Source organism: Arthrobacter rhizophilus (genome assembly GCF_026241105.1).
Classification (GTDB): Bacteria; Actinomycetota; Actinomycetes; order Actinomycetales; family Micrococcaceae; genus Arthrobacter.
Genome location: NZ_JAPFFT010000001.1, coordinates 1 through 230,686, shown reverse-complemented (window position 1 = coordinate 230,686; position 230,686 = coordinate 1). Strand labels below are relative to the sequence as shown.

207 protein-coding genes, 1 tRNA gene and 4 pseudogenes (1 of these 212 cut by a window edge) are annotated in these 230,686 nt (G+C 61.3%); 84 read left to right on the top strand and 128 right to left on the bottom strand.

Features of this window, described 5'->3' with window-relative positions:
* From OOZ51_RS01045 to sigE, 3 genes are all read right to left on the bottom strand, one after another.
* A protein-coding gene (locus OOZ51_RS01045; RefSeq protein WP_265977034.1) for a twin-arginine translocase TatA/TatE family subunit crosses the window boundary here: on the bottom strand, positions 1–129 show its beginning. It extends 255 nt beyond the left edge of the window; 129 of the gene's 384 nt are visible here — the first part of the coding sequence; its start codon is at positions 127–129; its stop codon lies beyond the left edge, outside the window.
* Positions 130–160: 31 nt separating this feature from the next.
* On the bottom strand, positions 161–889 hold the full coding sequence (locus tag OOZ51_RS01040; RefSeq protein ID WP_265977033.1) for a hypothetical protein: 729 nt from the start codon (positions 887–889) through the stop codon (positions 161–163).
* A gap of 189 nt (positions 890–1,078) precedes the next feature.
* Positions 1,079–1,723 (bottom strand): RNA polymerase sigma factor SigE, encoded by a 645-nt coding sequence (sigE, locus tag OOZ51_RS01035; protein ID WP_265977032.1) that lies wholly within the window; start codon positions 1,721–1,723, stop codon positions 1,079–1,081.
* Between the two features lie 246 nt (positions 1,724–1,969).
* Here sigE and OOZ51_RS01030 point away from each other — a divergent pair, with 246 nt between their 5' ends.
* Positions 1,970–2,602, top strand: a complete 633-nt coding sequence (locus OOZ51_RS01030) for an O-methyltransferase (RefSeq protein ID WP_028264931.1) — start codon at positions 1,970–1,972, stop codon at positions 2,600–2,602.
* A gap of 89 nt (positions 2,603–2,691) precedes the next feature.
* On the opposite strand, the gene OOZ51_RS01025 is transcribed toward OOZ51_RS01030, so the two are convergent.
* The 4 genes from OOZ51_RS01025 to OOZ51_RS01010 form a co-directional block, all read right to left on the bottom strand.
* The gene (locus OOZ51_RS01025) at positions 2,692–2,859 is read right to left on the bottom strand and encodes a DUF3117 domain-containing protein (RefSeq protein ID WP_009357720.1); all 168 of its coding nucleotides are present in this window, start codon (positions 2,857–2,859) and stop codon (positions 2,692–2,694) included.
* Between the two features lie 230 nt (positions 2,860–3,089).
* Positions 3,090–4,373: a hypothetical protein gene (locus OOZ51_RS01020; RefSeq protein WP_416346328.1), complete on the bottom strand. Its 1,284-nt coding sequence runs from the start codon at positions 4,371–4,373 to the stop codon at positions 3,090–3,092.
* On the bottom strand, positions 4,370–4,705 hold the full coding sequence (locus OOZ51_RS01015) for a DivIVA domain-containing protein (RefSeq protein WP_265977031.1): 336 nt from the start codon (positions 4,703–4,705) through the stop codon (positions 4,370–4,372). Before OOZ51_RS01015 ends, OOZ51_RS01020 begins: the two co-directional genes overlap by 4 nt.
* A gap of 37 nt (positions 4,706–4,742) precedes the next feature.
* Positions 4,743–5,591, bottom strand: a complete 849-nt coding sequence (locus OOZ51_RS01010) for an LOG family protein (protein WP_265977030.1) — start codon at positions 5,589–5,591, stop codon at positions 4,743–4,745.
* A gap of 185 nt (positions 5,592–5,776) precedes the next feature.
* On the opposite strand from OOZ51_RS01010, the gene OOZ51_RS01005 reads away from it, so the two are divergent.
* The 4 genes from OOZ51_RS01005 to OOZ51_RS00990 all read left to right on the top strand — a co-directional run bounded on the left by OOZ51_RS01005 (position 5,777) and on the right by OOZ51_RS00990 (position 9,046).
* Complete coding sequence (locus OOZ51_RS01005) at positions 5,777–6,532, top strand: amino acid ABC transporter ATP-binding protein (protein WP_265977029.1); 756 nt, start codon at positions 5,777–5,779, stop codon at positions 6,530–6,532.
* A 50-nt stretch (positions 6,533–6,582) separates the two neighbouring features.
* A complete protein-coding gene (locus tag OOZ51_RS01000; protein WP_265977028.1) occupies positions 6,583–7,485 on the top strand; it encodes a glutamate ABC transporter substrate-binding protein in 903 nt (300 codons plus the stop codon).
* A 62-nt stretch (positions 7,486–7,547) separates the two neighbouring features.
* On the top strand, positions 7,548–8,195 hold the full coding sequence (locus OOZ51_RS00995) for an amino acid ABC transporter permease (RefSeq protein ID WP_265977027.1): 648 nt from the start codon (positions 7,548–7,550) through the stop codon (positions 8,193–8,195).
* Positions 8,192–9,046 carry an amino acid ABC transporter permease gene (locus OOZ51_RS00990; protein WP_265977026.1) on the top strand — a complete coding sequence of 285 codons (855 nt, stop codon included), beginning with the start codon at positions 8,192–8,194 and terminating at the stop codon, positions 9,044–9,046. The genes OOZ51_RS00995 and OOZ51_RS00990 overlap by 4 nt, the downstream gene beginning before the upstream one ends.
* A gap of 83 nt (positions 9,047–9,129) precedes the next feature.
* On the opposite strand, the gene dapE is transcribed toward OOZ51_RS00990, so the two are convergent.
* Positions 9,130–10,254 (bottom strand): succinyl-diaminopimelate desuccinylase, encoded by a 1,125-nt coding sequence (dapE, locus tag OOZ51_RS00985; RefSeq protein ID WP_265977025.1) that lies wholly within the window; start codon positions 10,252–10,254, stop codon positions 9,130–9,132.
* Positions 10,255–10,340: 86 nt separating this feature from the next.
* Between dapE and dapD the strand changes: the two genes are divergently transcribed.
* Together dapD and OOZ51_RS00975 are read left to right on the top strand one after the other, a co-directional pair.
* Positions 10,341–11,366: a 2,3,4,5-tetrahydropyridine-2,6-dicarboxylate N-succinyltransferase gene (gene dapD, locus OOZ51_RS00980; protein ID WP_265977024.1), complete on the top strand. Its 1,026-nt coding sequence runs from the start codon at positions 10,341–10,343 to the stop codon at positions 11,364–11,366.
* Between the two features lie 11 nt (positions 11,367–11,377).
* Positions 11,378–12,217, top strand: a complete 840-nt coding sequence (locus tag OOZ51_RS00975) for a transglycosylase SLT domain-containing protein (RefSeq protein ID WP_265977023.1) — start codon at positions 11,378–11,380, stop codon at positions 12,215–12,217.
* Positions 12,218–12,255: 38 nt separating this feature from the next.
* Here the strand turns inward: OOZ51_RS00975 and OOZ51_RS00970 are convergent, their stop codons facing one another.
* Together OOZ51_RS00970 and OOZ51_RS00965 are read right to left on the bottom strand one after the other, a co-directional pair.
* Entirely contained in the window at positions 12,256–12,867 is a 612-nt protein-coding gene (locus OOZ51_RS00970; protein ID WP_265977022.1) for a hypothetical protein, read from the bottom strand.
* 41 nt (positions 12,868–12,908) lie between these two features.
* Complete coding sequence (locus OOZ51_RS00965) at positions 12,909–13,556, bottom strand: TetR/AcrR family transcriptional regulator (protein ID WP_265977021.1); 648 nt, start codon at positions 13,554–13,556, stop codon at positions 12,909–12,911.
* A 113-nt stretch (positions 13,557–13,669) separates the two neighbouring features.
* Here OOZ51_RS00965 and galE point away from each other — a divergent pair, with 113 nt between their 5' ends.
* Positions 13,670–14,683, top strand: a complete 1,014-nt coding sequence (gene galE, locus OOZ51_RS00960) for a UDP-glucose 4-epimerase GalE (protein ID WP_265977020.1) — start codon at positions 13,670–13,672, stop codon at positions 14,681–14,683.
* Between the two features lie 144 nt (positions 14,684–14,827).
* On the opposite strand, the gene OOZ51_RS00955 is transcribed toward galE, so the two are convergent.
* The 3 genes from OOZ51_RS00955 to fdxA all read right to left on the bottom strand — a co-directional run bounded on the left by OOZ51_RS00955 (position 14,828) and on the right by fdxA (position 17,832).
* Positions 14,828–16,111: a citrate synthase gene (locus tag OOZ51_RS00955; RefSeq protein WP_265977018.1), complete on the bottom strand. Its 1,284-nt coding sequence runs from the start codon at positions 16,109–16,111 to the stop codon at positions 14,828–14,830.
* Positions 16,112–16,341: 230 nt separating this feature from the next.
* Positions 16,342–17,490, bottom strand: coding sequence for a succinyldiaminopimelate transaminase (dapC, locus tag OOZ51_RS00950; RefSeq protein WP_265977296.1), 1,149 nt, complete (start codon positions 17,488–17,490; stop codon positions 16,342–16,344).
* Between the two features lie 15 nt (positions 17,491–17,505).
* Entirely contained in the window at positions 17,506–17,832 is a 327-nt protein-coding gene (gene fdxA, locus OOZ51_RS00945; RefSeq protein WP_018776555.1) for a ferredoxin, read from the bottom strand.
* A gap of 136 nt (positions 17,833–17,968) precedes the next feature.
* Here fdxA and OOZ51_RS00940 point away from each other — a divergent pair, with 136 nt between their 5' ends.
* Positions 17,969–18,211, top strand: coding sequence for a putative acetyltransferase (locus OOZ51_RS00940; protein ID WP_265977013.1), 243 nt, complete (start codon positions 17,969–17,971; stop codon positions 18,209–18,211).
* A 263-nt stretch (positions 18,212–18,474) separates the two neighbouring features.
* Here the strand turns inward: OOZ51_RS00940 and OOZ51_RS00935 are convergent, their stop codons facing one another.
* Both OOZ51_RS00935 and OOZ51_RS00930 read right to left on the bottom strand, forming a co-directional pair.
* The gene (locus OOZ51_RS00935; RefSeq protein WP_265977012.1) at positions 18,475–19,284 is read right to left on the bottom strand and encodes a type IV toxin-antitoxin system AbiEi family antitoxin domain-containing protein; all 810 of its coding nucleotides are present in this window, start codon (positions 19,282–19,284) and stop codon (positions 18,475–18,477) included.
* A 201-nt stretch (positions 19,285–19,485) separates the two neighbouring features.
* Complete coding sequence (locus OOZ51_RS00930; protein WP_265977011.1) at positions 19,486–20,784, bottom strand: MFS transporter; 1,299 nt, start codon at positions 20,782–20,784, stop codon at positions 19,486–19,488.
* A gap of 45 nt (positions 20,785–20,829) precedes the next feature.
* Here OOZ51_RS00930 and OOZ51_RS00925 point away from each other — a divergent pair, with 45 nt between their 5' ends.
* Positions 20,830–21,354: a helix-turn-helix domain-containing protein gene (locus tag OOZ51_RS00925; protein WP_265977010.1), complete on the top strand. Its 525-nt coding sequence runs from the start codon at positions 20,830–20,832 to the stop codon at positions 21,352–21,354.
* Here OOZ51_RS00925 and OOZ51_RS00920 read toward each other — a convergent pair whose 3' ends face one another.
* The 7 genes from OOZ51_RS00920 to OOZ51_RS00890 form a co-directional block, all read right to left on the bottom strand.
* Positions 21,355–21,735 (bottom strand): hypothetical protein, encoded by a 381-nt coding sequence (locus OOZ51_RS00920; RefSeq protein ID WP_265977009.1) that lies wholly within the window; start codon positions 21,733–21,735, stop codon positions 21,355–21,357. It lies immediately after the preceding gene.
* A gap of 26 nt (positions 21,736–21,761) precedes the next feature.
* Positions 21,762–23,690: a translational GTPase TypA gene (typA, locus tag OOZ51_RS00915; RefSeq protein WP_265977008.1), complete on the bottom strand. Its 1,929-nt coding sequence runs from the start codon at positions 23,688–23,690 to the stop codon at positions 21,762–21,764.
* Positions 23,691–23,987: 297 nt separating this feature from the next.
* Positions 23,988–25,700 carry a dipeptide ABC transporter ATP-binding protein gene (locus OOZ51_RS00910; protein WP_265977007.1) on the bottom strand — a complete coding sequence of 571 codons (1,713 nt, stop codon included), beginning with the start codon at positions 25,698–25,700 and terminating at the stop codon, positions 23,988–23,990.
* 11 nt (positions 25,701–25,711) lie between these two features.
* On the bottom strand, positions 25,712–26,662 hold the full coding sequence (locus tag OOZ51_RS00905; protein ID WP_265977006.1) for an ABC transporter permease: 951 nt from the start codon (positions 26,660–26,662) through the stop codon (positions 25,712–25,714).
* Positions 26,652–27,581 (bottom strand): ABC transporter permease, encoded by a 930-nt coding sequence (locus OOZ51_RS00900; protein WP_265977005.1) that lies wholly within the window; start codon positions 27,579–27,581, stop codon positions 26,652–26,654. The genes OOZ51_RS00905 and OOZ51_RS00900 overlap by 11 nt, the downstream gene beginning before the upstream one ends.
* Before the next feature lie 133 nt (positions 27,582–27,714).
* A complete protein-coding gene (locus OOZ51_RS00895) occupies positions 27,715–29,397 on the bottom strand; it encodes a peptide ABC transporter substrate-binding protein (protein ID WP_265977004.1) in 1,683 nt (560 codons plus the stop codon).
* A gap of 426 nt (positions 29,398–29,823) precedes the next feature.
* Positions 29,824–31,671 carry an ABC transporter ATP-binding protein gene (locus OOZ51_RS00890; protein ID WP_265977003.1) on the bottom strand — a complete coding sequence of 616 codons (1,848 nt, stop codon included), beginning with the start codon at positions 31,669–31,671 and terminating at the stop codon, positions 29,824–29,826.
* A gap of 79 nt (positions 31,672–31,750) precedes the next feature.
* On the opposite strand from OOZ51_RS00890, the gene OOZ51_RS00885 reads away from it, so the two are divergent.
* A complete protein-coding gene (locus OOZ51_RS00885) occupies positions 31,751–32,380 on the top strand; it encodes a PH domain-containing protein (protein ID WP_265977001.1) in 630 nt (209 codons plus the stop codon).
* Between the two features lie 21 nt (positions 32,381–32,401).
* Here OOZ51_RS00885 and OOZ51_RS00880 read toward each other — a convergent pair whose 3' ends face one another.
* The 4 genes from OOZ51_RS00880 to OOZ51_RS00865 form a co-directional block, all read right to left on the bottom strand.
* The gene (locus OOZ51_RS00880) at positions 32,402–33,499 is read right to left on the bottom strand and encodes an ABC transporter permease (protein WP_265977000.1); all 1,098 of its coding nucleotides are present in this window, start codon (positions 33,497–33,499) and stop codon (positions 32,402–32,404) included.
* A complete protein-coding gene (locus OOZ51_RS00875; RefSeq protein WP_265976999.1) occupies positions 33,496–35,037 on the bottom strand; it encodes an ABC transporter permease in 1,542 nt (513 codons plus the stop codon). The genes OOZ51_RS00880 and OOZ51_RS00875 overlap by 4 nt, the downstream gene beginning before the upstream one ends.
* A gap of 180 nt (positions 35,038–35,217) precedes the next feature.
* Positions 35,218–36,993 (bottom strand): ABC transporter family substrate-binding protein, encoded by a 1,776-nt coding sequence (locus OOZ51_RS00870; protein WP_265976998.1) that lies wholly within the window; start codon positions 36,991–36,993, stop codon positions 35,218–35,220.
* Positions 36,994–37,601: 608 nt separating this feature from the next.
* The gene (locus tag OOZ51_RS00865; RefSeq protein WP_265976997.1) at positions 37,602–39,368 is read right to left on the bottom strand and encodes a GNAT family N-acetyltransferase; all 1,767 of its coding nucleotides are present in this window, start codon (positions 39,366–39,368) and stop codon (positions 37,602–37,604) included.
* 84 nt (positions 39,369–39,452) lie between these two features.
* On the opposite strand from OOZ51_RS00865, the gene OOZ51_RS00860 reads away from it, so the two are divergent.
* From OOZ51_RS00860 to OOZ51_RS00845, 4 genes are read left to right on the top strand one after another with little or no spacing between them, the layout of a single operon-like run.
* Positions 39,453–40,232: an alpha/beta fold hydrolase gene (locus tag OOZ51_RS00860; protein ID WP_265976996.1), complete on the top strand. Its 780-nt coding sequence runs from the start codon at positions 39,453–39,455 to the stop codon at positions 40,230–40,232.
* Positions 40,233–40,274: 42 nt separating this feature from the next.
* Positions 40,275–40,967, top strand: a complete 693-nt coding sequence (locus OOZ51_RS00855) for a histidine phosphatase family protein (protein WP_265976994.1) — start codon at positions 40,275–40,277, stop codon at positions 40,965–40,967.
* A gap of 24 nt (positions 40,968–40,991) precedes the next feature.
* Positions 40,992–41,546, top strand: a complete 555-nt coding sequence (locus OOZ51_RS00850) for a DUF3090 domain-containing protein (protein WP_265976993.1) — start codon at positions 40,992–40,994, stop codon at positions 41,544–41,546.
* Positions 41,546–42,313: an SCO1664 family protein gene (locus tag OOZ51_RS00845; protein ID WP_265976992.1), complete on the top strand. Its 768-nt coding sequence runs from the start codon at positions 41,546–41,548 to the stop codon at positions 42,311–42,313. Before OOZ51_RS00850 ends, OOZ51_RS00845 begins: the two co-directional genes overlap by 1 nt.
* 165 nt (positions 42,314–42,478) lie before the next feature.
* Here the strand turns inward: OOZ51_RS00845 and ychF are convergent, their stop codons facing one another.
* Positions 42,479–43,564, bottom strand: a complete 1,086-nt coding sequence (ychF, locus tag OOZ51_RS00840) for a redox-regulated ATPase YchF (RefSeq protein ID WP_265976991.1) — start codon at positions 43,562–43,564, stop codon at positions 42,479–42,481.
* A 122-nt stretch (positions 43,565–43,686) separates the two neighbouring features.
* On the opposite strand from ychF, the gene OOZ51_RS00835 reads away from it, so the two are divergent.
* A complete protein-coding gene (locus tag OOZ51_RS00835; RefSeq protein ID WP_265976990.1) occupies positions 43,687–44,925 on the top strand; it encodes a DNA recombination protein RmuC in 1,239 nt (412 codons plus the stop codon).
* 16 nt (positions 44,926–44,941) lie between these two features.
* Here OOZ51_RS00835 and OOZ51_RS00830 read toward each other — a convergent pair whose 3' ends face one another.
* Together OOZ51_RS00830 and OOZ51_RS00825 are read right to left on the bottom strand one after the other, a co-directional pair.
* Positions 44,942–46,027, bottom strand: coding sequence for a 4-hydroxy-3-methylbut-2-enyl diphosphate reductase (locus OOZ51_RS00830; protein ID WP_265976989.1), 1,086 nt, complete (start codon positions 46,025–46,027; stop codon positions 44,942–44,944).
* Positions 46,024–46,902 (bottom strand): hypothetical protein, encoded by an 879-nt coding sequence (locus OOZ51_RS00825; protein WP_265976987.1) that lies wholly within the window; start codon positions 46,900–46,902, stop codon positions 46,024–46,026. Before OOZ51_RS00825 ends, OOZ51_RS00830 begins: the two co-directional genes overlap by 4 nt.
* 261 nt (positions 46,903–47,163) lie before the next feature.
* On the opposite strand from OOZ51_RS00825, the gene xseA reads away from it, so the two are divergent.
* Entirely contained in the window at positions 47,164–48,465 is a 1,302-nt protein-coding gene (gene xseA / locus OOZ51_RS00820) for an exodeoxyribonuclease VII large subunit (protein ID WP_265977295.1), read from the top strand.
* Positions 48,466–48,468: 3 nt separating this feature from the next.
* Positions 48,469–48,726 carry an exodeoxyribonuclease VII small subunit gene (locus OOZ51_RS00815; protein ID WP_265976986.1) on the top strand — a complete coding sequence of 86 codons (258 nt, stop codon included), beginning with the start codon at positions 48,469–48,471 and terminating at the stop codon, positions 48,724–48,726.
* Here OOZ51_RS00815 and OOZ51_RS00810 read toward each other — a convergent pair.
* The 8 genes from OOZ51_RS00810 to OOZ51_RS00775 all read right to left on the bottom strand — a co-directional run bounded on the left by OOZ51_RS00810 (position 48,723) and on the right by OOZ51_RS00775 (position 56,904).
* Entirely contained in the window at positions 48,723–49,577 is an 855-nt protein-coding gene (locus tag OOZ51_RS00810) for a polyphosphate kinase 2 family protein (RefSeq protein WP_265976985.1), read from the bottom strand. The genes OOZ51_RS00815 and OOZ51_RS00810 overlap by 4 nt on opposite strands.
* A 51-nt stretch (positions 49,578–49,628) precedes the next feature.
* On the bottom strand, positions 49,629–50,849 hold the full coding sequence (locus OOZ51_RS00805; protein WP_265976984.1) for a pyridoxal phosphate-dependent aminotransferase: 1,221 nt from the start codon (positions 50,847–50,849) through the stop codon (positions 49,629–49,631).
* A 170-nt stretch (positions 50,850–51,019) separates the two neighbouring features.
* A complete protein-coding gene (locus OOZ51_RS00800) occupies positions 51,020–51,964 on the bottom strand; it encodes an ABC transporter substrate-binding protein (RefSeq protein WP_265976983.1) in 945 nt (314 codons plus the stop codon).
* Positions 51,961–52,707 (bottom strand): ABC transporter permease, encoded by a 747-nt coding sequence (locus tag OOZ51_RS00795; protein ID WP_265976982.1) that lies wholly within the window; start codon positions 52,705–52,707, stop codon positions 51,961–51,963. Before OOZ51_RS00795 ends, OOZ51_RS00800 begins: the two co-directional genes overlap by 4 nt.
* Positions 52,704–53,414, bottom strand: a complete 711-nt coding sequence (locus OOZ51_RS00790) for an ABC transporter permease (RefSeq protein WP_265976981.1) — start codon at positions 53,412–53,414, stop codon at positions 52,704–52,706. Before OOZ51_RS00790 ends, OOZ51_RS00795 begins: the two co-directional genes overlap by 4 nt.
* Entirely contained in the window at positions 53,414–54,499 is a 1,086-nt protein-coding gene (locus tag OOZ51_RS00785) for an ABC transporter ATP-binding protein (RefSeq protein ID WP_323054645.1), read from the bottom strand. Before OOZ51_RS00785 ends, OOZ51_RS00790 begins: the two co-directional genes overlap by 1 nt.
* A 136-nt stretch (positions 54,500–54,635) precedes the next feature.
* A complete protein-coding gene (locus OOZ51_RS00780; RefSeq protein ID WP_265976979.1) occupies positions 54,636–55,094 on the bottom strand; it encodes an NUDIX hydrolase in 459 nt (152 codons plus the stop codon).
* A 10-nt stretch (positions 55,095–55,104) separates the two neighbouring features.
* Positions 55,105–56,904, bottom strand: coding sequence for a glycoside hydrolase family 35 protein (locus OOZ51_RS00775; protein WP_265976978.1), 1,800 nt, complete (start codon positions 56,902–56,904; stop codon positions 55,105–55,107).
* Between the two features lie 50 nt (positions 56,905–56,954).
* Between OOZ51_RS00775 and OOZ51_RS00770 the strand changes: the two genes are divergently transcribed.
* Entirely contained in the window at positions 56,955–57,998 is a 1,044-nt protein-coding gene (locus OOZ51_RS00770) for a pirin family protein (protein WP_265976977.1), read from the top strand.
* A gap of 2 nt (positions 57,999–58,000) precedes the next feature.
* Here the strand turns inward: OOZ51_RS00770 and OOZ51_RS00765 are convergent, their stop codons facing one another.
* A complete protein-coding gene (locus tag OOZ51_RS00765) occupies positions 58,001–58,930 on the bottom strand; it encodes an N-acetylglucosamine kinase (protein ID WP_265976976.1) in 930 nt (309 codons plus the stop codon).
* A 34-nt stretch (positions 58,931–58,964) separates the two neighbouring features.
* Positions 58,965–59,939 (bottom strand): LysR substrate-binding domain-containing protein, encoded by a 975-nt coding sequence (locus tag OOZ51_RS00760; protein ID WP_265976975.1) that lies wholly within the window; start codon positions 59,937–59,939, stop codon positions 58,965–58,967.
* Between the two features lie 81 nt (positions 59,940–60,020).
* Here OOZ51_RS00760 and OOZ51_RS00755 point away from each other — a divergent pair, with 81 nt between their 5' ends.
* Positions 60,021–61,340: an MFS transporter gene (locus OOZ51_RS00755; protein WP_416346327.1), complete on the top strand. Its 1,320-nt coding sequence runs from the start codon at positions 60,021–60,023 to the stop codon at positions 61,338–61,340.
* Positions 61,341–61,346: 6 nt separating this feature from the next.
* Here the strand turns inward: OOZ51_RS00755 and OOZ51_RS00750 are convergent, their stop codons facing one another.
* Positions 61,347–62,510, bottom strand: a complete 1,164-nt coding sequence (locus OOZ51_RS00750; protein WP_265976973.1) for a trans-sulfuration enzyme family protein — start codon at positions 62,508–62,510, stop codon at positions 61,347–61,349.
* A 131-nt stretch (positions 62,511–62,641) separates the two neighbouring features.
* On the opposite strand from OOZ51_RS00750, the gene OOZ51_RS00745 reads away from it, so the two are divergent.
* Complete coding sequence (locus OOZ51_RS00745; protein ID WP_395797851.1) at positions 62,642–63,145, top strand: Lrp/AsnC family transcriptional regulator; 504 nt, start codon at positions 62,642–62,644, stop codon at positions 63,143–63,145.
* A gap of 43 nt (positions 63,146–63,188) precedes the next feature.
* Here OOZ51_RS00745 and OOZ51_RS00740 read toward each other — a convergent pair whose 3' ends face one another.
* Positions 63,189–64,427, bottom strand: coding sequence for an MFS transporter (locus tag OOZ51_RS00740; RefSeq protein WP_265976972.1), 1,239 nt, complete (start codon positions 64,425–64,427; stop codon positions 63,189–63,191).
* 168 nt (positions 64,428–64,595) lie between these two features.
* Here OOZ51_RS00740 and OOZ51_RS00735 point away from each other — a divergent pair, with 168 nt between their 5' ends.
* The 6 genes from OOZ51_RS00735 (at position 64,596) to OOZ51_RS00710 (ending at position 68,515) form a co-directional block, all read left to right on the top strand.
* A complete protein-coding gene (locus tag OOZ51_RS00735; protein ID WP_265976971.1) occupies positions 64,596–65,171 on the top strand; it encodes an Lrp/AsnC family transcriptional regulator in 576 nt (191 codons plus the stop codon).
* Between the two features lie 9 nt (positions 65,172–65,180).
* A complete protein-coding gene (locus OOZ51_RS00730) occupies positions 65,181–65,606 on the top strand; it encodes a DUF1761 domain-containing protein (protein ID WP_265976970.1) in 426 nt (141 codons plus the stop codon).
* Between the two features lie 18 nt (positions 65,607–65,624).
* Positions 65,625–66,620, top strand: coding sequence for a magnesium/cobalt transporter CorA (gene corA / locus OOZ51_RS00725; protein ID WP_265976969.1), 996 nt, complete (start codon positions 65,625–65,627; stop codon positions 66,618–66,620).
* A complete protein-coding gene (gene zapE / locus OOZ51_RS00720) occupies positions 66,620–67,153 on the top strand; it encodes an AFG1/ZapE family ATPase (RefSeq protein ID WP_265976968.1) in 534 nt (177 codons plus the stop codon). The genes corA and zapE overlap by 1 nt, the downstream gene beginning before the upstream one ends.
* A gap of 136 nt (positions 67,154–67,289) precedes the next feature.
* Positions 67,290–68,144, top strand: coding sequence for a low temperature requirement protein A (locus tag OOZ51_RS00715; RefSeq protein ID WP_265976967.1), 855 nt, complete (start codon positions 67,290–67,292; stop codon positions 68,142–68,144).
* Positions 68,141–68,515 carry a low temperature requirement protein A gene (locus OOZ51_RS00710; protein WP_265976966.1) on the top strand — a complete coding sequence of 125 codons (375 nt, stop codon included), beginning with the start codon at positions 68,141–68,143 and terminating at the stop codon, positions 68,513–68,515. Before OOZ51_RS00715 ends, OOZ51_RS00710 begins: the two co-directional genes overlap by 4 nt.
* A gap of 128 nt (positions 68,516–68,643) precedes the next feature.
* Here the strand turns inward: OOZ51_RS00710 and crcB are convergent, their stop codons facing one another.
* The 3 genes from crcB to OOZ51_RS00695 are packed head-to-tail and all read right to left on the bottom strand — an operon-like array spanning position 68,644 to position 70,042.
* Positions 68,644–69,012, bottom strand: coding sequence for a fluoride efflux transporter CrcB (gene crcB / locus OOZ51_RS00705; protein WP_265976965.1), 369 nt, complete (start codon positions 69,010–69,012; stop codon positions 68,644–68,646).
* On the bottom strand, positions 69,009–69,509 hold the full coding sequence (locus OOZ51_RS00700; protein ID WP_265976964.1) for a fluoride efflux transporter FluC: 501 nt from the start codon (positions 69,507–69,509) through the stop codon (positions 69,009–69,011). Before OOZ51_RS00700 ends, crcB begins: the two co-directional genes overlap by 4 nt.
* A complete protein-coding gene (locus OOZ51_RS00695) occupies positions 69,506–70,042 on the bottom strand; it encodes a universal stress protein (protein WP_265976963.1) in 537 nt (178 codons plus the stop codon). The genes OOZ51_RS00700 and OOZ51_RS00695 overlap by 4 nt, the downstream gene beginning before the upstream one ends.
* 106 nt (positions 70,043–70,148) lie before the next feature.
* Between OOZ51_RS00695 and OOZ51_RS00690 the strand changes: the two genes are divergently transcribed.
* Positions 70,149–70,883, top strand: a complete 735-nt coding sequence (locus OOZ51_RS00690) for an SOS response-associated peptidase (protein WP_265976962.1) — start codon at positions 70,149–70,151, stop codon at positions 70,881–70,883.
* Positions 70,884–70,900: 17 nt separating this feature from the next.
* Here OOZ51_RS00690 and OOZ51_RS00685 read toward each other — a convergent pair whose 3' ends face one another.
* The 16 genes from OOZ51_RS00685 to OOZ51_RS00610 all read right to left on the bottom strand — a co-directional run bounded on the left by OOZ51_RS00685 (position 70,901) and on the right by OOZ51_RS00610 (position 90,483).
* Positions 70,901–71,170 (bottom strand): hypothetical protein, encoded by a 270-nt coding sequence (locus OOZ51_RS00685; protein WP_184740419.1) that lies wholly within the window; start codon positions 71,168–71,170, stop codon positions 70,901–70,903.
* Positions 71,171–71,314: 144 nt separating this feature from the next.
* Positions 71,315–73,639 carry a gluconokinase, GntK/IdnK-type gene (locus OOZ51_RS00680; RefSeq protein ID WP_265976961.1) on the bottom strand — a complete coding sequence of 775 codons (2,325 nt, stop codon included), beginning with the start codon at positions 73,637–73,639 and terminating at the stop codon, positions 71,315–71,317.
* A gap of 10 nt (positions 73,640–73,649) precedes the next feature.
* The gene (gene manD / locus OOZ51_RS00675) at positions 73,650–74,879 is read right to left on the bottom strand and encodes a D-mannonate dehydratase ManD (RefSeq protein WP_265976960.1); all 1,230 of its coding nucleotides are present in this window, start codon (positions 74,877–74,879) and stop codon (positions 73,650–73,652) included.
* A gap of 118 nt (positions 74,880–74,997) precedes the next feature.
* The gene (gene uidB, locus OOZ51_RS00670) at positions 74,998–76,431 is read right to left on the bottom strand and encodes a glucuronide transporter (RefSeq protein ID WP_265976959.1); all 1,434 of its coding nucleotides are present in this window, start codon (positions 76,429–76,431) and stop codon (positions 74,998–75,000) included.
* 371 nt (positions 76,432–76,802) lie between these two features.
* Positions 76,803–78,131, bottom strand: a complete 1,329-nt coding sequence (locus OOZ51_RS00665) for a mannitol dehydrogenase family protein (RefSeq protein ID WP_265977294.1) — start codon at positions 78,129–78,131, stop codon at positions 76,803–76,805.
* 86 nt (positions 78,132–78,217) lie between these two features.
* On the bottom strand, positions 78,218–79,624 hold the full coding sequence (gene uxaC / locus OOZ51_RS00660; RefSeq protein WP_265976958.1) for a glucuronate isomerase: 1,407 nt from the start codon (positions 79,622–79,624) through the stop codon (positions 78,218–78,220).
* Between the two features lie 89 nt (positions 79,625–79,713).
* The gene (locus OOZ51_RS00655; protein ID WP_265976957.1) at positions 79,714–80,760 is read right to left on the bottom strand and encodes a LacI family DNA-binding transcriptional regulator; all 1,047 of its coding nucleotides are present in this window, start codon (positions 80,758–80,760) and stop codon (positions 79,714–79,716) included.
* A 106-nt stretch (positions 80,761–80,866) separates the two neighbouring features.
* Positions 80,867–82,033, bottom strand: coding sequence for a Gfo/Idh/MocA family protein (locus OOZ51_RS00650; RefSeq protein WP_265976956.1), 1,167 nt, complete (start codon positions 82,031–82,033; stop codon positions 80,867–80,869).
* A gap of 57 nt (positions 82,034–82,090) precedes the next feature.
* On the bottom strand, positions 82,091–82,951 hold the full coding sequence (locus tag OOZ51_RS00645; RefSeq protein WP_265976955.1) for a sugar phosphate isomerase/epimerase family protein: 861 nt from the start codon (positions 82,949–82,951) through the stop codon (positions 82,091–82,093).
* 41 nt (positions 82,952–82,992) lie between these two features.
* Positions 82,993–84,000 carry a Gfo/Idh/MocA family protein gene (locus tag OOZ51_RS00640; RefSeq protein ID WP_265976954.1) on the bottom strand — a complete coding sequence of 336 codons (1,008 nt, stop codon included), beginning with the start codon at positions 83,998–84,000 and terminating at the stop codon, positions 82,993–82,995.
* A 43-nt stretch (positions 84,001–84,043) separates the two neighbouring features.
* Positions 84,044–84,919: a sugar phosphate isomerase/epimerase family protein gene (locus tag OOZ51_RS00635; RefSeq protein ID WP_265977293.1), complete on the bottom strand. Its 876-nt coding sequence runs from the start codon at positions 84,917–84,919 to the stop codon at positions 84,044–84,046.
* Between the two features lie 208 nt (positions 84,920–85,127).
* A complete protein-coding gene (locus OOZ51_RS00630; RefSeq protein ID WP_265976953.1) occupies positions 85,128–86,312 on the bottom strand; it encodes a Gfo/Idh/MocA family protein in 1,185 nt (394 codons plus the stop codon).
* Positions 86,309–87,154 (bottom strand): sugar phosphate isomerase/epimerase family protein, encoded by an 846-nt coding sequence (locus tag OOZ51_RS00625; protein WP_265976952.1) that lies wholly within the window; start codon positions 87,152–87,154, stop codon positions 86,309–86,311. The genes OOZ51_RS00630 and OOZ51_RS00625 overlap by 4 nt, the downstream gene beginning before the upstream one ends.
* Before the next feature lie 49 nt (positions 87,155–87,203).
* The gene (locus tag OOZ51_RS00620; protein WP_265977292.1) at positions 87,204–87,992 is read right to left on the bottom strand and encodes a carbohydrate ABC transporter permease; all 789 of its coding nucleotides are present in this window, start codon (positions 87,990–87,992) and stop codon (positions 87,204–87,206) included.
* Between the two features lie 158 nt (positions 87,993–88,150).
* Positions 88,151–89,122, bottom strand: coding sequence for a carbohydrate ABC transporter permease (locus OOZ51_RS00615; protein WP_416346326.1), 972 nt, complete (start codon positions 89,120–89,122; stop codon positions 88,151–88,153).
* Complete coding sequence (locus OOZ51_RS00610) at positions 89,119–90,483, bottom strand: ABC transporter substrate-binding protein (RefSeq protein ID WP_265976951.1); 1,365 nt, start codon at positions 90,481–90,483, stop codon at positions 89,119–89,121. Before OOZ51_RS00610 ends, OOZ51_RS00615 begins: the two co-directional genes overlap by 4 nt.
* 222 nt (positions 90,484–90,705) lie before the next feature.
* Between OOZ51_RS00610 and OOZ51_RS00605 the strand changes: the two genes are divergently transcribed.
* Positions 90,706–91,758, top strand: coding sequence for a LacI family DNA-binding transcriptional regulator (locus OOZ51_RS00605; protein WP_265976950.1), 1,053 nt, complete (start codon positions 90,706–90,708; stop codon positions 91,756–91,758).
* A gap of 90 nt (positions 91,759–91,848) precedes the next feature.
* Here OOZ51_RS00605 and OOZ51_RS00600 read toward each other — a convergent pair whose 3' ends face one another.
* On the bottom strand, positions 91,849–92,322 hold the full coding sequence (locus OOZ51_RS00600) for a DUF805 domain-containing protein (protein WP_265976949.1): 474 nt from the start codon (positions 92,320–92,322) through the stop codon (positions 91,849–91,851).
* 400 nt (positions 92,323–92,722) lie between these two features.
* A complete protein-coding gene (locus OOZ51_RS00595; RefSeq protein ID WP_265976948.1) occupies positions 92,723–92,917 on the bottom strand; it encodes a hypothetical protein in 195 nt (64 codons plus the stop codon).
* A gap of 299 nt (positions 92,918–93,216) precedes the next feature.
* Here OOZ51_RS00595 and OOZ51_RS00590 point away from each other — a divergent pair, with 299 nt between their 5' ends.
* Positions 93,217–94,326 carry an ATP-binding protein gene (locus OOZ51_RS00590; RefSeq protein ID WP_265976947.1) on the top strand — a complete coding sequence of 370 codons (1,110 nt, stop codon included), beginning with the start codon at positions 93,217–93,219 and terminating at the stop codon, positions 94,324–94,326.
* Positions 94,327–94,938: 612 nt separating this feature from the next.
* On the opposite strand, the gene OOZ51_RS00585 is transcribed toward OOZ51_RS00590, so the two are convergent.
* From OOZ51_RS00585 to OOZ51_RS00550, 8 genes are all read right to left on the bottom strand, one after another.
* Entirely contained in the window at positions 94,939–95,958 is a 1,020-nt protein-coding gene (locus OOZ51_RS00585) for a sugar phosphate isomerase/epimerase family protein (protein ID WP_265976946.1), read from the bottom strand.
* Between the two features lie 255 nt (positions 95,959–96,213).
* On the bottom strand, positions 96,214–96,570 hold the full coding sequence (locus OOZ51_RS00580) for a winged helix-turn-helix domain-containing protein (RefSeq protein WP_265976945.1): 357 nt from the start codon (positions 96,568–96,570) through the stop codon (positions 96,214–96,216).
* Positions 96,571–96,706: 136 nt separating this feature from the next.
* Complete coding sequence (locus OOZ51_RS00575) at positions 96,707–97,447, bottom strand: creatininase family protein (protein WP_265976944.1); 741 nt, start codon at positions 97,445–97,447, stop codon at positions 96,707–96,709.
* On the bottom strand, positions 97,444–98,418 hold the full coding sequence (locus tag OOZ51_RS00570; RefSeq protein WP_265976943.1) for an aldo/keto reductase: 975 nt from the start codon (positions 98,416–98,418) through the stop codon (positions 97,444–97,446). Before OOZ51_RS00570 ends, OOZ51_RS00575 begins: the two co-directional genes overlap by 4 nt.
* A 23-nt stretch (positions 98,419–98,441) precedes the next feature.
* Positions 98,442–98,879, bottom strand: a complete 438-nt coding sequence (locus tag OOZ51_RS00565) for an HtaA domain-containing protein (protein ID WP_265976942.1) — start codon at positions 98,877–98,879, stop codon at positions 98,442–98,444.
* The gene (locus tag OOZ51_RS00560) at positions 98,876–100,123 is read right to left on the bottom strand and encodes a cytochrome P450 (protein WP_265976941.1); all 1,248 of its coding nucleotides are present in this window, start codon (positions 100,121–100,123) and stop codon (positions 98,876–98,878) included. The genes OOZ51_RS00565 and OOZ51_RS00560 overlap by 4 nt, the downstream gene beginning before the upstream one ends.
* Positions 100,123–100,578, bottom strand: a complete 456-nt coding sequence (locus tag OOZ51_RS00555; protein WP_265976940.1) for a flavodoxin domain-containing protein — start codon at positions 100,576–100,578, stop codon at positions 100,123–100,125. Before OOZ51_RS00555 ends, OOZ51_RS00560 begins: the two co-directional genes overlap by 1 nt.
* A gap of 25 nt (positions 100,579–100,603) precedes the next feature.
* A complete protein-coding gene (locus OOZ51_RS00550; RefSeq protein ID WP_265976939.1) occupies positions 100,604–101,746 on the bottom strand; it encodes an FAD-dependent oxidoreductase in 1,143 nt (380 codons plus the stop codon).
* Between the two features lie 244 nt (positions 101,747–101,990).
* Between OOZ51_RS00550 and OOZ51_RS00545 the strand changes: the two genes are divergently transcribed.
* On the top strand, positions 101,991–102,761 hold the full coding sequence (locus OOZ51_RS00545; protein WP_265976938.1) for a GntR family transcriptional regulator: 771 nt from the start codon (positions 101,991–101,993) through the stop codon (positions 102,759–102,761).
* 270 nt (positions 102,762–103,031) lie between these two features.
* Here the strand turns inward: OOZ51_RS00545 and OOZ51_RS00540 are convergent, their stop codons facing one another.
* Positions 103,032–103,559: an MFS transporter gene (locus tag OOZ51_RS00540; RefSeq protein ID WP_323054650.1), complete on the bottom strand. Its 528-nt coding sequence runs from the start codon at positions 103,557–103,559 to the stop codon at positions 103,032–103,034.
* 353 nt (positions 103,560–103,912) lie between these two features.
* On the opposite strand from OOZ51_RS00540, the gene OOZ51_RS00535 reads away from it, so the two are divergent.
* The 9 genes and pseudogenes from OOZ51_RS00535 (at position 103,913) to OOZ51_RS00495 (ending at position 112,251) form a co-directional block, all read left to right on the top strand.
* Positions 103,913–104,941, top strand: a complete 1,029-nt coding sequence (locus tag OOZ51_RS00535; protein ID WP_265977290.1) for a substrate-binding domain-containing protein — start codon at positions 103,913–103,915, stop codon at positions 104,939–104,941.
* A 126-nt stretch (positions 104,942–105,067) separates the two neighbouring features.
* Entirely contained in the window at positions 105,068–106,174 is a 1,107-nt protein-coding gene (locus tag OOZ51_RS00530) for an ABC transporter permease (protein ID WP_265976937.1), read from the top strand.
* Positions 106,171–106,989: an ATP-binding cassette domain-containing protein gene (locus OOZ51_RS00525; protein WP_265976936.1), complete on the top strand. Its 819-nt coding sequence runs from the start codon at positions 106,171–106,173 to the stop codon at positions 106,987–106,989. The genes OOZ51_RS00530 and OOZ51_RS00525 overlap by 4 nt, the downstream gene beginning before the upstream one ends.
* An 88-nt stretch (positions 106,990–107,077) precedes the next feature.
* Entirely contained in the window at positions 107,078–107,893 is an 816-nt protein-coding gene (locus OOZ51_RS00520) for an SDR family NAD(P)-dependent oxidoreductase (RefSeq protein WP_265976935.1), read from the top strand.
* A 121-nt stretch (positions 107,894–108,014) separates the two neighbouring features.
* The gene (locus tag OOZ51_RS00515) at positions 108,015–109,043 is read left to right on the top strand and encodes a LacI family DNA-binding transcriptional regulator (RefSeq protein WP_323054644.1); all 1,029 of its coding nucleotides are present in this window, start codon (positions 108,015–108,017) and stop codon (positions 109,041–109,043) included.
* Positions 109,044–109,101: 58 nt separating this feature from the next.
* Positions 109,102–109,285, top strand: a pseudogene (locus OOZ51_RS00510) (transposase); the annotation flags it as partial.
* 267 nt (positions 109,286–109,552) lie between these two features.
* A protein-coding gene (locus OOZ51_RS00505) for an IS3 family transposase (protein WP_265976933.1) occupies positions 109,553–110,700 on the top strand; the annotation gives its coding sequence in 2 pieces (ribosomal slippage) (positions 109,553–109,826 and positions 109,826–110,700; 1,149 coding nt in all).
* Positions 110,701–111,317: 617 nt separating this feature from the next.
* Entirely contained in the window at positions 111,318–111,473 is a 156-nt protein-coding gene (locus OOZ51_RS00500; protein ID WP_265976932.1) for a hypothetical protein, read from the top strand.
* A gap of 394 nt (positions 111,474–111,867) precedes the next feature.
* The gene (locus OOZ51_RS00495; RefSeq protein WP_265976931.1) at positions 111,868–112,251 is read left to right on the top strand and encodes a helix-turn-helix domain-containing protein; all 384 of its coding nucleotides are present in this window, start codon (positions 111,868–111,870) and stop codon (positions 112,249–112,251) included.
* A 23-nt stretch (positions 112,252–112,274) separates the two neighbouring features.
* Here OOZ51_RS00495 and OOZ51_RS00490 read toward each other — a convergent pair whose 3' ends face one another.
* The 3 genes from OOZ51_RS00490 to OOZ51_RS00480 form a co-directional block, all read right to left on the bottom strand.
* On the bottom strand, positions 112,275–114,881 hold the full coding sequence (locus OOZ51_RS00490) for an AAA family ATPase (protein WP_265976930.1): 2,607 nt from the start codon (positions 114,879–114,881) through the stop codon (positions 112,275–112,277).
* Between the two features lie 139 nt (positions 114,882–115,020).
* Positions 115,021–115,455, bottom strand: coding sequence for a hypothetical protein (locus OOZ51_RS00485; RefSeq protein WP_265976929.1), 435 nt, complete (start codon positions 115,453–115,455; stop codon positions 115,021–115,023).
* 78 nt (positions 115,456–115,533) lie between these two features.
* The gene (locus tag OOZ51_RS00480; protein WP_265976928.1) at positions 115,534–116,865 is read right to left on the bottom strand and encodes a hypothetical protein; all 1,332 of its coding nucleotides are present in this window, start codon (positions 116,863–116,865) and stop codon (positions 115,534–115,536) included.
* A 904-nt stretch (positions 116,866–117,769) separates the two neighbouring features.
* Between OOZ51_RS00480 and OOZ51_RS00475 the strand changes: the two genes are divergently transcribed.
* The gene (locus OOZ51_RS00475) at positions 117,770–118,231 is read left to right on the top strand and encodes a helix-turn-helix domain-containing protein (protein WP_265976927.1); all 462 of its coding nucleotides are present in this window, start codon (positions 117,770–117,772) and stop codon (positions 118,229–118,231) included.
* Positions 118,232–118,978: 747 nt separating this feature from the next.
* Positions 118,979–120,085, top strand: a complete 1,107-nt coding sequence (locus OOZ51_RS00470; protein ID WP_265976926.1) for a hypothetical protein — start codon at positions 118,979–118,981, stop codon at positions 120,083–120,085.
* A 42-nt stretch (positions 120,086–120,127) separates the two neighbouring features.
* On the opposite strand, the gene OOZ51_RS00465 is transcribed toward OOZ51_RS00470, so the two are convergent.
* From OOZ51_RS00465 to OOZ51_RS00445, 5 genes are all read right to left on the bottom strand, one after another.
* Positions 120,128–122,632, bottom strand: coding sequence for an AAA family ATPase (locus tag OOZ51_RS00465; protein ID WP_265976925.1), 2,505 nt, complete (start codon positions 122,630–122,632; stop codon positions 120,128–120,130).
* Positions 122,629–122,856 carry a hypothetical protein gene (locus OOZ51_RS00460; RefSeq protein ID WP_265976924.1) on the bottom strand — a complete coding sequence of 76 codons (228 nt, stop codon included), beginning with the start codon at positions 122,854–122,856 and terminating at the stop codon, positions 122,629–122,631. The genes OOZ51_RS00465 and OOZ51_RS00460 overlap by 4 nt, the downstream gene beginning before the upstream one ends.
* A 355-nt stretch (positions 122,857–123,211) precedes the next feature.
* A complete protein-coding gene (locus OOZ51_RS00455) occupies positions 123,212–128,656 on the bottom strand; it encodes a DEAD/DEAH box helicase (RefSeq protein WP_265976923.1) in 5,445 nt (1,814 codons plus the stop codon).
* A gap of 31 nt (positions 128,657–128,687) precedes the next feature.
* Complete coding sequence (locus tag OOZ51_RS00450; RefSeq protein WP_265976922.1) at positions 128,688–129,455, bottom strand: hypothetical protein; 768 nt, start codon at positions 129,453–129,455, stop codon at positions 128,688–128,690.
* Positions 129,456–129,576: 121 nt separating this feature from the next.
* Positions 129,577–131,565 carry a hypothetical protein gene (locus tag OOZ51_RS00445; protein ID WP_265976921.1) on the bottom strand — a complete coding sequence of 663 codons (1,989 nt, stop codon included), beginning with the start codon at positions 131,563–131,565 and terminating at the stop codon, positions 129,577–129,579.
* 238 nt (positions 131,566–131,803) lie between these two features.
* On the opposite strand from OOZ51_RS00445, the pseudogene OOZ51_RS00440 reads away from it, so the two are divergent.
* From OOZ51_RS00440 to OOZ51_RS00395, 10 genes and pseudogenes are all read left to right on the top strand, one after another.
* Positions 131,804–131,986, top strand: a pseudogene (locus tag OOZ51_RS00440) (NaeI family type II restriction endonuclease); the annotation flags it as partial.
* 409 nt (positions 131,987–132,395) lie between these two features.
* On the top strand, positions 132,396–133,625 hold the full coding sequence (locus tag OOZ51_RS00435) for a DNA cytosine methyltransferase (protein WP_265976920.1): 1,230 nt from the start codon (positions 132,396–132,398) through the stop codon (positions 133,623–133,625).
* Positions 133,626–133,628: 3 nt separating this feature from the next.
* A complete protein-coding gene (locus tag OOZ51_RS00430; protein WP_265976919.1) occupies positions 133,629–134,534 on the top strand; it encodes a NotI family restriction endonuclease in 906 nt (301 codons plus the stop codon).
* A gap of 62 nt (positions 134,535–134,596) precedes the next feature.
* The gene (locus OOZ51_RS00425) at positions 134,597–137,101 is read left to right on the top strand and encodes a helicase C-terminal domain-containing protein (protein WP_265976918.1); all 2,505 of its coding nucleotides are present in this window, start codon (positions 134,597–134,599) and stop codon (positions 137,099–137,101) included.
* A 78-nt stretch (positions 137,102–137,179) separates the two neighbouring features.
* Positions 137,180–137,929: a DUF1889 family protein gene (locus OOZ51_RS00420; protein WP_265976917.1), complete on the top strand. Its 750-nt coding sequence runs from the start codon at positions 137,180–137,182 to the stop codon at positions 137,927–137,929.
* A gap of 103 nt (positions 137,930–138,032) precedes the next feature.
* Positions 138,033–138,803, top strand: coding sequence for a DUF1889 family protein (locus OOZ51_RS00415; RefSeq protein ID WP_265976916.1), 771 nt, complete (start codon positions 138,033–138,035; stop codon positions 138,801–138,803).
* A 387-nt stretch (positions 138,804–139,190) separates the two neighbouring features.
* Entirely contained in the window at positions 139,191–139,424 is a 234-nt protein-coding gene (locus OOZ51_RS00410) for a transposase (RefSeq protein ID WP_265976915.1), read from the top strand.
* Positions 139,421–139,705 (top strand): DUF6262 family protein, encoded by a 285-nt coding sequence (locus tag OOZ51_RS00405; protein ID WP_265976914.1) that lies wholly within the window; start codon positions 139,421–139,423, stop codon positions 139,703–139,705. The genes OOZ51_RS00410 and OOZ51_RS00405 overlap by 4 nt, the downstream gene beginning before the upstream one ends.
* Positions 139,706–139,763: 58 nt before the next feature.
* A pseudogene (locus OOZ51_RS00400) lies at positions 139,764–139,982 on the top strand (IS3 family transposase); the annotation flags it as partial.
* 167 nt (positions 139,983–140,149) lie between these two features.
* The gene (locus OOZ51_RS00395) at positions 140,150–140,692 is read left to right on the top strand and encodes a hypothetical protein (protein WP_265976913.1); all 543 of its coding nucleotides are present in this window, start codon (positions 140,150–140,152) and stop codon (positions 140,690–140,692) included.
* Positions 140,693–141,279: 587 nt separating this feature from the next.
* On the opposite strand, the gene OOZ51_RS00390 is transcribed toward OOZ51_RS00395, so the two are convergent.
* Entirely contained in the window at positions 141,280–141,837 is a 558-nt protein-coding gene (locus OOZ51_RS00390; protein WP_265976912.1) for a hypothetical protein, read from the bottom strand.
* Between the two features lie 525 nt (positions 141,838–142,362).
* Positions 142,363–144,732 carry an RCC1 domain-containing protein gene (locus OOZ51_RS00385; RefSeq protein WP_265976911.1) on the bottom strand — a complete coding sequence of 790 codons (2,370 nt, stop codon included), beginning with the start codon at positions 144,730–144,732 and terminating at the stop codon, positions 142,363–142,365.
* Positions 144,733–145,791: 1,059 nt separating this feature from the next.
* On the opposite strand from OOZ51_RS00385, the gene OOZ51_RS22460 reads away from it, so the two are divergent.
* Complete coding sequence (locus tag OOZ51_RS22460) at positions 145,792–146,187, top strand: RCC1 domain-containing protein (RefSeq protein ID WP_416346325.1); 396 nt, start codon at positions 145,792–145,794, stop codon at positions 146,185–146,187.
* Between the two features lie 79 nt (positions 146,188–146,266).
* On the opposite strand, the gene OOZ51_RS00380 is transcribed toward OOZ51_RS22460, so the two are convergent.
* From OOZ51_RS00380 to OOZ51_RS00370, 3 genes are all read right to left on the bottom strand, one after another.
* Positions 146,267–146,899 carry a hypothetical protein gene (locus tag OOZ51_RS00380; protein WP_265976910.1) on the bottom strand — a complete coding sequence of 211 codons (633 nt, stop codon included), beginning with the start codon at positions 146,897–146,899 and terminating at the stop codon, positions 146,267–146,269.
* Positions 146,900–147,200: 301 nt separating this feature from the next.
* Positions 147,201–147,533: a hypothetical protein gene (locus tag OOZ51_RS00375; RefSeq protein WP_265976909.1), complete on the bottom strand. Its 333-nt coding sequence runs from the start codon at positions 147,531–147,533 to the stop codon at positions 147,201–147,203.
* Between the two features lie 385 nt (positions 147,534–147,918).
* A complete protein-coding gene (locus OOZ51_RS00370) occupies positions 147,919–148,131 on the bottom strand; it encodes a hypothetical protein (RefSeq protein ID WP_265976908.1) in 213 nt (70 codons plus the stop codon).
* Between the two features lie 880 nt (positions 148,132–149,011).
* Here OOZ51_RS00370 and OOZ51_RS00365 point away from each other — a divergent pair.
* A complete protein-coding gene (locus OOZ51_RS00365; RefSeq protein ID WP_265976907.1) occupies positions 149,012–149,332 on the top strand; it encodes a histone-like nucleoid-structuring protein Lsr2 in 321 nt (106 codons plus the stop codon).
* A 724-nt stretch (positions 149,333–150,056) separates the two neighbouring features.
* Here the strand turns inward: OOZ51_RS00365 and OOZ51_RS00360 are convergent.
* The gene (locus OOZ51_RS00360; RefSeq protein WP_265976906.1) at positions 150,057–150,605 is read right to left on the bottom strand and encodes a hypothetical protein; all 549 of its coding nucleotides are present in this window, start codon (positions 150,603–150,605) and stop codon (positions 150,057–150,059) included.
* 644 nt (positions 150,606–151,249) lie between these two features.
* Positions 151,250–151,528: a helix-turn-helix domain-containing protein gene (locus OOZ51_RS00355; RefSeq protein ID WP_265976905.1), complete on the bottom strand. Its 279-nt coding sequence runs from the start codon at positions 151,526–151,528 to the stop codon at positions 151,250–151,252.
* 224 nt (positions 151,529–151,752) lie between these two features.
* On the opposite strand from OOZ51_RS00355, the gene OOZ51_RS00350 reads away from it, so the two are divergent.
* The 4 genes from OOZ51_RS00350 to OOZ51_RS00335 all read left to right on the top strand — a co-directional run bounded on the left by OOZ51_RS00350 (position 151,753) and on the right by OOZ51_RS00335 (position 156,874).
* Positions 151,753–152,712 (top strand): hypothetical protein, encoded by a 960-nt coding sequence (locus OOZ51_RS00350; RefSeq protein ID WP_265976904.1) that lies wholly within the window; start codon positions 151,753–151,755, stop codon positions 152,710–152,712.
* Between the two features lie 208 nt (positions 152,713–152,920).
* The gene (locus OOZ51_RS00345) at positions 152,921–156,064 is read left to right on the top strand and encodes a TrbL/VirB6 family protein (RefSeq protein ID WP_265976903.1); all 3,144 of its coding nucleotides are present in this window, start codon (positions 152,921–152,923) and stop codon (positions 156,062–156,064) included.
* 48 nt (positions 156,065–156,112) lie between these two features.
* A complete protein-coding gene (locus tag OOZ51_RS00340; RefSeq protein WP_265976902.1) occupies positions 156,113–156,691 on the top strand; it encodes a hypothetical protein in 579 nt (192 codons plus the stop codon).
* Between the two features lie 15 nt (positions 156,692–156,706).
* Positions 156,707–156,874 carry a hypothetical protein gene (locus tag OOZ51_RS00335; protein WP_265976901.1) on the top strand — a complete coding sequence of 56 codons (168 nt, stop codon included), beginning with the start codon at positions 156,707–156,709 and terminating at the stop codon, positions 156,872–156,874.
* Positions 156,875–157,008: 134 nt separating this feature from the next.
* Here OOZ51_RS00335 and OOZ51_RS00330 read toward each other — a convergent pair whose 3' ends face one another.
* The 3 genes from OOZ51_RS00330 to OOZ51_RS00320 all read right to left on the bottom strand — a co-directional run bounded on the left by OOZ51_RS00330 (position 157,009) and on the right by OOZ51_RS00320 (position 159,896).
* Complete coding sequence (locus OOZ51_RS00330; protein ID WP_265976900.1) at positions 157,009–157,806, bottom strand: hypothetical protein; 798 nt, start codon at positions 157,804–157,806, stop codon at positions 157,009–157,011.
* A 228-nt stretch (positions 157,807–158,034) separates the two neighbouring features.
* Positions 158,035–158,562: a hypothetical protein gene (locus OOZ51_RS00325; RefSeq protein ID WP_265976899.1), complete on the bottom strand. Its 528-nt coding sequence runs from the start codon at positions 158,560–158,562 to the stop codon at positions 158,035–158,037.
* Between the two features lie 182 nt (positions 158,563–158,744).
* Entirely contained in the window at positions 158,745–159,896 is a 1,152-nt protein-coding gene (locus OOZ51_RS00320) for a hypothetical protein (RefSeq protein WP_265976898.1), read from the bottom strand.
* A 200-nt stretch (positions 159,897–160,096) separates the two neighbouring features.
* Here OOZ51_RS00320 and OOZ51_RS00315 point away from each other — a divergent pair, with 200 nt between their 5' ends.
* From OOZ51_RS00315 to OOZ51_RS22455, 11 genes and pseudogenes are all read left to right on the top strand, one after another.
* Complete coding sequence (locus OOZ51_RS00315) at positions 160,097–160,897, top strand: hypothetical protein (protein ID WP_265976897.1); 801 nt, start codon at positions 160,097–160,099, stop codon at positions 160,895–160,897.
* A 4-nt stretch (positions 160,898–160,901) separates the two neighbouring features.
* Positions 160,902–162,065 (top strand): hypothetical protein, encoded by a 1,164-nt coding sequence (locus tag OOZ51_RS00310; RefSeq protein ID WP_265976896.1) that lies wholly within the window; start codon positions 160,902–160,904, stop codon positions 162,063–162,065.
* Entirely contained in the window at positions 162,062–162,763 is a 702-nt protein-coding gene (locus tag OOZ51_RS00305; protein ID WP_265976895.1) for a hypothetical protein, read from the top strand. The genes OOZ51_RS00310 and OOZ51_RS00305 overlap by 4 nt, the downstream gene beginning before the upstream one ends.
* A gap of 270 nt (positions 162,764–163,033) precedes the next feature.
* Positions 163,034–164,113 (top strand): DNA cytosine methyltransferase, encoded by a 1,080-nt coding sequence (locus OOZ51_RS00300; RefSeq protein WP_265976894.1) that lies wholly within the window; start codon positions 163,034–163,036, stop codon positions 164,111–164,113.
* Complete coding sequence (locus tag OOZ51_RS00295; protein WP_265976893.1) at positions 164,110–164,721, top strand: MT-A70 family methyltransferase; 612 nt, start codon at positions 164,110–164,112, stop codon at positions 164,719–164,721. The genes OOZ51_RS00300 and OOZ51_RS00295 overlap by 4 nt, the downstream gene beginning before the upstream one ends.
* Positions 164,711–164,911: a hypothetical protein gene (locus tag OOZ51_RS00290; RefSeq protein ID WP_265976892.1), complete on the top strand. Its 201-nt coding sequence runs from the start codon at positions 164,711–164,713 to the stop codon at positions 164,909–164,911. Before OOZ51_RS00295 ends, OOZ51_RS00290 begins: the two co-directional genes overlap by 11 nt.
* A 279-nt stretch (positions 164,912–165,190) precedes the next feature.
* Positions 165,191–165,328 (top strand): hypothetical protein, encoded by a 138-nt coding sequence (locus tag OOZ51_RS00285; RefSeq protein WP_265976891.1) that lies wholly within the window; start codon positions 165,191–165,193, stop codon positions 165,326–165,328.
* Positions 165,321–167,465, top strand: a complete 2,145-nt coding sequence (locus OOZ51_RS00280; protein ID WP_265976890.1) for a type IV secretory system conjugative DNA transfer family protein — start codon at positions 165,321–165,323, stop codon at positions 167,463–167,465. The genes OOZ51_RS00285 and OOZ51_RS00280 overlap by 8 nt, the downstream gene beginning before the upstream one ends.
* Entirely contained in the window at positions 167,462–168,472 is a 1,011-nt protein-coding gene (locus OOZ51_RS00275; RefSeq protein WP_265976889.1) for a replication-relaxation family protein, read from the top strand. The genes OOZ51_RS00280 and OOZ51_RS00275 overlap by 4 nt, the downstream gene beginning before the upstream one ends.
* The gene (locus OOZ51_RS00270) at positions 168,472–169,086 is read left to right on the top strand and encodes an antirestriction protein ArdA (RefSeq protein WP_265976888.1); all 615 of its coding nucleotides are present in this window, start codon (positions 168,472–168,474) and stop codon (positions 169,084–169,086) included. The genes OOZ51_RS00275 and OOZ51_RS00270 overlap by 1 nt, the downstream gene beginning before the upstream one ends.
* 125 nt (positions 169,087–169,211) lie before the next feature.
* A pseudogene (locus OOZ51_RS22455) lies at positions 169,212–170,105 on the top strand (recombinase family protein); the annotation flags it as partial.
* Between the two features lie 45 nt (positions 170,106–170,150).
* On the opposite strand, the gene OOZ51_RS00260 reads toward OOZ51_RS22455, so the two are convergent.
* The 4 genes from OOZ51_RS00260 to OOZ51_RS00245 all read right to left on the bottom strand — a co-directional run bounded on the left by OOZ51_RS00260 (position 170,151) and on the right by OOZ51_RS00245 (position 172,676).
* A complete protein-coding gene (locus OOZ51_RS00260) occupies positions 170,151–170,675 on the bottom strand; it encodes a hypothetical protein (RefSeq protein ID WP_265976886.1) in 525 nt (174 codons plus the stop codon).
* Positions 170,676–171,036: 361 nt separating this feature from the next.
* Positions 171,037–171,112, bottom strand: a tRNA-Ala gene (locus tag OOZ51_RS00255).
* A 31-nt stretch (positions 171,113–171,143) separates the two neighbouring features.
* Complete coding sequence (locus OOZ51_RS00250) at positions 171,144–171,944, bottom strand: SDR family oxidoreductase (protein WP_265976885.1); 801 nt, start codon at positions 171,942–171,944, stop codon at positions 171,144–171,146.
* 6 nt (positions 171,945–171,950) lie between these two features.
* On the bottom strand, positions 171,951–172,676 hold the full coding sequence (locus tag OOZ51_RS00245) for a hypothetical protein (RefSeq protein ID WP_323054643.1): 726 nt from the start codon (positions 172,674–172,676) through the stop codon (positions 171,951–171,953).
* A 51-nt stretch (positions 172,677–172,727) separates the two neighbouring features.
* Between OOZ51_RS00245 and OOZ51_RS00240 the strand changes: the two genes are divergently transcribed.
* The gene (locus OOZ51_RS00240) at positions 172,728–172,856 is read left to right on the top strand and encodes a hypothetical protein (protein ID WP_265977318.1); all 129 of its coding nucleotides are present in this window, start codon (positions 172,728–172,730) and stop codon (positions 172,854–172,856) included.
* 128 nt (positions 172,857–172,984) lie between these two features.
* Here OOZ51_RS00240 and OOZ51_RS00235 read toward each other — a convergent pair whose 3' ends face one another.
* On the bottom strand, positions 172,985–173,605 hold the full coding sequence (locus OOZ51_RS00235) for a GNAT family N-acetyltransferase (RefSeq protein WP_265976884.1): 621 nt from the start codon (positions 173,603–173,605) through the stop codon (positions 172,985–172,987).
* A 6-nt stretch (positions 173,606–173,611) separates the two neighbouring features.
* Positions 173,612–174,523 carry a UTP--glucose-1-phosphate uridylyltransferase GalU gene (galU, locus tag OOZ51_RS00230; RefSeq protein ID WP_265976883.1) on the bottom strand — a complete coding sequence of 304 codons (912 nt, stop codon included), beginning with the start codon at positions 174,521–174,523 and terminating at the stop codon, positions 173,612–173,614.
* 116 nt (positions 174,524–174,639) lie between these two features.
* Between galU and OOZ51_RS00225 the strand changes: the two genes are divergently transcribed.
* The 3 genes from OOZ51_RS00225 (at position 174,640) to cpaB (ending at position 176,586) form a co-directional block, all read left to right on the top strand.
* Positions 174,640–175,245, top strand: coding sequence for a 5-formyltetrahydrofolate cyclo-ligase (locus OOZ51_RS00225; protein WP_265976882.1), 606 nt, complete (start codon positions 174,640–174,642; stop codon positions 175,243–175,245).
* Between the two features lie 158 nt (positions 175,246–175,403).
* The gene (locus tag OOZ51_RS00220; protein ID WP_265976881.1) at positions 175,404–175,667 is read left to right on the top strand and encodes an FmdB family zinc ribbon protein; all 264 of its coding nucleotides are present in this window, start codon (positions 175,404–175,406) and stop codon (positions 175,665–175,667) included.
* Positions 175,668–175,902: 235 nt separating this feature from the next.
* Positions 175,903–176,586 carry a Flp pilus assembly protein CpaB gene (gene cpaB, locus OOZ51_RS00215; RefSeq protein WP_265976880.1) on the top strand — a complete coding sequence of 228 codons (684 nt, stop codon included), beginning with the start codon at positions 175,903–175,905 and terminating at the stop codon, positions 176,584–176,586.
* A gap of 20 nt (positions 176,587–176,606) precedes the next feature.
* Here the strand turns inward: cpaB and OOZ51_RS22450 are convergent, their stop codons facing one another.
* The 13 genes from OOZ51_RS22450 to OOZ51_RS00155 form a co-directional block, all read right to left on the bottom strand.
* A complete protein-coding gene (locus OOZ51_RS22450; protein WP_416346338.1) occupies positions 176,607–176,846 on the bottom strand; it encodes a hypothetical protein in 240 nt (79 codons plus the stop codon).
* A 9-nt stretch (positions 176,847–176,855) separates the two neighbouring features.
* The gene (locus OOZ51_RS00210; RefSeq protein ID WP_416346324.1) at positions 176,856–180,725 is read right to left on the bottom strand and encodes an AAA family ATPase; all 3,870 of its coding nucleotides are present in this window, start codon (positions 180,723–180,725) and stop codon (positions 176,856–176,858) included.
* A 178-nt stretch (positions 180,726–180,903) separates the two neighbouring features.
* Positions 180,904–182,508 (bottom strand): glutamine-hydrolyzing GMP synthase, encoded by a 1,605-nt coding sequence (gene guaA / locus OOZ51_RS00205; RefSeq protein ID WP_265976879.1) that lies wholly within the window; start codon positions 182,506–182,508, stop codon positions 180,904–180,906.
* Positions 182,509–182,618: 110 nt separating this feature from the next.
* Positions 182,619–183,137: a DUF3817 domain-containing protein gene (locus tag OOZ51_RS00200; RefSeq protein WP_265976878.1), complete on the bottom strand. Its 519-nt coding sequence runs from the start codon at positions 183,135–183,137 to the stop codon at positions 182,619–182,621.
* Positions 183,134–183,967 carry an SURF1 family protein gene (locus OOZ51_RS00195; protein WP_265976877.1) on the bottom strand — a complete coding sequence of 278 codons (834 nt, stop codon included), beginning with the start codon at positions 183,965–183,967 and terminating at the stop codon, positions 183,134–183,136. The genes OOZ51_RS00200 and OOZ51_RS00195 overlap by 4 nt, the downstream gene beginning before the upstream one ends.
* A gap of 106 nt (positions 183,968–184,073) precedes the next feature.
* Positions 184,074–184,562, bottom strand: coding sequence for a PTS sugar transporter subunit IIA (locus OOZ51_RS00190; RefSeq protein WP_265976876.1), 489 nt, complete (start codon positions 184,560–184,562; stop codon positions 184,074–184,076).
* 38 nt (positions 184,563–184,600) lie between these two features.
* Entirely contained in the window at positions 184,601–186,361 is a 1,761-nt protein-coding gene (locus OOZ51_RS00185; RefSeq protein WP_265976875.1) for a glycerol-3-phosphate dehydrogenase/oxidase, read from the bottom strand.
* Between the two features lie 104 nt (positions 186,362–186,465).
* A complete protein-coding gene (locus tag OOZ51_RS00180) occupies positions 186,466–187,602 on the bottom strand; it encodes a GuaB3 family IMP dehydrogenase-related protein (protein WP_265976874.1) in 1,137 nt (378 codons plus the stop codon).
* 130 nt (positions 187,603–187,732) lie between these two features.
* The gene (guaB, locus tag OOZ51_RS00175; protein WP_265976873.1) at positions 187,733–189,244 is read right to left on the bottom strand and encodes an IMP dehydrogenase; all 1,512 of its coding nucleotides are present in this window, start codon (positions 189,242–189,244) and stop codon (positions 187,733–187,735) included.
* Between the two features lie 194 nt (positions 189,245–189,438).
* Positions 189,439–191,493, bottom strand: coding sequence for an acyltransferase family protein (locus OOZ51_RS00170; protein WP_265976872.1), 2,055 nt, complete (start codon positions 191,491–191,493; stop codon positions 189,439–189,441).
* A 285-nt stretch (positions 191,494–191,778) separates the two neighbouring features.
* On the bottom strand, positions 191,779–193,389 hold the full coding sequence (groL, locus tag OOZ51_RS00165; RefSeq protein ID WP_265976871.1) for a chaperonin GroEL: 1,611 nt from the start codon (positions 193,387–193,389) through the stop codon (positions 191,779–191,781).
* A gap of 86 nt (positions 193,390–193,475) precedes the next feature.
* Positions 193,476–193,772, bottom strand: a complete 297-nt coding sequence (groES, locus tag OOZ51_RS00160) for a co-chaperone GroES (protein ID WP_265976870.1) — start codon at positions 193,770–193,772, stop codon at positions 193,476–193,478.
* Between the two features lie 223 nt (positions 193,773–193,995).
* Positions 193,996–194,406 carry a hypothetical protein gene (locus OOZ51_RS00155; protein ID WP_265976869.1) on the bottom strand — a complete coding sequence of 137 codons (411 nt, stop codon included), beginning with the start codon at positions 194,404–194,406 and terminating at the stop codon, positions 193,996–193,998.
* A 76-nt stretch (positions 194,407–194,482) separates the two neighbouring features.
* Between OOZ51_RS00155 and OOZ51_RS00150 the strand changes: the two genes are divergently transcribed.
* On the top strand, positions 194,483–195,718 hold the full coding sequence (locus OOZ51_RS00150) for a THUMP-like domain-containing protein (RefSeq protein ID WP_265976868.1): 1,236 nt from the start codon (positions 194,483–194,485) through the stop codon (positions 195,716–195,718).
* Between the two features lie 6 nt (positions 195,719–195,724).
* On the opposite strand, the gene OOZ51_RS00145 is transcribed toward OOZ51_RS00150, so the two are convergent.
* Both OOZ51_RS00145 and OOZ51_RS22445 read right to left on the bottom strand, forming a co-directional pair.
* Positions 195,725–196,543 (bottom strand): shikimate 5-dehydrogenase, encoded by an 819-nt coding sequence (locus OOZ51_RS00145; protein WP_265976867.1) that lies wholly within the window; start codon positions 196,541–196,543, stop codon positions 195,725–195,727.
* A 39-nt stretch (positions 196,544–196,582) separates the two neighbouring features.
* Positions 196,583–196,672, bottom strand: coding sequence for a ribosomal protein bL36 (locus OOZ51_RS22445; protein WP_416346323.1), 90 nt, complete (start codon positions 196,670–196,672; stop codon positions 196,583–196,585).
* Between the two features lie 99 nt (positions 196,673–196,771).
* On the opposite strand from OOZ51_RS22445, the gene OOZ51_RS00140 reads away from it, so the two are divergent.
* The gene (locus tag OOZ51_RS00140) at positions 196,772–197,962 is read left to right on the top strand and encodes a glutamate--cysteine ligase (RefSeq protein ID WP_265976866.1); all 1,191 of its coding nucleotides are present in this window, start codon (positions 196,772–196,774) and stop codon (positions 197,960–197,962) included.
* Here OOZ51_RS00140 and tsaD read toward each other — a convergent pair.
* The 7 genes from tsaD to OOZ51_RS00105 form a co-directional block, all read right to left on the bottom strand.
* Positions 197,946–199,100 carry a tRNA (adenosine(37)-N6)-threonylcarbamoyltransferase complex transferase subunit TsaD gene (tsaD, locus tag OOZ51_RS00135; RefSeq protein WP_265976865.1) on the bottom strand — a complete coding sequence of 385 codons (1,155 nt, stop codon included), beginning with the start codon at positions 199,098–199,100 and terminating at the stop codon, positions 197,946–197,948. The two genes, OOZ51_RS00140 and tsaD, sit on opposite strands and share 17 nt — an antisense overlap.
* A complete protein-coding gene (gene rimI / locus OOZ51_RS00130; protein ID WP_416346335.1) occupies positions 199,097–199,537 on the bottom strand; it encodes a ribosomal protein S18-alanine N-acetyltransferase in 441 nt (146 codons plus the stop codon). The genes tsaD and rimI overlap by 4 nt, the downstream gene beginning before the upstream one ends.
* 44 nt (positions 199,538–199,581) lie before the next feature.
* Entirely contained in the window at positions 199,582–200,253 is a 672-nt protein-coding gene (gene tsaB, locus OOZ51_RS00125) for a tRNA (adenosine(37)-N6)-threonylcarbamoyltransferase complex dimerization subunit type 1 TsaB (RefSeq protein WP_265976863.1), read from the bottom strand.
* Entirely contained in the window at positions 200,253–200,825 is a 573-nt protein-coding gene (gene tsaE / locus OOZ51_RS00120; RefSeq protein WP_265976862.1) for a tRNA (adenosine(37)-N6)-threonylcarbamoyltransferase complex ATPase subunit type 1 TsaE, read from the bottom strand. Before tsaE ends, tsaB begins: the two co-directional genes overlap by 1 nt.
* Positions 200,826–200,836: 11 nt before the next feature.
* Positions 200,837–202,042, bottom strand: a complete 1,206-nt coding sequence (gene alr, locus OOZ51_RS00115) for an alanine racemase (RefSeq protein WP_265976861.1) — start codon at positions 202,040–202,042, stop codon at positions 200,837–200,839.
* 53 nt (positions 202,043–202,095) lie between these two features.
* Positions 202,096–203,202: a PfkB family carbohydrate kinase gene (locus OOZ51_RS00110; RefSeq protein WP_265976860.1), complete on the bottom strand. Its 1,107-nt coding sequence runs from the start codon at positions 203,200–203,202 to the stop codon at positions 202,096–202,098.
* Positions 203,203–203,279: 77 nt separating this feature from the next.
* Positions 203,280–203,810, bottom strand: a complete 531-nt coding sequence (locus tag OOZ51_RS00105; RefSeq protein ID WP_265976859.1) for a GNAT family N-acetyltransferase — start codon at positions 203,808–203,810, stop codon at positions 203,280–203,282.
* A gap of 192 nt (positions 203,811–204,002) precedes the next feature.
* On the opposite strand from OOZ51_RS00105, the gene mshA reads away from it, so the two are divergent.
* The 3 genes from mshA to OOZ51_RS00090 all read left to right on the top strand — a co-directional run bounded on the left by mshA (position 204,003) and on the right by OOZ51_RS00090 (position 208,206).
* The gene (gene mshA, locus OOZ51_RS00100; protein WP_265976858.1) at positions 204,003–205,247 is read left to right on the top strand and encodes a D-inositol-3-phosphate glycosyltransferase; all 1,245 of its coding nucleotides are present in this window, start codon (positions 204,003–204,005) and stop codon (positions 205,245–205,247) included.
* Between the two features lie 137 nt (positions 205,248–205,384).
* Positions 205,385–207,079 carry a formate--tetrahydrofolate ligase gene (locus OOZ51_RS00095; protein WP_265976857.1) on the top strand — a complete coding sequence of 565 codons (1,695 nt, stop codon included), beginning with the start codon at positions 205,385–205,387 and terminating at the stop codon, positions 207,077–207,079.
* Positions 207,080–207,246: 167 nt separating this feature from the next.
* Positions 207,247–208,206 carry a DUF559 domain-containing protein gene (locus OOZ51_RS00090; protein WP_265976856.1) on the top strand — a complete coding sequence of 320 codons (960 nt, stop codon included), beginning with the start codon at positions 207,247–207,249 and terminating at the stop codon, positions 208,204–208,206.
* 125 nt (positions 208,207–208,331) lie between these two features.
* On the opposite strand, the gene OOZ51_RS00085 is transcribed toward OOZ51_RS00090, so the two are convergent.
* The 8 genes from OOZ51_RS00085 to glmS form a co-directional block, all read right to left on the bottom strand.
* The gene (locus OOZ51_RS00085; RefSeq protein ID WP_265976855.1) at positions 208,332–209,417 is read right to left on the bottom strand and encodes an inositol-3-phosphate synthase; all 1,086 of its coding nucleotides are present in this window, start codon (positions 209,415–209,417) and stop codon (positions 208,332–208,334) included.
* A 166-nt stretch (positions 209,418–209,583) separates the two neighbouring features.
* Positions 209,584–210,621 carry an L-glyceraldehyde 3-phosphate reductase gene (gene mgrA, locus OOZ51_RS00080; protein WP_265976854.1) on the bottom strand — a complete coding sequence of 346 codons (1,038 nt, stop codon included), beginning with the start codon at positions 210,619–210,621 and terminating at the stop codon, positions 209,584–209,586.
* Between the two features lie 60 nt (positions 210,622–210,681).
* Positions 210,682–212,439 (bottom strand): malto-oligosyltrehalose trehalohydrolase, encoded by a 1,758-nt coding sequence (gene treZ / locus OOZ51_RS00075; protein WP_265976853.1) that lies wholly within the window; start codon positions 212,437–212,439, stop codon positions 210,682–210,684.
* A 58-nt stretch (positions 212,440–212,497) separates the two neighbouring features.
* Positions 212,498–214,828: a malto-oligosyltrehalose synthase gene (treY, locus tag OOZ51_RS00070; protein WP_265976852.1), complete on the bottom strand. Its 2,331-nt coding sequence runs from the start codon at positions 214,826–214,828 to the stop codon at positions 212,498–212,500.
* Complete coding sequence (gene glgX, locus OOZ51_RS00065; RefSeq protein ID WP_265976851.1) at positions 214,825–217,164, bottom strand: glycogen debranching protein GlgX; 2,340 nt, start codon at positions 217,162–217,164, stop codon at positions 214,825–214,827. The genes treY and glgX overlap by 4 nt, the downstream gene beginning before the upstream one ends.
* Positions 217,165–217,238: 74 nt before the next feature.
* Complete coding sequence (locus OOZ51_RS00060; protein ID WP_265976850.1) at positions 217,239–218,783, bottom strand: NAD(P)H-hydrate epimerase; 1,545 nt, start codon at positions 218,781–218,783, stop codon at positions 217,239–217,241.
* Positions 218,784–218,796: 13 nt separating this feature from the next.
* Positions 218,797–219,144 (bottom strand): holo-ACP synthase, encoded by a 348-nt coding sequence (locus OOZ51_RS00055; RefSeq protein WP_265976849.1) that lies wholly within the window; start codon positions 219,142–219,144, stop codon positions 218,797–218,799.
* Between the two features lie 4 nt (positions 219,145–219,148).
* A complete protein-coding gene (glmS, locus tag OOZ51_RS00050; protein WP_265976848.1) occupies positions 219,149–221,041 on the bottom strand; it encodes a glutamine--fructose-6-phosphate transaminase (isomerizing) in 1,893 nt (630 codons plus the stop codon).
* 176 nt (positions 221,042–221,217) lie between these two features.
* On the opposite strand from glmS, the gene coaA reads away from it, so the two are divergent.
* Both coaA and OOZ51_RS00040 read left to right on the top strand, forming a co-directional pair.
* The gene (gene coaA, locus OOZ51_RS00045; RefSeq protein WP_265976847.1) at positions 221,218–222,186 is read left to right on the top strand and encodes a type I pantothenate kinase; all 969 of its coding nucleotides are present in this window, start codon (positions 221,218–221,220) and stop codon (positions 222,184–222,186) included.
* A gap of 5 nt (positions 222,187–222,191) precedes the next feature.
* Positions 222,192–223,055: a M15 family metallopeptidase gene (locus OOZ51_RS00040; protein WP_265976846.1), complete on the top strand. Its 864-nt coding sequence runs from the start codon at positions 222,192–222,194 to the stop codon at positions 223,053–223,055.
* 108 nt (positions 223,056–223,163) lie between these two features.
* On the opposite strand, the gene glmM is transcribed toward OOZ51_RS00040, so the two are convergent.
* Positions 223,164–224,528, bottom strand: a complete 1,365-nt coding sequence (gene glmM, locus OOZ51_RS00035) for a phosphoglucosamine mutase (protein ID WP_265976845.1) — start codon at positions 224,526–224,528, stop codon at positions 223,164–223,166.
* 196 nt (positions 224,529–224,724) lie between these two features.
* Between glmM and OOZ51_RS00030 the strand changes: the two genes are divergently transcribed.
* Complete coding sequence (locus OOZ51_RS00030; protein ID WP_323054642.1) at positions 224,725–225,930, top strand: bifunctional glycosyltransferase family 2/GtrA family protein; 1,206 nt, start codon at positions 224,725–224,727, stop codon at positions 225,928–225,930.
* 110 nt (positions 225,931–226,040) lie between these two features.
* On the top strand, positions 226,041–227,855 hold the full coding sequence (locus tag OOZ51_RS00025; protein ID WP_265976843.1) for a glycosyltransferase family 39 protein: 1,815 nt from the start codon (positions 226,041–226,043) through the stop codon (positions 227,853–227,855).
* Between the two features lie 78 nt (positions 227,856–227,933).
* Here the strand turns inward: OOZ51_RS00025 and rpsI are convergent, their stop codons facing one another.
* Positions 227,934–228,443, bottom strand: coding sequence for a 30S ribosomal protein S9 (gene rpsI, locus OOZ51_RS00020; RefSeq protein WP_234749102.1), 510 nt, complete (start codon positions 228,441–228,443; stop codon positions 227,934–227,936).
* Positions 228,444–228,479: 36 nt separating this feature from the next.
* Positions 228,480–228,923: a 50S ribosomal protein L13 gene (rplM, locus tag OOZ51_RS00015; RefSeq protein ID WP_024817563.1), complete on the bottom strand. Its 444-nt coding sequence runs from the start codon at positions 228,921–228,923 to the stop codon at positions 228,480–228,482.
* Between the two features lie 296 nt (positions 228,924–229,219).
* Between rplM and OOZ51_RS00010 the strand changes: the two genes are divergently transcribed.
* Both OOZ51_RS00010 and OOZ51_RS00005 read left to right on the top strand, forming a co-directional pair.
* Entirely contained in the window at positions 229,220–229,873 is a 654-nt protein-coding gene (locus OOZ51_RS00010) for a prepilin peptidase (protein ID WP_265976842.1), read from the top strand.
* A 267-nt stretch (positions 229,874–230,140) separates the two neighbouring features.
* Positions 230,141–230,332 carry a Flp family type IVb pilin gene (locus tag OOZ51_RS00005; protein ID WP_265976841.1) on the top strand — a complete coding sequence of 64 codons (192 nt, stop codon included), beginning with the start codon at positions 230,141–230,143 and terminating at the stop codon, positions 230,330–230,332.
* Positions 230,333–230,686: the final 354 nt, after the last annotated feature.

Genomic DNA, 230,686 nt, shown 5'->3' with positions numbered 1-230,686 from the left:
CGCCATGCGCCGCAGTTCCTTGACCAGATTCGCCAACTTCCGCGTGTATTCGGGCAAACGGCTGGGACCGATCACGATTACGCCGATGATCAGCAGGATCAGAAACTCCGGGCCATTGATTCCAAACACGTATCGAAGATTACCTTGTCCGTCAGCCCGCTCAGAAACCCGCAAGGGCTGCCAGGGCACCGAGCCCCCGCTGCAGCCGTTCATTCCATGTGCCTGAGGTCCTCGCGGCCGGAATAGTGGCCACCGAATCGCCGGCTTTCACAAGCTCAGGAACGGCCCCCGCAACCTGATCGGAAGGCATATCGGAGGAATAGCGCAGCACGGCCGCGGGCGAGGAGTAGACGGCTTGCCACGGGGCTCCCGGAGTGATGGACATCTGGGTCCCGGGCGTGCCGCTGCCCTCCAGGTGCTCCTCAATCAAGGTCGCGCGATGGTCGCCGTTGCTGAGATGCAGCTCCACTGCAGGGTGCCCGTCCTGCATCATGGCCCGGGCAGAAACCACGTGGTATCCCATGCTTGCCAGCTCGGGGCAAGCCCAGCCGTCTTTCCGCAGTTCCGACAACTGCTGCCCGCTCAGGCTGACCGTTCCAGCCACCGTCACGGGCAGGCTCAACTGTGAACCCGTCACAGGGAGTTGCTGTCCAGCGTTTCCGGCCATGGTCGAACTGACCAGGGTCCGGACTTCCTGCTCTCCGCGGTTCGACGCCTGCGGGGCAACGTCGCCGCCGAGCGCGTAGGCTGCGACCGCCAGGATTCCGGCGCTGACGGCGAGTCCGCCCGCCGTCAGGCCAACAACCCGGATGCCGTTCCACACGTTTCGCTGGGGTGTCAGGCCGTGAGGGGACTCGGACTGCGCCAAGCGTTGGGTGTGTTCGATCAATCGGTTCGTAAAATCCTGGCTGGCTTCGGGGACCGCGGCACGACGGAGTCGTTCCAGGTACTGGCGTTCCCGGAGCACCGCGGCTTGGCACTCAGAGCATTCCCGCAGATGGCCCGGGGCACGGCTGTGACGGCGGTTTCCCCGGTTCAAGCCACCGCGTTGTCCGTTCAGCAGACCACCCATCGGCGACTAAAGGAGACCGGCGATGCGCGGAATCTTGAGCCGCGGTTTGCGGGCTTGGACCGGACGCGGATCCCGGTGGGCCAGCTTTTCGCGAAGCATGGTCCGGCCGCGGTGAATGCGGGACCTGACGGTCCCCAGCTTCACGCCCAGAGCTTCGGCAACTTCGTCGTAAGAGAGACCTTCGAGATCGCAAAGCACGACGGCGGCACGAAAGTCGGGCGGGAGTTCTTCCAAGGCGCGCTGGACGTCCAAGTCCAGGTTGTTCAACTCGAAGCTCTGCTCAGGTCCGGGTTCATGCCCGGGCAGCCGGGATTCGGCGTCTTCGGCCAGCGCATCGAAGCGGATGCGGCTCTTCCGGCGGGCCTGATCGAGAAAGAGGTTGGTGGTGATGCGGTGCAGCCAGCCATCGAGTGTGCCTGGCTTGAAGTTTTCGAGCGAGCGGAAGACCCGGACGAAGACTTCCTGGGTGAGGTCCTCGGCGTCGAACTTGTTTCCCGTGAGCCGATAGGCAAGGCGGAAGACCTTGGCGGAGTGGTTTTCCACCACTTCTTCCCAACTGGGCCTGACCCACTCTTCCGCGGGCGGAGCCGTGCCGGTGGAACCCAGGATTGCTGCCGTTGTCTGGACTGGCGCAGCACTTGATGCCCGCATCGTCCGCTCCCCTCAAACTGTTTGTCATCCTGCCTGTCACTCAGGAGTTCGGTGCCGACCGCCACTTGGATGGCCGCATATATATCATCCCAGTGTTATCTGAAAGTTTGCTGATCACAGGCACGCTTTTCCCGCAGAGCGAAATCCTACGGAAGACACAGAATTACGGGCCGCAGGCGTCCGGGCTGGGCGGCCCATAGACAGTAGTCTGGAAGCAATACCCCTCTGCCTGGAAAGCGAACCCCCATGAGTGCCGACAAGTCAACCAGCTGGTCCTATGCAGAAGATCTGCCTGCCGAGGACGACGTGTTGCTTCGCGCCCGTGAACGCTCCTTCGAGCTGGGAGTTACTCCCGTCAGCCCCGGGGTTGGCGCCGTCCTGACAGTCCTGGCTGCGGCGTCGAAGGCCCAGACCGTTGTGGAGGTTGGATCCGGGGCGGGCGTCTCCGGGGTATGCCTGCTGCGGGGCCTCAGCCCACAGGCTGTCCTGACCACGATCGACGTCGACGTCGAACACCTGAAAGCCGCCCGGGAGGCCTTCTTGGAATCCGGCAGCCCGGCGAACCGAACCCGGACCATCTCCGGCCGTGCAGCTGACGTCTTGCCACGCCTCACCGATTCCGCGTACGACCTCGTGTTCATCGATGCTGACAAGCCGAACTTCCCTGGCTACGTTGAGCAAGCCATCAGGTTGCTGAAATCGGGCGGAACGCTGGTCATCAATGACGCCCTGGACAAGGACAAGGTTTCCAACCCGGCCGCCAGGGACAGCACCACCGTGGTGCTGCGCCAGATCGGCAAAGCCATCCGCGACGACGAGCGTCTCTCCTCGGCGATGCTTCCCACAGGCGACGGTTTGCTGGTAGCGGTCAAGAAGTAGCCTGGCGGGCGATTCACGGACCCGTTCGCGTTCCGCCTTAAACATGGAAGCAGGGCGCCGGCTCTTCTGCCGGGCCCTGCCCAATGAATCTATTCGGTAACGCCTACGAGGCATTCCTTGAGGTTCGCCGCTTCTGCTGCGTTGAGCTCGACCACAAGCCGTCCTCCGCCTTCGAGCGGCACACGCATGATCAGGCTGCGGCCCTCTTTGGTTACTTCCATAGGGCCGTCGCCAGTACGTGGTTTCATAGCCGCCATTAGGAAAATCCCCTCCAGTTGTCCCAAATCCCGCCAACCCGGCCGGGCTGGCTCGCGTGGAATGTACGGCGTCGACAGTCATGGCAGTTCAGTCGTCGTCGCCGAGCACCCGAGGGTGCTTTTCGTCCTTGCTTGTGTCCATTATCTCGTAATTACCCGTCCGTAGCTAATTGATGGACTTTTCCTGGCGGGCCGTGATCTCGCCTGTACAGGCCAAAGGACGCTCGGCATCACGGTGGATAGTCGCCACCGCCCGGCAGCGGCGCCCACGCCCACAGCCAGACAATCCAGACGATCTGGAGCAGCACAAACATGACCACCACCGTGCCGCGGTAAGCCTTGGAGCGAGACAACCAGGCTGCACTGAGCGCCAAGGGGAACAGAGGGAGGAGCATCCGGAAGGTACTCGTCTGAGGGTGCAGGAAGACCAGAAGATAACCCATGTAGCACGTGCACCACAGCCGCAGTTCAGTGCCCAAAGCCCGGACCGGCTTGCTGAACATGAGCATGGCAAAAAGCCCCACGAACACAAACGGCGCCATAATCCCGAGGACTGGCCCGAAGAGCATTTGACCGGTGTCGAACCAAGGTTTGAACGGGACAAGGTCATCCCCGCGCCACACGGTTTCGGTCTTGGTGTACGCCAGTGGGTCCCCGGTGACTGCCCAGGCAATGGCCGGCCAAGCCAGGGCCCCCGCCGCGCTGACCACCACGAGCGCTCCGAGTGATGCGAGTTCCCGGGGCGTAGGAGCCGACAGGGCAGTGTCAACAGACCCGGCGGCGGGAACTGTGGGAGCCGTGGCTGGCCCTGGGCTGCGCCCAAACCTTTTCCAGAGGTGGTGGAGCAGAAGCAGCCCCGTCATGGCCGCGAAGGGCACGCCCGTGGGCCGAGACAGGCACATGAGCAGAACCACGGGCGTCGCTGCCAGGTACTTGCGGCGCACCACAAGCAGAAGCGAACCCGCCAGCAGCAGGAGATTGAGGGATTCCGCATAGGGGACCTGCAGGACTGGCGAAACGGGGAAGGTCGAGAAGAAGACCACTGCCCAAAGCGCCGTGCGGCGCCCGGTGTAGTCCCTGAATAGTTTGTAGGCGACCATGGCCGCCCCAAGCCCGGCTGCCATGGCAAGGGCAGTCAAAGCCGGCAGGGTCGCCAAGCCGGTGAGGGCACCGAGTGCCCTGCCGAGGTAGGGAAACAGCGCATAAAACGCCCACGAGTTTTCGGCGACGTTCCCGCTAGCGTTCAGCGGCAGAACCGAGGGATAGCCGTTGTTCGCCGCTTCCGCGTACCAGCGCCCATCCCAGATAGTGATGAAGTTCCAGTAGTCGGGCGCGGGCGGGAACCACGGATTGACGCCCTGCTGCAATGCGGCAGCCATGAAAATACAAGCACTGACAAGTCTCGAGGCGATGTAGACCAGGGCGACCTGAACCCACCACGGCCAACTCGCAGCGTGGGCTGCGACGCGGCCCAGCCGTCCCTTCGGGGTCCGCGTTTCGAGCGACTGGGTCACGCCTTCGGGCCTTCCGGGTTCCCGGCTGCCACAAGGGCCCGTTTCAGCCGTTCGATTTCCCTCTCCTGGGCGGTCAACTGATCCCTCAGCTCGTCGAGCACCTCATCCACTTGGTCCATCCGGTAGCCCCGCAGGCCGAGTGCAAAACGCACGCGGTCGACGTCGGACGCCTTGGCTCCGGCCGGGAGCAGCACCGGCGGCAGGTTCGGCACGGGTTCATCCAAACCGGCACCGGCGTTACGGCTGGACCGGGCCATTCCAGTGCCGAGGAACAACACGGCGCCGACCACGGCGATCGCGAGAAAGACCAGAAAGAAGCTCACAACAACCATCGTGCCAGACTCACCTGAGAGCTGACTGCTGGCAGCGTTACTCCGGGCGCTGGTCGCCGTTGGTGGAAGGTGGCCGCGGGACACCGTGCAGGACACGGTGGACGGCGTCCGCGGGATCGTCCACGAGTTGGATGAGGTCCAGGTCCTTCGCGGAGACCATGCCTTCGGCCACCAAAGTCCCCTTGATCCATTCGATCATGGGGCTCCAGAAATCGACTCCCAGCAGGACGATGGGGAACGATGTCACTTTGCGGGTCTGCACCAAAACCATGGCTTCAAACAGTTCATCCAGGGTTCCCAGACCGCCCGGCAAGACGATGAACCCTTGTGCGTACTTTACGAACATGGTTTTGCGGGCAAAGAAGTACCTGAAGTTGATGCCAAGGTCCACCCAGCGGTTCAGGCCCTGTTCAAAGGGCAGTTCGATGCCCAAGCCAACGGAAACGCCGTTGCCTTCCACAGCACCCCGGTTGGCGGCTTCCATGGAGCCCGGGCCTCCGCCTGTGATGACGGCGACGCCGGCTTCGGCAAGGTGACGGCCAACCTGCACGCCCATATCGTAATAGCCCGTACCCGGCTTGGTGCGGGCGGAGCCGAAGACGCTGACGGCCGGCCCAAGCTCCGCGAGAGCACCGAAGCCTTCAACGAACTCGCTCTGTATGCGCAGTACCCGCCACGGGTCCGTATGAATGAAGTGGTCGGCTCCCCGCGTGTCCAGGAGCCGCTGGTCCGACATCGGCATAGCGGCCTGTTTGCGCCGAAGCTCCAAGGGGCCTTTGTGCTTGGCTGGCGCATCTGCGGCGACGGCGGCTGACGCTGCCGATCCGTTGCTCGTCGCTTTGCCATTAGCGTCTGGACTCGGAACCTGGGGCTGGCTGGTACTCATTGACATAGGCTAGCGCGGATGCGGGCTGCTGCTGTCCCGGTGTAGCCCCGTTGTTTTAGGTGTTGCCCAGGGAGTTGCACGATTTGCTGTCCTCCACCTGCGAGTCAGGTATCTGTTGAATCACGATCTACGGAAGTTGATGTGAGCTGGCTCATCCTGCGTCATTTCTTCGCTAGATTCGTCTTATGACTATTCAAGCCTCCAGCGATGCCCTCGTCTCCCTGAATGGCGTCAACAAGCACTATGGTCAACTGCACGTCCTCAAGGACATCAACCTCCAGGTCAAAAAAGGTGAAGTTGTCGTTGTGATCGGGCCATCTGGCTCAGGCAAGTCGACGCTGTGCCGAGCCATCAACCGCCTGGAGACCATTGACACCGGCGAGATCTCGATTGACGGCAAGAAGCTTCCGGAAGAAGGCAAGGAACTCGCGGTCCTCCGTGCCGACGTCGGGATGGTCTTCCAGTCCTTCAACCTGTTCGCCCACAAGACGATTCTCGAAAACGTCACGCTGGGGCCGATCAAGGTCAAGAAACTGGACAAGGCAACCGCGGACAAGGACGCCATGGCGTTGTTGGAACGGGTCGGCGTCGGGCAACAAGCACCCAAGATGCCCGCACAGCTCTCCGGTGGCCAGCAGCAGCGCGTGGCAATTGCCCGGGCGCTGGCCATGAAGCCGAAGGTCATGCTGTTCGACGAGCCGACCTCCGCTTTGGACCCGGAAATGATCAACGAGGTCCTGGACGTCATGGTCCAACTCGCGAAGGAAGGCATGACCATGATCGTGGTCACCCACGAGATGGGCTTTGCCCGCAAGGCAGCAGACCGCGTGGTCTTCATGGCGGACGGCCAGATCGTGGAGGATGCCAAACCCGAGGAGTTCTTCACGAATCCCCAGAGCAACCGCGCCAAGGATTTCCTCTCCAAACTCCTGACCCACTAGCACGCACCGCACCCGGGCCGCAGGTGCGGCCGCACAATGAAAGGAATGTCATGAAGGCTTTTATCACCCGGAGGAAATCTCTCCTGGTCGCTGCAAGTGCAGCGCTCGCCCTTTCCCTGAGCGCATGTGGAGGCGGAGGCGGAGGCGGCACCACCGCACCAAGCAGCGAGTCCGCGCCTTTCACAGTGGCTCAGAACGTGTCCGTCTCGGGCAGCCCCACGTTCGACACGATCAAGGCGAACGGAAAGATCAGGATCGGCGTCAAGCAGGACCAGCCCGGCCTGGGATTCAAGGATGCCGCAACCGGTGAGTACAGCGGTTTTGATATTCAGATTGCCCAGTGGATTGCCGCTTCCCTTGGTTTCTCCAAGGACAAGATCGAATACAAGCCAATCCCTTCGGCCAACCGCGAGTCAGCGATTACCAACGGCGACATCGACTACTACGTCGGGACCTACTCGATCACCGACAAACGCAAGCAGCTGATTGACTTTGCAGGACCCTACTTCGTCACCGGCCAGGGCCTCCTCGTCAAGAAGAGCAACACCTCAATCAACAGTGAGAAGGACCTGTCCGGAAAGAACGTCTGTTCGGCAACGGGCTCAACCCCCATCCAGAACATCAAGGCAAACTTCCCGGGTACCAAGACCACCGAGTTCGACACCTACTCACAGTGTGTCGAGGCCCTCAAGAGTGGCCAGGTTGACGCCGTCACTACCGACCAGGCAATCCTGATCGGCTACGCCTCCCAGGACACCGACAACCTCAAGGTGGTTGGCCAGCCGTTCACCGTTGAGAAGTACGGTGTGGGCGTGAAGAAGGGCGACGCCGCTCTTCGCAAGTTCGTGAACAAGATGTTCACCGATGGCGGCTCGGTGTGGCAGAAGATCTACGACTCCACCCTGGGACAGTCCGGCACCAAGGTCACCCAGCCCGCAGTGGACAACTACTAAACCCATGTTGAGGGGGCGGCGAATGGCCGCCCCCTCAAATATCGGCTGAAAGCGACCATTCTGTGAATACGCTGCTGAATAACTCGGACCTGTTCATCACAGGGTTCCGGAACACCCTCATACTTTTCTTCATCTCGGGGTTCTTTGCCCTGATCCTGGGCACCGTGGTGGCAACGCTGCGTGTTTCCCCCATCCCGGCGATGCGGGCTGCCGCCACGTTGTACATCAACGTCGTGCGCAACACCCCCCTGACTTTGGTCTTGTTTTTCTTCGCCCTTGGCTACCCGAAGCTCGGGCTAGTGGAAATTGATTTCATGACCGCGGCAACCATCGGCTTGAGCCTGTACACCGCTACTTACGTGGCGGAAGCCGTACGCTCCGGCATTAATACCGTGCCCGTGGGCCAGGCCGAAGCTGCCCGCGCAATCGGCCTACCGTTCACGCAAACCCTGACGCTGGTGATCCTCCCACAGGCTTTCCGCGCCGTGATCCCGCCTATGTTCAGCGTTTTCATTGCATTGCTCAAGAACACCACCGTCGCTGCAGGCTTCTCGGTCTTCGAGGCAGGAGCCATTCGATCAAACCTGTCCGAACGCGGCGAACCAGCCATGGCCGGGCTCCTCTGGATCGCCCTGGTCTTTGTTCTACTCGTCTTCATCCTTTCCTTCGTGCAGCGAAAGCTTGAAAAGAAATGGAAGGTGGCCCGATGAGCTCAGTCCTCTTTGACGCCCCGGGGCCAAAAGCCCGCGCACGCTACCGGATTCTCGGTGTCGTGACTGCTTTGGTCATCATCGCCATCGTCGGATTCGTTGTCCTCCGCTTCGCCCAGAGCGGGCAGTTCGACGCGAAAAAGTGGCAGTTGTTCACCTTCCCGCTGGTGCAGCAGACCATCATCCAGTCAGTGGGGGCCACGCTTTCGGCTTTTGCCACAGCTGCCGTCTTCAGCCTGGTCCTGGGTGTTTTCCTGGCCTTCGGCAGGCTCTCCGACCGCAAGTGGATCAGCTTGCCCTGCTATGGGTTCACGGAACTCTTCCGGGCCATTCCGTTGCTGATCCTGATGATGATCTTTTACTACGGGCTTCCTCCGCTCGGCGTCCAGGGGATCACGCCCTTCACGGCAGTCGTTTCAGGCCTGGTGCTCTACAACGGATCGGTTCTGGCTGAAGTCTTCCGGGCCGGCATCGAATCGCTCCCCCGCGGACAAAGCGAGGCCGGCTATGCCATCGGTTTGCCCAAGAGCGCGGTCATGACAAACATCCTGCTGCCCCAGGCCGTCCGTTCGATGCTCCCTGTGATCATTTCCCAGCTCGTGGTCATTCTTAAGGACACCGCGTTGGGCTTCATCGTGACCTACAACGAGATCCTCTTCCAGGCCAAGTACTTCGGAAGCCAGGCCCAATACGGTTCACCTATCATTCCGTCCGCGATCATCGCTGGTGTGCTGTACGTGGGTATGTGCTTGATCCTGGCTGGAATCGCCAAGTGGCTTGAAGGACGAATGCGCCGCAACGTCAAAGTTGTGAAGGTCACCAAGTCCGAAATTGTGGCAATCGAGGGCTAGTAGCTGTGGCCGCCTTGATCGGTAGCCAAAACAAGGAGGGTCCGCAGCAACAGCTTGCGGACCCTCCATGTTTCTTGTGGGAGTCAGTCAGCCAGCCACGACCGCAGCGCGCGGAGGCACTCACGGATGGCGTCGGCGTCGACGTGTTCGTTGTCCTTATGGGCCAGCAAAGGATCGCCCGGACCGAAGTTGACGGCGGGGACGCCCAGCTCACTGAAGCGCGCGACGTCGGTCCAACCGTATTTGGGTTTGGGCTCCGCTCCGACGGCCGCAACGAAGGACGCGGCGGCCGGGTGGTTGAGGCCGGGCCGCGCTCCAGCGGCGGCATCGGTGCGGACGACATCGAAGCCCTCCAACAGTTCGCGGACATGGGCTTCTGCCTGGTCCGGGGTCTTGTCCGGTGCGAAGCGGTAATTGATCTCCACCACGCAGCGATCGGGGATCACGTTGCCCGCGGTACCGCCGTTGATCTTCACGGCGTTGAGGCTTTCCCGGTAGTCGAGACCGTCCACGTTGACCGTCCGCGGTTCGTACGCTGCCAAACGGCTCAGGATCGGTGCGGCAGCGTGGATGGCATTGCTGCCCATCCACGCCCGGGCCGAGTGGGCTGCCTCCCCCACGGTGCTGGCTTCGAAGCGGCTGGTGCCGTTGCAACCGCCTTCCACCGTGCCGTCGGTGGGTTCAAGCAGGATCGCAAAGTCCCCCTCCAGGAGATGGCCGTGGTTCCGGACCAATCGGCCCAAGCCGCTCTTGACCGCTTCCACTTCCTCATGGTCATAGAAGACGAACGTGACGTCCTTGCCTGGCTCGGCACCGCCGTCGAACATTGCTGCGGCGAGCGCAAGCTGCACTGCGACTCCACCTTTCATGTCCGTGGCTCCGCGTCCGTACAGGATTCCGGTACCCGGGACGCCGGACTCCCACGTGGAGGGCACGGTGCCGAGGGAGCCTTCCACTGTGGGCAACGGCACGGTATCGAGGTGGCCGGCCAGGATCACCCGCTCCGGGCGTCCCAGTTCGGTCCGGGCAATGATGGCGTCGCCGTCGCGCACGAGCTGCAGGCCGGGGATCGCGCGGAGGGCGTATTCGACGGCGTCTGCCAGCGCGGATTCGTTGCCGGACACGCTGTTGATGTCCATGAGCGCGGCGGTCAGCAACGCGACGTCTCGCCGGATGTCAAGAAGAATCGGAGTAGTTTCGACGGTCACCTGTCCACTGTATCCCGAGCGAATTGCGACCCCCTTGGTCTACACACGGTTTCGAGTGAACCAGCGGCTCTCGATAGACTTGCGACATGACTGAAACCGCTGCCTCTGCCGCGCTCGATAGCGCTTCCGCAAACCACCGTTCCGGCTTTGGCTTTGGCCTGGCCACCATCGCCACCTCCGACGCCGGAGAAGCGACAGTGCTGGACGTATGGTTTCCGTCACCGGCCTTGGGCGTAGCGGCTGAATCCCTGCGTGCCGTGGAGCACGCAGACGAATCGCTGACCGCACTTGCAGCCGATAGCCACGACGCCGATCGCGGGACGGAACAGAAGGTAGTCTTCGCCCAGATCAACCTCGACGAGGCGCCGGCGGACACCGTTGACGCCTACCTGCGCCTGCACTTGCTTTCGCACCGCTTGGTCAAGCCCAACAGCATCAATCTGGACGGCATCTTCGGCAAGCTCCCCAACGTCGTATGGACAAACTTCGGCCCGGCCGCCGTGAACGGCTTTGAATTGACCCGTGCCCGCCTGCGCAAGCGCGGCGCAGTCACGGTCTACGGGGTGGACAAGTTCCCTCGCATGGTGGACTACGTCATTCCTAGCGGCGTCAGGATCGCCGACGCCGACCGCGTCCGCCTGGGGGCCTACCTCTCCGAAGGCACCACGGTCATGCACGAGGGCTTCGTGAACTTCAACGCCGGGACGCTCGGCACCTCGATGGTGGAAGGGCGCATCTCGGCAGGCGTTGTTGCCGGTGACGGCACCGATGTCGGCGGCGGCGCCTCCATCATGGGGACCCTATCCGGTGGCGGCAAGGAAAAGATCGCGCTGGGTGAGCGTGTGCTCCTGGGCGCCAACTCCGGTGTGGGCATCAGCATCGGGGACGACTCCGTGGTCGAAGCCGGCCTCTATGTCACGGCCGGAACCCGCGTGCGCATCCCTGGTCCGAAGGACGCCAACGGCGAGGACACCAGCAGCATCATCAAGGCTATGGAGCTCTCCGGCGTGCCGAACCTGCTGTTCCGCCGCAACTCCACCACCGGCGAAGTGGAGGTCCTCCCCCGCAAGGGCCAGACGGTGGAACTCAATGAAGCCCTCCACGCAAACTAGCTGATACCTGGATGCGCCGTCTCCGACGCACCATCATTTTGTTGCTGGCCCTCGCCCTGGTGGCTGGCGCCTTCTACGCCGTGGTGACTGTGCTGCAGCGCTCCGAAACCTTGGTTACGGAGCGCTGCGTCGCCGTCGTCGGCTCCGATTCATACGAGTTGGCGACCGACCAAGCGGCGAATGCCGCCCTCATCACGGCCATCTCCGTCCAGCGAGGGCTGCCTCCACGAGCTGCCACCATTGCTGTGGCCACGGCCATGCAGGAGTCAAAGCTGCGCAACATCGGCCATGGCGACGAGGTCGGCCCGGATTCGAAGGGCCTCTTCCAGCAGCGTCCGTCCCAGGGCTGGGGCACTGAGGCCCAGGTCATGGACCCCGTTTACGCGACAAACGCATTCTATGACCACTTAGTGAAGATACCCGGCTACGAAACCATGGCGATCACCGAGGCAGCTCAGGCGGTCCAGCATTCCGCCTACCCCCAGGCCTATGCGCAGCAGGAAGCGATGGGCCGAGCCTACGCGTCGGCGCTGACCGGACATTCCGAAAGGGCCCTGGACTGCACGCTCCGAGCCGCGGACACCGCCGGTGATCCGAACGCTGTTGTGGAGGCCATGACAACGGCGTTCGGCTCGCTGCCGGCAGTGGCCCAGGGCCGCACGGTCCAGCTGAACATTACTGGTGCGCAAGCGTGGGCTGTGGCTCAGTGGGCAGTGGCAAATGCCAAAGCCCTCTCGGTGACGCAGGTGGATGTCGCGGGAGCCACCTGGAACAGGCAGGACCGCAAAGGGTGGCAGGATTCCACAACGTCGGGACCCATGACCATCACGGTTTCCGCTCCGAAAACGTAGTCCCAGGGTTGGGTGGAGCCTGGCGACGTCGCTCCACGTCAGGCCAGGAGTTCCACTACCGGCTGGACGTAGCTGCGGAAAACCTCCGGCTCGGACAAAAGCCGGTGGCTCATGATCATCTTGTCCGGTTCGAGGTACCACGCCCTTGGCTCGTTGAGGGGCAATTCGATGATTGTCAGCTGGAAGTCCCGTGAGCTCCGGCCGACTTCCAGCAAACGGTCCTCCACCATGTCCCCCAGGAGCAGCGTGGCGCCGCTGGCTTCGCGTTCGGCCTCAAGCTTTTCGTACTCTTCGAGACGTTCACCCGCCCAACTCAGGGCAGAACCGAAGTGGGCCTGCAGCACCCGGCGGAGGGCAGGCGAGTTACCGAATGCGTTGAACCCTGGCGGTGAAAGGTCCGGCGCGGCGTCCGGATATGCCCTTAGCAGTTGCTCCCACCAGGCCTCCCACTCCGTCTTGAGTGCCTGCACACCGCCTACTTCGGCCGTGAGGTGCGTGTGATCCGCGTGTCTGACTTTGGGTGTTGCGTGGGACAGCGTCGGCGTCCCGGCTCCGTCCAGTCCAGCAACGTCTCTCAGATACAAGGCAATGAGCATCGGTCCGGAGGTGTCCATTGTGATCCGCCACCCCTGACCGCCTGTGTCATGCATCCGATTGCCTCCCTTGGCAGGTGCCCACTCAGGGTTCCAGTCTATTCCCGATGAGCCTTGAGGTTAACGGTTGGACGGGAGACAACAAGGGAGTCCAGATGCGCGCTCAGGACGTCTCGACAGACCTCGAACGTCATCCACTCGGGCTGCAACAGGGCATGCATGCACAGCCCGTCCAGAGTGGCCAGGAGGCGCTCGGCCTCCGTCACCAGACGTTCCTGACCGGTCCCGGCGTCGGGCATCAAACGCATGACCAAACGTCCGACGACGGCGGCCACGGCACGGTGGCTTCGTGCAGCTTCTTCCTCGAGCACGGGCCGGATCCGGGCCGCGTGGCGAAACGCCATCCACACGCAAGCGTCCACGGCCAATTCCTCGTCAAGCGGCAGGAATTGGCCCAGCAGGGTTAACACGGCATTGTCGTGTTCCGCCGAGGCTTGGTCCAAGGATTCAACGACCGTGAACGCCTCCTCGAGCCGTGTGGCGATCCTGTCGATGACCACAGCGAAGGAATGGACCAGTAGTTCATCGCTGCTGGCAAAGTAGTGGCGGACGGAACCAACGGCGAGGCCTGCCTCATCAGCAACCTCCCGCAAGGAGGCACGTTCCAGGCCATCAGACGCGATGATCCGGAAGACCGCTTCGACTACTTCCTGGCGCCGGGCTTCGGCATCAACAATCTTGGGCACAGATCTTTTTAGCACAAATGTGCTTGAACCGTGCCGTCCGGCACACGGGAATGCGGGAGTGTGGCTTACGCAACACTCAGCGAGCACGCATCGATTCGGCTAGCGTTGCTTGCATGAGAATTCTTGTCACGGGTGGCACCGGCTACATCGGATCACACACCGTCCTGTCCCTGTTGGAAACCGGACACGAAGTAGTCGTCGTGGACAACCTCGTGAACTCAAGCGAAGAATCCCTGCGCCGCGTTGGTGAACTTGCCGGCAAGACGGCAGCATTCCATCAGGTGGATCTCGTGGATGAGGCTGCGCTTGAGTCGGTGTTCGATCAGCACAGCATCGATGCGGTGATCCACTTCGCCGGCCTCAAAGCCGTTGGCGAATCGGTCCAGGAGCCCCTGAACTACTACTACAACAACATCGTGGGCACGCTGAACCTGCTCCGGGCCATGGACAAGCATGGGGTCCGCTCCATCGTCTTCAGTTCCTCGGCAACCGTGTACGGGGAGCACAACCCCATTCCCTACGTCGAAAAGATGGAGATCGGGGCCAACAACCCCTACGGCCGCACCAAGGAACAGATCGAGGACATCCTTACGGACCTCGGCGCCGCGGACGAGCGCTGGCACATCGCCTTGCTGCGCTACTTCAACCCGGTCGGCGCACACCCTTCAGGCAGGATCGGCGAGGACCCGCAGGGCATCCCGAACAATCTGGTTCCGTATATCGCCCAGGTGGCGGTCGGCCGCCGCGAAAAGCTCACGGTCTTCGGCGGAGACTACGACACCCCGGACGGCACCTGCCTACGGGACTACATCCACGTCGTCGACCTCGCGGATGGCCACGTCGCGGCCCTGGACTACGTTGCCGAGCGCCCTGGCGTGCACCGCTGGAACCTTGGCTCCGGGAAGGGCACGTCCGTGCTGGAGATGCTCCACGCCTTCGAACAGGCGGTGGGTCACCCGCTGCCGTACGAGATCAAGGGACGCCGTGCCGGAGATCTGCCTGCGTTCTGGGCCGATGCTTCCTCAGCCTTGGCGGACCTCAGCTGGTCCACCACGAAGACCGTGGACCAAATGTGCGAAGACCACTGGCGCTGGCAGAAGAACAACCCCCTCGGCTACAGCTCCTAGCAACGCGCGGTCACCTACGGCAACGCGGGGTCACTTACCGCCCATAATGTCCCTTGGGACGGACCGTAAGTGACCCCGCGTTGACTGGGCCCACACCGGCGAGGGACCCGGGCCGAGCTTGCGAGGCCTGGGAGCCGGTGGGGACTAGACCGCCGGGTAGTTGCGTTCCGGTTCCCCTGTGTAGAGCTGCCGCGGACGGCCGATCTTCGTCTGGGGGTCGTTGATCATTTCTCGCCACTGGGCGATCCAGCCGGGGAGACGGCCGATCGCGAACAGGACGGTGAACATCTTCTCCGGGAAGCCCATGGCCTTGTAGATGAGACCCGTGTAGAAGTCCACGTTCGGGTAGAGCTTGCGCTGAATGAAGTAATCGTCGGCCAGGGCCTTCTCTTCAAGGCGCAAGGCGATGTCCAGGAGTTCGTCGTTGCCGCCGAGCTTACCCAGGATCTCGTGAGCCGTCGCCTTGATGATCTTCGCGCGGGGGTCGTAGTTCTTGTAGACCCGGTGCCCGAAGCCCATGAGGCGGACGCCGTCTTCCTTGTTCTTGACCTTCTCCATGTAGTCCTCGGGCTTGACGCCGTCGGCTTGGATCTGGCGCAGCATCTTCAGCACGGCTTCGTTGGCGCCACCGTGTGCGGGACCGAAGAGGGCGTTGATGCCTGCGGAAACGGAAGCAAACAGGTTCGCGTTCGAGGAGCCCACCAGGCGGACGGTCGACGTCGAGCAGTTTTGCTCGTGGTCGGCGTGCAGGATGAGCAGGAGATCGAGCGCCTTGACGACGACGGGATCCAGCTCGTACTGCTCCGCAGGCAAGCCGAAGCTCAAGCGCAGGAAGTTCTCCACGAGGTTCATGGAGTTGTCCGGGTAAAGCATGGGCTGGCCAATGGACTTCTTGTGAGCGTAGGCCGCAATGACCGGGAGCTTCGCCATGAGGCGGATGGTGGATACTTCCACGTGCTCCGGGTTGAACGGGTCCAAGGAGTCCTGGTAGAACGTGGACAGCGCCGAGACAGCCGAGGACAAGACAGGCATAGGGTGTGCGTCACGCGGGAAACCGCCGAAGAAGCCCTTGAGCTCTTCGTGGAGCAGCGTGTGGTGGCGGATGCGCTGGTCAAAAGCATCCAACTCAGCGGGCGTGGGCAGGTTGCCGTAGATCAGCAGGTAGGAAACTTCCAGGAAGCTGGAGTGCTTGGCAAGCTGCTCGATCGGGTAGCCGCGGTATCGCAGGATACCGGCGTCGCCATCGATGTAGGTGATTGCCGACGTGGTGGCGGCGGTGTTCATGAAGCCGGGGTCATAGGCGACGGCGCCCGTCTGCTTCAGCAGCTTGGAAACGTCGTATCCTTCGTTCCCTTCTACAACCTTGATCCGCGGGAGCTCGAGCTCTCCGCCGGCATGGCGCAGGGTAGCACTGGTGGTCTCAGTCATGGAGTCCCCTTCATGAGGCTCTTGGCCTCGGTCGAAAGCTTGATCCAACCAACATCTGGTGACTCCAGCCGGGAGCCTGCAAGTGCAGGCACCATCGGCTGGACCGCCTTCGTGGAGAAAGCCACCATTGATAGTCAGTTAAAAGCTACCGCCAGTAAGCGGGACAAACTAATCCACAAGCTACCGTTACTGGCGGAATGACGCGCCCTGTGCGGCAAGTCACACCATTGTTACCGTGCACTGTTCAAGCGTTCCACAGCGGCGTCGATGCGTTCATCGGTGCCCGTGAGCGCCACCCGGATGAAACCATTGCCGGCGTCTCCATAGAACACTCCGGGCCCGACGACGATGCCCAGGTCAGCGAAACGCTGCACGGTGTCCCACGTCGCCTCCCCTGCGGTGGACCACAAGTACAGGCCCGCTTTGGACTCGTGGATCTCCAGTCCGAAGTTCTGCAGAGCTGGCAGGAGGCGTTCACGGCGGCCGCGGTAGCGATCTTTTTGGGCCAGCACGTGGCCCGCATCGCCGAGCGCGATGCGCATGGCCTCCTGAACCGGGTAAGGCACGATCATGCCTGCGTGCTTGCGGCTGTTGACCAGATTCGCCACGATCGATGAGTCTCCGGCCACGAAGGCGGCCCGGTAGCCGGCGAGGTTCGACTGCTTGCTGAGGGAGTAGACGCACAACAGGCCGTCGGTGGACCCGCCCGTGACACCCGGGTCAAGGATGCTGGGCACCGCTTCGCCACCGCGCTGGGCATCCCATTCGCCCCAACCGAGTTCGGCATAGCATTCGTCCGACGCCACCACCGCCCCGATCTCGCGGGCCTGGGCCACGATCTGCCTGAGCGATTCGACGTCGCGAACGCTACCCGTGGGGTTCCCCGGAGAGTTGATCCAGATAAGGCGGACCCTGGCACGGGTGGCGGGGTCCAGTTCGTCCAGATTGTCCGCAGCGACCGCAGTGGCCCCGGCAAGCATTGCGCCGATGTCGTACGTCGGGTAAGCCACCGTGGGCCGGACGACGACGTCGCCTGCGCTGAGTCCCAACAGGAACGGCAGCCAGGCCACCAGTTCCTTGGAGCCGACCGTGGGCAGAACGTCCCGGGGGTCAATCCCGGGGACTCCACGTCGGGTGGCGAACCAGGTGGACACAGCCTCGCGAAGGGCTTCCGTGCCGTGGACGGTCGGGTACCCATGAGCATCGGCTGCCCCGGCGAGGGCCTCGCGAACGAGCTCCGGCGTGGGATCCACGGGAGTGCCTATCGAGAGATTGACTACCCCGCCCGGGTGTTCTGCAGCCTTGGCCACGTACGGCGCCATTGCTTCCCAAGGGTAGTCCGGCAGGTTGAGGCCAAAGGCGGGGGCCGCAGAAATCAAAGGAAGCAACCGTTCTTAGTGGTCTTGGTTCTGAGGAGGCAGCGCGGCGATGAACGGGTGGTCCTTGCCAGTGTTGCCAATCTTGGCAGCTCCACCCGGGGATCCGAGATCATCGAAGAATTCGACGTTGGCCTTGTAGTAGTCCGCCCATTCCTCCGGGGTGTCGTCCTCGTAGTAGATCGCTTCCACCGGGCACACGGGTTCGCAAGCGCCACAATCCACGCACTCATCCGGGTGGATATAGAGGGAACGTTCGCCTTCGTAGATGCAGTCAACAGGGCATTCTTCAATACATGCCTTGTCCTTGACGTCCACACACGGCTGCGCGATTACGTAGGTCACGTCCCTTGCCTCTCCACAGTTGTCCCGGACAATCTCCGGGTAGTACCACCGGCCCTTTGGCCGGTACATCGAATTCTGAGCCTATTATCCACCAGCCTGAACTCACCAACCTAGCCGGGCGTCTTACTATGAACTGGTGAATTCGCCCCGGCCCCAGGATTTCCTGCTCAACACCGTCTCCGGAACACGGGTCGTTGTCCGATACCGGCTGGAGAACGGCTTCACTGATGCGCTCGGCTACTTGCTCTCCGTCACCGATGGTGCGTGCACCATCCGCACCCGCCAGTCCGACGTCGAGATTCCGCTGGCCCTTGTCGTGGCGGCAAAAGAGGTCCCCCCTCCGCCTCCGCGCCGAGGTCCGCGCATTGCCCGGGAGTAGCCCGCGCTCCCCCGCGCCCCCACCCGCGGGACATGCCCCCTCCTGCGCCCTCCCGCGGGACATGCCCCCTCCTGCGCCCTCCCGCGGGACATGCCCCCTCCCTTCTCGAACCACTGGACATAACGCCAATATGCTCATTCCTAGCTCTATGCAGCGGGCATGTCCCTTGCTAACTCGGGCCCGTGCGAGGGACATGTCCATTCCTGATGAGCAGAGATGGGCATGTCCCTTCTGACACGGGCGCAAGTTGGCCCAACTTGGGGTCACGCGGCTCGGTCGAGAGACCGTAGAGTGTCCCGCACCAGGGACACAAATTCCCGCGGCCGGCTCTTCAACATTGAATAGCTCACAACCAAGGTCGGGACACCCAACCTCGTAGTGACATTCCAGCGGCGGCGGTCCTCCTCGAAGCTCGGCTTGTCCATGTGGAAACCTGCACCGTCGGTTTCAATCCCCAGCCTTCCGTCCACCATCAGGTCCAGATGCCCCATGCCTGGAATGTTTACCTGCGATTCAACGTGAAAGCCTGCGTCCCGTAAGAGGTATCTGGCGACGCATTCGATAATCGACTGTGACTGCGGAACGATTTGTGACACGAGTCTCCGTTCCCGTGCATCGTTCCGCCCACTCAACCTCATCCTGATGGCCGTGAGCGGTAGCCTGCCAAGAACCACTGCAGATTCTGCAATGACAAGACCGTCCAGATCCGGCAGGCATCGCAGAGCCTGAACCACTGAATCCATCAAACTGGGCGGGGCCGCGGATCTATGGCAGACGAAGCCCTCGTACTTTCGGCTATGAGGCACTGCCACGTGGGGAAATTGAGGGGCATCCAGAACCCACAACCCGGACAGCTCGGCCGCGGAAATGCAGGCCGGTTCCGCAGGAAGGGACCGGATAGCGAGCAGGCCGGGATCGGCGCCGGGCGCCGCATAGACCCCTCGGACCACGCGGAGAATCCGTCCGCTCGCCAACGCGGACTTCAGCTGGAAATGCGACACTCCAGCCGCAGCGAGATGCTTAGCCCGCGCCACGCCGTCGTACGCTGAAATGACTTCACTGATGTTCACCATGCGCCCCATCGTTCCGGTCCAAACCGGGGGCGCGAAAGCGCAAACATTGGCTATGTGGAGAACTTCCAGTCCAACGTTGAAATCAAACGTTGGGCATGTCCCTTTCATCTCCGCTGAGCATGCGCAGCGGATGTGCCAAGGAATGCGCATGATGCGAATATGTCCATCGCTGCGAGCCAAAGCTCGGCATGTCCCAAAGGGTCAGGCGCCGTGCACGCCGTCCGGCAGCTTGCGCATTCCCCGCAGTGGCGAGAACAACACTGGTGCAACCCAAACCATGCTCCCGGCCACTCCGATCCAGAGCGTCGGGGCCAGTCCAAACCTCTCGGCAAGCAGGCCTGAGGCAAGCGCGGCGATTGGCATGACACCCCAGACCACAAAGCGAATGGAAGCATTCATGCGCCCCAGGAGCCGGGGCGGACACACGCGCTGCCTCATGCTCAGCTGCATGATGTTGTACACCAGCACCCCGAAGGCGAAACCGAACTCGGAGACGATGAGCATCACCAAGGAGATCCATCGCTCCGGAGCCAGCACCGACGACGGCACTAAAACGAGGAAAACTGAGCTGATCATCGACGCCACGGGAATGACGGTCCCCTCACCGATCCAAGCGGCGAGCCTGGGCGCGGCAACCGCCCCGATCAGCCCGCCCACAGCCCCGACCGCCATGATGAGGCCCATGCCCTGCGGCCCGAGTTCGAGCTCCCTCAGCACGAGCACGGGCATCAACGTAAACGCGATCGTAGTGAAGAAGTTCACCCCGCCCGTGCAGGCCGCAATCCTGCTGATCAGTGGATGCCTGACCACGAAGACCAGGCCTTCCTTGATTTCCTTTGCCAGCGGTCGCCGGTCCTTGACCGGCACAGGCCGTTCCGCATCGCGTGTCCTGAACAAGAAAATGGCGGACAGGAGATAGCCGGCTGCTTCCCCGACGAACAGTACTGGGGCGGACACGACTGTCAGCAGCGCGCCACCCGCAGCAGGTCCGCCGATGCGCGCGATCTGGGAGGTGGCTTCCAACTTGGAGTTGGCCTGCGGCACGTTCGCGGCATCCACGAGCACAGGCACGTAGCTTTGGTAGGAGACGTCGAAGAAGACTGTTGCGGCCCCGACGACGGCCGCCACCGCGTACAAGTGCCAAATCTGCAGGATGCCTGCCCACCAGAGGAGTGGTACCGTCGCCATCGCCGCAGTCCGGAGCAGGTCAGCCACAATCATGGTGCGGCGTTTCAACCAGCGGTCCACCCACGCTCCGGCCGGCAAGCCGATCAGCAGGAAAGCCGCCAGGCTGGCAGCATTGAGCGCGCCAACTTCGAACTCGCTGGCCCCGAGCAAAGACACCGCGAGGACTGGAAACGCCAGTTGCCCCAGTTGCGCCCCGAGCTGGCTGACGGCCTGGCCCGACCAGAAGGTAGTGAAGTTCCGGTTCCGCCAGAGCGAGGCAGCTTGTTGGGCTGTGTCAGTTTGCGGAGCATTGTCAGTGGTCCCGGCATTCACTCGCCCAGTTTCCTGCAGTGATTGGCATATGTCAATCACTGCTAGATGGCTACACTGGCCACCATGACGGAACAAGAGCGGGAGGACGGCGATCTCGTCGCCAAGGGGCGCGCCTTGAGTTCGCCCCTGCGCCTGAGGATTCTCCGGCTCTGCCTGCATCACGCGCGTACCAACAAAGAGATTGCCGGGTTGCTGGACATCAATCCTGCGTCGAGCCTGCACCACGTTCGAACCTTGGTCCGCACGGGTTTTCTCGTGCCGCAGGAAGGCCGGAAGGGAAAGCGGGGCGCCAAGGAGGTGCCGTACATCGCCACCCGCACATCGTGGAGCACCCCCGTCGACGATATTTCCCCTGTCCTGATCGAAACATTCGTTCAGGAAACCCGGGGACTCGCCCCTGAGGATATCGATGTGTGGCGGCTTGGCGTGAAGTTCAACGCCGCACGCCAACAGGAAATGATGGGCAAGCTGCGGGCAGTCGTCGAGGAATACATGCGCCTTCCGGCGGACGACGACGGCGAGGCCACTTCGCTCTTGATCGCCCACCACCGGGATCCAAGCGCGGACTAGTCAGCCGCGCGGCGGACGCCTGTATCGCCGGCACCACAAGAGCATCACAAAAGTCACTCCCGCGCTTCCATAGACCCACACATTTCCCGGCACGTCCGCGACGATCAGCTGCTTGCCCGTTCCGGCAGCCGACAGCAGGCCAACCGTCACATAACAGGCGATGCCGGCCACCGCCGTCGGGAGCAAAGACCGCGACCAAGCGCCCAGCCAGAGTTGCAACGAGGCGAGCAGGAGCAGTGCCGCAGCAAGACCCCAGTAGACCTCGACGCCGGCAAAAAGGACCGACTGCCGGTGCAGTGCGGTGCCCGCCAGGGCAGCAAAAAGAGCCACCGGAACAGCTGCGGCAATGCCGCGTGCTGCTCCGGTGGCTCCCTTATTCAATGCGTTAGTACGCAATCAGCGCAGGATCAGACTTTGGCGCGGGCGCGCGTAGCCTTGGCACGCTCGTTGGCGTCCAGGATCAGCTTGCGGATGCGGATGGACTCCGGGGTCACCTCAACGCACTCGTCTTCGCGAGCGAATTCGAGGGACTCTTCGAGGGTCAGGTCGCGCGGCGGCGTCAGGTTCTCGAAGGTGTCGGAGGAAGCGGCACGCATGTTGGTGAGCTTCTTTTCCTTGGTGATGTTGACGTCCATGTCGTCGGCGCGGGAGTTCTCTCCGACGATCATGCCTTCGTAGACCTCGGACGTCGGCTTCACGAAGAAGGAGCCGCGTTCCTGCAGGTTGATCATGGCGAAGGGGGTGACCACACCGGCGCGGTCGGCAACCATCGAACCGTTGGTGCGGTATTCGATGGGGCCGGCCCACGGCTCGTAGCCTTCGGAGATCGAGGAAGCGATGCCGGCGCCACGGGTGTCCGTGAGGAACTTGGTGCGGAAGCCGATGAGGCCACGGGCAGGAACGATGAATTCCATGCGGCACCAACCCGTACCGTGGTTGGCCATGTTGGTCATGCGGCCTTTGCGAGCGGCCATGAGCTGCGTGACCGCGCCGAGGTACTCTTCGGGAACGTCGATGGTCATGTGTTCCATCGGCTCGTGGATCTTGCCGTCGATGGTCCGGGTGACAACCTGCGGCTTGCCGACAGTCAATTCGAAGCCTTCACGTCGCATCTGCTCCACGAGAATGGCCAGCGCAAGCTCGCCACGGCCCTGGACTTCCCAAGCATCCGGACGTTCGGTGGGGAGAACCTTGATGGAGACGTTACCGATCAGTTCCTTGTCCAGGCGATCCTTCACCTGGCGGGCCGTGACCTTGGCACCCTTGACCTTGCCGGCCAGCGGCGAGGTGTTGATACCGATGGTCATGGAGATCGCGGGGTCATCCACCGTGATGAGCGGCAGCGGCTGCGGGTTCTCGGCGTCGGTCAGGGTCTCACCAATGGTGATTTCCTCGATGCCGGCAACAGCCACGATCTCGCCCGGACCAGCGGAGTCGGTCGGAACGCGGTCCAGGGCCTTGGTGGCCAGGAGCTCGGTGATCTTGACGTTCTTCAGTTCGCCGTTGGCACGCGCCCAGGCAACGGTCTGGCCCTTGCGGAGGGTGCCGTTGTAGATGCGCAGGAGTGCGAGGCGGCCGAGGAACGGGGAAGCGTCCAGGTTGGTGACGTGCGCCTGGAGGACACCGTTCGGGTTGTAGGTCGGAGCCGGGATGTGCTCGATGATCGTCTTGAACAGGGGTTCCAGATCTTCGTTCTCCGGCGCCGATCCATCGGCCGGCTGTTCCAGGGAGGCGCGGCCGACCTTGGCTGCAGCGTAGACCACGGGAACTTCCAGGATCTTATCCAGGTCCAGGTCCGGAACTTCGTCCGCGAGGTCCGAAGCCAGGCCGAGGAGCAGGTCCATGGATTCGTGGACAACTTCTTCGATGCGGGCGTCAGGGCGGTCGGTCTTGTTGACCAGCAGGATGACGGGAAGGTGCGCGGCGAGGGCCTTGCGGAGCACGAAGCGGGTCTGGGGCAGCGGGCCCTCGGAAGCGTCAACGAGAAGGACAACGCCGTCAACCATGGACAGGCCGCGCTCAACCTCGCCGCCGAAGTCGGCGTGACCAGGGGTGTCGATCACGTTGATGGTGATGGTCTCGCCATGGGAGGACGGTCCGTTGTAGGCCACAGTGGTGTTCTTGGCCAGGATGGTGATGCCCTTTTCGCGCTCCAGGTCACCGGAGTCCATGACGCGGTCTTCGAGGTGGTTGTGCTCGGCAAAGGAGTTGGTCTGCTTGAGCATGGCGTCGACCAGGGTGGTCTTGCCGTGGTCAACGTGGGCCACAATCGCGACGTTGCGCAGGTCACTGCGCGATGCAGTGGCTACCGCAGTGTTGGTGGTGGTTTCAGACATGCGTTATTGCTCGATTCAGTGGTGAAGTCAGCTGTGGTATCGCGACATTTCCAACCGGAACGCACGACGGAAGAGACCCTTTGACACGGGGCACCTACCTAGAGTCTAAACGCTGTGGTATTTATTGGCCTAAAAATCATCCCCAAGGCCTTCGAATTGTGCGCTTCATCACAATCCGCGCAGAACTCCCGGGGAACCCCGGGAACAGCAAAAGGGGCCGGCGCCCCTCCCCCAGGGGAAGCGGCACCGGCCCTCTTGACTGCCTTACGAGCGTTGAATGACGGTTGCTGAGCCGGGTCAGGCCACCACGGGCGGCAGCATCAGGCTTGCTCCGGGAATCGCGTTGAGGAGTGCCTTGGTGTACTCCTGCTGCGGCGAATCGAAGACATTGTCCGTGCTGCCCGTTTCCACGAGCTTGCCCTTCTGCATCACGCAGACATGGTCCGCGATCTGCCGTACGACGGCGAGGTCGTGCGTGATGAACAGGTAGGTCAGGCCAAGATTGGACTGCAGCTCGGCCAGCAGGTTCAGCACCTGGGCCTGCACCAAAACGTCCAAGGCGGAGACCGCTTCGTCGCAGATGATCACTTCGGGATCCAGTGCCAGCGCCCGGGCGATCGCTACGCGCTGCCGCTGGCCGCCGGAGAGCTCGTTCGGGTATCGCTGCATGGTCGACTGCGGCAGCGCAACCTGGTCCAGGAGCTCCCGGACCTTCTTCTCGCGGCTGACCTTGTCCCCGATCTTGTGGGTCCGGAGCGGTTCCTCGATGGTCCTGAAGATGTTGTACATCGGGTCAAGGGAACCGTACGGGTCCTGGAAGATCGGCTGGACGCGGCGCCGGAACTTGAAGATCTCGCGGCTGTTCAACGTGGAGGTGTCAACCCCGTCGAACACGATCCGCCCCGACGTCGGCGGCAGGAGGTTAAGGACCATCTGAGCCACAGTGGACTTGCCGGATCCCGACTCCCCCACGATCGCCGTCGTCGTCCCGCGCTTGACGTTGAATGAGACGTTGTCCACTGCGGTGAAGTCGGTGGACCTGCCCACTCCCGAGCGCAACTTGAAGACCTTGCTGAGGCTCTCGACCTTCAGAACGTCCTCTGGGAGCGCCTTTTCAACCACAGCTTCTGTGGGTGCCAGGAGTTCTTCCGTTTGGATGCCTTCAGCCTTGGCTGCCTGGATCCTACGGGAAGCCAACGACGGGGCCGACGCCACCAGCCGCTGGGTGTAGGGGTGCTGCGGGTTGCGGAGCAGTTCCAGCGAAGGACCGGCTTCCACCACGTTTCCGCGGTACATGACCACCACTTTGTCCGCGCGTTCAGCCGCGAGGCCAAGATCGTGGGTGATAAGCAGGACTGCCGTACCGAGCTCCGCCGTCATGGTCTCGAGGTGGTCCAGGATCTGACGCTGGACTGTCACGTCGAGGGCCGACGTCGGCTCATCGGCAATGAGCAGCCGCGGCTGGCAGGACAGGCCGATGGCAATCAGTGCCCGCTGGCGCATGCCGCCGGAGAATTCGTGCGGGTACTGCTTGGCACGCCGCGCCGAGTCCGGCAAGCCGGCTTCCCCGAGGACACGGGCCACATCAGCCGGAGCATGGGGCTTGCCGTTGGCGCGCAAGGTCTCGCGGACCTGGTAGCCGATCTTCCACACCGGGTTGAGGTTGGACATCGGATCCTGCGGGACCATGCCGACGGTGTTGCCACGCAGCTCGATCATGCGCCGTTCCGGTGCGTGCGAGATGTCCTCGCCATCGAGCAGGATCTGGCCGCCGGAAACCCGGCCGTTCGCCGGCAGGAGACCAATGGCGGCGAGCGCCGTCGTCGACTTTCCGGAACCGGACTCTCCCACGATGGCGACTGTCTCGCCGGGCATGATGGTCAGGTGTGCGTTCTTGACGGCCTGGAACTCGCCGCTCGCCGTCTGGAAGGAGATGGCGAGGTCACGGATTTCCAGGAGCGGACGCTCTTCGGTTCCGGCTTCGTCGATGGTGATGTTGGACGTTGTCATGATTGCCTCCTTCATCGCTTGCGGCTCTTGGGGTCAAGCGCGTCACGCAGCGCGTCGCCAAGCATGATGAAGCTCAGGACCGTGATGGACAGTGCTGTTGCGGGGAACATCAGCACCTCGGGGTTGGTGCGCAAGGTGTCCTTCGCCGCGGAAATGTCGTTACCCCAGGACATGATGCTGCCGGGCAGCCCAATGCCAAGGAAGGAGAGCGTTGCTTCAGTAACAATGAAGACACCCAGTTCCATGGTGGCAAGGACGATGATCGGCGCGAGCGCGTTCGGAACTACGTGCCGGACCAGTGTGCCGATCTTGGAGACACCTAGCGAGCGTGCGGCAGTGACGAAGTCGGCGTTGCGGACCTCGATCACGGCACCTCGGGTGATACGGGCCATTTGGGGCCAACCGAGCATCACGATGACCATGACCACCGTGAAGACGCTCTTGTTCTCGCGGAAGAAGGGGAGCTGGGTAACTACCAGTGCGCCGAGGACCAAAGGCAACGCGAAGAAGATGTCGCCAATGCGGGCAATGACGGTATCAACCCAGCCGCCGAAGAACCCAGCCAGCGCGCCGAGCGTGACGCCGATGATCAGGACGAAGATGACCGAGACGACGCCGACGGTCAAGGATGCCTGCGTGCCGTGGATGACGCGGGAGTAGATGTCGCAGCCCTGGAAGGTGAATCCCAAGGGGTGGCCGGCCGAGGGGCCTGCCAGGGAGTCGCCCAGTTGGCAGTTGTCGTCCGGGGCTGTCTGCGTGAACAGGCCAGGGAAGAACGCGACAACGAGGAGCAGGAAGATCATGAGCGCGGAGATGATGAAGAGCGGACGACGGCGGAGCTTCCGCCAGGCGTCTGCCCACAGGCTCAGGGGTGCTGCGTCGACCTTGAGGGTATCGGTCGCCAGCAGCGGTGTCTCCTCGATGGGGGCAACGTAGTGCTCGATTTGACGGTTACTTTTCATAGCGGATCCTCGGGTCAAGCCAGGCGTACAGGAGGTCGACCAACAAGTTGGCGGCAACGAACACCAGCACCAGCACGCTCACGATGGCAACGACGGTGGGGCCCTCGCTGCGGATAACTGCTTGGTAGAGCTTCTGTCCGACGCCCGGCACATTGAAGATGCCTTCGGTGACGATCGCGCCGCCCATCAAGCCACCAAGGTTCGCACCGAGGTAGGTGACCACGGGGATCATGGAGTTTCTCAGGATGTGGGCCAGGACAACGCGAGGGCGGGATAGGCCCTTCGCGGTTGCCGTGCGGACGTAGTCGGCGTTCATGTTTTCGATGACCGAGGCGCGGGTCAGGCGCAGCACGTAGGCGAAGGACACGAGGCCAAGAACGGTGGCCGGGAGGATCAGCGTGCCCCAGTCCGCGGTGGATCCCACGGTGGGCTTGGCCCACCCGAGCTGCACGCCGACGACGAGCTGAAGCACGAAGCCCAGCACGAAGGTGGGGACGGCGATGACGACGAGGGAGGCAACCAGCACGGTCGAGTCAAAGAGTTTTCCCTTGCGCAGTCCGGCGATCAGGCCGAAGGCCACACCGAAGACGGCCTGGATCGCCAAGGCCTCAGCGGCGAGCATGGCGGTCACGGGAAAGATGCGGCCAAGGGTGGCTGCGATGGGTTGACCGGTGAAGTCAACGCCGAGGTTGAACGTGAACAGGTTCTTGAGGAACAGTCCGTATTGAACCCAGAACGGCTGGTCGAGGTTGTATTGCTGGCGCAGTGCGGCAATGACGGACTCGCTGGGCGGCCGGTCGCCGAACAAGGCGCGGATGGGGTCGCCCGGGAGGGCAAAGACCATGAAGTACACAAGCAGGGTGGTTCCCAGGAAGACCGGGATGACCTGCAGCAAACGCCGGAGGATGTACTGGATCACAGCAAGGTTTCCTGGGCGCTCTTGAAAATGTGGGGATTCATTAGGGACAGCTTTCGTGCCGAATCAAGGCATGGGGGCCCGGTTTGTGGCCGGACCCCCATACGCTAACGAGCTTGGAACAAGTCCAGTAGGACTACTTTGCGGTGATGTTGTAGTACAGCAGGACGCCGTTCCAGCCGGAGTCAACGTTGCTAACGTTCTGGCTCCATACAGCCTGGCGTGCCTGGTACCACAGGGGCAGGTTCGGAAGGTCCTTGAAGAGGATTTCCTGTGCCTGGGTGAACTTCTTGTTTGCGTCGCCCGTGGACTTGGATGCCAGGCCCTCGGTCAGCAGCTTGTCGAACTCAGGGTTGCTGTAACCCTCGTAGTTGGCGCTGGCACCGGTCTTCAGCAGCGGGCCGAGGAAGTTGAACAGCGACGGGTAGTCTGCCTGCCAACCGGCGCGGGTGAAGCCCGGGAGGGTCTTTGCCGTGCGGAGGTTCAGGATCTCGGCGAACTTGGCGAACGGCTGGCCTTCTGCCTTGATGCCAAGGTTGTTCTTCAGGTTGTTGGCAACGGCGTCAATCCATTCCTTGTTGCCACCATCGGTGTTGTACGCGAGCTGAAGAACCTTTGCGGCGGGCCACGGGCTCATGGCGTCTGCCTTTGCCCAGAGGTCCTTGGCCTTCGCGGCGTCGAACTTCAGAACGTCGGAGCCTGTCACGTTGGCGTTGTAGCCGTCAATGGACGGAGACGTGAAGTCCTTCGCCGGGATACGCGTGCCGTTGAAGACGACCTTGGTGATCTCATCGCGGTTGATCGCCATGGAGATGGCCTGGCGACGCAGCTGGCCGGCCGGTCCCTGGAACTCAGGCAGGTAGTTCGGGATGTTCAGGGTTGCGTTGCCTGCGTAAGCCTTGTTCAGGTTGTGGTCCGCGAAGTCCGTGGTGTAGGTCTTCAGGGCGTTCGTCGGCAGGACGTCGGTAACGTCAAGGTTGTTGGCCTGGACGTCCGTGTAAGCCGGAGCCGGGTCGGTGTAGAACTTGAAGGTCACGCCGCCGTTCTTGGCCATACGGGTGCCTTGGTAGTCCGAGTTCTTGACGAGGGCGATCTGGCTGTCGTGCTGCCAGGCTCCCTTGGCGGCCATCTTGTACGGGCCGTTGCCGATGGGGTTTTCGCCGAAGGCCTTCGGGTCCTTGAGGGCGTCAGCCGGAAGCGGCATGAACGCGGAGTAGCCGAGGCGCTGCGGCCAGTCGGCTTCCGGCTGTGCCAGCTTGACCGTGATGGTCGAATCGTCCTTCAGCACCAAACCGGACATCGTCTGGGCGGTCGGTGCGGGAGTCGACGTTGACTTGCCGTCCGCGCCCTTGGTCTTCGTGGTAGCGCTGACCGCGTCGTAGCCTTCGATGGATTCGAAGAAGCTGCTGCTGGTCTGGGCGTTGGTGCTCAGGGCGGCGAAGTTCCAAGCATCAACGAAGCTCTTGGCGGTGACTGCCTCGCCGTTGGTGAACTTGGCGCCCTTCTTGACCTTGATGGTGTAGTTCTGGCCGTCGCTCGTGTCAATGGATTCCGCGAGTGCGTTCACGGACTTGCCACTGGCGTCGTAGCTGGTCAGGCCTTCGAACAGGAGGTCGACAACGCGGCCACCGTACACCTCGCTGGTGTTGGAAGGGATCAGTGGGTGCTGGGGTTCATTGCTGTATGCGGTGATGATTTTGTTCGGATCGCCGGCAGCGGTCTGGCCACTGCTTCCGGAGGCAGAGCTGCCACATCCGGTGAGGGCAAGTGCGGCGACTGCCAGCAAGCCAAGAGCTTTGGAAGTGCGCGAAAAACGCATTCCGCCTCCTATGGATTCAGGGGGATGGGTCGGGGCAACTCATGGCTGCCCCGGGGGCCAGACACAGAATTATCCTGTGACGCGGCCTACATGGATGTGTAATCCTAACCACACCATGTCCGAAATATGGAATCCCATTGGCACATGGACCCAAGTATGCACTTGACAGTTTTAGTAATGAAGCAGTCATTTCAAGTAAATGAAGCAGTCACTTCACGTAATGGATTACTCCTTGGTACACTTGACATACCCAACCCCTACTTTTCGCAAGAAACTAGGGGTTTTCGGGCACGCCAAACGTCTTTCGTGGAAGCGCGAAAGGACGCCCGGGGTACAAAAAAGAGCCCCCATGGACCGTTTGGCCACGGGGACTCTTTGCAATGAGCGGCAGTCCGTTTGTGCTGCGAGCTGCTTGGCGCGAAGTTGCTACTCGATGCCGGCGGCCATGAGTTGCGCCCGCAGTTCCCGGCGCTCCCGCTGCTTCTCCGGGTCCGGAAGCGGTACCGCAGCAAGCAGCCTTTGCGTGTAAGGTTCCTGCGGATTACGGAGAATCTGTTCCCGGGTGCCCTGCTCCACGATCCGGCCGCGCTGCATAACGCAAATCCGGTCGGCCAGCACATCAACCACGGCGAGGTCGTGGGTCACGAACAGGCACGCGAATCCCAGTTCCTTCTGCAGGTTCTGGAAGAGTTCCAAAACCTTCGCCTGCACCGAAACGTCCAACGCCGACGTCGGCTCATCCGCCACCATAAGCTTGGGCTGCAGGGAGAGCGCACGAGCAATACCGACACGCTGCTTCTGCCCGCCCGACAACTCATGCGGGTAACGGTTGCGGTAACCGCGGGGCAACTCCACTTGGTCCAGAAGGTTCTCGATCCGCTTCTGCAGTTCCACGCCCTTGGCGACCCCGGCAAGGAACATCGGTTCGCCGATGCTCTCACCGATAGGCAGCCGCGGATTCAGCGACGACGACGGATCCTGGAAAACCATGCCGATATCCCGACGGACCTCGCGGAGCTGCTTTCCATTCCGTTTCGCTGCGGAAATGTCCTGACCCACCACATGCATGCTGCCGGCGGCCACAGGCAAGAGCCCGACGGCGGCGCGTCCAATGGTCGTCTTGCCGGATCCCGACTCCCCAACCAGGCCCACCACTTGACCCGGGTAGATGACCAGGTTTGCCCCCTCGACAGCACGGAACGCAGGAACACGGCCCTGCTTGGGGTACTCGATGGCGACGTCGATCAGCTCAAGCACAGGGTTGCCCTTGGGCTTGGCGGCTTCTTCCGCCGCCGCCTTCAAAGCCGCCTGGTTTTCACGTTCCCGGCGGAGCAACTCGTCATGCTCAACGGATTCCAGCTCGGTGTGCGTGGCCGCAGCCAGGGCCGCAGTGACATCGACGTCGGGACTGTCCGCGCCCTGGCCCAAGTGGGGAACAGCTGCCAGCAGCGCCTGCGTGTATTCATGCTGCGGGTTGCTGAAGATCTGCTGCGCTGTACCCGTTTCCACAATGACGCCCTTGCGCATCACTGCTATACGGTCAGCGAGGTCGGCCACCACACCCATGTCGTGCGTGATGAGGACGATGGCGCTATCCAGCTTGTTGCGCAGATTGCGCATCAGGTCCAGGATTTCAGCTTGGACCGTCACGTCCAGGGCCGTGGTGGGTTCATCCGCGATCAGCAGTTTCGGGTCGCAAGACAACGACTGGGCGATCATGGCCCGCTGGCGCTGGCCGCCGGAAAGCTGGTGCGGATACGACTTGAAGGCCTTCTCCGGGTCAGGAAGCTCCACGAGGTCCAACATACGCAATGCGCGCTCCTTGGCCTCGTCCGGGGAGACCACGTTGTGAAGCCGGATCGTCTCAACGATCTGGGCACCCACCGTGTAGACGGGGTTGAGCGCCGTCATCGGTTCCTGGAAGATCACGGCAACATCCTTGCCGCGGACCTCCCTGATGGTGCCGGATTTGGCGCCAAGCAACTCCTTGCCGGAGAGCTTCACACTCCCCGTGACCCGGCTGTTGCTGGGAAGTAATCCCAACAAAGCCATGGAACTGGCACTCTTGCCGGAACCGGATTCACCGACGATCGCGAGGACCTCACCCGCCCTGACCTCATAGTTCAGTCCGATGGCGGCCGGGACCCATTTCTTCTCCACACCGAAGTCGACGCTGAGATCGCGCACTTCCAGGACCACGCTCCCCAGCGCTGTCTTGTCCGAGGCAGTCTCAAGCGGGGTTGCCTCAGGTTCGGGGCTGGCATTGTCAGTCATGTTGGGTATTCCCTTCCGCCCGGGCCACCCTCCAAGGGGTGATTAGTGAAGTAGCCCGGAATCCTGAATTATTAGGGGCATGAGCCGAGAGCCCCATGCCGGAAATGTCGAAATCTTCAAGGCCCGCACCAGCAGGCTGTTCGCCTGGGCTTGTTGGGCAATAGCGGCCTTCGGGGTAGTCGTGACGCTTGTGGTGGCCGGTCCGGGAGCCCTTCCGGGCACCGCTCCCCTGCTCCTTGTGGCCTTCATCGGCTGGTTGCTGTTCTGGCGCCCGGTGGTGGTGGTCAGGGACTCCGGCGTACGGCTGGAGAACCCTTACAGGACCGTTGAGGTCCCGTGGGATGCCCTGGTGCAGGTGGATACCCGCTACGCCCTGACGCTCATGACGCCACGCAAAAAATACTCCGCGTGGGCCGCACCGGCGCCCGGGATCTGGGGCGGACGCAATGCCCGCCCCGAGCACCTGAGAGGGCTCCCAGGCACCACATACGGTCCTGGCAGTTCGGTTCGTCCCGGAGATCTCAAGAACACCGATTCGGGTGCCGCAGCCGTCTTGGTCCGCACCCGCTGGCAAGCCCTCGTGGAGTCCGGCCGGGTTGAGCCCGGCCGGGCGGAGGACGCCATAGTGGCGGTCACGGTCGAATGGTTCCGCGTGGCGGCCACGGTGGCGTTGGCCGCGGCCAGTTACTGGGCGGTCTTCCGGTACTAGCGTTCCCCTGGCGGGTCCCACTCAGCTGCCCTTCGGAGTATCGGCGACCGGCGCCGTCGTCGTGCTGGAGTGCTTTGCGGTCTCGACCGCGGACTTGGCCCGGAACTTCTTCTGGCGCGGGTCGAAAGCGTCCCGCAGGCCATCGCCGATGAAGTTGATGCTGAGGCAGATAAGGATGATAAACAAGCCCGGGAACCAGAACAACCATGGGCGAGTGGCAAACGCCTCCTGGTTCTGTGCGACGAGCAGGCCGAGCGACGTGTCCGGAGCCTTCACTCCGAGGCCCAGGTAGCTGAGGGCGGTCTCCAAGAGGATGGCGGCGGACATGGTCAGCGTCACGTTGACGATCAGCACACCGACGGCGTTCGGGAGGATGTGCTTGAAGATGATCCTCGCGTTGGAGGCGCCGGAGATCCGGGCAGCATCGACGAATTCCCGCTCACGGAGCGTCAGGAACTCACCGCGGACAAGACGGGCGAGGCCCACCCAGCTCACAAATCCGAGGAAGATGCCGAGAATGACGACACCGTTGTTGGCGGCAAACCCGTTCAGCCAGCTGCCCTCGTCCCGGCGGTTGGCTATCTGACCAACCACGGCCGCGAGGAGCAGCAACGGAATGATGATGATGACGTCCGTCAGGCGCATGAGAACGGCTTCGACCCAGCCTCGGAAATAGCCGGCTAGTCCTCCGACGATGGCGCCGATCGCACCTGCAATACCACCGATCAGTAGCATCACGGTGATTGACTGTTGCGCGCCACGCATCGTCATGGCAAACAGATCGCGCCCGATCCGGTCTTGGCCGAACGGATGCTCGCCCCAGGCAAACGGCCACAGCGATGAGGTCGGAGCACCATCATTGACGAGCGGCGAGACGTCAACGTGGGTGTACTTCCACCACCCGGGAATCCCGAACGCGCCCACCGAGGTGAAGGCAAGCAGGAAGATCACGGCGAAAACCGCGAGTCCGATCAGGGCGCCGGTGTGGCCGAAAAATCTCTTGCGGACAATCTGGCCCTGGCTCAGGCCGCTGGTAACTTCGCCGCCTCCATGCGTGGCTGCCGCTTCGGCAAGTGCCTGTTGCGCGAGGAGTTCGTCCTCTTGGGTTGGCTGGCTCATGCTTTGATCCTTACGCGTGGGTCGAGCGCGGAGTACGCGAGATCCGCTATCAGGTTGAAGACCATGGCGGTGATAGCCACACAAAGGAACACGCCCATCACCGGGTTCGGGTCCGTGTGCAGCAGTCCGTCAATGAACAAGAAACCCATGCCCCGAACGGAAAAGACCGTTTCGGTAATGACGGCACCACCGATCAATGCACCGATGTCAAAGGCGACGATCGTTGCAATCGGAATCAGAGCGTTCCGGAACGCGTGGCCCATGATGACGGAACGTTCGCTCAGGCCCTTGGCGCGCGCTGTGCGGATGTAGTCCATGTTCATGATTTCGAGCATCGACGAGCGCGTGAACCGCGTGTAGCTGGCCAACGAGACAAGGATCAGGGCAATGGTCGGCAAGACGAGGTGGGTCAAGGTGTCTGTTGACATGATCCAGAAATCGCCTTGGATGTTCGGTGTTCCCGCTCCGATGGTGGCGATCGGGCGTCCGCGCACCCGGCTGTTGTTGAAATACGAGGGCCAGGCCTGCATGAACCGGTCCACGACCACAAGGGCTCCGACCAGGAAGGCCGTGAGTCCGGCGGCGCGCATGGATTGGCCGCGGTCGTAGCCGCCCATGAAGTACCCCACCGCGACGCCAACCAGGATGGTGGCGATTGCAAGGAGGAAGATCATGAGCCCGGTCGCGTCACTGAGCAGCGGCTGCACAGCGAAATAGGCGATCACACCGATGCCCACCACAATCAGGCTCGATTGCAGTGCCTTGCGGTTCTTGAGCCCGGAAACCAATATGGTGATTCCGAAGGCGATTCCCGCCCCCATGATCGCGATGAGGACCGGCCCCAGGCCCGGATTGCGGAACCATTGAGTCAGCGAGAAGTAGAAAAGAACAAGCGAAACGGCAGCAAAGACAGAGCCTCCGACGATCAGCCGGCGTTTCACTTCGCCGCCCACGACGACGGCCCCAATGAGGCCCAAGACGGCCCCGATCCCAAGGGCCACAGCCGGCGGTATTTCCGGATTTCGCAGGAAGTCATTAAAGCCAATGGCACCGAACTCCTTAAGAAGGACGGCTACCCAGAAGATCGGCAATGAGAAGAACAGGAATGCCATGAACGTCACGCCATAATCCAGCGCGCTGTACTGGCGGAGTGCGGTGACGATGCCGAGCGAAATGCCGATGAGAATCGCAAGGATTGTCGCACCGGTAACGAGCGTCAGGGTTTGAACCAGCGCGAAGCCGAGGGCCTCCGTGATTGGCTGCCCGGCGATGTTCTTGCCGAGATTGCAGGCGTTGCCGAGGGGAACCAGGCACTGGGCTGCGCCGCCTAGCCACTTGAAATAGCGAAGCGGCGCTGGGGTGTCGAGATCAAGCAGATTGATTCGCGCATCCATCAACGCTTGCCGGTTCGGTGCACTGCTGGTGCGGAGCTCTTCCAAGGGGTCCCCGGACAACGCTGTCAGGAGATACACCAAGAATGATGCTCCAAGAAGAATGAATGCGGCGGTGATGAGCCGCCGGACGATATAGGTCACCATGGTGAAGAACCTCGAAATCCAGGCCCGGGGTCGCCGGCGCCTATCGCAGAATCGTGCCCCTTCCCTGCATGAGGTCGTTGGGAAGCAGACAATATACCGGTTCACCAACCCGAAGGCGCCGGGACCATGATACGTCGGTCCCGGCGCCTCGGCTGGCGATATTGCTCGCTGAGTTGGGTCTTACTTCTGAGCCCATTCCCAGAAGTTCCACCAAACACCAGTCTGGTTCGGCATGAGCTTCACACCGGTGATGCGGTCGCTGTAAGCGTCCACGTTCACGGACTGGAAGAGCGGCACACCGTATGCGGAGTCCCAGATCTTCTTGTCGATCTGCTTCTCAAGGTCATCTTGCTTGGTGCGGTCCGTGGTGACCACGAGCTCTTCCATCAACTTGTCCGCGTCAGCGCTGCTGAACTGGTTGAAGTTGTTGCCGCCGCCCGTCCTGAAGATCTGCGGAACGCCGGAGACACCAACGCCCGGGTTGATCCAGCCGAAGATGGTGGCATCATAGCCGCCCTTGCCCAGTGCCTTGCCCCAGTCGGACTTGCCAAGGCCGCCGTCGACGATCTTGAAGCCGGCTTTGGCAGCCGATTCGCGAATCAGCGAGAAGGCGTCAACACGGTTGGGGTTGTCCTTGTTGTACATGATGCGGATTTCCGGAGTGGCACCGTTGAGGAGCTTCTTGGCGCCGTCAATGTCGACATCCTGGTAGGCCGCGGAACCGTTGTTCTTGGCCGAATCCGCGTAAGCAGCCTGCTGCGGGACGAAGATCTGCGAGTCGAGCGGCTTGGCGTTCGGGTCAAGCTTGCCAATGATCTTGTTGACGATGTCCTTGCGGGGCACGGTCTTCATGAAGGCCTGGCGCACGTTCTGGTCGGCCAGCGGTCCCGAGTAGTTCAGGTCCAAGTGGTCGAAGGCCAGCTGGTTGCCCTGGTCAACGGTTACGCCCTGGCTGGAGAGTGCCTTCAGCTGATCAAGAGTGTCAGCGGAAGCCTGCGGGGCAATGATGTCTGCCTCGCCGTTCTTGAGGGCCTGGACCTGAGCCGGCGCGGAACCGATGTAGCGGACGGTGATTTCGTCAAGGCTCGGCGTCGGTCCCCAGTTGTAGTCCTTGTTGCGGACCATGGTGAGGGACTGGTCCTGGTTCATGCTTTTGACGATGTAAGGGCCGTTCGAGAGGAACAGTGTCGGGTCTGCGGGAAGCGTCTTCGTGTCGAAGCCGGTGTTCCACATGTCCGACATTGCCTTCAGCTTCGCGTCGGCGGGCTGGGGTGCCTTGGCATCTCCGCGCGGCTTGCTCTTGAAGAAGTCAATCAGGGCCTGCGTGTCCTTGAGTCCGGCCTTCTGGGCCAGGACGTGGGCGGGAACGTCAATGCCAGGACCACCCAGGACGATCTCCCAGTCGGAGAAAGGCTTGGAGTACTTGAGCGTAAGAGTCTTGTTGTTGTTGCTGATCTCCGGGAAGTCCGTCAGGCTGAGGCCCGAGTTGTCACCAGCGTAGGAGAAGTACGACGTGCCGGTCTTGGCCTTCGCGTCGGCGTCGTCGTAGTAGCCGGAGAACGCTGCCCACTGGAGGAGGAGGTCTGCGGCCGAAACAGGCGTGCCGTCGGACCACTTCACACCGTCGTTGATGGTGTACTTCACAGTCAGCGGACTATCCGAGACCTTTTCCATCTTGCCGAATTTGTCGTTGTGGACGACATTCAGCTTGTTGTCGATGTAGTAGAAGCCCGAGTGCGTGGCGTAGCTGACCTTCGAGTTGATGTCAGTGTTGCCGTCGGCGGTGTTGGGGTTGAACGTGTTGAAAGCGTTGACCTCGACGACGGTGGCCGTGCCACCTTGCTTGGCCGCTCCGGTGGACGGGGTGTTGCCGCCGGTATTGCCGGCGCAGGCGCTCAGTGCGATTGCGGCGATTGCCGCGATGCCCACTGCTTTGGAAGTACGTCCGAAACGCATTCCGCCTCCTATTTTTTGAGTGGAAAAAGCCGGCGCTGTTGACTCCGGCAGACTGCCACAACCCCCTCAGCAGGCTTGTGGCTCGTCTCACATGAGCAGTAGCCTAGCGCCCGGACCGGATGTTTGGGTCCAAAGTTTCCCGGCAGTAAAGTTTGTTATCGAGATGCAATCATTGAAGGACGTCCAAGTGCTTCCATGATCCAGCCCTCATGACAAAAGCCCCGGTTCAAGGCGAACCGGGGCTCGTATAAGTTAATTCTCCATCACTGAAGATGACAGGCAGAAACCTGGAGAAGAGATCGTAGGATCACCCTCGATCGGGTTCAGGAGCCGCAGGCATGCTCAAGGGGTATGCAGGCAGGGTCCCGGGGCTTACGTTGAGGAGTATGGGCGAAAAATTCACTTACGAGGGCGGTCCCCGTGACAAAGAAAGCAGCGAGGGCGAGGTATCGGACTTCCCGGAGATTCACCCGGGCGGAGAGTACCAATGGTCTGGTTTGGCCCACGGCCAACCTGATGTGGACGAGCCAGACAATGCACCTCACGACGATGAACCTGCGACTGTGGTCTGGTATCCGAAAACAGACTAGCCTGGCCTGTGCCGACTTCTATATGCTCCGTTTCAGTCCTACGTGGGCAGTCCGATATCCGAGTCGCGTGTAGAAGGCTCGAGCCCGTTCCCGTGCTTCGTCGGTGGTCACCTGTGCCAGCTGCGCACCACGCGCACGCCCAAAATTGTGTGCCCACTCAAGCATCGCGGTGCCCAAGCCATGGGAGCGTTCCGCGGCCGCAACTCGCAGTCCCTCGATCTGTAGTCGGGAAGAACCACCCCGGGAAAGACCTGGAATGACGGTCAATTGCATTGTGGCAACGATGCGATCGGCATCATTGCGGACAACCCCCAGATAGTTGGAACTGTCGCGAACAACCAAGTTGTAGGCCGCCTCGTATCGTTCGAGCTCGACGCACTCACGATCGGGACCGAACTGATCATCAGACAGGAGCGCGGCGATGGCCTCGACATCATCGCGACTCGCCCGTTCCAGCCTGAAGGTCCGGCCCGCCACCCGCAGCAGTCCTCGAACTGAGGATCGCGCATCTGCCTGCAAACGAGCGACCAGCAGATCAAGCCATCCGCCGACGTTGGCTCGAGCCTCAACGGTGTCGGGATAACGGCATCTCAAGTGCAGACCGGACTCATCCAGGATGAACCAAAGCATGACGCCGTCGGTGTCGATTGTCGCGCTCACGTAATGGGCGTCGAGTCCGACAGAGTCGATTCGCACCGGCAGTCTGCGCAGGTCCAGCCAGGAGATCGCGAACATACCAGGAGCTACGGGCATGCAGCCCCATGGAGCCAGCACGTCCGCGAGCGGCCACGAGCCAAGCTGCACAGCTTCTTTTACCGCGGCCGCCGCAGCGCGCGGCTCGGCGACCGCCGACTCAAGTACCGAATTAGTAATGAACCAGCCGACTGAGTCATGCCAGCGGTCGTCGAAGCGGCTGTGCACGGGAAAAACAGCTCGCAGCGGGGTTCCCGCCAACTCGCGGGTCACCGCTGTCATCGCAACAACAGCGAGTGCGAGCGTCGAGACGCCGTCGTCGCGGGCCTGCGCAGCAAATGCCGCACCGTCGTCGAGATCGAACACATCGCGAACTTCTACACGCTCGCGCTGCGGATCGGGCGCACCCAGGGGCAGTGGGAATTGCGGCATGACGCCGCCGCTTTCCCCGATGATGTCTTCCCATCGCTGACGCACATGGTCCGGCGCCGCATTCCGATCTAGCAGTGCTTGAGTGTGTTCAACAAATGCGGGCGCTGGCCCGGGCAACGGTTCACGGCCCGCCCTCCCAGCATCGAGCGCCGAGAGCAGGTCTCGCGCGATCACCAGCATCGACCACATATCGACGTGGGCGTGGTCGGCCGCAATCACGACGGTGAGTCCAGCAGCAGTCTCCAATACGCACAGCCGGTGTGAGGGCTGTTGGTATGGCGAACATGCGGCATCGAGAATGTCCCGCACCGCGTCATTGACGGCCTGGCCGGGAGATACCTGATGCTCGACCCAGGTTCCCGGACCAACATTGATTTCGTGAAGCTCCGGATCACCATCCGCGCCGGGCACAAATGCCGTTCGCAGTGTGCCGTGACGGGCGACGACAGCCAGCCAGGCATCGGCAATTGACTCACGACGAGTTGGTGAAGGCAGCCGAAAAGACAATGCCATCCAGGAGCCGGGGCGGTCGCCTGCCCCCACGTGGAGCCGCTGGTCAAAGGACACTGGAAGACGTTGGTCGAGCGCAGACACACTGACGTCGTAGCCCCAAAGTCGTCCGAACGGGAGGCGCAGGTGCGTGACGTTGGTCAGCCGCATGGCAGTATCCTATCGCCCCGGATAGCCTGAATGTTCAACGCGGCCGCTCGACGTGACGCGGTCAGTCACGAAACGAGGAGCCTGATGCCCACTTTCGAAGTTCCCGGAGCCGAGCTTGCGGTTGCTTTGAGCGACGAAGGTGGACACCCGGTTGTCCAATTGCATGGCCTTACCTCAAGCCGCGCGCACGATCGGGTGCTCAACCTTGATCTCGGTCGAGGGCTTAGTGGAACTCGACTGCTGCGGTACGACGCGCGCGGCCATGGCCGGTCGACGGGGCGGAAGGTTCCCGAGGAATATCAATGGCAAAACCTCGCCGACGACCTCCTGCGACTGCTCGATCACTGGTTCCCAGGCGAACGTGTCCACGGAGTTGGTCCCTCAATGGGTACCGGCACACTCTTGCACGCCGCTTCCCGCGAGCCAGACCGCTTTACCGGGCTCACGCTTATGGTGCCACCCACCGCGTGGGAAACCCGAGCTGCACAGGCTGCAAACTACCGAGTTGCCGCAGCGCTAATCGAATCTGTTGGTGTCGAGGAATTCCTCGCCACCACGCGCGGAGCAACGCCGCCGCCGGCCACAATTGGAGCGCCGGAGACGGTGCCCGATGTCGCCGACGCCCTATTGCCGTCGTTGTTTCGAGGCGCGGCACTCAGCGATCTGCCTGCTCCTGGGGCCATCGCGCGAATCGACGTACCGACGACAATCTTGGCGTGGGTCGATGATCCGGGCCACCCGCTGTCAACCGCGGAATCCCTTGCCGCACTGCTCCCGCAAGCAACGCTGACGGTCGCCCGCACCCCAGGAGATGTCGAAACCTGGCCCAATATTCTGAGCCAGGATGTCGCCCGTCGGGGCTAAGCGACTTTTCGCTCGACTACTGCGGGTGGTTAGGCTGGGTGGATGGCGACAGTTATTCTCGTGAGGCACGGCCGCACCACAGCCAATGCCACTGGGCTGCTGGCCGGTCGGGCCTTCGGCGTCAGCCTGGACCAGATCGGACGCGACCAGGCGGCTCGGACCGGGGACCGGCTCGCGGCCGTGCCCTTGGTCGGGGTGGTGTCGAGCCCTCTTGAGCGTTGTCAGCAGACCGCCCAACTCATCCTCGATCGCCAGGCTGGCACGCCGTACGCGCCGGTCGATCTCGATCTCACCGAGTGCGATTACGGCCAGTGGCAGGGCCGCACGCTCAGTGATCTCGCGACCGAGGATTTGTGGCCGGTTGTGCAGTCGCAACCGTCCGCCGTCGTCTTTCCCGGCGGTGAATCCATGGCCGCGATGCAGGCTCGGTCGGTGGCAGCGATTCGACGCCACGATGCAGCCTTCGAAGCCGAGTACGGGCCAGGGGCCGTCTGGGTGGCGGTGAGTCACGGTGACGTCATCAAGTCAATCCTCGCCGACGCGCTCGGCATGCACCTTGACCTGTTCCAGCGTATTAACGTGAGCCCCGCCTCCGTATCGATCGTGCGCTACGGCGCTAGCCGGCCGACCGTCTACGCGACCAACACCGAAGCAGGTGATCTGTCGTGGCTCTCGAACGGCATCCACTCTGGGGATGCGCCGGTGGGCGGCGGGGCAGGGCAAAAGGCGCCATGAGCCTCTTTGGCCTAAAATACTGACATGCCTACACGTGTTCACGAGTTTGCCTGGCCTGATCGCGTCGTCGTCGGCACCATTGGCCTTCCGGGGGCGCGCACGTTCTACCTGCAGGTGCGCGCAGGGACGCAGATCGTGAGTATCGCCCTGGAGAAACAGCAGTCGGCTCTGCTCGCGGAGAAGATCGACGAAATTCTCGACCAGCTCATCACCGTCGAGGGCAACCCCTTCAGCGTTCCCACGAGTACCCCCATTGAACTTGTCGACAATGACCAGCTCGACGCCGTTCAGGAGCAGTTCCGAACCGGCGCCATGAGCTTAGGTTGGGACCCAACCACGGCCCAGGTCCTACTAGAGGCCTACCCCATCACCGATGCCGATGCTGATGACAACGACGCATCGCTTGATGAGGGCGGCGCTAACGAGCCCGAAATGCTGCTGGTGCGAATGCCGGTCGGCACCGCCCGCGCATTCGCCAAGCGCACCCGTGAGATCGTGGGCGCCGGGCGTCCGACGTGCTCGCTCTGCGGTTACCCCATAGAGGCCGACGGGCACATCTGCACCCTTCCCGAGGTCTGATGCCAACGCCGGACCTAGTGACCGCCGAGCTGACGCTCACCGGCCGCATCACGACGGCTTCAAACGCTACATTTCTGGGCAGCATCGGCGACGTGGTGGTCGTCTACAAGCCGATAGCAGGCGAAACTCCGCTGTGGGACTTTCCCCACGGCACCCTGGCACACCGGGAGGTGGCCGCCTACCTTGTCTCGCGGGCCTTCGGCTGGGACATCGTGCCGCGCACCTGGCTGCGCGATGGTCCGATGGGCGAAGGAATGGTGCAGCTCTGGCAGGAGCAAGACCCCGCACAAAACGCCGTGAACCTGGTGGCGACAGACCACGTGCCGGAGACGGGCTGGAAACACGTTCTCGAGGGACGAGATGAGAACGGACGGATGGTCACCCTCGTTCACGAAGACTCGCCAGCGCTCAGACGAATGGCGGTGTTCGACACGATCGTCAACAACGCCGACCGCAAAGGCGACCACGTTCTTGCCATGACGGACGGACACCGGCACGGCGTGGACCATGGGCTCACCTTTCACCGTGACCACAAGCTGCGCACGGTGCTGTGGGGATGGCTGGGAGACGCTCTGACCGCCGAGGAACGCGAGGGCATCGATCGTGTCAGCGAAGGACTGCACGGCGGGCTGGGCCGAAACCTGGCGGAATTGCTCAGCGCCGAAGAAATCGCATCGCTCGCCGCGCGCTGCGACCGGTTGCGCTTGGCAGGGCGGTTTCCGGCTCCGAGCGGTGAGATGCCGGCGGTGCCCTGGCCGCTGTTCTAAGGGAATTGGGCCGGCACGGAGCGTTCGGCGATCCCCTTATGTAGACGGTCTCCTTGGTCACGCCGAGATGTGCAGCAATGGCATCGGCAGAAAACCACGGTTTACACACGGCTGCACTCCTCGGGACACGCTAGGACCGGCTACTTCTTGCCCTGGCCCGGGAGGTTACACGTTGAAGCGGAACTCCACCACATCGCCGTCGGCCATGACGTATTCTTTGCCCTCAATGCGGACTTTGCCGCGGGACTTGGCCTCTGCCATGGATCCGGCGGCGATGAGGTCATCGAAGGAGACAACCTCGGCCTTGATGAATCCGCGCTGGAAATCCGTGTGGATGACTCCTGCGGCCTGGGGCGCGGTGTCGCCTCGGTGGATGGTCCAAGCGCGGGCTTCCTTCGGACCAGCTGTGAGGTAGGTCTGTAGACCGAGCGTGTGGAATCCGACCCGCGCTAGCTGATCCAACCCGGATTCGTCCTGGCCGTTCATCTCAAGCATCTCGCGGGCTTCTTCCTCGTCGAGTTCAACGAGATCCGATTCGAGTTTGGCGTCAAGGAAGATGCTGTCCGCCGGGGCCACCATGGCGCGGAGTTCTTCCTGCTTTTCGGGGCTGCCCAGGATGCCCTCGTCGGCATTGAAGACGTAGATGAAGGGCTTGGCCGTGAGGAGGCTGAGTTCCTTGAGGTGCTCCATCTCCAGCTTGTCGCTCTTGGCCGAGGAGAAGATCGTATCGCCGCGTTCCAGCACGGCCTGGGCAGCCAGGATTGCTGCGAGTTCCGCGGCTTCCCGCTTCTTGATCTTGACTTCTTTTTCGATCCGGGGAATGGCCTTTTCGATCGTCTGGAGGTCGGCCAGGATCAGTTCGGTGTTGATCGTCTCAATGTCCGAGCGCGGATCAACTTTGCCATCGACGTGGACGACGTCGGGGTCATCGAAGACGCGGATGACCTGGGCGATGGCTTCTGCTTCGCGGATGTTCGCAAGGAACTTGTTGCCCAGGCCTTCGCCTTCCGAGGCGCCCTTGACGATCCCCGCGATGTCAACGAACGAGACGACGGCGGGCAGGAGCCGCTGCGATCCGAAGACCTCGGCCAACTTCTGCAGGCGCGCGTCCGGCAGGTTGACGACGCCGACATTTGGCTCGATGGTGGCGAACGGGTAGTTCGCGGCCAGCACCTGGTTGCGGGTCAGTGCGTTGAAAAGGGTTGATTTGCCGACGTTGGGCAGTCCGACGATGCCAATAGTAAGAGCCACGAGCATTGATTCTACCCGCTGAGGCCCATTGTCCGTTTGCCGAGAAGAACCGAGGACCGCAGTCCCGGGTGCTGTGAGCCCCTTTCCCTATTTTGTCGTGCCCCTGTGCCAAGGTTGGTGACATGGATGGTTTTGCAGTGATACTCGCGTTGTTGATGCTTCTTCTCGGTGCCGCCGCCGGCATAGTCGCAGGGTTCGTCCTGTTTCGGCGCCGGAACGTCGCCCTTGAAGAAGATTTCGACGCCGTCTCGGAGCGGCTTGCCACGGTGAACGCCCAGTTTGCAGCCGCCGACGCCGAACGGCGCCTTCTGTCGTCGCAGAACCGCGAACTGAACGAGTCCAGGAACCAGGACGGCAGTGTGTTGCGTGCCCTTGCCCCCGTTGCCGAGAAACTGACGGCCGTCCAGCAACAGGTCTCGCTTCTGGAAAGGGATCGTTTGGAGCAGTACGGCCAGCTTGCCCAGCAGCTCCAGGAAGCCCGCTTGTCCGATGAGCAGCTCCTGCGCTCCACCCACGCTCTGGCCTCCGCCCTGCGGTCCAACAGTGCAAGGGGGCAGTGGGGTGAAGTCCAACTGCGCCGGGTGGTGGAAGCCGCGGGCATGCTGCGGCACGTCGATTTCCACGAACAGGTGCATTCCGCTTCCGTGGACAACGCCGTCCGGCCTGACCTGGTTGTCCAGCTGCCCGGGGGGAAGCAGTTGGTGGTTGATGCCAAAGTTCCGCTGGCGTCCTACTTAGCCGCCCAAGAACAGGGCAACACGGGACTCTCGGCAGGTAATTGGTCGCAGACGGACGGCCATGGCATGCAGTCGGGAGGAACTAGCACAGAGGCCTTGCTGCTGGCTCATGCGAAGGCACTCAAGTCCCACGTGGATGCCCTGGGGTCCAAAAAGTATTGGGACATCCCCGGCAATTCGCCCGAGCTCGTGATCTGCTTCCTGCCGGCAGAGTCGATCCTTGCCGCGGCTCTGGAAGCGGACCCGGCGCTTTTGGACCACGCCCTCTCCCGGAACGTGGTCCTGGCATCGCCGGGTACCTTGCTGGCCGTTCTCAAGTCCGTTGCCTTCACTTGGCGCCAAGACGTTTTGACGGACAACGCCAGGGAACTCTTCGAGCTCGCCCGGCAGCTGTACGAACGCATGGGCACTCTTGGCGACAACGTTGGCAAGTTGGGTTTGTCGTTGAAGACCTCGGTGGATCGCTACAACGCACTCGTAGGCACACTCGAGGCCCGCGTCCTGCCCACGGCGCGCAAACTCAATGCCATGGACACCGACGGCCTGGTGTCACCGGCATCTGTCGAAGCAGTGCCGCGGACCCTGGCTGCGCCCGAACTAATCGAAGGAGAATCCGCGGCCTGAAACCGCCGGGTACCGCCTACGACGTTGGGCGGTTCCCGCGTCCGCCCAGGGCGCGCGTAACGTCTCCGGCCTCTTTGAGGGTGGCGCGCAGTTCCTTCGGCAGGGAGAACAGCAAGTCTTCTTCCGCTGTCACCACTTCTTCAACAGCACCATAGCCATAGTCAGCCAGCAAGCGGAGGACGTCCTGGACCAGGACTTCGGGAACGGAAGCGCCCGAGGTCAAGCCAATTGTGGCAACGCCCTCGAACCAACTTTCGTCAACCTCGTTCGCGAAATCGACCCGGTAGGAGGCCTTGGCGCCATACTCAAGCGCCACTTCGACAAGCCGCACGGAGTTGGAAGAATTCGCCGATCCCACCACTATCACCAAGTCCGCCTGCGGGGCAATCTTCTTGATGGCCACTTGGCGGTTGGTGGTGGCATAGCAAATGTCATCGCTGGGCGGATCTTGCAGCGTGGGGAACCGTTCCTTGAGCATCCGGACCGTCTCCATGGTCTCGTCCACGCTCAGGGTGGTCTGTGAAAGCCAGATGGTCTTCTCCGGATTGCGCACGGTCACCTTGTCCACTTCGTGCGGTCCGTTGATGATCTGGATGTGGTCCGGAGCTTCGCCGGCCGTGCCTTCCACTTCCTCGTGACCGTCATGGCCGATGAGGAGAATGTCGTAGTCTTCCTTGGCGAAGCGGACGGCTTCGCGGTGCACCTTCGTGACAAGGGGACACGTGGCATCGATGGTGCGCAGGCCACGGTCTTCGGCCGACTGCACTACGGCCGGGGACACTCCATGTGCGGAGAAGATCACCAGGGCGCCTTCGGGCACTTCATCCGTCTCGTCGACGAAGATGGCACCCTTGTCTTCCAGCGATGTGACGACGTGTACGTTATGGACAATTTGCTTGCGTACGTATACGGGCGGACCATAGTGTTCCAGTGCCTTCTCCACCGCAATGACTGCGCGGTCGACTCCGGCGCAATACCCACGGGGAGCCGCGAGCAGGACTCGTTTGGGGCTGGCTACCGGGGCGGCGGCCAGCACCTCTTCCGGCGTCCGACGCCTACGCGGGACAGTGGGCATCGGAATCGAAACTGCTGAGCTGGTCATCCCTCCATGCTACCGGCAGCGTTTGCCCGCACGCTCGGCCTGGCTTTGGGTGCCAGGATCACTACGAGCAGGCCGAGAAGTGAAAGGACTCCCCCGGCAATCCCGGCGACGACGATCCAGCCACTGAAGTTGTCGACGGATGCGGTCACCAACTCCTGAGCGAACTGTCCGCCCGTGGCGGTGCCGCCCAGTCCTGCATCACCTGCGCCTTTCAAGACTGTGGCGGCCACTTGCCACAGTCCTGCGAGTGCGGCAAGGCCCAGTCCGGCGAACAAGACAACCGCTCCCCTGCGCCTGGCAGCCAACAGAGCCAAGGCCAACAACAGAATGGCGCCCAAGGCGGGGATCCACCACATCGGCGCGTACGCGGAGATTGTGTCTACCTGCTGGCGTTGGCCCGGACCTCCGATGCTGATCTGGATCGAGTCCGGGGGCGTTATGGGGAGGCCGGTTGTCGCGCGCAGGCGGTCTGCCGCGAGCTTGGCGAGGGGCCCGACGTCGAGCACCAGGGACGTCAGCGCACCTGAGTTCGCTGAACCGGCACTGCCGGCAAAATTCAGCTGGTGGCTGCGGCGGACGGTTTCATTCCAGGCTTGGGGGTATTCCGGCCAGGTGGACATGGACGAGGCAGCGTTCTTAAGGAGCGAGGCACCAAGTTGTTCCACCGACGCCGGTAGGTTGACTTTGGATTCAAGGCTTCCGACGGCGGTGGCCGCCAGGCGGGCCTGGAACGCCTGGTCCTTGCCGAGCGAAGCAGTGAGCCCCACGAACCCTTCTTCCCGGACGATGTTGGCGTCCGTCCAGGCCATGGGGACGGCGATTCCTGTGAGCAGAAAGGCAAAGATCACTGCGGTTGCAGAGACGAACGTGCGCAATGGATTCCTCAGGTTTGGAGTACAGCATGCCCGGTCGGGGCGACGACCAGTAAATGTCGGTCATGCGTGCTACAAGGTATGGATAGAGTTGGAAGCCTGCCACCAACTTTTTAGGTAGCAGACTTTTCAGTGGCACTGATAGCAGCGGTGCCGCCGGCAGCCCTTAGCAACGTACCAGCGAGGACGGAACCATGCACCAGCCACCAACAGGAGGCTACCCGCGTGTCCTATGATGCCGTACCCGGCGGCACCCCGCAGCCGTTGCCAACTGCTGAGTCTCCCGACGCAGAGTCAACACTGCCGGCCACGGCGTCGGAGACCACACCGGACAATCCTTGGCCGCTGCAACTGCTGTCCCGCAAGCTCAAAACGCACATAGAGCGGGCCCCGGCGGCGTGGATCGAAGGCCAAGTCATCGAACTCAACCGCCGCGGTGGCAGCGCTTTCGTGACGTTGCGGGACACCGACGCTGAAATCTCTTTGCCCGCATCGCTGTGGTCCAACGTTCTGGACCGCCAGAAGATGCCATTGGAGCGTGGCTCACGCGTCGTCGCCCTGGTGAAACCCGAATTCTGGCTTAAGACCGGCCGGCTCAACATGTCGATCAAGGACATCCGCCCTGTTGGCCTCGGCGATCTCCTTGCGAGGATCGAGCGCCTGCGCCAGGCCCTTGGCACCGAAGGGTTGTTTTCAGAGTCGAGGAAGAAGCGGCTGCCCCTGCTTCCCCACCGGATCGGGCTGATCACAGGCCGCGATTCGGATGCCAAGAAAGACGTGCTGCGCAACGCCGCCCTTCGCTGGCCAGCCGTGGAATTCGCCATCCGCGAGGTCGCTGTCCAAGGGGTCACCGCGGTCACCCAGATCCTGGCTGCCCTCAGGGAACTCGACGCCGATCCCCACGTCGATGTGATCGTGATCGCCCGCGGCGGCGGAGCGTTGGAGGATCTGCTTCCCTTCAGCAACGAGGAACTCGTACGGGCTGTATCCGCCGCGGCTACTCCCGTGGTCAGCGCAATTGGCCATGAGGCCGACCACCCTATCTTGGACGACGTCGCGGATCTGCGGGCGTCCACGCCCACCGACGCGGCGAAGAGGATCGTGCCGGACGTCGCCGAGGAATTGGCGAGGGTCCGGCAGGCCCGCGAGCAACTGCACCGTAGCGTGGCCCGCTTGGTGGACCGCGAAACGGATCGCCTCCACGCGTTGAGGTCACGCCCCGTGCTTGCGTCCCCTGAGGGAATGGTCACGGCCAGGGCAGAGGACGTCGAGCGACTCCGGAAACACGCGCACACGGCCGTTAGCTCCGCCGTCGTCCGCGCACTCGACCAGATGCACCACCTCCGCGCTCAGGTAAGGGCATTGTCCCCGCAAAAAACACTGGACCGCGGCTACGCGGTTGTCCAAGTGACGGGAGCGGACGGCATCGGTCACGATGTTGTCCGGAGCCCGGACCAAGCCCCGGACGGAACCGAGCTGACCCTGCGGTTGGCGGAAGGTCGCCTCTCAGCCGTGTCTTCCGGAGCTTCCGGACACCCAAGCAAGCAACAGCAGAACGAGGATTAGGAAATGACAGCAGACAACTCCTCCCCAGAGGCCAAAGCTTCGGCGGAGAACCTGGACGCCCTCAGTTACGAGGAAGCCCGCGAGCAACTCATGGGCGTTGTTGGCCGCCTTGAAGCCGGCGGTGCAAGCCTTGAGGAATCACTCGCCCTCTGGGAACGCGGCGAGGCTTTGGCGAAGCGCTGCGAAGAGTGGCTGGAGGGTGCCCGCAGGAGGCTGGCCGCGGCCCGAAGCAACGGCGAGGACGGCCCGACGGCCAGCTAGGATTGGACGGCCAGAGCCCGCTCGGCCGGCACGTCAAAGTCGGCTTTCGGCCAGCCCAGATCCAGCTTCCCGAGGGCCTCGAGTAGAAGCTCCTGGACAGCGATCCTCGCAAACCACTTCTTGTTCGCCGGAACCACATACCAGGGCGCCACCTCGGTTGACGTCTTTTCGAAGACAAGTTGATAGGCCTCCATGTAGGAATCCCAAAAGGCGCGTTCCTTGAGATCGCCCGTGCTGTACTTCCAGTGCTTGGACGGGTCATCCAATCGTGCCAGCAGGCGCGCTTTTTGTTCATCGCGGCTGATGTTGAGCATGACCTTGACGATCGCCGTACCCTGTTCGGCGAGGCGTGCCTCGAACTCGTTGATGGCCGCATAGCGCCGTTCCAGTTCAGCTTCATTGGCCCAACCGTGCACTCGGTGTATCAGCACGTCCTCGTAGTGGGATCGGTCAAAAACCCCGACGAATCCGGCGTCGGGCAGGGCCCTCTCGATCCGCCAGAGGAAATCGTGGGCTTTCTCTTCGTCAGTCGGCGCCTTGAACGGAGCAACCTTGACACCTTGGGGATCCATCGATCCGACGACGTGCTCAACAATCCCGCCTTTGCCCGCGGTGTCCATGGCTTGCAGGATCAACAGCACCCGTTTGGAGCTGCCAAATTTTCCCTCGGCAAAGAGCATCTCTTGCAGGACGTCCAAACGACCGTCCTGCGCCGCCAGCAAAGCGACGCCGTCAGACTTCTTTCCCTTGTAGCCGGGCGTCGATTCGGGGTCTACTGCGTCCAGCGAGAACCCCGGTCCGGCCCTCAAGACGGCGGATACCTGCTTGGTGAACTCCTTGGTCCCGGCCATTTCGACGTCCCCTCTGGTCCGGCCGCATTTCGTCGCGGCTTGCACAACAGGCTAGTTGCCTTGGTACCGTCCGAGGAAGTCCGCCATGCGCCCAATCGCTTCTTCAATGTCCTTGACGTTTGGCAGGGTCACCATGCGGAAATGGTCCGGACGCACCCAGTTGAAGGCCCGGCCGTGTGAGACGAGGATCTTTTGTTCCTTGAGCAGGTCGAGAACGAATTTCTCGTCGTCACGAATGTGATAGACCTCGGGATCAAGCTTCGGGAACAGGTAGAGGGCACCCCTGGCCTGCTGCGTGCTGACTCCGGGGATCGCGTTGAGCAGATCGTAGGCTTTGTTCCGCTGCTCGAGGAGTCTGCCGCCGGGGAGGATCAAGTCATTGATGCTCTGGTGGCCGCCCAGGGCGGTCTGGATGGCATGCTGTGCCGGCACGTTGGCGCACAAACGCATGTTGGCCAGGAGGTTGATGCCCTCGAGGTAGTCGGCGGCATCCTTCTTGGGACCGGAGATGGCCATCCAGCCGGCACGGTAGCCACACACCCGGTATGCCTTGGACAGTCCGCTGAACGTCAGGCACAGGACGTCGTCGCCGGTGAGCCCGGCAAGATTCACGTGGACAGCGTCTTCGTAAAGGATTTTCTCGTAGATCTCATCCGCGAACACCACCAGGCCATGCTTTTCAGCCAAGGCCACGATCTTCTTGAGGGTCTTCTCCGGGTACACGGCGCCAGTGGGGTTGTTCGGGTTGATGACCACGATGCCCTTGGTTTGAGGCGTGATCTTGGATTCCATGTCCTCAAGGTCGGGCTGCCAGCCCGATTCTTCGTCGCACAGATAGTGGACAGGGCGGCCGCCGGCAAGTGCCACCGAGGCGGTCCAAAGCGGGTAATCCGGCGTGGGGATGAGGATCTCGTCTCCCACGTCCAACAAAGCCATGAGCGACATGGTGATCAGCTCGCTGACGCCGTTGCCAAGGTAGATGTCGTCAACATGGATGTTTTGGATGCCGCGGGTCTGGTAGTACTGAGAGACGGCGGTGCGGGCCGAGAAAATACCGCGCGAATCGCTGTATCCCTGGGCATGGGGCAAGTGGCGGATCATGTCCACCAAAATCGCGTCCGGCGCTTCAAATCCGAACGGTGCCGGGTTTCCGATATTCAGTTTGAGGATGCGGTGACCCTCTGCCTCCATCTGCTGGGCGGCCTGAAGAATCGGTCCACGGATGTCGTAAAGGACATTATGAAGCTTGGTGGACTGCTTGAATTCTGCCATTCACCAAATATGCCATACCGAGGATGTACTTCACTTGAGACATCACTCACATCCGCGACGACGGCGGCGAGGCCCCCAAAGGGTTCCTCGCCGCCGTCGTCCTTGGCAGGGGCCTCCGCCGCCGAGGGTTCCCTGGACGAGCGGAGCGAGGCGAGGGAGGCGGTGGGGACTTACTTCACGATCCCCTTGTCCTTGAGCCATGCGGCTGCGGCGTCCTTGGGGTTCTGCTTCTGGTTGCCGCTGACTGCGCGGTTGAGGTTGATGAGATCGTCCGTGCTCAGGATCTTGGACACTGCGTTGAGGGCGTCCTTCGCCTTGTCCGTCATCTTGGCCTTGTTGTACAGCGGGAGCACCTGCTGGGCCTTGAAGTTGTTCTTGGGATCATCCAACACCACCAGTGCGTTGTCCTGGATGGACGGAGTGGTGGTGTAGATGTCCGCAACCTGAACGTCGTTGGACAGCAGAGCCTGCAACGTCAGGTTGCCGCCGCCATCGCTGAACGGCTTCAGGGCCTTGAGCACGCAGTTGTAGTTGGCTTTGAGACCCGGGAAACCGTAGGCACGGGTCTCAAAAGTTGCCGGCGCCGCCATGGTGAGATCCTTGCAGACCTTGGCGAGGTCGTCGATGGACTTGAGCTGGTACTTCTCTGCCGTGGCTTTGGTTACCACCATGGCGTCCTTGTCCTCGGCCTTGGCAGCGTCCAGCACTCCCAATCCCTGCGGAAGCTTTCCGGGCAGCGCCTTGAAGACATCATCTGCCGAGACCTGGGTAGCGTTCGCATCCAGGTAGGACAGCAGGTTGCCGGAATAATCCGGGGCAAGATCGATCGAACCGTCCTGGACAGCCTTGAAGTAGATCTCGCGCGATCCGATATTGGGTTTGGTAGTGGCGGTAACGCCCGCGGCGTTCAGTGCTCCGGCGTAGATTTCGGCAATGACCTGGCTCTCCGGAAAATCGGCCGAACCCACGGTCAGCGATCCCCCGGCCCCGGAGGGAGCGTTGGTGGATGGCGTGGACAGCGGGCTGCCGCCACATGCGCTAAGGGCAAGCGCAACGCCGACTCCGGCCGCTAGGCCTCCGAGCCCGCGGCGGGTCAGGGTGACGGGGTGCTTCATGCGGTACCTCCTTGAACGGCAGCTCCTGCGGGTGCAGCGGCTGCGAGATCTCCGGCGGCCTTGTGGCCGCCGTTGGAATCGATGGAAAGTCCGGGCGGAAGCAGAATCCTCTGCGCCAGCGCCAGAATGAGGTCGACGGCGATTGCCAACGCCGCGATGAGCAGTGACCCGCCCAGCATGCGGGGGAAGTCCTGGAGGACCAATCCGTCAAAAAGATAACGCCCCAGGCCGCCCAAAGGAAGGTAGGCCACGACGGAAACCGTCGCGATGACCTGCAGGACCGCAGTGCGGATGCCACCAAACATGACTTGCAGGCCGTTGGGCAGCTCCACACGGAACAATATCTGGAGTTCGGTCATGCCCATGGCCCGGGCCCCGTCCACCACAGTCGGATCCACGCTGGAAATCCCGGCGTACGTCCCCGCCAAGAGGGGTGGCACCGTCAAGATCACCAATGCCCAGACGGGCGGCATGAGTCCGCTTCCGGCCAACAGTGCAAACAAGACGAGCAGGCCGAGGGTGGGGAGGGCCCGCAAGGCACCGGCGAAGGCTACGGCGACGACGCGTCCATGTCCGGTGTGGCCGATGAAGAGGCCAACCGGTACGGCGATGGCCGCGGCAATCACCAGGACCAACGCGGAATACTGCAGGTGTTCCAGGAGCCTGGTGGCGATTCCACTGCTTCCCGACCAGTGAACCGGATCCGTAAGCCACGCGAGCGTGTCAAGGAAGCTGTTGCTCATCGGGCCGCCTCCGCGTGGATCCGCGTTTCCGCGGTGGCCAGCCCTGCCTTGGTTTCTTGTTTGGCGGTTACGGCACCGGCCCGCGTCCAGGGGGTCAGCATCTTCTCCAGCAGCACCAGGAACGTGTCCATGATGAGGGCAAGCAGGAGAATGGCGATGATGCCGACCACTACCTCAGTGACGAACGTGCGCTGAAGGCCGTCGGTAAACAGCATTCCCAGATTTCCGACCCCCAAGAGCGCGGCCACGCTGACCAGGGAGATATTGCTGACGGAGACCACCCGCAGGCCCGCGAAGAGCACCGGCAAGGAAAGGGGCAGGTCGATCTGCAGGAACCGCGCGGTCGGTTTGAAGCCCATGGAAACTGCCGCCATGCGGAGGTCATCGTCCACGGAATCGAAGGCGTCCATGGCCGCCCTTACCAACAAGGCAACGGCATAGATGGTGAGGGCAACCACCACGTTGAGCGGATCAAGGATCCGGGTGTTCAGGATCGACGGCAGAATGATGAAAAGCGCCAGGGAAGGAATGGTGTATAGCAGGGAACTTCCGGTGGTGACCACAGTCCTGAGGGTTCGGTTCCTCCGAGCCAACTGGCCCAGCGGCACGGCAATGAGCAGGCCGAGCACCATGGGAATCAAAGCCAGGATAAGGTGCTCACCGGCCCGCTCGAAGACCATCCCACTGTTCGCCAGGAACCATTCCATCAGGAGACGTCCTCCCGATTGTGCCGGGTTTCTTCGATCAGCGCCAGGACTTCCTCGGCTTTGAGGACACCGGCGAGCCTGCCGTCGTCGTCGACTACTACGCCCAAGCCCGACGGTGAGGACAAGGCGGCATCCAGCGCCCGGCGGAGCGTGTCGCCGCGCCGGAACAAGGAACCTCCGGGTATCAGCCCGGCACCGTCACGTGGCGAGGCCCATCCCATGGGCCGGGAGTCGCCGTCGAGCACCAATGCCCATTCGCTGCTGCCCGCGGCAAGCTGCGGCGCTTCCACGGTCTTGACCAGATGCACCGGCACGGCATCGGCGGCATTGAAGGCCAAGTGCCGGAATCCCCTGTCGCGGCCAACAAAAGAGGCCACGAAATCGTTGGCGGGAGCGCGGAGGATCTCTTCCGGCGCCGCATATTGCGCCAGTTTGCCCCCGACGGCGAAGACGGCCACCTTGTCGCCCAGGACGGTGGCCTCGTCAATGTCGTGGGTGACGAAGACGATGGTCTTGGCCAGTTCGCGCTGAAGCCGAAGGAGTTCCTGTTGGAGTTCGTCACGAACTACGGGGTCCACCGCGCTGAACGGCTCATCCATGAGCAATACCGGCGGGTCCGCCGCGAGCGCGCGTGCCACCCCGACGCGCTGCTGCTGGCCGCCGGACAGTTGGGACGGGTACCGCTTGCCGAGTACGGAGGCCAGCCCGACGACGTCGAGCAATTCTTCAGCGCGTTTGCGGGCCGCCGCTTTGGAAACCCCATTGAGCCTTGGAACAGTGGCGATATTGTCCAGCACTGAACGGTGGGGCATGAGCCCCGAGGATTGCATGACGTAGCCCATGGAGCGGCGCAATTGGGCGGCCGGTTCGTTCGAAACATCCTTGCCGGCCACGGTGATGGTGCCCGACGTGGGCTCCACCATACGGTTGATCATCCGGAGGGAGGTGGTCTTCCCGCAGCCCGAAGGCCCGACGAACACGGTGATGGCACCTTGGTCGATGGACATGCTCAATCCGTCAACAGCGGGTTGCCCGCCCTGATACCGCTTGGTGACGCTCTGGAACTCAATCATGGCTTCAGCCATTCCCGGGCTTACCTAACTATTGGGCTGCAATATCAACGATGGAAATGAATCAACAGTGAACTGATGCTTCTACAGCCTAACCAGCACCACCGACGATGTCAGCGCAGGCGCGAAGACCGTAATGAATCGGCAATGCTCAGGACGTCGGGAGTTTTCCGTTGAGGGGCCGTTCACTGTGCAAACGGAGGCCGATATCCACCAGGGAAACACGGTTTAGTCCGGGCACCTTGTCCAATGGAACCCACGCAGCATGGGTGGTGCTGCCGTCTATCTCGTGGGTTAGTTCGCCACCGGTGATGTTGGCCTCGTAGACCAGGCGGATTGCTTGGAAATCACGGTCCGATCCGTCCAGGCGCTCCTCGCCCGGCCAGTGGCCGACGTCGATGCCGAGCATCGCACCGATCGCGGCGTCGTACCCGGTTTCCTCCTGGATCTCGCGGCGGCAACCATCCACCGGATGCTCCCCCAAGTCCAAGCCTCCGCCGGGAAGGGTCCAGCCTTCTTTGCCGTCTTGCTTCCAATAGGCGAGAAGGATTGCTCCGTCACGGATGACAACTCCATATGCGGCCGGGCGGGTGTCGAACTGGATGCTCATGGAGCCCAGCCTAAGCGGGCAACAACGCTGCCGCGATCTCCGAGTTGCCGGTTGCGCCAAGATCGGCGCTTTCACGAAGTTCCACCACGGTGCCGGGCTTTTCAAGTTCAAGCACTTTGATGGTGTTGCTGCCTGGACGGATGAGCGGCGCCGGAACGTAAAGCGTCTGCTGGGGCCCAATGCCCCAGTACCTGCCAAGGAGGAATCCGTTGATCCAGACAAAGCCCTTGCCGGAGTCCGGCAGGGCGAGATACGTGTCCGCTGCTTCCCCCGCCACGAACTCTGCCCCGGCGAGTTGCCCAATCTCCTTGGCGCCCCATTCGGCGAGCCGCACAGGCGTCTGCGTCCAATGGAAGGTGTACCGCTGGTTGACCAGTACGCCGCCGAGGATTCCTTTGCCGTGCCCGGTGAGGGGCCCGTAGTTGATCCGGCCGAGGTTCTCCACGAGGATCTCCAGCTTGACCGATGCCCCGGTCCCGGTGACCTTCAAGCCTTCCGCCCCAGTGACGTCGTCGAGGACTCCGGCGAATGCGCCATCCACCCAGATGTAGGCACGGTCGTTCAATCCGGTGATTCGAAGTGCCGATTCCGTCGGGGTTCCGGGCTTTCCCGGAAGCACCGCGTCGGCCGAATACAGCATCATGCCGGCGTCGAGCCCCAATTGTTCAAAGCTCAGCGGCCGGACACTCGGCACAGGGGCGCCTGCTGCCCTGGCAAGCCCCAAAAGTTCCGCGCCGGGCGCCAGCGGCAAAGTCTGCGCGGGGAGGACCGCCGGTTCGGCGAGCAGCTCTTGCGGAAGTTCAGGGAGTTCCTGGATCCCTTGCGCCCGGAGGAACTCCCGCCGGAGTGCATGGAACTTAGGGGTGAGGGCTCCGTTCTCCGCGATGGGAGCGTCCGAATCGTAGCTCGTAGTGGTGGGCTGGATGCGGGAGCCATCGTGGTTGCAGCCGGAACCTAGCCCGAAATTGGTGCCTCCGTGGGCCATGTAAATGCAGACTGAGCCGTCCAGGTCAAGCATTTTCCGGACCTCCGCCGCGGCTTCAGCGGCATCCCGCACGTGATGGTGTTCGCCCCAGTGATCGAACCAGCCGCCCCAGAACTCGACGTTGAAGAACGGCTCGCCTGGACGGCGGCGTTCCCACGTGGCCACCGCTTCGTCGCCGCGGCTGCCAAGGGTCGCCGTCGCCCACGTCCCGTCAATGGCGCCGCCGTCGAGGTAGTAGTCCGTGCCGCCGTCGGCAGTGAACAGCATTTCAGTAATTCCGCGCTCTTCAAGTGCACGGCGATTCCAACGGATGTAATCGTGATCATCGCCATAGCTGCCGTATTCGTTCTCGATCTGCACGGCCACCACTGGCCCTCCGACTGATGCTTGGCGGCTGGCGATGATGGGAAGCACGTGGTCGAACCATTGCTCGACGGGGTCCGTGAACAGAGGGTCGAGGCAACGCAGTCCGATTCCAGGGGTGCCCGTGAGCCACGCAGGGAAGCCGCCGTTGTCCCACTCTGCACAAATGTAGGGGCCTGGGCGGACAATCACATTAAGCCCTTCCTCTGCCGCGAGATCAATGAACCGGCCGAGGTCCCGCCACCCACTGAAATCCGGTGCAATATCGGGACTAGGCTGGTGGAAGTTCCAAGCCACATAGGTGTCCACTGTGTTGGCACCCATGGCTTTGAGCTTGCGCAGCCGGTCCTGCCAGTGGTCCGGGTGTACACGGAAGTAATGGATGGCTCCGGCAAGGATGCGGTGGCGTTCCCCGGAACGGTAGAGGACGGCGTCGTGGTAGCTCAAAACGGCATTGTTCACGCGAAACAGAATAGTACATTTAGCAACATTTCAGCACATGGAGTTGTATCGTGACCAACTTGGAAACGGCCCCGTCCCAGGAAGTCTGCCCTGCCGGTCACCCCGGCCAAGGACCTTGTGTACAGCTTTGGCCGTCCCGCGACGTTCCCTTGGGCGGCGTCCGAAATATGACGGTCTCCCGTACGCTCCCCCAGCGTGGCCTCCCGACGGTGGGCGCGTGGTGCTTCCTTGACAGCTTCGGCCCGGATCGCGTGGCGATGGGCGTCCTCCCCCACCCGCACATGGGCTTGCAAACCGTCACGTGGCCGCTCCTGGGCGAGGTGCGGCACCGCGACAGCGTGGGAAGCGACGTCGTAGTCCGTCCAGGGCAGTTGAACATCATGACCGCCGGCCGCGGCATTTCGCATTCCGAGTTCGCCGTCCTGCCTGCAGGACTTCACCTGAACGCGCCCGACGGCAGCGCCCTCCTGCCGCTGTCCCGCGGCCTGCAGTTGTGGGTTGCCTTGCCGGACGCAGTAAGGCACCGGACGCCGTCGTTCCAGCAGATCGTCGACCTGCCGGTGGTCGCGACGGACAGCTTCAGGGCCACCGTGCTCGTCGGCGAATTCGCCGGGCAGCGCTCCCCCGCCATCATGTACAGCCCGATTGTCGGCGCCGACATCTCGGCCTCGGGCGCCGTCGAACTGCCCCTGAACCCGGTCTTCGAACACGCAGTCCTGGTTTTGGACGGCTCCGCGGTGATCGAAGGCCAAACAGTTGACCCCGGCCCCTTGGCCTTCCTCGGGACCGGCCGGGAATCGCTCCGCCTCGAGGCAACTCCCGGAACCCGCTTCATGCTCCTCGGTGGCGAACCCTTCGAAGAAGACATCCTCATGTGGTGGAACTTCGTGGGCCGGACGCACGAAGAAGTAGAGAAAGCGCGCGAGGACTGGGAAGCCCAGGCGCTCCTGGGCGAAGACGATGCCCGCGTAGCGCGGTTCGGCTTGATCAATGGCCATGGGCCCGACGCCGGTGCAGAGGCCGGGCGAATTCCCGCACCGCCCATGCCGGGAGTCCAGCTCAAGCCGAGAACCCGGAACAGGGCCGGGGAGTAGGGCTAGGCCTGTTCGGCCAGGATCTGCAGCACACCGAACACAGGTTCCTGGTCCAGAACCCGAACATCCGTGATTCCGTGCGCGGCCAACCCTGCCCGGAAAGCGGACTGCAAAGGCTCTACATTCATGCCGAGCCCGCCGCCCAGGATCACCGGTCCATGGAGGCCAAGTTGCCGAACGGCCTGCGCCGCAAGTTCGGCGAGATCCCGTCCTGCCTGGTCCAGCAGGAGGCGGCTGATCTCAAGCCCTTCGCGGGCGGTTTCCACCACGGCAGCCGCCCGCTGGGCCCAGTACCGCCTATCGGTGTCCTCCGAATGGAACAAGGAAATGAGCCTATTGGGGTCGTCCACCCCGCAGGATTCCAGGAGGGCTACTGTGAGGCCATCGGGCTCCAGCCCTTTGTTCATCCGGCGGAGGCTGTGCCGCACCGCTTCCCGGCCCAGCCAATAACCGCTGCCCTCATCGCCCAGGAGAAAGCCCCAGCCGCCGGCACGGGCTTCTTCGCCGTCGGCGTTCTTTCCCCAGGCGGCGGAACCAGTCCCCGCAATGACGGCCACCCCAGTGTTTGCCCTGCCTGCCGCCAGCAGCAGGCGGGAATCGTGGACCACCGTGACCTCTGCACCCGGAACATGTGGCTCAATCAGGTCGGCTAGGGCACGGGCATCGGCGTCGGTGTCGATTCCGCCGGCACCGGCAAGGACACGGTCCACATGGCCGCCCCCGATCATGGCGAAGAGCTCCGCGAGATTTGCGGCCGCTACCTCACGGCTCACGTTCTGGACGTTGGAGCTGCCCGTGCTTTCGTCGCGGACCGGTTTACCGTCCTCGAACCGCACCCCGCGGGTCTTCGTGCCACCAATGTCCAGGCCGATGACCGTAGCCGGGACCGATGCGTCGTCAGGTCGGGGGGTCGCGCTATCTGCAGTCTCCACGTCCAAAAGCGTAGCGCGGGCGCACTGGGTGATCCTATTGGCTTCCGGAGCGCGCCCTCACAAGTCCCGCGAGCAGCCCAGGGCCTTCGGAAAGCACCAGCTCACGGAAAAGACGTACGGGGTCGGGTTCCGTGCGTCGTTCGCGCCACGCAATCCCGATCTCCCGGTACGCCAGCTCCGACTCAAGCGATACCTCTACCCAACCCAGGTCTGTGGAATCCAGGACGCCTTGAGGTCCCGGCCCCAGTCCTCCGGGTGGCAGGATGCTGTAGCCCAAGCCAGCGGACACCAGCCCGCGGATCGTGTGGGAATCCTGGCTCTCGAAGGCGACTCTCGGGCGAAAGCCCGCATCTCGGAAGATCGCGTCGGTCAGCGAACGCAAGCCGAACCCTGGCCCCATGGAAACGAATGGCTCATGCTTGAGTTCGGCAAGCCGCACGCTGGGCCGCTCAGCCACCGGATGCCGGTGATGGACCACCAGCCGCAAGGGCTCCCGGTAGAGCGACGCCGAGCCGAGACTCCTTCCCGAGGCTGCCACCGGGGCCGTCAAGGCGAAGTCGGCGTCTCCTGCGATGAGCGACTCTAGGCAAGCGGCCCGCGCTCCTTGGCTGAGTTCGAATGCCGTGGAGGGGTGGCGGCTCCGGAACGCGCTCATGAGCAGCGGCAACGTTGCTTCGCCGAAAGTGTGCTGGAAGGTCACTGCGATTCGGCCGCGGACAACATCGGATTCGTGGCGGACCGCGTCCAGCCCGGCCTGGAATTCCGCAAGCGCCGATTCGATATACGGAAGCAGCGTCTTTGCTGCGGGGGTGAGCCGGACGCCGCGGCCGTCGCGGATGAGCAGTTCGGTCCCGACGACGGCGCTGGCCCGGGCCAGCGCCCGGCTTACCGTCGATTGAGGTACTCCGAGCAGTTCGGCCGTCTCGGTGATGTGTTCTGTCCTGCCCAGCTCGGCAAGCAGGGGCAGCATGGGGAGCAATTGGACCAATTGTTTGTGTTCAATGTCCATGCGTTCCCCCTCCAGTCTGTCCGCGAATCCAGGCTGTCCGCGAAGCTTTCATCCAATTCTGCTATCAATCCTAAATGAATCATGCATTGGAATCATCACTTCGGGCCGCCGTACTGTGAAAAGGTGAGTACAAGCGCAGCATTCAAGAGCACCACCGAATCCCCCTGGGAAGGCCACCTGAAGGGCTCCGCTGCGTACCGGAGGATCCTCGCCGGGCTGGCCCTCGCCGGCGTCGCCACGTTCGCCCAGCTCTACTCCACCCAGGCAGTATTGCCACTAATGTCGAACGAGCTCAACGTCACGGCAGCCGAGGCAGCGCTCACCATTTCCCTGGCCACGGTAGGACTCGCGGCGACGGTGTTGCCGTGGTCATTCGTAGCCGACAGGATCGGCCGGGTGCGTGCCATGGCCATTGGAATCGCGGCAGCCACTGTCCTGGGCCTGCTCGTCCCCATGGCCCCCACCTTTCCCCTGGTCCTGGGCCTGAGGGCACTGGAGGGCATGGCGTTAGGCGGCATTCCTGCCATCGCTATCGCGTACCTCAACGAAGAGGTCAACAAGGTGCACGCCGCGCTGGCTGCTGGAAGCTACGTGGCAGGCACCACCCTCGGCGGGCTTGCCGGCCGCTTGCTCGCGGGGCCAATCGGCGAGTTGTGGGGATGGCGGGCTGCTGCCCTTGCGGTCTCCATCCTTGCCACGGTCTCAGCCGCCCTGTTCCTCATGCTGGTCCCGAAGCCGCGCCGCTTCACCCCAAGTTCGGCCGGAGGTTTCCGCGGCGCGATGAAGACCTTGGCAGGCCACTCCTCCAACCCACGGCTGCTCGCCCTCTATGTTCAGGCGTTCCTGCTGATGGGTGGCTTCGTGGCCGTCTACAACTACCTGGGATTCCGCCTGCACGCGGAACCGTTCGGGCTCCCAGCCACCGTGGTAAGCCTGATCTTCCTGGCCTATTTGTCCGGAACAGTGAGCTCCCGTTGGGGCGCGGGATTGTCCATCCGCTTTGGCCGCCGCACCGTCCTGCTCGCCGGCATCGCGACCATGACGGCCGGCCTTGGACTCACCCTGTGGGACAACGTCGCCGCGATCCTGGCGGGCTTGGTGGTCTTCACTGGCGGTTTCTTCGCGGCCCACAGCATCGGAGCGGGCTGGACCGGCACCATCGCGACAAGTGGACGTGCGCAAGCCGCCTCTTTGTACAACCTCTCCTACTACCTGGGTTCCAGCATCATTGGCTGGGCCGGAGGGCTCGCCTTCCAGGCGTTCGGGTGGAGCGCACTCGCCTGGGCGGTCATCGCCCTGGGGTGCACGACGGCGGTGATTACCGCCGTCGTGCACCGCTCCCCGGCGCGGGAGGACGCCGTCGTCGTCTCCTCAGTGAAACCGGCCGGGCAGGGACGATAGCGGACCCTACCGGGTGGACTCGATCGCCTGGACCAAGTCGTCGACGATATCGGATGGGTCTTCCAAGCCGATCGAAAGCCTGAGCATGCGCGCTTCGGGCCTGGCCTCCGGGGCCACGGGGCGGTGGGTCAGTCCGGCGGGGTGCTGTATGAGGGTGTCGATTCCACCCAGCGACACCGCGTGTGTGATGAGCCGGACCGCGCCCGGAATACGCTCTGCGTGATCGGCGGATTCAAGGTCGAAGGATATCAACGAGCCCGGACCGCTCATCTGTGTACCCACCAAATGCAGGGGATCGCATTCGGGAAGCCCGGGGTAGTACACCTTGGCGACGAGTTCGTGGCTGGCGAGGGCGGCTGCGACCTTGTGGGCATGGTCCTGCTGGGCCCTGACGCGGATGGGCAGGGTCGCAAGGCCCCGGTGCAGCATGTAGGCCGGCCACGGAGTCAGGATGCCTCCGGTCACCGCACGGACCCGGCGCAGCCGGGTGGCCCACTCCGCACTCGTTGCCACCACGCCGCCCATCGCATCGCCATGGCCGCCCAGGAATTTTGTGGCACTATGGAGCACCATCGCTACGCCATGCTTGAGCGGCTGCTGGAGAATCGGAGTGGCGAAGGTGTTGTCCACGAGCACCGGAATGTCCCCGGCGTCGGCCACCAAGCGGACAAGGTCCACGAGGTCCAGGCTCGGGTTCGCTGGCGTCTCCACCACCACCAGGCCGGTGTCCGGGCGTAGGGCGTCCCGCACGCCGTCGGCCTTGACGAAGGTGACTTGGTTGCCAAGGAGGCCGCTGGCCAGGACGTGGTCCGTGCCGCCGTACAGGGGCCGCACCGCAACCACGTGCGTCTTGCCTTCCGACTGGGCTGCCAGCAAAACGGCAGTGAAGGCGGCCATGCCGGAGGCAAAACCGACCGCTTGCGAGGCGCCTTCGAGCGCCGCAACACCATCTTCGAACCTCGCTACCGTAGGATTCCAGAGACGCTGGTAAACGGTGCTTTGACCTTCGATGTGGACGCCTCCTGTGGCCATCTGCTCGTAGGCCAGTCCGCCGTCATGAACAGACGGCAGCGGCGCAGTAGTTGAGAGGTCGATCGGAACGGCGTGTACGCCCAGTTCCGTGAGTCCGGCCCGGCCTGCGTGGACTGCAAGTGTGTCGATGGCTGTCACTGCTCTCCTTGAATTATTCACCGTTGAATTCGGTAAGTATCTGGCAATAATTCGGACATTGACAGTGCAAATGAATGGATTGAGTGGAAACTGGCACCTATGATGAACAGACAGCACTTTCAGGAGGATCCGTGAGCACCACCCCGAAGAACGTTCGGCCCGTCGGCATGAGCGAGCCCTTGGACGCAATCGACGAACGCATCCTCGCGGCTTTGGTTGACGATGCCCGGATCTCCAACAAGCAGTTGGCCGAACTGGTTGGAATTGCCCCGTCCACCGCTCTCATGCGCACGCGGTCACTCTCCGAACGCGGCATTATCGAGGGCTTCGAAGCGGTCCTCAGCCTGCCTGCAATCGGGCGTTCGGTCCAGGCCCTGATCGCCGTCCGCCTGCGTGCCCACGACCGCGACCAGATTGACCGCTTCACGGCCCGCGTGCCGGCGCTCCCCGCGGTGATCTCCACGTTCCACACTTCGGGCTCCGTGGACTACCTGCTGCACATCGCAGTAGCCAACACCGACGACTTGCGTGACTGGGTCCTGGACAACCTCGCTACGGACCCCGTGGTGGGCCACACCGAGACCACCTTGGTCTTTGCGCACATCCAGGGCAACCACGGACCGTTGCCGGAGTAGCGGGTGCCGGCTTCGCCGTCGTTCTTGCCCGATGAGCCTTTCGTCAGCCCTTCCGGAGCACCCCGCGGAAGGACACGGCCGCGAGCGCCATGGCTGCCAATCCGCACACAACGGTGAAATAGTTGGCCGCGACACCCAGTCCAAGTACCGAAGCCGCCAGGCCCAGCCCGATGACGGGCACAGCGCTGCCGAGGTAGGTGATGACGTAAACCGTGCTGATGATCTGGGCATGCCGCGATGCCTCCACTTTTCCTGCAACGTCATTGAACACCAGCCGGAACGCGATGCCCTGCCCAACACCGGCAGACAAGCTCGCCGCCACCAGCAGCACCGGGCTGGACATAGACGCCGCGGCACCCACAAGCACGATGGAAACTCCCAAGACAGCCAGTCCTGTGGGCACTGCAAACCGGCCGCGGGCGGTCAGCAATTGGCTTAGGGCGGACGCACCCAGCGTCAGCCCGGCGAGCAGCCCGGTCATAGGGCGCGAATCTGCGTGCACGACCACGGCGAAGTAGCCGGGCGCGAGCGAAAGGCAGAATCCGAACACGGCAAAGCTCAGGAATCCTACGCTCGAGGCGAGCCAAAACGCTCCCCTTGCCTCCCTCGACACCGAGGGCCGGCGAGGGGCGAGGACCGTGTAGGGCCGCGGACCTTCGGCAGGCCGAATCGCAGGCCGCGCTTTGAGAAGCCACAGCGGTACCAGCAAAAGGAGAAGCACTGCGGCGTGGATGATGAATGGCGTAGAGGTTGCACCCGGGAGCAGCGAAAGCAGTCCGCCGATGGCAGGACCGGCGGCCACCCCGCCGGACGAGGAAAGCAAGGTGAAGCGCGAGGCCCATTCCGGCCGGTACGGGAGCAATTCCCGGAGCGCTGCCGAGCTCGCCCCGGTGGCAAGACCGACGGCGACGCCCTGGAGCATGCGGCCGGCTGAGAGCATCAGGAGGTTGTCCGCGTTGGCGAAGACCAGTCCGCCCACCAGGCCGACGAGAACAGCCAGCACCAGGGCCGCGCGCCTGCCGATATGGTCCGACCAGTGGCCAGCGAGCATCAGCACAGCCACGAGCGCCAGGACGTAGCTCGCAAAGGCAATAGTCACACCCAGCGAGGTTATCCCCAGTTCCGCTTGAAGCAGCGAATACAGCGGACTCGCCAGGTTGGCGCCGACCAGCAATGTGAACATGACGACGCCGGCCAAGACCAGCCGTGCCGTAGTGGAAGCATCCCAGCCCCAGCGCTCGGCGGTGGCCGGGCGCATGCGCAGTTCGCTAAAGACAGTCATTTCCGTGCCTTCGCCTCAGCGGCCATCCCGAAACCTGGCCTCGTGGGCCGGGACGGTCATGGCCCAAACATTGATGGCAATAGGATTCCGCAAACCTGCTACATAGGGCAGCTAGACATGGAACAATTGATCAAAACAGTCAAAAGTGATCTCCACTGATGACCACGAATGATCTGGAGCGATGACGTGAGCACCCTCGACCCGACGGACCTGAAGATCCTCCTGGAGTTGATCCGTGATCCCAGGGTCCAGATCGGCGAACTCGGCGAGTCACTGGGGATTGCGCGCAACACCGCCCAATCGAGGATGCGCCGCCTGGTTCGCTCGGGCGTACTGAACGACGGCGGCCGCGAAGTCGACCTCGAAAAGGTGGGCTACGACGTCGTCGGCTTCGTCACCCTGGAGGTGACACACCGGGAACTCGACGGCGTGATCGGAGCCCTGCGCCGCATCCCCCAGGTACTCGAGGTGCATGAAATCTCCGGGAGGGGCGATCTCTTGTGCCGGGTGGTGGCCACCGACACGCACAACCTGCAAACCGCGCTTCGCTCCATCCTCAGAATCAAGGGCGTCATCCGTACGGAAACAGTCCTCGCCCTGCACACCCACATCCCCTACCGGACAGAACCCCTCATCGGCAGGCTCGTGGACGCCGCCGAGACGGCCAGCACCGCGAAGGCCAGTACCGCGAAACGGGGCAAAGGGCAGCTTGCGGCCGAATCGGCCCTCAGCGAAGCCGACTAGGATTCCAGAATGAATTGGCTCTCTTCTCTAGCGCAACTCAACTGGCTGGCCATACTGGTGGCGTTCGTTTCCAGCATGGTCATTGGATTTGTGTGGTACATGCCGGCAGTCCTCGGCCGGCGATGGATGCAGGCCATCGGCAAGACCGAGGAAGACCTCAAGAAGATCGACGGCGGCGCCCGGATCTGGATCCCCATGATGGTTGCCGCAGCTCTGACCAGCATCCTGCTGGCAGTTCTCATCGGCAAGTTGGGGGTGCACGGAAGCGTGTCCGGCGGTTTCTTCGCGTTGGTAGTTGCCATGGTTTTCCGCGCCGGAGGCCACGTCATCCATAACGGTTTCGCGGGCAGGCCATCCGCCCTGACGCTCATCGATTCCGGCCATGACATCGTGGCCATGACTGTGGCCGGATCAATCATCGGGGCATGGCAGTGACGGGAGGAGAATAGCCTCGTGACCATCATTGACAACGCCGTCTACGTCAACGGCATCCGGACCGCGACTCCGGGAAGCCTCGAGCAGAGTGTCGAAACGCTGGCCGCCCACGGCGGAATGGTGTGGATCGGACTGTACCGGCCGGACGAGACGGAAATGGCGGCAGTGGCTGCCGAGTTCGGACTCCACCTGCTCGCAGTCGAAGACGCCGTCAACGCCCACCAGCGGCCCAAGCTGGAACGCTACGACAACAACCTCTTCACAGTCCTGCGGCCCGCGCGGTACCTGGACGATACGGAGACTGTGGAGTTCGGTGAGCTTCACATCTTCACAGGGAAGAACTTCGTGGTCACGGTGCGTCACGCGGAGACGCCCGGGGTGGCCCAGGTCCGGCACAATCTGGAACAGCAACCGGAGCTGCTGCGTCACGGGCCCGAAGCCATTCTGTACGCCTTGCTGGACCAAGTAGTGGACGATTATGGCCCGGTGATTTCGGGGCTGGAAAACGACATTGACGAGATCGAGGACCAGCTTTTCGGTGGCGATCCCTCCGTTTCCCGGCGCATCTATGAACTTGCCAGCGAGGTCATACAGTTCCAGCGCGCAATCAACCCGCTCCCGGCCATGATGGCGTCCCTGAAGCGCGGGTTCGAGAAATACGGTGTGGACATTGAGCTGCAACGCAAACTCCGCGATGTGGAGGACCACGTCGAACAAGTGATTTCCCGCGCCAATGGGTTCCGCGACCTGCTGCAGAACGCCCTGACCCTCGATGGCACGCTGACCGCGAACCGGCAAAACGAGGCGAGCGTGGCACAGAACGAACAAACCAAGAAGATCTCCTCGTGGGCAGCAATCTTCTTTGCACCGGCATTCGTTACCGGGCTCTACGGCATGAACTTCGACGTCATGCCTGAACTCCATTGGCCGTTCGGCTACCCCATGGCGATCGGACTCATGATAGCCGCGGGCTTGCTCATGTACGTCATCTTCAAGCGGAAAAACTGGCTCTAGTGATTCCCGGAGAGGAGGCCTTCAGCAGGGGCAGGATCATCACACCCGGGACGACGGCGCAGCTGGGCGCCTTCGGTTTGTTCCCGCCGTCGAAGTCACAAGAACGGGTCCTCTCCCCCACGGCGCAACGGCTCACCGCCAAAGCGGCAGACGATATGCTCTGGATCAGTTTCTCAGAGTTATGCGGCGGACTGACGTCGAGGGCTGACTACCTGGCCTTGGCAATGGACTACAAGACCTGGGTGGTCGACGGCGTCCCCTCGCCAACGGTGGAGTCGGCCTCCGGTTCCGCCCCCGCGTGGCATCGGTTCAGCGACGTGGTAGATGTCCTGTACGACCAGGACATCACCCTGTTCCTGGTAGGCCACGGCCCCCTGGATTGGGATCTCGCCCAGGATCTGGCCCACCGAACAGGCTCCCCCCATACAAGCGCCCAGCCGGCTGACTTGGCCAGAATCGCAAGCCGGCTATCGCTCCTGGGCCGGGTGGAATCCTCTGCCCCCTTTGAAGAAGTAGAAGCCGGCGGCAGCTGAGCGCTGGGCCCGAGGGAAGCCGATATCGCTAAATCGCCCCGCTGGCAGTCGGCCGCGCGGCCGGTATCCCCGCCCGATCCTACCCGTGGGGCGGATGATCCTCCCCGACAGCGGCTCATCGGAGTAACTTTCATGTATGAGCCTTACCCATCGGCTCGGACGTATGCCAGGGCGCGATCCAGCCGAGCAACACCGGACCTCGACCCCGCTCGAGCTGCTCTTCGACCTCGTCTTCGTCGTGGCCTTCAGTGCGGTCTCGACGCAGACGGCGCTGCTCCTCGAGAGAGGACATTGGTCGGCCGCGGTCACCGGGTTCGTCCTTGGGGTCTTCGCGATCAGCTGGGCGTGGGTGAACTACTCGTGGCTGGCCTCCGCATATGACAACGACGACGTGTTCTTCCGCATCGCGACGTTTATCGAGATGATCGGGGTGCTCGTAATCGCCCTCGGCATGCCACCCTTCTTCCGGTCGATCGACGAAGGCCGCCATGTCGACAACGCGATCATGGTGAGCGGGTACGTGATCATGCGTGTCGCCGCGGTCGCGCTCTGGCTGCGCGCTGCGCGGCATGATCCTGAGCATCGGCGGGCGTGCCTGACCTACGCGGCTGCCGTGTCGGTGGCGCAGGTCGGATGGGTGGTACTCATCTTCGCCTCGCTCCCGATCGGGTCGACGTCGTGGATCATCGGGGCTCTCGTCGGCGTCGAGCTGTTGGGCCCGCTCCTCGCCGAGCGCAAGGACGGTGGCACCCCTTGGCATTCGCACCACATAGCTGAACGGTACTCGCTGCTCGTAATCATCACACTCGGCGAGGTGATCCTCGGCACTGTGCTCGCGATCTCGGCCGTCGTCGACCGGTCGGGTTGGTCGGTCGAGGTCGTGCTCGTCGCCTCCGGCGGCACCGCCCTTGCCTTCGCGATGTGGTGGTTGTACTTCACCGTCCCATCCGGGCGGGTACTGGGACATCATCGCCGTCGCGCGTTCGGATGAGCTACCTGCACATCGTCGTGTTCGCCGCGGTAGTCGGCACCGGCGCCGGCCTCCATGCCGCGGCGATCTTCATCTCCGGTGGGAGCCACATCGACGCCACCGCCACAGTGCTCGCCGTCGCCCTTCCAGTGTTCGTCTTCGAACTGACCCTCGTGACCATCTACTCACTCCTGCTGCGCACTGCCGACCGCTACCACATCTGGATATTCAGCGCGGCCGCGCTCGCCCTTGTATCCGCGGTGGTGGGCCTCGGTGCGAGCGTGGGCGCCGCGCTGCTCCTCGTCGCTGCCTCGCCCGCGCTCATCGTCGTCGCTTACGAGACGGTCGGCTACCGACACGAGGAACAGGCTCTCAGGGAGGCTGAGGCCTGACGCTGCCCTACTGCTTTCAACCCCGCAGCAGCAGCGCACCGGCGTTGGCCGCGACGATCAGAGACCCGCCGCGGGAGCGCGAACGCATTGTTGAGTTGCTGGCGGGGCTTTACAGCTGACGCGCCGCTTCAGAGCAAGAGAACTAGCCCGACGCCGGCTGCTGCGGCGGCGACACAAGCGGCCATTGTGCCCACTCCGTTGAGGAGGGCGAGGCCCGTCCGGCCGCTCTGGACAAGCCTGACAGTCTCCAGGCTTGCTGTGCTGAAGGTCGTGTATCCGCCCAGGAATCCGGTGCCGAGAATCAACTGAAGGGATTCAGGAGCCTGATGGGCCATGACCAGTCCTGCCAAGATCCCCATGAGCAGTGAGCCGGAGACGTTGATGAAGATGGTGCCCAGCGGCAGGGCGGTCCGGGCCCGGGAGCGGACCAGGCCATCCACCACGAACCGGGCGGCCGCCCCTCCGCCGCCCGCGAGTGCGATCAGGAGGACAGTCATGGTTGGGCCTTCTGCATCTGTTGGGCGGACTTGTGCCGGAACGCTCCAAGCCAGATACCCAGGGTTGTGGCCGCGGCACCGCCGACCAGGGTGGCTGCCAGGTACCACAGAGCGTCCATTCCGCGTCCTGCTCCGAAGAGATGCACGGAGTCCAGCGCTAGGGTGCTGTAGGTGGTGTAGGCCCCGAGGAAACCACTCCCGATGCCGAGCCGGGCAACCCGGCGGAGTCCGGCGTCGGGCCCGCTCCGGGCAAGCGCTTCGAGGAGCCAGCCCAGCGCGAGCGCCCCGGACAGATTGATAAGCAAAGTGGGCAGCGGCCACGCGTCCGGCGCCGGAACGGCCATGCCAAACCAGTAGCGGCTTAGGGCCCCGAGGATTCCTCCGGCCGCCACGAGGAGAACGAACCGCCCGTGCAGATGGAGCGGGCGGTGCGAGTGCCGGTCCGTTGGCGCCATCTGGGTTTTGGCTCCGGGCGCGGCGGTGCTGCTTTCCTTCATTGATCCCTGCTTGCGTCGTGACGGCCCAAGGGAACCATGAGCACGGGGCAGTATTGGCGATGGGCCAAGTGCAACGCTACCGATCCAGTGACCAATCCTTCAAACTTCGGACCGAGGCCATGTTCCTTGGTTCCCACGACGATCATGGAGGCGTTGATGCTCGCGGCATAGCGGCCCAATGACCTCGCAGGCTCGCCCGCGAGCGTGACAAAGGACCACTGCACACCCGATCCGCTGAGTTGATCCGCGATGCGGGACTGCAGCGACTCCGAAATGGCGGCGGCGTCGTCGTCGATTCCGTCAGGATCGATCGGCTGGGCCACCAGATGCCCGTCCCGGTCCCCTGCCGCCGGAAAGCTCGTGACATCGGCGAAGGCCAGGACCAGCTCCAATCCGGCGGTAAGCGCTACTTCCGCGGCCTTTTCAACCACTGTGGCAGGCTGCTTCGGGAGCACCCCTGCCAGTACCGGTCCCGTCAATCGGGCGGGGCTGCCCTTGGCCAGCGGCGTGTCCTCGCCACGGGGGTTGCTCATGGGGCCCTCCAAATGACCGGGTTGTCAGGATATGGGTTCTTCGATCTTGCTCCAGTATGGTCGCCGAAGACTGGCGTTGTCCCAAGCGCTAGGCGAGAATGTCGATATGTGCGGTCGGTTCAGTGTCGGTTTCGAAGCAGACTATCTCTCGAGGAAGCTCGGTGCTGTACTGCGGGGTGATACCGGCTACCCTTCGCCGACCCTCCAGATCAATCCGACTGACCCTGTGGTGTTCCTGAGGGGGCGGGCAGGAGAAAGCTCGGTTGGACGGGAGCTCGCGGCCGGGCGGTGGGGCTTGGTTCCATCATTCTCCAAGTCCTTCGATTCGAAGGTACCCACCTGGAATGCGCGTTCGGAAACCGCTGGGGCAATCCCGGTGTTCAAAGCTTCCCTGCCGAAGTGGCGGGCCGTCGTCCCGGCTTCTGCCTACTACGAGTGGAAGAAATCGGGTCCTGGCCGCAAAGATCCCAAGCAGCGCTATGTCGTCGAACCGCAGGACGAGCTGATTACTTTCGCCGGTTTGTTTGCGCCTTGGCGTGACGAGAGCATCGCGGACAAGTCCGCGCCTGGCGCGTGGCGTTTGTCCTGCTCGATCCTGACCATGGATTCCCCTCCGGAAGGCGTTCACGAGAGGCTGCACAATTTGCATGATCGGATCCCGGTTCCGATTTCTCCGGCCATGATCGACGATTGGATCGACCCCAAGGAAACCCGGGGCCAAGCTCTTTTGGACGCCGTGCTGGGAGATGCGTATCGCTTGGCGTCGTCATGGACGATGAGGCCCGTAGAGCTCGTGGAGGACAACACCAAGTTGGTGGACGTCGCGAACCCTGCCGCCTGATTCATCTCCCGCAGCGCTCAACGCTCGTAGCGCAGTTCGGCCCGCACGTCCGTATCTTTCAGCCAGGTCAACCTCGTGGCCGATCCGAAGGGGTTCGGCCACCATTGCACCAGCACTTTGCCCTCTGCCGTCCGGGTGACCATGGCCGGAACGTATTGAAGGTATTTCGGCCACACGAGCTTGGCGATGACGGGCACCCTCGAAACAGTTGACAGGGGCTCCGTTTGACGCGGAGGCGGGGCGCCAACTGAGTTCAACGGCGCGGGATATTCGGGCTGGTCAGGCATGCCCGAATACTACTGCGAGGCATCGACAATATGGAGGCCGGGAAATTCGAACTCCTTACCCCAAGCAATCCGGACGCCGGGACCGTGACTGCCACTCCCCGTTACGGCTGGGGAGTGGCCGTCACAGACCGGAGCCTGTCGCGGCTAAAGCCGGGTATCGAACGAATCGCAGAACACGTTTTCGTTGAACGTCCCCTGGAACTCGGACTTGCCCTGGATTTTCTGGATTGTCGCCCGAATGGCCTCGCGAGTTCCTGCGTGGGCGTTGATGGCGGTCTTGACCATCGGCACATCGATCAAGTGGTTCGGCTGGTTCAGTGAGACGAACACCGTGGGGACCTCCGTGACGTACCAGGGGATTTCCGCCGCCATTGGGCTGGACCACTTGATGCGGATGGCAGCTTCCTGGGCGAAGCCCTTGACATTGGCGAAGACGAAGGCGGCGTCGTATTTGTCCGCGTAGTCGCCGGTCGCTTCGTCGGCGATGACGCTCATGAAGTTCACTCCGGACTCGCCCGCAGCTTCACGCTGCTCGGCCGTCTTGAAGACGTGGACTTCAAAGCCTGCGCTTTCCAGCTCTTCCTTGACCGTGTCCAAGTAGGCCAGGGGATCCGCACGGGTGAAATCGGAACCGCCGGAGATGCCGTACAGGCGTATGCGCTTGTGCGTTTCCGGCGTGATAGGCAGGTTGCTGGCGGTGTCCTTGATCAGGGTGACGGTCTTGTCTGCGATCTCGGCGGCGACGGCAAGATGGGCGTCGCTGCCAATCACACGGAGCGCCCCGGGCGGCGGCGTCAATTCGTCCGGGAGCTTCTTGTGCAACCCCAGGCTGGCCTTCAACCCGAGGATCCGGCGCAGCGCATCGTGGAGGCGCTGCTCGGTGATGACTCCGGTTTTGTAGCCGTCCATCATGTACTGGAAGTCCTCAGCGGGGTTGCGGAAGAACAGGAACATGTCGCAGCCGGCCGCGATGGTCGCCGGAACCAGGTCCTTGCGCTTCATCGCTTGGGTCAAGCCGATCATCTGCGAGGCATCGGTGAGGATCAGGCCATTGAAGCCGAGTTCACCACGGAGCAGGTCCTGGAGTAGCTCCGGAGCGAGGGTGGCGGGCAGGATGTGCTTGTCCGCCGTCCCCGGACGGAAGTGCCGAGTGAGCTCCGGCGCCCCGATGTGTCCGACCATGATGGATTGGACCCCATGGCCGATCATTTCCCGGTAAACGTGCCCGTAGCTGGAATTCCATTCCGCGTACCCGAGCGTGTTGTACGAAGTAACCACGTGCTGGTCCCGTTCGTCCACGCCGTCGCCCGGGAAATGCTTGATGGCACAGGCGGTGGGCGATTCGCTGATTCCGTCGAAGTACTCCTTGGCGCGCTCCACCACGATTTCCGGCGCGTTCCCGAAGGCCCTGGTGGAGATGACCGTGTTCCGCCAGTTGTAGTGGATGTCCACGATCGGTGCGAAGGCCCAGTTGCAGCCCAGAGCCGCCGTTTCCACTCCAGCAACCTGACCCATTTTCCGGGCGATGGACTTATCCGGGTGGGAACCGGCCTGCAGGTGGGTCGACACGAAAGTTCCGTCGTCGCAGCTTCCGGCGCCCCCCATTTCCGGGTTGGAGGCCACCAGGAGCGGGATGCGCGTTTTGGACTGGGCATAACGGATGTGTTGCTGCACAGCGGCGGACGGACCCGGCCTGTACCGCATGCCGCCGACGTGGTAGTTCTCCAGCACGCCGTCAAGGTACTCCGGGGAGTAATCGTTGTTGTGGTTGATGAAGAGCTGCCCGATTTTCTCCTCGAGGCTCATGCCACGGATGGTCGAATCCACCCACGCAACGGCGTCGTCGTCGAGGTTGAACGGCGCCGACTGGAGGTCGACGTCGAACTGGCGCGCTTGGGTGCCCACGGCCGCGGTGCCGTTGCCCGCCGGAGCGTTGGAACCTGCGACGGCGGCAATCCCGGCCAGCGCCTCCGCGACCACCTCGCTTACAGGGGCGGCGATGTCCACGACGAACCCGGCCTCGTCGGCGTCGAGCGGTTCCAGAGTGGCGAGCTGCGAATCAAGGAGGGCAGGCGGCATGAAGTGGCCGGAACGACCTTCTGTCCGTTCCCGAAGCACCTCTTTGCTGCCGTGCAGGTGCAGGAAGACGGTGTCCGGGGCTTTCTCACGAATGGCATCCCGGTAGCTGCGCCGCAGGGCGGAACAGGCGAGAACCAGTCCGCCATCCCCGGCGTTGGCGAGTTCGGTGCCGACCGTCGCCAGCCACGGCCAGCGGTCTTCATCAGTCAGTGGGGTTCCCGCGGCCATTTTGGCAACGTTTTCCACCGGATGGAGCGAATCGCCGTCGAGGAACGGAACTCCCAGCGCCCGGGCCACGAGGTCCCCGATGGTTGTCTTGCCGCAGCCGGAGACGCCCATCACCACAATGCGCCGCGGCTTTTCCGCGGCTGCGCTGAGATCGCCAGCCATGGCGGCGTTCCTACCAGTCATGAACGGTGCCGTCGACGAGGCGGTTGTAGGGCAGGTAGGCCTGCTGGTACGGGAAGGAATTGGCGGCTTCCTCGTTGAATTCGACGCCGAGGCCCGGCTTGTCGCCCGGGTGCAAGTAGCCGTCAGTGAAGGTCATGGACTGCTCGAAGACTGTGTTGGTCTTGTCCGAGTGCTGCATGTACTCCTGGATGCCGTAGTTGTGGATGGCCAGGCCCACGTGCAGCTGCGCGGCGAAGCCGACTGGTGAAATGTCCGTGGGGCCGTGGAAGCCGGACTTGATCTGGTACTGGGCGGCGAAGTCCATGACCTTCTTCAGCGGCGAGATCCCGCCGAAGTGCGTGGACGCGGCCCGGACGTAGTCGATCAGCTGTTCTTTGATGAGGGTCTGGAAGTCAAAGACAGTATTGAAGATTTCACCGATGGCCAGCGGCGTGGTGGTGTGCTGGCGGACCAGTCGCAGCCCTTCCTGGTTTTCGGCCGGGGTGCAGTCTTCGAGCCAGAAGAGATCGTACGGTTCCAGGGCCTTGCCGAGCTTGGCGGCCTGGATGGGGGTCATGCGGTGGTGGCCATCGTGGAGCAGCGGGATTTCCGGACCGAATTCGTTGCGCACCGCTTCGAAGACGGTGGGCAGGTGGCGGAGGTAGGCGCGGGTGTCCCAGTCCTCTTCCTGCGGGAACGCACCCCGGCCGGCGGGTTCGTAGTCGTAGCGCTCGCCGGAAGCCTGTGCTTGCGCAGCCACGCCGTAGACGGCCTTGATGCCCGGGATGGCGGTCTGGATGCGGATGGACTTGTAGCCCAGTTCCAGGTGCTCCCGGACCGAGTCGAACAAAGAAGGGATGTCCGCCCCCGAGGCGTGGCCGTACGCACGGAGCCCGTTGCGGGAAGCACCGCCGAGGAGCTGGTAGACCGGCAGTCCGGCCACCTTGCCCTTGATGTCCCACAGCGCCATGTCGACGGCGGCGATGGCTGCCATGGTGACCGGGCCGCGGCGCCAGTACGAGGAGCGGTAGAGGAACTGCCAGGTGTCCTCGATGCGGTGCGGGTCCTTGCCGATCAGCAGCTGCGCAACGTGTTCCTTCAGGTACGCGGCCACGGCGAGCTCACGGCCGTTCAGGGTCGCGTCGCCGATGCCGGTCACGCCGTCCTCGGTGGTGATCCGCAAGGTCACGAAGTTCCGGGTGGGGCTGGTCACGAAAACTTCAGCGGCAATGATTTTCACAGCTGGTCCTTTCAGGGTTGCTGATCGAGGGCTGACCTGGCCCGGATGCGACGTGCACCACAGGGCGGGTAAAGACGATCTTAGGATGGATGACAATTATTGGCAACCGGTTGCAGTATTATTTCGTGGAGATTTTTTCTGGTCCAGCGGTTTCCGCGGCGGTCCCCCCTGCGGGAGTCGCCGCGGCACCATCCCCACAGAATTGCTCCGCGCCGGATGTTTCCAGCGAACGACGGGCCTTGATTTCACCCAGGATCTGGGCGTGGAACGCATCGGTCAGCTTGTACTTCGCCATGACGACGATTGCGAAGATGGTCATGATGGTGGGCAGCGCACCTGCGGCAAACTGGATAGCCTGCAGGGATTCGGCGCTGTGCGTGGCGCCGGACTTATAGCCGCCCGCCGCGAGTGCGTATGCGGCAAGGGCGCCGCCGACGGCTTGGCCCGTCTTGCGGGTGAAGGAGAACAGCGCATACGTGATGCCTTCAGTCCGGACACCGGTCTTCCATTCGCCGTATTCCACGGTGTCTGCCTCCAAGGCCCACACGACGATGTTGACGGCCATGACACCGAGCATGCTCAAGAGGAGACCGGAGAACCCGACCCAGACCATGAAGGCCGGAGCGAAGAAGACGATTGCGCCACCGATGATGGCGAGGAGCCCGGCAGCCACGTAGATGGTCTTCTTGCCGAAGTTTCGGACCAGCCTTGGCATGACCGGAGCGAGGGCAAAAGTCACCAGCAGTTGGACGATGGAGAGAACCGCGTAGAGATCCAGTCGGCCGAGGACGTCGCGCAAGTAGTACAGCTGCACCGAAGACAGAGCCATGTAGCCGGTCAAGAAGAGGAAGGAGCTCAGGCACAGCATGAGCAGGGGACGGTTTGTCCTGAGCGTCGCCATGCTTTGCTTGAAGGAAACCTTGGGCACCGCCCTGTGGACCCGCTCCTTGGCGGTCAGGAACGTGAAGAAGTACAGCACTGCGCCGATCCCGACGAAGACCAGAGTGATGATGGTGAACGTGGACTGCAGGTTGGCGCCGGGCTTGATGAGCGGAGCTACGAAGATGCCCAATGCGGAACTGACCAAAAGGGCGCCGACCATGCGGGCGGAGCCCAGCTTGGCTCGCTCCCCCGGCTCTTGGGTCATCGCGCCGGCCAGCGAACCGTACGGGATATTGACCAGCGAGTAGGCCAGGCCGAGGGCCGCATATGTCACATAGGCGTAGAGCAACATCCCCGTTTCACCGACCTGCGGAATGGAGAAGGCTGCGACACTCAGGAGCAGCAGAGGGATGGAGCCGAACATAATGAATGGGCGGAATTTTCCGAAGCGCTTGCTGTAGGCGCGGTCAACCAATCGTCCGGCAAAGACATCGGCGAAAGCGTCGAAGATCCTGACAGTAAGCAACAGAGTCCCGGCGGCTGCCGCGGATATGCCCGCGACGTCGGTGTAGTAGACGAGCAGGAACATGGTGGCAGTGGTGAAGGCAAGGTTGTTGGCGGCGTCGCCAGCCCCGTAGCCTAAGATGCTGAGTTTGCTGAGCTTGTTCATTGCGGGCTCCTTTACCCTTGCCGGTACCCCACGTTCCGGCTTGCGATGATGGAAGGGCTTCGGCCGAACCAGGCCTGATATTCTTGAAGCTTGAAGTAATTCTAATCACACTGGCAACCTTTCGGCAAGCGGTTGCCAAATGTTTTCATTGAACTTCTCCGCTTCAGGCGGATTCGTCATTGCCGCGATCTTGGGTCTATATGCTCTTGAGGCGCTCGCTCGGAAGAAGTGAGCGAGCGTCGGCGAAAAGGTCCCCAGAAGTGAGCGAGCGTCGGTCCTGCCAATCGCTCGTTCACACATCAGGGCCTAAACGACGGCGCCCGTCACCTTCACGTGGAAGTTAACGGGCGCCGTCGAAAGTGGCTGACGGATTAGCTAAGGTTGCCAGCAGCTGCGAAGGTCTCGGCCAAGCCCTCGACGAGGTCCACGATCCCGGCGTCGGCGGCCAATTCCGGATCCACGAGGTCCAGCAGCGCCTCGAGCCGGGCACGGCCGACAAGCGTGTTGGCCGCAGCGATGTCTGCCGCCCGCGGGTCCTGAAGTCCGGTTGCCGAGGCAGTGTACGCAGACCAGGCCGCGATCATGCGCGCAGCCCCTTCGCCGCGTCGGCCGGCGGCACGTTCGGCGCGGAGGACCGGTACGGCTCGCATGCGCAGTTTGGTGCTGCCGTCCATGGCTATCTGGGCCAGGTGGTGGGCGATCCGGGAGTTCCCGAAGCGCTCCAGGAGGGCAGCCCGGTACTCGGGGATGCGCAACTCGTCGCCGTGGAGGTTGGCGGCGGCCTCGTTCCAGAAATCTTCCACGGCCCGGCGGCAACCCTCGTCGGCGAGGGCTTCCGCCACGGTCTTGTGGCCGCGCAGCTGCCCGGCATAGGCGAGGAGCGAGTGGGCGCCGTTGAGGAGCCACAGCTTGCGGTTCTCGTACGGCTCGATTTCGTCCACGAAAATGGCGCCGGCGTCTTCCCAGTGCGGGCGTCCCGCGGGGAAGTCCCCGCTCAGCACCCAGTCGCGGAAGGGCTCGGCGACCACGGGAGATTCGTCGCGGTATCCGCAGGCGGCAGCGACGGCGGCGATATCGGCCTCGATGGTACGCGGCGTAATGCGGTCAACGGAAGTGCTGACAAAACTGACGCTCGCGTTGATCCAGGCAGCGAGTCCAGCGTCGAACGCCAGGGCCATCCCCACCACGGCGTTTCTGGCCACGGTCCCGTTGTTGGAAAGGTTGTCGCAGCAGACGACGGCGAGAGGGCCGGCGTCGGCATCGCGACGGGAGGCCAGGGCCAGCACCAGGCGGCCCAACGGCGTCGACGGCTTGCCGGAAACAGAGCCGGCACCCTCAGCGAGCAAAGCGAGGTCTGCCGCGACGTCCGGCGCCTGGCTGTCCAGCTTGCCGTCTGCCCCGAGCCGGTAGGCGGCCTCGGTGATGGTGAGCGTGATGAGCGAAGTCAGCGGGGCGGAGACAAGCTCGACAAAACGCTCAACGTCGGCACCGTCGACTGCTTCGACGATGCTGCCGATGACCTCGAAAGAATCACCCGCGTCCGAACGCTCCACCAAGGTATAGAGGCCATCCTGGGCAACCAGGACCTCTGCGGCATCCGGGCGGCGGCCCGTGAAGGAAGCAATGCCCCACTCCGCGGCGTCGCTGGCGTGCTGGGTGTACCACGCCTGGTGCGAGCGGTGGAATGCGCCCAGTCCCATGTGCACAATACGCACAGGAGCTTTCGCGGTGGGCCTGACGGCACGGCTCAAGCGGGGCAGATCCGCGGGCTGCGTGGGTTCGGTGGTCACAGCTTGAATACCCTTCGTGGTGAGGCGTCGACGACGTCGACGATGAGTTCGTGGGCGCGGGCTTCGCTGACCCGGTGCTCGGCAACGAGGCGAGCGAGGAACGAGGCTTCGATCCGGCGGGACGCGTCGTGCCGGGCCGGGATGGAGCAAAACGCTCGGGTGTCGTCGATGAAGCCCGAGGACCGCGAGAAGCCGGTGGTTTCGGTGACGGCGGAGCGGAAGCGGAGCATGGCATCCGGGGCGTCAAGGAACCACCAGGGTGCTCCGAGGTACACGGAGGGGTAGAACCCAGCCAGCGGCGCCAGTTCGCGGGAGAACACTGTCTCGTCCAGTGTGAACAGCACCAGGTGGAAGTCCTTGGCCGTGCCGAAGTCCTGAAGCAGGGGCCGGATCGCCTCGGTGTAGTTGGTGGCGAACGGGATGTCGTGGCCGGTGTCCGCACCGTAGGCGTCAAAAGTGGGCTGATGGTGGTTGCGGAAGGAACCGGGGTGGATGGTCATGACCAGGCCGTCCTCCACGGACATCCGGGCCATCTGGTACATCATATGGGCTTCGAAGGTGTTGCGGTCCTCGGCTGTCGCCTTGCCGGTACGCGCGAGTTCGAAGATCCGCTCGGCTTCGGTCCGGTCCAGCTTGAGCGTTGCCGGGGTCAGGACGCCGTGGTCCGCCGAGACCGCGCCATGGTCCACGAAGTAGCGACGTCGGTTTTCCAGGGCCTTGATGTAGCCGGTGTAGCCTGTAGCGCCCTCGCCGGCGGAATCGACAAGCCGGTCGACGTTGGCGCTCCACGCCGGGTGCGCGATGTTCAGGTAGGCATCCGGGCGGAACGTGGGCAGCACGCGGCCGTTGAAGGACGGGTCCTCGGCGATGGCCTTGTGGCTGGCCAGGCTGTCCAGGGGATCGTCCGTGGTGGCAAGGACTTCGATGTTGAAGTCCTTGAAGAGCTGGCGGGGACGGAAGTCGGGCTCAACGAGCTTGGCAGCAATGGCGTCGTAGCTGGCGTCGGCGGACATTTCGCCAAGGTCCGCGCCCAGCTTGAACACGCTTTCGAACTGCGTGCGGAGCCAGTACCCGGAGGCTGTGCCTTCGAAGAGGGGCCAGGCCTGGACGAATGTCCGCCAGATCTCCCGCGATTCGGACCCGCTGGCACCTTGCACGAGCAGTTTGTCCATCGGGACTCCGCTGGCGTGGATCAAGCGGGTGACGTAGTGGTCCGGGCTGACCAGGAGCGCGGCCGGATCAGGGAACGGGGTGTTGTGCTCGATGACGGCGGCGTCAACGTGGCCGTGCGGGGAGATGATGGGCAGGTCCTGGACGCGCTCCAGCAAGGAGCGCGCAATGCTGCGCGTCCCGGGATCCGCAGGTAGGAGGCGGTCAGGGTTGGCTGCGATCGACTGTGACATAGGTCAATTTTCGATCCGGGGAGGCGGTATGTCAACCGGTTGCCATCTTTTGCCATCTCGTTGCAACTATCCTGGGGGATCGCTTGAAACTAGGCGAGCAGCCTTCCGCTGGAGCCGCGCACCACGAGCTCTGTATCCACGCGAACCACTCCCCCAGGGCCCTCATGGCCGAGCAGCATATCTAGCAGCAGGGCCGCGGCGCGGGACCCGCACTCCCCCAAGGGTGATCTGACGGTGGTGAGTGCGGGGGTCGTGAAGTCCGCCCCGAAGATGTCGTCGAAGCCAACAATGCTGATCTGGTCGGGAACGCGCATACCGGCGGCCTGCAACTCCTGCATGAGGCCTATGGCGAGAAGATCGTTATAAGTGATGACCGCCGTCGCGCCGCTCGCCAGGACGTCGCGCGCTACTTGGCGACCGCCGTCGACGGTTGGCTTGGACGATTCCAAACGGACCGCCTCCAACTTGTACCAGTCGCAGGCAGCCTGGACACCCTCCCAACGGCGGCGGGACATCCAAGACTGCGGCGGCCCGGCAACGTAGGCGAGCTTCTGATGACCATTCGCGGCAAGGCTCCGCACAGCCTGGCTGATGCCTTTGTTCACGTCCGGAACCACGCAGGGCACGCCGTCCACTTCGCGGTTGATGACGGCCACCGGCTTCTCCGAGGCCAAAGCACGGATCTGTTCGTCATCCATACGCGGGCTCGCCAGAATGAGGCCGTCCACGGTGCTCAACATCCGGCGGGCCGCGGTGAGCTCGGTTTCCGGCGACTCCGCGGATTCAGCCAACACCATCGTGTAATCCCGGGCGGATCCAGTGGTCTCCGCGCCGCGGATAATGTCGAAGAACGTCGGGTTGGTAATATCCGCGACGATCAGCCCGATCGTTTGCGTCCGGCCAGTGGGAAGCGCCCGGGCGAAAGGGTTCACCCGGTAGTTCAGCTGCTCGGCGGCATCCTCGATGATCTTCTGGGTCTTGGCACTGACCCGCCCAGGCTTGCTCAGCGCGCGCGAGACCGTGGAGGGGTTGACTCCCGCGAGCTTCGCGATGTCGTAGATGGTCGGTGAGGATTTCTCCCCGCGTCCACGCCTGGCTGGGACGGTTGCTGCTCCGGGGTTCGTTACTTGGGTCACGGCTCCATCGTAATCGTGCATGGCAACAATAAGCAGGACGGTTGCCAATCAATCGGCTGGCGACCGCCCCGCCCAAATGCGCGGTTAACTACGAGCGCACCGCTCATTAGTAACGCTCAGGGAACTTACCTTCTTCCCGGATGCGCTTGTTGAGCTCGCGCATGTACTCCTCTTCGTCAAAATCGAGGGAGACCTCCCTGCCGGTCCAACTGGACAGGTGGATGGCATTCGCCAGGCGAACGCCCTTGATCCCGTCCGAGCCGGGGGCCAGCAGCGGAGTACCGTCCAGGATGTTGGCCGCGAAGTTCTCCAGGACGCCAGCGTGCTGTCCACCCCAGACGGACTCGAACTCGATGACCTCCGTGGTGTAGTAGTCCTCGGCCTTCAACTCACCCATGAAGAGCTTGCGGACATCGTCCATGTCCATGCCGTCGCTGAGTTCGCGCTCTGGTTTGACCAGCCTGGTGACTGTAGCGGTCTTGCTGTTCTCCACCACGATCTTGCCCTGGTCGCCCAGGATCTCGAAGCGGTCGGTTCCCACGAGGTCGTGCGTGGCGGTGACGAACACCCCGGTGGCGCCATTGCCGTAGTCCACCACTGCGGTGACCTCATCCTCCACTGCGATGTCACGGCGGAAACCGTAGGCCACCTTGGAGTAGACGGACTTCGGCACGCCACAGATCCACTGCCAGAGGTCAAGCTGGTGGGGTGCCTGGTTGACCAGGACGCCGCCGCCTTCGCCGCCCCACGTGGCGCGCCATTCGCTGGAGTTGTAGTAGCCCTGCGGACGCCACCAGTTGGTGATGATCCAGTTGGTGCGGCGGATGCTGCCGATCTCGCCGTTGTCGACGATTTCCTTGAGCTTTTTGTAGAGCGGGTTGTTGCGCTGGTTGAACATGATGCCAAAGGAAAGCTCGGGCTTGGAGGCCGCGAATTCGTTCAGTTGCTTGACCTGCTTGGTGTAGACACCGGCAGGCTTCTCCACCAGGGCGTGGATATTGCGCTTGAGCGATTCGATGCCCATATCCGGGTGCAGGAAGTGAGGCACGCACGTGACGATCGCATCGACGTCGCCGCTTTCAAGCAGGGCGATGTAGTCGTCGTAGAACGGTGCATCCGGATACTGGGCGGCCGCCAAGTCCTTTTTTGCGGGATCGGTGTCGCAGATGGCGCCAATTACCATGTTCGGGACCATTCCGTCCGTGATGAACTTGGCGTATGCGCCGCCCTGCTGGCCCAGGCCGATGATGCCAAGGCGTACTTTCGTGCTCATGGGTGATTCTCCATGTTCGATATGGGTGGGGAGACTTGCGGGTCGGGTGAAGCAATCCTAGAAAAGGTCAGCGTGGCCCATGGCCACCAGGTTGTCGTGGGAAGTCTGCAAGGCTTCCCAAACAGTGCGTCCGTACAGCTCGTCCTGCTCGACGAGCATGTACTCCGCGCCGGCGGTCTGGGCGGCCGGGATGATCGAGGGGAAGTCCAGGTTGCCTTCGCCCACTTCAGCGAATTGGACCACGTTCCTGAACTCGGCCATGAAGCCCATGAGGTCCCCCGTTTCCAGGAGCCCGAAGGCCGATTCCGGCAACTCGCCGATCCGGTAGTCCTTCAGGTGCACCATGGCAGTGCGTCCGGCGTACTTTGCCAGAGTCCGGACAGGGTCCAGGCCGCCGCGCTGCACCCAGTGCACGTCGATCTCCATGCCCATTGCCGGGGAGTTCTCGGCAATGATGTCCAGCATGTATTTGCCGTCGAACTTCGCGAACTCAATGTGGTGGTTGTGGTAGTACAGGCCGATGCCGTGTTCCCGAAGCCTCTCCGCGTATTCGTTGGCCTGCTTCGCGAAGTCCACCACGGCGTCGATCGACTTCATGGCGGGAAACGGCATCATGCCGATCCGCAGGAGGTGAGTGTCCAGTCGCCTTGCGTCGTCCACGATCTTGTTGAAGTGGTCCTTGAGCGAATCGCCCGGCATGCGCTTGGGGGTTTCCATTGCCACGGACAGCGCGGCGATGTCCATGCCCAGTTCGCTGCGGGAGCGGTCCAGTTCGTCAACGTTGTCCGGTGTCATCGGGATCTGGGAAATCTCGACGGCATTATACCCGATCGCACTTACCTTGCGGAGCGTTTCAAACGCTCCGCGATCGGCGAAACTGCCTTTCAGCATCATCGCTTGTACGCCAATTTTGGCCACTTTGTCCTCCGTAGTGTTCCGGGCCCACGTGGGCCAAGTAGTTAGCGCACCTGCCCGGAAATTTCCGGGTAGCTCTGCGCATAGATGTCTTTGACGATCCTGAGCGACTTTTCGGCTTCAGCAGGACTGATCCAGAACGGAGCAGGATCCTCGAGCTTGGCGTAGAAGTCCTTGATCAGGAGTTCGTGGGACACGCCCCAGTACGCACGCCCACCTGATTCCAAGGCGCGTTCAGGGATCGTTTCCACGGTGCCGTCGGCGTATGTGACGTTGAGGTCGCCGCGAAGGCTGAGGGTAGCCTTTTCGGTCACGATTTCCAGCGTCACCGGTGCGTTGGTGGCGTTCGCCAGAGTGGCGTAGAAGACGCTGGTTGCACCATTGGCGTGCCCGGCGATGAACTCCGCGGTGTCCTCCACCTCGATCACACCGCCTAGGGAACGCGTGGAGGCATGGCCTTCCACCTTTGTCACGTCACCTGCCAGCCATTGGAGCAGATCCACTGTGTGGATGGCTTGGTTCATCATGAGGCCGCCGCCTCCTTCAGCCCAGGTGCCGCGCCACGGCCGGTCCCGGTAGTACTCGGCCGTCCGGTGCCACATCACGGTGGCCGAAGCGCCCAGAACCTGACCGAGCCCGCCGTCGTCGAGCATTCTCCGCATCGCTTGCGACGTCGCGTTGTAGCGGTTCTGGAAACATACGGCGATCTTCGCCGTGCCCCGTTCGGCCGCCTCCACCAGTCGGCGCCCCTCTTCGAGAGTGTGGGCCAGCGGCTTTTCGACAATCACGCTGACGCCGCGCTCAACGCATTCCACCGCTAGCGAGGCATGCTGGTGGTGCGGAGTGCAGATATGCACGACGTCGGGCCTCACTGCCTCGAGCATCTCCAGATAATTCGCGTACCCCTCCACGCCATAGGCGGCTTCTGCCGCCTCCAGACGCATGGGATCGGTGTCGCAGACTGCCACGAGTTCGACGTCGTCCATCTTGGCGATCGCCCCGAAGTGCACACTCGATACATCACCGCAACCGATGACTGCTGCTCTAGGCATTCTTGCTCCCTCGAAAGATGTGTTCCTTTGAACGTACCGGCCCTTAGGCCAAGGCGACACCGTTCTTGGCCGCGAGTGCCGCAAAGGCACGAGCTGCAGAACCGAAGGCGACCGGCCCGGAGAATCCGCCCAGTTCGTGGGTGCTGGCCAAATGCGGCTCCAGCGAAGCGAAGCCGGCAAAACCGTCCGCCTTCAGCGCGGCGATGGTGGCGTCCAGTTCGCCGTCGCCTTCGCCGGCAGGCACTACTTCACCTGTGCCGGCGACTGCGTCCTTGACTTGGAGGTACTCCAGGTAGGGTCGCAGCATAGCGTACCCCTCCGTGTACGGCTTGACGCCCACCTGGACAAAGTTGGCGCTGTCCCAAGCGATGCGCAGTGCAGGTGAATCGACGGTCTCCATGATGTCCAGGACGCGCTCCGGAGTGTCGCCGTAGATGCCTTTTTCGTTTTCGTGCAGCAGGACGACGCCGGACGCTGCCGCCTCGTTCGTGAGTGCGGTCATGCGCTCCATGACTGAGTCGCGGATGTCTTCAGGGCTCTGCCCTTCAGCCCGATAAAAGGAGAAGATGCGGATGTACTTGGCGTCCAGGCCCTTGGCTACTGAAATAATCCGGCGCAGCCGGGCGAGCTCACGTTCCACCGGCACACTGACGTCAATCTTGCCGATAGGGCTTGCGACGGCGGAAACCTTCAAGCCCTTCTCGTCAAGGATGGCCTTGAGCCGCTCAACATCTTCCGGCATGAGTTCTGAAACATTGGTGCCCCAGGCGCTACGCACCTCGATATGGCTGGCACCAAGGGCCAACAGGACGGCAGCCTGCACGTTGGGATCGGGGTCTACTTCGTCTCCGAAACCGGACAGGTTCCACAGTGCATTGGCTTCAGTCACGGAATTCTCCTTTGGATCCGTCGCCCGCATGGCGGCATTTGGCGCGGACATGTGGTTCACAGGCATGCGTTCTCCCCGAGTCTAGCCAGACCGGCACGACTTGACAACCGATTGCCAAATATTGGCAACTATGCATTTTGGCGAGATGCGGTCCCTGTGCTGGTACGCGAGGCACCAGCACAGGGACCGGACAGCCGTGGCCCGGTCTTCTCCGGAGCCTAGACCTTGCGCCTAGTGCCTAGGCGTCGCCACCCGTGTGGACGGTGACATCGTCATACTTGCCAGCCAGGACGTCTTCGAAGTGCACGGCCGTTCCGAGGGTTGCCGAAACGTACAGGGCCCGCACTGTGGCTAGGGCCGCCGTTGCCTCGTTGACTCCCACCCGGGGTTCTTTTCCCGTGCGTATGGCTTGCACGACGTCTGCGTACTGCTTCTGGTGAGCGGTCTGCAGGTCGTCAGCCCCCTTTGTGTTTGCTGATGCGTCGTGCACCCCAACCTCAAGTTCGGCCTGGTTCCCGGCCCCGGCCATACCGTAGGAGGACCCCGACTCTCCTGCAGGCGCGTTGTCGGCAGCGTGGAAATACTGCAGCCGGTCATTGTCTACCACTGCTGATCCCCTCTCGCCATGGACCTGGATCCGGGCAGTGAGCCCGGGGTATGCGGCGGTGGTGCAGTGGATCACTGCCAACGCACCCGAGGCGAAACGCACAGTGGCAACTGCCGTGTCTTCGACTTCAATGCGCTCGTGAGCCAGGAGTGCGGTATGGGCCTGGATCTGGACGGGCGTTCCCAAGAACCAAAGAAGCAGGTCCACGCTGTGGACGCCTTGGTTCATCACGGCTCCGCCGCCGTCGAGTTCCCAGGTTCCGCGCCATTGGCCGGAGTCGTAGTAGTTCTGGGCCCGCCACCAAGCCAGCGAGGCCACGCCAGAAGTGATCTTGCCGAAGCGGCCCGACTTGACCGCGCTGGCAACAGCAACACTGGCCGGGTCGAAGCGGTGCTGGCTGATCACCGAGGTGACCTGCCCTGTGGCGGCCGCCGCTGCTTCCGCAACGCGCCTGGCGCTGGGCAAGTCCACGTCGATGGGCTTTTCGATAATGACGTGCTTACCGGCCCTCAGTGCCTCGACGGCCAGGTCGGAGTGCAGCCCGCTTGGTGTGCAGATGGCGACAAGGTCTATGTCCGAGTCGCTCAGTGCATCGGCGAGGGTCGCGTAAGTCGCGGGACGCTGCTTGGGTGTCTGGTTCTCAACGGCGCCGGCCAACGCGGTCGCGGCTGACTCCACTACATCGATAAGGGCGACGAGCTCCAGGTCCCCGTTGGCAGTGACCACCTGGGCGTGCTGGCGCCCGATGACTCCGCAACCGACAATGGCAGTGCGCAGACGGGGTCCGGGCGTGCCCACTGAGTTGGCGTTGGTCATTTGGTCCCCACTCCGGCTTCTTCGAGAAGGCGGTTGAAAGCGCGTCCGGCTACTCCGAACGCGGCGGGTCCGGAGAATCCACCGAGGTGGTGGGTGTTTGCCAGGTGAGGTTCCAGGGAAGCGAATCCTTCGAAGCCATCTTCCTTCAATGCCTTGATGGTTTCGCGAAGTTCTCCGTCACCTTCCCCTGCCGGCATCACGAGGCGGTCATTGGCGCGCGCATCCTTTACCTGAAGGTATTCCAGGTAGGGGCGGAGCATGTCGTAGGCCTCGCTGAAGGGCTTGACACCTACTTGAACGAAGTTCGCGGCGTCCCATGCAACCCTCAGTGCCGGCGAATGGACCGTAGTGACGATGTCCAAGACACGTTCAGGGGTGTCGCCGTAGATGTCCTTTTCGTTCTCGTGCAGCAGTACGACGTCGTGTGCCTGGGCCTCTGCGGCAAGGGCACGCATGCGGTCCATGACGGCGTCGCGGACCTCTTCGGGTCCCGTGCCTTCGGCCCGGTAAAAGGAGAAGATCCGGATGTAGCGTGTGCCGAGGACCTTAGCCGCATGGATCGCCTTGCGGAGGCGGTCCAGTTCGACTGTGACAGGGATGGTGACGTCGACCTTCCCGATCGGAGAGGCGATAGCCGACACGCCCATGCCCTGTTCCCGCAGGATAAGGTCCAACCGGTTCAGGTCTTCTTCGGACAATTCAACGATGTTGGTGCCCCAGGCGCTGCGTACTTCGATATGGTTCGCGCCCAAAGCCTGCAGAACGGCAATTTGGATCAGCGGGTCCGGACTTATTTCGTCACCGAATCCGGACAATGTCCACTGGGTTTGCTTGACGGTCACGTCGTTTTCTCCTTGGCGGTGATACATGGTGGCAGCCTGTGTGCCGGGTCTATTTGACTCCGCCGGCGGTCATGCCGCCGACGAGGAATCGCTGGAAAATCAGGTAGAGGATGACGACGGGAGCAGCGCAGACCAGGGAGGCTGCCATCATCTGGCCGTAGAGGGGCAGCGCTCCCCCTTCTGCCGAGGAGCCGAAGATCTGCAGCACAACCGCAACGGTCTGGGTGTTGGGACGGGTCAGGACCGAGGCGAACATGACGTCGTTCCAGCCGAGCAGGAAGGAAAACACGCCGGAGACGACCAGCCCGGGCCAGCTGAGCGGGAAGATGATTCGGAAGAGCACCCCGAGCGAGGAGGAGCCGTCAATGCGGGCTGCTTCCTCAAGTTCCTTGGGCAGACCCCGCAGGTACGTGACCATGACCCAAGTCGAGAAAGGTAGCGCAAACGTCAGGTAGGCAAGGAAAAGGCCCCAGTACGTGCCAATGACCGTAATCCCCAGATAGTTGCCCGCTGATGCGAAGAGTACGAACACCGGAAGCAAGAGCAGGCCGCCTGGAACACTTTGCAGACCGATGAGCCCCCGCAGGATGGTGATCCGACCAACGAAATCGAACCGGACCAGCACATAAGCGGTGATGATGCCCAGCAAAGAGGAGACGACGGCGACCAGCCCGGCGATCATGACGCTGTTCATGAGGCCATTCCCCAAAGGCAGGGTGCTCCAGATCTTCGTGTAGTTGGCCAGGGTGAATTCCGTGGGGAAGTATGCCCCGCGGGCCACTTCCACATCCGAATTCATGGACGAGAACACGATGTAGAGCAAGGGAATCGCGACCATCGCGCACAGCACGATAGTGCCTCCAACCAGCAAGGGGGTCGGCAGCAGGCGGTAAACCGCGGCAGTCTGCCGTCCGGTCTTTCGGGTCGCGGGTTTGGAGGGAAGCACCCTGGAAGTCTCCAGCGGGACTTCATTGACGACGTCGGAAGTCTGGTTGCTCATTTCTTGCCTCCCGCGTCGGTGCCGGTGTCGAGTCGTACGGCTTTCAGGTAGAAGTAGAGCGGTATCGCAATCAGCAGAAGCGAGATCAGCGCCATAGCCGCCCCCATGCCGAACCGGAGGCTGGTGAAGCTCATGCTGTACACGAGGGTGGGCAGTACCTGCACGTCAAACGGTGCCGGGACGCCGAACAGCAGGAACGCCAGCGAGAAATTGTTCATGTGGTGGAGTGTCGCGATGAGGCACGCCAGGGCGACCGGCCCGCGCAGATAGGGAAAGATCACGTAACGCAGCTTGGTCCACCACAGAGCGCCGTCGATCGCTGCGGCCTCGTGAACCTCCTGGTCCACGGATTGAAGGCCGGACAGTGCCATCAGGTAGATAAAGGGCCATGCAGCCCACACCTCGACCAGGATCAGGACCCAGAAGCTGGCCGGACCGGTGAGCCATTGGCCGGCAGGGAGTCCCAACCCTGTCAGTGCCTTGTTTATGATGCCGTCGTGCTGAAGCATGGTACGCCAGAAACTTCCCACTACGAATGAGGGAAGGACATAGGGGATCAGGAACATTGAGCGGACCAAAGACCTGCCACGATAGGCATTCTGGGTCGCCAATGCGGCGTAAATACCTATCGGTACCGTGATTACGGTTGCAATCACCGAGAAACCGACGCTGTTGCCGAAGGCGTGGACCAGATCAGTCGAGGTGAACGCTTCGACGAAGTTGTTCAATCCGATGAAAGGGGCGCTGATCCATTTACGGATGGTGTATTGATCCAGTTGCAGCATCGCGATGTAGATGCCCAGGATCAGGGGGACGATGATAATCAGGCCGATCAGAAGCGCACCGGGGGTGAGCATCCACAGCGGCCGGTTTCGTTCGCTCACAGTCCGCCGGCGCTTGGCAGGCGGCTGCCCGCCAAGCTCCGGGGCGCGCCGCAGGGCGGCGTCTTTTTTAATTGTGGTGCTCACTTGCTTGCCGACGCCCTGTCGAGGGAGGCTTGGGCGTCCTTCTGGGCCTTGGCCAGCGCAGCCTTGAGAGTGGCCTCGCTGACGCTGCCGTTGCCAAGATCGGGGCGGGCCTGAACGACGACGTTGGTCAGCGCCAACTGGATGTCGCCCCATGCACCGGTGAACGGCGTGGTCTTGGCCTTGGATGCCGAATCAATGATCGGTGACAGCGAGGGATCCGCGTCTTGGACCTTCTTTGCCGCCGTAGCGTTAGTGGGAAGATCCCCAAACAGCTTGTTGTAATTGATCTGCTCGTCTTCGCTGGTGAGCAGTTTGATGTACGCGGCTGCGAGGTCCTGGTTCTCCGAATATTTGGCGACCACCAGGTTGTCGCCGGAAATGATGGAACTGACCGGCTGGCCACCGGAGGGCGCGGAAGCCTGCCCGGGCGGCACCGTCGGCATCACGGCGTAGGCGTATTTTCCCTTCACCGCGGACGCATCGAACGTGACTTTCGATGATGCGGTGGTCATCAACATCATCGCGGACTGGCCCGCTGCGAAGTCCGCGGCAGCCTGGGTGTCGTTCCAGCCGACGGCGGCCGGGTTGACAACCTTGTCCTTGGTCAGCCAGCCAAAGTATGTCTGGTACGCCTTAAGAACCGCCGGGTCGTCGATGCGGGCAGTCTTTCCATCCACCAGAGGGTTGCCGGACTGGTTCGCCATGGCCCATGCAAACTTCCACGGCGTGTAGTTGTCGGCGTACCCTGTCGCGAAACCGTACGTGGATCCCGTGGTCAGCTTCTTGGCCTGGTCCAGAAGTCCGTCCCAAGTGCTCGCCGGCTTATCCAACCCGGCCTGCTTGAACAGCTCGGTGTTGTAGGCCAGAACGTAAGGCCTTGATGTAAATGGCACACCCACTTCGTTCTGGGCGTCGGGACCGGAAATTCCCAAGGTCGCCGGAACAAAGCGATCGCGGCCGCCTACCTTGTCCCACATTTTGGAGTCAAACTTCACGAAAGCGTCCGTCGAGTATGCCGTCGGGGTGAAGGTTGTACCCACTGCGTAGACGTCCGGGCCCTGGCCCGCAACAACGGAGGTTTGGATTTTGGAAAGCTCATCGTTGGCGTTAGCGAAGGTTTCGAATTTCAAGTCGGCGCCGGTCTGCTTCTTGAAAGCCTCGGCAATGTGAGTCTGCCAGGCCTTGAACTGCTCAGCCTTGTTTGTGTTGGCACCGACCAGGACATCCAGAGTCTTGCCCTGGCCGTTGACTGCGCCGCCTGCGCTTGCCGAGTTGTTGTCGGCGCCACATCCAGACACCGCCAATGATCCCAGCGAAATGAGAACGACCGCGCCAAAAATTCGGGTCCTTGAGTTGTTCATGTCTTTTCTTGCTCCTCGTTGAGTCGCCCCGAGATCTTCGGGGGAACCAGCCAGACAGGCCGGACGTTAGCTGGAACACTATGACAGTTGCTGCAACATGTGCAACGGTTGCCATAAATTGCCATTGTTGCTTTGAGGATTGCATCGTCACAGATGGGAGGGGCTTCGCAGATGAGAGATTATGGAGTCTAAGAACGGACTGCGCGGCCACGAGGGAGCACTATGAGCATTAGCGAGGCCAGCATTGGAGCCAGCCCGCTGGGGCGGGGACCGACCATCAGGGATGTCGCCGCGCTCAGTGGTGTGGCCGCCTCAACGGTCTCGCGGGCTTTGACCCAGCCGCACCGTGTCAACCAAGCGACCAGGGAACGCATCGAAGCGGCGGCGCATGAACTGGGATACGTTCCCTCCGCCTATCCCAGAAATACGGCCCCGGGCAGGTCAGGCGCCGTTGCCGTCCTGGTTCCAGACATCACAAACCCGTACTTCTTTGACTTCATCCGCAGCACGCAGCACCAACTCAAGACTGCCGGCTACACGCAATTGCTCGTCGACACCGAAGAGGATGTCGAGCTGGAAGCAACATACCTGGAAGAGTTCCGAAGCTCTGCGGTCGGCTTCATTCTTCCCGCCACCCGGCTCAGCGACGAACAGCTCATCAGCGCTGCCGCCAAATCACCCCTCGTGACCATAAACCGCAGCACCCCTGGCGTCCCCAGCGTAATCATTGATACCGCTTCCGGGGTCCAGCAGGCTATGGAACATCTGTTTTCACTTGGCCACAGGGATATTGCCTACATCGCCGGCCCACCGAACTCCTGGTCGGACGGCCGGCGATGGGACGCGCTGCAGGAGAGATCCGAGTCACTGGGCATCACCATCCGCCGGCTCGGACCCTACCACCCCAGTAAGCGGTCCGGCGCCGCCGCTGCCGACACCCTGCTCAACAGCGGCGCCACCGCCTGCATTGCGTTCAACGACCTGGTCGCCATAGGCGTCCTCGTCCGGCTCAGGGAACGCGGCATCGACGTCCCCGATGAGATAAGCGTCGTGGGATGCGACGACATCTTCGGAGCCGACTTCTGCCAACCGCCCCTGACCACCCTTACCGCTCCGATCGAACAAGCGGGACGGGTCGCATCGGACATGCTCGTCAGCAGGCTGCGCCATGGCCAGTCTCAACTTCGCATGAAGGTCGAGCTACCCACTCACCTGACCATCCGTGCGTCCACCGGCCCTCTCTTACGGCCAACTGCCTTCCGACCAACGACCTGAACCGTCCCCAACGCATTCTCGGCACGTGCGTGCACAACAAAAGGCCACCGGCGGGATGCCGGTGGCCTTTAGTATCGCGCCGCTTTGAGGCTAGGCGGGGACGTCGAACCGCTGGCCTTCCGGCTTAGGCGGAAGGAACATGAAGATAAGCAAGGCCAGTCCACCGAGGAACGGAACAAGGCCGATAAGGATCATCCAGCCGCTGAAGTTCGCATCGTGCAGGCGGCGGACGACGAGGGCCAGGGACGGGACGATAACGGCCAGGCCCCAGATGACCAAGAGGATGACGCCGACGATCGCGCCGGGACCCGGAACCATGGTTCCGGAGTCACTGACGGTGGCGCCAGCGGAGCCGGCCACGGACATGATGATGTTCAGCACGATGCTCACGACAGCGGCGATGAGGGTCCACCACCAGTATTCGCTGCGGCTGGCGCGGCCGGTGAAGGTGGCGTACTTCTTGAAGAACCGGCGTGCGGCCTCACCGATGGGCGCACCGTAGTGCGGGGCCCAAAGCGGGACGGCGCTGCCGGCCGGGACGGTCTGTTGCTGCTGGTACGACAATGGATCTCCTCTATAGACGAGTGATGACGATTTATCGTAGGGCCCTAAACCACCTGCAAAGTTGTCCTGCAGATGAAATTCCAGCGGCGTGTCGGAATACTACGTTCGTTTTTTGATAAGACGTGCCGGTCGCCGGTCCTTTGTCCGCGCTCTTTTTCCCTTCACCGCCACTGGGCCCGGTGATTGTGCTGGAAAGCGGAAACTTTATGCGCGATGTATGTAGAGAATGGCCGAGCCACAAAATTCCTTGAAATTTGTGGAGCTAAGGGGATTCGAACCCCTGACCTCTTCTCACGGGAGGGCACATTTCGTTGTCTGCCAATGGCTTGCGTTGGCTTGCCAATCCGCGGAATCCAGCAGATTTCTGTGCGAGGCACGGTCCACGACATGTCAGCGGTTTTCATCGTTTCCGTGGGATAAACGTGTGGCGGACATGTCCCAAGTCGCTTCCAAGGATTGTCGCCCTCCGCCGGACGTAGCCGTGGCCGTCGATTTCGATGTCAACCAAGTAGCCGGCCTTCTCCATACGCGCGAATGCTGCATCCGCGTCTTCGACGCCGTCCTTCCGAAGCAGATTGGCGGCCACTTCTTGCACGAAAGTGCCACCACGATAAAGCGCACAAGGTCCCTCGCCATGGGTGCCGTGCGGCTTCAGCCAGTCGCGCCCCAACGTAGAAATGGCTCCCGTGGTTCAGTCATCGACGGGTCCGTCCCGCCCGGGGCCGCAAGGAGAGCCTGGGCCGTGGCCGGAAGCGGTTCTTCCGCCGACCCGGCCCCTAGGAGACTCCTCAGTGGCGCGGACCCAACGAACGCGAGTACTATCGTCTAAAGTTCACCAAATTCACCCGGATTCCTAAATTCACCAAATTCACCTAAATTCACCTGAGGAATGGCGTGCTCGACCTAGACAACCCGTTCCGGCCCACGGCCGGAGCTACCCCACCGGAAGTCATCGGCCGGTCCGGGCTGCTGGATGAATTCGAATATGGTCTGCGGCTCGGCTCCGGAGCCCCCGGACTCCTGTCCATCTTCACCGGCGCTCGCGGCATCGGCAAGACCGTCATGCTCGGAGCAGCCCATGACCTGGCCCAGGAGCACGGATGGGCAGTCGTGGCGGAGACCGCAACCGGAGCCTTCATGGGCCGGATCGGCGAAAAAATGCGCCGACTCATCCAGGAGCTTGACGACCAACCCGAATCCCGCCGTCGTATCACAGGGATTTCGATTGCCGGGTTCAGTGTCACGTCACAACTTTCGCCCGAACGCCAGGTCGACTGGTGGGAACTGGGGGAAACGCTCCTGAAGCTTCTGGACGAACGCGGGACCGGGCTCCTCATCACCGTCGATGAGATCCATGCGGCCGACCGCGCCGAACTGGCCCAGCTTGCGGCCAACGTCCAACACTTCATCCAGGACCGCCTGCCCATCGCACTGATCTTCGCAGGCCTTCCCTCTGCCGTATCGGACCTACTGAACGAGGGCGTGGCAACATTCCTTCGCAGAGCCGACAAGATCGATCTCCATGCCGCCGCGGTACGCGATGTCGAGACATCCTTTACGGAAACGTTCGCCACCGCCGGGATCACCATCGCCCCGGACCTGGTGCACAAGGCAGCAATAACCACCGGAGGCTACCCCTTCCTCATCCAACTGGTCGGCTACTTCCTCTGGCGCGAGGCCGAGAATAACAACGGTGCTCTCTCCCCCGCGGCCGTCGACCGGGCAATTGCAGCCGCCATCCGACGCAACGAACGCGTGGTAATCGAAGCCGCCCTCGCCGCAGCATCCGCGAAAGACCAGGAGATCCTGCACGCCATGGCCATCGATGACGGACCCTCCACCGCCGGGGACATCGTTCAGCGGACCGGCTCGCGGCCCAGCCTCGTGGCCAAATACCGGACCAGACTCCTGGCCGCAGGCCTCATCGAATCAACCGGCCACGGAAAGACCGACTTCGCCATTCCCGGACTGCGGGAATACCTGCGCAAGAATCAACCAACCTGACCCCTGCCGGACTCCACACGTCTGAGTCGCCGGGCAGAGCCTTTCCAGCGCACGAGCGTGGAAGAGTCACCTCCAGTCCTTGGGACGGACAACCAGTATGTCGCGGGCAATCTGGCATGGCCGCTCCCGAAGTCGGCTTCGGTCAGAGCGAGGCGCTTTGCCTACCGCTGCCGATGACCTCGATGAGGATTCCCTTGACGTTCATGGGGCGAAGACTGCCGCTGAGGGGGTAAACCGAGCGCCGCGCCGAGGCGTTCCGCCGCGCCTCCTACCCCACCACCAAAGGCTACGCCGCCGCCTACTACCGCGAATCCAAACCCCGGCTACAGAGCCGTCACCATCCGATTCGAAGGCACATCGAAACCTAGAAACGGCTATTTGTCTGCAGGAGCGGGTCAGTGGATATGAATTACGGGCCGATCCATTCAAAGCGTCAACCCCGAATCGGATGGCTGGCGTGATACCTATGTCCGTCCAAGCAACACGCTGAACCCGTTCCGGACCGACCCACCCCCGCTTCGGACGAACTCGAAATGATCGGCAACGCGGCGGTCGTGCCGGGTGCAGCCGAGCCCGGTGGGATACTGCCCACCGGGCTCCTTCAGAATGCTGCTAGGCCGAGACGTTCAGCGACTCGGAGAGCGCTGCGTCCGCGTCCCGCAGGACCTTGGCCGCCACCTCGAGCCCTTCGATCCGGCCGAGTGAGGTGTCTTCGTGCTCGATGTTGACCAGCATGTTCGGGTCCACTTCACGCAGGGCACGCAGGAACTCGGTCCAGTACGCGGTGTCGTGCCCTCTGCCGAGGGCAACGAAGTCCCAAGCGGAGTTCTTGGGCCACTCGTTGGCCCACTCCTCGCCGCCGAGGTTGGTGCGGGTTTCTTCCGGCGAGAGGCGGCGGAAGCTGTTGTCGAGGACACCGTAGAGAGCGGCGTTCGCGCTGTTCACTCGGATGTCCTTTGCGGCTGCCTGGAAGACCAAGGGCCCCAGTTCGCGGACCACGGCTACCGGATCCATTTGCTGCCAGAACAGATGCGACGCGTCCAGTTCGACGCCCACGTGGGTGGCTCTCGTGAGTTCGATGAGCTTGTGAACGTCGGCAGTGTTGAACACGATGTTCTGCGGGTGCAGTTCCAGGGCTACCTTGACGCCATGGTCTGCGGCCAGGCGGTCGATCTCGCGCCAGAAGTCGGCTGCGATGCCCCACTGGTAGTCGAGGACGTCCAGTCCGGCCGAGTTCCATGCGTTCACTACCCAGTTGACCGTGGTGGCGCCGGGCTCACCGCCTGGCAGCCCGGACATGGTCACCACGCGGTTCTGGCCCAGCCTGTGCGCGAGGCGGATGGAACGGCGGATGTCTTCTGCGTGTTTCTCGCCGATCTCGCGCTTCGGGTGCAGCGGGTTGCCGTTGCAGTTCAGGCCTGCGATAGCGACGCCGGTGCCCTCGAAGATCGCCAGGTAGTCATCGCGGGCCGCGTCGCTTTCCAGGATCTGGTCCATGGTGGGGACATGGACGGCGGGCAGGAATCCGCCGGTGTTGATTTCGATGCCGGTGAGCCCCAGGTCGGCGATGACCTTGAGCGCATCGGGAAGGGGACGGTCGTGCAGGATCGCGTTGTAGACGCCGAGTTTCATAGCGTGAACTTCTTTCCGTTGTTGTTAATGGTGTATTCCTTGACTGTGGCCAAGGCCTCCATGGTGTGGACCCGCTCGTCGAAGGTGAACGGCGCGGCAGGGCCTCGGATTCAGGAAGGGCCGTGATTTCTTCCAGGAAGTCGCGCGCAGAGGTTCTTGATGGACAAAGCGAACCCTTTCATTTGCCTTCGTTGCCCGGTTGCCAATTTCTATGACGACACTGCCGCCGCAGTGTCCGTTGAGGGTGATCGCCGATCACCGAATGAAGGTGCCGGCTTTTTGCGTCCGGACCAGCATGCCTTTGTCCTCAAGGTATGACCAAGCATGGCGCACCGTTGAGACGGCGAGCCTGAGTTCGTGTGCCATTTCCGACTCGGGAAGGAGCCTGGTTCCGTGGGGGATTTCCCCGGAGGCGACCGCTTCCTCGACGCTCCGGGCGAGTTGGTAGTACAAGGGCTCGGGTCCGTACCGCCTGAACCGCAGCACCTGCGCGAAGGGAACCGTTGGCTCTGCGGGAGCCCCTTCCAGGTCTTGAGCGGGGAACCGCTTCGGCCTGTCGTGGACGCCAGAGCTGCGCGGGTCCGGCGCCTTCCCATCCACGAGTGAATCCACAATGCCTCCTTCCCGTTTGTAGAAGCGGGTCCCTGGACCGATGCGCATGTCTGTAGGGGCATGCCGGTCGAAGGGACCCGCTTCAGCGATGCCGGGGCCATCCGTCCCCGGATGGAGGGACAGTTGGCCCCGGGATTCAGTTCGAGGGTGTCGCGGCGGCTGTTTCCGCCAGCCATGCACCCATGTGTTCGAGTAGCGTTGGGCCCGATTCAAGGACCGCGACCCGCGGGTCGGGGCCGAAGACGCCCCACAGCGGGTGCTGGGGTTCGTGGCGATGCAGCCCGTAGGGGTCCCCGCCCGGGTCCACGGCTGGGTGGGTGTCTGCCGGGGGCAGACGCTCCAGGTGCACCAGTTCGGGGGCTATCCCGGCCAGCAGGGTCGTCTCGAACTCTCCTGCATGATCGGCAGGGAGCGGAGCGGTTGGGCACCTGTTCACCGCGGTCGCTGTCACCTTGAGGGCTCCGTTTTCGCGATCATTCCATTTAGCTGAGACCTGGTCGATCATTTCCAGTTGTTCGGGGGCAAAGTGTCCACTGAATATCACTGCAGTGGACACTCCGAAGTCCTCCAGCCGGGTCAATGTAGCGTTCAGGTGCTCGCTGATCCCGCCTCCCCCGTTCATCATGATCGTCCACGGATAATGGCCGTGACCGCCGCCGAACCCTTGATAGACCGTCGGGAGCACGATCCCACCGCTGCGGCGGGCCGCGGAGACGCACACGCCATGGGCGGTCAGGGCGTCCAGCCCGATCGGCAAATGGGGTCCGTGGAACTCCAGGGTGCCCAAGGGTAGGTACGAGATGGCGTGGTCAGCCAAGCGGGCGTTGAGTTCGTCCGGACTGAGGAGCTCTGCCTGAACCTGATCGGTCCGGCTCATTTGTAGTAGTTCCTGATCCATCCATGCTCGGCAAGCTGCCCACGCAGCTCCTCCGGGAACGGCTGTCCGTCCGAGTAGCCGACGTTTCGGGCGATGTTCCGGGAACTACTCATGCCGGCGATCACGGTGGAAACCTCCGGGGAGGCCAACACGTATTTGATGGCTGCTTCCGCAAGCGTGGAGTAATAGGGGGCGACAAGCTTCTTCAGGGCCTCTACCCGGCGAAGGGTCTCACCGAACCGCTCTCCGCGGAACATCTCCCGCTGCTGCGATCCTTCCTCCCAGCTGTCGTAGGTCTCCGGTGTCCAGAGACCCGACAAAGATCCCGAGTCGAAGGCGACCCTGTCGATAATTGCGGTATCGGTTTTCGCTGCCGCGGGGAACAAGGCGTCCACGGGTCGCTGCTCGAACATGTTGAAGATCACCTGGATCGAATCGACAAGCCCAAGCTCCGCAAGCTGGACACCTTCATCGGGGCGATAGTCGCGGATTGAGACGCCGATCTTGTCGATCTTTCCCTCGGCACGCAGCTCGTTGAGCGTTTCAAGCCAGTCCAGCTCGCCGATTCCTGATCGCAGCCAGCAATGAAGCTGAAGCAGGTCCAGGCGTTCCACCCCGAGACGCTTCAGGGAAGCTTCGACGTTTTCACGCAGGTACCAAGCCGGATAGCGGCCGCGCATCTGCGGATCGTCCTGATCCGGGTTCGGCCATTGGATTGGCCGGGTCTTGGTCGCGACATAGATTTTGTCCCCGTCCCAGCGACGAAGCGACTCCCCGATGACCTCCTCGCTGTGCCCGAACCCGTAGAACTCGGCGGTGTCGACGAAGTTAATGCCCTGCTCGTAGGCCGTCAGCAAGGCACGAACGGATTGCTCGTCGTCCACCGTGCCCCATTGCCCTCCAAGCTGCCAGGCGCCGAAGGAAATCTCACTGACCTTCCAGCCGGTGCGACCGAAGTTGCGATACTGCATGTTGTCCTCTCTGGTCCCGCGCGTCAGGGCGCGGAACGGATCGTCAGGGGCGCAAGAGAAGCGCCCGGGGGGTAGACGCCGCCGAGGACGGCGGCACCATCGTCAGTAAGGCTCACGAACTCTGAGTGAAGGACGGCGCCGCCGCCGACTCCCACGTTCATCAATTCGGCGATGGGAATACGAACGCCTGAAACTTCGGCGGACAGCACCGTGCGTCGGCCGGCACGTTCGAGTCTGAACTCATCGAGGGTCACGTCCAGGACTCCGTGATGCCCATAGAAGTGGATGGTTCCGATGAAACGGAAGCCGTCTTCGTCCACCCGCTGGCCGGGCAGAACGAAAACATCTTCGCGCCGGGCGGCACCGTTGCGTTCTTCGATGAGGCCGTCAGGGAGCGCCTCAAGGTAGGCGACAAAGCTTTCCTTGACGCCCCATTCAAGCTCGACGGGGTACACGGTCACTGCTCGAACGCGACCGGCAGCTTCGCGAAACCGCGGACCAACTGCTTGGTCCACCGCTCGGGCGCGCCCGAGACGTGAATGTCGGGGCCGCGTAGCAGCTCCTCGACGACAATGCGCGAAGCAAGACGTGCGAACGGCGCACCCATGCACGCATGGATGCCATCGCCGAAGGACATGATCCGGTTTGCGGGCGTGAACTCGCGCGTGAGGTCAAACCGGTCGGGGTCAGGGTAGACGCGCTCGTCGCGATTCGCGGAGCCCTGCAGGAGCATGACGCGCGAGTCCTTCGGGATGACCGTGCCAGCGATCTCGACATCCTCGTTCGTCTGCCGCGAGACGTTCTGACCGGGAGTGTCATAGCGGAGGCACTCCTCCACGAACTGCGGGATCATCGACGGGTTCGCACGCAGGAACGGCTGCAGACCAGGGAACCGGTCGAAGATTGCGATGCAGTTTGTGATGAGCGCGGCGGGAGCGTCGCTCGCAGCCGAGAGCACGAGGTGCGCGAGGCCCTCCTGCTCGTCAGGGCGGACCTTACCGGCGTGCACAGCGATGAGGATCTGCGTGAACGCGTCGCTACCTGTCGCGGGCGCGCCGCCGTCGATCTCGGCGCGGCGCGCGGCGAAGCGCTCGGCGAGGACCTCTTCCGTCTCGCGGTTCGCCGCGGCGGCGTCCTCGGGGAGGCCATACTCGCCGACAGTGCGCACCATCGCGCGCTCGAGGTGCTCTGTGAGCACTCGGTGGTCATCAAGGGGAGCGCCGAGGAGCATGATTCCCATGCCGATTCCCATGGGGACGGCGACCTCGTTTGCGAAGTCGCCGCTGCCGCGTTCCCACAGGTCGCGCAGCAGCTCCCGCGTGAACTCGCGCACGCCGTCCTCTTTGGCGAGGACCTCGCGCGCAGAGAACGTGCGTCGGATCGCCGCGCGAAGCGCCGTGTGCCGCGGAGGGTCGAGCGTGACGAGCATGCCCTCGCCGTAGGAGTCGTGCGTGCCGTCAACGTCGTTGCCGAAGCGGCTCGAGAGGCGCTCGTGGTCTGCGATGGCGGCGCGCACGTCGGCGTAGCGCGAAACGACGTAGAGGTTTCGCTTGGCGTTGTAGTAGACAGGTGCCTCATCCCGCAGGCGCTTGTAGAGATCGTAAGGGTAGTCGTAATCTGCGTACGACATGGGGTCGTAGTAGAGCGTGAGGTCCGCGGGGACCTGGACAGACTCGTCAGCGTGGACACTGGTCGTGATGCTCATCAGGCCACCGCGCAGAGGTCGACGGTGGAAACGATGCCCTTCGCCCATTCCAGTGCCGTGTCGTTGGGCAGCGACCCGTCGCTCGCATCGTGACGGCCGTACTCCCCTACCCGTGTCGCACCAAGCGCTGCTAGCCGCTCGTCGATGCGTTCGCTTCCCCGGCTGTAGGTCTCGTAGGAGCTGTCGCCCAATCCGAACATGGCGTAGCGGATTCCGGAAAGATCGGGCTTCTCGTTGTCGAGCAGCTCTGCGAAGGGAACCGCGCTGCTCGGCAGGTCACCGTCGCCATGGGTCGAGCAGACCACAATATAGAACGCGTCCGGTGTGAGGTCCTCGAGCATGGCATCGGCCATGTCGACCGCGCGAATGGACTCGGTTGAGAGTTCTGAGACCAGGTCGTCGGCGACTGTCTCGGCATTACCGGATTCGGTGCCGTAAAGAACTACGATGCTCATGGTGACTTCCTTTGTCGGGTGTTCGTCAGGGTCGGGGGGTGGCACCGGACAGGTGTCCGGCTTCGATGTCGGCAATAATGGCGTCTGCGACGGTGCGTGCGTCGCTCCGGTTCGCGGGGATGGTCCCGACCGGGCCTCGACGGAACCATCCGACGCAGTAGATCCCGTTACCCAGCAGGCCGCGGGTAAGGTCTGTGGTTTCGGACTCAAGGGTGCTGCGGAGAAGGACGTCGTCGGCTGCCTCCGTGAACCCCACGGCGGTGCATACTGAATCCGTTTCCAGCACCAGCTGCTCACGGCGGCCTGCCGTGTCACGGAATACCGCCCGATCGACGTGGTCCTCACCTTCGAGGTGTGAAGGGGTCCACCCGAAGTGGAAACGTACTTCGCGGCCGGCGACGGCCGGCGAGCCGTCGACCAGGTCCGTGATCGAGCTGGTTTTTTCGTCTCCGGTTTCCGTGAGGTCGATGTCGGTGGTGAACCTGACATCGCTGAGCTTTCCCAGTTCGCGCACCATGGCGGGGTCGAATTTTGCATAGGCGACCCCGGAGCGCCCTACGACGTCGATGTGTTCGACCGGTCCGTTGGATACAGCTTCTATGGAGTCATGGGGAACTCCGAGTTCTGCCAGCTCTGCCGGGGAGGTGAGCATGAGCCGCACGAGATCGATGGCGACGTTGCCGTTCCCGACGATCACCGGTCGACGGCCGATGCTGATGCGCGCCGAGTCGCGGTCCGGGTGGCCGTTGATCATGCGGGTCAGTTCGCCGGATCCGTAGACCCCGGCATGGGTGGCGTGCCCGCCTGCCCGGTGGAACCCGTCGATCGTGCGGTCTGCCCACAGCCCGGTGGCAAGTACCACGACGTCGAAGTCCGCACGCAGATCTTCGATCGAAATATCCCGGCCGACATCCACTCCGCCGACGAATTGGACTCCCTCCCGGGCAAACAGCCTTTCGAATTGCTTCGCGATCGCCTTGGTTCCCAGGTGATCGGGAGCCACACCGTAGCGGATCAGCCCGTACGGGGTATCCAGACGATCGAAGATGACAATGTCCGATTCTGCCCAGCGCTTGCGGAGGAACTGCGCCGTGTAGCATCCTGACGGCCCGCTTCCGACAATTGCGATTCGCGGATGCCCGTCCCGGACTGGCTGTGCGCGTTCCATTGGTACTGTGCTCCTTTGCGACCAAATGATTCTTTCGATTGAGAGTACGAGCAGAACACCGGGCTGGCGCCGCCCAGCGAGGAATATCGGTCCGGCTGTTCATCAAGTCAGCCGGGTACCCCTGAATTTGTCTATTGGACTAGACAAGTTACTCCGGTGAAAATGCACCAGGGGTCCCGGCATGTACGGGCTGCTGCTTCGGCCGCGCGGAAGGAACGTGATGCCGGGATGACATACTTAGGATATGGAGCCGTTCGTCGTTGAGCAGGATTCGCCGCTGAGCGTATGGGGACAGATCGAGAGGGATCTCCATCGTCGAATCGAACTCTTCGAGTTTCGTCGCGGAATGCGTCTGCCGTCGGAGAACGAGCTTGCTGCCCACTACGGGGTGAGCCGGATGACGGTGCGTCGTGCCATCGAGAGCCTGGTGACAGACGGATATCTGCGGTCCAAACGCGGTTCCGGCACATTCGTGACTGAAAGCAATCGGCACTTCGATGTGGACTTGCTCCGCCCATGGCGGGAGCAACTTCTCGCAACCGGCCATGTGGCCCGTTCGCGCCTCACGGAATACTCGAAGGACACAGTGGTGGCCAACGAGCTTCTCGGCCTCATCGAGCACGACCAGGCGCAACGGTTCGTTTTCGGACTCCATATTCAGGAAGTCGACGGCGTCGCAATCGCGATAACGGAATCATGGCTTCCCGCGACCAGCCGGGCGATTCTTTCGCAGAAACCGCGCTCAGCACTGGCCACCGCCTCCGGTTCCATCCGCATCTCATTCGCCAGTCGCCGCCAGGCGGGTCTTCTGAACTCACCAAAAGACGTCCCCTTGCTTGAAGTCACGACTTGCAGCAGATTGCGGGAAACGGGCGAGTTGGTTGAGCTTGCCCGTACGTCCTGGATCGCCGGTCGGGTGCGGCTCAAATACGGTCGAACCCTCACGATCGGTCAGATCGATATGTCGGAACTGATGTCTCCCGAACTGCAGCGCGAAGGACTCAGGCCCCGCTGAGTGCTGATCCTGCAGACTCCCCCGGCCCCGGCCGCAGTGAGGCATGACAGGCAGTGCCTCACTGGATGCGTCAGGGCGGTCTTCCGGATCGGAGGACGAACCCGGCCAGGGCTGGAGGTTCGGACGACGCGCTAGGCCGCTCCGCCACGCTGCGTTGAGGGCAGTGACGAGGAAATGGTCCGGGGAGCAATGGTCGCGTCAACAAAGCGGTCGGCGCCGGGACGCTCATCACGTGCCCGCGCCGCCTGCCTTTTGACCCTAAGAACTCATCTATTTCTTGTGGACGAGGTAGATGGCCCCCGTTGTGACTTCCTCTTCGAGTGCCTCGAGGGTGCGGCCGCGTGTCTCCGGCACTTGGGTGATGGCGAAGATCAGTGCCACGACGTTGATGGCGGCGAAGAGGAAGAACGAGCCGGTGATGCCCACGGCGCTGACGAGCGAGGGGAAGTAGAGCGAGAGGAACCCGTTAATCACCCACAGGACGAACACCGAAATGCCGATGCCGCGCATGTGCAGCGGGAACACTTCCGAGTGGTACACCCAGACGGCGATGTTGAGGAACAGTTGCACCGATCCGACGAACACGACAACGAGTGCAAGGATCACGAAGGGCTGCGCGGGGCTGCCGACCGGAAGCACCATCGATGCGATGCCGATGAGCCAGTGCGAGACCGTCGTCAGCCCAAGGCCGAGGATGAAGTTCTTGCGCCGGTCGATGTGGTCCATGAGGACGAGGGCGGCCGAGCCGGCTACGACGGCGACAAGGCCAAGGCGCCTGCGGAGAGGGCCGTCGGCCAGTGGCGGCAGTGAGGTTTGCCGTGAAGATGTGCGGTTTCCATCGGAATCCTTTGTCGTACAGGCGCGGATCCCTCAGTGATCCGCGTCACTTACCCTAACCCGCGAAAGTGAATATGTCCGGTCAAACTAACAATATGACCGGCCAGGCAAACAGCCAGGTTGCCCTGAAAATTCCAAGGCGGGGACGGCGGGTCGGCAAAGTATTTTGCCAAATGTCAGAACAAACTCTTGACAAATCTAACGCGCGAAACGTCTACTAGTTGTGATGGACGCCACAGGGCGTCCGTGCAGGAAACCCGTCACCGCCCAGGGCAGGCGGATTTGCGGGGCCACGAAAGGACTTGGACGTGTCAATGAAGACCACCACTCGACAGAAGGCAACCCGTGTCGGCCTGGCCGCCGCGGGAGCTGCCGTTCTTCTGTTCGCCAGCGCATGCAGCAGCAACAGCTCCGCCAGCAGTTCATCCAGTGCCGCTCTTAAGGACGGCTTCGGTAGCCATGCTCAAAACCGGTCAGTATATTTCTTGACTTACTACGACCCTGCCGGCGACGCCTTCTGGAACCAGATGGCCACCGGAGCCAAGGACGCAGCCCAGCTGGGCAACCTGAAAATGACCGAGCAGACCGCCGGAGGGGACGCGAGCAAGATGGGCGACCTCATCAACTCCGCCATCGCCAACAAGCCCGCGGCGATCTTCGTGCCCTTCAATGACCCGTCCTGGGAAGGGGCGGCCTGCGAGGCCTCGAAGGCAGGGATCTCCGTGTACGCCTTCAACGTTCCCCCGTCTGCCAACGCGAAGTCCTGCATCAAGGCGTTTGTCGGTCAGGACTTCAAGCAGGTCGGCCAGCTTGTCGGCCAGCGCCTGCTGAAGGAAGTCAAGATTGGCGCAGGGGACAAGGTCCTATGCGCCGCCGAAGAGCCCACGCAGCAGTACGCCATCCAACGCGGCGGCGGCGTGGAAGACGCACTCAAGGCCGTAGGCGCCAAATGCACCTACCTGCGCACTTCGGCTGAAGACGGGGCTGCCCTCGACTCGATGACTTCGTGGTTGGCGGCCAACAAGGACGTCAAGGCGGTTGTGCCGCTGGGCGGCACTCCGCACCGCAATGCTGTGCCGGCCGAGGACGCCGCAGGCGTCAAGGCCCCGATCATCGGCTTTGACACTTCCCCGCAGGTGATCGACGGCATCACCTCTGGCCGCATCATCGCCACCGCCGACCAACAGGGCTATGTCCAAGGGTTCCAGACCGTCCTCCAGGCCAGCCTCCAGCTGGACTTCGGGCTCTCGCCGTCGGACATCAACTCCGGCGGTAACGGCCTCATCGACAAGACCAACGTGGACAACCTCAAGGCAAAGGACCTGCAGGGCGTCCGCTGGTAACGAAACGCCGCGTCGTATGCGGGGCTCTGCTCCGGGCCCCGCATACAAACACCAAACTCGCGTCACATGAACAGCAACACCAGGGCCTGCTAGATGGTCCGAACACAGAGAATTGAGAGAGCCGAGATGGCCAATATCAAGAATCCGACGGAACCCGTCGCGAGCGGACCGCTCCCGACTCCAGCGCTTGCCATGGACGAGACGCCGACAAGGCGGCGCCTCGCCGACAGCAGGCCCACCACGCTGTCGGGCAAACTGAAGGAAAACCTGTACTACCTGCGGGGCCGCGGCGCCCTTGAGATCGGCGTTGTTTTCGTCGTCATCCTTGCCGCGTTCTCGGTCTACAGCGCCGTGAGCCCTGGCTCGTTCCCGTTCCTGTCCAAGGACAACCTGTCCGGCGTCCTGTCCCAGAGCATCCCTGCACTGGCGATCCTGGGCATCGGCGTCGGCGTCCTGATGATCTGCGGCGAGTTCGACCTTTCGGTCGGTGCAATGATCGGCTTCGCCGGCGTCGTGTTCATCCGCGTTTCGAACCAGACTGACTGGGTAGTGGGCCTGCTCGCAGCCGTGGCCAGCACGATCGTGATCGGCATCGTGAACGGTCTCATCGTGGTCTACACGAGGATCCCTTCCTTCATCGCCACGCTCGGCATGAGCTTCTTCTGGACGGGGGCGTCGATCTTCATCAACGGCCTCACCCCGGCAACGTTCCTCCCGGGCGTCCGCACGCCGGAAGCGGTGAACATCCTTGCGGGCGACTACGGCTACTTCCGCTCACAGATCGTATGGATGGTCGTCATCGGTATTGTCGCCTGGTTCTACCTGCACCGGCACAAGGCCGGCAACAAAATCTACGCCGTCGGCGGCAATGCGGCCGCCGCGGCCGCTGTGTCGATCAAGCCCCGCGCGGTCAGACTCCAGGCCTTCGCATTCCTCGGGCTAATGGTCGGCCTGGCCTCAGTCCTTATCGTGGGCCGCACCTCGGGAATGCAGCCGGGGACGACCGCGGATTACACGCTTCTTGCGGTGGCAGCAGCAGTTGTCGGCGGATGCTCACTCACCGGAGGCCGCGGCTCGATCATCGGCATGATTGTGGGTGCCGCCCTGATCCAGACCATCCAGAACGGCCTCATCCTGGCCAAGGCCCCTGGCTTCTACGTCCAACTCTTCCTCGGCGTCGCGATCGTCATCGCCGCGGTATTCAACAAGTTCATGGAAGGCAAAGCATCATGACCTCCCAAGCCACCGAAACCGCCTCCAGCATGACCACCGACGGCGGAGCGCTCCTCCGGATCGACAAGATCGTCAAGAACTACGGCCCCAACACAGTCCTCAAGGACGTCTCCTTCTCCATCGGCAAGGGAGAAGTAGTCGGTCTTCTAGGTGATAACGGTGCAGGCAAATCGACCCTGGTGAAGATCATGTCCGGCGTCGTACCGATGACCAGCGGACAGTACTTCTGGGACGGCGAGGAACTGCCCAAGGTCACCCGGCCCGAAACAGAGCGCCGCGGAGTGGAGACCATCTTCCAGGACTCGGCCCTCATACCAACGATGTCCATCACGCGCAATATCTTCGCCGGCCGGGAGATCACCAACCGGTTCGGCTTCATGAAGATCAAGGAGATGGACGAAATCACCACCGAGATCCTCGATTCGGTCGTCCACATCGAGGGCATCAAGAGCGCGAAGCAGCTCGTCGGATCGCTCTCCGGCGGGCAGGCCCAGGCCGTGGCGATTGCTCGAGCCGTCCACTTCAAGAGATCTCTCCTCATCCTCGACGAGCCGACATCGGCACTCGCCGTCAGGGCCACCGAAGCCCTGCTGAACTACCTCCTCCAGCTCAAGAGCGAAGGAGTCAGCTCGGTACTTGTGACCCACAACCTCCACCACGCCTACAAGGTTTGCGATCGCCACATCGTCATGAACCACGGCCGTAAAATCCTCGACATCCGCCGGGAAGACACTTCCGTTGAAGAGCTCACCGCCGCCGTCGTTGAAGGCGCCGAAGGCATCAAACGATTCCGCCAGGGCCGGGCACTCGCCTGACCTGGCCCCGCCGGTCAGACCTATTCGGCTCCCTGCGGCGGTTGATGATGCGGAGCAAAGTCAAGCCGCCGCAGGGAAGGTGCACCTCATGCAGCTGAACGGAGAACAAGACACAGTGCAAAGCAATTGGGACTTCAGGGGCAAGCGCGCCCTGGTCACCGGCGCGGCAGATGGAATCGGCCTCGCCATCGCTTCATCCTTCACCCAGGCAGGGGCCGACGTCATCCTGCTCGGCCGCGACGGGGAAGCCTTGAAAAAGGGCGTCGACGTGGCCGCCTCAGCCGGTCCCGGCAGCGCCACCTCGGTCGTCTGCGATCTGAGCAACGCCGCGGACATCCAAGCGGCCGCCGCCGAGGCGCTCGCCCGCCTCGGCGGCATCGACATCCTCGTCAACAACGCAGGAGTCGGCGGATCCCGCAACCTGGTCCAGCTCAGCGACCGGGAGCTCGACCTCAATCTGGACATCAACTTGCGGGCCCCGATCCTGCTCACCAGGGCCGTCCTGCCAGGGATGTTGGAACGGGGCCAGGGAGTCGTCATCAACATCTCGTCCCAGGCCGCAAAGGTGGGCTACGCAGGCATCACCCACTACAGCGCGAGCAAGGCCGGGCTCCTCGGGTTTACCATCTCCCTCGCGGTTGAAGTGGCACCGGCAGTGCGCGTCAACGCCATCTGCCCCGGGGCCATCATGACCAAGATGATGGAGGAAAACGTCCGCCAGCTCCAGGAAGAAAAAGGAATCACCCGCGATCAGGCCGCGGCCAACTGGACTGAGCACATGCCCATGGGAAGAATGCAGCAGCCCCATGACATTGCGAACGCAGTTCTCTTCCTCGCCTCGGACGCCGCCAGCGAAATCACCGGTGAGGCCCTGAACGTCAGCGGCGGTCAGGTCATGCATTAGCCCTTGTTTGTTGAATCCAGCCACCCTCTGGTGATGGCTCAAGGTGAGTTAGACACCTCCCGTTTATTAGATAGCAAAATGTAAGGTAGAAAAGACTTCATGTTCTCGGCACCATTTGGCAGTGCAGGTTGCGCGTGTGACTCTCCATAAGCCTTCAGGGCGGCTTCACTCAATCACGCAGGAAGATGTTGCGCGCGAGGTGGGCGTGTCTCGGACACTCGTATCGTTTGCCTTCCGCGGGGCACCTGGCGTGAGCGATGAGACTAAGCAGGCAATCTTCGACGCGGCAAAACTTCTTGGCTATCGGCACAATGCAGCCGCTGCGGACCTGGCAAGAAAACGCCCCTCTACCGTCGGTCTTTTCCTTCTCGACCTCAGCAATGAGGTCTACGTTGATATTTTCAGCGGAGTGCGCGAGGCCCTCTCCCCTATGAAGAAACGCCTCATCCTCAGCGTTTCCCACTCCAGAGGCAGCGTCGACGAAGGATCGGTCGGTTCGCTCATCGAAGCCCGGGTAGGGGTCGTCATCGCGGCGACGCTCCTCGAGCCTGACGCGCACGTGCAGGAACTCGCCAGGAACGTGCCCCTCGTGAACGTCACGCGGCGCGTGGAAGGCGTTGACAGCGTGTATTCAAACAACATTGCGGGCGCGCAAGCCGCTACCGAGCATCTGCTCAGGCTCGGACACACCCGCATTGCCCATGTGACCGGACCAACGCACGAAGGCCATGAAGAGCGTCGGCAGACCTACGAAAAGGTCATGCGCGAAGCCGGCCTCGTACCGCAAGTGGTGTTTGCCCACGACTACACCCATGAAGCGGCAAGGCAAGTCTCCGATCAACTCTTCGGAGCATTGGACCGGCCGACCGCCGTATTCGCGCACAACGACGAGATAGCGCTCGGCGTCCGCGAGAGCGCCTACGTACACGGCCTTGAAGTCCCACGGGACCTCTCCCTCGTCGGCTACGACAACTCGAGAACCGCCAGACTCCACGGAATCGATCTGACCTCCGTAGATCTCCACGCGCTTGAGCTTGGACGGACCGCCGGAATCACAGCGCTCGAAAGGCTTACCAACCCCACCCATCCTGTCATCGAACACATGCTCGAGCCACGTCTGGTCGTACGCAGCTCAACGGCGGCCCCCTAAGTGGTTAACGCGCCCTGGCCATGTCAATGCCCGGGCCAGGAGACGCTTCCAGGACACGGTCCGGGACGGGCAGAGGTCGCCAACCGCCCTGTCTACGCCGCTATTGGTGTCACCCTGGCCGGCGAGAAGGACATCCTGGGCCTGTGGGCCGGCACCGGCGGGGGGCGCGAAGTTCTGGATGAGCGTGCTTACCACATCCAGAACCGTGGAGTGAAGGACAGTTTTTCCCGGTCTGCGACGGTTGCTGCCGCGCCTTCGACCGCGAACGGCCTGGTCACCGATGACGTCTTCGCCGCTGGCGACATAGCGCGCGCACCGCAGCCGATGTGCGGCTATCAATACCTCGCCGTCGAACACTGGGGCAATGCCATCTCGCAGGCCGAGGTGGCCGCGCATAATATGCTCAGCCGGGAGACCGAGCGGTGGCCGTGGTTGGGTCCCCGGGTAGAAGTCCAGTGTTTGTGTGAGTTTCGTGTCCGAGAATGGACGCAGGGGGAAATTCACGAATCATGGCACGCAGACACACCCCCGAGCAGGTCATCGCCAAGGTCCGGCAGGGCCAGAAAATGCTCAATGACGGGCGCCCGATGGTAGAGGTCGTCAAGGAGCTCCAGGTCACCGAGGCGACCTGGTACCGGTGGCTGAATCAGTACGGGTCCGAGAAGAACGCCGAGGCGTCCAAACGGACCAGGGAGCTGGAGAAGGAGAACGCCCGGCTCAAGCGGCTGCTGGCGGAGAAGGAACTGGCCATCGACATCCTCAACGAGGTGGCGAAGGGAAAATTCTGAGCCCCGAACCCCGCCGCCGTGCCGTGCGCATGGCGGTGGAGAAGTTCGGGGCGTCCGAACGCTTCGCGTGCAAGCTCATCGGGCAGAACCGGTCAGCGTTCCGTAAGAAGAAACCCGATATGGGCTTCGAGGAAGCACGGCTTCGCGCAGCCCTGCGTGAGGTTGCAGGCAAGCATCCGGCGTGGGGCTGGCGGAAGGCCCGTTGGCACCTGCTGGCCCGCCCGGAGTGGGATGGCGTGACGCTGAACAGGAAGCGGATCCGCAGGCTCTGGCGAGAGGAAGGGCTCACCTGCAAACCTAAGGCGCGGAAGAAGCGCCGCACCGGCCCAGGCGCCGGGGAACAGAAGCGCCTCACGGCCGAATATCCGATGCATGTGGTCAGCTTCGACTTCCAGTCCGACGTGACCTCCTGCGGGCGGCACATCCGGTTCTTCAACGTCATCGACGAATACACCCGCACCGCCCTGGCGGTCATCCCACGGCGGTCGTTCAAGGCCTCCGACGTGGTGGCGGTGCTGGAGGACATCATCGCCGAAACCGGCATCGCACCGGCCTATGTCCGGTGCGATAACGGGCCGGAATTCACCGCCCGGGCGCTGATCGACTGGTGCAACACCGCCGGCGTCGACACCGCATTCATCGACCCGGGATCACCCTGGCAGAACGGCTTCATCGAATCCTTCAACGCCCAATTCAGAAGGGAACAACTCTCCGGAGAAATCATGGACACCATGGCCGAAGCGAAGTATTTGGCGGAGGAATGGAAAGCTATCTACAATCATGAACGGCCCCACGGATCCCTGAACGGCATGACGCCGAAACGCTACTGGGAAAACTGGACGCAAGAAAACCAACTAGCTATCGCATAAACGCTGGACTGCTAACGGGGGCCCAACCAGCCGCACCTGGCGGTGTCGAAATTCTGGTCAGTCCAGTTCGGCACGGAGATCAAAAGCGTGGGCCGGTCTGTACCGAGGGAAACAGCGACTCAGGCGCCCCCAAATGGACATAGTCGCTTGCGGATAGGACATGGAAACCGGGGCATTACGAGAACCTCCTCAAGCACCCGCGGCCTCGGCAGCCGATCGCATAGGTCAACCCATGTCTGAAGGAGTACGGCCGCAGCTTGAGCGCTCTCCGAATCGAGGAACACTTCCGTGCCACTTGGGAGCAGCTCCAACGTCGGTCGGTTCCACCAGACTTCGACCGGCTCCTCCCCACTTCGGATAGCGGCGACGGCATGACGAGAGGATCCTCTGAATCTGCTGGCGCTGCGTTGATGGCGGACAACGCAGCGATCGGATGCGTACCGACGAACTGTGCAATCAAAGGTCCAACGCCGAGCGCGCATGACATCGCGCGAAAAGCAATGAACTTCCGCTCCGCTTCTGAATGATCCGCGGCGTCGCGCAATCCAAGAGAGACGTTGCAAGTCTTCGTCAAGACGTCGATGAATTGATACTCCACGTTAAGCCGGCGGGGTGTCGTGACAGCTCCAAACATGCCGCCGCGCAACCCGGCCATTCAGGGAACAGCCATTACGGAAAAGCACTACATTGCCAAGGCGACCGAATCCCCGGACCTCACTGCCGCACTTGAGCAGTTTGGTGGCCAGGAATCTGACAACGGTCCAACGGCATAGGAACGGGGCCTCCTTCCCGTCACCAGGCCCCAAGGGTGGGTGGATTTGTCGGTCTCAATACGTTCGGATTGGCCGAAACAGGTGCTAAACAACCTTCCCCGGCCTCTCCTCAGCTCGGAGTGCCTACATCGTGGGTCCTCTGATCTAGTACATCGTCACCAGACTCGCAACTCGCTGCACCCGGTCGTATTTGAGTGCAAGCAAGCGGCAACGAGCGCCGTCTTCTGCCGGAGGTTTTCGTCCGAAAGCGTGTGGTTTCCGTGGGGTGGGTTCAGAACTGGCCACGAGAAAGGCCCTCCAGTCCCACGTTTCCGCAGGTCAAAGGGCCTTCACTGTGGGGGTCCTACATGCTTATTCGAAACAAAGCAGCGGGTCCGTCAAACTTCGTTCTTTGATGCAAAAGATCAGGGCCCGGCCAGAGGTGGCGCGTGTCGCATCGCCTATCCCCCGGCGTGCCAAGCAGATCAGCGAAGAGCAGTCCGCGCAGCTGGCCGAGGACTACCGCCAGGGCATGAAGGTCGGCGAACTGGCCAAAAAGTATGTCATCCACCGGGTGACCGTCGCAGATCACCTCGCTGTTCGTGGAATCTCCAAGCGAGCCCGTGGCCTTACGACCGAACAAATCGAGGAAGCGATCCACCGCTATCAAGCTGGAGGATCGTTGGCTGCTCTAGGTAAGTCCTTCAAGGTCTCGGCCGACACCGTCCGAAAAGCCCTACTTCGACAGGGGATTACGATGCGACGTCCGTGGGAGCATCCGCTACCACGGAAATCATGAGCGGAATTCGTATGAGCACCTACTCATTTCGAAGCCTTGGGGCGAACTTCCTGAAGTTGCTTCCACTCAGCTTCCAACTCCTCGAGCTTCGGTCTAACGGACAGCGTTTCCAGTGGCTGAGAGTGACCATCCATAATCCGACAAGCCTTCTCGTAAATCGGGACAATCACTTTCTTAGCTTCATCCAGTTTTTTCCCATCGATCGAGTCAAGCTTGGTCAGCATGACGTTTGGCTGATAGCGCTGGACGACTTGCTGTAGAAATTCTTGTTCAACGACGACCTCACACCACGATCGAACAAGGCTGTAGCCCTTCTCGACGAGTGCTTCTCGCGCTTCGCCTTCTGCTGCTTTGGCCGATTGAAGAATTGCATTCACTTTCCCTGTCATCTTCTTGACAGTGTCCCATCGCGGGTGTGTTCCCGGGCTGACGATTCCCTTAAGCGGACCATCGTCTTGAATAGAGAAATAGCTACAATGGGTCGTGTTCTTGTCGAATCGCGACAGCAGTTCGGTCGCGAACCAGATGTTGTGCGTGAAGACGATAACTTGTCGCTCTTCTGCCAAGCGAGCGATCCTGGAAGACACCTCGCCAATACGGCGATAATCAAGGCTGTTCACCGGGTCATCAAAGATCACCGGTGAAGAGGCGAAGCGAAGTGAAGATTCCGCGAGGAAGTCAGCCATGGCGATGACCTTCTGCTCTCCTTCTGAGAGAATGGCAGATGGCTTGTGACTGGTTACTGTCTTCACTCGTCGGCTGGCGCCTTTGCGACCAGGGAAATCAAGCTGCACTTCCGGTGCTCTAAGTTTGCGACATTCTTCCTGGAACCTGGTGTCAAAGTTGTTGTTGAGCAACAACGTACTTGCCTGCTTTGCCACTGCCGTCAGACCAGCTTGCGTAGACGGAATTCGAGCTGCGGCAATCCGCAGAGACTCGACCCACTTTGTATCTTCAACATAGGTCTCGATGTCCGAGAAGTTTTCGTTCAGTACTGATCTGGCTTTCAGGTTGAGTAGTTTCGCTTGAGATTCCGCAAGCTTCGCGGTCCGGTCGGCAGACCGCTGGTTAAGTTCAGTTATCAGCTTCCCACTTGCGTCTATCCTCGCCTGAGCCTCCTTGCTTGCCGGCGCTAGGAGTGGCGCGATGGGATCTGAACCTAGTGAGCGCTTAGCAACCAGCTCAGTCGAGAGATTCTTTGCCGCAGCAACCAAAACGGTTGCAGCCTTCATGTGCTCATCGTCGTCCGGGATCGCGCCAAGCGTCTCAATGTCGCGCTCCAAGCGCTCAAGATCGCAGGCCAGGATGTCCCGCGAATATTCATCGAGAAGCCGATTAGACTGGCCGATCATCAGTTGACCCGCGTTATTGGCGAGGTCTTTATACGTCTGGAGGAGTACGAGTGCATCCGGCGATAGGGCTTGCCTGCAATACAGACAGGTGTCCACATCGGACGGATAGTCGTCCAGATGAAGGTGCTTGCGGTAGTTGTCGCCCGCAGTAATCAACACATGCCATTCATCGCTGTCGGCTGCAGGTATTTCGTGGTGTTCAGAGATTGTTGCCTTGAGCTTCCGCTGCCCATCCTCCGCGGCCTTCAAGTCCCCAACTGCCTGGTTGTATTTTTCGCGATCAAGTTTAGCCAAGGCCGCTGCAAGAGCTAGAATTTGTGTATTAACGGACTGACGATTGTTGGCAACCGTCAGCTGAGCTCGAACGCTGTCGCCTTTGAGTGCTTCGACAATATCCGGCAAAGCTGTTAGATCGGCAGCTTCCTGATCCGACAGCTCAGCGAGAGTCCTCAAGCCCTGCAGGTCAGTCGCAGGACCCAGCGTCTCAACGAGAGCATAGACACTGCTGCCGCGTCCAAAAAGTGGCAGGAATGTGTTCTTCTTGGGCTTTTTTGCTTCAATGCTGGTTGCCGCCAGCTCAGAGACTCGACTAATGGCATCGCTCGCATACTTGAAAAGCGCAAGGTCAGCGGGCGTATATGCGTAGCTGAGGTCGTTATCGAGATGCATTAGCACAGACGGCGAGTCAAAAACATCCATGCGATCGAGCGGTGCAAAACCCTCTTCATTAGACCACACAGAAGACCCAGCCACCCCATCCAGCGCCCAACCAATCTCCGCCGACGGCATATTGGATATAGCACCATTATGCACATTGCGGATGATATCCTCGGCCGAACGCGCTTTGGCAATTCGCTTGAGAATCCTCGTGTAGCCGGTCTTACCGGCGCCGTTTTCTCCGAAGATAACTGTAATGCCTTCATTGAAAGCTATGTTTTGGTTCGAAGCCAGAGCGTTGACACCTTGGACGTTCTCGAGGCTAAGAAGCTTGAGTACGGAACCGTCTTCTGAAGCGGCGTCCAGGAGCTGGATGGCCGGAACAACGGCGGGCTCAGTTTCCGAGAGTCTTTTCTCGGCCAGGTAGTGAGCAAACAAGTCCTCGAAAGACTCACTATCAACAGGAGATCGTGTGGCTAGCACGAGGGCCACAATCTTTCGGACCCAGCCGTCCTGTCCGTTGGCCCAGTCAACTAGAAGTTGACTGGCGCTGTTCGTCACGACAATACTGTCTTCATTATCCAGAACTATTTCGTTTTGTTCACTTAGCAAATCCGGCACTAAACTCCCCTTATTCAGCTACTTCTGGTTATTGAAAAGAACCGAATCTCCGAGGGCGGGCCATTGACCGGATAGCCTTTAGATGAATGCAGTATTCTTCAGCTATTATTGTGACACCGAATTTCCGGCGGTCAAGCGTCTAACGCCGTGTCATCTTGCGCAGTTGCTCCGGATCCTCTTCCGCCAGGCGATCAACAATCTGCATGACCGTAGCGACGTAAGCATCGACATCGACGTGTGGCCTGACCAAGCTTCGAATAGTCAGTACTTTCTGCTTGCGGCCAGCTACTCGTGGCTGGATCGGTTGGGTCTCAGGAACGCCCGCCTCCATGTTGCGCATCAGCGCGGCGTAGACTTTACCGGCTCGCTGAGGCAGGGAAGAGCCCTCGTCTTTGATTTCGTCGTAGTGCGCACGCAGCGTCGCTTCGGTTGGGCGATCTGCGCAGAGGAAGTACTCATGGAGATCCCACTGCTCCATGGGATCGACCGCCGCAAAGACACCCTGGCGTTCTTGCCATAGCCGGCGGAGCTGCAGGTGTCGCTGGCGATAGGTTTCATAGGTAACTCGTGGCATTGCATGACAACTCAACTTTCTGAGCCGCACTATGACACACGGACGGGGATTTTGCGAACATGAGCGTTGTCGTCTTGATTAGATTCCATCGACCATTCGCCATTCAAGGGAAGGCTCTGTCTGTGTTGCGTTAATCCAGGCAGGGTTGCGCTCACTTGGATACGTCGTTGGAGGCTGGGGGCCGTCGAATTGCCAGTGTGCTTCGAGATTGCTGGAACCGCCAACTCCGAAGTACCACCCTCCAATAGTCTGGCGCCACGCATACCAGGCCTGTTTGTCCTTTCGAACTTTCATCTCAATGGCGGGGTCCGACGCAATCTTGTCTAGGCCGTAGTCGCTGTAGACCATCGCAAGATCGGTCTGGAAGTGTCCCAGTCGGTTTCGGTGCTGTCCCATTTGGTTATAGAAAAGCCGCGTAAGTCCTCGCTTTGTCGCGTCAAACTCCCGTCGGTCTAGCTGCCGGCCGGCTTCGTCGACACCGCTCACGCCCGCAAGGGTCTGCAGCCGCTGCTCGTGAGCCCGTTGAACTGCCAGTCTTTCTCGTTCGGCGCTTCGATACACCTTCATCGCGTGGAGCGCGCCTTTAAACGTCATTGTCTGAGCAACGTCCTTTGGTCGCCCACCAACGAAGGACGACGCAAGACGTGTGCTGAAATGCAGCCCGAGAACTACTGCGATTCTCACCCGTAGCGGCGGCTTGACCTGGTTGTTCAAGCACGACAGGCGAACGAGGATACCTTCGCAGCTCATGTAGTAGGCCAGTACGTAGATCAGCGGCAGAAGGAGCAGCGGCAGCCAGATCGACAGGGCGAAGGATGACACTATCTCGGACGCCTTCTCGGGCTTCCATGTGGCGGCTAGGTGAACTGCTGTTTGAACGATAAGCCAGAGCACAATACTGAGAATGATCACGTTTGCACCGATACCAACTCGTCGGGATGTCTGCTCCTTCTGGAGTGGCGCGACGGCTGCGAGTATTGTCAGGATGCCCAGGAAGATCTGAAGAGGGATCTCTGCCAATATCGGAAATGAGTAGAGTCCGAGGTAGAACACGAGGATCGCTGAGATGCCTAGGGTCTCCTTGATGGTCCTCAATACGAGGCCGGGACCGGACTTTACTTGGTTCGCTCGAAAGAGCATTGGAAGTCCGGTTATGACCACGATGATCATCGTGTCCTTCAGTAGAGAGCCGTTCCAGATTCGTATCTTCGACGCACCGAAGATGATCAAGACGGCATAGGCGAGATAGATCCCAAAGATCATAAGGATCTGGCGATTGAAGACCAACTTCAAGAGGCCGCGGAAGGCGTGCAGGATATCCGTTCTGATTTTCGGGATCATCAACAGTACTGCGATTGCACCAATGGTCACGACGACTGTTGCTATTTCTCTGTTAGTAAATTCAATCAATCCATGCACCTCACCAGTCATTATGCGGCTTCCCATTCGCATTGAACAGCCCGATAGAACCCGCGCGCTGGAGAGAGTTTACAGGAAGGTACCGACGGAGCACCGGTCGGAGCCATATATAAGCCAAAATGGTCTCCAGTCGCTCGCCTATCCCCGTCACTACAAACAAAGCGAAAGGCCCCGTGAACTTCCACGGGGCCTGGCGGCATTCACCTCTGTTGCCTCCTTACTCGTCTTGACAGCATCAAGATCCGATCGATTGCCCACACCAGGGCAAAGAGAATTCCGAAGGTCATTAACGCCAATCCGGTTGATGGCCAGATGCCAAATATCGGCGTTACGGCTTGGTGTGCTGCGGCGACTAGCGCAACGCTCACCACCATTCCGATAGGGAAGAACAAGGTGTATTGAAGTGGTCGTCTCATGGCAGCTCCTCTAACAACCCATGCCCTGGGGAGCGGAGCGCATCATTCTGAGCGCCAAACCAATGCAAGTTACGTTGCCGCGGTTGGGCACTCAGAATGGTAATATCGGCTGCGTCGGACTATAAGATAAAATGTCATAACTGTCAAGGATTAAACCAGGTGGTTTCAACCAGACAATGAAATTGACTAGCTCAACTCTGCGGGGCGTCCGGTCGCCCGTCTCATCGCTTATTCAGCCGCCATTTTGAGCAATTCTGCCAAGGCGTGATTATTCGCATCGGTACACTATTTCAATTGCCAACAGGGGTGCATGAACAACCGAACATATCGTACCGGTGTCCAAGCGACCTTATGCATATATAACCATTCAACAGGGGTGGGGTGGACCCCTAAATTTAAGGCTTACGTGTTTTGTTCGTTTTTTGGCACCAAAAAAGTCAGCACCGGTACATGCTGACCTCTGTGGAATCTTATCTTTAATGAAAATCATTATCAATATGGTGGGGGTCCTACATGCCTATTCGAAACAAAGTAGCACCTCCGTCAAACTCCGTTCCTTGATACAAAAAGTCGGGGCTCGTCCAGAGGTGGCGCATGTCACGTCGCCTATCCCCCGGCGTGCCAAACACATCAGCCATGAACAGTCCGCGCAACTAGCCGACGACTACCGCGAAGGCATGAAAGTCGGGGAACTGGCTAAAAAGTATGGCGTCCACCGAGTGACCGTCGCAGATCATCTCGCTGCCCATGGCATCACCAAGCGTCCTCGAGGCCTTACGCCCAGGCAGGTCACCGAAGCCGGTGACCGCTACCGCGCAGGCGAATCCCTTGCAAGCCTCGGTGAGTTTTACTCCGTTTCAGCGGACACCGTCCGCAAAGGTTTGCTCATACAGGGAATTACGATGAGGCGTCCTTGGGACCACTCGACCCCGATTTTGTAGGCTGCTTCCCATTATGGTGTGTCTGTTTTCCCGACATGTCCGTTATCGCTCGCCGAAAGTTCTACGCCTAGCCCAGAATTTGGACCGCCTGGAATGCCTAAGTCGGTTTTGACACCTATGTTGGTCCGGAGGTCAGCCAGAAGTGCGTCTCCGTCTACTATGGTGCCCAACTTGGCTTGAGAATCCGATCTTGGTCCCGATACTTGAAATATGCGCACAACCCGCAGCTGAAGGTTTTCGTCGAGCGCACGAAGAGCTACGGCACGTATGTAGAACCGCGCAAATTCGCCTTCGGCCAGCGTGCTGGGAGCCGAAACCGGGACCTTAGCCATCGAGAACGTACCGTCAGTTTTCTGACGCGGGACTGAAGTGAGCCAGTATTCGGGGTGGGTCGCTTGTGTGGCTAGCCACTGAGGATCATGAGATTCGAGGGCTGCACGGAGGAGAGGGGGCCACGCGAAAATGCCCGATGTCGACAGATATTTGCCTCGATAAATTCGGTCAGCCCCATGATCGTGGTCGAATTCTTGGAGCATCAAGTCGCGGGTACGGTCATCGTTCAAATGTTTAAGATCCATGGTCGGTTCTCCTCGTCTGAGCTGCCACGATTTTGGGGCTGATGCAGACTCTAGCCCGTGGACGCTCATTTCAACGGTGCGCCGCATGTAGTCTGCCGGATACATGCGTCCGCATGCCACAATGAGGGCCAGCATTGGGACTAGATGCCAAGGAGCACTGAGGGCAAACATGGCGGGTATCTGCGTTTTCTGCGGCCAGACAAAGAGCCTGACTCGTGAGCACGTGTTTGGCGACTGGCTGGGCCGGATAGATCTCGACCGCCGGCCCGCCCTACATGTTGCCGGTCCAATCAACCGCAGCCCGCGAGATATGGGCACGACGCCTCCATTCCTGCGCACGGTGAAGGACGTCTGCGGTAGTTGCAACAACGGATGGATGAGCCAGCTGGAGAAAATCGCGGAACGAGTACTTAACCCCTTCATCCTCGGTGAGCCCGGGGCGATCCTGGCCGCATCTGATCAAGGAGCGCTCTCGGCTTGGACGCACAAAACCGCACTTGTGGCGATGCTCGTCTCCACGGCAGATGATCGCAAAAATGGATACGGGCTACCTGCGGACGAGTACCGCCACCTCTATGAGCAGCGGATGAACCTGGTGCCGACACCGAAGACGCAATTCTGGATTGGACGATATGACGGAGTTGCTCGCCAGGCATCAGTTTGGGTGGCGCCGCTTACCGTCGGGCGACCCTGGGATAAACATCAGGAACCCCATGGGTATCTCATGACCGTGCTCCTCGGAAAGGCTGTGCTTCAGAGAGTGCGCTTCACGCATCCCGGTCCCCAGCTGGATCTCAATATGGGGAATGCCCTCACGAAGATATGGCCAAGCATTGGCGACGTTGGTTGGCCGCTGGGCAACGCGTTAGAGGACAACACCTTCGTCAATATGGCAGGGGGGAGGAATGTAGAAACTGATAGTCCAGACATTGAAGTTGGTCCGTGGCGCCCTGCGACGGACTTGTCGGCCAGCGAAGAGGTTGGCCTAATGATTCGCCTACCTACCCCGTGCGGTAAGCATGCCGTTTTCTACCCCGGGCTCCTAGCCAGGGAGGCTCAAGGAGGTGCTCGCTATGCCTTCACGACGTCGTGCGAGCGCGAGATGAAGGCGTACCTCGTCTGTTTGGGATCGGACGGCGCGCACTTTATGGGCGAAGGTGCACCACGAGACATCCAGGAGAGGTACGACTCAATTTCTGGAAGTGAATACATACTGAGTGACCAACAAGGCAGATTCGTCGTGAAACAAATATTGGACATGTACTCTGCCGATTGAAGTGAGCGTGGAGATGCAGGAGGTTCGCCGGCGTAGCGCTAGCTACTTGGTTTCCAAAGTTCGGTACCACTTCCGAGAAACCATGCTGGTCGCTGGATCTGTGAAGTCGTAGCGAAAACACTCGGCTAACTGATTGATGTCTTCGAGCACTCGCAAGAGGACATTTGCGCTGAGCCCTGCAGCCCCGGAGGTTTCATAGTGGCTAACCCAATTACTAATCAAACCAGTGACGTGATGAGTGCTGAAGGCGGCTTCTTGTGCTGGCTCCAGAACCAGAAGTGCGGCCTTTTTGCGGAGATCTATAGCATCCTGAATTGCTTTGATTGAGCCAGAGACCATGCGCGTCTGGTCTTTCATCGCATAGTCGAGCGGAACAGATATGTTGAGCTTCCGAATAATTTCAGTCAGCTTGAACTCAAAATATTGACGGACTAGAGGCTCGGCCTGCTGTACCTGGCCCGCGCTAAGGAACGCCTTTGCATTCCCATAGAGTCTTGAAGTTCCCTGTGCTTGGGTAACGACCGCTCCGACAGGCGGAGAACCTTGAAGCTTTTGATGATGCCAGCCGGACGTCCCCCCAAGCTTGTCAAAATACTTTTCAAGTTGGCCGTCGTGGCTCAAGATAATAATCTGCAAGCCGTCTGGACTCGCCACTCCGTACTGCAGGTGGTTGCGGATATGTTCCATCAAGAACCATTGATGTCCGCTGTCGAAGCTCGAGGTCACATCATCTAGAACGATGAACCGAGGCGCAGATTCGTGTCGCTTGGCAGCAGATAGAAATACGGATATCGCTAATGCGTTGCGGTAGCTCTCAGATAATACTGCTCGGGCAGAGATATCAGGCAATCCATGGAATTTAGTCAACTCTACGTGGAGTTCTTCCCGCGACGAGGCACGCTTTAATTCAGGTACTATGTCTTGTGTATTCATAATGTCCGCAAACATTGACTGATAGTCTGTACGAATAGCAGCTACCTTGGCCGATGTCATGCGGGTCTCGGCATCGGCAAACGTCTCACATGCCTTGGTCATGAATTCAATCCATGCCTGACGCTTTGCGAGCTTGTGACCTGCTTCCTTGTAGTCGATCCCGTTGCGACTGTGCTCCACCCAGGCATCTCGAAATCTCCGTCCCGCATCGACCTGTCGCGTGAGTGCAACCAAAGAGGGCGGAAGGTCCTTTTCGAGGTCGGCCTTCTCCTTCACCAAAAGAGTCTTCCTATCTATGCCGACTTGCGCAAGAACCTGATAATGACCAAAGAAGCCCGACATCATCGTTTCTGTGATGGCACCCTTGCTAATTGCTTCTTGCACTCGACTCGTAAGGCGCTGTCGTGGCTCTAATCCGATTAGCGCGCTCTGCTCAAGGCGATCGAGAAGACCTGCAAAGGTACTAGCCGCCCATTTTGCCGTGAGCACGACTACCTGTTCGTCGACTGCCGAGTACTGCGCAAGGCGCCCTTCAACGATTACCTCGATGGACTCGTCGAGCGACGTCCCGCACACAGGACAAGTGGTTGCATCTTCGAGCTCGTCATTCTGAATCAAGACCTCCGCAGCAACCAAGAGATGCTTGTAGTGCTCACCCTGAGTGCTAGTTAGGAGACTTTCAAGCGTCTGCACTTCAGTAACAAGGTCCTCGAAGTCCGCGTCAATTGATGCATCGGGATCAAGAAGTGTCAGAAGCTCAATCTCCCGGTTAATTGTCTGGAGTCGCGTTTTCTTTAAACCTCCTTCTTCGGATTCCAAGGCTTTAGCTACAGCTGGGAAGTCAGCGTCAAGAAGATTGACACCATCAAAAAAAGTCTTAAGCATCGGAATGGCAGCAAGCGCATCCCCGATTTCCGTCGCAGAGAGAGCTAGATCTGCGCTGTCGTCTATCGTCGTGCCAAGTAACTCCTGGTAGGCCACTTGTGCTCGGACTAGTAGTGCCGGTACAGCTCGAGTCAGTGTGCTGGTTGTAGCCTCGAGACCCTGAATACCAAGGTCGCTGCGCAACGCCCTGGTATCAGAAAGCGATTTGAGAGACTGCCGGTAGTTCGAATACTCTGATAGTCCGAGTAGGGCAGCGAATGATCTTCCACGCTTGAGCGGAGTATCTTCAGTGAATTTTTGGAATGACCCATAGTCCAGAAGAGTAAACGCTTCGTCCAGTGACGACAGCAGCGATTTAGGATCAGGGTGACCCGTGGGACTAGTCACTGTTCGACTACCAGCTGCGTCGCGGGTGATTAAAATAGTCACCGTGTTTGCGGGAGACTCGTCAGTAGTGAAGTCAATCTCTATTGAGGACTTTCCTCCACTATGAAAACGATTGACATAGTACTCGTTCGCGCGGTCTCCCGCCTGTAGCTCGCTGAGCTTAGGAATGTCACCTTTGACGGCATAGCACAAGGCTTCGAAGAGAGAACTCTTGCCGCTCGCATTGACTGCGAAGACTGAATTCACGGAATCGATTTTGAACTTCAATTCAAGCGGGTCGCTCTCATTGTTAATCCCGCGAAATCCCTCAATTTGGAGCCGAGACAAGAAGTAGCGAATCACGCCGTCTCTCCACCTACTTTGACGAGTGGTTCTTCGTCAAGCCGCTTCAACACTTCAGCATCAAAACTAGTCCGCATGCGAGTGCGATCGATTGTATCATCGCTGGAGATCGTGCTAGCCAGATCAATTAGAATCTGACCTTGTACCGGATCCAGGTCTTTCATATGCTCCAGAAACTTGGCCAAATTGCCATCGAATCCATCACCTTCTGTAAAACTGAACATTGATGTCTCCCTAATAAATTTCGATATCTTGCCCGTAGTATGACACGGATAAGCGCGCGTGGAAATATACTCAGTGGAGTATGTAGTGACGAGCCGTGGAAGCCTGAGCACATGACATCCACTCAGTCTTCGCCCGCCTAGGCTGGTCTTTCTCCGCAGGAGCGACAGAGACATGATAGAGATAACGCATGCATCCCGTTTTCCAAACCGAGTTGTCAAGCGACGTTCAAGACTCCTAAGCCCTCGGAGATCGATGAAGAAGGATTCGGCAACTTTCGGGGCGTCTTTGATCTGCTCGGCACGACGGTCAAGGAAGCTCGAACCTACTTGGCCGCACATCGCCGCTATCTCTCCGCTAGTGAACCTCCCGCAACAGCCCTACAACATGGCTCGGATCCCTGTCGAGGACGAAACTATCGACATAGACGATGCCGTCGAGATCTGGATACTCCAGCTCCATTTGTGTCGTGGCCTCAACGAGCCGTTTCGGCATGAGTCCTTGTTCCGCGGACTCCAACGGATGCCGCAGGATGATGCCAAAACGACCGTCCGCCTTCTTGTCCCAAATGGCACATGCACCACTGTCATTGTCGACCGAAGTCATGGAGTACGCTGCTGCCCACCTCCGGATTGCGCCTTGATGTTGTGCGGTGTCCACGATCAGTTGCTTCCCGTGCAGTACGTCCAACAGGTCTTTGGCCAGGCGCCAGTCGAGAAGTGCGTGGTAAGCCATGTTGGAGTAATCACGCAGACAGCGGTAGCAGGAGGATGTGCATTCGATGGCGTGGTCGCCTGCTAGTTCTGTCAGGTACGAATCGATTTCACTGAGGAATCCCGGCAGCACGTCTGGCTGCCCAAGATGGCTGCTGAATCCGGCCCCGTTTTCAAGGCTGTCTGCGAGAAAAGCGAAGGTTGTGGGCTCGTTTTCCTGCAGTCCGGTGAAAATTCCAGCGGTGAATTCCTGCGGCTGAACGTCCAAGTAGGAGGCAGCCACGGTCCTCATCAGAAACCCCAAGGAGTACCAGGCAGCGCGACGGCCCTGTATCGAATCGGTGGGGCCATACTGCTGGCTCAATCCCGACGTCAGGTTCAGTCTGAGACCTTCGGTGTCGATGATGGGGTTTCGAGGTCCCAGGAAGAGGAAGTCGGTGGGCTGGATGGTTCCCAGTGCGGAAATGATAGGCGTAGCTGACGGGTCGATGCGTAGCCTGCCGGCGCTGTCCAAAGGGGACCCGTCGAGGGGAGATCCGTCTGGGGCGGCGGCTAGATAGCCGCCCCAATAATCGGAGGCTTTCATGAAATTGAACGATTTGCCGGAGTTGTCATTGATGACGTATTTGTAAGCAGGCCCGGAGTACGCGGCCATGCTCTCAACTCGACTCACACTGAGCGTCTCAAGATCTGTCATCGCTCTGGTTGACGTGGACCGAGGAGTCCACGAGAAGTTGCCGTCGAAGTCTCTGGCCTTTCCTGCCCGATATCCGAGCGGTTCGCGAAGATCGATAGTACCGAAGCTTCCGGAGTCCGCCCCGCACCGGGGGCAGTTCGTGTCCGTCGGTTCTGACCCCGTTGGTCTGTTCTCCACGAAGGCGCAATGGCGACAGATGTCGATAAGCCGCTGCTCACCGAGAGGTTGCTCCTCTGTAGCGACCGACGGACCGGACGGACGGTACGAAGTGACGCCAATGACAGGATAGATCCGTCCGTCGCGTACAAGTTCACTGCCTGGGGCAAATTGGCTGACGGCCATCGCCGAATCGCGGTCAATGACGTTATCCGGCGGCCAGGGGAAAGGTGAATTGGGCTTCTGCAGGAATAGGTTGCGAACCTTGGACGGAAATCCAAACATCGGCAGGATTCCCTCTTCGGCAAGGCGCTGGCTGAGATCGGAGTGACCTGGGACCCCGCCCTCGGCGATGTCTGAGATGCGGTCGAACAGAGGGTACAAAGAGTCAGCAGCTGTTTGGATTATTCCTCCAGGCAAGGTGCAGAAGTTCGCCAACCCTTCGACAACTTCCTTGACGGAGTCCGCATTGTCTTCCATCCAGGCCAAAATGAGGGGCTTCACAGAGGACCAGTCGGCAATTTGCCCGAACTGTCCGTGAGTGTTGTTTCCTAGCCCTGAAATGCTGTCGTCGACGGAGATGACGTCAGCCAAGTCATTAAAGGCCCGTCGAAGTACTTCACTTCGCACAGACCGGAGATATATTTCGGGTCGGCTGAGGGCCAAGTAGGGCTTAGGCGTAGGGGCATTGGTGATCAGCTCAGGGCGCCCGAAGTAGTACTCATCGTGGCTTCGTCCCCTGCATACCGTCAGGGAAACGGCCATAGGAGTGGACCGGCGGCCGGCACGGCCGACGCGCTGCTGGTAGTTGAAGCGGGTTGGCGGCATGTTTGCCAAGACGACGGAGTCAAGCGCCCCGATATCGACGCCGGCTTCCATGGTCGTGGTCACCGAAAGAAGCTCGATCCCGTCCGTTTTCTTGTTTTCCGATTGATTTAGGAAGACATCCTGGAACCTCGCTTGGCGGGACTGCGCGTCCAAACGGTCCGTCTGACCGCTTAGTTCAGCGGTGTTGAGCCGGAACTGCCCCTTAGCGTGAATGGCGTTGTATCCGTAGTAGTCAGGATTAGCCGAAGGCGCAGTTGCGTCCTTTGGAAGCTCCCGGCGGCAATACGTACACAGACCACAGCCATAGACCAAGTGCTGCCGCCGACAGTTTCCGCAAACCCAGGCGGACGTGGTGGGTTCATGGATTGTGACGGCACCGGGCTGGATCAGGAACTCGAGAACCGCGGGTCCCCAGGCCCCCAGGACGGATGACTGAAGCTCATCAACATCCAGGTCGTACTTCTTCGCAACAGCGGCCCAATAATTCTTCAATCGACGGGGAGGCGTCAGGGATGTGTTTCTAAGGCCCGCAAAGCGACGCATGTCCGCAAGGACGCGCAGGCTCCCCCGGGCAATTGCTGCGGGAGATGAAGGTGATTTCCCTGACTCCGCTTCGGTGTCGATCAGTCCGAGCCAGCCTAGACCCAGAGACTCATAATCACGACCGGCACCTGAGAAGAGGCCGTCAATGACTTCTTCCTCCAACGATTCGTTGATCCGATTGAGGAGGTCTTGCTGGCCGGTCGACAGGCCAGTTTTTGCTTCAACCGTCGGCTCCCATCGGTAGAGATGAGACCATGGGCCTGGCATTTTTTCAGTTGTCCGTTGCAAAGTTGCGCGCGGTCCACCCGGATTCATACCCAGGTCGAGAAGCCGATGCGCCACCATGGCAGCGAGGGATGGTAGAGAAGGTCGGCGGGTCAGGGCGCGTGACGCTGCGTCCTCGGGGACATCAGATTCTCCCTCCCAGACGTCGCGAAGGATCGTGAACGCTGGCAGATCTCTGAGACGAAGTCGAGCGATTGCTTCGCGGGACTCGTCTGTCCTATGCCCATTCACAAAGTGCTCTCTGGCGAGCTCGACGTCGGCGTTGACCTGCCCGAGAGTTGAGAGCTCCTGGTGGAGGAGGAGTCTGAGAAGGTCCTGGTAATGCCGCAAGCTAATGCCCGAGGACAGCTTTGCCGCATCCTGACGGCTGTCGGCGAAGACGATGGTTTTGCGGTTCGATGGCCCGAGGCTTTGGAGAAGTTCGGTGATCAATACCTGATTGATCTTTTCGAAGCCAGTCCGCATGGCCCGAATGGGTGACCGCTGCCGTTTCTTGTCCGCTGCTGCAACTGGTCCGTCTTTGGTATGCGTTATTTCCCAGTCGTCGCTGCAGTTCGGGCAACGTGTCGGGAATGGGGAGAGTTCTTGGGGGTCCCTTCTGGACGCTCCGGCCCCGCTCCGGGCGCCTGGCTGTGGCGTAAGGACATGGAAAGTCCACCCGGTGAAGTCGTCGTTGTCTGTAGGTCGGAGTTCACCGGTGAGCGGCTGAAGATGCGAGCGTCGGAACGCGTACGTGACTTTGCCGTTATCTTTATTCCACTCCAAGGCATCCAAATCGGGTCGACGCTTTTGTGGCCAGTACAGAAGGTAGTTGTCTGCCGTACGTTCGAGATTCGCTTGGTCGGGCAGGTGTTCGAGATCGGACAGGTCCGCCAGAAGGGTGCTAGGTTGCCCCGGTTTCTGCGTGGAGCCTGTCGGGACATAACCGCCGAGGAAAACGTCGCCGCAGTTCTGGCAATAGAGAAGTTCGAGGACACGCGAACCGCATAGGCATCTGCTTACCGGCTCGGCGTATAGGCGTCCGATTGGGCGTGTCGGGCTAGCCTCTTGGTCGGCTTCCGGGCATCCTGCGTCCGTACACGCCCACATACCCGGCACATTGCGGAAGAATAGGTGGCTTCGCAGCATTGGCCACCTGGTCTCTCCCGCTTCGGACTCTGCGGCGGTTTTTAGGACGCGGTGGACCGCTTCGATGCGGGCCTCGTCCGGAAGTTCGGGGAAGAGGTGCGTGCTCAATTCCTTGACGGACTTCGCTAGGGGTTTCGTGTCTGCCGTACCGTCTGCGCCGAAGAAAAACGCATTCCCCAGAGCAGTAGCTGCCGCCGCCTCATCTTCTTTGGTTGGCGTACCTGACCCACTTGCGAATGATGTGCCGGACAAGTCGGATTCTGAGACTTCTGGGCGCACAATCTGGCCGGGGAGGAAATCAAAAGTCTCGCGAGGGACCGCGAAGAATTGTTCGACATAGGCTTCGTCACGGTCGGCTTCGAGGGACGCTGATGCTGCAATGACTTGGAGTTGGTCGCTTCGATCATCCAGTCCCAGTCTCATTTTCAGATTCCGGATTAGAAGTGCGACCTCTGTCCCGGCAGTGCCTCGATAGGTGTGCAGCTCGTCCACAACCAACGTAAACCTATGTTCCGGGTTTGCGCGGAGCCAGTCACGGGTGGAGTCGAAGTATTGGCGGTCGCGGTCGCGCAGCAGCAACACGTTGAGCATTGAGTAGTTCGTGATCAAAATGTCGGGTACGGCGTCCGCCATATCCCACCGGGAGAGCATTTCGGCCCCGCCCGGGTGTGGCACAAAGTATCGGGATTCGTCGTCGAGCCCCAGTGCTTGGCTGCGCTGATGCGTGCCTTGCATGAACGAGCGTAAGTTTTGCAAAGCAGTTCGGTTTCCCGGTGCTCCCGTAACTGGCGTGGCACCGGTGTACCTGCCGAAATAAAACCGGTGGCCGCGTCTATTCTCATCGAGCCACTGCCGGGCCGCAGTGCTGTCGATGGCCCTGCGCAAGCGGACCAGCTGGTCGTCGACGAGGGCATTCATTGGGTAGAGAATGATGGCGCGTACGGCCTGGGTGCGTCCCGTTTCCGTCTGCCGCTGCGGGATGAACGGCCCGTTCGCTTGCCGCCACCACTCGACCGGGGCAGCACCGTTGCCAGCCCATGATTGCGACTCGGCGAGAAGGTTGGCGAGCAGCGGCAAAAGGAAGGCTTCGGTCTTTCCAGCCCCTGTACCGGCAGTGACGACAACGTTTCGCTTTTTGCCCGAAGCAGAAATAAGAGCCGCCTCCTGGTGTGTGTAAAGCTGGCGTCCGAGAGGGATCAAACCTTTTGCGACAAAGTCGCCCAGTTCCGTCGGGGCGTGAGCCAATGAGGCGGATTCCTGAACCGAACGTCCAGTTGTCCGGTATTCGGGCCTGAGTTCAATAAACGGTTCACGATAGACGCCATTGTCCTGATCCAACAGCTGACGGCGTTCAGCTTCTAGAGTGCGGTCAGCGAGACCGAACGGTGTGTCGTAGTACCGGAAATATGAATCCCGGAGATTCTTGAAGGTTTCGACTATGTCCACAGCCATGTTGCTGCCGCTCCCTCTATTGTGAATTCGATCAAGTTGTTTGAAGTTGTTGGTGCAAAGACTTTGCCACCTGGAGAGCCACGGAGAACGGAACGTTACGGTAGGTCCATACACCCGTTCGTCCGGTGAGCGCGCTCAGACCGCTGCACAGGGTGAGAGCTCTCCGGTGCGGCCCCGGCAAAGGCAGCCCCGAATCCACGTATAAGGTGCCGACGGGTTCACCATCGTTGTCCTTTGGACGGAACTTGAGGAGATCGTGCCGGTGCATTCCGTTGATCAGGCAGACACCCTCATCATGGCTGGTAACCGCCCAAGTGCCGGCTTCGAAGATCCAGTAATTGAAGCGTCCGTTCGCAAGCTGTCGGTACAATCCATCCCGTCTTGGAAAGTCAATGTCAGTGAAGCCTGTCGAAGTCGTGAACATCTGAATGGGCGAGCCCAGTCTGTTGGGGCCACTGGAAATCGCGCCTGGTCGAAGGGGCGTAAGGCTGCGAGCGACCGAAACGGCGGCACAGGAAACGAACGTCGCCTCAATTGCCTCCGCCATCTCGCGGAGCTCGGCTTCGGTGTCATATTCGAGGAGAAGGGCGGCAGGATCACGGAAGGTGTTACTTTCCATTGCCGGAGACCGCATGACATGGAGAGCGAACTCGGAATCTACGTGCTCTTCAAATCCGACGGATCGTTCTCCCAGAATGAGCGCGAATGCTGACGAGCCGGGCAGATGGGTCAGCGTCCGAGGGCGGATTTGCCAGGTATTCTTGCTCCACGCCAAGTCGATGTGGCCAAGATCTTCCAAGCGACGGAGGTAACGGCGGGCTACCCGTGGATCCGAAACCCCGGACACGAGCGCGGCTGCGGTCCTGGTCGCATCCGGTAGTGTCCCGGACCGTCGTGCGCTCAGCCAGTTCAGGAAAAGGTCACCGTCCACGGACACCCATCCCTATGAACTGTGCCAGGTATTCCCGCCATCGGTGATCGGAGGTGGTGATGGTGACCGGAGTGATGCGCCGCCAGAACGTTTCGGAAATCTGGTCCATGTGATCGAATTCGCCGCGGTCGTCACGGATGTGCTGCGGATGGGCGTAATGTCCGTTGCGCTCTGCGACAACCCAGGTAGCATCCGCCGGGACCGAAACCTTCCAATTGAAGGATCCGGGGAGACCGTTTGGAAGCGGTGGTTCGCGGTGCTGGCGCACACGACCCGACGATGTTACGAACCACATGGCAGCCTCTTTGCCGCGCCGGCAAACTGCATAGGTCGGTCCTGAGTCTTCAAACATCGGATCCATGGGATCGGGAGTCCGTCCGTCCGGGCCCCCTTCCAGGAGGGCATCCGTACCGCTCTTCTGGACGAAGAAATTCAGCGTCAGGCCGTCGACTTGAACCGTATGTTTCCCTTCGGTCATGGGGCCGAGATAACGAAGGGGCAGCGGCGCGCCGTTCGCCTTCAACGGGGGTTCCTGCGGCACACCGTCCAGCTCTACGCGTACGTACCTTGCTGAGTCGCCCGGTGGGATCAAGAGATCAGGCTCTCCGCCCTGCAGATAGTGACGGCCACCGACATCCGTCTTCAGGGGAAGTCCGTTGACGAGCCTGGGTGACGGACCGATGTCGGTCTTGAATATATGCGTCAGGCCATCGTCCGACGCGGCTGTTGGTTCTATCTGGTCTGATACGAGCACATCTGCGAATAGAACCCAGCCCGGGACCAGCTGATTCCGCAGCCTGCGGTAGCCGGGCTCAGCGCTCCTAGCCAGCAATTGGGTAATTGCCGCGGACTCGGAAGCGCGGACCATCAACAGATGATCGAGCCCGGGCTCCATCGAGTCCACCGATTGCCAAATGCCCGATATAGGGTCGATGCGCAGAATCCAGACATCTTGGACATCCTTGGTCAGGACAGCCCGATTCCCGACCGCGCGGAAGGGTCTGTCTATGAGCCCCGGGCCTTGTGCTAAGGCTCCTTCACGCAGCTCATACCTGGAGCCGTATGCTGGACGAGTAATTGAGAAAACCGGACCATCGTCCGGCCTCAAATCATCGGCTTCGAGGTCATTGTGTAAGGGGATTGCCCACCCAACAGACCATTCCTCCAAATCGATACAGAGGCGGAGCGAGAGACGAATCCGGCTTCGCGCCGTGGAAATCGTGGACCGTTCTTCGGATGCGAGCTTCAGAAGCAGATCTGTCAGCAGAGGATTCGATGAGTCCTGTTCCACAAGACGCAAGAACGATTTTGAGAGGCCTCGGGGGCGGTCAAGCCAGTATCGAAGCAGCCGCAGCAACTCATCGGACGACGGAGCGGAGCGCCTGTCGAGGTGAATACGTTCGAAGAAATCAGCGAGTCGCTCCCGGTCGGAGGTTTTCAGCACAGTCTGAGAGAGCGGGTAACCGATCCATTTAAAAACCCTATGCGTGTTGATCGTGCTCGGCCCAAGCGCGTCCTTATGGTCACAGATCCAAGAGTGCAGGAGTTGCCACATATCGGCGACGTCCTCAAAGCGCTTGATGAGCCCACTGACGCGTAGCTCGTTCGGCTCGGGTGACATCAGATCCGCCAGCCGGGGATAGTAGGCCTTCGAGGAAAACTCCCCATCATTCCGCATCCTGGAGCCAGCAACTACCGTCAGCGCAAGCAGCGGAAGGCACGGGGGCGGATCCTCTTGTGAGCCCGTCGCCCAGGACTCGATCCGGCGACGGATCAAGTCCAAGACAGCTATTTTGTCCGTTTGCCTCAGCTCCGACATCACAGCTAAGCGAAGTGACTCCGTGGCGTCGTCGGCGTCAGGAAACATACGGCTCAGTTCCTCGTCATCGAGGAACATAATGATTGGCAACTTCGCGTGATTCGGCTGAAAGAATTCCTCTGACAATCTGGATTGCCACTCGTCATAGCTACTGTTCACCCTGAAAGCGACCCTGTCCCCCTGCATGCTGTAACTCTAACTGGCACCCATGACAATTTGGCGTTTGCATAAGGGCAAGCAGGTTATTGCATGGTCAGCGTGTGTTGTTCACTTGAGCCCGCTAGCCAGAGATCAAGTTCTGTAAGACCGCGACGGGCCATAGGGTGAGGGTCATGTTGCCCTTTGAGCTGGACGACCTGTCCATCCCTGATGATGTGAACTCGAAGCAGTTGCCGCGACGCTCTTGGCAGCGGACCCCGACGGCAGCCTGACGGCCCGAGTCTTTCGATCCACTTTTATCCAGTTCTATGACGGCCGGAGGACGGGGCGCTATCGCTGGGATCAGCTTTTCAAGCGAAGTAGTCCCAGGATGTCTCGAGCCATTCGATCTCTTCTGGCGATCGAATCGCGGGCGTTGTAAACTCGACATCTTCCCAGTCGCTTCGTGTCCTCAGGACAGACGGAGCATCAGGCTTGCCACGATCCTGCGGAGGATGAGGGCGCCAGACTCTTCGGCATGGCCGTAGGTGTCGATGTACTGGCGACGGTCCCGGTCCGTGAGGGCGCAAGCGTCAAGACGAAGACACCCTCCAAATCAGTCGGATCGAGGACGCGGTTGCGACTGTGGAGCTCCATCAACGTTCCCTGGCAGCCTCCAGGACGATGGCATGGACGGGCCATCTTTGCGAATTGGATAGTTGAACTGCGTCGGACGTTGTTGAGTGCTCCGCTGACCTTATCTGGGACCGGTCGGATCGGGTGGAACGTAACCACGTCAGTCCTGAGTGGCATGATCAAGGATCAACAGCCAAGTAGGTAAAGTAGGAGCCATGCCTCGCCAACAGTCACGACAAGCCAACCCCCTGACGATGATCGATCTGTTCGCTGGCGCGGGCGGACTCTCGGAGGGGCTACAGGAGGCCGGATTCCGGAGTCTGTACGCAAACGAGTTGGTGCCCACGTACGCCGCGACGTTCGCCGCTAATCACCCCAATACGATCGTCGAGAGTGATGACATACGCGCCGTTGACGCTGCGGAGGTACGTGCGCGTTTGAAGCTCGAACCAGGAGAGCTCTCGCTCATGGCAGGTGGACCGCCGTGCCAGGGATTTAGTATCAATGCGCCGAAGCGAAGTACTGACGATCGGCGCAATCATTTGTTCCGCGAGTATCTTCGCTTCGTCGAGGAGTTCCAGCCTCGGGCAGTCCTGATCGAAAACGTGCCAGGTCTTGTGTCGTTCGAGGGCGGGGCTACTCTCGAAGCTATCCTGCAGTCCCTCCGCGAGCTCGGCTACGCCGCGGATGTTCAGATCTTGTACGCGCCGCTGTTCGGTGTACCCCAGACTCGCTGGCGCACTATCGTCCTCGGTCTGCGAGACTCCGAAGACGCATCTCTGGCGTTCCCTGAACCAATCAGAAATGCCCCAATGCGCGTCAACTTCACGTCCCGATTCGCCGGTCGAGACATCGTAGCCATGCCGCGGTCTGTCACCCTTCCCCCACACACGACCGTCAAGGAAGCGATTGGTGACTTGCCGGCGTTGGTTAATGGAGAGGTTGGCGATGACGTCAAGGACTATCGGGCAATGCCTGAAAACAACTACCAAAAGCTGCTTCGGGCTGGCTCCGACGGCGTCCGGAATCATCATTCGGCGCGTCTAGGCAAGATAAATCTCGATAGACTCCGACACATTCCTCCTGGCGGCAACTGGACCAACATTCCGTTCGATCTGTTGCCTGCTGGGATGAAGAAAGCTCGCCGCTCGGACCACACGAAGCGATACGGTCGAGTCCACCCTGACGGACTGGCCTCAACTATCCTGACCAAGTGCGACCCGCATTGGGGGGCATATTTCCACTACGAACAAGATCGGGCATTCACTGTTCGCGAGGCGGCGCGCATCCAGTCATTCCCGGATTCGTACATCTTTACAGGCTCCCGGGTTGAGCAATACGAGCAGGTGGGCAACGCTGTACCCCCTCTTCTCGCCGCCGCCGTTGGTCGCTCTATCTCGGCAACACTGGGTGTCGAGAAGACCGCACTGACTCGAGTTGTCTAGCCCATGGGCCACATCTCGGAGTTTTTTGGCTACCCTGCGACGGATCAATCGGACATCGCAAAAAAGGCAGCAGAAGACGAGTTTTGCCACTACCTCGGTTCGACCTGCATCAAGACTCTGAATGACGGTCGAGTTGCCGGGGCCTGCACCCTGAAGCCAGCCACCTCTGGACCAGTAATCTGTTGTCCGATCCGCCTGTATGCGGAGGACTATAAGATACTTCGCGATATCGCCGACCGGGCATTCACTCCAGGCCTCCAACTAGTGAAGGGCGCGGAAGCAAGGGCGCAGGCTACGAAGATGGGGACTCCTGTCGTCGGTGTCTTTGGGCAGCGCTGGGGCGGTGAATTGCGGCTACCCAAGCGTGAAGGTGTTGGTAGCTACTTTGTCGACTGGGTCCTTGCTCTCGTTGAGCCGGACACCGGACTGAAGGAATTTGTGGCTGTAGAAGTTCAGACGATCGATACCACAGGGAACTATCATCCGAGCCGCGATGCTCTGCTCAGTGACGACAGAACAATTGTCAACTCTACGGCGGGATTGAACTGGGAAAACGTCAACAAGAGGATCTTGCCCCAGCTCATATATAAGGGACAGGTGCTCCAAAGAGAAGAAGCCTGCGCTAAGGGGCTCTTTTTCGTTTGCCCTACTCCCGTCTACAACAAGATCATGGGGCGGCTGGGTGGCGAGAACGGCCTAACGTCCATGCATCTCCAGCCTGGATCAATAACGTTCATGGCGTATGACTACGACCCTGAAGTTCCTGCTGCCCCGGGCACTTCGATGCCCCTCCGCCTCGAAGTCCAAAGAACAACGAGTGTATGGAAGTTGCAGGACCGGTTTAATAACGTTGATCTGCCGGATGCCAACGTGTATCGCAAGGCCATTGAGCAGGCGCTAAGCAACTAATTTTTACGGCGCCGCCCTATATCCGGTGGCGTAATAGGTCACGAAAGACTCGGGGGATAGAAATGGCCGGCATCGACTTTAGCAAACTGACCGGAGCGTCTGCGTCCGATCGGGAACTCCACCCGCGATCAATCTTCTCGGCCCTCCCTCGCAAGAGTAGCCGTTTCGAATACCTTCGGAGTGTACAGGGTGAGGTCTTCGAGAAGTGGTTCGCGCGGCGAAACGAGCCTGACCTGGTCGTGAAGATGAACACGGGTAACGGCAAGACACTGGCGGGGCTCCTTCTACTGAAGAGCTCCCTCAATGAAGGAGTCGGCCCTGCCGCCTATTTGACGCCGGATTCCTACCTTGCAGAACAAGTCTGCACGACTGCAACCGATCTTGGACTCCCGTACTCGAAGGATCCACGGGACCCTGCCGTAGCGTCGGGCAAGGCCATCCTCATTGCAACCGTTCACACGCTGTTCAACGGTCGCAGCAAGTTTGGTGTCGGTTCTGAAGGTCGCAAGATTAAGCTTGGGACTGTTCTCATCGATGACGCACACGCATGTTTGACTGCCGTGGAACGCCAGTTTGACCTCCGCATCCCCCAGTCCCATGCGGTCTACGACAGGCTTCTTTCGAAATTCGACGGGCCGCTGTCCAAGCAATACCCCGCCGGGCTCCTGGATCTCAAGGCAGACGAACGGAGCGCCGCTCTCCTAGTTCCGCACTGGGACTGGTTTGATGCCAGGGCCGAAGTCACGGAAATCCTCCACAGCTCGCGTAATGACCAAGCCTTAGAATGGCAGTGGCCCCTAATCAAGGACGTACTACCTATATGCCGGTGCGTCTTCACTGCCGACGAAGTTCAGATCAGGCCGCCGGCGCCTCCGGTGACTCAAATACAGAGCTTCACTGATGCCAAACGCCATATTTATCTAACGGCAACCCTCGCCGACGACAGTGTTCTGGTCTCCCACTTCAACGCTAGCCCGGACTCCGTTAGCCACTCGATTAGTCCCAGCGCCGCCGATGACACCGGCGACCGCATGATACTCATTCCGCAAGAAGTGCATCCTGATTGGACAGACGAAGACCTCAAAGCCTATCTGGAGGATCAAGGAAAAGTAGTCAATGTAGTCGTCATCGTTCCCTCACGCGTCCGAGCGACGTGGTGGTCAGACGTCGCTACAGAGACCCTGACTGCAGAGAATATCGAGCAAGGCGTGCGAGATCTTTCTGAGGGAGTCCGCGGAATTACCGTACTTGTAGGAAAGTACGACGGCATAGATCTACCTGACGCAGCTTGTCGTATCCTCGTCATCGATGGCCTTCCCGAGGCATATTCTGGCGTTGATCGAATTGAAAGTGCCGCGCTGGAGGACACCATGTCCATGATGGGACGCCAGCTGCAACGAATTGAGCAAGGGATGGGCCGAGGCGTCCGTTCTCGTGACGACTACTGCGTTGTTATCCTCCTGGGCAGCAAACTTGTGCGAAGACTTCACGACCCAAGTGCCCGACAGCATTTCAGCCCCGCCACGCGGGCGCAGCTGGATCTATCAAGTGAGATCGCTGAGCAGCTGGCCGGTGGGACTATCGACGACTTCAAGGCGGTCATTGACCAGTGCTTGAACAGGGACATTGGGTGGATCACAGCAAGCCGCAACGCCCTGGCCGGCATCGAGTACGAGAGCGGCCATGTTTCCGCCATCGCTCGACCGATCAGACGCGCGTTTGATCTGGCCGCGCAAAGTCGGTACCAGGAAGCAACCGACGCCATTCAAGGTGCTGTGAACGCTTCTGGCGACGACCACGCCATGCGCGGGTGGATCAAGCAGATGCAGGTCATGTATCTCCACCCAGTAGATCCTGTGCGTGCGCAAAAGTGCCAGACTTCAGCCCTCGACGACAATCGATCCTTGCTGAAACCCGAGCAGGGTATCGCATATGTTCGGCTCAACGGGCCAGCAGCTCATCAAGCAAAAGCAACCGCTGACTTTCTGTCGGAGAATTATGGCAATCCCGCCGACCTGCTCATCGGCTTCAACGCAATACTTGCGGATCTCGTCTACGATCCTGACCCGGCTCTCGCTGAGCCATTCGAGCAGGCAATCGCCGATCTGGGGCGGCATCTCGGCTTTACATCACAGCGTCCGGAGAAGGATTTCAAGAAGGGACCGGACGGTTTGTGGCATTTCGGAGAGGCTGGCCACGCCGTCATCGAGGTGAAGAACAATGCTGTTACTGACTTCATCAAGAAGCACGACCTCGGCCAGCTTTCGGTATCAATGAACTGGTTCAACAGCGAATACGCTCAACCGGCTGTTGCCGTTCCAGTCATGTTCCATCGCTCTCACAAGCCCAACCACGACGCGTTCCCGCCGCCAGGCGCTCGTGTGGTCACCTCGGCTGGTCTCGAAAAACTCAGGGAATCTGTAAAGGCGTTCGCCACAGCAATCTCGGTGGACTCCCAATTTCTCGACCCTGACGCTGTTGGTCGACAGCTCTTGCAGAATAGGCTAAATGGGAAGAACGCCCTTCTAGCCTTTGCAACAACCACCGTCGCGAAGTTCGATGGCTGATCGCTTCGCTCCTCAGATTAGCGCGCTGCCGAGACGAACCACCGGCTTCCGTCGGACCCTTGTGACAAGCTAGGCGGCATGAAAGATCTCACCAGAAACCCTGGCCTCTTCTACATCTCGTGGAATGACTGGGTAGCCATGGGACAGCAGCGCTCCGCAATGGGGTTTCTCGCCGAGTGGCTCGAAACCAGTCCTCGCTCTAGCAAGTCCATGTTGCTGAGTGCGCAGGGCAGCGACGCCGAACAGGCAGTCGCACCTGGCATCTTGGCATGCTGTCCAGACGTATCGGTTGGCCGCCTTACAGACGCCGTCTCGACAGTTGAAACTGGCGCCTCCGTATTGGCATTGTTCCCCGAGGAGAAAGTTGCTGAAGAACTAGTCGATGCCGTTGACCCAACGTCGGCCGACCTATGTATCACGCTTTGGCCTGGCTTCGACGATCTGGAGCTGTGGCTGCGGGCGCACGCAGCCGTCGAGCTGCCGTCCGGGATGATTGCAGACCAAGGCTTTGTCGAGAGGGTGCCCGCAGTCGTGCGTGTCGCTTTGTCGCGAGCAGGGGAAGTCATGGACCAGGCCAGTGGCCTCAAACACGGACGGGGCAAGGATCAAATCGTGCAGACGCTACAGCTATTGCATAACAGCGGTTACAGATACGAGCCGCAGGACTTGGAGCTGTACGCCTACCGACTCGGCTACCGTCAGCGCGACGTCCGGCAGCTCGGTGACTATATCAAGCGCGTCCACCAGAATCGGCGGATCGTGACCGGTGAAAGTCGGTTGCGCGATGACATTTTGGAGCAGTGGGAGGCCGAGGCAAAGGAATTGTGAGCATGAGAGCGCATCTCGAGTCGCGGTGGCTTCGCCCGGAGTCCGCGACCAAATGTCGGTGCCAACTGGCATGCTGATCTCGTTCCCTAAAGAATGGAAAATCATGCTCGAGAATCCCCGCCGTGCGCCGATCTTCTACGTTCCGTGGCTGCCGAAAAACCCCAAGTGGTCCATCGAGGTCATGAACGAGATTGGAGCCAAATGGCTGATGAAGCAACCGGCCCCAAGAGCGGTCCTCGTGGCCAGCATTCAGCAGTACCAGCTCAACAAGATGTCGGTGTTCACCCGCGGAGCTTCTGTCGTCAAACCTCAAGGCGGGTGGGCAACCGTCGCCAGAGGCAGCGCCGTGCTTGCACCGTGGCCGTTGAAGGATAATCTAGCTATCGTTTCCGATCTGGCCCGGGGCGAGGCTTCCAGCATTTGTGTTCTCCCGTGGGGTGAGGAAGACAAGTTCCAAGATGCTTGGCTCCGAGCCCACCGTGCCGTGAACGCCATCGACAAGCGTCTGTATCCAGGCTGCGACGTGGCCCTACTGGATCCGGTTGTTGAGGCTGCTATGACTGAACTCGAAGCCAGCGTCAATCACAACAACTCGTTGGCCGATCCCTACGAAAAGCCCCAGACAATTGAGGTACTGCGCGAGCTGTTCAGGAACGGGCATGACTTCGACGTCGACAGTCTCTGCGCATGGTCACTGGCCAACGGGTTTGAGGCGTCGGAGATAAAGCAACTCCGCGAGTACGCCGACGGCGTTCGAGCAGGCAAGCGGTTTCAGCTGAGCTTTAAGGGCTACTCCAGCGCCGGATCCATAGATCGGTGGCGGAAGATGGCCGAACCCAGCGTGCACGGGGACACTGGCGAACCCCGCGAGTGAACATTCATCGATCCTTGCGCCAAGAATGGACTGGTTTAGCCGCATGACCGAGTTGGAAGACCGCGATGAACGCCCTGCCCCACGGATTGGGGGGATGGGTCTACCGCCTGCGCGAGGGGGCGCCGTCGCAACGAGTTGGAATTCTGCAGGTTCACCCCAAGAACCGTAGCAGCCGATTCGACGTGGAATTCCTTGATCGTGAGGCTGCTGGAACCCGTGAGAATGTGCCAGCCATTCGTCTCCGTGCGCCCTGGAGTCAGGTGGACGCATACACAAGGTGATGGCGAATTGGGAAATGCTCGCAGATACGGTGCTTGACCACATTGAAGAGGGCGCCGCCGAGGTGGTCTTCAATCTTCTTATCCCGACGAAGACAGCAGAACTGTCATGGAGTCCCGTGAACTGTGCAACGGAAGTCCACCGGCTTACGCAAATATTTGTGAGGACTGCCCCAGCTTCCACGCCGAGCCCGGCTCACTACCGATCCTTGCCGCGCAACGCGTTGATGCAGACGCACTCGCCCGCGACGCCGAACAACGAGGCTGGATCGCCGAAGCGGACCGATGCAAACCACTCATCGCCCGACTCGACAGACTGATCAACGAGGCCACCGCAGGATGACGAACACGAGCACCCTCAACACCGTCGAGCGCGCCTGCGCCAAACTCCTCCGGAACGGACAGGCAGTGACTTTCACGGCCGTTGCCGCCCACACCGGCCTGGGCCGGACCACTCTCTACCGGGACTCCATGATCCGCGGTGTCATCGAGGAGAACCGTCACCGCGCCGCCGCCAGCGTCACCATCACCGGCCTCACCGACGAGATCGCCACCCTCCGCGCCGAAATCGACACACCCTCGCCGCGAGCGTGCGGCGCCACGAAGAACAACTCCGCAAGCTAACTGCCCGAAACAGCTAAATCCCTAACCGGACAATTCCCAGCCTCCCGGACCGTTAGCCGGAAAGTGCGAGGACAACGCCGCGATGGAATCGTTCTTCTCGCTGCCGCAGAAGAACGTCCTGGACCGCCATCGGTGGCCCATCAAGCAGGAACTTCGACTAGCCATCACGACCTGGATCGAAAGGACCTACCTCCGCCGGCGACGGCAAAGACGCCTAGGAAAACTCGCGCCAACCGAATATGAAACAATCAACCGGACCGCGCTCACAGCGGCCTAAGACCCCGAGTCAACAAAAGCCGGGGCAGTCCCCTTCCATCGGCAGTTGGAGTTGAAGCCACCCAGAAAACTTGTGACCCACTCGGATCACGACATTCCACGACATTCCACGACAACACTCTGAATTGCGTTAGAATCGGACTCCAAACTGCACAGTCAGGATCTCACATGCCAGGCAAACCAAAGTGGAGCGATTTTTACGAATCGCTAACCGATCTCCGACATCGTCTCGGAGACGTTCGTGGCAAACACTGGCCTCCGAAGGAGAGACAAGAAACAACGGATGTTGCTTACGACCTCGACGACGTGCCTGGTGAGGAACATGATAACTTCCTGGCGCGTTCAACCATCACGGTGGTGGAGTATTCCGAATGGGAGGGAATCAGGCAAGCGCTGCTCCGCAAGGACATTGACAGGCGCGTCAAGTGGGCTTTGAATAGAATTCAATACAAGGAACCGAATGGCGTTGACACCAAAACGCCTTTTGGCCCAATACGCGACTCATTTCAGCGCCGTGTTGACGCCATAGACTCCATGCTGAACAGCCGGCAACGAGATGCGCATAAGAGTCGACAACGAGACATACAGAGGACCTGCAAAGTTGCTCGACTCGAAATGAATGTAAACCTTGCAGGAATATTGCTGCGCTTGTATGTATTGGAAGAAGAGCCTGATTCGCAATACTATGCGCTCTCTCGGCAAGCAATGTAGGTGGCGGTCAATTGAGTCGAAGAACAAAGAATACAACTACCATTGAGCAAAGACTTGCGTTATTCAAGTCTATGAATGAAGAGCGTAGAAACGACGTCCAGCTAAGGCGTAAACACTGGCGTAAGTCAGTATTTGGATTCGTGACAAATCTCTTATTTTTCGCCTTCGCGACCTCATTGCTATTGATCTTGGCGCTTCGACTCTTGCCAACTGGCTGGCTTGCGGCTGAAACTGATTGCGTCACTGTAACGGAGACGAAGGAGTCTTCTACGCCGGAAGGGAGCAGCTCAAACTCCGTAAGTTCGGAAGCGAGTAGTAGCCGTACATGCAAGAATCAGGAACCGTCCACACCGATACTGATTCTCGGCGGGGTCACGACCGCAGTATTGCTAGTTCCCGAACTTCTGATAGTAGCCGGAGCGTTCCGCTTCAATCTCAAGACCCCGATGGGGGAAATATCGACTTATGTTCCCGACCCTAACGAGTCGGTAATGGGCAAGCTAGCTTCGGACATGACAAATGAAGCAGACATAAAGGCAAAGGAATATGAAGCATAAAACAGAAAGTGTTTTGTCACTAAAAGAACGCTAGGCAGCCTGTGGCAGTCGAATGAGCTTTCTTAACAGCGAATCAATCGAACGATCTAGAGCCGCCGCAGCACTCGCCCATTCCTCAGTCGCAGGCTCCTCGCCACCGTCGACAAGACTGAGAAACCTATCCGCGTCAGCAAAAAGCGAGTAAAAAAAAGCTGCCCATCGCGCGAGTTCGCGCCGCCCTTCGGCAGTATCCAGAAGCTGAACTACGATCCGAAGCTGATCGGGGATCTCGTCATCAGGAGCGATGGGTTTTGTGATGTCAACAGCCCAACTCATTAACACCTGGATTTTTCGGTGGGCTTCGAGAAACGCGTCCCTCGCCATGACATATTCAGGGGACTCTTCGGACTTGGAGTCCAAATCAACTGTCGGTGTTGGACTTTCCCCGACACCGCCAAACGCTTCAACACCACTCAATTCATTACCACCTTTGCAGGAGGTTGTGGGCGGCGGGAGGTCTTGCTGATATTCTAAACTGTCGCGCCGAAACAGCCATTGCAATTCTATCCTGTGACGTCTTGCTTCGCGATGAAAATGAGGTCGTTCCATATCTATTCCCAGTAAGCATCATCACACCCCTTTTGTCAATAGAATTGATAAGGTTCCGAACTTTAAAGCAAACGCCAAAGTGAGTCGGTGTCCGGACTTGCCAAATCCTCGATCGACCGTCAGGGTCCACGCAGACGAACGTCGTAATCGAACCAGTATAGATCCTGCATCGTATGGCTTCATGGAATGAATCACTTGTTCGGCCTCCTCCACGCGTTGAGCTATGGCGAAACTCTGGTGTCCGCAAGTCCTTCTACTGCGTCTACGTCTCAGTGTAGTTATTGATGCCCCCGCTCGGGAAGTTCACGGATCGCGTGTCGTATCGGGTTGACCCACGGCTTCATCTGATCACCGCCTCTCATCTGCGCCTTTCCTCGGTGCAGGCATCTGACCTAACAATCACCATCGACAGAGGCTCTGGGCAATTTTGAGTTTGCTTCTCCAACCTGCCAAGCCTTGTCTGGTTCGCCGGAGCTGTGAGTGTCTCAGCAGCAACCTTAGACCTCTACACGTCTGACCTGTTGACTAACCCACCTCGACTGGAATCGCGGAGCTGATAGTTGTGCCGTTGCCGAGGCAGCCAAGGGAATTGTCCCCCCATGCACCGACAAAACCATCCTTTGTCAGTGCGACAGTGAAGGACTCCCCGCCGCTCAGGGCCTGAATATTTGCCATCCTGATTTGTGTGGGAACCAATGCATCCGTTGTTGTGCCGATCCCGAGTTGTGTGTAGTCGTTGTTGCCCCAGGCCCAGGCCGTCCCATCGGGCTTCAGCGCGAAGACGTTAAGTCCTCGAGTTCTAATGGTCTGAACGCCGCTCAAACCAGTGACTTGCACCGGCGTCGGCGAGCCTACCGTCGAGCCGTTGCCCAACTCGCCATAGGAGTTATTTCCCCATGCCAGTATCGAACCGTCCAGTTTCAATGCATAGGCTGCGAAACCGCCGAAAGCCATGCTGTTTACGCCAGAAACCCCCTTCATTTGCACTGGGGAAGTCACCGGGTCTGCCACGCTCCCGGGCTGAAGGACGCCAGAGCCATTGACAGCCCCGGAGTTGGAACCCCACCCCCAGACGTTTCCGTCCGTGGTGACGGCAAATATGGTGTTGTAGTCTGCGACGATCGATTGAACTCCCCTGATATTGGCTTTAACGGGGACGGAGGAGTTTATGGTCGTGGATGTCCCGTTGCCCAGTTCTCCGCTGCTGTTGTGTCCCCAAGACCAGACAGAACCATCGGCCTTCAAGGCAAACCCCGCGCCAAACGTTGCGGCGATCGCCTGAACGTTTTCTAGCCCCTGGACCTTAACCGGAACCAGGGAATCCGTATTCGTCCCATCGCCTAGTGCGCCCCATAAATTGCTACCCCAGGCCCAGATGGTGCCATCGCCTTTGCGGCTATAGGTCGCGAATCCCGCAGTGGCCAGCTCCTTGACATCGGTGAGGCCTACAACCTGCAGGGGAACCGATGATGGGGCGGTGGTTCCCGTCCCACCAGGGTGGGCGCCCCAGCTCCACAGAGTGCCATCATTCTTTAGCGCGTAGGTGGTGTAATCAGCGACGGTGATCGACTTGACGTCGGCCAGACCGGTCACCTCGACGGGCCTGCTTACGTAGGCGCTGACCGTACCGTTCCCCATCTCCCCGTCTACGTTGTAACCCCACCCCCAGGCGGTACCATCGTTCTTGATCGCATAGGACGTGTAGGGGCCGGCGGATACCGAGACCACACCGCTAAGGGCTGAGGCGCTCGGTGTGACAGTTAGAGTGGCGGCGCCCACGAGCCCGTTCCTGACACCTGTCACCGTGTGAGACCCGGGCAGCGTCGGCGTGCATACAGCTGCTTCGCATGCCCCATCAGGGGAAATGCTGAAAGTTGTCTCAGCTGTCACGTCGCCGAGCGACCTGTCGAGTGAATCCGCCAGTACCGCGGTATAGGCCTGCTGGACGCCGGCGGTCACCGTCGCCGAAGCCGGAGAAACCATCAGATGAGCTACGTCTACGTTTATCTGGCTGAGCAGCTTCTTCGCTATGGTGGAGCCGATGCTTTTGACCATCCCGCTGTTCTGGTAGCTGTTCGTATGGACGTTGACACCAGCGCTGTCGACGAGCTCCTGCCATGCAAAATCGCAAACAATATCGCCGAGATTGCAGACGTCATAGGCCGCAGTGCCAACAGGTATGTCCTGGTCGCCAGGAAGCAAGGCGCTATGGATGCCTTGTGCGGCGACAGCGGCTGTACCTAAGCTGACTGCCCTCGTTAGGCTCTTTTTGTCCGGGTCGGCAATGACTACGGTTGCGGCTATGCGTTTCAGGTACGCAGGCCCTTCTGCGTTGTTAGGGTCGCTCAATCTGAGAAGCAGTTCATGCATGACCATCGCACCTTGTGAGTACCCGGCCAAGACAAACTTGGTGTCCGGGCACTGGGAAGCTTCCGTGGTCAGTTCGTCCATGGCGGAGGTCAGGCCGTCCTTGATGCTCGCCAAGTACGGGTTCAGATGATTGGTGACATAGACTCCGGCGAATGCTCCCAACGCGGGGAGGCTCGCCGGTAGCGTTACCAATAGGCCTGCCAGCGCAGCGACTTCCTTCTTGGATAGCTTCAGGACATCGACACTTGCGGCCGTATAGCTGACGGGTATGCTTTTGACGGAGAGCTTGCCTTTCAGGTCCGATGCCATGCGCTCATATATCTGGTAGACCTCCGGGCCCATCCCATGGGATTTCTTGTCGTCCTTCTCGCCGGAGCCGCGGGCACCGATAAACAGGACGGCCGGGCACCCCGGATTGGACAGATTTTTTGCTGCCGGTACCGCTCTCCCAGGAGTGGAAGCATTCGCGGCCACCGCACTTTGAGACGCGCCTGTAACCGCGAACGTTAGCACCAGGGCAATCAAGAAAGCCGGGATCCGGACCGCGGGTCGCGCGGCCCTGGTCAGGTGCGATCTCCATAGCTTCCGGCCCGGCGGAGCTTCCACAGAGTACTGTCGGGGCTTGTTTTTTCCTGGCAGCTCAAACATGGTTCGACACCTTAGTGGCGTTACCGACGGTGCTCTGGGCGAGGACGGTGTCGGCCCTTGCTGGCGCCGCCGGCCCCCGTGTAGACAAAACGTGGATGCCGCTCATCTTGGAGATGGCGGGCCGAACACGGCTCACAACAGACATAGTCGCTTCCCCTCAAACAGCGGCCCAACACCGGACCGCGTAACCCTGTGCCTGTCGATCACAGACGTGATGGATCGGAGCCTAGGGACCCAATAGGACATCGGGCCCGAGTATTCACTACCCGTCTTCGTTCACGAGTTACTCGTCGATCATCGTTCCCGTAATTAAATACTGGACATTCTGTGCCTTGACGAGGCTCGGACATCCCTGCACAGGCTGATCCCGGGAGGCGCTTCTCACTCTGGTGGCGGTCTGACATGGCCGCTAACACTTGCCGCGGGACCACAGGAAGTCCACAAAGATGCAATAGTCAGTCGTATAGTTTCCGCTTCGTCTCTGGCTCAAGCCGCCTAAAGGACTAACGTGCCAAAAATTGACTCAACCGTCCATCAATCTGGTAGCAGGGAGAGAGCAGAATCGGCGTCCACGGACGGACGCCGCAAGTGCCTCGCGCTTCTTCAAGTCCTCCCAGCCGACCAGAACCGCCACTCGCGTCGGCTGGACGACCCGCCGCGGCACGCAATGAACACGCCACCCTGACACCACAAGCCTCCCTTTTTAACTGCACCAACACGCCTATTGAACAGGGAATTGATTAGCATTCCTTCCGTTACTTCCAGCCATGTCAAGTTTCTACGCCGGTTGCCGAAGCTTGGTCGACGGCTCTTCGCGGTGGTGGTGCATCGGATTCCGTGTTCCTGTCAATGGCCATTAGCCTCCGTCTTTCTCCGATGGGACGGCCCGTGCCGGACGCGGGGCTCATTGAGCTACTTGGACCGGTCTGATTTTTGGTGGTGAGTGCCGACAAAGTGGCCGTGACGACGAAGAGGAGCTCAGCCTATGAACTTAGAACAGCCGGCACTGTCTGGTCCAGGGGCAGCAACGATGTAGGTCAGCTCGGAAACGGCGCACTGTCCAACTCTGCCGTCCCGGTGCCGGTATCGGGCCTTGCCGGTGTTCAACACCTCACGACCAGCGGTAGCGACCGTAACGTTTTCGCAGTGAAGACCGACGGAACCGTTTGGGCCCCGAGGCCACAACAATCGGGGTCAGCTCGGGAACGCCAGTATCGCCGACTCTCCAGCGCCTGCACAAATACGATAATCAACTCCCCTGACTCCACCGACAGCGTGAACTCGGTAATCGAGGCTCCTCTTTGGGACGTCTTGCCCTCGGCTTCCACGTAGCCATCATCGACTGAAGACCAGCATCAAACTTATTCACGCCAGGATTTAGGAGAGTACCGACAAAGCAGTCTGCAACTTGTCAGTATGGATAATTTGGAAGTGGAGCATTGTGACCATCGGCAGTATATCCTTGGAAGAACATAATATATTCCTGACCGTCGAGTGTCCTAATGTGTTCGCGAATTGCCTGGTATGTCTGCAGACTTCCGGGGACTTCAGCGCCACCTATCACTCTAATTTGATGTACGGTAATATCGATAAAGTCGATCGCCTTACCATTCTCGTCGATGCCATGTTGCCACTGGCCGCTATCTATATATTCAAAGCCATCATTTGCGCCTGCTCCATTGATACTTTCTACATCGCTTAGTGCAGTTTGAACACCGGAGCTTAATCCGCCCGATTTTTTATCAATCGTATAATACAATGATGCTAGATACATTTTTTTACCTACGTTGATATCGGTGGTATGTAATGCATCAGCTTTAATCGGCTGCCACGTACCTCCGGCGATATAGTCTGGATGTTGGGTTGATTGATCGCTAGATGGAGTATCGATGAGAGCGTTTGGTGCGTGTGCTTTATAGTAAGCAAGACGGTCTGCTGGAGAAAGCTTCGCAAAATCGGTAACCGACATCGCTTCCATCGCTTGGAGGGAAGTTTGTTGCAAATATATTTCAGGGCTTGGTACAAAAGCCTGGGCGGCAGGCATAGGAGTGGTCTGAGGCGTAGCGGACTGGGCTGGCACCGTCGCCGCTGGTGCATCCGCTGCCGCTGATCGTCCACAGGCAGAGATTCCAAGGGCGAGGAACCCGATGGCACTGGCCGCTACTATCCGTCGCTTCATCGAAGTGGATCTCAAGAATACCCCCATAGGTTGGTGACGAAGAGACCTGACGGGCCTCGCGGTCATACAGCGAATAGATAAGCTTCTAGGCAGAGTGTATAGGCCCTTGAGGCTTCTTTGATCCAGCTTCCGTTGTGTATTTGGGCTACCGCGATCAGTCGCGCGATTACGGTAGTTCGAAGTCGTCCGAGCAGCTCTTGCTCCCTTTAATGATGTAGGGCGTAATGTCGACGCCGTTCGGCGTCTGACGCATGCCGGTCACACACACGTGCCAGATCTGCCCCTTGGCGGCCCTCTCCGTCCGATGCTCGTCGGCCAGCAGCTTGTTGAAGTAGGTAACGGGGTAGATCCGCGATAGGGTGTCGACGCTCCCCGGGTAATACGGAACACCGTAGGTGTAATTCACCGGTGAGACCGCGGTGACATCGACTGCATAGTAATTCAGTGCCGGATCGCTTAGTCCACTCCAGGTCACATCCACGCCCCCGTTGCTCAACATCTGCAACTTGACGGGAGCGACACTCGCACCCGAAGGTGCCCCCGAGGAAGCCGGCGGCGAATTGGGGGTCTGACTCCCCCCAGGCGGAAACAAGTCGGGCAAGTTCTTGCCAGTGGCAAAGACGAAGATGGTGATCAAAGTCCCGACCAAGGCTAGCGCACTGAAAACGGCTGCTACGGGTCTCCGCAACGATGAAGACTTTCTCAATTTGCACCGCCCAGATCATGTGTGTTGGGACCATCGTATCGACACTGAGACATTGTCCGGCATTGTTCGGGCGAGGCTATGGTCGCCGGCTCGTGGACTCTCATCAGCACCATGCCGTCTGCGGGATATGAGAAGGCCGCACGTACGAAAAGTGCGGCCTGACGGCCCAATCTAATCCTTACCTCTTCGCGGCATACCTCGTGAACACAATGATGGCGAGGATCAGCACGGCGGCCATCGCGGAGTATATGAGGTAGCTCCCCACGGAGAAGTGTTGCTCGCCGAATGCCGAGACCAGAAGCTGTTGAATAATCTCCGCGCCTGTCAATCCAAAGATGCCGACAGAAACTCCGGCGAGAAAGATTGAGCGATGTTGTTTGGTCCTGAACATGATGATCCTTCGTTCAACCATCCGAATCGCGGACGGGCGAGATCATCTGCTGTTGACGACCGTCGTTCCGCAGTTCACTGCAAGACGACGGCAGTCACCAATGACGCACATTATGAATACAAAAGCACATTCCGTCAATATAGATGTAGACTGCGGTTGAATGTGCAACCCTCAGTAGGCCTTCAACCGTCGGAATTTTCATAAATTCGAGGATGCCATACAGTGCGATTACTGAATCACTTGGAACGCGTGAACGCAGCTTTCCAATCGACCCTGACAGAGATACGGCTTCTTACGCATCCGCTTCCATTCCGAAGATTACTCCTTGGCAAAGTTCACGGAGAGGATCTCGGACGCAGGAGCAATTCTTGTCCTGTTCTCACTTTTGTTAGGCCGGATGGAAGTCCCGTCGACGTAACAAGAAAAGTCAGTAATCCAGGGTGAGACGATATGCATCGGGACGTGACATCACGATATGTCGAGGTGCGAAAGGTTTCGCTGACCAGTCCCTTAGCCATCTCTACGGGCTCACCGTCGCCTCTAGGGCAATTGCGGCCGCAGTGACCACACGGAAAAAGTGGAGAAACATCATGAAAGATCCCGACGTGCCGCGACAAAGGCAGACCACGAAGAGGCAAGAGCAGAACGGGAACAATCGAAAGATGATTTAGAAGCGCTCTTGCCAATAGGGATATAGTCCGCGCATCTATCGAAACGGTTGCGTTGGAGTACGTTCTCAAACGGATCCACGAGGACACTAGGAACGTCTCTGAACCCGGCGATGGCAAGCACCCGCTGGGAAATTTGGTGACGCGCACGTCGAGGGCGCTCATCGCCCTGGATATGGCAGACAAGCGATAAATAATGCTAGCCTTTTCTTATGGCACAAAAAATAGTGACGCTTTTGGAAGATGACCTTGATGGTTCAAAGGCGAGTGAAACCGTATCGTTCGCTCTCGACGGCGTGGAATATGTGATCGACCTCAACGAGGCTCACGCGAACGAACTTCGTGGAGCTGTGGGCAAGTTCACAGCTGCCGCTCGCAAAGTGGGCCGCGTCAAAACCCCGGCACGCCGGGCCGCAACTGGTGGTTCCGACACCAAGGCGATTCGGGCTTGGGCGATTGAGAATGGTATCCCGATTAACAGCCGCGGCCGGATTCAGGCCGACGTGATTGAGCGCTACCAAGCAGCGCACTAAAAACACCGCAAGAAACCAAGGCCTCACCGGACAGATTCCAGTGAGGCCTTGGCAATTCCTCTGACTCTGATTCCAGAAATATCGGTAGAAGGTCCAGGAATAGTAGTAGCCTCTGACCCTGCCAACTAGTCTTGCAGGAACTAGCTGCTAAGCGGTAGCCGGTATTGCCAGGCGAAACTCCCGAACTGCCGCGAGCGTCAATGGCCTTGGCGTCCGACACAGGTTGAGCCACCACCACCCCGAGCAAAAAATGGGTTCCCAGATGAGTGTCATGCCGCCGCCTGGACGGCACTTCTCATGAGAATAGCTGCTTTCTACTTGCCACACCCCTGATGATCGAAACTAGTCCCGAAACTTTTGTCTCATCATTTCAGTTTGGCGTTCCTGTTGCATAAGCATTTCGTGGGCATACCACTCTCGTGACTGGTACGGGTGCGGATTTCGAGATGTTCCCGGCATGTAGCGCGACCGACCATAAACATCCTTTGGCTGTGGTTTTGTTGTGAGTCCCGACAAAAGACATCCGACAATGAGCGCTCCAATGAAGATTTGCCACCCCAAGGCCGGGCCCAGCCAGATACCAACCAAGATCCCTGCAAATGCCCCAGCAAAGCCGCCAATCAAGGCACCAGCGAAATATGCCCCAACGTCAGTCCCGTAAGATCCCTTAGCCAAGTCACTCTCCGTTGCCGTACAGCATTAACGATGGCGGCGCTCCATGCGGCTACCGAACCGCCTCAGATGAAATCACGATACCATCTGCAGTTATTTTATAATTGAGAGTGATCGTGAAATTACTATCTATTGATCCTAGGTCTGGCGCAAGTTGCGAGGCTCGGTTTTTACTTGAGTTATCCATATCTACGCCAGTAACCGTCACTTGACCACCTTCTCCCGTGATATTAGAGCTTGAAGCTGCTGAAGCTACAACCCAGGCCTTGTATGGCTCTAAATCACGCGCATCGTTATGGCCTGATGTTTTGAAGTATAGGTTAATGCGTGATGCATTAATGGCCCTTACATTTTTCACCCAGTTTGCAAGAGCTGGAATATCACGCCAGCCAGGGACTAGGAGTTTATCGGCAAACATGTCGCCATTCTTGTCCGCCAGTTCAGCACAGTATGCGTCACTATCATCCGCCGCTAGCCATTGCTTGCGGTTTTCAATCGTGGCTCCAGCCATGTACCACTGGCTAAGTCGATCTTGAACAAAGGTCTTGCCTACCTGCTCAGGCGAGAGGCCAGCAGGTAGTTTTAGAGTGTCGGCAGACATTTGCCCGCTGCCAGTCGACGCGGTTGCGGTTGGCGCCAAACTCGTCGAACTGTTCGTCACCGGCGCACTAGCACCTTGAGACGCCGTGCAACCGGCTAGGGCCGATGCCAAAGCGATGCCCAAGACAGCTGTCGTGATCGGGATTCGAAGGGAAGTCCCGCCAGGCGAATGGACAGTTCTGAACACACTTGCAATCCCAGGCATTGACATACCCACCCCCACATATCCAGAACGCTTTTAGCGCGACTATACACCGGCCACGCAACATGGAGAGGCTAAGCTCCCTTCTCGTACCGAGCTGCCTAAGCCTCGTCCGCCCATAGTCCATGTGGCACGGCGTAGGCATGGATTGCCCAATTCCTGCCGCTCGTCGACTCCCCAGTCCGTCGCGGTGTAGGGCAATGCTACGACTCAAACGTCGGCAGGCTCTAGATATGGTAGGGGACTGCTATTGACGTCGCCTCCGAACTCGTCCTTTGCATTCACCTGGTTCAGTTGCAAAGGATCATGCCGGCTTTCCGATGGAAGCGACTCGCCGCGAGCCGCTTCCATCCGTAAGTCCGCGACGACAGCCACTCCCTTTGTCTCAGCCAATGCCGAGACAACCTTCCACAAAGCTACAGACCGTTACCTGCGCCCAGAATCTATCCACCTACGGCAACGCCGGCCGCTGGAGGGAGAAGCTCGGTCAGATCGACCCCGAGCACCTCAGCCAACGCCACCATGACACGCAACTGTGGATTGGCCACTTTGGTCGGGGTCGATTTGCCTTTCTCAAGCAACTGGTAGTGGTTGCGGGTGATTCCCACCCGGTTTGCCAAGGTTTCCTGAGATAGACCGGCAGCGTGCCGGAAACGATTCAGCCGAAGCCCAACTTCGACTACGTACGCTGCCCACGCCTCTTCCGGATCATTTTTCGCCATCTAATCAACTTCTGATGGCGACACGCTCCCGTTTGCATGATTTATAATGCATTATGAATAAGGCTGTCGGAGGAAGGGTGCAAGCGTGAGGGTATTTACAATATATGCCATTTGTGGTATATATAGGTCATTGCCAAGCGGCGGTTGCAGGCCCACGCCTCCCCCGGATCCTGGCGACTATCAAACTTCATGCGCCCACGTAAGCGCGCAAGGAACCCACGGACATGAGTATCAATCGTCCCGAACAACACACGTCAGTAACCCCAGACGCACTCCCCCAGCACATTCAGCGCGTCGACGAAGCCTTCGACAAGACATCACTTGGCGAGGCGCATTCGGAGGGTCTGTTGGATAACCAAATTCCAGACCATGCCCAAGACGTCATTGATCGCGCCGCCCCCGACGACGCCAACTTCCTGGAGCATCCTGTTCGCCCAAAGGTGACACCCAAGCGAGCCCGCAACCTGCTTGTTGGCGCCGGTGCAGTCGTAGCCACTGGCCTGATTGCAACTGGTGCCTTCCTTGGTATAAGGGCTGGCACCGAAGGTCAACACTCGGCCGGTCCATCACCATCGCCGGATAACACGTCGAGCGCACCCGTCACTCCCGGCGAGACAGCAGCGCCGACCCCAGAGGCGCTGACCGTCGCTTCTTTGGAGATATCAGCGAACAACACGCCTGAAAAGATCGGCGAGCTGATCGTCCAAGATCGGCTGAGCAAGTGGGTTATGGCTGGTGCCACACCCGAAAACCAAAGAGCATGGCTGGACTCTGGTGGCTCTTATGACGTGATAAAAGCAATCGCAGAGAAAAACGGCGACACCATTGCTGACGCGTTGCTTGTACCGAACTGGCGCGACATTCCTGCGTTGGTGAAGTTCGTCAATAATGAAAAAGAGATTAATGCCCACAACCTTGAGTTTTGGATGAAAACCTACAAGAGCCAGAATCCTGCCGATCAAGAAGCTTTCACCAATAGCATTTCAGCAGCCTTGGTGACGCTAGAATCTCAGACAGCCACGGGCCAAACGATTTCGGTCGTAGGTCAGGAGCACAACAATGCCAAGAAGAACCGTGGCGAAACCTGGGAACCAGGTCTCCTCAAAGACAACGAATCAACCTTCACGTTCCATCTGACTATCGAAACGGACAACAATCGGATCAAGGTTTCGGATATTCGCTAGAAGTCGTCGCGCAAGGCGAGTCGACAGTCTCTTCTAAAATTACCTAGCTTATGCTTAAATAGGCGCAGCAATGCCAACGGTTCGTCAAAAACATCATTCTTATGAACGTTTCCTAGCACTAGGAAAGGCAAGCCCCGTCAGGGCTTGCCTTTCTTTGTTTGATGGACGGCTCAGAAGTCGGATTGGGCCTCTGCTGTTGGTGGGCCTGGTGGTGTCTTCGTTCCTGACGTCACTGGTTCTTTTGCCCGGCGACACAGCTTCGGCCGCGCCAACGACGCCTGAGACGTGCACGGCGGCCGGCGGTACCTGGAGTGAAATCGTCGCTGGCCACGGCGGGCTTGAGACCCGCGGTGTCTGCTCCGGGACCACGATGGCGAGCGAGATGAGCCTCGAGGACCAGGTCAAGTCGTACGCCTACTACCGCGCCCTTGGCGACTGTGTGGAGTCCGGGGCAAACAACCTTAGCAACGGCGGCGGATTTGACTCAGGCAAACGCATAACTCAAGCCAATGCCAAGAGCGGCAATTGGTTCAGTAGCGTCATCGTCAACGGAAGTTATCTCAACGGCGACGACGGCATAAAGAGTACTGGAACCGACGACAAGATCGAATGTAAGCAATCTGAACTGGTCAATGGAGCGCTGAAGCTATGGGGCAGCTGGGCGCCAGACGAGGCGCTCTGCGCATTCGGCTTCCGCATGGCCGATGACAATGAATTCTCTGCAGGGCGCTGCACGAACGCCCAAGGCGGCACGGATGAATTCAAGCGTGGCTCCGACATGAGCAAGTATGAAACAGCGGTGAAGGACCGTGTCTACGGCGGCAAGGACCCTGTGCTGTCCGATCCAGCGAAGTACCTCTTGTACCTCAAGACCTTCCAGCAGACCTGCGCACTTGGAGGAGTCGTGTCGGCTAACGTGCCGACTGGAATAACCGACCGCGACTACAAGGTCCGGCAAGCTTCGCGGGACGGCGCCAATGTCCCGATCACCGACACGTACTACACCGGGCGTAGTAACAAGACCCAGGGCGAAAAGGTCGACAAATTCCCGGACAGTAGGCTGCATTTCGGGGCAAGTTCGGATCCAGCCAACATGACCTGTGGTGATGTCGTCAAGGCTATTAATGGGGATGACGGCAAAAACAACGGACTGGCAGATAAGTACCAGGCTTACTTGCTACAAAACACAGGCGCACCAGACTCATCGAGCAAGCCTGCTCAGAGTTGTGGAACGGCGGCTTGTTCGGCTACGCCGGGCGACACAACGACCTGCAACATCCCGGAAATGGGTTGGATTCTCTGTCCAGTACTGAACACCGGTGCCAGCGTCGCTGATGCGGCTTATGGCTTCTTGGCGGACAAGTTCCTGCCGGTCCAGCCCAGTCTGGTCAACACCAACCCCGCGGCAACGGGCCCTGACGGCAAGCTGATCGGAACGGGCACCTACACAGCATGGAAGAGCATGCGCGACTTCGCCAACGTCGCCTTCGTCATCGCCTTCATGATCATCTTGTTCTCACAGCTCACCGGCATGGGGATCAACAACTATGGCATCAAGAAACTGTTACCACGCATCGTCATCGCCGCCATCCTGGTCAATCTCTCCTTCTTTATCTGCCAAATCGCGATCGATATTTCCAACATCGCCGGCGTCTCCATCAAGGGACTCTTCCAGGCCGTCGCCGATCAAGTCACCGCGAAGTCGGTGCCAGCCACCGGCACGACCGATACGCTTGCCACAGGCAGTCTTGTCGGCATCGTCGGCGCTGCTCTCATTGTCGGTTCAGCAGCGTGGATCAACATTGGGGCCATCCTGATCGCTGTCGTCGGGGCCGTGGTCGTACTGCTCACCATCTTCGTCCTCTTGGCCCTGCGCCAGGTACTGGTGGTGCTGCTGGTGGTCATCTCGCCGCTGGCATTTGTGGCCTATCTGCTGCCAAACACCGAGCCATGGTTCCAGAAGTGGCGCAAAGCGCTGACCGCCATGCTGATGCTCTTCCCGATAGTCGGGGTTATCTACGGTGCTGGTCTGTTGGCCAACGCCATTCTCAAGCAAGTAGCAGGAACCGACACCACGATGGCGATCTTTGCCTACCTTGCCCTCGTCCTCCCGCTGATTGTCGTCCTACCGCTACTGAAGGGCTCCATGGACGCCGTCGGCAACATCGGTGGGATGGTCAATAAGCTCGGTGACCGCACTAAGGGGCTAGCGCAGAAACGCGGCGAGAAGGCGTATGACAATTCTCGTCTTGGCCAGTTCAAAAAGTACCGCGAAGGCGAAAAGAACAGGCGTCGCGGACTTGTTCAGGCCGGTGTTTACAGCGGAAAAGGTGGCAACACTAACCCTCTGAACTTACTGTCAAAGATGAACAAACGGTTCAACGACAGCCAACTATCGGGTTCCTTCGGTAATCGCAGCGCGGCTGCCGGAATTGAAGCAGCCTCAAAAATAGACGATGAACAAGTCGGCGCAGCTCTGACGATGATGAAAGCCGGCACCGACGCCGCTGACATGCTTACTCGCAAAGACGAGACCGGCAAGGAAATTGAAGGTAAGGCCGCGGCCGGGCTACGGAAAGCCCTGATAAGCGGAGATACCATCAAGGCTCGCGCTGCCCAACAGATACTCCTAAACTCGGGTGCAGCTGGACTCAATGAGCTGCAGCAGGTACTTGAGTCCAATGCCACGAATAAAATGACCGGCACTGCAAGTAGCCTTCGTAAGGATCTCAATAGCGCTGGGCTAAAAGGGAAGAATAACGCGCTCGCATCATGGGCTTACAACACGAAGAGCCTGGTGGACACGATTTCCGACAGCAGTGTGTACTCGGGACTAAACGACGAAGAGTTGGTGGGCCAAGACCTGGCCAACCTTGAGCGTGGGGATAACCATAATTTCGTCACACAATCTCAGGCTCATGCCATCGTCAAGAACGCCCAAGTGTTCAAGAATCTCTCTCCGGAAAAGAAGAAGTTCTTCGCCGCCAAAGCTGACGGTACGTACGTACCAAAATCTGGAGACGCTGTGTCGACTGCTGGTCAATCCGTTCACGACCGCGCACAACAAGTCGCCGCTGAGGCTGCCGCCGGCACGAGCGGGACGCAACCTATCGTTGTTGGCAGCAGTGGCATCGCATCACTGCAGCAAACAGTCCGCCAGCGTACCGCAGAACGCGCGGCAATCGAGGCCGAAGGCACCCGGGGTAGTGAGCCGTTTGTCGTCGATCACACGGGTACGGTCCGAGCGGAGTCTTCAATTCCGGTGTCGTATACCGACGAAAACGGACGCCAAACACCAGGGTCGGTTGATTCCGGCCAATCTGACGATTACCACCAGGGACAGCGAAGGTAAGACCGGATCGACGCAGACCCTGCCACATAACTATTTGAAAGGACGGTGATGAAACAGACCAAGAAACCCAAGAACAGCCAGCCCGCTGCTGCACAAGAGAAAGCCAAGAAGGCTCGCACCAGATCCTCCGCCGAGCAACAGGAGACAACGCCGGTCCTGGCCTGGGACGGTGTCGACCACGTCTCCCGCAAACGATGGTGGTGGTATCTGGGATTTAGCCTCGTTGTGCTTTGGCTGGCCGGCGTGGTGATCGTCCTGCAGCAATGGCTGGTGCTGGTTGTGCTGATCACGTCAGCCGTCGCACTAGTTATCGTGAGCTTGGGACGAACCAGCACGTTCGCCTGCACGTTGGACGGCGCAACCCTGACCATGGCTGACACAGCTTACGACCTCCAAGATTTCAAGACGTTTACCCTCCACGACCAAGATGGAAGTCGGGACGCCTCGTCGCCCCAAATGATCGTTCTCGTACCGGGCAAGTACCTCGCGATACCCAAATCCGTTCCGCTGTCTTCGGACGATGAGCTCAATGAGGAGATCGTGCGGCAAGTGGAAAGCCAGCTGCCGTACCAAGACGATCCGCTGACACGGACGCTAACCCGAATGGCCGCCTGGTTTCGCCTTTAATTCCGGATTGAGGAAATGGTCAAGATTGCCGGCAACGTTCCCGGCTATACGCTTGGCTATCGCCTCACCCAGGTGCGAGCATCAAAGGACTCGGAAAAATTGTTGCCGTTCGATGAAGAATCGTCCTACCAAGCCAACCAGTTTATGCTCATCCGAATCGCCAAATGGTTCAGGCTGGAGTGACCGGCACCGTCGTCAAGGTCGGTCCATGCAGGTGGGGTCGGAGGTAGAAAGCGACAACCAAGAGCCCCAGAAGCGCCGCCCCATTAGAGAAAGATCGAGGCGAGGCCCATTGCAGAACTTGTCGGAAATCCAGACTATTTGAAGAACAAGCCAAGCTCATTATTTGGATTAGGGAATCCACCTGCTACATGGGGATCCCCAGGTGTAGCGACCTGAATAAGGTCTGCTGGAAGGTTGTCGCTGAAAGGCTCGGAGGTAGCTATTTTTCCAGTTGACTTATCAAGATAGTCAACTGTTAACCCGGCTCCCCCCTCCAGGAAGAAAGAGTTAATATTAACATTTGCAACAGTGTTCTTTGGAGCTTGTGTAATAGCCTGACTGAGGAACTTCATGATTGTTGAGTTCTGTTCGAGAGTATTCCATCCTTGATCAGTGACTATCTCACCGTTACCGTATAAAAAGTGTTCCGCGATCGATCGCTTCATCTTAATCAGTTCACTAGGATTAAGATTCTCATTCTCAAGAACAGCGTTGACATAGATAGATAGATTTGTATCTTGCTTGAGGTCGACTGGCACCGAGTGGTCATCACTGCCACTTTTGAATTTTGCTAACCACGTGGCGTAGTCTTCACTGTTCATATATGTTGTAGTGACGCCTAGGTTTTGTGCCCATTTCTCGTAATAAGCAGGATCTTTACTTACCGCTACTGTATCCACCTTAATAGATTTCAACCAACCATATTCGTTAGCTAACGATGGATCTAATTTGTCACCACTGTTTTGTTGAGTGATTTCAGTTGTCGGTGTGCTACAGGCGCTGAGCATGGCACACGTACCCAGAACGAAAATCAACATCGCACCGACAGCCATGATTCGCGTCGTGGTCGCAGAGCGATCGGACTGCCGACGTGAATTTCGGCCGGCCTCCATGACTAGATCCCCGGAGTGGCGCTCAAGCCTATCTGCGGGTTTGAATTCGAATCATCTTTTGCGAGCTCCTAGATCAGTCGGGCCGGACACCCAGGATCTTACCTCAGCTACAGAGTCCAGAGACTGCACGCAGGCGGTTACGTTAGTTCATTTCACAGGCTGGTTGTTGGCGTACTCAACCGACTTTCGCGTCCGTGATGAAACCAGGGAATGAAACTTTTTTCCAGTTCAGGGTAAGTGGGTCATCGAACCGGTCATGCCGATGGCATCGGAGAGTTCATCGACCTGCTTGGAAAGAAGCAGAATCAACTCCCTAAATTTCGCCTCGCTCATATCGATCCACCTAGTCCACTCGGTTTGGCGTCCACTTTGACCCTTCACATGTACATGCCGCCATCCGTTCGCTCCGTCCATCGAGGATGACGGCCAAACGCTGTGCACTACTCCGTTGCGCTGTTCGAGCGTTGTCTTCACGGACTCCAGAAGAGCTGAAATTTTCTCCGCTGGAGCAGTCGGTTCCAAGGGAAATTCCGTGCTGCGTGCTGCTAGTCGCGCTTGGCAGAGCTCGATTAGCCCCTTGATCGGTTTGCCGGCGTGCGTGGCTTGTGTTTCGCCGCCCTTGGGCAAATTCATGAGCAAGTGCCCGACCTTCAGCTCAACGAGCGCTGCCATCATGACGACCCGACCCACGAGACCGGGAAATTCCTCAGGAACGTCTCCAAACATATTGTCGGGAATGCCATACGGATCACTCATAAACATTGCCTATCAGGCCTGGCTCAGTGAAGTCAATCGCAGGATGGGGAGTCCGGCTATTCCAGCCCTGCGTGGGCGGTTGGGTGTACCGGCAAAGAAGAATAGTAGGCATGCATTCAGAGTAACGCCACCTTGATGCGCAACGTTCAAGCCCAAGAGCTGTCCAGCCGGGGTTGCCGCTATCAGATTGACTGTCCGTTTGACTGCGTAAACGGCTCAACCTGTCGCAGGCGATCCTTGTAGAGGAGCCTCCCGTTCGTACCTTTACCCGGGGTTGACCCGGGCCGGTACCAATCGGCGATCTTGACCCAATCGCCGTCAATGGTTTCGCAGTAGGCCCGCGCCGTACGCATGGTTTCGTGAACTTCGCACCCCTCGCTGCCCTCCACGGTGTCCGCGCATTCACACCGCCGCACCCACGCCACCCACCGTTCCAAGATGCCCGGACCTTGGCTGGTGTTCTTCAGAAGGTGGGTGAAGTGCTCTTCCTCTTGGTATCGGGCGTCGCCGAGTTGGCGGCGCAGCCAAGACGTCTCGTCGGAGTTGAGTGGATTGTGCCAGCCAACCTTGTAGACAATGTCCGAGATTTTTTCCTCTGTTTCGGTGTCGGACATCAGCCACATGCCGCCGTGCGTGGACATGAACTTCCGCACCTCAAGCAGAAACCATGCAAGGTCAAAGAGGGCACTGCGTGCGTAGGCGGCGCCCTCCGCCGCCGGGTCGAAGTATCCGGTCTTCTCGTTGCCGTCCGGGTCCCACGGGGCATGCTCGCCTGGTTCCTCCAAACGGACCTCCAGCGCCGCTTGCAGGTCTGCCGCCAACGCCCAGGCCGGCGTCCACATGCGGTTGTACGCTTCGAAGCGCTTGACCCATTCAACCGCTAGCCGGGAATCAGCCGGATGGCGCTGTTCCATCGCCTTCCGGGTCTCACGCATGGCGCTGTCATGGCACAGGCCCAGAACGCCGTCGGCCGTCTGTTCGATCAGCTGCTTCTCGGCCTTCTTGCGGAAGGTCTCCGCAACGACGTCATACTTCGCGGCTGCCTCCGCCCGACGGGCGTTGGCGGGCCACAGTTTCGTACCCGGCACTAGCCCAAACGTGTACTCGGCGGCGTCCTGGGCCGTGCCGCCGCCGAGGGCATCGACCGCTTGCCGCAGCAACTGCTCGATCGCGGACGGGACCGCGGGCAGCCCCGTCGTGAATCCAGCTAACATGCAGGCCTCGTGGAGCGCCGGCAGTTGCAGCCGCCGTAACTCCCCCAAGCCCTTCTCCCGCAGCTTCGACAGCTCGGCGATCAACTTCTCGTACTCCGGCAGCCGGATATTGCCCTCCATACCCAGATATTGACCGACTTCGTGCCGACAGTCCAACCGGACCGCGCGACAGGCCCCTTGAAAGGCTTGATGTAGCCGCAAACGAGCGGAGCAGACAGTCGGAAAGACGGAATCGAAGGGACGCGACATATATGGGTACAAAGCAAAGCCAGGCCGGGGTCAACCGTCAAAGGCGGTCTGCGCCATCAGATGTGGCAGGTGTGACCAACATGGTTACGGCGCGGCTCGTGAGCCGGTCGGCGGCGGTCCTCGGGGTATCGCTCGCCCTGGTCAGTCTCAACGCCTGCAGCACCGCTCCGCAGGGTGACCTGGCCACCAACAAGAAAATCCTGTCCTCGTGCCCGGCGACTCAGATTGCGGGCTACGGCGAAATCGATACCAGCGGCAGCGTCCGAGCGACAGAGGTGCCCGAAGCCTACGCCGGGGCGCTCAAAGCTCTGGTTCGCCGCACGGCGGTGTGCGGTGGCCATCTGCACATCGGCGCCTTTTCCGCCACCGCTGCCTCCACGGTCACGCTCTACGACGAGGATTTGCAAATGTCCGGGAGCACAGAGCAGGCCCGCTTGCGGCACGTTGCCCAGGCCGTGGAGGACGTCATGAAGACCGTCGATGACGGCTACGCCCACAAAGCGGCCAGCCTGAGCCCTGGCGGAACCGATATCGTCGCCCAGTACCGCCTAGCCCACGAGTACCTAGGGCAACTCGGCGGCAATCGACAACTCGACCTGTTGCTGCTGACGGATGGGTTCCAGAATGCCGGCTTCGTCCTGGGCGATCGCGCACTGTCCGAGCCGGATGCCAAAGCACTTGCGGCACAAGCGGATGTCCCACAGCTGCCCGGGGCCACAATCACGGTCGCCGGTATTGGGAAGACAGCCGGCCAGGACAGCGCCCCGACAGACGTCATTACCGGCATGAAAGTCTTCTACGACGCCCTCTGCCAACGCACCGGGGCAGCGGTCTGCACCAGTGTCACCGACTACACCCCGGTCGGCGGCTGAACAGATGCGCAACCTATATCCCCTCATCAGGAGTTCCTCGACCGGGCGGTCGCCGTTTGCTGGCCAGTTCACCGGCAGCAACGCCGGCGTTGTCAGCCTTCAGCGCGTCGACGAGGCCGCCGCCGTCGCCACCCCTGACGCCATCGGTTCGGGCACCTGGATGGAACACGGTTTCGACGAGCTCGCCGCGGAGCAAGAGTACCTGTGGCCGGCTGAAGGCGAGGTCGCGAGCCGGGACGAGGCTGCCACGGCCAACGGGCTGATCACCGCCGTGGAGGCCGAGGAATTTCTGCTCACTGAGGCCGCCAGCCTGGTGCGCGCCACCAAGACATCGTACGAGCACAGCCTTACGACGCTGCTGGCGTGGGTGCATCGCGGACCGCACGCCAATTTCCGCTACTGGGTCGGCTGGACCGTGCTGGGGATGGGCGACACGGTCGGTGTCGCCGGCGCATCCATTCTTCTGGGCGAGGAAATCTGGATCGCCGTCGCGCAAGCGCTGGCCACCGGTCTGGCAGCGGTGACGGCCGGGCTCGCTGGCCATGACCTGAAGGAACTCCGCCTGGCCCGGCAGCGCAGGCGGGACCCGGACGATCTCACCGACGACGAACGGCGCTACCGTCGCTTCTTCGACGACTCCTCCCCCGGTGATTCGCTGCTCAAGATCGTCGCCTACCTGTCCGGCACGATTGTCCTCCTCATCGCCGTGGGCATCTTTGCCCTGCGGGCAAGCATCGAGGGTGGCCTCGCCGGGCTGGTGTTCGGATCCCTTGCGGCGGCCACGGCACTGGCGTCGTTCATGAACAGCTATGCCCATGCCGATGAAGTGGCCGACCTGATCGCCGTGGCCCGGCGCAACCACCAGCAGTCCGTCAGGGCCTACCGCAGGATCAGCCAAGCTCTCCCTCTACGGCGTCGGGCTGAAGCGCTGGAAAAGGCCGCCTCCATTGGACAGGAACATGCCCTGCGCGGCCAGGCCGCTGCCCACCACGTCCAGGCCATGAAGTTCCAGTCGCTGACCGCCAACCCGGGCGTTGTCGGCCATGGCCCGAGCAGCAGTATGAAACCAGCCCCGGCAAGCGCTGTGGGCGACGGTGCGCAGAAGCCAGTCGGACCCGTCTCCCGACACCGGCGCCTGACCAAGCAAGCGAAAGAGGAAACCAAGTGAGTACAACAGGCGTACTGCCCAGCAGCCTGCGCAAGCCGTCGATTCTCGGCGACGCGGCAGCAACCCGTAGCCCCCGAAAAGGTGGCCGCCGGATTCGGCTGGGCAATCCCGGTCGTTGTCCGAAAACACCGACTCTCACCATGTTCATCTGCGACGACTCGGGCAGTCTGTATGGCCCGGCCGGAAGCGATCCGCTCAGCAACCGTTATGGAGAGGTACACCGGGCCTTGGAAGCGGTGGCCCGGCACTGCTTCTGCGGGAAATGCCAAGCGGCCATCATCCACTTCGACACTCCCACGACCGGCTGTGTGGACCCGACGCCGCTGACACGCACTGGCATGCGCCGGCTGGCAAACGGCCTGACGGTCCCCCACGACGCCACCGGTGCCAGCTTGCTGGAAGGCAGCCTTACCCAGGCAGAGGCACTGGCGGCACACTATCCCGATCACCCCCTCGCATTGTGCATCCTGACGGATTGGGAACTGTTCGACGACAACGCCTCGGACCTGTTCTCCAGACTGGCCAGTTACCCCGGCAAGGTCTACGCCGTGGGGCTGCGCAACCCGCCACCCCTGGACCTGCTGGGTCCAGCAACCCAGACCGTGACCGTCACGAGGGATTCACCACAGGGCAGCTTGGCGTGCGCCATGTTCGACAGCCTGACTATTCACCGATCTGGCCGAGCACTGGCCGCATAAGACGGCACCTGGCCGTCAGGGCGTTGTCAATTCCACACCACCGCGAACAGCACAATAGCCGCGCCACAAGCGTCCATCTGCACCGAGGCCTGCGCCCGTCCGTTCGCCCGACGCGTCGCACGGCGGCCCGAGCGATCGGACGATTTACCAAGCCAAGCCTCTGGTCTTAACTACAGCCAGAGCCACGCCAGACTCCTGGCAACCACATCATCGACGCCACTGCCGTAGATGACCACGCCCAAAAACAGGCTCAGAAAGGAGGTCCCGACCATGACAACCAAATCCATGACCACCGCCATCACGTGCCGCACGGCGGAACATCGGCCAGACACTATCAGGAGAACCAGTGCACCGCGCTTCTGCCACCCCGAGCGCCTCGGGAACGAGCGCCCACCACTGCGCTTTGTAGATCTGTTCGCCGGTATCGGCGGCTTTCATCTGGCCTTCCGCCGCGCCGGCGCAGTCTGTGTCTTTGCCGCCGACAACGACCCCTACGCCCGGCGAACCTATGAGGCCAACTTCGCGCCCACCAACTCCGAGCTGTTCACCCGGAACCGGTTTGCCGGAGACGTCAGAAGCCTCGACGCAGAGAGCATGCCAGACTTCGACATTCTCTGCGCCGGATTTCCGTGCCAGCCGTTCAGCATCGTCGGACAGCGCAGAGGCTTCGAAGACACTCGCGGCACCTTGTTCTTCGACGTCGCCCGGATCATCGAAACCAAACAACCGGCCTCGTTCTTTCTCGAAAACGTCCAAGGACTGCTGAGCCATGAAGGCGGGGCGACCTTCCAGACCATGCGCCGACACATCACGGAGACCCTTGGCTACTCGCTGCACTACAAGATCGTCCGGGCCTGTGACTTCGGGTTGCCCCAGCTCCGGCCACGCCTGTTCTTGGTCGGTTTCCGCGATCCAAACACACCCTTTGCGTTTCCCGAGACCCAACCGCTCACCATGACCATGAGCGACATACTTCGCGGCAAGTGCCAGCGCGACATTGGCCGCACAGTTCTGGTCGGCGGACGCGGCCACCGCCTGGGACATCGTCGGAACTGGGACGGCTACCTCGTCGATGGCACCGAACACCGGCTGACCGTGGCCGAAGCAGCGGCCATGCAGGGCTTCCCGCCAGACTTCACGTTTCCAGTGTCCACGACCCAGGCCATGAAGCAACTCGGCAATGCCGTGGCGATCGCACCCGTCGAAGCGACCGCACGGGCCCTTATCAAGGCTCTCCGAGCCCGCGGCACCCCCAACAGCCAGGCACCGTCAGAGGCGCCGCGGCTCCAGTGTGCAGCGCCCCCCGAATCCGAATCCGAAATGACCACTCCCGAAAGGACTCTCTCATGAACGAGAATCAGAATCCCGTCAAGAAATACGCTTGCATCCTGGCTGATCCGCCCTGGGATATTGACCAGAAAGGCGCACTCGGCGCCGAGCGCCACTATCCACTTTTAAATCTTGAGGTGATCAAGGCCATGCCAGTGGCCGACCTGGCGACCGAGAACAGCTGGTGCTTCCTATGGGTCACCAACGGCACGCTGAGGGCGGGATACGACGTCCTCGAGGCCTGGGGATTCACCCCGAGGGTGCCGTTCACCTGGATCAAACCAAAATTCGGGCTCGGAAATTACCTCCGCCACGCTTCCGAGCACCTTCTCATCGGCACCCGAGGCCGGGTGAAGCCCAACTTCCGGAGCCAGCCAACGTGGATGTTCGCCCCGGTGCAGGATCATTCGCATAAGCCCGAGGAGTTTTATGCCCCAATTGAGCGCCTCTGCGACGGCCCCCGCCTCGAGATGTTCGCCCGGAGGCATCAGCCTGGCTGGGATGCGTGGGGCAACGAGATCGACAGCCAGATCAGCATCCCGGGGTTCCCGGTGCCATCTGATTTCGACCAGCAGGATGTTACGGACTCCGAAACCGCCAGCATTTCGGGGGTGCACCGTGGCAGATAGACCACAACCCCGCAGACCACTGCGATGGCTCTTCGACGCCAGCCTGCTCCTGCTCGGCGCCGCGGTGGCGATCAACTGGGCAATCGGACTGATCTCGCAGGTCTGGGTCGGCATTGTCATCGCCCTGAGCGTCACCGTAATCGTTGCCGGGCTGATCATTTGGTGGCGACTGTGGCGCCGTCGGTGGTGAGCATAAGCGCTAGATATGGCGCCAATGGGACGCCGATAGCCCCCAAATATCGGGATGAATTATTCCAGCCTTAAATCGCTAACTTATCTCTATAAAAGCATATTGCCAAGCCGTCAAGTCGGTGTTGTGAAATAAACAAACTGTATTGACGCCGACAATTTGAAGGAATATAACCAACTGACCGCTCAGCGGAATTGAATTCTTCAGCATGAAAGGAGGATCACGGATATGGGAAAGCAAGCAAAACGACGAGGGAAACAAACGGAAAAGCGTCTTCGGGTGCGAAGTATCCTTCAGGATCCGCCGAACGTTGACCGTTTGACCAAGACACTCCTGGACATGGCCATGCGGCAGGCAGCACAAGAGCAGGAGGCCCAGGCTGATCGAGACACACTGGTGGAGGCAAGCCATGAGTGACCATGAAGACAGCAGCCTGGTCTGGCGAGAAGTCCATTGGCCCCGCCCGCTGACGGCCGGATCGGTGCGAGCACTCGTTCGCCACATCGCCTCTAACCGCCTCCCAGGCAGCCTGATCTGGGAAATCCGCGGCCACCACGGGATGGTTCAGTACTTCGTAGCGACCAACAAGGAGCCCTCCCGGCGCTTCGGGCATCTCCTGAGGCAGCTACTGCCGGGCATCACGCTAACTACCCCAGACAGCCGCCAAGCGGTAACAAAAGCTGCACTCCTGCGACTGGAGCCACCATCTCTGGCGACCAACGTCGATGATCCTGAGGCCATCAGCCGCTCACTGCTGACAGCCCTATCCGCTGCCAGGTTCGCGGATGACCTGCTCGTTCTGCAGCTGGTCCTCGGGGAAGGCCGGAGCCCACGGTTTGCCGCCAACACGACGAACCCGACAACATCGTGGTGGCAAGCGGTGAGCGCCGGGACGACACCAGCCCCGACGAGCGTTCGATCAAGCGTGGCCAGCAAGGCCGCCCAGCACAGTGTCAGGGCGATCGTGCGGATAGGGGTCGCGGCGGAGTCCTCGGCAAAACGGCAGGCCTTAGCCCTCGGTGTTCTTGAGGCCGTCGGCACCATGGAGGGCCCCGGCATCCGCGCCAGCCTAGCCGTGGAATCCGCCGTGAAGCTCAATGAGGCCCGGCTTCCCAAACTTCGGTGGTCGCTGCGCCTGAGCATTGACGAACTGGCCGCCTTACTGGCTCCGCCGCTGGGAGTATCAGGTCTGCCGGGCCTGCCACAGATGCATCCCAAGTTGCTGCAGGCCTCCCCCGACGTCGACAGCACCGAACGGGTCTTCGCTTTCTCGAACGCGCCCGGCAAGCCCCGGCACTTGGGTATCAGCCCCAAAGATTCGCTGCGGCATGCCGTCTTTGTTGGCCCTACCGGCAGCGGCAAGTCCACGGCTCTGCTGAACACCATCGTGGCAGACATGTTCGCTGGCCGGTCCATCTGCGTCATCGACCCCAAGCGGGATCTCATCGATGATGTGCTGGCCCGTGTCCCGGAGAGCCGCCAAGGCGACGTCGTCGTCCTCGACGCCAGCGACGAACATCCCGTGGGATTCAATCCGCTCGCCAGTACCGGTCGCAATGCCGAAGTCGTCGTCGATGGCATCCTGGCGGCAATCAAGGACATCTTCGATGGCATCGGGCCACGCAGCCAAGACATCCTTCACGCCTCGCTAATCACCCTCGTCCGGGCCGGCGGCCGCACTCTGGCGGATATCCCGCAGCTGCTCAGCGACGCCGCCTACCGACGGCCACTATCAGCGGCGCAGGCCGGGGATCCGGTCTTGGCGGGCTTCTGGGCCTGGTACGACGGACTCAAGCCCGAAGCCCAGGCATCCACGACGGCACCACTTCTAAACAAGCTCCGCGTCTTCCTGCTTCGCCCTCAACTGAGGCGGGTACTCAACCAGCCAGACCCGGCATTCAGCGTCAACGACCTGTTCACCAAGTCGCGCATTCTGCTCGTCCCGCTCAATAAGGGTGTCGTTGGAGTTGAGTCCGCGTCGCTGCTCGGATCCCTGCTGGCCGCGGAGTTGTGGCAGTGCATCCAAGCCAGGGCAGCGGTGCCAGTCGCGGCTCGGCACCCCTTGGTTATAACGGTCGATGAAGTTCAGGACTACCTCAAGATCGATCTGGCTGATGCTTTGGCCCAGTCCCGCTCGCTTGGTGTTGGGTGGCAGCTGGCCCACCAGTTCCGTAAGCAGTTGCCCGCCCCGATGGCCGCCGCCATCGACAATAACGCCCGCAGCAAGATCGCCTTCGCCCTCGAGATCGACGACGCCAAGGCTATGGCCTCCATGGCGCCGGGGCTGGAGCCGATCGACTTCCAGTCCCTTGGCAAGTACGAGATCTACTGCAACCTGGTCGCCGGCGGCCAGCCCTCCGGATGGGCGTCAGGGAAGACCCTGCCACCGCCGATCAAGATCAGCGACCCCGAAACACTCCGCAAAAGCAGCCGGAAGCGATACGGCCCGGCGGAGGAGGTCAAGCCGCCACCGGCAGCGCCACCACCGGCGAACCCATCAACACAAACGCCAGCGGTTCCGGCCGTCGGCAGGAAAAGGAGGAATGAACCATGAACGACACAAACCAAACACTCGACGAAGCAACTGGCACCAACAGTGACGGAGGGCATCCGGTCGCCCGTCCGACCGCTGCCACGAAGAATGCCGACGAACGTCCTAACGGCGCCCCCGAAGCGACTTTAAGGATGGGGACTGATCCTCCCGTTGGGAGGACACAGGCGGCGGTGACCCGCACGAGCAAATACCAGCGCCGGGAAATCCTGGCCCAGCTTAGCGCCCGCGACCGCGGGATCCTGCTTGGCCTGGCAGCACATCGCTACCTCACCACCACTCAACTCCAGCGGCTGTTCTTCCACGACCACAAAAGCCCGCTCGCTGCCACACGCGCCACCGTCCGCGTCCTGCAACGGTTGCATGGCCACCAGCTCGTCACACGCTTGGAACGCCGTGTGGGCGGTTTCAGCGGTGGCTCCACAGCGTTCGTCTGGGCCGTGACTGACACCGGGGAGAAGGCCATCGGCGACCTCAAAGGCATCGTGGGCCGGCGCCGAAACAACAAGGTGCCATCAGCCCGTCACCTTGAGCATCTGCTCGCAGTCACCGACGCCCGGCTCGAGCTTATCGAAGCCGACCGCGCCGGAGACTTCACCATCACGAAGACCGAGATGGAACCCGACTGCTGGCGACCGTATCTGAACCGCCACGGCCAACCGGCCCACATCAAACCCGACCTCTACGCCGTCACGCAGACCCCGGAGTACGAGGACCACTGGATGATCGAAGTCGACCGCGACACCGAACACCTCCCGGTGATCACCCGCAAATGCCTTGCCGTGCAGCTCTACCACGACCGCGGCATCGAACAAGAGCGGCACGGGGTCTTCCCACTGACTGTCTGGGTCGTTCCCGACGAGGCGCGCCGCCGGAAGATCGAGGCTGCGGTCACCAAGGAGCCGGGTCTAAGCAACGAACTGTTCCGGGTCGTCGAAATGACCGACCTCGCAGCACTGGTCGCCGCAGGAGGGAACACCCCAACAACTAACAAGGAAGGAGGAAAGTAATGGAACACACGAAGGAACTCGCACCACGACGCTCCGATCCGGAACGCGGACACAGCACCGACGAAAGCCCCTGGATCTATATCACCTCGGCTGCCGACTACTTGGCCAACGTGCGGCACTCGGCCTGGATCCGGGCCGACCAAACACCCGAGGAAATGCAAGCACAGATCGACGCGTTCATGGAAGCCTCGCCGGCGCTCCGCTCGGCGGCTCCAGGTGAACCGGGCTGGTTCATCGAGGAGAAAATCGGATTCTACGGCTACGGGCCCTACCTCGGCGACGAACTCACGGAAATCTCCACCATCGGGCGCGGCATCGCCGAGTACGGTGAGGCCTTCGTCGCCTACGCCATGGAACACGGTGGCGGACGGCACGACGAAACCCTCCTCACCGAATTCGAAGAATACTTCGTCGCTGAATACGCCGACGCCGAGATCTGCCTCGACGAGTTCCTGGAATCCATGGGCTGGAGCCAAGCTTTGGAGGAATTCAAGGCCGTGCAGGGCATCGACTGCCCGCTGGACTTTGACCGCTCGTGCATCTGGGAAAAATACAAACAAGCGTGGGAAGTCATTGAAGGCAGAAACGGCATCATCTATGTCTTCAACACATAGTTATCCACAGGATGTGAATAACCTCCACGGGGGTCGATTTCGGTAAGAACATTGAAGCCAAAGAACACCGTTCCATTCCTCCGCACATCGAGCTATTGTCTGAGAGGCCTAACCGGAGAACAGCAATGAATTCAATAGCCCCACTGAGCGCGTACCGCGACACCGACACCATGGTCCTGGACATCGTCGACCGGGCGGACTCCGAAGATCTGGCTTTCACGGCAATCAACGAAGACGCCCCACCGGGCACCAGAGCCGTTCTCTACCTCCGCGTTTCCTCCAAAGGGCAAGTCAACACCGACTACGACCCCGAAGGCATCTCCATCCCCGCCCAACGCGAATCCTGCCTGCGCAAAGTCGAACAAATGGGCCTGACAGTCGTCACCGAGTACATCGAACCAGGCCGCAGCGGAACGGAGATGACCAAGCGCGTGGCCTTCCAGGAAATGCTGCGTCGGGTCAGGGCAGACCGGGACGTCGACTACGTCGTGGTCTACAAACTCTCCCGCTTCGCCCGAAACCGCACCGACGACGCCATCGTCATGGCCGACCTCAAAAAGCGCGGGGTCACCCTGATCAGCGCCACCGAGTCCATCGACGCCAGCCCCGTCGGCCAGCTCATGCACGGCCTGCTCGCGGCTTTCAATGAATATCGCTCCGCCGAAGACGGCGCCGACATCAAATACAAGATGGCCCAAAAAGCGAAGAAGGGCGGCACGATCGGCCGTGCTCCCGTCGGCTACCTCAACGTCCGCGAGTACTTCGAAGGACGGGAAATCCGCTCCGTCGCGGTTGACGAAATCCGGGGCCCGCTCATCGGGCAAGCCTTTGAGCTCTACGCCACCGGCAACTACACCTTCGCCGACCTCTCCGAAGCCATGGAAGACCGCGGTCTCACGACCAAGCCAAGTGCCAAGCGTCCGTCCAGGGCTATTGCCCCAACGTACTTCTCGAGGCTGCTCCGCGACCGCTACTACTGCGGAATCATCACCCTCGATGGAGCCGAACATCCCGGACGCCACGAAGCCCTCGTCTCCGACGAACTCTTCGACAAAGTCCAGCGGTTACTGGACAGCCGCGGGGTGGCCGGGGAACGGCGCCGCGTGCACGAGCACTACCTCAAAGGCACCCTGTACTGCGACAACTGCCACAAACGAGGCATCGTCCACCGCATGGTCATCCAGCGCTCCATCGGCCGAAGCGGCAACGAATACTTCTACTTCTTCTGCGCCGGCCGAACAGTCAAGGACTGCTCCACCAGCCACATCAGCACCGCACGACTCGAAGACGCCATGATCCGTGAATACGGCAAGCTCCAATTCACGCCAGACTTTGTCGACCTCGCCCGGACCCGGATCCGCGAGGCCCTCCGCGAAAAGGAAACCGCCAATCTGCTCCTCCAAAAGCAGCTTGCCGCCACCCTGAAGGAATGCGACTCCAAGGAAGAGAACCTGCTTGATCTCGCCGCCGACGGCACAATCGCCAAGGACAAGATCCGCACACGCCTGACCGAAATTGAACGCCAGCGCACCAGGGTCCGCGAGCAGCTCAACAGCGTCGAATCCAACCTCGAAGCCGGAGCACGGCACCTCGAAACCTACCTCGACCTGCTAGCCGATCCGGAAGCCCTCTACCGATCCGCCAGCGACCAGGAAGGCCGCCAACTCAACCAAGCAATATTCGTCAAAGTCCTCGTCGAAGATGAAGATGAAGAAATAATAGGGACGCTACTGGCCGAACCCGTTGCGACGCTGGCTGCCGCTCACGAAGGCCACCAAGCACTCATGGCCGGGGCAAGTCGGTCCGAGGCTCTCGAACGCGCGCAAACGCACCACGCGGCCCACAGTGACACACAAAAGGGAACCACCAGATCTGGTGGTTCCCTTTTGGTGACCGTGAAGGACTTACTCGACGGCATCCATGATGTCGATGGTTCGAATAAGGTCAATATGGTGGAGCTAAGGGGATTCGAACCCCTGACCTCTTCGATGCGAACGAAGCGCTCTACCAACTGAGCTATAGCCCCTGGTCAACCGCGTGGTGCCAGTGCCCCTAGGCTACAAACTATCTTGGCGCTTTGCCAACCAGGACTCGAACGTGTCCGTCCCGGTCCGCTCGCTTGGGACCAAATTCAGCCCGCTCCGAAGGAATTTGCCCATCGCCCCGGGCAACGGAACCTGCACAATCCGCCCGGCGCGGCCCGCAGCCGTTCGCCAGATCTCAGCGAGTTCACGCATGGTCCGGATGTCCTGCCCGCCGATCGTCCGAGTCCGATGCCGGACTGCCGAAGGCTCCGCCAAGGCCTCGGCGAGCAACACGGAAGCCACGTCAGAAGGCGAAATCGTTTGAAAGCGCGCGCCCTTGAAGACCGGAATAAGGCGGACTTTCGCTCCGGTCTGGAAAACCGCCGCCACGAGGCTGTGAAATTGGGTGGACCGCACTACGACAGTCTCAAGCGCCGACCGCGCATATACCCGTTCTTTCTCGGCTTTAGACACATAAAAGGCGGCATTGCTCTTGTCGCAGTTGATGATCGAGAGGAGGACCGCCTTGCGGACACCCGCACCGGTGGCCGCGGCGAGCAGGCGCGCACCGCCGTCGGCGAAATTCTTGCGGGCTTTGCCGAACTGGCCTTCCAGGCAGTCGATCACGACGTCGGCCGCTTGCAGCGCCTGTGCCAAGCCAGCGCCAGTGGTGACGTCCGCCTGAAAGTAGCGGGCGCCGTCGTGATGGGCCATTGACGTGCCCGACGGCGGGCGTCTGCTCAGTGCCGTCACGTCGAGTCCGGCGTCCAGCGCCAAACGGACGACTTCACGGCCCACCTGCCCTGTGCCACCTGCTACGCAGACGGAAGTCATGCGCGGCTATGCCCGGCGGCGCTGGAGGACGTCGTCAAGGTTGCTGAGGGCGCTCTGAGGCTTGACGGGCTGTGCCTGGATCGCGGGGCCAGCGGACGGGGCGCTGGCTTGCTTCAACGTGGGCCTGCCGAGGGGTTTGGGAGCCTCAGGCAAATCGAGGGGTTCCGGGGCCGGCCGCGGGGCCTTTGCAGCGTCAACGTAGGTTGGTTTGGGCACGTCGACCGGCTGCCACTCAGCGTCCTTGGCCCCGTCTGCAAAACGGACGGTGTTATCGCCAGCGGCGACGGCAACGTTGAGCGCGGCTTGACGAAGTTCGACGGCGGTCAGGCGGTTCGTTTCGCGGGAATGGGCTTCCGCATCGAAAATCTTGGTCGCCGGGCGGTCCGCTGCCTTCGTGGTTGTGCCGGGATTCTCAACGGTGGGACCCATGGCGTTGCGGAAGGCCGCGTTCATCTTCGCCCTGCGGTCCCTGATGGCCAGGCGGCGGAGAAGGAAGACAGTTCCAACGACACCAACTATAGAGACCAACGGCAGCCAAGCCGAAACAAGGTCGAAAATACGCAGGACGCCGGAAACGGCCGCAGTGAGCAGCAGGAGAAGGCCAGCAAGGGCAAGGGCACAGCGCCCGTATCTGACTTTGAAGACCGAGGGATCCGTTGCAGCATCACGCCGTTCGCCGGAGCCGGCGGATTCCTTGGGCAATGCGGTTGCGGTGCTCTGCATGGTTTCCATTGCTTTCTCCTGCCGAGGGGCAATTGACAGAACCACCCCGGGTTGCAGTTCGTGAGCGTCATCTTCACTGTCATCCGCTGGCACGTCACCGGCTACCTGGACGTGCAGGCGGCGGTTCCGCAACATGTATGGCGCAACCCAAACGATCCACAGCGCCACAGCAATCACCAATATCACTGAGCTGCTGAGAGGGAAGTCCACAATCAAAACCGTAGAAGCAAATTCGCAGGGGCCACCGCATTCCCCGCGGTGTGTCGTCCGAGAGTCGGCAAATCAATGGATTTATGACAGTCATTCACCCAAACGGACTAATTGGCTTCATGCCCAAGCCAAGCAGCCAGCAAGCCTCCCGGGACCTCTTCCGAGGTCAGGGCAAAGCTTCTATGGTCAGCCCATTCTCCATTGATGTGAAGGAAACGCTCACGGCGCCCCTCGTCACGGAATCCAAGCTTCTCAACAACGCGCAGGCTCGGCCCATTTTCGGGTCTGATGTTGATCTCCATGCGGTGTAAGCCGAGGGTCGCGAAGCAATGGTCGGTCGCTAGGGCAACCGCGGTGGGAGCAATCCCGCGCCCTGCCCGCGCTTGATCTACCCAGTAGCCAAGGGTGGCGGTCATTGCTGATCCCCAAACAATGGAAGAGACCGTCAACTGGCCTACAATCCTTGGCTCGTGATACCCCGGAATGCGTTCCGTGATGACAAAAGGAAGGGCACTCGCCTGCCGGGCCTGGAGGTTGAGGGAAGCCACCATCTGCCGGTAGTTCGGCAGGCGGCCACCAGGGGCCGGGTTGGAGGCTTCCCAAGGGGCGAGCCAGTCACTATTGCGCGAGCGGACTTCGGTCCATGCCTTCTTGTCCCGGTAGCGAATGGGCCGCAAAATGAGGTCGCCACATTCAAGCGTCACCGGCCAAATGGCCGATCCCCACATGAGGAACTACTTGCTGAGACTGTCGGCAAAGCCCGGCAGCCACTCGCGCAAGCCGGGTCCGAGGTCTTCACTGTCGCATGCCAGCTGGACACAGGCTTTAAGGTAGCTGAGCTTGTCTCCGGTGTCGTACCGGCGACCCCGGAAGACCACTCCGTAGACACCGCTGCCTTCGCCCTCGCCGGCAGCTAGAACCTGGAGGGCATCCGTCAGCTGGATCTCTCCTCCACGGCCAGGCTCGGTTTGCTCGAGAACGTCGAATACCGAGGGGTGAAGCACATAGCGACCAATCACGGCCAAGTTGGAGGGAGCTTCGTCGACAGAAGGCTTTTCCACAAGTTGCTTGATGCGGACGTAGCCATCTTCGCCGATGTCCTCGATGTCGGCGCAGCCATAGGCGCTGATCTGGGACGGCTCCACCTCAATGAGGGCTACCACGGATCCACCGGTCTTGTGCTGGACCTCAATCATGTCGCTGAGGAGAGTGTCCCGCGCATCGATGAGGTCGTCGCCGAGGAGGACTGCGAAAGGTTCGTAGCCGACGTGTTGCTTTGCGCGCAGCACCGCATGGCCCAGGCCTTTGGGATCACCCTGGCGAACATAGTGAATGTCACCGAGGTTGCTAGTAGCCTGAACCGAGTCCAGCTTGATGGTGTCTCCCTTGGCCTCCAGGGTCGCTTCCAAGGCTGGCACGCGGTCGAAGTGGTCCTCCAATGCGCGCTTGTTGCGGCCCGTGATCATGAGGATGTCATTGAGGCCCACGCTCACGGCTTCTTCGACAACATATTGGATGGCCGGCTTGTCGACTACCGGGAGCATCTCCTTGGGCATCGCCTTGGTGACAGGCAGGAATCTTGTACCGAGCCCCGCAACGGGGATTACGGCTTTGCGGACAGCGCTAGCGCAGCTATTGGAAGTCACCGGACTAATCTAACGGAAGGAACTGGACATTAGGCAAAAGTACGCCGACGGAGGAAAGAGGGACCGACGTTCCCCAACATCCCCGGCGCCAGGCAGACGGAAGAACTGGAGCAAAAGTGACTTTGAAAGACGATATCCGTCAGGAGAACCGCAACCGGCGGCGCGCCCTGACAGTACAGCAGCGCGCCGACGCCGGAACAGGCATTGCCCGCCGTGGCCTCTCATGGGCCGATGCTGTTGCCCACGGGAAACAGGCGACTTTTGCCGCCTATGTGGGGGTGGCAGCCGAACCGCCAACAATGCCCCTGCTTGAAGCGCTCCATGCGGTTGGGCACAGGATTCTTCTTCCGGTCTGTGAACCGGAGCGGCGCCTGAGCTGGGTGTATTGGACCCCGGAGACGACCTTTGCCCGCTCAAGGTATGCCCCCATTGATGAGCCCGTAGGCGAACGATTCGACAGTGACGTCGTCAGGGATGCGGCCGGAATCTTCCTTCCGGCTACGGCAGTCGACGAAGGCGGCAACCGCATTGGCCAGGGCGGCGGATATTACGACCGACTCCTCGACAAGTTGGACGCAAACGGACAGCGTCCCCCGACTATCGCCGTCGTATATGACGATGAGGTCCTGCCGGCAGGCACCATCCCTGCCGAACCTTTCGACAAGCCCGTCCCAGAGGCACTCACCCCCCGCCGCGTCGTCGGACTAACCCGCGCCGGCTGAACCGGCCTTCGGGCAGTTTGTTCCTCCACCACTTTCCTTGGTGGAGACTCCGATGTCGGATGATAGAATTGGCACTCAGGCCCTTGGACTGCTAATGGATAGAACAATCCGCAAATGCAGCACAGGACCTGTAGTTTCGTCCCGGAGGAGGATTGCCAGTGCCCACATATGCCTATGCCTGCAGAGACTGCGGCCATGCCTTTGACATTGTTCAGGCCTTCACAGACAGCTCTTTGTCTGACTGCCCCGAATGCCAAGGATCCTTGCGCAAGAAATTCAACAGCGTGGGCGTCGTCTTCAAGGGATCGGGCTTCTACCGCACGGACTCCCGGGACTCCAAGGGAAGCACCGTCTCGGCTGGTCCCTCTGTGCCAGCGGCATCCCCGGCTCCAGCGTCGGTTCCGGCGGCTGCCGCCAGCTGATTTGCGGTTTTCCACTTGATTCCGCTTTTCCACATAGCTCATTAAGGCCCTGTCGCCGGACTACTGGCACGGTTAGCGTGGCAGCATGCCAGCTACCCCGTTTGCATCCCAAGGCCCCAAACCAGCGGGGTCTTCTTCGATTCCAGGCAATAACCGCCTCGCATCGGTCACAAATGCCAGCCCTCGCAATATTCTGGCTCTTCCACGAGGCGCCCGCGCCCCTGGCGCTCCCCCGGTGCATTCCAAGCACCACAAGTTGGGCAGCTGGCTGAACCGCAACCGCCGCCTCGTGGTGGCACTCCTGCTGTGTGTCGCCGCCGGGATTGTGGTCCACCAGCTGACTCCTGCTTCAGAACAACGGGTGACGGTTCTCGCCGCGGCCAGGGATCTTCCGGCCGGGTCCACCTTGGCAGATTCCGACCTCAAACCTCTTGAAGTTCTTCCCGGCGGAGCTCCCGCCGGGGCACTCGCCTCTGGCATTGGATACAGGGGGAAGCAGCTTGCCTCACCTCTCCAGAAAGGGCAGGTCCCCACGGACGCCCAATTCCTGGGTCCGGGTCTGCTGACCGGCGCCGCGCCCGCAACAGCAGCCGTTCCACTCCGCATGGCCGATCCCGCTTCAATCCAGCTTGTTTCCCCGGGCCAGTTGGTCAACGTTGTGCTCACGGCCGCTGATGGATTTGAAGGGCCCGGCAAGAAATCCGAACTCCTGGCTGCGGCCGTCCCGGTTTTGTGGACGTCTGCACATGGAGGCAAGGCCAGCCAGTGGTTAGGTACCAACGAGTCCGACGGCCTCGTGGTTGTCGCCGCGAATCCGCAACAGGCAGAAATCCTGGCCGGAGCTTCCACTCGGGGGAAATTGTTCTTTGTCTTGGTCAATCCCGCGGGCACCCGGCAACCCGAAACCCCTCGTGGATAGTCAGGCTCATCGTGGAATGTTCAGCCCCAGTGTGGAGGCCTTTGCTCCTCCAGCCAAGCGTCGTGATCGTAACCGGGCTCGTCACCCCAGCGGCGTGGATCATCCTCGGAGGCTTTCTTGGGCAGAATGCCTTCTCCTGCCGGCTTCGACTCCGGTTCGGGCTTCAATTCTGTCTTCTCCTGCTTGTCCAGCTCTGTGCCAGCCTCCGCTGCATGAGTGTCCGCAGGGTATTTGGCCTTTGTGCTCTTTCTTTCCGGCATTGCGCTTCCTTAAGGGATGGCTGGCCCCAAGCCTTGCGTACCGCCAAGTTTGGCCGGAGCCGACTCCGCCTGGCCGCGCAGTCCCCCCTGGCTGTCCGCTTGAGGGTCCAGTTCCAATTGTTCAACATCCATGTCCAGGAATCCATCCTGGACGGCGCCATAGGAGGGCGCAACCGGCTTTTCGAGTCCAAGGTAGGAGCCGATGCGGTCCGCACACGACGAAGGGTCCGTGAATACTTCGATGGTCCACAAAGACATGTAACGCCAGCCGAGACGCTCCAGGAGCTGGGGCCGAAGCCTGCTCCGCTCCCGGACGCTCATGCGGCGGTATCGTTCCGTGCCATCGGATTCAATGGCGACCGGCGTCGGTATTTCGGTGTCATCACGGCCGATGGTGTGCACGGGATCGGCCGCCGCGGCGATGTCCAGTGCTCCGTCGTAGTGGTGCCACACCCGCGCTCCACGAGCACGGAGCCGCTCGCCCAGATCCGCCACCAACGGATCCTCACCGAGCGCCCGCTCGCTGGCGGCCGCCCTGGTTGCCGGCGTCCCCAGATCCGAATTGCCCGAGAGTTCGCGGTCAAGGAGTTCATGGAAATCAACCGCCCCATGAGCCAATCTGTCCAGGTCCAGGTCCTCCGGACGGAAGCAACTCAGGACGTGCAAAGATCTGCGCGAGCGGGTCATTGCCAAAGCAAATTTATTGCGGCCACCGTCGACGGACAGGGGACCGAAACTGTGAAGCGCCCGGCCGTGCGGAGTGCGCCCGAAGCCCAGGGAGAAGATGATGTGATCGCGGACCAATCCTTGAGCGCGCTCCAAATCCACCACCCGGAAGGACTCGGCACCCGCGTTGAAGAAACCGGACAACAGAGGATAGTTGGGCAGCTGGAGCCTAATGGCTTCGCCGATCCTTGCAGCATGGCGCAGGCTCGCGGTCACCACGGCGAGAGAGGTGCGGGGCCGAAGTCTGGCGTGTTCAAAAACCAGATCCACCACACGGTTTACTTCAGCCGCGACCGATTCCACACCTTCGTGGTCCGAACCGGGCAGACCGGTACCGTCCGGGATGTACTCAACCACAACCGAACGGTCCAGGCCCGTTACGGATTGGCCGTCCGGCAGCCGACGCAGGCCGCCGTCGTAGTAATTCTTGCTCAGCTGCAGTACCAGATCTTCATCAACAGCCCGGTACACCCAATTCAGTTGCCAAGTCGGCAAGACGCGGGCCAATGCACTGAAGGCACTGTCCACCGTGTCCTGGCTCGTGACGCCTGCCATGGGAGGCTCCACGGCCACGCTAAAGGTGCGGGCATTGGCGATTTTCGCATCACCGAAAGCGATGACTTGTTCAGCCCGGGCAATGGCTGGCAGCACAGCCTGCAAAGACGTGCTCTCGGCATCAAGAATCACCACTGCGTCGAATTTCTGTTCGGCAGGCAGAAGCCCGGTCAGCAGGTACGGGCTGATGGACCACACCGGCACCAGCCGGGAAACCAGGGCCGGCGCCTGAGCGCTGAGCGCCGAGAGAGTAACGCGTCCATCTTTGATCAGATTCCGCAGGAGCTCTGCCTGGCGGGGATGTTCCGCAATTCCGGCGCGCCATATTTCGGCGAGCTTCCAACGCAGCCGGGCTCCACCACTGGCAATGTGCGCCTGATCCGCCAGGCGGTACTCGGCTTCGAGACGGCGGAGGGAATCGCCGTCGGACATCGCAAGGTAGTCGTCACCACTGATCATGGCTTCCAGGGCGGACTGCCACCAGGCAAGCTCCAGTTCCGTACTAACGGATTCGGCAGGGACTTCGCGCTCTGCCAAATCCGCAAGAAGCTCGCCGAGTCCGTGCTCACGCATGTTCTCGACCAAAAGGGTGCGCTCCGGCAGAGTTTCAAGAGTTCCCGTATCCGCGACAAGACGCTCGAGACGCTCCATGAGGGCTTCGTAGCGGGTCGCGTGGAGGTCGCCGCCGTCGGCCGTGTGTTTGAGGCAGTCCCCCAGACGGCGGAGATCCCGGTCCAGTTCGCGGTACGTGGCGCCCAAGTCCGCGAGCCCGGATGGCACAGCAGGATGGCGCTGGGTGGTGGCATACCCAGCCCAAAGCGCCCGCTGCTCCTGAACAAGCGCCAAGGAACTGTGCAGATCCGCGATGTGGACACCGGGCCGGACGTATTCTTTGGCCACGCGGCGCAAGCGGGAGCGCTGCATCGACGGCATCTCGAGGCCCTGATCACGACGCCATGCGGAGGTGGAAGTAGCCGAAATCAGATCGTGGACCGGCCGGTCAAAGATATCCGGGGTGAACTTATCCAGGCTTTCCCGTACCGCCATCAACAGCTCAAGTTGCGAGCCCCATTCGGCGAAGTTCGCCCCGAGCCGGATTTCAGAGTGCTCCGCAACTTGGTTCATCCGTTCCCGCAGCTTGGGAAGGTGCTCGGCTGCGGTGCTGGCCAGTTGCTGGGCTTCCTCAGTTTCCTTGCGAGTGACCAGGCGCGCACCGTACCAGGGGCTCGACGTCGACGCCTTACTGAAGCTGCCAAGTTCGGCGGCCCGGCGCAGCCTTGCGGCCAGCTCAGCGCGGTCTTTGATGTTGTCCAGGACACTGCGCTTCAAGCGCACTGTGGTGGCGGGGGCAGGCTGGATGGAGGTCAGCTCCGCGAGAGACTGCATTGCCTGATAGGGCGAGCATCCCCAGCGCTGGCGAACATTGTGCAAAGACGCTACATGGTCCATGAGTGCATGGCGGTGCTCGGTCAAGGTCTTGTGGAGATTCGCAAGTTGGGGTTCCAGCGACTTCTCGTTGCGGATGATCGCGCTGACCAGCTGGCCCTTGAGCTGCTGGGCCGTGGCACCATTGCCCGGCCTGAACAGCATCGACTCAAGGCCAAGGGCTTCAAAATTGCTGGCGAGGCCGTTGAGGCTCGCTCGCCGGTCGCCCACCACCAGTACCGATTTGCCCTCGTTGACAAGCGCGCCGATGGCATTGATGGCCGTTTGGGTCTGGCCGCTGCCTGGTGGGGTGCTGACCACCAGCGAATCGCCCGCTCGGACGGCATCCACGACGTACTGCTGGTCAGCATCGGCATCCAGGAGCAGCGACTCCTCGGCAGGATCGCGCTCGTCAAGGTTCGGGAACCGCCCTGACTTAATTGGCTCAGGTTCGACGTCCCCGCCGTTGGCGGCTCCGAACAAGGATGCAACGACGCTGCTGTTCTCGTTGATCCAAGGGTCGTCCAGGTTCCCGGACAAATCCGCCAAGGTCGTTATGAGGAGATTGGGGGTTACCTCGGCACCAGGGATCGGCTGCACCAGCGTGGCAAGGCGGTCAAGGACCGGCTGGGGATCGAGGCGCGCGGTGTTGTAGGCCATGCGGCTCACGGCGTTGACGTCGAAGACAATTCCATGGACGGTCTTCAAATGCCGGACCAGCGCAGGATTGATGCCCGCTTGCTCCGTGAGTTGCAGCTCGTAGTCATCTTCGCCGGGCCGAGCCGTGAGCGAAATGGCTGCCAACATGACGGGAGCAGAAACACGCTGGGGCTTACCTCCGACAGCCGATGTCCACACGACCGTTCCGCAGGACAAGTAACCGGCGTCGATCCCCCGGTCGTTGCCCAGCTCGAAGATCTTCGAGCGAAGGTTCCTGGCCGCACGGGCGGCAACAAGATATTGCTGGCGATCCCGGATCAGGGTGGAAAGACGGGTTCGACGTCCGGCGAGGAGCTGTGCGAGCCCTGAAGGGTGGCCGTTGCTAAGGTCGATGGACCCTTCCGGCGTCTTGACGAAGCGCAGCATGGTGTCCGCGCCAGTCACAGGTTTGAGCCCCGACAGCCATTTCCGGAGCTCTGCAGAGCTCTCTTCATGGCTTTGACCTACTGACACCGCTGCCTTCTTTTCTGTTCTAGCTCGAGACGACTTGGACCAAATCGGCATACTTTCGAGGGTAGCGGGAATCGACCGGCAGTCCGCACCGCAACACTGCTGGAAAGGCAAATTACCCGTGATTTCAAGGGAAATGCAAAGTGACCGGTCTCTGGAAAGAGACCGGTCACTCAGAATGCTATTCCCACTCGATGGTTCCCGGGGGCTTGCTGGTGACGTCCAGTACCACTCGGTTGACCCCGTCTACCTCGTTGGTGATCCTGTTGGAGATCCTCGCGAGGAGATCATAGGGGAGCCTCGACCAGTCAGCAGTCATGGCGTCCTCGGAAGAAACAGGACGAAGCACGATCGGGTGTCCATAGGTACGTCCGTCGCCTTGAACGCCGACGCTGCGGACATCGGCCAGCAGCACCACCGGCATCTGCCAGACATCATTGTCGAGTCCAGCCGCAGTGAGCTCGGCGCGCGCGATGGCGTCCGCTTTTCGCAGCAGGTCGAGGCGTTCCCTGTTCACTTCTCCGACAATTCGGATGCCGAGGCCCGGACCAGGGAACGGCTGGCGTCCAACGATTTCCTGCGGCAGGCCAAGCTGCGCGCCCACGGCGCGAACCTCGTCCTTGAACAGTGCGCGGAGCGGCTCAACGAGTTCGAACTGCAGGTCCTCAGGCAAGCCACCCACGTTGTGGTGGCTCTTGATGTTCGCCGCACCTTCGCCTCCGCCGGATTCGACGACGTCAGGGTAAAGGGTGCCTTGGACAAGGAACTTGATGCTCTCGCCTTCGGACGCAGCCTGGGCGATGATGGCCCGCTCTGCTTCTTCGAACGCACGAATGAACTCGCGGCCAATGATCTTGCGCTTCGTCTCGGGATCGCTGACCCCGGCCAGGGCGGACAGGAAACGCTCCTGCTCGTTCGCCACGTAAAGCTTGACGCCGGTTGCGGCAACGAAGTCGCGCTCGACCTGTTCGGCTTCGCCTTCGCGAAGCAAACCATGGTCCACGAACACGCAGGTGAGCTGGTCTCCCACGGCGCGCTGCACGAGGGCTGCTGCAACGGCCGAGTCGACGCCGCCGGAGAGGCCGCAGATGACCTTGGAATCACCGACCTGCTGGCGGATCCGATCCACCTGCTCTTCGAGGATGTTGCCGGTGGTCCAGTTCGGCTTGAGGCCCGCTCCGTTGAACAAGAAGTTCTCCAGAACCTGCTGGCCGTGGGCCGAGTGCTTGACCTCCGGGTGCCACTGCACGCCGTAGAGGTGCTTTTCCTCATTCGCGAAAGCGGCTACAGGCGCGCCGGCGGTAGTCGCCAGGACCTCGAAGCCTGCCGGGGCTTCATGCACGGAATCTCCATGGCTCATCCAGGTGTTCTGGGAGTCCGGGATGCCCGCAAGGATGGAGCGTGCCTCGCCAACCGTGGTGGCCTCAGTGGCGCCGTATTCGCGCAACCCGGTCTGTGCGACCTTGCCGCCCAGCGCGTTGGCCATGGCCTGGAAGCCGTAGCAAATACCGAAGACAGGCACGCCGGCCTCGAAAAGGTCTGCGCCCACTCTCGGGGCGCCCTCAGCATAAACGCTTGAAGGACCGCCGGAAAGGATGATCGCTGCCGGGTTCTTGGCCAGAAGCTGCTCGGTGGTGAAAGTGTGCGGAACAATTTCCGAGTACACATTCGCCTCACGGACGCGGCGGGCAATCAGCTGCGCGTACTGGGCACCGTAGTCAACAACCAGCACCGGCTTCTGGGAAGTCTGAGCTTCAGAACTGAAGGGTGCGGTGGGAGTAGTCACCGTAACAGCCTACTTTGCCGGGATGCCCCGGTGCACCTTGAAGCCGGTCGTGAAGCCAGCAAACCGGCCCCTACGTTAGCGATCTCACAGTGCCCGCCGCGACCGGCCGATCAGTACCGCTTGGACGCCTGCGGGTTGGCGGCCAGTTCCGCTTCTACCTCCGAGTGGAACTTCTTCTCCACAATGAAGGACATGAGCGGGACGACCCCGCCCAGGGCAAGCAGGATGAGCTTCGTGAACGGCCAGCGCATGAGGGACCACAAACGGAAGTCCGAGATGAGGTAAACCACGTACATCCAGCCGTGGACGATCAGTACCGTCACGGAGACGTTGACGCCGCCGAGGACCGCCTTCGACTCCGCGTCAGCGAACCCGAAGCCGAAGGGCTGCCCGGTGGTCGCGTTGGTACCCCCGGCAAAGAGGTACACGCCGAACACATAGCGTGCCACGAGCTCGGCGCACAAGAGCAAGAGCATGGTGCCGGTGAGGTAGGCCATGACCTTGTAAAACTTCAGGGCCGAGCGGATCTGGGCCGTGGTTCCACCGAAGCGTCGCTTCTTGGCCGCGGCTGGCTTCGCGCCGGAGTCTCCGGACTGTTCGGGCTGGATGGCCGGTTTGGGCTCAATCATGGCTTTACCTGTTCTGGCTTGGTAATTGCTGGCAAATCGTCTGATGGGAATTCGTCGTCGGGCTCTTCCTCTTCGAGGGTGCGCCGGTAGTCGTCGGCCACCATTCGCCACCAGATGTAGAGGGCGAATCCTGCGAAGACCACCCATTCCACGGAGTAGAAAAGGTTGAGCCAGTTGATCTGTTGGTTGGGTGGCTGGGCCGGAATATTGAGAGGCTTCAGCTGCTCCGGCAGCCCAAGGGTCTTGCCTGCCGATATCTCCGACGTCGCGGCGACGAAGCCCGGGTAGCTTGAAATTTCCCACGTGTTGATGAGTTCCGCGACCGAAACCGCGGACGCGCGGCCCGCTCCGGCGTCGACGTTTGGCACTGGGGCCTCGGACGGCAGGAGCCGTCCGGTCAGTTCAATAGTGCCCGACGGCGGGGGGCTGGCTTGGGCGGGATCGGCGACCCAACCACGCGCCACGGGGATCCAGGTCTGCGGCGAAGCGCCAACGCCGTGGAGAACGGGAGCACCGTCGACCGCAAATGCGGTTACTACCCAGTATCCTTTTTGCCCACCCAGCAGACGGCCCTCCACAAGGACCTGCTTTGCGGGGTCGTAGCTGCCCTTCGCACTGACCATTTGATCCGACACGGACCCAGGAAAGAAGGTACCGGGCTGCAGGACTCCAATGAGGGGCCTGACTTGCTCCGCGGAGGGATCAACTGGAACGTCACTCTGGGTGGATCTGCCGAACTGCCACTGGCTGAGCAGCACGAACACCCCGGAGAGCAGGAGCGCGAAGACAAGTCCTGCGATCCAGCGGGGCTTCAGAGCGGTTTTCAACACCCCTTAACCGTACTTCGTCAAGCTGTAGAACAGCTAAACGAGAGTGGGGCAGCAGGGTCCCTACGTGGCGCGGAACGCGACACGAAGGGACCCTGCTGCCCCACTCTCAGTGGTCGAAGAACACCAGGCTTGAGTTGATCAGTTCGGCGATGACCTCCGGATCGTGGGCTCGCCGGAGGGATTCCCGGAACGATTCCTTGGACAGCGACCGCGCCAAGGTCGCGAGGACTTCCAGGTGGTCCGAGAATGAACTGGCCGGTGTCGCGATGAGCAGGACCAGGGTGGCCGGACCGTCGCTGGCACCGAAGTCCAGGGAGTGTCCGAACTTCGTGACACCAACAGCGATGGAGACTCGGGAGACAAACTCGCTGCGGGCATGCGGTAAGCCAATGCCGCCCGGTAGCCCGGTAGCAAGTTGGTGTTCACGCGAGTTGACGTGTTCGAGGAAGCCCTCAAGGTCCGTGATACGCCCGGCGGCATAGAGCCGTTCCGCGAGCTGGCCTGCGGCATCTGTCTTGTCGACCGCTTCCATCTCCAGGATGACGGTCTCCGGTGTCGTCAGTTCGGCATCATACGGGTCCAGTGGTTCCGCCAAGTCGTTTCCCTCCAGTGTGCCCAGCCACCCCCGGGCGCTCAGCGCAGGGGAACGATGTCATCGACGCCCATGCGCGCAGCATCGGCTGATTCATCGTCGGGCTGCTGTTGGCTTAGCCGTTCAGCTTCCACCCGGGCCAGGTAGTGCTTGATTTCGCTTTCCCGCTGAGCGTCGCTCCAGCCAAGAATTTCTCCCATCAGCTTAGCGACAACAGGGACCGCGGAAACACCTCTGTCCCACGACTCGATCGAGATGCGGGTGCGGCGAGTCAGGACATCGTGGACGTGACGGGCGCCTTCGTGGGTCGTGGCGTAGACGACTTCTGCCGCCAGATAGTCGTCGGCACCGGGCAGCGGCTCAGCCATGGCCGGGTTGTCCTTGATGACAGCCAGGACCTCCGGAGTCATCGAACCGTAGCGGTTGAGCAAATGTTCCACCCTGGCGACGTGGATTCCAACCTCATCCGCGGTTCTCCCCCGGCGGTTCCATGCGGCCTTGAATCCCTCGGCACCGAGCAGCGGAATGGTCTCTGTGCAGCTCGCAGGAACACGCTCGTCCATCGCCCGGGTTGCTTCGTCGACCGCATCCTTGGCCATGACCCGGTACGTTGTGAATTTGCCCCCGGCAACCACCACAAGGCCTGGAACGGGGTGCGCCACGACGTGCTCGCGGGAAAGTTTGGCGGTGGAGTCACTCTCCCCAGCCAACAGTGGACGAAGGCCTGCGTACACGCCCTCGACGTCCTCCCTCGTCAGAGGCCGCCTCAAGACGCGGTTGACATGCTCCAGAACATAGTCGATGTCCTTGGTGGACGCGGCAGGGTGCGCCTTATCCAGCTTCCAGTCGGTATCCGTCGTGCCGATGATCCAATGCCTGCCCCAAGGGATGACGAACAGCACGGACTTCTCGGTCCTCAGGATCAATCCGACGGTGGATTGGAAGCGGTCGCGCGGAACCACGAGGTGGATGCCCTTGGAAGCACGGACCTTGAGTTGGCCGCGATCCGTCACCATGGCCTGGGTCTCGTCCGTCCAGACCCCTGTGGCATTGACCACTTGCTTGGCGCGGACTTCGATGATGCTGCCGTCTTCCTGGTTTTCCACTTTCGCGCCCACCACGCGTTCGCCTTCGCGTACGAATGACACCACGCGCATCCTGTTCACGGCATGCGCTCCGTAGTGTGCCGCGGTGCGGACGACGTTGACCACCAGCCTGGCGTCGTCAACCTGCGCGTCGTAGTACCGGATGGAGCCGACGAACGCATCGCTCTTGAGGCTGGGGGCGGCCCGCAGTGTTCCACGCCGGAAGAGGTGTTTGTGCATGGGAACACCGCGGCTGTGGCCTGAGGTGAGGCCAAGCGTGTCGTAGAGGAATATCCCGGCGCCCACGTAGGGCCGTTCCCAAAAGCGCCGGGTCAACGGGTACAGGAACGGGACCGGCCGGACAAGGTGCGGCGCGATTTGTTGGATCAGCAGCCCGCGTTCCTTGAGTGCTTCCTGGACCAACGCAAAGTCGAGCATTTCCAGGTAGCGCAGGCCGCCGTGAATCAGCTTCGAGGACCTCGACGACGTGCCTGAAGCCCAGTCGCGGGCCTCGACAATGCCCACAGACAACCCGCGGGTCACTGCGTCCAGGGCTGCCCCGGCCCCGACTACGCCTCCGCCGACGATCAGGATGTCGAGTTCCTGGCCGGGCTCGGTGGTGCCCTTCAGGACTTCAATGGATCTGGCCCGCGCCTGCGGACTCAATGCACCGGCTGATGCATCATCCCTCCGCGAACCATCTGCAACACTGCTCATCGGACGCCTCCCATCGCACAAAGCCCGTAGTTCCCCACACTACTTCTTGTGCGCGGGCTTGGGCAGGGTTTTCACCCGGCGGCCAGGGTGGCCTGGACGGCCGCTTACTGACCCGAGTAAGGCGAGACGACGACGTCGACCCGCTGGAATTCCTTCAGATCCGAATAGCCTGTTGTGGCCATCGAGCGGCGTAGCGCGCCGATCAGGTTGGACGTGCCGTTGGTGTGGTGGCCCGGCCCGAAGAGCACTTCCTCAAGCGGTCCAACCGTGCCGACATTGACCCTGTCACCGCGTGGAAGTTCGAGGTGGTGGGCTTCCTGGCCCCAGTGCCAGCCCTTGCCGGGTGCTTCTTCCGCACGGGCCAACGCGCTGCCGAGCATGACTGCGTCGGCGCCCATCGCGATGGCTTTGACGATGTCACCCGAAGAACCCATGCCGCCGTCGGCGATCACATGCACGTACCGTCCACCGGACTCGTCCATGTAGTCGCGGCGGGCAGCGGCAACGTCGGAAATGGCGGAGGCCATGGGCGAATGGATGCCGAGTGCCCGGCGCGTGGTGGTGGTTGCGCCTCCGCCGAAGCCCACCAGAACGCCGGCCGCGCCGGTACGCATGAGGTGCAGGGCCGGGGTGTATCCGGCGGCCCCGCCGACGATCACCGGAACGTCGAGTTCGTAGATGAACTGCTTGAGGTTCAACGGTTCGTGGTTCTTGGAGACGTGCTCAGCCGAGACAGTTGTACCCCGGATGACGAAAATGTCGACGCCGGCAGCAACTACCGTCTTGTAGTGCTCCTGGGTGCGCTGCGGCGTGAGCGAGCCGGCCACGGTCACGCCGGAAGCACGGATTTCAGCGAGCCTGCTGGTGATCAGTTCGGGCTGGATGGGGGCCTTGTAGAGCTCCTGCATGCGCCGCGTGACAGCAGGGCTGGCAGTTTCATCCTCTAGGGCGGAGATCTCGTCCAAAACGGATTGCGGGTCCTCGTAGCGGGTCCACAGGCCTTCAAGGTCCAGCACGCCCAGACCGCCAAGCCGGCCAAGGGCAATGGCAGTTTCAGGCGACATGGCGGAGTCCATCGGCGCGGCGATCACCGGCATCTCAAACTTGTAGGCATCAATCTGCCATGAGACGGAGACGTCCTTGGGGTCGCGCGTCCGGCGGTTGGGGACGATCGCGATGTCATCCAGGGAGTAGGCACGACGCCCACGCTTGCCACGGCCAATCTCAATCTCATAAGTCACTGCTCTAGGTTATCCCAGTGCAACGAGATGTACCGGCAGGGAAGCGTTGTGGTGACGAGCGCAGTGCTGCGGAAACAGGCAAGCCCGCCACCTCGTGATGACGGCGGCGGGCTTGCTTGAAACTGACTGTCTAGCGAGAACCGTAGTTCGGAGCCTCGACGGTCATCTGGATGTCGTGCGGGTGGGACTCCTTCAGGCCTGCCGCGGTGATGCGCACAAACTTGCCGCGCGCCTTGAGCTCGGCGATGGTGGGCGCACCTGTGTAGAACATGGTCTGGCGCAGGCCGCCCACCAACTGGTATGCCACCGAGGAGAGTGGACCGCGGTACGCGACGCGCCCCTCGATGCCTTCGGGGATGAGCTTGTCATCGCCGGAAACGTCCGCCTGGAAATACCGGTCCTTCGAGTAGGACGTGTTCTTGCCACGGGACTGCATGGCGCCGAGGGAACCCATGCCACGGTAGCTCTTGAACTGCTTGCCATTGACAAAGATCAGCTCGCCCGGCGATTCGTCGCAGCCAGCCAACAAAGAACCGAGCATGACGGTGTCGGCGCCGGCCACGAGGGCCTTGCCGATATCGCCCGAGTACTGCAGGCCGCCGTCGGCGATGAGCGGGACACCGGCAGGGATGGCTGCCTTGGAGGACTCATAGATGGCCGTGATCTGGGGGACGCCAACACCTGCAACAACGCGGGTGGTGCAGATGGAGCCGGGACCAACGCCCACCTTGATGCCATCGGCACCGGCGTCGATCAGCGCCTGGGCGCCTTCGCGGGTGGCAGCCTGACCTCCGATGATGTCCACGTGCGCGGCAACAGGATCGGACTTCAGCCGGGTGATCATGTCCAGGACGCCCTGCGAGTGGCCGTTGGCGGTATCCACGAACAATGCGTCCACGCCGGCGTCAATCAGCGTCATGGCCCGTTCCCAACCATCGCCGAAGAACCCGATGGCGGCGCCGACCCGGAGACGGCCCTCCTCGTCCTTCGTTGCGAGCGGGTACTGCTCGGCCTTGGTGAAGTCCTTGGTGGTGATGAGGCCCTTGAGGCGTCCCTGCTCGTCAACGAGGGGCAGCTTCTCGATCTTGTTGGTGGCCAACTTGTGCGAGGCTTCTTCGCGGCTGATGCCGACGTGGCCCGTGATGAGGGGCATCTTGGTCATGACGTCGCTGACAAGCCGCAGGGGGAAGTCGGACTCCGGCACAAAGCGGGTGTCTCGGTTGGTGACAATACCCAGCAGGCGGCCATCCGGGTCAATCACCGGGAGGCCGGAAACCCGGTAACGGGAGCACAGCTCGTCCAGTTCCTGCAGGGTGGCTTCCGGGTGGATAGTCAGGGGGTTGGTGATCATCCCCGACTCGGAGCGCTTGACGCGGTCAACGTGATCGGCCTGGTCTTCGATCGACAAGTTGCGGTGGATCACGCCAAGACCACCCTGGCGGGCCATGGCGATGGCCATGCGTGACTCAGTGACGGTGTCCATGGCGGCGGACAGCAGGGGCGTCTGGACCGAGATGCGCTTGGAGATCCAGGAGGAAGTGTCGGCCTCGGACGGGATGACGTTGGTGTGCCCTGGCAGCAACAGAACGTCGTCATAGGTCAAGCCAATAAAGCCAAAGGGGTCGTGTTCGGGCTGGGTCATGAGTGCGCCTCTTACCTTGGTTCTTGGGGTTGCTCTGGTAGGGGTTGCAGCTGATGACCAGCCCGTCATTACGGGACTGGCCTGTGCAGAAAGGTTCTGAATAAATAGTAGAACCTCGCCGCCGATCCCCATATTCCGCACCGTCAATGTGAGCAACAGCACCTTGGGCACCCGGCGTCGAGGTGTCCTTCCGCTCAGCTCCACCCCGTGGCAGCCATGAACGCCTTCTCGAAATACGGAGTCAACGTCTTCATGTAGGTGGCGGTCACATGGTTGTCGTCCTTATAGACAATGACGTTCCCGATCACGGCCGGACAGTTTGCATCGGGGCAGAAATATTTGGAGAGATCCAAGAATTTCGTGTTCGTGAGTTCCCCGGCTACTGCGGCTGTCGGAGAGTCTTCGGAGTAGATTTCGGCACGCTGGGAACCACAGGCAATATATGCTCCAGGGTTCTTCTCAAGGCAGGCCGGAACGGGTTCTGCTGTGCGTGGAGTGTCTCGGAGGGCCACCACTTGGATTCCTGCGTCGTTGAGCGTCTTCACCTCCGTGACCCATGAAGGATCGAGCCGCTCGGGTATGTCGCTCTGCGCATTGGTGCGCGTGCTGGTGGTAACCACAACATCCGGTTTCATCCGCAGGACCTCAGCGAGCGTGGCCTTGTTGAAGTCAACGCAGCTCTGGGTGATGTCTGCCGCGGTGTCCTCGCCAAGCGGGCAAAATCCCTTCGTGATGGACGTAAGGCTCCAGTTGTTCTTTGCGGCCATGGTCAGTAGGGGCGTGTTCAGCACGTGGGCGTGCGAACTGCCTATGACGACAACGCTTTTCGTCCCGTTCGTGATCCCGTTGGTGCAGCGATTAACGAAGTCCTGTGCGTCCGCAGTCCCCTTGCAGGGGGTCGGGAAAACCGGCCAGTCGGCATCTATGGAGGTCATGCTTGGAACCAAGGGCACGCTCGGATCGGGAGTGACGATGATATCCCCGCCAACTGTTGCTGCACCCGGGTTGCGAGTGTCCATATTCGCTAGCAACGCACGGTTTGTCTGCTCGATCTGCAGGGGCCAGCCCGTGAGCGGCAAGATGGCCACGGTCGCCACGGCAACCAGCGAAATCACGCTCCTGCGCCGATTCACCTCGGGCCATTTCCACTCCCGCCACGGCCTCTCGACGAACTTTGTGGTCAAAACAGCCAAGAGGAAAGCGCCAATGATGATCACAGTGCCGGACAACCAACCGGCGTGCGTCTTTCCAGACCATGCCAAATAGATGACCAACATGGGCCAGTGCCAGAGGTAGAGGGCGTATGAATTGTTGCCCATGCGGACCAGCGGCTTGGAACTGAGGATTCGGTCAACTCCGAACCGGCTGTCCGTCTGGCCCGCCGCGAGCAAGCACGCCGCGGCCAACGTGGGCCACAGTGCGGCCCACCCAGGGAACGCCTCCTCGACATCGAGAATGAACCCGCAACTGAGCATCGCCAGGATGCCGATCCACCCAAGGACGATCCTCGCTGACCTCGGGATTTTCACCATGGGAAGGAAGAGGGCCAGAAGCGTTCCGAGGGCAAATTCCCAGAGCCTGGCCCCGGTCGAAAAATACGCTGCCGCTTGGTCCGTCGCGGTGAAAACCACCGAATACACCAGCGAAACGAGGAAGACCAAGCCGAAGATGTAGCGAAGAAGGGGGACGTAGGCGAGCCGGTACCGCCTCGCCGCCCAGCCCGCTCCCACTAGGATGATCGGCCAGACGATAAAGACCTGTCCTTGGATGGACAGCGACCAGAAATGCTGGAGCGGGCTGGCCAGGCTGTGGTCCGCCGCGTAGTAGTTGACCGCATGGGACTGCAGGAGGAAGTTTTCGACGTAGAAGAGTGAAGCCCAACCCTGCTGGATGGTATCCAACCAGCGCGTGGCCGGCATGAACATGTAAGTTGCGGCCAGCGTTCCAACGATCACTGTCACTGCTGCAGGCAAGAGTCGGCGGAAATGGTGGAGCCAGTGCCTGATCAGCGCCGTTTGGCGCCCGTCCGAGTACCGCCTTGTGAACTGCAGCGTCATGAGGAATGCCGAGATAAGGAGGAAGACATCGACGCCGCCGGAGACCCGGCCGAACCAAATATGATACGTGACAACCATGAGCACGGCAACAGATCGAAGACCCTGGATTTCGGGTCGGAAGTTCGATTTGGCCGCCGCTCTTACCGTCTCGCTCTGGCGCCGGGGTGGCACCAAAGCGCGCGTGGTTGTCAAAGTCTTGCCTCCAAGGGTGCTGCACGAACCGTCAAGGTTACTGATTCGGAATGTTCATCGTTAATTTGGAAAGCTGCCAGCCAACGACTCATTGTCCATTAGGACACGGCTGTCTGGGAGCTTCCGGAAGGTTGTCTGGACCCAAGCTCGAAACTGCATGTCGGCACGAAAAAGCTCCGCAATGCTGGCGAAATCCCTCAGGGGGAAGTGCTCCACGGCAAAGGCGTCACACGCAAGAGGCCCGGCCCCCAAGGGGACCGGGCCTCGCGCATCAAACAACCAGGATTAGTGGCTGTGGCCTGCGTGCTCGTCTTCCTCGGCCGGCTTCTCGACAACCAGGGTCTCGGTGGTGAGAACCAGGGCTGCGATGGAGGCGGCGTTCTGGAGTGCGGAGCGGGTGACCTTGACGGGGTCGATCACGCCAGCGGCGATCAGGTCCTCGTACACACCGGACTTGGCGTTGAACCCGTGGTTGTCTTCCAACTCGGCAACCTTGGCGACGACGACGTAGCCGTCAAAGCCGGCGTTCTGCGCAATCCAGCGGAGCGGCTGGGTCAGGGCGCGGCGGACGATGCCGACGGCGGCAGCCGCGTCACCTTCCAGGGCCTTGACGGCAGCGTCCTCGTCCAGTGCCTTGAGGGCGTGGATGAGGGCAGAGCCGCCGCCGGACACGATGCCTTCTTCAAGGGCAGCCCGCGTGGAGGACACTGCGTCCTCGATGCGGTGCTTCTTTTCCTTGAGCTCAACCTCGGTGGCTGCACCGACCTTGATGACGCCGATGCCACCGGACAGCTTGGCAAGCCGTTCCTGCAGCTTTTCCCGGTCCCAGTCGGAGTCGGTGCGGGTCAGCTCGGCACGGATCTGGGCGACGCGCGCTGCGACGTCCTCAGCCGTGCCAGCGCCGTCAACGATCGTGGTGTTGTCCTTGGTGACAGTGATGCGGCGTGCAGTGCCGAGGACCTCGAGGCCAACCTGGTCCAGGGACAGGCCGAGCTCCGGGGAGACAACCTGCGCGCCGGTCAGAGTGGCGATGTCCTGCAGCATGGCCTTGCGGCGGTCACCGAAGCCCGGAGCCTTGACGGCAACGACGTTCAGAGTGCCCCGGATGCGGTTCACGATCAGCGTGGACAGTGCCTCGCCGTCGATGTCCTCGGCAATGATGAAGAGCGGCTTGGCTGCCTGCAGGGCCTTCTCAAGGAGCGGCAGGAATTCCTGCAGCGAGGAGATCTTGCCCTGGTTGATCAGGATGAGAGCGTCTTCCAGGACAGCTTCCTGGCGTTCAGCGTCTGTGACGAAGTACGGGGACAGGTAGCCCTTGTCGAACTGCATGCCCTCGGTGAGGACCAGCTCGGTCTGGGTGGTGGAGGACTCTTCGATGGTGATGACGCCATCCTTGCCGACCTTGCCGAAAGCCTCGGCAAGAAGTTCGCCAACCTCGTCGCTCTGGGCGGAGATCGCTGCAACGCTGGCAACCTGGGTGCCTTCTACTTCGCGGGCGTTCTCCAGGAGGCGGGCAGCGACGGCCTGGACTGAGACCTCGATGCCGCGCTTGATTTCACCCGGGGCGGCGCCTGCGGCAACGTTGCGCAGGCCTTCCTTGACGAGTGCCTGTGCCAGCACGGTGGCCGTAGTGGTGCCGTCGCCTGCGACGTCGTTGGTCTTGGTGGCGACTTCCTTGGCCAGCTGCGCGCCAAGGTTCTCATACGGGTCGTCGAGTTCGACTTCGCGGGCGATCGTCACGCCGTCGTTGGTGATGGTGGGAGCTCCCCACTTCTTGTCCAGAACGACGTTGCGGCCGCGCGGGCCAAGGGTGACCTTGACGGTGTTGGCGAGCTTGTCAATGCCTGCTTCGAGCGAGCGGCGGGCAGCGTCGTTGAACGCTAGCTGCTTTGCCATGGTTGTGTCCTTTCAAGACGGAAAACCCGCACCGCAGATTCGACCGGAAGAAGTCCGACTCGATCTGCGATGCGGGATCCAGGAAATTACTTAACGACGATCGCCAGAACGTCGCGGGCGGACAGAACGAGGTATTCGTTTCCGCCGGTCTTGACTTCAGTTCCGCCGTACTTGGAGTAGAGGACGACGTCGCCAACGGTTACGTCGACGGGGACGCGGTTGCCGTTGTCATCGAAGCGGCCGGGGCCAACTGCAACAACTTCGCCTTCCTGCGGCTTTTCCTGTGCAGTGTCCGGGATAACCAGGCCGGAAGCCGTGGTCTGCTCTGCTTCGAGCGGGCGGACAACAATGCGATCCTCGAGAGGCTTAATGGAGACCGACACTCGGATCTCTCCTTTACGTGAGGTAGTACATGGACTATCAAACCAGGGGTGCCGTGGCGGGCTTACCGTCGTCGCGGTGCCGGTAAGTGCCTGGCGGCATGATTAGCACCCACCTAGGGAGAGTGCTAATCAAGACTCTATGTAAGCATTAGCACTCGGTCAAGGCGAGTGCCAGAATTCCGTCACGGGTGAACGGCGGCAGGGCCACTTGCGGCCCACACGCTCATTGCCCGGCGAGGTCGTCGAAATCCACGTCCTCGCCGTCGTCGTACTCTTCTTCCGGCGCCGTTCCGCGGTTCAGGTAGAGCAGTACGCCGCTGGCGAGCGCGACGACGCCGGACACCACCAGTCCGACGATCGCGCCGATCCGGGCACCTGTGTAAGTGTCCCGGATGTCGCGGGCCTCGTCCGAGGCGTCCTGGACACTCTTTCCTGTCATGGAGTAGGTGGCCGCGTTAAAGGAGTCGAGGAAGAAAATAATGATCAAGAGCGCGATGCAGACGATGGCAATCGCAGCACCCACGATGAGCGCAGGACGGGCATACTTGGAGAGATTTCCGGCGAAGGGACGTTTATCGGAGGCAGAGGGAGAACCATTGGCGTCGTCAGGCTGGCGTACTGGGTTGTCTTCCATGGCATCAACCATATCGGCCCGGATGGTCCCGGAGCCCCTCGGCCCCGTATGACGGGCGGCCAGTAGGCTAGTTCCCATGGCTGACAAACCCCAAGACCAGATTGCCCCACTTCTGACAACTGAGGGTTGGGAACTGCTGGCGTCCTTGGGACCATATCGCGATGGCGAAGCATTCGCCCTCAATGCGCGGCTGCGCAAAGACGGCCACTCCCCCGCGCTTGTGGCCGCTGTCCTCACCCAATCCAGGCTCCGCACCCGGGCCGAGGCCAAGTTCGGCGAATTCGCCCGGCAGATGCTCTTCACCCAAGCCGGCCTGGAACAGGCCACCCGGCTCAATGTGGCGGCCAGGCACGCCGAACGCTTCGCCAAGGCGGGCACGCAGCATGTAGCGGACTTGGGCTGCGGGCTAGGGGCCGACTCCATGGCCATGGCCTCCATGGACATCAAAGTCACCGCCGTGGAACTCGACGAGACCACCGCCGCCTGCGCCACCATCAACCTCATGTCTTTCCCGCACGCAACGGTGGTGCATTCCGACGCGACGTCAGTACCCCTTGACGGCGTCGACGGCGTGTGGCTCGATCCGGCGCGCCGCACGACGTCGTCGTCGGGCACCAAACGGATCTGGGATCCGGAGGCTTTCTCGCCGCCGTTGTCCTTCGTCGAATCGCTGGCTGCTACCGGCAAGTCCGTCGGGGTCAAGATGGGCCCCGGGATGCCCCATGAATCGGTTCCGGCCGGCTGCGAGGCGCAATGGGTTTCGGTGGGAGGGGATGTGACCGAGGTGACCCTGTGGTTCAACGACGTCGCGCGACCCGGGATCCGCCGGGCGGCCCTGGTCCTCGGGCCGCAAGGCGCGGCCGAGATCACCAGCGGCGAGGATTTCGACGGCGGCCCGGTGCCCGACGTCGGGCCCGTAGAGGGATACCTCTACGAACCGGACGGTGCGGTGATCCGCGCGGGACTGGTCGCCGACGTCGCGCTCCGGCTCGGGGGCCACCTGGTGGACGAACACATCGCCTACATCTGCGCGCCCAAACTGGTGGAGACCCCGTTCGCCCGCGCCTATGAAGTCCTGGAGGTCATGCCGTACAACGTCAAGGCCCTCAAGGCATGGGTGAAGGCCAACGGCGTCGGCGTCCTGGACATCAAGAAGCGCGGAACGTCCGTTACCCCGGAGGAACTGCGGAAACAATTGTTGCCGGCAGGAAAGGGCTCGGCGAAAGCCCGCGGGAACAAGACAGCCACCCTGATCCTCACCAGGATCGGCGAGGAGCGGGTGGTTGTTGTAGTGGAGCCGGTAGCCTCCTGAGCAGGCCTACTGGGCGCGCGTGAACTCCTCCGCGGCAGCCACTTGCTCCGGGGTTGGCGTGATGCCCGTGTAAAGCACGAACTGTTCAAGCGCCTGGATGGTGGCTACCTCAGCGCCGCTGATCACGGTCTTGCGTGCCGCGCGGCCGGCCTTGATGAGCGGCGTCTCTGCAGGGAGGGCGACGACGTCGAACACCACGTGCGCGGCCGCCACCGCCTCTTCGGGGAAGGACAGTAAGCCGGACTCAGGTCCGCCGGCCATTCCGATCGGAGTCACGTTGACGAGCACGTCCGCCGTCGACTCCCCTACTTCGGCCTGCCAGCCGAAGCCATAGAGCCCCGCAAGGGACTGCCCGAGCTTTTCGTTCCGGGCAACGACGGTGACACGCGAGAATCCAGCGTCACGGAAGGCCGCCGCGGTGGCCTTGGCCATGCCACCGGAGCCGCGGAGCAGCACGGACGACGCCGGGTCGATCGCATTGCGCTCGATCAGCCGGGCGATCGCCGTGTAGTCCGTGTTGTAGGCCGTCAGGACACCGGCGTCGTTGACAATCGTGTTGACCGAATCGATAGCGGCTGCCGATACGTCCATGCGATCCACGAGGGCGATGACGTCTTCCTTGTAGGGCATCGAAACGGCGCAGCCACGGATGCCCAGGCCCCGCACGCCAGCGATCGCGTTGGCCAAGTCCGTGGGAGCGAAAGCCTTGTAGATCCAGTTCAGGCCCAGTGCCTCGTAAAGGAAATTGTGGAAGCGCGTTCCGTTGTTGCTCGGCCGGGCCGAGAGGGAGATACAGAGCGTCATGTCTTTGTTGAGGATCGGCATAACGGGGCTTCCTTCACGTAGCGGGGTTCTGTGCCCAGCCTAGACGGGGAGCCAGCCTTGGCGCGCCTTGAATCGGGGATTCGACTTGTTGATGACAAAAGTCCTGGTTTCCCTGAGGTTTCCGCCCATGCGGTACCGTACCGCCCCTGCATTAGACTTGAGCCAACCGCTGACGGCCCCACGGCGGGCATTGCTCAGAGCGATTAGGCATATACCGAGGGGACCCACGTGCAGATTGATTTCGCTCCATCCAGGCAGTCGACACTTGGGGTGGAATGGGAGCTGGCGCTCGTCAACGCACGCACCGGCGAATTGGTCTCGGTCGCGAATGAGGTCCTCCGCGGCGTGGCATCCCGGCATCCGGACCTGAACGAAGACGACGAGCATCCGCACATCAAGCGGGAATTGCTCCTGAACACCGTGGAACTTGTCACTGGCGTGTGCAACACCGTGAAGGAAGCCAAGGAAGACCTGGCCCGGTCGCTGCGGGCCGTCAGGGAGGTTACGGACCCCATGGGTGTGGAGCTTTTCTGCGCCGGCAGCCATCCTTTCAGCCCCCCGCAACTTCAGCCGGTCTCGGACAAAGAACGCTATGCCAAACTGATCGATCGCACACAATGGTGGGGACGGCAAATGGTCATCTACGGGGTACACGTGCACGTCGGACTGGACCGGAGGGACAAGGCGCTCCCCATCCTCGACGGGTTGGTCAACTACTTCCCCCATTTCCAGGCCTTATCCGCCTCAAGCCCGTTCTGGGGCGGCGAAGACACCGGCTACGCGTCACAACGCGCCCTCATGTTCCAACAGCTGCCCACGGCAGGCTTGCCTTTCCAGTTCCCCAGCTGGGCTGAATATGAGTCCTATGTCCAGGACATGTTCACCACAGGCGTGATCGACACCCTGTCCGAAATACGCTGGGATATCCGTCCCGTACCGAATTTGGGCACCATCGAGATGCGCATTTGCGATGGCCTGGCCACTCTTGAGGAAGTCGGCGCTGTTGCCGCCCTAACCCAGTGCTTGGTGGACGAGTTCTCCACGATCCTCGATAAGGGCGGCAGCATTCCCACCATGCCGCCATGGCATATCCAGGAAAACAAATGGCGGGCGGCCCGCTACGGCATGGAGGCGATCATCATCCTCGATGCCGAAGGCAATGAGCAGCTTGTCACCGATCACCTTAGGGAAACCCTCCTCCGGCTGGCGCCCGTCGCGGAAAAGCTCGGCTGCTCGGAGGAACTGGCCGACGTCGAAAAGATCATCACCCGCGGGGCGGGCTACCAGCGCCAACGCCGCGTCGCTGCCCAGCACGACGGCGATCTGCATGCCGTTGTCCAGGACCTCGTACAGCAAATGCGGTCCGTTCCGACCGCCGAGCCTACGGACCGGATTCCGGCGTCTACACCGAAACCGTAGTCACCGGCAGGGAAGAATCCGGAGCAAAAGCGACGCCGCTTGGACCGATTCCCGCCATGATGAGCTGCGAGCCCAAGGCCGCAACCATGGCGCCGTTGTCGGTGCACAGCGACAACGGCGGTACGTGCAACGTGATCCCCGCTGAGCTGCACCGCTGCCCTGTCAGTTCGCGGAGCCGGGAGTTGGCTGCAACGCCACCGCCGAGCAGGAGATCCGTGATGCCATTCTCCTTGCAGGCCAACACAGCCTTCGATGTGATGACGTCCACCACTGCTTCCTGGAATGCGGCGGCGATATCGGCCACGGGGACGTCCTCGCCGCGCGCTTCGAACTGCTCTACGCAGCGTGCGACGGCGGTCTTGAGCCCGCTGAAGGACCAATCGTAACGATGCGGTCCCGGCTCCTCGACGGTTCCCATGTACTTGGGTTGGGTCAAGCCGCGCGGGAAGCGGATGGCCTTTGCGTTGCCCTGCTTGGCGAGTTTGTCGATGGCCGGCCCGCCGGGGTAGCCAAGGCCCAGCAGCCTGGCCACTTTGTCGTAAGCCTCCCCCGCAGCGTCGTCGATGGTGGATCCCAGCATCTCGACGTCGTCGGTGATGCTGCGGATACGCAGGATTTCCGTGTGGCCGCCGGAAACCAGCAACGCACCGAGGTTCTCCGGCAGCCGACCACCGGCACCGAGTCCCGCAGCGCCGAGTCCAGCTTTGCCGCCCGCGGCCCCGGCCACGTTTCCGTCAAGGAGACCGACGCCGACGTGTGCCACCAGGTGGTTGATGGCATAGAGCGGCTTGCCCGTAGCAACAGCGAGGGCCTTCGCAGCGCAGACACCCACCATGAGCGCACCTGCCAAACCAGGCCCTGAGGTCACGGCGATCGCATCGATGTCGTCCAGCGTCACCCCCGCCTCGTGCAGGGCCTCCTGCAGCGTGGGGACGAAAGCATCCAAGTGCGCACGGGAAGCGATCTCCGGAATGACACCGCCAAAACGGACATGCTCATCCATCGAGGAGGACACTGTGTTGGTGAGCAAGCTCGTGCCCCGGACAATCCCGACGCCGGTTTCGTCGCAGGAGGACTCGATCCCCAGCACCAGCGGCTGGACGGAGTTGGAGTGGTTCACATGGCTGGGCAGGTTCACGCCGGGATTCCTTCAGTCAATGTCAGCCTCATGATGAGGGCGTCCGTACCGTCACGGTAGTAGCGCCGCCGCACGTGGATCTGCTCGAAGCCGAACCGCGCGTACAAGGCCTGGGCGCGGGGATTGTCGGCGCGGACCTCGAGAAGAACTTCGGTCGCGCCGCGCCCTCGGGACTCCTCAATGAGTTCGGTGAGGATAACGGAGCCGATCCCCCTGCCTTCGAATTCGGGCACGACGGCGATCGTCTGCACATCTGCGATTCGCTCGATACACATGAGGCCGGCGTAGGCCACAATCTGCCCGCCGGCTTCGGCCACTACGTAGCGGCGGGTATCCACCTGGGCAAGTTCATCGAAGAACATCTGCATCGGCCAGGCATCCACCGGGAATAACCGGCGTTCCAGCACCTCGACGGCGGTGACGTCGTCAGCGGTCATGTCACGCAAGGTGACGCCATCGAGTTTGAACTGGTGTGAGGTACTCACAGGGCACGCTTCCTGGGACCAGGCACTTGGGCATCCGATTCCCGCAGGTACAAGGGCGTGGAGTCCGGCAGCTTTTCGCCGGCCGCGATCAGGGCCATGGCGAACTGGCCCAGTGAGGCGGCGTCGGGTTGGGTGGTGCTGAATTCCTCGTTCGCGTTGACGACGTCCGCGTAGATGCCGCCGCCGGCCCCGAAGACGGGAAGATCGGGCAACTCCGAGGCGAAGCCCACATGTGGACCGTCCACGAGTTCGGGGAGCTGGCCTTCATTGAGCGTGTAGCGCGCCCAGTAGACCTCCTTGCGACGGGCATCCGTCGCCACGAGGAACTCGGCCTGCGCCTCGGTGGACTCTGCCACTTCCAAAGCGATTGCGTGGAGGCTCATGAGACCGAATAGTGGTTTGTTCCAGGCAAAGGCCAACGTGCGGGCGGTCGCGATCCCCGAACGGAGCCCCGTGAACGGCCCAGGGCCGACGCCGGTGACGATGAGGTCGATGTCTGCCCCGGTGACACCGGCGTCGCTCAGGAGGTTCTCAATGCCAGGCGCCAGGACCTCGGCGTGGCTGCGGGTGTCTTCGGTAGCGAAGGATTCCACCACGCCCTCCAGGGCATCGTCCGAGATGAGCGCAGCGCTCGCCACGGCCGAAGTATCAATGGCCAGGATCAACATCAGGCGTTCTCCAGTATTTCGGGGGCGGCGCTCCACCGTGGGCCAAAGCCGCGGAAAACGATGGTGCGTGGTTCGTCGTCGTCCTCGGGGTCGAAGTCCAGCACGGCATCCTGGCCCGCTTCCGGGGTGGCGACCGCCACATCCGAGCCACCGACGGTCCGATGCATCTCGATGTCCAGGCGGCTGTCCGAAAGGTGTTCCACGCGCTCGCGCCCCCACTCGACCACCGTCACCGAGCTGTCCATGGTGTTTTCGAGGTCGATGTCGTCGATCTCCGCTGCAGAGGCAAGCCGGTAGGCATCCACGTGCACCAGATCAGGACCGCCGGGTCGCGGACCGTTGGGCAGGTTGGGGTGGATGCGCACCAAGACGAACGTGGGTGAGATGACTCCGGCGCGGACGCCCAGGCCTTCGCCGAGTCCCTGTGTGAAGGTGGTCTTGCCTGCGCCGAGTTCGCCTGTCAGGACCAGCAGGTCCCCCCGCTCAAGCACCCCACCGAGTGCCGAGCCCAAGGCGTGTGTCTGCTCCGCCGTCGCGACCGTGACGGCGCGCTCCCAGATTGCCTCACTCACGGGTGTCGCGCTCACCGGGCATCCGCTCCCGGAGCCTCATTAATGTAGATCCGCGGGACCCGGGGGCTGATGCGGGTGACGATCTCGTAGTTGTTGGTGCCCGCCGCGGCCGCCCAGTCGTCCGCCGTCGGGCCACCGTCGGCGCCATCGCCAAACATGACGGCTTCAGCACCCAGCAAACTCGCTGCCTCAGCACCCACATTCCCGAGGTCAATGACCATCTGGTCCATGGCAATCCGCCCGACAACGGGGTAGTTGACTCCGTTGACGCGCACCGGGCCGCCGGTGGCGATGCGCGGCACGCCGTCGGCGTAGCCGAGCGGGATGAGGCCCAGGGTGCTCTCGCTGGAAGTCCGATAATTGAGTCCGTAAGACACGCCTTGACCCTCGGGCACTCGTTTGCAGTTGGAGACAAGGGTGCGGACGGTCATGGCGGGTCGGAGGCCCAACTCCGCGGAGCTTTGACCTTCGAAAGGGGACAGTCCGTAGAGTCCGAGCCCCACGCGGACGAGGTCGAAGTGGGCGTCCGGGCGGGAAAGCGTGGCCGGCGTGTTGGCCAAATGCCGCACTTCCGTGTCCACCCCGGCGTCCTCGGCCACGGCGATCGCTTCCCGGAAGGCCGCCAATTGCTCATCGGTTTCCGGGCGGTGGGGTTCATCGGCGACAGCCAAATGAGAGAAGATCCCCACTACGCGGAGGAGGCCTTCGTCCTGGTATTCCATGGCCTGGCCCACCAATTTGTCCCATTGGTCGATCGTGGAGCCATTGCGCCCCAAGCCTGTGTCCACCTTCAAGTGAATGCGGGCCGGACGTTCCTGTTCGCGTGCCGCAGCGACCACGGCGTCCAGTTCCCAGCCGGAAATCCCGACGTCGACGCCGGCGGCAACTGCCGCCTGGAAGTTGCTTTCGGTGGTGTGCAACCACGCCAGCAGGGGTGCGTCGATTCCTGCGGCGCGGAGCGCCAGCGCCTCCGAAATATGGGCGACGCCGAGCCAGCGGGCACCGGCGTCCAGGGCCGCGCGTGCCACCTGGATGGCTCCATGTCCGTAGGCATCGGCCTTGACCACGGCCATGACGTTGGCGGGCGACGCGATAGCCACGAATTGGCGCACATTGTGCCGGACAGCGTCCAAGTCGATGACGGCTGATCGTTCGAGGACCGTTGCCGAACCCGATTTCGTCGCGGGCTCGAAACTGGCAGCTGCTTCGTAAGTCACCTCACGATTCTAGTGCCGCCGCGGCACAGGGATTGCCCGGAGGTCAGCGCAGCTCAGGCGTCGGAGTTGTGGGCGATAGTGGCCGATGCACGCCGCTGCGCTCCGGGCGGCACGTCACGGACAATGTCTTCCAGGAACGCGAACCGTTTGAGCCATTGGCTGGACTGCCGCTCCCGCCGGGCGTTGGCCCGCTGCCACCAATCGGCGATGTCACCCCAGCCGGGAGCAGCCAACGAGCCTCCCACCTCCTGTACCGCCAACGCGGCGCAAAGGTTGGCGAAGCGGAGCCTGTCCCCCAAGGGCCACCCCGCCAGGCAGCCCACAACGAACGACGCGCCGAAGCAGTCACCTGCACCCGTGGGGTCGTATGCCGTCACCGGAAGGGACGGCACCCATTCCTCCTCACCGGTTTCGGAATCCACAGCCATAGCCCCTTGGGCTCCGAGCGTCACTACGGCCACTGGAACGCGGTCGGCGAGCGCATAAAGCGCAGACCACGGATTGTCCTTGCCGGTGAAGGCCATCGCTTCCCGCTGGTTGGGCATGAAGGCGTGGAAATTGCTGAGCTGGTCAAGCCGCTTCGACGACCATTGCCCAGTGGGGTCCCATCCTGCGTCGCCGAAGAGTTTGACGCCGGCTTTGCTCGCCGCAAGCATCCAGGGCTCTGGTTCCTCGCCCAGATCCGCGACGGCGGCTAGCGCCCTGGGAGGCTCGCCAATCAATTCGGATGCGCTCATGGGCGCGGGGTGTCCGTGAGTGACCATGGAACGATCGTGATCGAGGCACAAGGAAACGGTGACCGGGGAATGCCAGCCCTCAAACCTCCTCGAGAGGGAGAGATCCACGTGCTCCTGGCTCTCGAGGATCCGCCAGTTGAAGTCCCCGTACCCGTCATCTCCGAAGGCCGCCGCCAGGCTCGTCCTCAGCCCAAGCCGTGCGGCCGCGATGGCTTGGTTGGCCACGCCGCCGGGGCATGTGCCCATGCCTTGGCTCCACACCTCTGTCCCCGGTTCCGGACTATGGTCCAGTCCGGTGAAGATGATGTCCTGGAAGACGGTGCCCGTCAGAAGGAGGTCGCAGCCGGAATCATCCCCTGCGCCGTTCGCATCTCCGCGGATGGCGGCGAGGGGATCGAATCCAGCCCTGGGCGTTGCGTCCATGCACCGCAGACTACGCCGCAGTCACGTATGTGCATAGCCTTCGGAGGGCGGGTCCTCCCCTGATCACGGCTTGGGCCCTAGAGCTCCTGGTACATGACGTGCAGGCCTACATAGCCAAGGGCTGGGTGCTGGAAGGCCCCGGGAATAGTCGCCAGGATGCGGAAGCCCATGGACTGCCACAGGCCCACCGCGCGGACGTTGCTCTCGACGACGGCGTTGAACTGCATAGCCTTGAACCCGGAGTCCCGGGCGGCAGCCAAAGAATAGGCACAAAGTGCTCGTGCGATGCCCTGCCCTCCGTGATTGGCGTGGACCATGTAGCCGGCGTTGGCCACGTGGCTTCCTCCGCCGCCCTGGTTGGCGTGCAGTTCACCGGTACCCAGCACCTCGCCGTCGCGCACCGCCACAAAAGTTTGGCCGGGAGCTTCCTTGAACCATTTGCTCCGCGCCGTTTCTTCGGACGTGTCCCGATCCCAGGTGAAGGTCTCCCCCGCACGGATCACGGGTTCAAGAACAGCCCAGATCCCCGGCCAGTCGCTTGCCTGCGCCGGCCGGATCTCGTATTTTGCGGCTGGTGCCGTTGCTGCTTCGCTGTTTGATTGGCTCACGCCCGTTACGGTAGCAGCCAATTTGCGTTGGTGCGCTGGTCACCGTGCTGGCCGGGCTGCGCTGGCGCACTGTCCAGCGTGTTGGCCGGGCTGCGACGCCTCGGATGTCAGGAGTAGTGTTTTCGCTGAGGCGCAGGAAGGTTGCGCCTCGCAGAACTTGTTGAATTGATCGTTGGGTACAGGAGGTAGGCCGTGTCGATGATCCGTCGCGTGGCGTTCCTGTCCCTCCACACCTCCCCTATGGAACAGCCCGGTTCCGGCGATGCCGGCGGCATGAATGTCTACGTCCGGGCCCTGGCCATGGCGCTGGCCGATCTCGGCGTGGAAGTAGAGATTTTCACGCGTTCAACGTCCACCGAGCAACCCGCCGTCGAACACCCCGGTCCCGGTGTCTGCGTCCACAACGTCTTGGCGGGGCCGCCCCGGAAGCTGCCCAAAGAGGAGCTTCCCGAGCTCCTCCACACCATGGTTGCCGAAATCGAGAGGATCCGGCAACGGCAGCCGCACGGCCGCTACGACGCCATCCATTCGCACTACTGGGTGTCCGGTGTGGCCGGTCTGGAACTCTCGGCGCTGTGGAACGTACCGCTGATCCATACGATGCACACCATGGCCAAGGTCAAGAACCTCGTGCTGCAATCCGGCGAACGCCCCGAACCGCGACTGCGGGAAGACGGAGAGCACAGGATCGTGGAGGGGGCAACGCGCCTCGTAGCCAACACCCCAGCCGAGGCCCAGGAACTGGTATCGCATTACGACGCCGATTTCGACCACATCGACGTCGCACCCCCAGGCGTTGACCTCACCGTGTTCACTCCGGCGTTCCGGGCCCGGTCCCGTGCCGAGCTCGGCGTGCGGCCCGGCAGTTTCCACCTCCTGTTCGCCGGACGCATCCAACGGCTCAAGGGTCCGCAGGTCTTCATCGAAGCCGCCGGAGTCCTCCGCAAGCGGCGGCCCGATATCGACCTTGAGCTGACCATCCTGGGCGCACTAAGCGGTGCCAAGGACTTCAACCTGCAGTCCTTCATTGCGGCCGCGGGACTCGAAGACGTCGTAACCCACCGGGCGCCGGTCAAGGCCCCGAAGCTGGCGGCCTGGTTCCGCTCGGCCGACGTCGTGGTGATGCCCTCCTTCAGCGAATCGTTTGGGCTTGTTGCACTTGAGGCCCAGGCATGCGGCACCCCGGTGGTGGCCGCCAACGTGGGCGGGCTGTCCCGAGCCATTGCGGATGGGCGGACAGGTATTTTGGTGGACGGCCACGATCCGTCTCGCTGGGCCGACGTCATCGAAGCCTTGTACGACGATTCCCGCACCCGGGAAGACATGGGCCGCGCGGCTGCCGTACATGCGGAAGCCTTCGGCTGGCAGAGGACGGCGGCCATTGCTCTTGAGAGCTACCAAGCGGCCATCGGCGCCGTCCTGGTCCGCCCAAGCTAAACGCCCGCTCACCTATATCGGCAATCCCGACGACGCCCGCTCACCTATTAGCCCCATCCTCCAAACCCTCGCTCACCTATGGGGACTCGCCTGATAGATTGTCGCGCACAGTATTCCGTACAGAGCTGAGGACAAAGATGTCTGAAAACAGGATCTTGAGCGACCTTGAAATTGCCCAGAACGCAGCCATACGTCCCATCGAGGAGATCGCGGAGCGGGCCGGGATCAATGTCGATGCCCTGGAGCTTTACGGTCGGTTCAAAGCGAAAGTCGATCCCGCCAAGCTGCATCTCCCTGAAGCCAAGCGCGCTGGCAAGATAGTCCTCGTTTCGGCCATGTCCCCGACTCCGGCAGGTGAGGGAAAGTCCACCACGACGGTGGGCCTCGCCGATTCCTTGGCACGGGCCGGTCACCGGGTGATGATCGCACTGCGCGAACCGTCCCTTGGTCCGATCCTGGGCATGAAGGGAGGAGCGACCGGTGGCGGCTACTCCCAGGTTCTTCCGATGGACGAGATCAACCTGCATTTCACAGGCGACTTCCACGCGATCACCTCGGCCAACAACGCCCTCATGGCGCTCGTGGACAACCACATCTTCCAAGGCAACGAGCTCAACATCGATCCCCGTCGCATGACCTTCAAGCGGGTCCTCGATATGAATGACCGATCCCTCCGGGAGGTCATCATCGGCTTGGGCGGCCCTGCTCAAGGTGTACCGCGGCAGGACGGTTTCGACATCACCGTGGCTTCCGAGATCATGGCCGTCTTTTGCCTCGCCACGGATCTGGACGATCTCCGCGAGCGCCTGGGCCGGATCACTTTCGGATACAGCTACGATCGGCTTCCAGTCAGCGTGGCCGATCTGGGGGTCCAGGGCGCACTGACGATGCTGCTCAAGGACGCCATCAAACCGAACCTCGTGCAGACCATCGCGGGAACCCCTGCGCTGGTCCACGGAGGCCCGTTCGCCAACATCGCTCATGGCTGCAACTCGCTCATTGCCACGCGAACGGCCCAACAGCTCGCAGACATCGTGGTCACGGAAGCTGGATTCGGTGCCGATCTTGGCGCCGAAAAGTACATGGACATCAAGGCTCGCATCGCAGACGTGGCGCCCTCCGCCGTCGTCGTCGTGGCGACTATCAGGGCGCTCAAGATGCAAGGCGGCGTCCCGAAGGAACTGCTCACGGAGCCGAACGTCGAGGCGCTCGCGGCCGGCGTCGAGAACCTCAAACGGCACGTGCACAATGTCGAGAAGTTCGGCGTCACACCGGTTATCGCGATCAACAAGTTCGCCACCGATACGTCGGAAGAGCTCGAATGGCTGCTGGCCTGGTGCGCCCGGGAGGGAGTGCAGGCTGCGGTAGCCGATGTCTGGGGTCGGGGTGGAGGGGGCGACGGCGGTGACGAGCTCGCGGCGAAGGTCGCCGCGGCGGTGGCGGCAGCAACGCCGTCGGACTTCCGGCATTTGTATCCTCTGAGCCTGTCCGTGGAGGACAAGATCCGCACGATCGTGCAGGAAATCTATGGTGCCGACGGGGTGGAGTTCTCGGTCCCTGCGCTCAGGCGCTTGGCGGACATCCGGAAGAATGGCTGGAGTGGAATGCCGGTTTGCATGGCAAAGACGCAGTATTCATTCACCGACGATGCCTCGCAGTTGGGCGCCCCCAAGGGTTTCACGGTGCACGTGCGAGAGCTGATCCCCAAGACCGGGGCGGGATTCATTGTCGCGCTCACCGGTGCGGTCATGACGATGCCGGGATTACCTAAGGAGCCGGCCGCGATGCGCATGGACGTGGATGAGCACGGCAATCCGGTGGGCCTCTTCTAACGCCCGCTCACCTATGACGCCTTTGTCTGAGACGCCCGCTCACCTATGACGCCGATTCGGGAAACGCTCGCGCACTCTTGCCTCGTCCCTATGCCCATCCATCGACCGAATCCCGAGCCTGTGGATAACTTCTGCGGGCACCCGGCCGTTTGAGTAACAATGCGGGTATGCGAAACGAGTTTGCCCTTCCCGTTGAACTATTTTCACGACCGTTCACGCTCGCCGAGGCTCAAGCCCAGGGTGTCCCGCGCGGCCGCCTCCTCCGTGCCGACATCGAAAGCGTCAGCCGCGGCCTTTATCGCCCGGCCGGCTGGGACTTCGATCTTGAGTCAGCCGCCCGCGTATTGTCGGCCGCGACGCCGGGCGCCTGGATCTCCCATGTGACGGCGGCCCGCCTTCGCTGTTCCTGCCTTCCACCCTGGCTCTCGGACTCGACTGAGCTGCATCTCAGCAAGCCCCGGTCATTGCCCGGGGTTCGCCGCAAAGGCGTGATCGGCCATACCGTGATCGCTGCCGGGGACGAGGTTGAGGTCGCTGACGGAATCCGGATCAGCACGCGGTCTCGTACCTGGTTGGACATGGCAAGGCTGCTGCCGTTGAACGACCTCGTCTCCATGGGCGACGAGCTGATTCGCGTCCCTCGGCAGTCCTTGGAAGGGCGAGACGCTCCGTTCGCGACCATTGAAGAGCTGCGTGCCCTAGTGGGGCGGCATCCGAATTTGCAAGGCGTGGTGCGTGCCCGGCAGGCGCTGGCGCTGATGCGCGTGGGGGCGGATTCTGCGCCAGAGTCCTTGCTTCGCTTGGCCATGCAAGACGCGGGAATCCCCGAACCCGAGCTTCAAATCAGGCTGCGGGATGCCGGTCCATTCTCGCCGTCGGCGGATTTGGGCTTCCGTCAAAGGCGGGTCGCCATTCAGTACGACGGCGGCCATCACCTCGTGGAGACACAGTCACTGAGCGATCGACGCCGGGACAAAGCCTTCGAAGACGCCGGATGGACTGTGCTCGTGTTCCGCAAGGACGATTTGGCAGATGGTTTCGAATTGGCAACCAAGAAGATCAAGAAGGCGCTGCGATCAGCCTGGGTGGATCCCGCCGTCGCATCTGGCTTTACAAACGCCGTGTAGTGGGCGAGCATCGGCACGACGCACCCAAGGTGAGTGAGCGTTAAACGACAGGCGCTCGCCCACTTTAGAAGTGAGCGAGCGTCCGTCAAAAACCCGACAGAAGTGAGCGAGCGTCGGGCGGGAGGTTAACGTTCGACGTCGCCGCGGATGAAGGCCTCGACCTTATCGCGGGCGAGGTCGTCGTTGAACTGCTCGGGCGGGGACTTCATGAAGTAGCTGGAAGCCGAGAGCAGCGGGCCGCCGATACCACGGTCCAGGCCGATCTTGGCGGCGCGGATGGCGTCGATGATCACGCCGGCGGAGTTCGGGGAGTCCCAAACCTCAAGCTTGTACTCCAGCGATACCGGAGCATCGCCAAAGTTGCGGCCTTCGAGGCGGACAAACGCCCATTTGCGGTCGTCGAGCCAGGCGACGTAGTCGGACGGGCCGATGTGGACGTCGTCTGCGTGGAGCTTGGCCTCGACATTGGAGGTCACGGCCTGGGTCTTGGAGATCTTCTTGGACTCCAGGCGGTCACGTTCCAGCATGTTCTTGAAGTCCATGTTGCCGCCGACGTTCAGCTGGTACGTGCGGTCCAGGGTGACGCCGCGGTCTTCGAAGAGCTTGGCCATGACACGGTGCGTGATGGTGGCGCCGATCTGGCTCTTGATGTCATCGCCAACGATCGGAACACCCGCGGCAGTGAACTTGTCAGCCCATTCCTTGGTGCCCGCAATGAACACGGGCAAAGCATTGACGAAGGCAACACCAGCGTCGATGGCGCACTGCGCGTAGAAGTGCGCGGCTTCCTCGGAACCAACCGGCAGGTAGCAGACCATGACGTCGGCCTTGGTTTCGCGCAGTGCGGCGACGATGTCCACTGCCTCTTCCGGAGCCTCGACGATGGTCTCGCGGTAGTACTTGCCCAGGCCGTCCAGGGTGTGGCCACGCTGCACGGTCACGCCAGTAGAAGGGACATCGGCAATCTTGATGGTGTTGTTCTCGCTGGCGCCGATGGCGTCTGCAAGGTCCAGGCCGACCTTCTTGCTGTCGACATCGAAAGCAGCGACGAATTGGACATCGTTTACGTGGTACTTGCCGAACTCAACATGCATCAGACCCGGAATCGTGGCCTGGGGGTCGGCATCGCGATAGTAGTGGACACCTTGGACCAGCGAAGCGGCGCAGTTACCTACACCGACAATGGCGACACGAATCGGATGTGAAGACACGGAACTCCTTTGAGCACTAACCTCAGGTGCCTGGCGCGTCTGTACCTGAATGTACGACGGCGTCTTAAAGGCACAGCGCCGTTCGGCGCTCTTTGCATTGTAGCCAACCTGAACGGGGCCGGCTTTGTTCCCGGCCGGCCCCGTTCTTCTGTTAAGTTTTCCTAATCTACCTCTGTGCCCACAGATTGATGTCGGATTCGACGGCGAACTCGTCAATCGCAGTCAGTTCCTCTGAGGTGAAGTCGAGGTTGTTGATCGCAGACACGGTGTCCTCCAACTGCGCGACACTTGACGCGCCCACCAAAGCCGAGGTCACAGGTGAACCCTTGGGCTGCTCGCGCAGGATCCAGGCGATAGCCATCTGGGCGAGGGTCTGGCCCCGTCCATCGGCGATCGCGTTCAAACCACGCACCCGGCTCAGCTTTTCCTCCGTCAGTGCGGCTTCTGACAAGAACCGTTCCTTGGCCGCGCGTGAGTCCGCCGGGATTCCGTTCAGGTACCGGTTGGTGAGCATCCCCTGTGCCAGCGGGGAGAAAGCGATTGAGCCGGCGCCTACCTGGTCAAGTGCCTCGTACAGGTTGGGACTGCCGTTCTCGGTCCACCGATTGAGCATGGAGTAGCTGGGCTGGTGGATGAGCAGCGGCGTGCCCATCTCCTTGAGGATCCTGGCCGCCTCAAGAGTCTGCTCCGGAGTGTAGGAAGAGATACCCGCATAGAGGGCCTTGCCGGAACGGACGGCGTGGTCCAACGCGCCCATGGTTTCTTCCAGCGGCGTTTCGGGATCGGGACGGTGGCTGTAGAAGATGTCCACATAGTCCAGTCCCATGCGCTGAAGCGACTGGTCCAGGCTGGAGAGCAGGTACTTGCGGGAACCCCATTCACCGTAGGGGCCGGGCCACATGTAGTAACCGGCCTTGGTCGAAATGACGAGTTCGTCGCGGTACGGCTTGAAGTCGTCCTTCAGGTGGCGGCCGAAGTTCGTTTCAGCCGCACCGTCCGGCGGACCATAGTTGTTGGCAAGGTCGAAGTGGTTCACCCCGAGATCGAAGGCCCGGCGCAGGATGGCGCGCTGTTCCTCGAAACGCTTGTCATCGCCGAAGTTGTGCCAAAGTCCCAACGAGATGGCAGGAAGTTTGAGGCCGCTGCGTCCGACGCGGCGGTAGGGCATGGTTTCATAGCGGTTTTCCGCTGCCGAATAAGTCATACCCACCATCCTGCCACCCGTTCCTGGGCCGGAACTGCGGCGTCCGTCATGTGGTCAAGGTCACCCCAAGCGCACGACGGCGGCGCTCTCCCCCGGGATTGTCAGCTTCCCGTTCCTGACGGCGGACGAGGGGTCCGTGGCGAGCAAAAGGTCACCGTCCATGTTCCTCGTCAAAGGCTGCGTCCCAAAGTTGCAGGCGACCCTCACGACGCCACGGCTGAGAACCAGCCACCGGTCCTCTTCGCTGAAGTTAACATGCGTGTCGGTGAATCCGCCGGCGGCAAGCTCCGGCGTCGAGCGCCTGAGGTTCGCCAAGGCTCGATAGAGTTCCAGGAGCCGAGCATGATCGCCGTCGTGGATTTCCTCCCATTTGAGCTTGGAACGGCTGAATGTTTCCGGGTCCTGCGGGTTGGGGACCAGTGCAGGGTCCCAGCCCATCCGTTCGAATTCCTTGAGCCGGCCCTCTGCCGTTGCCTTAGCCAGCCATTCCTCGGGATGCGACGTGAAGAACTGCCAAGGCGTGGACGCGCCGAACTCTTCCCCCATGAACAGCATCGGCGTGAACGGGGACGTCATGGTCAGGACGGCGGCCAGCGCCAACCTGCCGTAAGACAGGCTCGCACTCAGGCGGTCGCCGGCGGCTCGGTTGCCGATTTGGTCGTGGTTCTGGCTGCACACCACCAACGCGGCAGGATGGACCAGACCCGGGCGGATGGGCCTGCCATGGTGCCTTCCGCGGAAGCTTGAGTAGCTCCCGTCGTGGAAGAAACCGTGCTCAAGGACTTTGGCCAAGGCGGCCAAGGAATCGAAATCCGCGTAGTACCCGGCAGTCTCACCGGTGAGGTTCACATGAACCGCGTGGTGGAAGTCGTCGCTCCACTGGCCTTCCAGCCCGTAGCCGTTGGCGTCCCTGCGGTAGATCAAGCGCGGGTTGTTTAGATCCGATTCGGCAATCAGTGTCTTGGGGACACCGGTTTCAGCTTCGATCCCATCCGCAAGGCTGGCCAGGTCCTCCAGGATATGCACGGCACGATCGTCACGGAGGGCGTGCACAGCGTCGAGACGCAGTCCGTCAACGTGGAAATCGCTCAACCACATTTCGGCATTGTCAAGAATATATTGACGGACTTCGTCGGAGCCGGATCCGTCCAGATTCACTGAATCGCCCCAGGTGTTGCCCTCCCCGGACTTCAAATACGGGCCAAACTTCGGCAGATAGTTCCCGCTGGGCCCCAGATGGTTGTAGACCACGTCCTGAATCACGCCGAGTCCCGCAGCGTGCGCGGCGTCAACAAATCGCTGGTAGGCCTCCGGTCCTCCGTAGGCTTCATGGACCGCGAACCACAGCACGCCGTCGTACCCCCAGTTATGGGTACCGTTGAAGGCATTGACGGGCAGAAGCTCTACAAAGTCGACTCCCAATTCAACGAGGTAATCGAGTTTTTCCACCGCCGCGTCCAGTGTGCCCTCCGGGGTAAAGGTCCCAAGGTGGAGCTCATAGATGACGGCGCCGCCGATCCCGCGGCCTGGCCATTCGGCGTCGTTCCAGGTATAGGAGGCGGCGTCGAAGGTGCGGGACAAGCCGTGGACGCCCTCCGGTTGCCGCTTCGACCTCGGGTCGGAAAAAGGCCCCTCGCCGTCCACGAGGTAGCCGTAATCCATCCCGACCCCTTGCGGGACGTCCGCCGTCCACCAACCGGTGGCTCCGCCGTCGTGCGGCCGCATCTCGTGGCGCTGGCCTGCCGCAAGCAGAGTGACAGACCCCGCAAATGGGGCCCATACATCGAATGGTTTCCTCGCGCTGGTCGTGTCCGCCATCGCTCCCCCTCAATCGTCTCGTCCGGGCTTCGGTTGCCCACGGTCGTTGGTGCTCTGGCTAGGTAATCGGCACGAGCAGGGCCACCGGGTATCTCTGTAGCAGCCTTGCGAGCGGTACTTCGCCCGCTGGGTAACTGTTGCCCGTGAGCTCGTCCTGGACCGCGCTCCCGAGGCGGATGAAGGTGTCTTGCCACCCGCCGTTGAGTTCAAGCTTCCGTGGGAGCCGAGTGGCCAACGTGATGGCACCACCTGCGCCGGCCGCTCCGCGGTCAAAGGCGAGCAAGTGGTCGGCCGCGGGTCCCCCGGCGTAGACGGGGCTGTATCCGCTGAAGAGCTCTGGCCTGTCGCGACGCAGGCGCAGCGCGCGCGACGTCAGCAACAACTTGGCCAACTCGTCCCGCGCTTCCGTCTGGGCACCGGCGTCGAGGGCAGCGAGCGCGGCCCTCCGCCGTTCGAAGTCCACCGGGCGCCGGTTGTCCGGATCGGTGAGTGAACGGTCCCAAAACTCAGTTCCCTGGTAGACGTCCGGAACGCCCGGCATAGTCAACTGAACAGTTTTTGCTGACAGCGAGTTGGACGCTCCGTAGGGGTCCAAAAGGGCGACGAATCTCTCCAGCGCAGCTGTTACGTCCGGCACATCGAAGACGGCGTCCACGGCGGAGGCCACCTTCGCTTCGAACCCTTCGTCCGGATCCGTCCAACTGGTGGAATTGCCGGCCTCGCGTGCCGCCTTGACGACGTAGCCCTGGAGGCGTTCGCGGCTTGCCGGCCAAGCACCCGCAATTGCCTGCCACACCAGAGCCGCGAGTGGCCCATCGGGAATCGGAGCTACCTTCTGCATCCGGTCCACGAATGCTTCCCACTCGGGGACTGCCTCCGAGATGGCGGAGATCCTCGCCCGGGTGTCTTCGCTGCGCTTGGTGTCGTGCGTGGTCAGGGTTGTCATGGACAGCGGCATGTGCGCCTGGCGGTGCATCATGCGCTCGTGGAATCCAGCCGGGGACAGGGCGAATTCGGTCGGGTCCGCTCCCACTTCGGTCAGAGTGCCAAGACGCGTGTAGCGGAAGAACGCGGTGTCTTCCACGCCCTTGGCCATGACCATGCCTGAGGTCTGTTGGAAGCGGCGGCCCAACTCACTGGTGGCGTCGAGCAGCAGGGGAAGCAGCCGCTCCAACACGTGTTCCAGCTCCGGCCTGGTCCGGGCGGCACTCTCAACGGCCTCCACCAGGATGTCTTTGCCGTAGGGGAGATAGCTTCGGTAGACCGGAAAGGAGGCAATGGTTTCAGCCAGCGCGTCCGCCACCTCTGGATCGGCCACCCTTGGATTGGGCAGTTCCGAAGACTTAGGGACGAGCCGTGCCAAGCGCAGGATTTCCGAGCGCAGGATGCCGTCCGTGATACGCCGCTTGGTGCCGTGGATCATGGCTTGGTAGTCGGCCGGCGTTTCGGTGCCCCGCAGCCTGGCGTCCAAGGCATCCAGCCGCACTTCGGCGTCGGGATCAACGAAAAGGCGGTCGACGTCGGCGAGCGCGTCGTAGCCTGTGGTCCCCTCGCAGTCGAAATTCTCCGGAAGCTCCTCCCCCGGCTCCAGGATCTTCTCGACAAGCACGTACGAGCCGCCGGTAGTTTCCTTCAGGCGCGCCAAGTAGCCGGAAGGGTCCGCGAGCCCGTCCGGATGATCGATCCTCAGCCCGTCCGCGAGCCCGTCCCGGAACCAGCGGGAGACCTCTGCATGGGCTTCCTCGAAGACCCATGGGACTTCGACGCGGATCCCGGCCAGAGTGTTGACCGCGAAGAATCGGCGGTAATTCAGTTCGGCGTCGGCCCGGCGCCAATCGACCAGTTCGTAGTGTTGCCGTGCATGGACATCGCGGGCGTCCTCACCTACGACGTAGCTACCCTCGGCTAGCGGGAAGCGGTGATCGAAGTAGCGCAATTCGCCGTCGACCAGTTCCAGCTTGTCGAGGTCGTCATCGCTGCCGAGGACCGGTAGCCGCAGCTTGCCGCCCCCGAAGTCCCAATCGACGTCGAACGCTTCGGCATAGCGGGAGGCCTTGCCCTCTTTGAGAAGCGACCACCACCAGGCGTTTTGCGGAGGCGACGCAACGCCCATGTGGTTGGGAACGATGTCCACCAATACCCCGAGACCGGCCTCCCGCGCGGCCTTGGAAAGCGCGGCGAGCCCTTCGGCACCGCCCCGCGACGCATCGACCGTGGAGGGGTCCGTGACGTCGTAACCGTGGTCCGAGCCCTCCTCCGCAGTCAAGATCGGCGACAAGTACACCCAGTCAACCCCGAGGTCGCGCAAATAACCCGTGAGGGCCGCGGCGTCGTGGAGCGTGAACGAAGGCCGGATCTGGAGCCGGTACGTTGAGACCGGCGTCCTCATGATCCCCCATTCTTGGGGGCGCGTGGCTTTCTGGGCTTCTTCGGCGCAGCGGCAGCCTTGGTTTCAGCGTCAGGCTTCGGGTCCGGCACTGACCGGAGCGGAGCCCTGTTCGGCGCCGACGCGACTGGCGTCAGCGTGGCCGGCGCAGTCAGGGATGCCGTTTCAGAGGTTGTTGTCTGGGACAACGCGGCTAGCGAGGCAGCGACGGAGTGGTCCGGATCGGTGTCAGGGATGCTGTGGGCCCGCAAGACGACGAGCGACTTGGCCCCCACAGTGAGGACCGATTCCGCGGGCATGGGTTCAGTGTCCGCTCCGCCACCGGCGGTGTCGATGATGATGTCCCAGGCTGGAGCGTATTCGTCAGAGGGCACCTTGAAGCCCACTTCGTCGTCGTGGGCGTTGAAGTAGAGCAGGAAGTTGACGTCAGTGATACGCCGCCCCTGGTTGTCCCTGCCGCGGATGCCATCCCCGTTGAGGAACACGCCCACCGAGCGGCCGAAGCCGCTGTCCCAGTCCGACGGCGTCATGGTGGTTCCGTCGACATCGAGCCAAACGATGTCCGGGAGCCGCTCGCCCTCGCCCCGCAGGACGGGGCGCCCGTCGAAGAAGCGGCTGCGCCTGAACGTGGGGTGCTTGGCGCGCAGTGCGCTGACGGCTGCCGTGAACTCGACCAGGGGCTGGTCCACGCTATCCCAATTGATCCAGGTCAGTTCCGAGTCCTGGCAGTAGCCGTTGTTGTTGCCCCGCTGTGTCCTGCCGAGCTCGTCACCGTGCAACAGCATGGGGACACCTTGGGAAAGGAGCATGGAGGCGATGAAGTTTCGCTGCTGGCGGGCACGGAGACCGAGGACGACGGGATCCTCCGTGGGGCCTTCGACACCGCAGTTCCAGGAGCGGTTGTGGGATTCGCCGTCGTTGTTGCCCTCGCCATTGGCCTCGTTGTGCTTCTCGTTGTAGGAGACCAGGTCAGCCAGGGTGAAACCATCGTGGGCCGTGACGAAGTTGATGGAAGCCACCGGGCGGCGGCCGGAGTGCTCGTAGAGGTCCGCCGATCCGGTCAGCCGTGAGGCAAACTCGCCCAGTGTGGAGGGCTCGCCCCGCCAAAAATCACGGACAGTGTCACGGTACTGACCATTCCATTCCGTCCACTGCGGCGGGAAGTTGCCTACTTGGTAACCGCCCGGGCCCACGTCCCACGGTTCGGCTATCAGCTTGACCTGGGAGACGACAGGGTCCTGCTGGATGAGTTCGAAGAATGTCGACAGCTTGTCCACGTCGTAGAACTCGCGCGCCAACGTTGAGGCGAGGTCGAAGCGGAAACCGTCAACGTGCATTTCGGTGACCCAGTAGCGCAAGGAATCCATGAGCAGCTGAAGGGAATGGGGGCTGCGTACGTTCAACGAGTTACCGGTGCCCGTGTAATCCATGTAGTGCTTCTCGTCGCCATCCATCAGACGGTAATAGGCGGCGTTGTCGATGCCCTTGAAGGACAGTGTGGGGCCGAGGTGGTTGCCCTCGGCGGTGTGGTTGTACACGACGTCGAGAATGACCTCGATGCCTGCCGTGTGCAACGCCCTGACCATCGCTTTGAAGTCCTGGACTTGCTGGCCGGTATCACCCTTGGAGCTGTAGCTGTTGTGCGGCGCGAAGAACCCGATGGTGTTGTAGCCCCAGTAGTTGTTCAGCCCCTTGTCCTGCAGGATGCCGTCGTTGGTGAACTGGTGGACGGGCATGAGCTCGATGGCTGTGACGCCGAGCTTTTGCAGGTGGGAAATCACGGCAGGGTGTGCGACGCCGGCATAAGTACCGCGTTGTTCCTCCGGAACCTCCGGGTGGAGCTGCGTCAGCCCCTTGACGTGCGCTTCGTAAATCACCGAGCGGTGGTACGGAATGCGGAGCTGCTGGTCACCCGCCCAGTCGAAGAAAGGATTGATGACGACGCCCATCATCATGTGGGGCGCGGAGTCCTTGTCGTTTCGGGAGTCCGGATCCCCCATGTTGTACGAGAAAAGCGCCGGGTCCCAGTCGATCTGCCGGTGGATGGCCTTGGCGTAAGGGTCCAGGAGGAGCTTGTTGGGGTTGAAGCGCTGGCCGGCGGCAGGGTCATACGGGCCGTGCACACGGTATCCGTACTTCTGCCCGGGCTGGACCTGCGGCAGGTAGCAATGCCATACATAACCGTCCACCTCGTTGACGGTGTAGCTGATTTCGTCCCCGTCGTCGTCAAAGAGACACAATTCCACCTTTTCGGCCTTCTCGCTAAACAGCGCGAAGTTGGTTCCCGTGCCATCAAAGGTGGCCCCCAACGGGTATGCGGATCCTGGCCAAACGTCCATGTGTTCTCCTTCACGTGCCGGATAACTTGTTGCCAGCCTAGCTATGTTGGGCGACATTCAACGAACATCCGGAATTATCCGGCGCGATATTCCTGGAGGATTCGCAAGACATCGGGGACCGCCCGAGCGATGTCGGAGGCAGTCAGGGGTCCTCCAGCGGAGGCGGTGCTGCCTGCCATTCCGTGGATGCTTGCAGCCGCGGCCGCGACCGCCGCCCATCTCTCATCGGTGGCGATTCCCAGCGCAGCGAAGGGGCCGTCGTCGTCCAACCCTGATTCCGCAAAGGCGGCAGCCAGGGCACCAAGGATCCCGCCGAGGACGTCCCCGCTTCCCGCCGTCGACATCCAAGGGCATCCCTCGGATTGACTGAACACCCCTCCCGAAGGGGACGCAACCAGTGTTGTGGCACCTTTGAGGAGGACAACCGCCCCCGTGTGTTCCGCGGCCATCCGGACGAAATGCAGTGGCCGGGACTCCACATCCTCGCGCGTGAAGCGTACTTCGCCGCGGCCAAGCAGGTTGGCCAGCTCCCCCGCGTGCGGAGTCAGGATCCAGTTGGGCGGGCAGCGTTCCGGCAGGAGCCCCAGCGCTCCGGCGTCGACGACGGCAGGCTGGCCGGCGCCGGACGCTGCGGCCAGTACGTCACGGGCCCGCTTGAGTTGTTCGGCTCCGACCAGGCCGGGACCGAGCAGCCATGCCTGGACCCGTCCGGGTTCGGCCGGCTCCCAAATAGCCTCGGGAGTGCGACCCAGTACATGCCTCGCCACGACTTCCGGTCCCAGGTACCGCACCATTCCCGCGCCGGACGCCGCCGCGGCCTCGACAGAGAGGGCTGCAGCGCCCGTGTAGCGCTCGGAACCGGCGACGACGCCGACGACTCCCCTGGTGTACTTCTGAGCCCGGCGCACGGGTTCTGGCAGGACGGCAGCCAAGTCACGGACAGACAAGCGGCGTAGGAGGGGTGCGGGAAGATGATCCTCGATGCCGATGGGTACCAGGAGTACGCGGCCGGCATACCCCTCACCGGGATCGGCCATCAATCCAGCCATGACTCCCCCGAATACCACCGTCATCCGCGCCGTCAGCACAGGCCAGTGGACTTCGCCCGTGTCCGCGTCCACGCCGCTGGGAGTATCGCAAGCCACGACCAAGTCCGGTTTTAGCTCCTGCAAGGCAGCAATCAATTCCGCGGCCGGACCGCTGAGGCCTCCCCGGGCGCCCGTGCCCAGGATGGCATCTATGACCACGTCGGCGCTGGCACTTAGCACCGCTAGCTCTTCGGCATTGTCCCCGTTCAGGACGTGGACGCGTCCACCGGACGCCCTAAAGGCCGCCATAGCGTCCGGATGGGCAAAACCGGCGGTGAGCACCGCCGTCGTGCGCATGCCACGGCGAGCAAGCATTGCTGCGGCGAAGAGACCGTCCCCGCCGTTGTTGCCCTTGCCCGCCAGTACCGTGACGCTGGAGCCGTAGACGCGGCGGCCCTCCGAACGGAATTCGCGGACGACGGCGTTTGCCAGGCCATGGGCCGCGCGCTGCATGAGAACAGCGCCTTCACCGATATCAAGAAGCGGTTGTTCCGCTGCCCTGATCTGTGTTCCGGTGAAGGCGCTGATCATGTTGCTTGGGTTGTTAAGCTTCGGCGATGACCATGGCGGTGGCGATGCCGCCATCGTGGCTCATGGATACGTGCCAGCGCTTCACGCCTTTGGAATCCGCGACTGCCAGCACGGTGCCTTTGACCTTGATAGTGGGGCCGTTCTGGTCAAGGCCGATCCAGCAGTCTTGCCAGTTCATGCCCGCCGGAGCCCCCAACACCTTGGCCACAGCCTCCTTGGCCGCGAAGCGCGCCGCCAAAGAGCGCGTGTTGAGCTCGCGTTCCGCGGGAACGAACAAACGGTCCCGGAGCCCGGGAGTTCGCTCCAGCTGGCGCCCAAAGCGCTCAATGTCTACGACGTCTACCCCTATGCCAACAATCATGGGGTTATTCTACGGTCACGCTCTTGGCAAGGTTACGAGGCTGGTCCACGTCGTACCCCTTGGCCTTGGCCAGTTCTGCCGCGAAAATCTGCAGCGGAACGGTGGTGAGCAGCGGCATCAGGAGAGGTGGCGTCTGCGGGACATAGAAGACGTGCTCAGCGTAGGCCCGCACCGCTTCGTCGCCTTCTTCTGCGATCACCAAGGTGCGCGCACCGCGGGCACGGATTTCCTGGATGTTGCTGACCACCTTCGCGTGGAGGGAGTCGCGGCCGCGCGGCGATGGGACCACCACGAAGACGGGCTGTCCTTCGTCGATGAGCGCGATCGGGCCGTGCTTGAGCTCGCCGGCAGCGAAGCCCTCGGCGTGGATGTACGCGATTTCCTTGAGCTTCAAAGCGCCCTCGAGCGCCACCGGGAAGCCCACGTGGCGGCCCAGGAACAGTACCGACTTCTCATCCTTCATGCTGCGGGCGAGCTCGCGGATAGGGCCCGCGTTGTCGAGAATCTTCTGGATGTGGGCGGGTATTTTGCCAAGGTCCGCCAATACGTCCTTGATCTGGCCTGAGAAGATGTTTCCGCGCAACTGGGCCAAGTAGAGGCCCAGCAGGTAGGCAGCCGTGATCTGGGCGAGGAAAGCCTTGGTCGAGGCGACGGCGATCTCCGGCCCGGCGTGCGTGTAAAGCACCGCATCCGATTCGCGTGGGATCGTGGATCCGTTGGTGTTGCAGATCGAGATCGTCTTGGCGCCCTGCTCGCGGGCGTAACGGACGGCCATCAGGGTGTCCATGGTTTCACCGGACTGGCTGATGGACACCACCAGGGTGTTGGCGTCAACGATCGGGTCGCGGTAGCGGAACTCATGCGCGAGCTCTACTTCGGTGGGGATACGGCACCAGTTCTCAATGGCGTATTTGGCAACCATCCCGGCATATGCGGCCGTGCCACAAGCCAGGACAATGATCTTGTTGACCTGCTTCAGCAACTCGGGGTCGATCCGGACTTCGCTCAAGGTCAGCTTGCCGTTGATATCCGAGCGGCCGAGGAGGGTCTGGGTGACGGCGTCCGGTTGGTCGTGGATTTCCTTCTCCATGAAGGAGCTGAAGCCGCCCTTTTCCGCAGAGGCCGGATCCCAGTCCACGTGGTATTCCTTGCCCTGGGCGGGAGCGCCGAAAAAGTCGGTGATCTCCACGGAGTCCGCCGTGATGGTGACGATCTGGTCCTGGCCGAGCTCGACGGCGCGGCGAGTGTGGTCGATGAAGCCGGAAACGTCCGAGCCGAGGAAGTTCTCCCCTTCACCGAGTCCTACGACAAGGGGGGAGTTGCGGCGAGCCGCCACAACGACGTCGGGCCGCTCAGCGTGCACGGCGAGGAGCGTGAACGCTCCTTCGAGCCGCTGGCAGGCAAGCTGCATCGCTTTGGTGAGCTTGCCGTTGGACGAGTCCCCGTTGAGCTGGTTGCGGAAGATATCGCCCAGCAAGGCTGCCGCGACCTCGGTGTCAGTTTCCGACGCGAAGGTGACGCCCTTGGCGATGAGCTCCTGCTTGAGCTCGGCGAAGTTTTCGATGATTCCGTTGTGGATCATGGCCAAGCGTCCGCCGTCGGCCAGATGCGGGTGGGCGTTCTGGTCGGTGGGTCCACCGTGAGTGGCCCAGCGGGTGTGGCCGATGCCGGTCAGCGAGCTGGGGAGCGGATTGTCGTCGAGTTCGCTCAACAGATTGCTGAGTTTTCCGGACTTCTTCCGGAATGCGATGGTTCCATCGGCCACCACGGCGACGCCGGCTGAGTCATAGCCCCGGTACTCAAGACGACGAAGTCCTTCGAGTACGACGTCGAGAGCCGAGTGCCCGGCATCTGCCCGACGGGATGAATTGCCAACGTATCCTACGATTCCACACATGCCTACAAGAGTAGCGGGTGCCCCGCGAAATGGACGTAGGATATCCGGCCCTACAAGCAAGCAGACCGCCGGAAACTGCCGGATCCAGCGTCCTCTCCGGAGAGCATGCTCACACAAATTCTTCCCTCCGTTCATGCTGCATTTCCGGATCAGCCAAGTGGGGGGGCAGAATCTCTATGGTGACTTTGCAACGCAACGAAGCGAACGGCGACAGCTCCTCTCCGTTCGTGGAGCTGGACAGGCAGACGTGGTCCCGGCTGGGTGCACAGATGGAGCAGCCGCTTAACGAAGAGGACATCATCCGGCTTCGTGGCCTCGGCGATCCCCTGGACATGAAGGAAATCCGCGAAGTCTACCTTCCGCTCTCCCGTTTGCTGCATCTCTACGTCCAAGCATCCCAGCAGCTCCATGCAGCCACGACGACGTTCCTTGGTGAGCAAACCCAGCGCACGCCCTTCGTGATCGGCGTCGCGGGTTCCGTGGCGGTCGGTAAGTCCACGATTGCCCGCGTGCTGCGGGAAATGCTCCGCCGTTGGCCAGGCACACCGAACGTCGAATTGATCACCACCGACGGATTCCTGTATCCGCTGGCCGAATTGAAGCGACGGCATTTGCTTGAGCGCAAGGGCTTTCCAGAGTCCTACGATCGCCGGGCACTGCTTCGTTTCGTGAGTGCGATCAAGGGCGGCGCCGAAGAGGTCCGGGCTCCCTGGTATTCGCACGTCACCTACGACATCGTCCCGGACAAGGAAGTAGTGGTCCGGCGGCCTGATGTCCTCATTGTCGAGGGCCTCAACGTGTTGGCGCCTGCCCGCCCCCGTCAGGACGGCCGGCAGGGACTGGCGCTGAGCGACTTCTTTGATTTCTCCATTTACGTTGACGCCAAGACTTCGTATATCGAAGACTGGTACGTGGACCGTTTCCGGAAGCTTCGGAGCACGGCCTTCGCCCAGCCCGAATCCTATTTCCACCGTTATGCGACGCTCTCCGATGCCGAGGCGGAAGCCACTGCCCACGGCATTTGGAAACGCATCAACGAGCCCAACCTTGAGGAAAACGTGCTCCCTACCCGCGGCCGGGCGCAACTTGTCCTCACCAAGGATGCCGATCATTCCATCCGCCGCATGCTGCTCCGAAAGGTCTAGCACGGATGTGCCACAACTGCGGCCCCAGCCGAAGATCCTTCACAGCCCTTCTGGCGGCAGGCATGGGAATGACGGCTTTGGCTGCCTGCACCCCAGGTAGCCAGGTCGCTTCACCTGCTGCGGCCCCGTCCCCTTCAGGTTCCCAAACAGCAACGGCGACGCCGTCAGTGGCGACCACGACGGCGGTCCCGTCCCCGGCGGCGAGCGAAGCACCGCCGTCGGGCGCACCACCCTCCAAGGCGCCGCCGTCTGGGGCTCTATCCAAAAAGTATTCCCTGAGCGACCCTGCGAGCCAGTGGGTCATCGTCAACAAGCACCGCCCGTTGACTCCCCTGCAGTTCGTCCCCCCTGATCTCGTACAGCCTCATGTCCAGCTCGCGGTAAGCGGAGAAGCCGCGTTGCTCAACAGCACAACTGCCGCAGCGGCAGAAAAGCTCTTCGCCGGAGCCGCCTCGGCAGGCGTGACCATGACTTTGGCCTCCGGCTACCGCTCCTTCCAAACGCAAACCGTGACGTACAACGGCTATATGAGCTCGCGCGGCCAGGCTTCAGCAGACACGGCTTCCGCCCGTCCCGGGTTCTCGGAACACCAGACCGGTTGGGCGTTCGATATCGGCGACGGCGGCGGGGCGTGCAGCTTCCAGCCTTGCTTCGCGGAGCAGCCAGCCGCTATTTGGGCCAAGGCCAACGCATTCAAATATGGATTTGTTGTCAGGTACCCATGGATGCTCCATGAAATCACGGGTTACTACTACGAGCCCTGGCACTTGCGCTTCGTCGGGATTGAGGCCGCGACAGATATGGCCAATCGTGGGATCGGCACCCTCGAGGAATATTTCGGCCTGGAAGCGGCACCGGGCTACCTGTAGCGGTTGACTAACCATCAACAGAGTCCATCGGCAAGCACTTGAAACAACTGTGGCCCGACTCCTCGCGGAGACGGGCCACAGTTGTTTCGGTCTTTGCTGCGCTCGGGACTAAAGAGCCAGTTCGCGCGGAATCGTGAGGCGGTCTTCGACGACCCCGGCGAGTTCAGTGCATATGCGGGTTGCGGTTTCCATGTCTGCGGCCTCGACCATCACACGGACCAGCGCTTCGGTGCCCGATGGGCGCAGGAGCACCCGGCCGGTATCGCCAAGTTCGAGCTCGGCGGCAGCCACCGCGGCGGCTACACCCTCGTCCGTAGCCGCCCGGGACTTGTCCACGCCCTTCACGTTGATCATGAGCTGCGGCAGCTTGGTCATAACCCGGGCGAGGTCTTGGAGGGTACGGCCGGTGCCGGCAACCTGGGCGGCAATCTGCAGACCGGTCAGGACGCCGTCGCCGGTGGTGGCGTAGTCGGAGAAGATCACGTGGCCCGACTGCTCCCCACCAAGGCTGAAGCCGCCGTCGCGCATTTCCTCCAGGACGTAGCGGTCCCCTACCGCAGTCTCGCGGATGGTGATTCCAGCATCACGCAATGCGATCTTGAGCCCGAGGTTGCTCATCACCGTGGCCACCAGGACGTCGTCCTTGAGCTTTCCGGACTCTTTCAGCGCGACGGCCAGGATCGCCATGATCTGGTCGCCGTCTACCTCGTTGCCTTCGTGATCCACGGCCAGGCAGCGGTCGGCGTCGCCGTCGTGGGCGATGCCGAAGTCCGCACCGTGCGTGACGACTGCTTCCTTGAGCTTGCCAAGGTGCGTGGAACCGACGCCGTCGTTGATGTTCAAGCCATCGGGTTCCGCACCAATCACCACAACTTCGGCGCCAGCGCTAGCGAAGACCTGCGGGGAACAGCCGCTGGCCGCACCGTGGGCACAGTCCAAGACGACTTTAAGGCCCTCAAGGCGGTGCGGGAGCGTACCGAGCAAGTGGACGATGTAGCGGTCCTCGGCGTCCGAGAAGCGCTGGATGCGGCCGACGGCGCCAGCCACCGGACGTGAAGGTTCTCTGCCGAGCTGAGCCTCAATTGCGTCCTCCACCTCGTCCGGGAGCTTCTGGCCGCCGCGGGCAAAGAACTTAATCCCGTTGTCCGGCGCCGGATTGTGCGACGCGGAGATCATGACGCCGAAGTCGGCATCGAGGTCGGCGATGAGGTAGGCCGCTGCGGGCGTGGGCAGCACACCGGCGTCGTACACGTCGATCCCGGAGCTCGAAAGCCCGGCTTCCACAGCTGCGGCGATAAACTCCCCGCTGGCGCGCGGATCCCGGGCTACGACGGCGCGGGGCCGCTTTCCGTTGGCCGAGCGCTCGTGGCCCAACACCACCGCAGCGGCTTGTGCCAACTGGAGAGCAAGCTCTGCGGTGAGCAATCCATTGGCGAGACCACGCACGCCATCTGTTCCAAATAATCTAGCCATCGCGTCCCAGTCTAGACGACGGCGCATCTACACGACGGCGCAGGGGCCGCGGGAAGGAGTGCCGCAGTCCCTGCTTTTACCCCTTCAGCCGCGCGACCGCAAGAGTGCAGCTACTTGACTTGCGCTTTCCGCTCCACTCTAGTAATGACCCTTAACGAGTATCTACGATTACCGCATGACACCTAGCTCTGGGGGCTTGGCGCTCGAAATAATTGTCCCCGTTTTCAACGAGTCCGCCATACTCGAAAGAAGCATCCACAGGCTTGCCGACTATCTGTCGCGAGAATTGTTGTACAGCTGGAAAATCACGATTGCCGATAATGCCAGCACCGACGCAACAGGTTCTATTGCGCGGAAGCTCGCTGATGAGGTTCCAAATGTTGGTTATCGGCGCCTCGAGACTAAAGGGCGCGGCTTCGCGCTCCGCGACGCCTGGACGTCCTCTGAAGCAAGAGTTCTCGCCTATGTAGACGTCGACCTGTCGACCGACTTGGCTGCATTGCCCCCGCTCATCGCTCCCCTGCTTTCCGGACACTCAGACGTCAGTATCGGCACCAGGCTTGGGCGTACTTCCAGGGTGGTGAGGGGTCCAAAACGGGAATTCATCTCCCGGAGCTACAACCTGATTCTTAAACGGACCATGCAAGTTCAGTTCTCCGATGCCCAATGTGGTTTCAAGGCCGTCAGGGCAGAGGTCGCACATCGACTGCTTCCTTATGTGAAGGACAACTGCTGGTTCTTCGACACGGAGCTGTTGATCTTGGCTGAGCGGGCAGGGCTTCGTATCCACGAAATTCCCGTCGACTGGATCGACGATCCGGATAGCAGGGTAGATATCCGCCAAACGGCCGTCGACGATATCAGGGGCCTCGTGCGCGTTGCCAGTTCCATGGTGAGGGGAAGAATTCCTTTGGAGGCGATATACGCGGAACTGGGACGAGGACCGATCGCCGCGCCAACGCGTCCAAGTTTCTTCGGCCAAGTGGTACGTTTCGGAATCGTCGGCGCGTTCTCTACGCTCGCTTTTGCTTTGCTATATCTGCTATTCCAAGGACCCTTTGGCGCACAACAGGGAAACTTCCTGGCGCTGTTGCTAACGGCAATCGCCAACACAGCAGCCAACCGTCGCTTTACGTTCAGAATCCACGGACAAGAGCGGCTCTTCACACAACAGTTTCAAGGGCTAGTGGTGTTCATGGTCGCGTGGGGGATTACTTCATCTTCCCTACTGTTGCTACATGCCGTTCAACCGGACGCAGCACCCAGAACCGAGCTGATCGTCCTGACCTGTGCAAACGTACTCGCCACTCTGCTTCGCTTTGTCCTGCTCCGGATCTGGGTCTTCCGGGTTCGGCGGTCAGATGAACGCCGCAGCGCGGCCACCACCAAGCTGGCAATTTGAGCAACAAAACCAGCCGGCTTCCAGGACAAACGGGCCCAAGCACCCTCATCGGAGGCCGGTCCCGAGTCATTCCGGAGTGGTTTCGTGGGAATCCCGCGAATGCGGCGTGGGTGCGCCCAGCGCTTCTGGGCCTCTTGTTCTTGACGTCAGTCCTCTATATGTGGGGACTCGACCGAAACGTCTGGGCAAACTCTTACTACTCGGCTGCCGCTATGGCAGGTTCGGAAGATTGGACGGCATTCTTCTACGGCTCCTCGGACCCGGGCAATGCAATAACCGTGGACAAGCCCCCGCTTTCACTGTGGGTTATGTCCCTCTCCGTCCGGATTTTCGGACTCAGCTCGTGGAGCATCCTCCTGCCGCAGGCTCTGATGGGGGTACTCAGCGTCTATTTGCTCTATCGGATGGTAGCGAAACGAACCGACCCAGCAACTGGCCTGCTTGCGGGGCTTTTCTTCGCGGTTACCCCCGTGGCCACCGTGATGTTCAGGTACAACAACCCGGACGCGCTGCTGACTCTGCTGATGGTTGGGGCCGCCTACGCCACACTCGAAGCAATCGACCGGGGTAAGCTGCGCTGGCTGCTTCTTGCGGGCGCCCTTGTCGGTGCAGGGTTCCTCACGAAGCAGCTTCAGGTCGCCCTTATCCTGCCCGCGATCGCACTGGCGTACGTTCTTTTCGCACGGTTCCCCGTGTATGTCAGGGTGCTCCATTTAGGTGCCGGGTTGCTCGCCGCGATCGTGACATCGGGTTGGTGGTTCATGATTGCCCAGACGGCCGACCCTGCCCGAAGGCCCTTTGTGGGCGGGTCCCGATCCAACAGCATCTGGGAGCTAACGCTGGGATATAACGGGTTGGATCGGCTGACTGGCGAGGATGCCAGTCACACGCTGTCAGGTCCCGCTGCGGGGTTAAACACAAAACTTGACCCAGGGATCACACGTTTCCTGCAACCGCAGTTCTCGGCCCAGTTCGGGTGGTTTCTGCCACTTGCCATTGCGGGAGTCGGCATCACCATTCTGTTTCTCATTCGACGCCACGGAAGGCCAGAGCAGCGTTCCTTCTTAGGGCTGAGCGCTGCGTGGTTTGTTTGTTCGGCCACGGTCCTTGCCATGATGACGGGCATCGTCCATCCCTATTACGCGATTTCAACTGTGCCGGCGCTTAGTTGTCTAGCCGCCTTTGCGGCAACCTACCTCCTGCGCCACTTAGCAAGCGGATTAGTCCGTCTGGTGTCAGGTCTCGTTCTGGCTCTCTGCCTGATTCTGGGATACGTTTCCGCGTCCCGGTCCATCTCGGAATTCCCTTGGTTGCCCCTAATACTGTTGGTCGCAGGCGCGCTGGCAATCGCCGTCGCGTTGCTTCCACCCGTCAAAAAGCAACTTCGAGCGATACCCCTTTCCCTGATCGGAGTCTCCATTTTGCTGGGTCCCACGATCTGGTCGGTAAACACGGTACTGAGTCCGCACGTCGGCGCAGGAGTTGTCGCCGGGCCCAGCACCTTGGGCATCCGATCAGATCATCCCGATCGAACTCAGCTGCCGCCGGGGACGCCCTTGACCTTCACTGCAGTCATGTTCGGCGACGTGCCCTCCCCAGGGGTTCTTGGGCGGATCAAGTCGAGCTCTCCGTCCCTCAAATGGGCAGTTGCCGTTGTTGGCTCTGAGACGGCCGCCAACTACCAGCTGGATAGCTCCAAAGCAGTGCTGGCCGTAGGTGGATTCGATGGCACGGATCCTTTCCCGACGCTGGAGCAATTCCAGACGATGGTCCGCCAAGGTAATGTCGGATCGTTTGTGATCCAGAACCTTCCACCTTTGACAGTTCAGGGGAGAGGTGAATCGGCACGGATCGTGCGCTGGGTCGAAAGCAGCTTCCAGCCCGAGATGATCGACGGAGCGTCCTTCTACCGCCTCACCCAATAGTTCAAAGTACGACAAAAACCCGCCCCGCCAAATGGCGGAACGGGCTTTCGTAGAGCGGCTTTGGCGCTTGTGGAGCCTCTAGCGCTTGGAGTACTGCTGAGCCTTGCGTGCCTTCTTGAGACCGGCCTTCTTACGCTCGATGACGCGGGCGTCACGACGCAGGAACCCGGCCTTCTTCAGCGTGGCGCGGTTGTTCTCGGTGTCGATCTCGTTCAGTGAACGGGCGATACCGAGACGCAGTGCGCCGGCCTGACCGGAAATGCCGCCACCGTGGATGCGTGCGAAGACATCGTAGGCGCCGTCAAGATCAAGGATCTTGAAGGGCTCGTTGACGTCCTGCTGGTGCAGCTTGTTCGGGAAGTAGTTGGCCAGCTCGCGGCCGTTGATGATCCACTTGCCAGTACCGGGCACGATGCGAACACGTGCAACGGCTTCTTTACGACGGCCAACTGCGGCGCCGGCAACAGTCAGTGCCGGGCGCTCCTTCTTCGGCGCTTCTGCTTCCGCAGGACCGCTCTCCGAGGTGTAGCTGGTCAGGTTTTCCTCAGCCACAACGGCCTCGGTGGTCAGTTCTTCGTTCTGAGCCACGATTCTCCTTGATTAAAAGTTGGTTGGTGGCCAGGACTACTGGGCGACCTGGGTGATTTCGAAAGTCTTGGGCTGCTGGGCGGCGTGCGGGTGCTCTGCACCGCGGTAGACCTTCAGCTTGCCCAGCTGCTGTGCAGCAAGGGAGTTCTTCGGGAGCATGCCCTTGATGGCCTTCTCCACTGCGCGGACCGGGTTGGATTCCAACAGCTCCGCGTAGTTGACGGAGGTCAGGCCGCCCGGGTAGCCGGAGTGGCGGTATGCGCGCTTCTGCTCCAGCTTGGCGCCAGTCAGGGCAACCTTCTCAGCGTTGATGATGATGACGAAGTCGCCCATGTCCATGTGGGACGCAAAGGTCGGCTTGTGCTTTCCGCGCAGCAGTGTTGCGGTCTGGCTGGCAAGACGACCAAGGACAACATCGGTGGCGTCAATGACGTGCCACTGGCGGTTGATATCGCCGGGCTTCGGGGTGTACGTACGCACGGTTTTGCCTCGTTCTTGTTCTGGCGTTCATGTTTTAGGCGGCACGCTTGGAGCGTGTGCCTACTAGGTATGCGTTACCGGAGCAGAGGTGAGGGCTCTATGTACCAGTTATCCCGAAGTCCCGATATGCCTGTCGGGTTAACGATCCTGCAACGGGATCCCCAAGCGGGCATGTGTCATCGAGAAAGGACACGCACAACGACTATCAACAATAGCGGCAAGGAGCTTCAGGGTCAAAATAGGCTGGTAACCAGCGTGAACAACTGAGACCCCGTCCTGAGCTCCTAGGAGACGCCGTGACAGCAACTGCCGCCCAGCCCTTGCTTGTGGCTGCCCTCGGACTCCTAGGGCTACTCACGAGCCCCCTGGCAGAACTCCTGATAGCCCGGTCCCTGCCGCGCCTCGGCGGACTCCCCTCCCCCTTCGTCCGGATCACGACGGCGGTGGCCACCGGGGTGTTGTTTGCCCTCCTGGGGCTCCGGTTCGGCTGGTCCCCTACGCTCCCCGCGTATCTCCTCTTGGCGGTATTGGCTGTGCAGCTGTCGCGCTTGGATGTGGCGCACCATTTGCTGCCGAACCCGTTGGTGTTGTTGCTGCTTTCTGCCGGCTTGGTCCTGTTGACTACGTCCGCCGCGCTGCTTCCGGACTGGCCTGGGCTGCTGCGCGGGGCTGCCGGCGGAGTCATTTTGTTCCTTGGGTACTTGATTCTTGGATTAATTTCTCCGAGAGGCCTCGGAATGGGCGATGTGAAGCTCGCGGCACCACTCGGAATGTATTTGGGCTACTTGGGTTGGACCCAGGTGTTCTACGGGGGGCTGCTGGGGTTCGTGGTGGGTGGGGTGATGACGGTGCTGTTGTTGCTACTGAACCGCGGAATCAAGCCCGCTGAAGTGGCTCACGGGCCAGCCATGTTCGCCGCAGCAATTGGAGTGGTACTACTCACAGGGTGAGTAGTGAGCGGGCTGCAAGGTCCCCCTCAAGCCCACGAGCAACTACTGCCCCGCGGCTTGGGTAGTACTTAGCCAGAAAACCAAGTAGTCACGCCCCACGAGCGAGTAGTCCTCGCTGCCCAGAAGCGAAAAGTCGAGTACCACTACGCGTTGTTTGTTAACCCTTCCACGGGCAATTCTTGTCCTATCGAAATCCGAACCGCCCAACGGGATATGTGAGCGGCCGGAATTGGCAGACAAATTCACTTATCTGGGGAAGGTTTTACAATGTCCACTCTCATGCTCTCTGTTGTTTCATTCATTGCCGGTGTCAAGGATCGGCTCAATTCCGAAAAGGGGGCGACGATGGTGGAGTACGGTATCATGGTGGCCCTTATCGCCGTCGTTGTCTTGGCGGCCGTTGGACCGCTGGGAACAACAATCAAGACTATGTTCGACGGCGTCACCGGCAGTGTATAATCCACCACTTCATCATTTGGCCTGACTTATCGCGTTCGGTTGGAGCGTGATTTTGGGCAGTGGATTATATCGAGAACGGTTTTCTGCTCGGCGGCGATATCGGGGGCGAATGTCGGTGTGGAGGTGGAGGAATATCCCCAGTCCCGCAGGTCTATCTTTCTCATCGGGAGGATTGCAACTCTTGGTAGGAGCCGACGACTTCAGCTGCGGCCGTGACCGGGATCTTCGTGGGCTTGCCGTCCCCGGGGTGTGTTTAAGAGCCGAAAGGGCGCTCTGAGGCGAATTCCAGGGGTCGATGCAACACCCGAGGTCAGCTGGCTATCAGTAAATCACGAAGTGACTCGGCAGGGGTTT

What these genes read in the sequence shown, in the direction of transcription:
- sigE (WP_265977032.1), bottom strand. Translation starts at nt 1,723, where the DNA reads ATGCGGGCATCAAGTGCTGCGCCAGTCCAGACAACGGCAGCAATCCTG.
- OOZ51_RS01030 (WP_028264931.1), top strand. Translation starts at nt 1,970, where the DNA reads ATGAGTGCCGACAAGTCAACCAGCTGGTCCTATGCAGAAGATCTGCCT.
- OOZ51_RS01025 (WP_009357720.1), bottom strand. Translation starts at nt 2,859, where the DNA reads ATGGCGGCTATGAAACCACGTACTGGCGACGGCCCTATGGAAGTAACC.
- OOZ51_RS01015 (WP_265977031.1), bottom strand. Translation starts at nt 4,705, where the DNA reads ATGGTTGTTGTGAGCTTCTTTCTGGTCTTTCTCGCGATCGCCGTGGTC.
- OOZ51_RS01010 (WP_265977030.1), bottom strand. Translation starts at nt 5,591, where the DNA reads ATGAGTACCAGCCAGCCCCAGGTTCCGAGTCCAGACGCTAATGGCAAA.
- OOZ51_RS01005 (WP_265977029.1), top strand. Translation starts at nt 5,777, where the DNA reads ATGACTATTCAAGCCTCCAGCGATGCCCTCGTCTCCCTGAATGGCGTC.
- OOZ51_RS01000 (WP_265977028.1), top strand. Translation starts at nt 6,583, where the DNA reads ATGAAGGCTTTTATCACCCGGAGGAAATCTCTCCTGGTCGCTGCAAGT.
- OOZ51_RS00990 (WP_265977026.1), top strand. Translation starts at nt 8,192, where the DNA reads ATGAGCTCAGTCCTCTTTGACGCCCCGGGGCCAAAAGCCCGCGCACGC.
- dapD (WP_265977024.1), top strand. Translation starts at nt 10,341, where the DNA reads ATGACTGAAACCGCTGCCTCTGCCGCGCTCGATAGCGCTTCCGCAAAC.
- OOZ51_RS00975 (WP_265977023.1), top strand. Translation starts at nt 11,378, where the DNA reads ATGCGCCGTCTCCGACGCACCATCATTTTGTTGCTGGCCCTCGCCCTG.
- OOZ51_RS00970 (WP_265977022.1), bottom strand. Translation starts at nt 12,867, where the DNA reads ATGCATGACACAGGCGGTCAGGGGTGGCGGATCACAATGGACACCTCC.
- galE (WP_265977020.1), top strand. Translation starts at nt 13,670, where the DNA reads ATGAGAATTCTTGTCACGGGTGGCACCGGCTACATCGGATCACACACC.
- OOZ51_RS00955 (WP_265977018.1), bottom strand. Translation starts at nt 16,111, where the DNA reads ATGACTGAGACCACCAGTGCTACCCTGCGCCATGCCGGCGGAGAGCTC.
- OOZ51_RS00935 (WP_265977012.1), bottom strand. Translation starts at nt 19,284, where the DNA reads ATGGTGAACATCAGTGAAGTCATTTCAGCGTACGACGGCGTGGCGCGG.
- OOZ51_RS00925 (WP_265977010.1), top strand. Translation starts at nt 20,830, where the DNA reads ATGGCTACACTGGCCACCATGACGGAACAAGAGCGGGAGGACGGCGAT.
- typA (WP_265977008.1), bottom strand. Translation starts at nt 23,690, where the DNA reads ATGTCTGAAACCACCACCAACACTGCGGTAGCCACTGCATCGCGCAGT.
- OOZ51_RS00910 (WP_265977007.1), bottom strand. Translation starts at nt 25,700, where the DNA reads ATGACAACGTCCAACATCACCATCGACGAAGCCGGAACCGAAGAGCGT.
- OOZ51_RS00905 (WP_265977006.1), bottom strand. Translation starts at nt 26,662, where the DNA reads ATGAAAAGTAACCGTCAAATCGAGCACTACGTTGCCCCCATCGAGGAG.
- OOZ51_RS00895 (WP_265977004.1), bottom strand. Translation starts at nt 29,397, where the DNA reads ATGCGTTTTTCGCGCACTTCCAAAGCTCTTGGCTTGCTGGCAGTCGCC.
- OOZ51_RS00890 (WP_265977003.1), bottom strand. Translation starts at nt 31,671, where the DNA reads ATGACTGACAATGCCAGCCCCGAACCTGAGGCAACCCCGCTTGAGACT.
- OOZ51_RS00885 (WP_265977001.1), top strand. Translation starts at nt 31,751, where the DNA reads ATGAGCCGAGAGCCCCATGCCGGAAATGTCGAAATCTTCAAGGCCCGC.
- OOZ51_RS00880 (WP_265977000.1), bottom strand. Translation starts at nt 33,499, where the DNA reads ATGAGCCAGCCAACCCAAGAGGACGAACTCCTCGCGCAACAGGCACTT.
- OOZ51_RS00875 (WP_265976999.1), bottom strand. Translation starts at nt 35,037, where the DNA reads ATGGTGACCTATATCGTCCGGCGGCTCATCACCGCCGCATTCATTCTT.
- OOZ51_RS00870 (WP_265976998.1), bottom strand. Translation starts at nt 36,993, where the DNA reads ATGCGTTTCGGACGTACTTCCAAAGCAGTGGGCATCGCGGCAATCGCC.
- OOZ51_RS00865 (WP_265976997.1), bottom strand. Translation starts at nt 39,368, where the DNA reads ATGCGGCTGACCAACGTCACGCACCTGCGCCTCCCGTTCGGACGACTT.
- OOZ51_RS00860 (WP_265976996.1), top strand. Translation starts at nt 39,453, where the DNA reads ATGCCCACTTTCGAAGTTCCCGGAGCCGAGCTTGCGGTTGCTTTGAGC.
- OOZ51_RS00855 (WP_265976994.1), top strand. Translation starts at nt 40,275, where the DNA reads ATGGCGACAGTTATTCTCGTGAGGCACGGCCGCACCACAGCCAATGCC.
- OOZ51_RS00850 (WP_265976993.1), top strand. Translation starts at nt 40,992, where the DNA reads ATGCCTACACGTGTTCACGAGTTTGCCTGGCCTGATCGCGTCGTCGTC.
- OOZ51_RS00845 (WP_265976992.1), top strand. Translation starts at nt 41,546, where the DNA reads ATGCCAACGCCGGACCTAGTGACCGCCGAGCTGACGCTCACCGGCCGC.
- OOZ51_RS00835 (WP_265976990.1), top strand. Translation starts at nt 43,687, where the DNA reads ATGGATGGTTTTGCAGTGATACTCGCGTTGTTGATGCTTCTTCTCGGT.
- OOZ51_RS00830 (WP_265976989.1), bottom strand. Translation starts at nt 46,027, where the DNA reads ATGACCAGCTCAGCAGTTTCGATTCCGATGCCCACTGTCCCGCGTAGG.
- OOZ51_RS00815 (WP_265976986.1), top strand. Translation starts at nt 48,469, where the DNA reads ATGACAGCAGACAACTCCTCCCCAGAGGCCAAAGCTTCGGCGGAGAAC.
- OOZ51_RS00810 (WP_265976985.1), bottom strand. Translation starts at nt 49,577, where the DNA reads ATGGCCGGGACCAAGGAGTTCACCAAGCAGGTATCCGCCGTCTTGAGG.
- OOZ51_RS00805 (WP_265976984.1), bottom strand. Translation starts at nt 50,849, where the DNA reads ATGGCAGAATTCAAGCAGTCCACCAAGCTTCATAATGTCCTTTACGAC.
- OOZ51_RS00800 (WP_265976983.1), bottom strand. Translation starts at nt 51,964, where the DNA reads ATGAAGCACCCCGTCACCCTGACCCGCCGCGGGCTCGGAGGCCTAGCG.
- OOZ51_RS00795 (WP_265976982.1), bottom strand. Translation starts at nt 52,707, where the DNA reads ATGAGCAACAGCTTCCTTGACACGCTCGCGTGGCTTACGGATCCGGTT.
- OOZ51_RS00790 (WP_265976981.1), bottom strand. Translation starts at nt 53,414, where the DNA reads ATGGAATGGTTCCTGGCGAACAGTGGGATGGTCTTCGAGCGGGCCGGT.
- OOZ51_RS00785 (WP_323054645.1), bottom strand. Translation starts at nt 54,499, where the DNA reads ATGGCTGAAGCCATGATTGAGTTCCAGAGCGTCACCAAGCGGTATCAG.
- OOZ51_RS00780 (WP_265976979.1), bottom strand. Translation starts at nt 55,094, where the DNA reads ATGAGCATCCAGTTCGACACCCGCCCGGCCGCATATGGAGTTGTCATC.
- OOZ51_RS00760 (WP_265976975.1), bottom strand. Translation starts at nt 59,939, where the DNA reads ATGGACATTGAACACAAACAATTGGTCCAATTGCTCCCCATGCTGCCC.
- OOZ51_RS00755 (WP_416346327.1), top strand. Translation starts at nt 60,021, where the DNA reads ATGCATTGGAATCATCACTTCGGGCCGCCGTACTGTGAAAAGGTGAGT.
- OOZ51_RS00740 (WP_265976972.1), bottom strand. Translation starts at nt 64,427, where the DNA reads ATGACTGTCTTTAGCGAACTGCGCATGCGCCCGGCCACCGCCGAGCGC.
- OOZ51_RS00735 (WP_265976971.1), top strand. Translation starts at nt 64,596, where the DNA reads ATGATCTGGAGCGATGACGTGAGCACCCTCGACCCGACGGACCTGAAG.
- OOZ51_RS00730 (WP_265976970.1), top strand. Translation starts at nt 65,181, where the DNA reads ATGAATTGGCTCTCTTCTCTAGCGCAACTCAACTGGCTGGCCATACTG.
- OOZ51_RS00715 (WP_265976967.1), top strand. Translation starts at nt 67,290, where the DNA reads ATGAGCCTTACCCATCGGCTCGGACGTATGCCAGGGCGCGATCCAGCC.
- OOZ51_RS00710 (WP_265976966.1), top strand. Translation starts at nt 68,141, where the DNA reads ATGAGCTACCTGCACATCGTCGTGTTCGCCGCGGTAGTCGGCACCGGC.
- crcB (WP_265976965.1), bottom strand. Translation starts at nt 69,012, where the DNA reads ATGACTGTCCTCCTGATCGCACTCGCGGGCGGCGGAGGGGCGGCCGCC.
- OOZ51_RS00700 (WP_265976964.1), bottom strand. Translation starts at nt 69,509, where the DNA reads ATGAAGGAAAGCAGCACCGCCGCGCCCGGAGCCAAAACCCAGATGGCG.
- OOZ51_RS00695 (WP_265976963.1), bottom strand. Translation starts at nt 70,042, where the DNA reads ATGAGCAACCCCCGTGGCGAGGACACGCCGCTGGCCAAGGGCAGCCCC.
- OOZ51_RS00690 (WP_265976962.1), top strand. Translation starts at nt 70,149, where the DNA reads ATGTGCGGTCGGTTCAGTGTCGGTTTCGAAGCAGACTATCTCTCGAGG.
- OOZ51_RS00685 (WP_184740419.1), bottom strand. Translation starts at nt 71,170, where the DNA reads ATGCCTGACCAGCCCGAATATCCCGCGCCGTTGAACTCAGTTGGCGCC.
- OOZ51_RS00680 (WP_265976961.1), bottom strand. Translation starts at nt 73,639, where the DNA reads ATGGCTGGCGATCTCAGCGCAGCCGCGGAAAAGCCGCGGCGCATTGTG.
- uidB (WP_265976959.1), bottom strand. Translation starts at nt 76,431, where the DNA reads ATGAACAAGCTCAGCAAACTCAGCATCTTAGGCTACGGGGCTGGCGAC.
- OOZ51_RS00665 (WP_265977294.1), bottom strand. Translation starts at nt 78,131, where the DNA reads ATGGGACTGGGCGCATTCCACCGCTCGCACCAGGCGTGGTACACCCAG.
- uxaC (WP_265976958.1), bottom strand. Translation starts at nt 79,624, where the DNA reads ATGTCACAGTCGATCGCAGCCAACCCTGACCGCCTCCTACCTGCGGAT.
- OOZ51_RS00650 (WP_265976956.1), bottom strand. Translation starts at nt 82,033, where the DNA reads ATGAGCACGAAAGTACGCCTTGGCATCATCGGCCTGGGCCAGCAGGGC.
- OOZ51_RS00640 (WP_265976954.1), bottom strand. Translation starts at nt 84,000, where the DNA reads ATGCCTAGAGCAGCAGTCATCGGTTGCGGTGATGTATCGAGTGTGCAC.
- OOZ51_RS00635 (WP_265977293.1), bottom strand. Translation starts at nt 84,919, where the DNA reads ATGCGGGCGACGGATCCAAAGGAGAATTCCGTGACTGAAGCCAATGCA.
- OOZ51_RS00630 (WP_265976953.1), bottom strand. Translation starts at nt 86,312, where the DNA reads ATGACCAACGCCAACTCAGTGGGCACGCCCGGACCCCGTCTGCGCACT.
- OOZ51_RS00620 (WP_265977292.1), bottom strand. Translation starts at nt 87,992, where the DNA reads ATGGTCGCGATTCCCTTGCTCTACATCGTGTTCTCGTCCATGAATTCG.
- OOZ51_RS00610 (WP_265976951.1), bottom strand. Translation starts at nt 90,483, where the DNA reads ATGAACAACTCAAGGACCCGAATTTTTGGCGCGGTCGTTCTCATTTCG.
- OOZ51_RS00605 (WP_265976950.1), top strand. Translation starts at nt 90,706, where the DNA reads ATGAGCATTAGCGAGGCCAGCATTGGAGCCAGCCCGCTGGGGCGGGGA.
- OOZ51_RS00585 (WP_265976946.1), bottom strand. Translation starts at nt 95,958, where the DNA reads ATGAAACTCGGCGTCTACAACGCGATCCTGCACGACCGTCCCCTTCCC.
- OOZ51_RS00575 (WP_265976944.1), bottom strand. Translation starts at nt 97,447, where the DNA reads ATGAGCCGGACCGATCAGGTTCAGGCAGAGCTCCTCAGTCCGGACGAA.
- OOZ51_RS00570 (WP_265976943.1), bottom strand. Translation starts at nt 98,418, where the DNA reads ATGCAGTATCGCAACTTCGGTCGCACCGGCTGGAAGGTCAGTGAGATT.
- OOZ51_RS00560 (WP_265976941.1), bottom strand. Translation starts at nt 100,123, where the DNA reads ATGAGCATCACGACCAGTGTCCACGCTGACGAGTCTGTCCAGGTCCCC.
- OOZ51_RS00555 (WP_265976940.1), bottom strand. Translation starts at nt 100,578, where the DNA reads ATGAGCATCGTAGTTCTTTACGGCACCGAATCCGGTAATGCCGAGACA.
- OOZ51_RS00550 (WP_265976939.1), bottom strand. Translation starts at nt 101,746, where the DNA reads ATGGAACGCGCACAGCCAGTCCGGGACGGGCATCCGCGAATCGCAATT.
- OOZ51_RS00545 (WP_265976938.1), top strand. Translation starts at nt 101,991, where the DNA reads ATGGAGCCGTTCGTCGTTGAGCAGGATTCGCCGCTGAGCGTATGGGGA.
- OOZ51_RS00535 (WP_265977290.1), top strand. Translation starts at nt 103,913, where the DNA reads ATGAAGACCACCACTCGACAGAAGGCAACCCGTGTCGGCCTGGCCGCC.
- OOZ51_RS00530 (WP_265976937.1), top strand. Translation starts at nt 105,068, where the DNA reads ATGGCCAATATCAAGAATCCGACGGAACCCGTCGCGAGCGGACCGCTC.
- OOZ51_RS00525 (WP_265976936.1), top strand. Translation starts at nt 106,171, where the DNA reads ATGACCTCCCAAGCCACCGAAACCGCCTCCAGCATGACCACCGACGGC.
- OOZ51_RS00520 (WP_265976935.1), top strand. Translation starts at nt 107,078, where the DNA reads ATGCAGCTGAACGGAGAACAAGACACAGTGCAAAGCAATTGGGACTTC.
- OOZ51_RS00495 (WP_265976931.1), top strand. Translation starts at nt 111,868, where the DNA reads ATGCAAAAGATCAGGGCCCGGCCAGAGGTGGCGCGTGTCGCATCGCCT.
- OOZ51_RS00485 (WP_265976929.1), bottom strand. Translation starts at nt 115,455, where the DNA reads ATGCCACGAGTTACCTATGAAACCTATCGCCAGCGACACCTGCAGCTC.
- OOZ51_RS00475 (WP_265976927.1), top strand. Translation starts at nt 117,770, where the DNA reads ATGAAAATCATTATCAATATGGTGGGGGTCCTACATGCCTATTCGAAA.
- OOZ51_RS00470 (WP_265976926.1), top strand. Translation starts at nt 118,979, where the DNA reads ATGGCGGGTATCTGCGTTTTCTGCGGCCAGACAAAGAGCCTGACTCGT.
- OOZ51_RS00460 (WP_265976924.1), bottom strand. Translation starts at nt 122,856, where the DNA reads ATGTTCAGTTTTACAGAAGGTGATGGATTCGATGGCAATTTGGCCAAG.
- OOZ51_RS00455 (WP_265976923.1), bottom strand. Translation starts at nt 128,656, where the DNA reads ATGGCTGTGGACATAGTCGAAACCTTCAAGAATCTCCGGGATTCATAT.
- OOZ51_RS00435 (WP_265976920.1), top strand. Translation starts at nt 132,396, where the DNA reads ATGCCTCGCCAACAGTCACGACAAGCCAACCCCCTGACGATGATCGAT.
- OOZ51_RS00430 (WP_265976919.1), top strand. Translation starts at nt 133,629, where the DNA reads ATGGGCCACATCTCGGAGTTTTTTGGCTACCCTGCGACGGATCAATCG.
- OOZ51_RS00425 (WP_265976918.1), top strand. Translation starts at nt 134,597, where the DNA reads ATGGCCGGCATCGACTTTAGCAAACTGACCGGAGCGTCTGCGTCCGAT.
- OOZ51_RS00420 (WP_265976917.1), top strand. Translation starts at nt 137,180, where the DNA reads ATGAAAGATCTCACCAGAAACCCTGGCCTCTTCTACATCTCGTGGAAT.
- OOZ51_RS00415 (WP_265976916.1), top strand. Translation starts at nt 138,033, where the DNA reads ATGCTCGAGAATCCCCGCCGTGCGCCGATCTTCTACGTTCCGTGGCTG.
- OOZ51_RS00410 (WP_265976915.1), top strand. Translation starts at nt 139,191, where the DNA reads ATGGAGTCCCGTGAACTGTGCAACGGAAGTCCACCGGCTTACGCAAAT.
- OOZ51_RS00405 (WP_265976914.1), top strand. Translation starts at nt 139,421, where the DNA reads ATGACGAACACGAGCACCCTCAACACCGTCGAGCGCGCCTGCGCCAAA.
- OOZ51_RS00395 (WP_265976913.1), top strand. Translation starts at nt 140,150, where the DNA reads ATGCCAGGCAAACCAAAGTGGAGCGATTTTTACGAATCGCTAACCGAT.
- OOZ51_RS00390 (WP_265976912.1), bottom strand. Translation starts at nt 141,837, where the DNA reads ATGGAACGACCTCATTTTCATCGCGAAGCAAGACGTCACAGGATAGAA.
- OOZ51_RS00380 (WP_265976910.1), bottom strand. Translation starts at nt 146,899, where the DNA reads ATGCCTGCCGCCCAGGCTTTTGTACCAAGCCCTGAAATATATTTGCAA.
- OOZ51_RS00375 (WP_265976909.1), bottom strand. Translation starts at nt 147,533, where the DNA reads ATGTTGAGCAACGGGGGCGTGGATGTGACCTGGAGTGGACTAAGCGAT.
- OOZ51_RS00370 (WP_265976908.1), bottom strand. Translation starts at nt 148,131, where the DNA reads ATGTTCAGGACCAAACAACATCGCTCAATCTTTCTCGCCGGAGTTTCT.
- OOZ51_RS00365 (WP_265976907.1), top strand. Translation starts at nt 149,012, where the DNA reads ATGGCACAAAAAATAGTGACGCTTTTGGAAGATGACCTTGATGGTTCA.
- OOZ51_RS00360 (WP_265976906.1), bottom strand. Translation starts at nt 150,605, where the DNA reads ATGTCTGCCGACACTCTAAAACTACCTGCTGGCCTCTCGCCTGAGCAG.
- OOZ51_RS00355 (WP_265976905.1), bottom strand. Translation starts at nt 151,528, where the DNA reads ATGGCGAAAAATGATCCGGAAGAGGCGTGGGCAGCGTACGTAGTCGAA.
- OOZ51_RS00350 (WP_265976904.1), top strand. Translation starts at nt 151,753, where the DNA reads ATGAGTATCAATCGTCCCGAACAACACACGTCAGTAACCCCAGACGCA.
- OOZ51_RS00340 (WP_265976902.1), top strand. Translation starts at nt 156,113, where the DNA reads ATGAAACAGACCAAGAAACCCAAGAACAGCCAGCCCGCTGCTGCACAA.
- OOZ51_RS00335 (WP_265976901.1), top strand. Translation starts at nt 156,707, where the DNA reads ATGGTCAAGATTGCCGGCAACGTTCCCGGCTATACGCTTGGCTATCGC.
- OOZ51_RS00330 (WP_265976900.1), bottom strand. Translation starts at nt 157,806, where the DNA reads ATGGAGGCCGGCCGAAATTCACGTCGGCAGTCCGATCGCTCTGCGACC.
- OOZ51_RS00325 (WP_265976899.1), bottom strand. Translation starts at nt 158,562, where the DNA reads ATGAGTGATCCGTATGGCATTCCCGACAATATGTTTGGAGACGTTCCT.
- OOZ51_RS00320 (WP_265976898.1), bottom strand. Translation starts at nt 159,896, where the DNA reads ATGGAGGGCAATATCCGGCTGCCGGAGTACGAGAAGTTGATCGCCGAG.
- OOZ51_RS00310 (WP_265976896.1), top strand. Translation starts at nt 160,902, where the DNA reads ATGCGCAACCTATATCCCCTCATCAGGAGTTCCTCGACCGGGCGGTCG.
- OOZ51_RS00300 (WP_265976894.1), top strand. Translation starts at nt 163,034, where the DNA reads ATGACAACCAAATCCATGACCACCGCCATCACGTGCCGCACGGCGGAA.
- OOZ51_RS00295 (WP_265976893.1), top strand. Translation starts at nt 164,110, where the DNA reads ATGAACGAGAATCAGAATCCCGTCAAGAAATACGCTTGCATCCTGGCT.
- OOZ51_RS00280 (WP_265976890.1), top strand. Translation starts at nt 165,321, where the DNA reads ATGAGTGACCATGAAGACAGCAGCCTGGTCTGGCGAGAAGTCCATTGG.
- OOZ51_RS00275 (WP_265976889.1), top strand. Translation starts at nt 167,462, where the DNA reads ATGAACGACACAAACCAAACACTCGACGAAGCAACTGGCACCAACAGT.
- OOZ51_RS00270 (WP_265976888.1), top strand. Translation starts at nt 168,472, where the DNA reads ATGGAACACACGAAGGAACTCGCACCACGACGCTCCGATCCGGAACGC.
- OOZ51_RS00250 (WP_265976885.1), bottom strand. Translation starts at nt 171,944, where the DNA reads ATGACTTCCGTCTGCGTAGCAGGTGGCACAGGGCAGGTGGGCCGTGAA.
- OOZ51_RS00245 (WP_323054643.1), bottom strand. Translation starts at nt 172,676, where the DNA reads ATGGAAACCATGCAGAGCACCGCAACCGCATTGCCCAAGGAATCCGCC.
- OOZ51_RS00235 (WP_265976884.1), bottom strand. Translation starts at nt 173,605, where the DNA reads ATGTGGGGATCGGCCATTTGGCCGGTGACGCTTGAATGTGGCGACCTC.
- OOZ51_RS22450 (WP_416346338.1), bottom strand. Translation starts at nt 176,846, where the DNA reads ATGCCGGAAAGAAAGAGCACAAAGGCCAAATACCCTGCGGACACTCAT.
- OOZ51_RS00200 (WP_265976878.1), bottom strand. Translation starts at nt 183,137, where the DNA reads ATGATTGAGCCCAAACCGGCCATCCAGCCCGAACAGTCCGGAGACTCC.
- OOZ51_RS00185 (WP_265976875.1), bottom strand. Translation starts at nt 186,361, where the DNA reads ATGAGCAGTGTTGCAGATGGTTCGCGGAGGGATGATGCATCAGCCGGT.
- guaB (WP_265976873.1), bottom strand. Translation starts at nt 189,244, where the DNA reads ATGACCCAGCCCGAACACGACCCCTTTGGCTTTATTGGCTTGACCTAT.
- groL (WP_265976871.1), bottom strand. Translation starts at nt 193,389, where the DNA reads ATGGCAAAGCAGCTAGCGTTCAACGACGCTGCCCGCCGCTCGCTCGAA.
- OOZ51_RS00155 (WP_265976869.1), bottom strand. Translation starts at nt 194,406, where the DNA reads ATGGAAGACAACCCAGTACGCCAGCCTGACGACGCCAATGGTTCTCCC.
- OOZ51_RS00150 (WP_265976868.1), top strand. Translation starts at nt 194,483, where the DNA reads ATGGCTGACAAACCCCAAGACCAGATTGCCCCACTTCTGACAACTGAG.
- OOZ51_RS00145 (WP_265976867.1), bottom strand. Translation starts at nt 196,543, where the DNA reads ATGCCGATCCTCAACAAAGACATGACGCTCTGTATCTCCCTCTCGGCC.
- OOZ51_RS22445 (WP_416346323.1), bottom strand. Translation starts at nt 196,672, where the DNA reads ATGGGCGGAAACCTCAGGGAAACCAGGACTTTTGTCATCAACAAGTCG.
- rimI (WP_416346335.1), bottom strand. Translation starts at nt 199,537, where the DNA reads ATGACCGCTGACGACGTCACCGCCGTCGAGGTGCTGGAACGCCGGTTA.
- tsaB (WP_265976863.1), bottom strand. Translation starts at nt 200,253, where the DNA reads ATGTTGATCCTGGCCATTGATACTTCGGCCGTGGCGAGCGCTGCGCTC.
- OOZ51_RS00110 (WP_265976860.1), bottom strand. Translation starts at nt 203,202, where the DNA reads ATGGACGCAACGCCCAGGGCTGGATTCGATCCCCTCGCCGCCATCCGC.
- OOZ51_RS00095 (WP_265976857.1), top strand. Translation starts at nt 205,385, where the DNA reads ATGTCTGAAAACAGGATCTTGAGCGACCTTGAAATTGCCCAGAACGCA.
- OOZ51_RS00090 (WP_265976856.1), top strand. Translation starts at nt 207,247, where the DNA reads ATGCGAAACGAGTTTGCCCTTCCCGTTGAACTATTTTCACGACCGTTC.
- mgrA (WP_265976854.1), bottom strand. Translation starts at nt 210,621, where the DNA reads ATGACTTATTCGGCAGCGGAAAACCGCTATGAAACCATGCCCTACCGC.
- treZ (WP_265976853.1), bottom strand. Translation starts at nt 212,439, where the DNA reads ATGGCGGACACGACCAGCGCGAGGAAACCATTCGATGTATGGGCCCCA.
- treY (WP_265976852.1), bottom strand. Translation starts at nt 214,828, where the DNA reads ATGAGGACGCCGGTCTCAACGTACCGGCTCCAGATCCGGCCTTCGTTC.
- glgX (WP_265976851.1), bottom strand. Translation starts at nt 217,164, where the DNA reads ATGGACGTTTGGCCAGGATCCGCATACCCGTTGGGGGCCACCTTTGAT.
- OOZ51_RS00060 (WP_265976850.1), bottom strand. Translation starts at nt 218,783, where the DNA reads ATGATCAGCGCCTTCACCGGAACACAGATCAGGGCAGCGGAACAACCG.
- OOZ51_RS00055 (WP_265976849.1), bottom strand. Translation starts at nt 219,144, where the DNA reads ATGATTGTTGGCATAGGGGTAGACGTCGTAGACATTGAGCGCTTTGGG.
- glmS (WP_265976848.1), bottom strand. Translation starts at nt 221,041, where the DNA reads ATGTGTGGAATCGTAGGATACGTTGGCAATTCATCCCGTCGGGCAGAT.
- coaA (WP_265976847.1), top strand. Translation starts at nt 221,218, where the DNA reads ATGGTGACTTTGCAACGCAACGAAGCGAACGGCGACAGCTCCTCTCCG.
- OOZ51_RS00040 (WP_265976846.1), top strand. Translation starts at nt 222,192, where the DNA reads ATGTGCCACAACTGCGGCCCCAGCCGAAGATCCTTCACAGCCCTTCTG.
- glmM (WP_265976845.1), bottom strand. Translation starts at nt 224,528, where the DNA reads ATGGCTAGATTATTTGGAACAGATGGCGTGCGTGGTCTCGCCAATGGA.
- OOZ51_RS00005 (WP_265976841.1), top strand. Translation starts at nt 230,141, where the DNA reads ATGTCCACTCTCATGCTCTCTGTTGTTTCATTCATTGCCGGTGTCAAG.